The following is a 228,140-nucleotide window of genomic DNA, read 5'->3' as shown; positions in this document are numbered from 1 at the left end:
CGTGATCTCGTACGACCGGCTCATCCTGGGCACGCCCTACGTCGACTACTACGCGTCCTTCGACAACGAGAAGGTCGGCCGCCTCCAAGGGCAGTACATCCTCGACCAGTTGAAGCTCAAGAAGCCCGACAAGGGCGCGAGTGAGCACTACAGCATCGAGCTGTTCGCCGGCTCGCCGAACGACAACAACACAAAGTACTTCTGGAGCGGGGCCATGAAGGTCCTCAAGCCCTACTTCGACTCCGGACAGCTCGTCGTGCGCAGCAAGCAGACGAAGATGAACCAGGCGACCACGCAGGACTGGAACGGCGGCATCGCACAGAAGCGCATGGACGACCTCATCAGCAAGAGCTACGGCGACGAGAAGGTCGACGCGGTCCTCTCGCCGTATGACGGGATGTCGATCGGCATCATCTCCGCGCTCAAGAGCGCCGGTTACCGCGGCAAGGACCTGCCGGTCGTCACCGGGCAGGACGCCGAGCTGGCCTCGGTGAAGTCCATCATCCGGGGCGAGCAGACCCAGACGGTGTTCAAGGACACCCGCAAGCTCGCCAAGCAGGCCGTCCAGATGGGCGACGCGGTGCTGACCGGCAAGAAGCCGCAGGTCAACAACACCACCGACTACGACAACGGCAAGCGGATCGTCCCGGCCTACCTCCTCGACCCGGTCTCCGTCGACAAGTCCAACACCGGACTCCTCGTCGACGAGGGCTACTTCACCGCAGGACAGCTCAAGTGACGGCCCGCGACGCCACGTCGGAGCGTCCCGTACTGGAGATGCGCGGCATCACCAAGACCTTCCCCGGGGTCACCGCCCTCTCCGAGGTGACCCTGACCGTGCGGGCCGGCGAGATCCACGCCATCTGCGGGGAGAACGGCGCGGGCAAGTCGACGCTGATGAAGGTCCTCAGCGGGGTGCACCCGCACGGCAGTTACGAGGGCGAGATCCGCTTCGAGGGCGAGCCGGTGGCCTTCAAGGACATCAACGCCAGCGAGCGGCACGGCATCGTGATCATCCATCAGGAGCTGGCGCTCATCCCCTTCCTCTCGATCGCGGAGAACATCTTCCTCGGCAACGAGCAGGGCCGGCGCGGCCTCATCGACTGGCCCACCACCCTCAGCGGCGCTGCCAAGCTGCTCAAGCGCGTCGGGCTGCGCGAGAACCCGCAGACCCCCGTCGCCGACATCGGCGTCGGCAAGCAGCAGCTCGTCGAGATCGCCAAGGCGCTGTCGAAGGAAGTGCGGCTGCTCATCCTCGACGAGCCGACCGCGGCCCTCAACGACGAGGACAGCGCCACCCTCCTGGCCCTGATCCGCGAGCTGCGCGACCAGGGCATCGCCTGCATCATCATCTCCCACAAGCTCAACGAGATCCGGGAGATCGCCGACGCGGTGACGATCCTGCGCGACGGCCGGACCATCGAGACGCTGACCGTACGGGCGCGCCCCGAAGACGCGGCGGAGCTGTCGGAGGACCGCATCATCCGCGGCATGGTCGGCCGCGACCTGGACCACCGCTTCCCCGACCGCACGGAGTACGAGGGAGAGGACGCCGGGGAGATCGCGCTGACCGTACGGGACTGGAGCGTGCGGCACCCGGTCGACCGGACCCGCAAGGTCGTCGACGGCGCGTCGCTGACCGTACGGCGCGGCGAGATCGTCGGCATCGCGGGCCTGATGGGCGCGGGCCGCACCGAACTCGCGATGTCCGTCTTCGGCCGCTCGTACGGGATCCACGAGGGCGGGACGGTGGCGGTCGGCGGCCGTGAGGTGAACACCGCGACCGTGCCCGCCGCCATCGCCGCCGGGATCGCGTATGTCACCGAGGACCGCAAGCAGTACGGCCTGAACCTCATCGACACCATCCACCGGAACATCTCACTGGCCTCGCTGCGCGGCATGACGCGCCGGGGCGCCGTGGACGAACACCACGAGCGGTCCGTCGCCGAGCGCTACCGCACTTCGATGAACATCAAGGCGCCCACGGTCTTCGAGCAGGTGGGGCGGCTCTCCGGCGGCAACCAGCAGAAGGTCGTGCTCAGCAAGTGGATCCACGCCGACCCCGAAGTGCTGATCCTCGACGAGCCGACCCGCGGCATCGACGTCGGCGCCAAGTACGAGATCTACACCGTCATCGACCGGCTCGCGGCACAGGGCAAGGCGGTGCTCTTCATCTCCTCCGAACTGCCGGAGCTGCTCGGCATGTGCGACCGGATCTACACCATGGCCGAGGGCCGGCTGACCGGCGAGGTCGCCCGCGCTGACGCCACGCAGGAAGTCCTGATGCGCCAGATGACCATGAACAGAAGCTGAGGCCCGCGATGACGACCACGACCACCCCACCCAAGGACTCCGACACCGCGGTCCCGTCCGCCGTCCGCTCGGCCGGCGCGCTGCTGGTGCAGAGCGTGCGGAACAACATGCGCCAGTACGGCATGCTCACCGCGCTGGCCTTCATCGTCGTGCTGTTCCAGATATGGACCGACGGCACGCTGCTGCTGCCGAACAACGTCTCCAACCTGATCCAGCAGAACAGCTACATCCTGATCCTGGCCATGGGCATGATGATCATCATCATCGCGGGCCACATCGACTTGTCCGTCGGCTCACTGGTCGCCTTCGTCGGCGCCATGTCGGCGGTGATGATGGTGAAACAGGACGTGCCCTGGGTCCTGGCACTGGTGCTGTCGCTGCTGATCGGCGCGGTCGCGGGCGCCTGGCAGGGCTTCTTCATCGCCTACGTCGGCATCCCGTCCTTCATCGTCACCCTGGCCGGCATGCTGCTCTTCCGCGGCCTGACGCAGATCGTGCTCGAGGGCCAGTCCCTCGCCCCGTTCCCCGAGGGCTTCCAGAACCTCGCCAAGGGCTTCATCCCGGAGATGGGCCCGTACACCCAGTACCACAACCCCACCCTGCTCCTCGGGCTCGCCGCCGTTGTCTTCCTGCTGCTGCGCGAGTGGCGCGACCGGCGCCGCCAGCTCGCCCTGGACCTCGACGTGCTGCCCACCGGACTGTGGGCCACCAAGTGCGTCGCGCTCACCGCGGCCGTCGTCGCCTTCACACTGACCCTGGCGAGCTTCCACGGCGTGCCGGTCGTGATGCTGGTGATGTGCGCGCTGCTGCTCGCCCTCGGGTACGTCATGCGCAACGCCGTGATCGGCCGCCATGTGTACGCGCTGGGCGGCAACAAGGCGGCGGCGAAGCTGTCGGGTGTGAAGGACAAGCGCGTCACCTTCCTGGTGTTCGTGAACATGGGCGTCCTGGCGGCGCTCGCGGGCTGTGTGTACGCGGCGCGGCTGAACGCGGGCACCACGCAGGCCGGCCTGAACTTCGAACTGGAGGCGATCGCCGCCTCGTTCATCGGCGGCGCCTCGATGAGCGGTGGCGTCGGCACGGTGATGGGCGCCGTGATCGGCGGCCTCGTCCTCGGCGTCCTCAACAACGGCATGTCGCTCGTCGGCATCGGCACGGACTACCAGCAGGTCATCAAGGGGCTGGTGCTGCTCGCGGCGGTCGGCTTCGACATCTACAACAAGCGCAAGGCCGGTTCCTGACCCGTACGCTTCCGGACTTCCCGAGGAGACAGCGATGACGACCAGCAGACGTACCGTGATGGCCGCGGCGGCCGCCGGGCTCGCGGCGACCGCCGTCGGCGCCGGACCGGCCTTCGCCGCGGCGCCCGCCGCGCGAGGCGGCCGCCCGCACAAGGAACACTTCGGCACCCTCCCCGACGGCACCCGCGTCGACCGCTGGACGGTGGAGAGCGGCGGCACCCGGCTCGGCGTGCTGTCCTACGGCGGCATCGTCCAGACCCTGGAGATCCCCGACCGCCACGGCCGCGTGGCCAACGTGTCGCTCGGCTTCGGCGAACTCGCCCCCTATCTCACCGCGGGCACGTACTTCGGCGCCCTGATCGGCCGCTACGGCAACCGCATCGCGCGCGGCACCTTCACCCTCGACGGCCGGACCTACCACCTGCCCGTCAACGACGGGCCGAACAGCCTGCACGGCGGCGACCGGGGCTTCGACAAGCGGGTGTGGGACGTCGAGCCGTACGCCGGCGGGGACGGCAGCGGTCTCACTCTGCGGCGCGTCAGTCCGGACGGTGAGATGGGCTATCCCGGCACCCTGGCCGTCCGCGTCGACTACGTCCTCGACCGCCGCGGCGACCTCCGCATCTCGTACGAGGCGACGACGGACAAGGCCACGGTCGTCAACCTCACCAACCACACCTACTTCAACCTGGCGGGCGAGGGCAGCGGTGACGTCCTCGGCCACACCCTGCGGATCGCGGCTTCCCGCTACACCCCCGTCGACGACACCCTCATCCCCACCGGCGAGCTGCCGAAGGCGGCAGGCACCCCCTTCGACTTCCGGCGCGCCAAGCCGATCGGCCGGGACATCCGCCAGGGCCATCAGCAGCTCGTCTTCGGCGGCGGCTACGACCACAACTTCGTACTGGACAAGGGCGTCACGGCCACCCCCGAGTACGCCGTGACGCTCGCCGACCCGGCGTCGGGCCGCGTCATGGGCATCGCCACCACCGAGCCCGGCGTGCAGTTCTACAGCGGCAACGGGCTGGACGGCACGCTGCGCGGCACCTCCGGCGCGCTCTACCGCCAGGCCGACGGCCTCTGCCTGGAGACGCAGCACTTCCCCGACTCGCCCAACCGGCCGTCCTTCCCCGCCACGGTGCTGCGTCCGGGCCAGACCTACCGGACGACGACCGTGCATTCCTTCGGGGTGCGCTGAGCGTGCACTGAGACGGAGGCCGTGGGGGAGAATGGGAGTTCGACCCGGGCGCGGCAGCGAGTCGCGCCCGCCCGGTGGCAGGAGAACGAACAGGAATGCCCCCAGCCGACCTCCAGGCGGACTGCGCACAGTGCTTCGGGCTGTGCTGCGTCGCGCTGCCCTTCGCCGCGTCGAACGACTTCGCGGCGGACAAGGACGCCGGTACGCCCTGCGCCAACCTGCGGGCCGACTTCCGCTGCGGCATCCACGCACAGCTCCGGGACAAGGGCTTCCGCGGCTGCACGGTCTTCGACTGCTTCGGCGCGGGGCAGAAGGTCTCGCAGGTGACGTTCGGGGGACGGGACTGGCGGCAGAACCCGGACAGCGCCCGGCAGATGTTCGCCGTCTTCCCCGTGATGCGGCAGCTCCACGAGCTGCTCGCCTACGTGACCGAGGTGCTGGACCGGCCCGAGTGCCGGCCGGTGCACGCCGGGCTCCGCCGCGCGTCCCAGGACCTGGAACGGCTCACGCTCGGCCCCGCCGACGTGCTGGCGGAGCTGGACACCGAGGCGGTCCGCCAGGAGGTCAACGCGCTGCTCGTGCGCGCCGGGGAGCTGATACGTGACGCCGTCCCCGGCAAGAAGAAGAACCACCGCGGCGCCGACCTCTTCGGCGCCCGGCTGCGGGGCACGAACCTGAAGGGCGCCAGTCTGCGCGGCGCGTGCCTGATCGCGGCTGACCTGTCGGGCGCCGACCTCCGCTCCGCCGACCTGATCGGCGCGGACCTCCGGGACGCGGACCTGAGGGGCGCCGACCTGACCGGCGCCGTCTTCCTCACCCAGGCCCAGCTCAACGCGGCCAGGGGCGACGCGCAAACCGGGCTGCCCGAGTCCCTGGTCCGCCCCGCCCACTGGCAGGGCTAGTCACCGGATCTCAGGCCGTCAGCGCCGGCGCCGGCCGTCGCAGTGTCTCCGCGTACCGCAGCGCCAGCAGGTGCGCCAGCTCCGGGGCCGGGCCCAGCACGTCGGCGAGCAGGTCGGCGCCCGCCTCCCGGGCCCCGGCCACGATGCGGTCCGGCAGCCGGCCCGGCGCGATGACGTACGGCGCGACGGCGATCCGCGCCACGCCTTCCGCCCGCAGTTCCCGCACGGCGTCCTCCGTACGGGGAAGGGATGCGGAGGCGAACGCAGGCCGCACGGCACACCAACCAGTGGTACGCCGCCACTCCCGCGCGATTTCAGCGATCACTGCGATCGCCTCCGGGTCTGAAGAGCCCGCCGAGGCCAGTACGACCCCGGTCGAGGCACGGTCGGCGGGGGAGAGCCCCGCCTCACTGAGCCGCCGCTCCAGCGCGCCCACCAGCAGCGGCGCCGGACCGAGGACAGCCGCCTGCTGGACGCTCAGGCGGGGCAGCCGCGCGCAGGTCTCGCGCAGCACCGAGGGGATGTCGGTCTTGGCGTGGAAGGCGCGGTTGAGCAGCAGCGGCTGCGCGACCACCTCCCGTACGCCGTCCGCGTGCAGCCGCTCCAGCACCTGCGGCACGCTCGGCGCGTTGAAGTCCAGGTAACCGACCTCGACGCGCAGTTCCGGGTGGAGCGCCCGGACCCGCTCGCACAGCGCGCCGACGGTCGCCGCGTGCCGCGGGTCCCGGCTGCCGTGCGCGACGACCAGCAGCGCCGGCCGTTCGCGCAGCCCGCACCGGCCGGCGGCCGAGGCGGTGCCGGAGGTGGGGGCGAGCAGATGGGGTCGCATGGCGGTGGTTTCCTTCGACGGGGTCGACGGGGTGTCAGCGGGCGTTGGGAAGCAGTCCGCGGCTGCGCAGCACGCGGCGCTCGATCGGTGCGAAGATCAGCAGCTCGATGCCGATGCCGACGACCAGGATGAGCAGGATCGCGGCGAGTACGAGGGACATGTCCGAGCCCACCCGGCCCTGGTCCAGCAGTTGGCCGAGGCCCGCGCCGAGGTCCGGCGAGGTGGCGATCAGCTCGGCGGCCATCAGCGAGCGCCAGGAGAACGCCCAGCCCTGCTTCAGGCCCGAGATGTAGCCGGGCAGCGCGGCGGGCAGCAGCACGTGCCGTACGCCCTTCATGCCGGTCGCGCCGATCGTGCGGCCCGCGCGCAGGAAGAGCGGCGGGATCTGGTCCACACCGGAGACCAGGCCGTTGGCGATGGACGGCACCGCGCCCAGCAGCACGACCGCGTAGATCGTGGCGTCGGTGATGCCGAACCAGATGATCGCGGCGGGCACCCAGGCCACCGACGGCAGCGACTGCAGGCCGGAGAGGATCGGGCCGATCGCCGCGCGCACCGGGCGGACCCGGGCCACCAGCAGGCCCAGCGGCGTGCCGATGACCAGCGAGGCGGCGAAGCCGAGCGCGCCGCGCGAGACCGACTCCCACACGTAGCTGAGGAGCGTGCCCTCCAGCCACTTCTCCCGCAGCGAGCCCCACACGTCCAGCGGGCTGGGGAGCTGGTAGTGCGCCTTGAGCTCGAAGTGGTAGGCGAGCTGCCACAGGGCCAGCACGATCACGACGGCGACGACGGGCGGCACGACCTTGGAGAGCAGCGTGCGCAGCACGGGCGGGCGGCTGACGGCCCGCGTCTCCAGCGCGTCGAGCCCGGCCTCCAGCCCCGCGGTCTCGCTCCCGCGTGCGTCGGCAGCCTTGGCGTCGGCCGCGTTGCGGGTTTCGGTGGTGGTCTCAGTGCTGGCCATGGCGGCGGATCTCCCCACGGAGCTGTTCGGTGATCTCTACGGAGAGCTCGGCGACGGCGGCGTCCTCGATGCGGCGCGGCTGCGGAATGTCGACCTCCCACTGCCGGGCGATCCGCCCGGGCCGGGAGGACAGCAGGATGACGCGCTCGGCCAGCCGGACCGCCTCGCGGACGTTGTGCGTGACGAAGAGGACGGAGAGCTTCGTCTCTTCCCAGATGCGGGTCAGCTCGTCGTGCAGCACGTCACGGGTGATGGCGTCCAGCGCGGCGAACGGCTCGTCCATCAGCAGCAGTCCGCTGTCCTGGGCGAGCGCGCGGGCCATCGCGACCCGCTGCCGCATACCGCCGGACAGCTCGTGCACCCGCTTGCCGTATGCGCCCTTCAGCCGTACCAGCTCCAGCAGCCGCTCGGCCTCGTCGCGGCGGTCGGCGCGCGGCGTGCCGCGCAGCTTCAGGGCCAGCTCGATGTTCTTGCCGGCGGTGAGCCAGGGGAAGAGCGCGTGCTCCTGGAACATCAGGGCCGGGCGGCTGCCGGGCACGTCGATGCTCCCGGCGGTCGGCCTGTCGAGCCCCGCGACGAGGTTGAGCAGCGTGGACTTGCCGCAGCCCGACGCGCCCAGGAGGCAGACGAACTCGCCCGGCGCGACATCGACCGTGATGTCGTCCAGTACGTGCTGCTGCGCGCCGGGGCGGCCGAAGGACTTCGAGACGTGGTCGATACGCGCCGCGTAGCCCGCCGTCTCCTGCGTGCCGGCCGTGGCGGCCTGCTGGGTGAGAGTAGGGGTCGTCATCGGTGTCACCTCCTGGGAACCGTACGGATCGATCGGTTACTGCGCGCCGAGTCCGGCGGCGCCGACCGGGGGCCTGCCCTCGGCCTTGAGGACCTTGTTGAGCAGCCGGAGGTCGTAGATGCCGTGCAGGTCGGGCTTCTTGAGCAGCCCGGACGTGACCGCGTGCCGCGCCTCGTCCTTGAGGGTGGCGGCCAGCGGGTCGTCGGTGACCTCGACGTTCCGGAAGGCGGAGTTGAGCACCTTGTCGGACAGCGGGGTGCCGGACACCTTGGGGTCGGCGAGCGAGGCGTTGACCGCCTGGGCGGCCTCGCCCGGGTGGCCCTTGATCCAGTCGTTGGTCTGAACCGAGCCGCGCAGCACCGCCTCGACGGCCTTGGGGTGTTCCTTGAGGAACTGCTGGCGGACGACGATGTTCGTGATGACGAACTTGCCGTCCTTCCAGAGCTGCTTCTCGTCCAGCAGCGTGCGGCCGCCCTCGGCGACCAGCTTGGACGCGGTCGGCTCGGGCACCCACGCGCCGTCCACGCCGCCCTGCCGGAAGGTGTTCGGGATCTCCTTGTTGTCCTGCCGGAGGACCCCGACCTCGCCCTTACCGGTGTCCGGGTCGACCTGGTAACCCTTCTCGTGCAGGTAGTTCAGGAGCGCGACGTCCTGGGTGTTGCCGAGCTGCGGGGTGGCGATCCGCTTGCCCTTCAGGTCCTTCTCGGACTTGATCTTCTTCGGGTTCACCACGAGCGAGACGCCACCGGACGCCGAGCCGCCGATGATCTTCAGGTTCTTGCCGTGCGACTGCACGTACCCGTTGATCGCCGGGGACGGCCCGATCCAGCCGATGTCGATCGTCCCCGCGTTCAGCGCCTCGATCTCCGAGGGGCCGGCGTTGAAGATGTACGGCTTGACCTGCGTGCCGCCCAGCTCCTTCTGAATGAAGCCCTTCTGCCGGTCCACCATCGGCGTCGCGTGTGTGACGTTGCCGAAGTACCCGACCTTCACCGCGTCCAGACCGTCGGTCTTCGGGCCCTTGGCGGCGACCTTGTTCCCGGTCGTCGGCGCCTTGGAGCCGTAACCGCAGGCCCCCAGCGCCCCGATCAGCAGCGGGACGGCGGCGGCCGCCGCCAGCAGGCGGCGGGCGGTGGAGCGGGGGCGAGCGGCAGGCAGCACGGGAGGGGTTCCTCTCGGTGGGCCGGGCGGTACGCGCCCCTTGGCTAGGGCGCGCCCGGCAGGTCAGGTGGTCTTCGGAAGGGTCCTGCGGGCAGGGCGGAGCGGAGCGGCGTCAGCGCACACATCGGCCGACTCCGCCCTGCCCGCTGCCGAGGGCGCCGCTGCCGATCCGGCCGCCCTCCTTCGCGAACGTCGAGAACGCCTCGCCCGCCATGACTAGAAGTCCCAGCCCTCGTCGTCGGCCGCCTGCTGGGCGCGGGCCGCCTCGGCGTCCTCGGCGAACGCGGTACCGGCCATGCCGGCGGTCAGCGTCGTACCGTCGGACGGGTCGATGAGCAGGAACGAGCCGGTGCGCCGGGAGTCCGCGTAGGCGTCCACCGGCAGCGGCTCGGCGGTACGGACCCTGATCCGGCCGATGTCGTTGGCGACCAGCTCGCCCGGCGCCGGGTGCTGGGACAGGTCGTCCAGCGTGAGCCGGGAGCGGATCTCCTTGACGATTGCCTTGACCGTGCGGGTGGTGTGCTTGAGCAGCACCCGCTGGCCCTCGACGAGCGGCCGGTCCGCGACGTGGCAGATGGTCGCCTCGATGTCCTGGCTCACGGCTGGCGCGGCGTCGGCCGGGGCGATCAGGTCACCGCGGGAGATGTCCAGGTCATCGGTGAGCCGGATGGTCACCGACTGCGGCGCCCAGGCCACGTCCACCGACTCGCCCAGTGCGTCGATGCCCTCGATGGTGGAGGTGGCGCCCGAGGGCAGCACCTTCACGCGCTCGCCGACGCGCAGCACGCCGGAGGCGATCTGGCCCGCGTAACCGCGATAGTCGGGGTGCTCGGCGGTCTGCGGCCGGATGACCACCTGGACCGGGAAGCGGGCCACATCGGCGCTGGGGTCGTGGGTGACCGGCACCGTCTCCAGGTGCTCCAGCACCGTCGGGCCGCCGTACCAGTCCATGTTCGCCGACGGGGTCACCACGTTGTCCCCGGCCAGCGCCGAGATCGGGATCGTGGTGATCTCCGGGACGCCCAGCGAGGCGGCGTAGGTGGTGAACTCCTCGGCGATGGCCGCGAAGACCGACTCCTGGTAGTCCACCAGGTCCATCTTGTTCACCGCGAGGACCACGTGCGGGACGCGCAGCAGCGCGGCGACCGCCGCGTGCCGGCGGGTCTGCTCGACGACACCGTTGCGGGCGTCGACCAGCACCACGGCCAGCTCGGCGGTGGAGGCGCCGGTGACCATGTTGCGGGTGTACTGCACATGGCCCGGGGTGTCGGCGAGGATGAACCGCCGCCGGGGCGTGGCGAAGTAGCGGTAGGCGACATCGATGGTGATGCCCTGCTCGCGCTCGGCGCGCAGCCCGTCGGTCAGCAGCGCCAGGTCCGGCGCCTCCTGACCGCGGTTGCGGGAGGCGTGCTCCACGGCCTCCAGCTGGTCCGCAAGGACCGACTTGGAGTCGTGCAGCAGCCGCCCGACCAGGGTGGACTTGCCGTCGTCGACGGAGCCCGCGGTGGCGAACCGCAGCAGCGAGGTCGCGCCGGCGTCGATGACGCCGTCAGTAACAGTGCTCATGGTTAGAAGTACCCCTCGCGCTTACGGTCCTCCATGGCGGCCTCGGACATCTTGTCGTCGGCCCGCGTGGCGCCCCGCTCGGTGAGCCGGGAGGCGGCGATCTCCGCGATCACGGCGTCGTTGTCGGCCGCATCGGAGTCCACCGCGCCGGTGCAGGACATGTCGCCGACCGTGCGGTAGCGCACCAGCCGCTTCTCGACCCGCTCGCCCTCCTTCGGGCCGCCCCACTCGCCCGGCGCCAGCCACATGCCGTTGCGGGCGAAGACCTCGCGCTCGTGCGCGTAGTAGATCGCGGGCAGCTCGATCTTCTCGCGGCCGATGTACTGCCACACGTCCAGCTCGGTCCAGTTGGAGAGCGGGAAGACCCGGACGTGCTCACCGGGGGAGTGCCGGCCGTTGTAGAGCTGCCACAGCTCCGGGCGCTGCCGGCGCGGGTCCCAGCCGCCGAACTCGGTGCGCAGCGAGAAGACGCGCTCCTTGGCGCGGGCCTTCTCCTCGTCCCGGCGGCCACCGCCGAAGACCGCGTCGTAGCGGCCCTTGTCGATGGCGTCCAGCAGCGGAACGGTCTGCAGCGGGTTCCGCGTACCGTCGGGGCGCTCGCGCAGCTCACCTCGGTCGATGACGCGGGCGCGAACGCCTTCAGCGCCAGGTGCAGCATGACGATGGAGTCCTTGCCGCCGGAGAAGAGGATCACCGGCCGCTCGAACTCGCCCGCCACCTCACGGAAGATGTGCACCGCCTCCGACTCCAGCGCGTCCAGGTGGGACAGCGCGTACGGAGAGTCGTCGCCCTCCGGGGTCGGGCCGGTACCGGTGATGGCCGTTGCCGTCGTCATGCCAGTCCCCTTTCGGTGAGCAGCGCGTGCAGCGCCGCCGCGGACTCCTGCACGGTCTGGGTGTGCGACTCGATCCGCAGATCGGGCGACTCGGGGGCCTCGTACGGGTCGTCGACGCCGGTCAGCCCGGAGATCTCGCCCGCCGCCTGCTTGGCGTACAGGCCCTTCACATCGCGCTCGGAGCACACCTCGACGGGCGTCGCGACGTGCACCTCCAGGTACGCGGTGCCCTCGGTCTGGTGGCGCTTGCGCACCGCCTCCCGGCTGTCCGCGTACGGTGCGATCACCGGCACCAGCGCCTTGACGCCGTTGCTGGCCAGCAGCTCGGCGACGAAGCCGATGCGCTGGACGTTGGTGTGCCGGTCCTCCCGGCTGAAGCCGAGGCCCGCGGAGAGGAACTCCCGGATCTCGTCGCCGTCGAGCACCTCGACGCGGTGGCCCTCGCCGCGCAGCTTGCCGGCCAGTTCGTGCGCGATGGTCGTCTTGCCCGCGCTCGGCAGACCGGTCAGCCAGATCGTGGCGCCCGTCATGGATATCTCCTGAGTGTCCGTCATCGTGCGTGCCGCGCTATCCGTGCAGTCCGCACTCGGTCTTGTTGCTGCCGGCCCAGCGGCCGGCCCTGACGTCCTCGCCCTCCAGCACGCGCCGCGTGCAGGGGGCGCAGCCGACCGAGGCGTAGCCGTCCTGGAGCAGCGGGTTGGTGAGCACGCCGTGCTCGGTGACGTAGGCGTCCACGTCGGCCTGCGTCCACTTCGCGATCGGCGAGACCTTCACCTTCTGGCGCTTGGCGTCCCAGCCGACGACCGGGGTGTTCGCCCGGGTGGGCGACTCGTCCCGGCGCAGGCCCGTCGCCCACGCGTCGTACGCCGTCAGGCCCTCTTCGAGCGGCTTGACCTTGCGCAGCGCGCAGCACAGGTCCGGGTTGCGGTCGTGCAGCTTCGGCCCGTGCTCGGCGTCCTGCTCGGCCACCGTCTGACGCGGCTTCAGGGTGATGACGTTGACGTCCATCACCTCCGCGACCGCGTCCCGGGTACCGAGGGTCTCCGGGAAGTGGTAGCCGGTGTCCAGGAACACCACGTCCACGCCGGGGAAGGCCCGCGAGGCCAGGTGCGCGACGACCGCGTCCTCCATCGAGGAGGTGACGCAGAAGCGCGGACCGAAGGTCTCGGCGGCCCACTTGAGGATCTCCAGCGCCGAGGCGTCCTCCAGGTCGCGGCCCGCCTGCTCGGCGAGCGCCTGAAGGTCTTCGGCGCGTGCGGTCTGCTGGGCGTCGGTTGCGGTGGTCACTGTGTACCTCCGTCGGTGGCGGGGGAGTTGGCGGTCCCCGGGCTCAGCAGCCCCAGGAACTTCAGCCGGAAGGCCCGGCTGCAGGACCGGCATTCCCAGGCCCCGTGGCCTTCCTCCGAAGGCCGCAGGTCCTCGTCCCCGCAGTAAGGGCAGAAGAACGGAGCGGCGCGCTCACTCACTTGAGAGCACCCTCTTCGGCACGGGCCGCCCACTGGGCGAACCGCTCGCCGTCGGTGCGCTCCGCCTCGAAGTTGCGCAGCACCCGCTCGACGTAGTCGGGGAGTTCATCGGCGGTGACCTTCAGGCCGCGGACCTTGCGGCCGAAGCCGGCCTCCAGGGCCAGCGCGCCGCCCAGGTGCACCTGGTAGCCCTCGACCTGGTTGCCGTTGTCGTCCAGGACGAGCTGGCCCTTGAGACCGATGTCCGCGGTCTGGATACGGGCGCAGGCGTTCGGGCAGCCGTTGAGGTTGATGGTGACCGGCTCCTGGAAGTCCGGCATCCGGCGCTCCAGCTCGTCGATGAGGGACGCGCCGCGGCCCTTGGTCTCGACGATGGCCAGCTTGCAGAACTCGATGCCGGTGCAGGCCATCGTGCCGCGCCGGAACGGCGACGCCTTGACCTGGAAGTCCAGCGCCTCCAGCCCGGCGACCAGCGAGTCGACCTGGTCCTCGGTCACGTCGAGGATGATCATCTTCTGCTCGACGGTGGTGTTGAGGCGGTCCGAGCCGTGCTCGGCGGCCAGCTCGGCGAGCTTGGTGAGCGTCTTGCCGTCGACGCGGCCGACGCGCGGCGCGAAGCCCACGTAGAAGCGGCCGTCCTGCTGCTTGTGGACGCCGATGTGGTCGCGCCACTTCGAGGTGGGCGCCTCGGGCGCGGGGCCGTCGACCAGCTTCCGCTTCAGGTACTCGTCCTCCAGCACCTGCCGGAACTTCTCCACGCCCCAGTCGGCGACCAGGAACTTCAGCCGGGCGCGGTTGCGCAGCCGGCGGTAGCCGTAGTCACGGAAGATGCCGACGACACCGGCCCAGACGTCCGCGACCTCGTCCAGCGGCACCCAGGTGCCCAGGCGCTGGGCGAGCTTGGGGTTGGTGGACAGGCCGCCGCCGACCCAGAGGTCGAAGCCGGGGCCGTGCTCGGGGTGGTTCACGCCCACGAAGGCCACGTCGTTGATCTCGTGGACCACATCCTGGACAGGGGATCCCGAGACCGCGGTCTTGAACTTGCGCGGCAGGTTGGAGAACTCCTTGCTGCCGATGTAGCGCTCGTGGATCTCGTTCACGGCCGGGGTGCCGTCGATGATCTCGTCGGCGGCGATGCCGGCTACCGGGGAGCCGATGATCACACGTGGGCAGTCGCCGCATGCCTCGGTCGTGGACAGCCCGACGCTCTCGAGCTTCTCCCAAATGGCGGGGACGTCCTCGATGCGGATCCAGTGGAGCTGGATGTTCTGCCGGTCGGTGATGTCCGCGGTGCCGCGGGCGTACTGCTCGGAGACCTCGCCGATGGCGCGGAGCTGCGCGACGGTCAGCCGGCCGCCGTCCACGCGCACGCGCAGCATGAAGTACTTGTCGTCCAGCTCCTCCGGCTCCAGGACCGCGGTCTTGCCGCCGTCGATGCCGGGCTTGCGCTGGGTGTAGAGGCCCCACCAGCGCATCCGTCCGCGCAGGTCATTGGGGTCGATCGAGTCGAAGCCGCGCTTGGAGTAGATCGTCTCAATGCGTGTCCGCACATTGAGACCGTCGTCGTCCTTCTTGAACTGCTCATTGCCGTTGAGCGGAGTGAAGTGACCAACGGCCCACTGCCCCTCGCCGCGGTGGCGTCCGGCCTTGCGGCGGGTCGTGGCGGGGCGTTCCGGAGTGGCGGCCATGGTGATACGTCCTTCTCGGCGGCTGCAGGGGATGCGGTTTCAGGCAAGGTGCACCCACTGTGACCTGCGAAGACGTGCCGGATCGCGACGCGTGGAAGCGCGCCTTGGCATGACTTGCCGGATCAGGGGTGGTCGCACGTCCGCGACGATGGGGACGGCGGGAAAGTCGGTGGAGCTGGGTGCTGTCAGGGGTTACCGGTCAGAGTCGCCGACCCCTGTGGGTACAGCGTCAGCGCGCCTGACAGATGGCGCTGGACACGCGCGCAAGGTCGACGTGGCGCCGACTCACCAAGGCAATTCCAGCTCGAGACATGACGGAAGCGTGTCACGACGGTCTTGGACCAGTCCACCGTCGTCCAAAATGCGGACGAGTATGTCTTGAAAAGTGAGACATTGTGGCGCCGGTCACGTTCCGCTTGAGGTGACCGGCGCCCGGGGCGTGGCTCAGGCGCCAGGCCAGGGGCCCGGCGCCGCCATCTCGGGTTCCTCCGTCACGGTCGTGTCGTACACCCGGAACCCGCGGCGCTGGTAGTTGGCCATCGCATACTCGCCGTCCTTGCTGCAGGTGTGCACCCACACCCGCTTCGTCGGCTCGCACTCCGGCCGGCGATCGGCCAGGTCCCAGGCGCGCGCGATGCCGTACGAGAGCAGATGGCCGCCGATCCGCCGGCCGCGGAACGCCGGGATCAGGCCGAAGTAGACGATCTCCACCGACGCGTCCGGCCGGGCCTGCAGCTCGATGAACCCGGCCGGCGTCCCCCGCTCGTACGCCACCCATGTCTCCGTACCGGGCTGCTTCAGGTGCGTCTCCCACTCCGCGTACGTCCACGCCAGCCGGTCCGTCCAGGTCACGTCCCCGCCCACCGCCGTGTACAGGAACCGGCTGAACTCGGGCAGCGGCGTCCCGGACAGCACGATCCGGACCTCCTGCTCGGCGGGCGGCTCGACGGCGGGCACGAGGTCCGCCGGGGCGGTCTGCTCCAGGTACCAGGTGGTGACAGTCTCGGTCATGGCCGTCACCCAATCATGCGGTGCGACGGCCCGGGCCTCCGGTACCGGCCCACGCGGCCCGGCCCTCAGCGGCAGCCCGCTCGCGCCGCGACCACCGAAGGCGCCGTGGAGTGGGGGAGGAGATCCGGCGCGCGCGGCGGGCGGCGCAGATCGACGTCGACCTCGTCGGCGAAGCGGTACGGGCGGTGCGAGAGGACGCAGCCGAGGGTGCGGCGCAGCCGGGAGAGCTCCGCGCGGACCGTCGCCGTGCGGCGGGCGTCGCCGAACAGGTCGAGGGCCAGCTCCGCCGACGTGCGGCCCTCGGGGTGGACGGCCAGGGTGAAGAGCAGCTCGGCGTGGCGCGGGCTCAGCTCGTGCGTCCAGCTTCCGGCCGGGCCGCCGACCGTCACCGTCCAGCCGGCCCGGCCGCTGAGGTCCAGCACCACCCGGCTCGGCGCGGGCCCCGGCGGCCCGTCCTCCCCGATCCGCACCAGCCAGCCGCCCGGCAGCGGCTCCAGCGCGCAGGCGCCGTACCGCGGCAGCCACAGCGGGCCGGCCTGCGGCGACCGGGGCAGCGCGATCCGCGTGGGCGGCGCCGTGCCGGTGGCCGCGGCCGTCCAGCCGTCCCGGTCCACGGCCAGCGCCCGCCCGCCCAGCCGGGCGAGCAGCGGCGCGGCGCTCGCCCGCAGCCGGTCCAGCGCGGCCAGGTGCCGGGTGCGCTCCTCGCACTCGGCGAGCCGGGCGACCGCGGAGACCAGCGAGAGCGTCGTGGGATGGAAGGAGTGCGCCGGGCCGCTGAGGTCCACCACACCCAGCAGCCGCCCGTCGCGCGGGTCGTGCAGCGGCGCCCCGGCACAGGTCCACTGGTGGTGGGTGCGGACGTAGTGCTCGGCGGAGTGCACCAGGACCGGGGCGCGGGTGACCAGCGCGGTACCGATGCCGTTCGTGCCGACCACGTCCTCGGTCCAGTCGGCGCCCGGCTCGAAGCCGTGCCGGTCGGCCATCCGGCGCACCGGGGCCGCGCCCTCCCGCCACAGCACCCGGCCCTCGGGGTCGGTCACCACCAGGATCTGCTGCGCGGCGTCCGCGGCCGGGAGGAGGTGGGAGTGCAGTACGGGCAGCAGCCGCAGCAGCTGCGAGCGGGCCCGGCGCTCCTCCAGCTCGGTCAGGGACAGCGGCCGCGCGCGGCGGTCCCGGTCCGGGTCGAGGCCGCTGCCGATCACCCGCCGCCAGGATTCCCCGATCACGCTGCGGGGGCCGTCGGGCGGTTCGTCCCCCGCGAGGGTGGCCTCCCGTACGGAAGCCAGCCGGCGGGCCGCTTCCCGGGGGTCCAGCGCCGCTGCCAGGACGGGGGTCCGGGTCCTGTCGTGGTGCCGTGTGCTCAACATCGCTCCGCTTGTGCTGTTTTGGGGTATCGCCGCGGCCCATCGTGCCGGGGCCGGGGCCCGGCGGAGGCGGAATCGGCAGATCCGTTGCAACGTCGTGCAACGGTTGCCGCGCCGGGTGCGAGCGGAAAGGCTGGGCGCGAGCCGTTTCCGTACGCCGGGGACCGGGCCTCCGTACCGGGTCCGCCCTCGCCAGGGCCGGCCACTCCCGCCGGAAGCGGTGCCGAGTCGGCGCGGCACCGCTTCCGCGCGGCGGCGGCGTCCGGTCCGGCACCCTGCGCGGCGTCACGTCATGGGCCGTCGCCGCCCTGCCGGATACGGTGGCGAGGTGCAGCCAGCGAACGAACCAGCCGAGCGCCCCACGGGCCGTCTGCACAGGGCTCGCGTCCTGTACCGCCATGTACCGAAACGCCGCCTCGGGTGGCTGCTGCTCAAGGACACCGTGCACTCCTGCGTGGAGTACCGCGTCACCGGCCTCGCCGCCGAGGCCGCCTTCTTCTGCCTGCTCTCGCTGCCCCCGCTGTTCCTCGGCCTCATCGGGCTGCTGGGCTATCTGCAGCCGTGGGTCGGCCACGACACCATCGACACGATCCGGGCGAACATCCTCACCGCGTCCGCGGCCGTGCTGTCCGACAAGGGCGTCGACGAGATCGCCCGGCCGCTGCTGGACGACATCTTCCGCGGCGGTCGCCCCGACGTCATCTCGATCGGCTTCGCCATCGCCCTGTGGTCGGGCTCGCGTGCGCTGAACGTCTTCGTCGACACCATCACGATCATGTACGGCCTGGAGGGCAGGCGCGGCATCGTCGCCACCCGCCTGCTGGCGTTCTTCCTCTACCTCGTCGCGCTCGTGCTCGGCGCGGTCGCGCTGCCCCTGATGGTCGCGGGCCCGGACACCGTCGTCCATCTGCTGCCGTCCAGCGAGGACGTCATCCGGGCGCTGTACTGGCCGGTCGTCCTGCTGGTCTCGGTCGCCTTCCTGACCACGCTGTACCACGTGTCCGTACCGGTCCGCTCCCCCTGGCAGGAGGACATCCCCGGCGCGGTGGTCGCGCTCGCGATGTGGCTGCTGGGCAGCCTGCTGCTGCGTGTCTACCTCGCCGCGACGGTCGAGGGCCCGACGATCTACGGCTCGCTCGCCGCGCCCGTCGCGGTCCTGCTGTGGATCGGCGTCTCGGCCTTCGCGGTACTGGTCGGCGCGGCGGTCAACGCGGCGCTGGACCGGGTCTGGCCCTCGCTGGAGACCGCGGCGGGCCGCGCGGAGCGCGAGGAGCGCCGCCGCGCCGAGGCCGAACCGCTGCGCCACGCGCGGGAGGAGGCCGAGCGGGAGAACGAACTCGACGACGGGGACGGGGAAGAGAGCGCAGGCGGGGGCGGGCCGGGGCCGGAGAAGGAGAAGTGACGGCGCCCCGTCTCCGGGACGGATCACCGCGCTCGCCTCACCGCCGCTCGCCGAACACCCGCCGGTACGCGCCGGGCGTGGTCCCCAGCGCCGCGCGGAAACGGCGCCGCAGATTGACCGCCGAGGAGAGCCCGACCCGCGCGGCCACCGCCTCCACCGCGAGGTCGGTCTCCTCCAGCAGCACCCGCGCCGCGTCGATGCGCCGGGCCAGCAGCCACTGTCCGGGACTGACGCCGAGCTGCTCGGCGAACCGGCGGGCGAGCGTCCGCTCCGACAGCCCGGCCCGCTCGGCCAGCCGGGCCACGCTCAGCTCGCCGTCCAGCCGGCTCAGCGCCCACTCCAGTACCGGCGCGAGCGACGCGTCCGCGCGGGCCGGGGCCGCGGGCTCCGCCGCGTACTGCAGCTGACTGCCCTCCCGGTGCGGCGGCAGCACCATGCCGCGGGCGATCGCGGCGGCGTACGCGGCGCCGCGGTCCCGCCGGACGAGGTGCAGGCACAGATCGATGCCGGCGCCGCTGCCCGCGCTGGTCGCCACGTCCCCGTGGTCCACGTACAGCACGTCCGCCTCGACCCGCACGGCGGGGAACTCGGCGGCCAGCCGCGCGGTGCGCCGCCAGTGCGTGGTCGCGCTGCGGCCGTCCAGCAGCCCGGCCTGGGCCAGCGCGAACGCGCCGCTGCAGATGCGGGCGCCGTGCCTGCGTGCGTCCGGTATGGCGGCCTGCGGCGACTCGCCGTAGGAGTGCGGCTCCGTCGCCGGGTGCGGCCACATCGTGGCTGCTCGCGCAGTTCCCCGCGCCCCTTCAGGGGCGCGGGGAACTGCGCGAGCAACCCGCGGGACGGGGCGGTCGGCCGACGGCCGGATCACCCACGGCGGGAAGTCCGTCGTGCTGACCCCGGCACAGGCGAGGTCGGCAGCAGCACAGGACCCGCCGGGAGCGGGGCGGCATCAGATGCAGAGCGACCGAGCTGAAGACCGTGCTGCACGTCGACGACGCGGAGACGCAGGAGGTCGGCCCCGGCATCGTGCGGCGCCGGCTGCAGCGGACCGAGTACGCCCGGGGCTGGCTGATCGAGTTCGCTCCGGGGGCGGAGTGGCCGGTGGTGGACCACCATCCCGCCGAGGAGCGGTACTTCGTCCTCGACGGGGAGGTCATCGAGGGCGACGAGCGGCACGGGCCCGGCACGTACGTGGTGTTCGCGCCGGGCAGCAGCCACCGGCCGCGGACGGAGACGGGGGCGCGAATCCTCGGAATCACCGTCCGGGGCCGGTGACCCGGCGGCGCCGGCGGCCCGGAGCCGTCGGCGCCGCACCGGCATCCGTCAGATCAGGTCCATCGCCGCCACCTCGTCCGGGCGGCCGTAGCTGACCGGGCCCTGGAAGCGGTGCCGGGCGGTGGCGAACCACCACACCGTGGCGATGACCAGCACCACCGCGAGCGCGATCGGCGCGTAGTTGAACGAGCCGGGCGTGATGGGGGACGCCTGCGGCAGCATGAACAGCACGTTGCTCAGCACGATCCAGACCACCGCGACCGCCGCGACGGGCCTGCCCCAGCGGCCCAGGTTCCACGGCCCCGGCTCGAAGGTGTCCAGCCGCAGCCGCAGGAAGATCGGTACGCCGTACGCGAGGAACAGCCCGACGACGTTGACGCTGACGATGGCGGTGAAGGCGGTGTGCGACCACCAGCCGGGGATCACCAGCACCAGCGAGCAGGCGGCGGCGAGCCAGACCGCCTTGACGGGTGTACGGGTGCGCGCGGAGACCGAGTGCCACCAGCGCGAGCCGGGCATCGCGCCGTCCCGCGAAAAGGCAAAGATCTGGCGGGTGTTGCTGGTCATATTGGCCAGTCCGCAGAAGAGCATCGCGCCGATGACGATCAGCAGCAGGAACTTGGCGGTGCCGGTACCGAGCGCGTCGATGAGAATCTGTACGGGCGGTGCGTCAGCGCTCGCTTCCGCTGAGTAATCACGTATCGCGTAGACCAGGGCGAGCATCAGGACCAGGCCGGCCACGGCGGAGTACCCGATCGCCCGCATGATTCCCTTCGGGGCGTTGACGGTCGCGCCCACGGTTTCTTCCGACATATGGAAGCTGCCGTCGAATCCGGTGAACGTCCAGCTCGTGACGAGCAGGCCCAGCAGCGCGCCGTAAAGTCCGTTGGTGAAGCCGGTGTTGTTGGCGAAATGCGTCACGAACGAGGCCGACCGGTGGTGTTCGGGCAGCACGGTCAGCGCCACGACGATGACCACCATCCCGACCAGCAGCCACCACACCGAGATCCGGTTCAAGATGGCGACCAGGTGCACGGTGTAGGTGTTGGCCAGCGCCTGGACCAGCAGGATCGCCGCCGTGATGAGGACCGTGCGCTGCTCGGAGACCTGGTAGGACGGCCACTGCATCGCGAGGAACGCCTGGATGAAGGTGGCCGCCGCATAGCCGGTGGCGGCCGTACCGCCGACCTGCCCCACGAAATTCAGCCAGCCCGTGTACCAGGACCAGGCCCCTTTGTGCCGCTTGGCGAGCTTGCCCGCGGAGAAATACAGCGCGCCGCTGGTGGGATAGGCGGAGGTGATTTCCGCCATCGAGGCGCCGATGAAGAGCACCAGAATAGAGACGGCAATCCAGCCGAACACCAGGACGCGCGGACCGCCGGCATTCATGCCGAAGCCGAAGGACGAAAAAATCCCGGATATGATGTTGATGATCGTGAAGGAGATCGCGAAATTGTCGAATGCGCGGAATCTCCGGGTGAGTTTCCGGGGATATCCCATGGCGTGCAGGGTCGCGTCATCGTCCAGCGTGGGGGGCTGCTCCTCCCGCCGGCGGGCGCGCACCCGGGCGAGAAATGCGGAATCGGACACGGACGAACCTTTCCGGTGACGGTCAGTGAGGTGTCGGTGTGATGTGGGGGGAACGACACTCATCCCGAGTCGGGACAGTGCTCATCCCGGGTCCGGACAGTGCTCATCCCGAGTCGGGAGCGTGCGGGACGGGGAGCCCGCACCGGCGCCTGGCCCTGCTGAGCTGCTCGGCCGGGTCGCCGAACGCGCTCCAGGGCATCCGTGAGGCGTACGGGCCCATGGCCGTGAAGACCGCCCGCGCCTCGAACTCGTGGCGTGCCATGCACAGCGCGTGCGCCAGATACGCCAGGTCCAGCACGGGCGTGAAGCGGTAGCCGGCCACCTCCGGCAGCCAGTGCTGGTAGATCCGCAGCGCGACCTGCCGCCACTGCGGCTGCTCCCACGTGCGGTCGGCGAGCGGCGCGCCCGGGTCGTACTCCTCGACCGCGGCCACCAGCGGCAGCAGCCGCAGCGCCGAGGCGGCCGGGGCGCGCTGCGCGAGGAAGGCGGCGACGTCCCAGGCGGCGCCCGCCGACCCGCCGTGCCGCGCGAAGAAGCACGCCAGGAAACGGTGGTGGGCCTCGCGGTGCCATGGATCCAGCCGCAGGATGTGCGAGAAGAGCGACCAGGGGCCGGGCGGCGCGGTGATCAGGCCCTCCGGCGCCGGGTCGAGGTGGCGCTGGAAGCGGGCCAGCGAGAGCCTGGCGGCCCATGGCGTCGGGTCCATCGGCGCGAGCTCCGCGGCGCGGTCGCAGGCGGCCAGCGCGATCCGGCTCAGCGTGGTGGCGTGCCGGTCGTGCGCGTCGGCGGCGCGGGAGGCGCGCAGCGCCGCGACCCGCGCCCACAGCAGCGCCGCCTCGGTCCCCGGCTCCTCGGCGAGCCAGCGCTCGGTCAGATCCGAATCGGCCGCCTCGGAGGCCAGTACCAGAGAACGGTGCGCCCGTACGCCGAAATCGTCGCGGCTCTCCTTCAGGATCTCCCGGGCGCTGAAGTAGCGCCCCGCCCGCACATCCACACAGGCGCTCGCCAGCCGCCGGTCATCGGCCGCCGGATGCCATACGTACTGCCCTTCGAACAGGCCAGCGGCCATGCTGCGTGCCGTTCCTTCCCCCGTAATCGGCGATGCGCATTCGGCCGGAAATCCTCCAGGTCTCCGGCTGACGCCACACCTTACTCAGGTGCCACACGGACCGAAAGCAGGCACTCGAGCAACTAATTTTCGGCGGCTGGTTATCGGCGGCTGTCGACAGATTCTCAGCAGGGCGGTACGGAAAATCGTTGGCGACGCCGTGCACGGCCGCTCTAGGCTCTGCACGTACGAGATCGCCGACGAGCGATCCGGCGACGACCGACGAACGAGGAGGTGTGGACCGATGGCTGTCACTGCGCTGGGCGCTGCCCGCATCCGGAAGATCATCCACCCCACCTCCGTGGTTCCCGGCTGACCTCAACTCCTCTTCGGCGCGCCCGAGTTGCGCGCCCGCCGCCGGGACCACCCGCTTCGAAGGGTCATCCCGTTGTCCGACCTCACGTCCGACATCACCGCTGCGCACCCCCTCGCCCCCTACGGCTGGGACGCGGACCACGCGCAGGAGTTCACCCCGTACGCCGAGCAGGGTCTGCTGCCCGGCCGCCTGGTCCGCGTCGACCGCGGCCGGGTGGACGCCGTCGTGCCCGGCGACGACGGCGTCCGTACCGTGCTCGCGAGCACCGCGCTCGTGGCCACGAGCGACCCGCTCAAGGTGCCGTGCACCGGCGACTGGGCCGCGATCGATCCCGGCAGCGGGCCGGACGCCGTCGTCCGCGCGCTGCTCCCGCGGCGCACCGCCCTGGTGCGGTCCGCCTCCTCCAAGCGCTCCGAGGGCCAGATCCTGGCCGCCAACATCGACCACGCGGTCGTCGCCGTCTCCCTCGCCGAGCCGCTCGACCTCGGACGCGTCGAACGCTTCGTGTCCCTGGCATGGGAGAGCAGCGCCACCCCCGTCGTGGCGCTGACCAAGGCGGACCTGGTGCCGGACGCGGCGGGCCTCGCCCACCTCGTCGCCGACACCGAGACCGTCGCGCCCGGCGTACCGGTACTGGCGGTGAGCGCGGCGACCGGCGCAGGGCTGGACGTCCTCGCGGCGGTACTGGCCGGCGGCACGTCCGTGCTGCTCGGCCGGTCCGGCGCGGGCAAGTCCACCCTCGCCAACGCGGTGCTCGGCGCCGAGATCCAGGACGTGCACGCCGTACGCGACCGGGACGGCAAGGGGCGGCACACCACGACCACCCGCGACCTGCTGGTGCTGCCCGGCGGCGGGGTGCTGATCGATACCCCGGGGCTGCGCGGCGTCGGCATGTGGGACGCCGAGGAGGGCCTCGCCCGCACCTTCACCGATGTCGAGGAGCTGGCTGCGCGGTGCCGGTTCCACGACTGCGCGCACACCGCCGAGCCGGGGTGCGCGGTGCTGGCGGCCGTGGAGGCGGGCGACCTGCCGCAGCGCCGCCTGGACAGCTACCGCAAGCTGCTGCGCGAGAACCAGCGCATCGTCGCCAAGACCGACGTCCGGCTCCGCGCCGAGCTGCGCCGGGACTGGAAACAGAAGCAGGCGCTCGGGCGGCACATGGGGGAGCGGAAGCGGGGGCCGCGAGGCTAGCCGGCCGGTCCGGGCCGCCCGCCCCGCGACGGCGGGCGGCCCGGAGGCGCGTACCCGCGCACGGGCCGCCCCGAGCGCCATGTCCGATTTCCGCCGGAAGCGGCTGCCGCGATCCCGCACACTGGACGGTGTGAAGGACGAAAGCAGCAGGTACGAGGCGGTGGCGAGCCGGGACGCGCGCTTCGACGGAGAATTCTTCTTCGCCGTGGTGACGACCGGCATCTACTGCCGCCCGAGCTGTCCCGCTGTCACCCCGAAGCGGGCCAACGTGCGGTTCTTCCCGTCCGCTGCCGCCGCCCAGGGCGCCGGCTTCCGGGCCTGCCGCCGCTGCCGCCCGGACGCCGTCCCCGGCTCGGCCGACTGGAACGTCCGGGCCGACCTGGTGGGCCGCGCGATGCGCTTCATCGGCGACGGCGTCGTCGACCGCGAGGGCGTCGCGGGCCTTGCCGCGCGGCTCGGCTACAGCGCCCGCCAGGTGCAGCGCCAGCTCACCGCCGAGCTGGGCGCAGGCCCGGTCGCGCTGGCCCGCGCCCGCCGCGCGCACACCGCGCGCATCCTGCTCCAGACCACCGGCCTGCCGGTCACGGAGCTGGCGTTCGCCGCCGGCTTCGCCAGCGTCCGGCAGTTCAACGCGACCATGCGGGAGATCTACGGCAGCACCCCCAGCGAGCTGCGCGCCGCGGCACGCGGCCGCACCGCGCGCGGGGAACACGGCACCCCCGGCGGCATCCCGCTGCGGCTCGCCTTCCGGGGCCCGTACGCCGCCCGGGAGATCTTCGACGACCTCCAGGTCGCGGCCGTACCGGGCGTCGAGGAGGTCATCGGCGTCCCCGGGGCCCGTACGTACCGCCGCACCCTGCGCCTCACCTACGGCACCGCCGTCGCCGAGGTCGGCGAGCGGCCCGGAGGGTCCGCAGGGCCGGTCCGCTCCGGCTGGCTCGACTGCCGGCTGCACCTCACCGACCTGCGCGACCTGCCCACCGCCGGCCAGCGGCTGCGCCTCCTGTTCGACCTGGACGCCGATCCGTACGCGGTCGCCGCCCGGCTGTCGGCCGACCCGCTGCTCCGGCCGCTGGTCGCGGCCCGCCCCGGGCTGCGCTCGCCGGGCGCGGCCGATCCGGCGGAGCAGGCGGTACGGACCGTGCTCGGCGGGCCACCGGAGCGCGCCGCCGCCCTCGTACGGGCGCACGGCAAGCCGCTGGACACCCCCGACGGCACGCTCACCCACCTCTTCCCGACGCCGGAGGAGCTGGCCGGGGCGGATGCCGGGGAGGGCGTACGGGCGCTGTGCGCGGCGCTCGCCGACGGCACGGTGGACCTCGCGGCGGGCGCGGACCGGGACGCCGCCGAGCGCGCCCTCGCCGCGCTCCCGGGCGTCGGCCCCGCCGCGGCGGCGGTCATCAGAAGGCGCGCCCTGGGCGACCCGGACGTGGGCCCGCCGGACGCCGCCCCGGAGGCGGAGCGCTGGCAGCCATGGCGCTCGTACGCCTTCCAGTACCTCCGGCACGCGGGCCTTCTGGCCGGTGCCGCGCACGAAACCGAAGACCACGACACGGCTCACTCCGAAGACCGCAACACGGCTCACGCCGAAGACCACGACTCGAAGGACAGCATCAACCATGCCGCTCTACACGCTGCTTGACAGTCCGCTCGGCCGGCTGACCCTCGTGGGCGAGCCGTCGGCCGACGCCCCCGGCGGCACGGTACTGATCGCGCTCTCCCTGCCCGGCCAGAAGGGCGGCGTCGTGCCCTCGGGGGACTGGATCCGTGAACCGGCCGCCTTCGCCGAGGCGGAACGGCAGCTGAAGGAGTACTTCGCGGGCGAGCGCCGGGACTTCGCGCTGACCCTGGCCACCCGCGGCACCGCCTTCCGCGAGCGCGTCTGGACGGCGCTGGACGCCATCCCGTACGGCGAGACCGCCAGTTACGGGGAGATCGCCCGCCGCATCGGGGCCACGCGCCCCGCCGTTCGGGCCGTCGGCACCGCGATCGGCGCGAATCCGCTGCTGATCCTGCGCCCCTGCCACCGCGTCATCGGAGCCGACGGCTCGCTCACCGGATACGCCGGTGGCCTGGACCGCAAGCGCACCCTGCTGTCCCTGGAGGGCGTCGACGCGGCCCGGTGACGCGTCGCGGAGCACTCTTTTGTGCACTGTTTCGCTGCCACTCGGCCATGGACAATACGGTCCATGAGCCAGCAGGGGGACACACGCGGACATGAGGACGACTGGTGGCGCGAGCTGTACGAAGCGGGCGACGGCAAGCCGGGTGACGCGGGGCCCTCGACCGCGCCGGACACGCTGGACGACCGCGTCGACTCGGCCCTGCGCACGCTGGACGCGGCCGTCGCGCCCGAAGCGGCCGATGCGTTCGAAGCAGCCGATGAGGCCGACGCGCCCGAGCCGCCCGTCCCCGTAGTGGAGTTCATCGGGGACCGCCCGCCCACGTACGCGGCCGAGCCGGTCGCGCTGCCCGCGGCCGACCCGGCCGACCTCGCCGGGCTCGTCCCGGACACCGAGCTGGACGGCGCGCAGTACGGCACGCTCACGCTGCGCGCCGCGTCCGTGCGCGGCGACTCCGCCCGGTACCGCGGCGACCCGCGCCGCGACGCACTGCTCACCGCCCGCTTCGGTGCCGGGCGGCAGACCCTGATCCTGATCGCCGTCGCCTCCGGTGCGCACGCCTCGCCCGAGGGGCACCGCGCGGCGCGGGACGCCTGCCAGTGGATCGGTGCCGCCGTCGGCCGCTCCGGCTCGCGGCTGGCCGACGACATCCGTACCGGCCGCCGCGAAGCTCTCAGGTCCGGGCTGCAGCGGCTCACCGACCGGAGCTACGGCCGGCTGCGGGCCCGCGCCGCCGAGCTGGGCCTGGACCCCCGCGAGTACACCGCTTCGCTGCGCTGCCTGCTGCTGCCCGCCGACCCGGCGTGCCGCACCCGCGTCTTCTTCGGCCTCGGCGGCGGCGGGCTCTTCCGGCTCCGGGACGGCGTCTGGCAGGACCTGGAGCCACCGCTGCCGCCGGACGAGGCGGTCGGCGGGCCGGTCGTCGGGTACGGCACGCAGTCGCCCGGCATCCCGGCGCAGCGCGGGCCGGCCGGCCCGGAGCCGACCGCGCAGGACCCGGAGCCGACGATGAACCTCGGCGTGACCGGGGCGCCGGGAGCCACTCCCGAAGCCGCTCCCGAACCCGTCGGCGAACCGTTCCTCTTCCGCGCCTCCGTGGCCCGCTCCGGCGACACCCTGCTGCTGTGCAGCGCCGGTCTGGCCGAGCCGCTGCGCGAGACGCCCGACTTCGCCGCGCGGCTGGCCGGGCGGTGGGCCGAGACCGAGCCGCCGGGGCTGGCCGCCTTCCTGGCCGACGCCCAGCTCCGCGTGAAGGGCCACGCGAAGGACCGCACGGCCGCGGCGGTGTGGGAGAGCTGAGTACCGCGGTGCGGTACAGCCGAGAGCTGCGCCGCAGCGCGCCGTACGCCTTCCGGGGCCGCCCCGGGAATGAGTGGTAGAACCGAACCGATGCCGCAAAGGCGGGCAAATCACCTCCCCGCGGGCGGCGCGAGCCACTGATCCCCACCCGAAGGGCGTGCGCGCGATGGCGAAGCAGACCGTGGCCGAGCAGTTCGTCGACATCCTGGCGCGCGCCGGGGTCAAGCGGCTGTACGGAGTCGTCGGCGACAGCCTGAACCCCGTCGTCGACGCCATCCGCCGCACCTCGGCCGTCGACTGGGTCCAGGTCCGGCACGAGGAGGTCGCGGCCTTCGCGGCCGGCGCCGAGGCCCAGATCACCGGCCGGCTCGCCGCCTGCGCCGGCTCCTGCGGCCCGGGCAACCTCCACCTCATCAACGGCCTGTTCGACGCCCACCGTTCGATGGCCCCCGTACTGGCGCTGGCCTCGCACATCCCGTCCAGCGAGATCGGCACCAGCTTCTTCCAGGAGACCCACCCCGACCAGCTCTTCCAGGAGTGCAGCCACTACTGCGAGCTGATCTCCAACACCCGGCAGATGCCGCGCGTCCTGCAGACCGCGATCCAGCACGCGGTGGGCCGCAGCGGCGTCTCCGTGGTCGCGCTGCCCGGCGACATCGCGGGCGAGCCGGCCCCCGAGCGCGCCGAGGAGCACGCGCTGGTCACCGCGCGGCCCTCCGTGCGCCCGGGCGACGCCGAGATCGCACAGCTCGCCCGCATGATCGACCAGGCCGGCAAGGTCACGCTCTTCTGCGGCAGCGGTACGGCGGGCGCGCACGCCGAAGTCATGGCACTGGCCGAGAAGATCAAGTCGCCCGTCGGCCACGCGCTGCGCGGCAAGGAGTGGATCCAGTACGACAATCCGTACGACGTCGGCATGAGCGGTCTGCTCGGGTACGGCGCCGCCTACGAGGCCACGCACGAGTGCGATCTGCTGATCCTGCTCGGCACGGACTTCCCGTACAACGCGTTCCTCCCGAAGGACGTGCCGATCGTGCAGGTCGACGTGCGAGCCGAGCACCTCGGCCGCCGTTCCACGCTGGACCTGGCCGTCTGGGGCGACGTACGGGAGACGCTGCGCTGCCTGACCCCGCTGGTCCAGGAGAAGAAGAACCGCCGCTTCCTGGACCGGATGCTGAAGAAGCACGCCGACGCGCTGGAGGGCGTGGTCAAGGCGTACACCCGCAAGGTGGACCGGCACGTGCCGGTCCACCCCGAGTACGTGGCCTCGGTGCTGGACGAGGAAGCCTCGGACGACGCGGTCTTCACCGTGGACACCGGCATGTGCAACGTCTGGGCGGCGCGTTACCTCACGCCCAACGGGCGCCGCCGCGTCATCGGTTCGTTCACGCACGGCTCGATGGCCAACGCGCTGCCGCAGGCCATCGGCGCGCAGCTCACCGACCGCAGGCGGCAGGTCGTCTCGATGTCGGGGGACGGCGGATTCTCCATGCTCATGGGTGACTTCCTCACCCTGGTCCAGCACAATCTGCCGGTGAAGGTCGTCCTGTTCAACAATTCCTCACTCGGGATGGTCGAGCTGGAGATGCTGGTGGCGGGCCTCCCCTCGTACGGCACCGGCAATCAGAACCCCGACTTCGCGGCCATCGCACGGGCGGCGGGTGCGTACGGCGTCCGCGTGGAGAAGCCGAAGCACCTGCGGGGCGCGCTGCGGGACGCCTTCAAGCACAACGGGCCCGCGCTCGTCGACGTCGTCACCGACCCGAACGCGCTGTCCATCCCGCCGAAGATCAGCGCCGACATGGTGACCGGGTTCGCGCTCTCCGCGGGCAAGATCGTGCTGGACGGCGGCGTGGGCCGGATGGTCCAGATGGCCCGGTCCAACCTCCGCAACATCCCCCGCTTCTGAGCCATTACCGTCCAGCGGGGCACATGCCCCGCACCTGTGCCCTTTGCGCAGGAGGAGTCAGGAGCTTCTGGGCTGCGCCGCAGTGCCGCGGGGGTCCGGACGCGGGCGTAGCCGTACCGGGCCACTCGGCGGACCCCGCGCCTCGACAGCTCCTCCGGGAGGAGCTGTACCGGCTGCGGCAGTGGGCCGGTCGACAGCGAGGGCGAATTCGTCCTACGGACGGCCGTGTCGCCCCGACGTTTCCGCCCTTGTCATGACAGCCGGGCCGGACGTTGGTCGGGACCAACCGGGCATCCCGTGGCATATGCGGAAGCAGGGGGCGAAGCTTGGGTCGTACCCCGACGGGCATGCATCGATCTGAGGTTGTTCGAAAGATCGGGGATGAAGATCGGGGACACCGGAGCGCTCGGGGCGGGGAGGATGAAGCGTCAGCCTGTACGGGGCGAGCAACTGCACGGACGGACCGACGGGCCGGTCACCGGCCCCTTCGACGGCCGTGGCGGCACATGGATCGAAGGGCAGCGGCCGAGGGCCATCCGGCACCGGCTGCGCCGCGCCGACCTGACGGCGGTGGCGATGGTCCGCAGGGACCTGCGCCAACTGCTCGTCCACTGGGGGGATTCCGGCAGGTCGGACATCGCGGAGCTGCTCATCAGCGAGCTGGTCACCAACGCCCTGGTGCACACCGACCGGGGCGCCGTGGTGACCGTGACGGTCACCGACCGCCTGCGGGTGGAAGTACGGGACTTCGTGTCCCGGCGGCCGCAGCCCCGCAGACCGACCACCGAAGGCACTTCGGGGAGAGGACTGATGCTGGTGCGCTCGCTCGCGGACTCCTGGGGCATACGGATGCACGGGGTCGGCAAGTGCGTGTGGTTCGAACTGGGCGGCACGGCGGCGTGAGTGCCGGTGCCCGGATCGGGTGAACGTGCGGCGGGCCGCCCCTTCAGGGGGCGGCCCGCCGCTCTGCTGTCACGGTCCCTTCGGCTCGCTCAGCCGAACTGCCGCTCGATCTCGGCGAGTTTCTCCTCCAGGGAGTCCAGTCGCGGGATCGTCTGTGTGTCGTCCTCGGCGGTGAGGTCCACGGTCCGCCGGCCCGACCGCTCGGCGCCGCCATCGGCGCGGCCGGTCACGGCCTTCAGCGTGGGGCGGGTCCGCAGCCGGCCGCCCTCCGTTTCCATGCCCGGGCTCCCGGCAGGAGGCGGCGCCTCCACCGCCTGCCCGTCGGCCCCCTGCCCCCCGGCCGTATGGTCTCCGGCCGTACGGCCCTCGCCCGCAGGGGCCTCGATCGCCGGCGCTCCGGCCTGCTGCGCCACCGGCCGTCCGGTCACCGCGGCCGGCACCTGACGGGGGCCGCGCCCCCACCGGTGCTGCCGGTTCAGCGCCTTCACCCGGGCCCGGTCCAGCTTGTCCTGCTCGCGCCGGCGCCGCCGGGTCTGCTCCTTCTCGCGGCGGTCCTCGCGTACCTCATCGACCGCCTCGTCCAGGCTCCGCACGCCCTCCAGCAGCATCAGCGACCAGGCGGCGAACGTCTCGCGCGGGGCACGCAGCCAGCGCACCATCCGGATCTGCGGCAGCGGCCGCGGCACCAGACCCTGTTCGCGCAGTGCCGCCCTGCGGGTCTGCTTGAGCGCCCGGTCGAAGAGGACGGCGGCCGACAGCGACATGCCCGCGAAGAACTGCGGCGCGCCCGCGTGGTCCAAACCGCGCGGCGCGTGCACCCAGTTGAACCACGCGGCCGCGCCCGCGAACGTCCACACCAGCATCCGGGAGCCGAGCGCCGCGTCACCGTGGCTGGCCTCGCGCACGGCCAGTACGGAACAGAACATCGCGGCGCCGTCCAGGCCGAACGGCACCAGGTACTCCCAGCCCCCGGAGAGGTTGAGGTTCTGCCGGCCGAAGCCGACCAGGCCGTGGAAGGAGAGCGCGGCCGCCACCGCGGCGCAGCAGAAGAGCAGCAGGTAGGACGCCGAGCCGTAGACCGCCTCCTTGCGGCGCCGGCGTTCCTCGCTGCGCTCCCAGGAGTCGTCGGCCGCCTTGTCCGCACTCTGCTTGCCGCGCAGGACCACCGCCACGGCTGCCGTGACACCGACGAGCAGCAGGGCTCCCGGGACGAGCCAGTCCAGCGATATGTCCGTCATTCTCATCTGGGACCCCTTGCATCGCGGTACGCGTTTCGCGCGACATCCTGGCGGAGTCGGCCGGTACGGCAGGGGTTTTCGGGGCAAGAGGACGCCAAGGAGGCGCCCCGGCCCGCCGAGAGGGGCAAACTGTTCGCACAGCCTTGAGGGCGGCGGCAGTTGAGTTCGATTTCCGCCACTCGATCGGGTGGCGGGGGAGTAGAGCGTTGTGGCGGGGGAGCGGAGCGCTCGGGTCAGGCGCTCGCGGTGAGCCGCGCGACCCGGTCCGCGTCACACGTACGCGGACAGGTGACGCAGGTGTCCTCCGGGCGCACGGTGTAGAACATGCAGCAGCTCGCGCGGTCCCGCGTCGGGAGCGCCTCGCCGGCCGGGCCGGTCAGCTCGCGGAAGCCCGCGCCGCCGACGTACGGCGCCGTCGAGCCCGGCAGCAGCCGCGCCACCTCGGCCACGGCGCGCGGCTCCTCGCCGAGGAGGTGGCCGAGGTACCACAGTCCCTCGACGATCTCGTCCGTCGCCATGCCCCACAGGGCGCGCGGGCCGCGCCGCACGCGGGGCCGGAAGCCGTCGAGAACCGGCCCCAGGTGCTCGGCGACCGCGGCCCGCACCTCGGCGCGCAGCGCCTCTTCGTCGGCCACGACCACGGCACCCGGCAGCCCGGCCGCCGGGTCGTCGGGCAGGCACGCGAAGGACGTGATGCGTACGGCCGCGTGGCCCAGCTCCCGCGGGAAGAAGACGGCGCCGGCGGGCAGCCGGGGCACCCGGCGGTGCAGGAACCACGGCATGGTGATCAGCAGACAGGCCGGCCAGGCATACCGGTGCAGACCGAAGCTGGCCACGACGTCCGGGCGGGCGCGCTTCCCGTAGTTCTTGATCACCTGCGCGTCGTCCCAGGCCAGGAAGGCGTCCAGGGCCGCGCCGCCGGCCGCCAGCTCCGCCGCGCTCGTCCAGTCCTCGCCCGTCGGCGCCGCGTCCTGCGGCCCGAGCTCGGTCACCCGCAGCCCCGGGAAGACCTCGGTGAGCCGGGCATAGGCGCCGGTCACGGGGGAAGGGGACGGCCGGGCGGCGAGGACGGAAGCAGGCATGCGGAGGACCACCGAATCGCGTCGTTGGCAGGTAAGGCTTACCTTAGCGGAACTCTCCGAGGTTTGAACTGCGACGGGGGCCGCCTATGGTGCTCAAGGACATCAGGAGGTACCCCATGGAGCAGCGCGGAGCGGAACAGCCGCCGCGAATACGCGCGCGCGTGCCCGCGCAGGGGCGCCCCGAGGCGGTACGCGGCCGGCACCCGGCCGACGCCGACGGCGCCGTCACCCACGCCGTAGCGGCCCCGCCCGCAGCACCCTCCGCCGCGCCGCGCGTCGCCGCCCCGGCCGCGCCGTCCGCCGCCCCGGCCGAGTCCTCCGCCGCGCCGTCCGTACGCAAGCCGCAGCGGCACTCCGTACGCGCGCAGGTCCTGTCAGCCCTTCGCGACGCGCTGCTCTCCGGCGAGCTGGCCCCCGGCGCCGTCTACTCGGCGCCCGCGCTCGCCGAGAGCTTCGGCGTGTCGCCGACCCCGGTCCGCGAGGCGATGCAGCAGCTCGCCGTCGAGGGCGCGGTCGAGGTGGTCCCCAACCGCGGCTTCCGGGTCGCCGAGCGCACCCCCCGCGACCTCGCCGAGCTGGGGGAAGTACGGGCCATGCTGGAGGTACCGGCCGTACTGCGGCTGGCCCGCACGCTGCCCCCCGAGCGCTGGGAGGAGCTGCGCCCCCTGGCCGCCGCGACCGTCACGGCCGCCGGCCACGGCGACTGCGTGGCCTACGCGGAGGCGGACCGCGCCTTCCACCGCGCGCTCCTCGCCCTGACCGGCAACCGCCAGCTCACTCTCGTCGCCGACGACGTACAGCGCCGCACGACCTGGCCGTGCGCCGCCACGAGGGTCGGCGTCGCCGACCTCCTGGCCGACGCCTCGGACCACATGGCCCTCCTCGACGCCCTCCAGGCCCAGGACCTCCCCCTCACCGAACGCATAGCCCGAGACCACCTCACGGGGAACCGCTTCCTCCACTGAGGCTCGCGTTTCTTCCGTTGAGGCTCCGGTCGTTACGCCGGTGAGGCGCCGACCGTTACGCCGCCGTCGTCAGATGATCCGCCAGCCACGTGGGCACGCCGTCCATGAGGCGGAAGAGGCGGGCGGCTTCGGCTCGGAGGCGGGCTGCGTCCTCTTCCGGTGCGGCGTCGGCCAGGGCGGCGAGGGCGGGGGCCGTGCCGATGAGGTAGCCCAGTTCCTCGCGGATGCGGAGGGATTCGGTGAAGCCGTGCCTCGCCTCCGCCAACTCGCCGTCGCGCAGGGCGAGTCCGGCCAGATGGCGCCAGGTGAAGGAGAGCAGGAGCGGGTCGTCGTGCGCGGTGGCCGCGGCGTGTGCGCGGCGGTAGGCGGCCCGCGCGGACTGCGGGCTGTCGGCGATGTGCTCGGCCATCAGGCCGCGCCGGAAGTCGAGCAGCGCGCGCCCCTCGGCGGCCGGTGGCAGCAGCGCCGCGGCGCGGCCGAGCGCCGCCCTGGCCTCGTCGGCGCGGTCGCGTACGCCCAGGACCGTGGCGGCGTAGGCGAGATGGCCGCGCTCGCAGGCCGCGTCGCCGCGCTCGTCGTCGGTGCCCGCGCGGGCCTCGGCGTACCGCAGCGCGTCCTCGGCCTCGGCCCAGCCGGTGCCGGTGAACATGCAACGCTCCACGAGGAGCGCCGCGCGGCGGAGAGCGGCGGTCGGGTGGGCCGCCACGTGTGGTGCGAGCAGTGCGGCCGCGTCCTCCCAGCAGCCGCGGGACCGGAGCCGCCAGACCGCCCGGTCCAGTGGGTCGTCCCCGGTCCCGTCCGCGGCCGGGCCGGCGGTCCTGGCCGCCGGCAGTCCCGTCACCGGTGCTCCCGGCACCGGCAGTCGTTCGACAGATCCTTCGGACCCGTTGGTTTCGGCAGATTCCGGCATGGCGGTGTCCGCCACATTGCCCTCCCCGAGCGCACCTTTGAGCTGGACTGGAAGCAGTGGGCGAATCTCAGCACGAATGTCGGCGTGGGGCCAAGGGGCTGGGTGAATGATTTCACAATCTCCGGCGGGCCGTGTACGGCGCGGAGTTGAGGCGCTAGAGAAGCCGATCATGGCTGCCCGGCAGGGGGGTGCGCAGGCGGTGATCGGTCGTCGGCCGCCCTGACCTGGCGCTTCGGTCGCCGTCGCGACAGCGCGCGAAAGCCGCTCGAACGAGTGATCCGGAATCGCGCGGTCGGCCCCGCGCCGTGCGCCCTTTGCCGCCCGCCCCTTGATCCCGGCGCCCGGTCCCGGTGACGGAGGCGGCGGTGGACGCGTGGCGGAGTGCGGACCACCGGATCGCGGGGGTGCGGAGTGCCCGTCGGCGGGGCGGAGATCATCCCCGGCGCCGACCGCTCCGCCCTACTCCCAGGGGATGTTCAACCACGGGCTGGCCGGGTCGGTGGTGAGGATGTGGTGCGCGGTGGCCATGTCTTCGTACCAGTGGCCGAACTCCTCCTCGTCGAACTGCAGGCAGCGGCCGAGGATGAAGCCGGCGGAGAAGTCCTCCCAGGAGCGGTACGCGCTCCGGCTGGCCGCGCCCGCGCGCAGCACGGCCTGCTCCGCCTCCGGCAGGGTGCAGTAGCGCGCGCCGAGCCCCCAGCGGGCCATGCCCGAGGCGCGTCCGTAGTCCCATGCCTCGACGGACCGGACGAACTTGCCCTCGGGCAGTACGCCGTCCGCGCGGAACCGTGCCTCGTACCGTGCGATCCGGCCGATGAGCCGCTGCACCCCGGCGACCTGCGAGGCGACCTCCGCCTCGCCGGGCGGCTCGGTCTTCGTCACGCCCTCCGGGGTGAGCTTGACCTCGGCGCCCTTCTCGGCGTTGTGCCGCAGCACCCGCTCGGCCACCCCGCGCCAGTGGTCCACGCTCACGGCGCCCGCGAAGTCCAGCGCGAGCGAGCGCCGCACGGCGAGCGCGAACTCCCATACCTCGCTGACCATGTCGGCGGCGGTCAGCCGCTCCTGGGCCTGCTGCCACGTCGCGCGGTCGGTGACGTTCCAGAACTCGGCGAGCTGCTTCTTCTCGGGGTAGTAGCCCCGGCCGTGGTGGGCCATGGCGTTCCACGGCCGGCCGTTGCTGACGAACAGCAGAGCCCCGCAGGCGAGTCCGTGCGCCACCGGACCGTGCAGCGGCCCGCCCACGTGCAGGGCCCGCAGTCTGATCCCCTCCTCGTCGGAGGAGGCAGCGGCCGCGGCGTGCCGCTGCCACACGGCCCGGTGCTCGGGGGAGGTCGGGAAGTACGCCTCGCACGGGCTGCCGGGGTTGACGGCCAGCCACGGCGGGTCGTGCGCTTCCCAGTTGCGCGCGTACCAGTCCAGCGAGCCGGACCAGAAGACCGGGTCCTCGACGGGCGCGGGCAGCATGCCGATGGTGAAGGCGGCCAGGCAGGGCGTCCCGGTGCGCTGGTCCCAGTACGGCTGGAAGCGCACCGTGCCCGGATGGGCGTCGGCCGCGGCCCGGGAGTCGGCGATGAACAGCTCGTTGCGGGCCAGTACGTCGAAGTACGCGGGCCAGTCGCCGCGCGTCTTCGCGTCGTGGAGCTGCTGCTCGACCTCGCTCGGCGGCTGCCAGACCGGGGCCGCCGGAGTCGCCGGTTCCGCGGGGTCCGGCTCGGCGGCCGCCTCCGGCCCGTTCGTCATCGCCATGGGAAAACCTTATCGAGCCGTGATCACCGGGCGCGCGGGGGCTGGCCAGCGGTGATCACAGGATGCGCACGGCCGGCCGAGCGGCGCTCACGTCATCCGCAGGGCCAGGAAGAAGTCCAGCTTGTCCTCCAGGCGGGACAGGTCGCGGCCGGTGAGCTGCTCGATGCGGCCGACGCGGTACCGGAGGGTGTTGACGTGCAGGTGCAGCCGGCCGGCGCAGCGGGTCCAGGAACCGTCGCTGTCGAGGAACGCCTCCAGTGTGGGGATCAGCTCGGCGCGGTGCCGGCGGTCGTAGTCCCGGAGCGGGTCCAGCAGCCGGGCCGTGAAGGCGCGGCGCACGTCGTCGGGCACGAAGGGCAGCAGCAGGACGTGGGAGGCCAGCTCCTCGTGGCCGGCGGCGCACACCGGGCCGGGCCGGGCGGCAGCGACCCGGCGGGCGTGCCGGGCCTCCTCCAGCGCGCCGCGCAGTCCCTCAGCCGAATGGACGGCGGCGCTGACGCCGATGGTGAGCCGGCCGTCGTCGGCGAGCCCGCGGGCCAGCGGCTCCTGGACCGCCCGGAGCAGCGACTCCGCGTGCAGGCCCTCGGCCTTGGTGTCCGAGTCGTCCTCGTGCAGCGCGGGCAGCGGTACGAGCGCGACCGCCTCGTCCCCCGTGTGCGCCACGGCGATGCGGTCCGCCGGGTCGGGGCCCGCGCTGCCGGGGTCGACCAGGATCTCTTCGAGGAGGGTCTGCGCGACCGGGCCGCCGGGCAGCTCCCCGCCGTCCCATTCGACGCGCGCGACCACGACCTGCCAGTGCGGCGCCGTGCCCAGGCCCGGCAGCAGCACGGGCGCGGCGACCCGCAGGCGGGCGGCGATCTCGGCGGGCGGGGCGCCGGTCTGGACGAGCTCCAGCACCTCCTGCGCGAGCCGGCGGCGCACCGTACGGGCCGCGTCGCGCCGGTCCCGCTCCACGGCGATCAGTTGCGTGACGCCCTGCAGCAGGTCCAGCCGCTCCGCCGGCCAGTCGCCGGCGTCCGCCTCGACGGCCAGCAGCCAGTCCGAGAGCACGGTCTCGCGCAGGTCGCGGCCGCCGCTGCGGATGGGGAAGAGGGAGTACGTGCTGTTGCCGAGCAGGACGCGGTGCGGGCTGCGCCGCCCGCTGCGCGCCGCCGCCAGGTGCTCGCCCGCCAGCCGGGCGCCGACCGCCGCGTCCCCGGCCGGCGTGGCGTCGCCGCCGGGTGCCGCGCCCGCGATCCGCCGTCCGGTGGGGGAGAGGACCCAGGCGCGCAGGTCGAGGTCGGAGCCGAGCAGGTCCAGGACGACCTCGGGGCCCCCGCCCGCCGGGCCCGACGTCATCAGGCGGCGGTGCCGGTCGACGACGGCGGCCAGGTCGCCGGCCCGCTCGCCGGAGACCTGCCGTACGACGTACTCGGTGATCGAGGCGAAGGAGACCGCCTCGGTGACGGAGAAGAGCGGCAGGCGGTGGTGCGCGCAGGCCGCGATCAGGTCGTCCGGGACCGGCCCCAGCTCCGCCGTGCCGGCCGCCAGACCCGCCACCCCCGCTTGGGCCAGGATGCGTACGAAGGGCTCGGAGTCCGCCGGCTCGCGCCGCCAGGCGAGCCCGGAGAGCACCAGCTCGCCCCCCGAGAGATAGCGGCTGGGGTCGCGCAGGTCGGTGGTCATCACGCCGCGGACCGTTCGGTCCAGCTCGTCCTCGCCCCCGAGCAGCCGCAGGCCCAGGGAGTCGGTGTCCAGGAGTGCGCGGAGCCGCATGACGTTGCCCGCCGATCTTTCTGTCTGGTGTTGCCGGTGGAATACCGCGAGGTTGCCGTGCCCCGCTTTTCGTTCGAATCTACAAGACGGCTGGCCTGGCCAGCCAACCGCTTCATGGTTTCGGTGACTGCACCGGGCGCGTGCCTGGCACGTGTACTGGGTCACATCGCGTAACTGAAACATGAACGACCGATGAACGACTTCGGAGAAGAGAGCCACGCATGGACTTCCTTCGCCCCGCCAGTTGGGAGGAGGCGCTCGCCGCGAAGGCCGAGCACCCCACCGCTGTGCCGATTGCGGGCGGCACGGACGTGATGGTCGAGATCAACTTCGACCACCGCCGCCCCGAGTACCTGATGGATCTGAACCGCATCGGTGATCTGCGGGAGTGGGAGACCGGAGCGGACACGGTACGGCTCGGCGCCTCCGTCCCGTACACCCAGATCATGGAGAACCTCCGCGCCGAGCTGCCCGGCCTGGCCCTCGCCTCGCACACCGTCGCTTCCCCGCAGATCCGCAACCGCGGCGGCGTCGGCGGCAACCTCGGCACGGCGTCCCCCGCGGGCGACGCGCACCCCGCGCTGCTGGCGTCCGGCGGCGAGATCGAGGTCGAGTCGGTACGCGGCCGCCGCATGATCCCCATCGACGAGTTCTACCTCGGCGTGAAGCGCAACGCCATGGAGCAGGACGAGCTGATCCGCGCCGTCCACCTGCCGAAGGCCACCGGGCCGCAGCAGTTCTCCAAGGTCGGCACGCGCAACGCCATGGTGATCGCGGTGTGCGCGTTCGGTATCGCGCTGCACCCGGAGACGAAGACGGTCCGCACCGGCATCGGCTCGGCCGCGCCCACCCCCGTACGCGCCAAGGAGGCGGAGACCTTCCTCGCCGCGGCGCTGGAGGAGGGCGGCCACTGGGAGTCCGGCGCGCCGATTCCGGTGTCCGTGGCGAAGCAGTTCGCCCAGCTCGCGAGCGGCGCCTGCAACCCGATCGACGATGTGCGCGGCAGCGCGAAGTACCGCCGGCACGCGGTCGGCATCATGGCCCGCCGCACGCTCGGCTGGGTCTGGGAGTCCTACCGCGGCGACGGCCGCACAGCACAAGGAGGCGCACAGTGCGCGTGAAGTTCACCGTCAACGGCCGCGAGCAGACGGCCGACGACGTCTGGGAAGGCGAGAGCCTGCTGTACGTGCTGCGCGAGCGGATGGGCCTGCCGGGTTCCAAGAACGCCTGCGAGCAGGGCGAGTGCGGCTCCTGCACGGTCCGTCTGGACGGGGTGCCGGTGTGCTCCTGCCTGGTCGCGGCCGGGCAGGTCGAGGGCCGCGAGGTCGTCACCGTCGAAGGGCTGGCCGACTTCGCCCAGCAGCGTGCGGAGCACGGCGGCTGCGGTGCGGGGGTCTGCGGCGGCAAGGGCACCACGCTGGACGAGGCGAAGGGCTGGGCCGCCAAGCCCGCCGGTACGGGCGACAGCCAGACGGGTGAGCAGGTGAAGCTCTCGCCCATCCAGCAGGCGTTCATCGACGCGGGCGCCGTCCAGTGCGGCTTCTGCACGCCCGGCCTGCTGGTCGCCGCCGACGAGCTGCTGGAGCGCAACACCCAGCCCTCCGACGCCGACATCCGCGAGGCGCTGTCGGGCAACCTGTGCCGCTGCACGGGCTACGAGAAGATCCTCGACGCGGTCCGCCTCGCGGCCGCCCGCGGCGAGTCCGAAACCGCAGGAACGGGGGCCTGACCATGGCCGGAGTCACCCGGACACCCACCAACCTCACCCAGGGCAGCACGACCCCGGCCGGCATCGGCGCCTCCACGCTGCGGCCCGACGGCACGCTCAAGGTGACCGGCGAGTTCGCGTACTCGTCCGACATGTGGCACGAGGACATGCTGTGGGGCTTCACGCTGCGCAGCACCGTCGCGCACGCCGAGATCCGCTCCATCGACACCTCCGAGGCGCTCGCCCAGGCCGGTGTCTACGCGGTCCTCACCTACGACGACCTGCCCACCGCGGTGAAGAACTACGGCCTGGAGATCCAGGACACCCCGGTACTGGCCAACGGCCGGGTGCGGCACCACGGGGAGCCGGTGGCGCTGGTCGCCGCCGACCACCCGGAGACCGCCCGCCGGGCCGCCGCCAAGATCAAGATCGTCTACGCGGAGCTGCCGGTCGTCACCGACGAGGCCAGCGCCACCGCCGAGGACGCGCCGCTGCTCCACCCGGGCCGCAAGGACCACCACGCGGGCCACGTACCGCACCCGAACATCGTCCACCGCCAGCCGATCGTCCGCGGCAACGCCGACGAGGCCGCCAAGCGCGCGGACGTGATCGTCACCGGCGAGTACGACTTCGGCATGCAGGACCAGGCGTTCCTCGGCCCGGAGTCCGGCCTCGCGGTGCCGGCCGAGGACGGCGGCGTCGACCTGTACGTCGCGACCCAGTGGCTGCACTCGGACCTGCGGCAGATCGCGCCGGTCCTCGGCCTGCCGCCGGAGAAGGTGCGTATGACGCTCTCCGGCGTCGGCGGTGCCTTCGGCGGCCGCGAGGACCTGTCGATGCAGATCCACGGCTGTCTGCTGGCGCTCCGTACCGGCAAGCCCGTCAAGATCGTCTACAACCGGTTCGAGTCCTTCTTCGGCCACGTCCACCGGCACCCGGCCAAGCTCTGGTACGAGCACGGCGCCACCAAGGACGGCAAGCTCACCCACCTGAAGTGCCGCATCGTGCTGGACGGCGGCGCCTACGCCTCCGCCTCCCCGGCCGTGGTCGGCAACGCCTCCTCGCTCGCCGTCGGCCCGTACGTCGTCGACGACGTGGACATCGAGGCCATCGCGCTCTACACGAACAACCCGCCCTGCGGCGCCATGCGCGGCTTCGGCGCGGTCCAGGCGTGCTTCGCGTACGAGGCGCAGATGGACAAGCTGGCCAAGGCGCTCGGCATGGACCCCGTCGAGCTGCGCCAGCGCAACGCCATGGAGCAGGGCACCCTGCTGCCGACCGGGCAGGTCGTCGACTCGCCCGCGCCGGTCGCCGAGCTGCTGCGCCGCGTGAAGGCCATGCCGCTGCCGCCGGAGAACCAGTGGGAGACCACCGAGGGCGCCGACGTCCGCGCGCTGCCCGGCGGCCTGTCCAACACCACCCACGGTGAGGGCGTCGTCCGCGGCATTGGCTACGCCGTCGGCATCAAGAACGTCGGCTTCTCCGAGGGCTTCGACGACTACTCCACCGCGCGCGTCCGCATGGAGGTCATCAACGGCGAGCCGGTCGCGACCGTGCACACCGCGATGGCCGAGGTCGGCCAGGGCGGCGTGACCGTCCACGCGCAGATCGCCCGTACCGAGCTGGGCGTCCAGCAGGTCACCATCCACCCGGCGGACACCCAGGTCGGCTCGGCCGGCTCCACCTCGGCGTCCCGGCAGACCTATGTCACCGGCGGCGCGGTGAAGAACAGCTGCGAGGCGGTGCGCGAGCAGGTCCTGCAGAAGGGCCGGCTCAAGTTCGGTACGTACCACCCGGCGTGGGCCACGGCCGAGCTGCTCCTGGAGGGCGGCAAGGTCGTCACCGACGGCGGCGAGGTGCTCGCCGACATCGTGGACGTGCTCGGCGAGGAGTCGGTCGAGGTCGAGCTGGAGTGGCGGCACCGCCCCACCGAGGCGTTCGACCTGGAGACCGGCCAGGGCAACGGCCACGTGCAGTACTCCTTCGCGGCGCACCGCGCGGTCGTCGAGGTCGACACCGAGCTCGGCCTGGTCAAGGTCATCGAGCTGGCCTGCGCGCAGGACGTCGGCAAGGCGCTCAACCCGCTGTCCGTCGTCGGCCAGATCCAGGGTGGCACCACCCAGGGCCTGGGCGTGGCGGTCATGGAGGAGATCATCGTCGACCCCAAGACCGCGAAGGTACGCAACCCCTCCTTCACCGACTATCTGATCCCCACGATTTTGGACACCCCCACCATTCCGGTGGATGTCCTCGAACTTGCCGATGAGCACGCGCCTTACGGGCTGCGTGGCATCGGTGAGGCGCCGACTCTGTCGTCGACCCCGGCTGTCCTCTCCGCAATCCGGGCGGCAACAGGTCTGGCACTCACGAAGACGCCGGTGCGTCCGGAACACCTCACCGGCACGTGAGCCTCCGGGCGGTGCGGACATTTGGGGTGTCCTGTCCGTCCTCCTGCGGTTCGTACCGCCCGGAGTTTCCCCCACGTCAGCCCGGGCTCCTAGGATCCGTCCTCGGCGCCGCACCTGGCTGAAAAACGTTCGTCTCGGGCCGTCCCCCGGGTCGTGCGGCCCGTTCCATCCCAAATCTCACATTCCCCCCTCTTGTGAGTGCCCCTATGAACCTTGGGAGATAGGCACCATGACCCAGCCCACCATTGAGCCGACGACCACGGCGGAGGACGCCGGCGCGGGTACGCGCCAGCCCGCCGGCCGGTCGTGGCTCGACCGGTACTTCCACATATCCGAACGCGGCTCGACCCTCGGCCGGGAGCTGCGCGGCGGCATCACCACCTTCATGGCGATGGCGTACATCCTTCTGCTCAACCCCGTCCTGCTCAGCGGCAAGGACGCGGTCGGCGGCACCCTCTCGCCCAGCGCGGTGATCACGGCGACGGCCTTCGCGGCGGCGCTGGCCACGCTGCTGATGGGTCTCGTCGGCAAGGTGCCGCTGGCGCTCGCCGCCGGCCTGAGCGTCTCCGGCGTGCTCGGCACCCAGGTGATCAGCGACATGACCTGGCCGCAGGCCATGGGCATGTGTGTGATCTACGGTGTCGTGATCATGCTGCTGGTGATCAGCGGCCTCCGCGAGAAGATCATGAACGCGATCCCCCTCGCGCTCAAGCACGCGATCACCATCGGCATCGGCCTCTTCGTCACCATGATCGGCCTGGTCAAGGCCGGTTTCGTCGGCATCGGCAACGCCTCGGCGCCGGTCACCCTCGGCGTCGGCGGCCACCTCTCCGGCTGGCCGGTCCTCGCCTTCTGCATCACCCTGCTCGTCATCTTCATGCTGCTGGCGCGCAACGTGCCCGGCGCGATCCTCATCGGCATCGCCGTCGGCACCGTCTTCTCGCTGATCGTCACCGCGGTCAACGGGCTCGGCGACAAGCAGTGGGGCCTGGCGACCCCCAAGCTCCCCGACACCCTGGTCTCCACCCCGGACTTCGGACTGCTCGGCAAGGTCGAGTTCGGCGGCTTCGCCGAACTGGGCGCCGCCACCGTCGGCATGGTCGTCTTCACCCTGGTCCTGGCGGGCTTCTTCGACGCCATGGCCACGATCATCGCCGTCGGCCAGGAGGCCAAGCTCGCCGACCACCTCGGCCGGATGCCGGGCCTGAACAAGGCCCTGCTCATCGACGGCGCGGGCGGCGCGATCGGCGGCGTCTCCGGCGCCTCCGGCCAGACCGTCTTCATCGAGTCCGCCAGCGGCGTCGGCGAGGGCGCCCGTACGGGCCTGTCGGCCACCGTCACCGGCCTGCTCTTCGGCCTGGCGCTGCTCTTCACTCCGCTGGCCGAGATCGTCCCCGCCCAGGTCGCGTCCGCCGCGCTGGTCGTCATCGGTTCGATGATGATGCAGAACGCACGGCACGTGGACTGGAAGGACCGTTCCGTCGCGATCCCGGTCTTCCTGACCGTGGTCCTCATGCCGTTCACGTACTCGATCGTCAACGGCGTCGCCGCCGGCGTCATCTCGTACTGCGCGATCAAGCTCGCGCAGGGCAAGTGGCGCGAGCCGGGTCCGCTCATGTGGATCCTCTCGGTGGTCTTCATCTTCAACTTCGCATTCGTCAATGTGGGGCATTAGGGACCGGTCCCGCTGCCCCGCCCGGAGGCCCTGACCGGCCCTCCGCGCAATCGCAGACAAGGAGCTGGACATGCTGGACATCGCCGATGAGCTGAACCGGTGGGTCGAGCAGGGACGCGACTTCGCCGTGGCCACCGTGGTGGGCGTCGGCGGCAGCGCGCCCCGGCAACCGGGCGCCGCCCTCGCCGTCGACCGCGACGGCACGGCGATCGGGTCCGTCTCCGGCGGTTGCGTGGAGGGCGCGGTCTACGAGCTGTGCCAACAGGCCCTGGAGACCGGCGAGCCGGTCCTGGAGCAGTTCGGATACAGCGACGAGGACGCCTTCGCCGTCGGCCTGACCTGCGGCGGCATCATCGACATCCTCGTCACCCCGGTACGCACGAGCGCCCCGGAGCCATCGCAGGGGCCGGACGACCCCCCGGCCCCGGTGGACAGCACCTCCGGGACGCTCGTCGCGGCGGTGGCCGCCGCCGTCACCGCTGAGGCGGCGGCCCTCGCGCGCATCGTCTCCGGCCCGGCCGAACTCCTCGGCCGCGCCCTCCTCGTACGCGCCGACGGCAGCCACACCGGCAGTCTCGGCGGCCACCCGGCACTCGACCGCACCGCGGTCGAGGAGGCCCGCGCGCTGCTGGACGCGGGCCGCACCACCACCGTCGAGATCGGCGCGGACGGCAGCCAGTGCGGCGTCCCGCTGACCCTGCTCGTCGAATCCTCCGTACCGCCCCCGCGGATGCTCGTCTTCGGCGCCATCGACTTCGCCGCCGCCCTGGTCAGGGCCGGCAAGTTCCTCGGCTACCACGTCACCGTCTGCGACGCCCGGCCCGTCTTCGCGACCAGGGCCCGCTTCCCCGACGCCGACGAGATCGTCATCGACTGGCCCCACCGCTACCTGGACTCCCAGGAGCTGGACTCCCGCGCGGTGCTCTGCGTCCTCACCCACGACGCCAAGTTCGATGTCCCGCTGCTGGAGCGGGCCCTGCGGCTGCCCGTCGCCTATGTGGGCGCCATGGGCTCCCGCCGTACCCACCTGGACCGGCTGCGCCGGCTGCGCGAGGCCGGCCTGACCGACCTCGAACTCAACCGCCTCCGCTCCCCGATCGGCCTCGATCTCGGTGCCCGCACCCCCGAGGAGACGGCGCTGTCCATCGCCGCGGAAATCGTCGCCACCCGCCGCGGCGGCACCGGCGTGCCGCTCACCGGCGCCCATACCCCGATCCATCACGACACGTCGGTCACGACACGCCGTATCGGATCGGTTGCCTGAGGGCAGCAATACCGCTCCCCGTAGGCGGAAGCTAAGATCGGCGGCCGACCGTCCGCGCCATTCGTGGGCGGCTGTCGCCATGTCCGAGAACGAAGGAACACTGCACGATGAACTCGCCGGACAGACCACTCACCCCGATCTACGACCAGCTCATCAACGAGCAGGGTGACGTCGCCACGGCTGCGCGCGAGCACGCCGAGAAGACCGAGCGGGAAGCCAACGAGGTCCTGGACTTCCGCATGCCGGCCCCGCCGGCCCAGCCGTCTTCGGCGCAGTAGTTCCCGAGGCGTCACTTCCCGGGGCGTCGGTTCTACGGCGCCCCCGGCACCCTCAGCGCCAGTAGCGCCACGTCGTCCTCGTTGGCCGCGTACAGGGCCCTGCTGAGGAGCTGGTCGCAGAATTCGTCCAGGGAACGGTCGGCGAGGGCGGCGGCGAAGCTGGCGAGTTGGTCCAGGCCCTCGCTCAGCGGCAGGTCGCGGGCCTCGATCAGGCCGTCGGTGTAGAGCACGACCGTGCTGCGCGGCGGGAGGGCCTGCCGGAAGTCGGTGCGTGCGGGCGACAGCTCGGTACCGAGTACCAGGTCGGCGGCGCCGTGCTCCAGGAAGCACACCCGGCCGTCGTCGTGCACCAGCAGCGGCGGCGGGTGCCCGGCGTTGGTCCAGCGGAGCTGCCAGTCGCCGTCCCGCTCGACCTGGGCCAGGATCATGGTGGCGAGCTGCACGTCGCTGATGTGCACGAGGGCCCGGTCCAGCCGGTCGACGGTGACGGACGGGGCCTCGGTGTGCTCCCACGCGAAAGCCCGCAGCATGTTGCGTACCTGCGCCATACAGGCCGCCGCCTGCAGGTCGTGGCCGACCACGTCCCCGATGACCAGCGCCGTCGCCCCGTCCGGCAGCCGGAAGGCGTCGTACCAGTCGCCGCCGACCCGGGAGGCGTGCGGCGCCGGGTGGTAGCGCACCGTCATTTCCAGGCCCTCGATCCGGGGGAGTGGCGGCAGCAGATGGCGCTGCATGGTCTCGGCGACCCGCCGCTGCCGCTCGTAGAGCTGCGCGTTGTCCACGGCGAGCCCGGCCCGGCGGGCGATGTCGTCGACCAGCGCCAGCTCCGCCGCGTCGAAGGGCTTCTCCTGCTCCGTACGGACCAGGGTCAGCGCGCCCAGCACCTTGCCCGGGCCGCGCAGCGGCGCGATCACCGCGGACCGCATGCCGATCGCCTGGAACATCTGGCGCTGCAGGACGGCGATGCCGGAATCCGGCGGCCCCGCGTAGTCCTCGGGCGTCACGATCCGCGGCGCGGCCCCGCGCAGCACCCGGGACAGCGGCATCCGTGACCCCTCCAGCAGCGGCGGCATCGGCCCGGCCAGCTCCTCGACCCGCACGTGCCGGCCGCCGACGTGGTGCACGACGGCCACCCGCCGCAGCTTGCCCTGCTCCTCCAGGAGATCGACCACGGCCCAGTCCGCCAACCGGGGGACCACCAGCCGTACGAGCCGCTTCAGCGACTCGTCCAGGTCGAGCGTGGAGGTGAGCACGGCGGTGGTCTCGGCGACGATCGTCAGCCGGTCGGCGAGGTCGGTCAGCGCCTCGAGGTTCTCCGGCGGCGCCGGCGTCTGCGCCTCGCCCGGCGGCCGCTCGAAGAAGACCACCACCGCGCCGTCCGGCGCGCCGTCCACCTCGTACGGCACGGACACTCCGCCCACACAGATCAGCTCGCCGTCCCCGCGCGCGAACCACTGGCAGCCGTCCAGGGACCGCGCCTGACCGGACAGGAACGCCTGGAGGAGTACGCAGTTCGGCCGCGGCAGCCGCGACCCGTCGGGATTGCGGTGCAGCAGCTCGTGCGGGTCGCCGCCGAGCAGCTCGCCGGCCGGGCGGCCCAGCAGCTCCTCGGCCTTGCCGTTGACGTGCGAGATCCGCCCGTAGCCGTCCTGGATGTAGACCCCGGCCGCCAGCCCGGCCGGCAGTACCGGCTCCGGCTCGCTCCCGGTCGCGGGATCCGCCACGCCCGGCCCTCCTCACTCACGCCACCTGCACGGATGCCCTCCTCCAGCGTCTCGCAGGATCGCCGGCGCGGCCCGCCGGGAAGCAGTGGCGCGAGAAGGCGCGGCTACGGCAGCAGGCCCGCCCGGCGCGCCGCGACCACGGCCTGCAGCCGGGTGCGGACGCCCAGCTTGCGCATGGCGGAGCGCAGATAGCCCTTGACCGTCTCCGGGCGCAGCCCCAGCCGCTCGGCGACCGCGACGTTCGTCGCGCCGGAGGCCACGCAGGAGAGCACGTCCACCTCGCGCGGCGAGAGCGCGACCGCCCGCGCCTCGCGGTGCCCGCCCGAGGCCGCCGCGAGCCGCCCGCAGGCCGCCAGCATCTCCTGCCGCAGCAGCGGGTCGCCGACCCGCTGCGCCAGGGTGCGCAGCGCGCTGTGCGCCTCCCTGACCTCCTCCCACATCACCGGATCGGCGGCGGTCGGCTGCCGGGCCACCGACAGCAGCCGCTCCGCCTCGTCCTGCACCACCAGCGCCTGCTCCAGCTCCCTGGCCGCCTCCAGCGCGGCGGACAGTGGCCGGTCGCCGAGCTGCAGCGGCTGCCGCAGCGCCCCGTACAGCACGCCGCGCACCCGCCGCCGCACCACGACCGGTACCGCCAGTACGGACTTCAGTCCTTCGGCGCCGACCGCCCCGTCGTACTCGTGGCTGATCACCGCGGAGGAGTGGTAATCGGTCACCGCGAAGGGCCGGGATCGGGCCGCCGTCTTGCCGCCGAGGCCGTTGCCCGAGTGGATGGACAGCCCGCGCAGCGCGGTGGTGGCAGCGCCGGTCAGCTCGGTGATGCGGAACCGGCCCGTACCGGTCACCAGCCCGCCGAACGCCACGGGCAGCCCGCTCGCCCTGCGCAGCCGCAGCAGCGCCGCCCTGACGTCCGCCGACCCGCTCTGCTCTGGCTCGTTCGGCACGCGCTAACCTCCGCTTCCCCCCATTCGGGGGTGGTGAGACCTGCGTCACTGATTACACGATGGCCGGAAGCCGCGGGGCAATGAGGAGGACACATGCCGGACGCGCACGGGACCTGAGGACGAGACGGCCTGCTTGCGACGGGATTGACCGACGGCGAGCCGGTCGAGGATACGGAAGCGGCACTTGACCGGACCGCCCACCCGAGCTGCCCCGGTTGCCCAGCCGAATGTTGCGAACACAGGAGAGAGTGCAATGCGGACACCGATGACCGTCGCGGACTTCCTCGACCGGGCAGAGCTGGGCTTTTCCGGCAGCCCCGGTGTGATCGACGAGCCGAACCAGCCCGCCTCGCCGGTGCCCGGGTCCACCTACGGCCGACTCGCGGAGCGCGTACGGGCCTGGCAGGCGGGCTTCGACGCACTGGGCGTCGGCGAGGGCGAGCGAGTGGCCGTGGCCAGCCACAACTCCGCCCGCCTCCTGGAACTCCTCTTCGCCGTCCCGATGAGCGGCCGCATCTGCGTGCCGATCAACTTCCGCCTCAAGCCCGAAGAGGTGGAGTACTTGGTGCAGCAGAGCGGTGCCTCGGTGCTCCTCCTCGACCCGGAACTGGAAGAGACCCTCTCCGGCATCAAGGCCCGCCACCGCTTCATCCTCGGCGACCAGACCGAGAACGAGCTGATGCGCTTCGGCGTCGAGCCCCGCCCGTGGTCGAACCCGGACGAGGACGCCACCGCCACGATCAACTACACCTCCGGCACCACCGCCCGCCCCAAGGGCGTCCAGCTCACCCACCGCAACATCTGGGTCAACGGCCTGACCTTCGGCCTCCACACCCGCGCCTGGGAACGCGATGTCTACATGCACACGCTCCCGATGTTCCACTGCAACGGCTGGGGCATGCCGTACGTCATGGCCGGCCTGGGCGTCAAGCAGGTGGTGCTCCGCAAGGTGGACGGCACCGAAATCCTCCGCCGCGTCGACGAACACGGCGTCACCCTCATGTGCGGCGCCCCTGCCGTCTGGAACGCGGTACTCGACGCGGCAGCCACCTGGGAGGGCGAGATCCCCGGCCGCGACCGCGTCCGCGTCGTCTGCGCCGGCGCCCCGCCCCCGAGCAGGACCATCCAGCGGATGAACGACGAACTGGGCTGGGAGTTCACCCAGATCTACGGCCTGACGGAGACCTCGCCCCTCCTGACCTTCAACCGCCTCCAGCCCGGCGACGCCGGCCTCCCCGCCGAGGAGCGCGCCCGCAAGCTCTCCCGCGCCGGCATCCCCGCCCTCGGCGTCAAACTGCGGATCTCCGGCTCCGGCGAGGTCCTGGCCCGCTCCAACACCGTCCTGGACGGCTACTGGGAAAAGCCCGAGGAGACCGAAGCGGCCCTGGGCGACGGCTGGTTCCACACCGGCGACGGCGGCACCATCGACGAGACCGACGGCCACCTCACGATCTCCGACCGCAAGAAGGACGTCATCATCACCGGCGGCGAGAACGTCTCCTCGATCGAGGTCGAGGACACCATCTTCAGCCACCCGGCCGTCGCCGAGGTCGCCGTCATCGGCGTCCCCCACGAGAAGTGGGGCGAGACCATCAAGGCCCTGGTCGTCCTCGCCGAGGGCACGACGGCCACGGAAGCCGACATCATCGCCCACTGCAAGCAGCACATGGCCGGCTACAAGGCCCCCACCACCGTCGAATTCCGCGACGTCATCCCCCGCACGGCCACCGGCAAGATCCAGAAGTTCAAGCTCAGGGAGCCGTACTGGTCCGGCCAGGACCGGCAGGTCAACTGACCCGCGGCCGCCGCGGCGTCAGTCGTGGGGAAGGAGGGTTCCGAGAGGGCCGAGGTCGAGGTTGAGGTCTTCGGGCCGGATCCCGTGCTGCTCACAGAGCTCGGTCATGCGCTGGTCGAGCATCATGAGGGTGGTGCCGATCTCTTCGACCTGTGCGTCGTGCAGGTCGCCCTGCTCGATGCGGCGGATCGCCTGACGTTCCATGAGCTGCCGCAGCAGCTCCACCACCGTCAGGACGAGGGTGGCCAGGTCCTTCCCCAACCGGTCGCGGTCCACGTCGAGTCGTGTGCTGGTCACAGGGGCCCTCCGTCCGGCCACGGCGCCGGTACGCGTTCGCTGACCGACGAAAGGAGCGCGTGCAGCGAGACCCGTACCAGCGGAACGTCCGCGATGGCGATGACCAGGTCACCGCTCACCACCACACCGGTGGCCAGGACGCGGTCCAGCAGGTCGACGAGCGGAACGCCGATCGGTCCGGACAGGGGTCCGGGGGTGTCCCAGGGCACCGGTTCTCCCGTCATCGTTCACACCTCGCTGATGAACGAATAGGGGACCCACGGGCCGGAGAGCTCGATGCGCGCTTCGGTCCGGCCGCGCAACGCCCGGGTCAGCTCGGCGAACTCCTGCGCGCGCTGTTCGGCCACGAGGTAGGTGGCGTTGAGCACCTGGCTGCCTTGCGCGTCCGACGGCCGCCGGCCGTGGGTCCGCAGCCTGCGCGCGGCGGTGGCGAGTTTCCCCAGCTCGGCATCGACCTCCTCCGCGATCCGCAGACTCTGCTCAAGGCACTGCTCGCGCCGCTGCTGGAGGCCGCGCTTGCGCTCCAGGTAGGCGAGGCCGGCGCCCGGGGCCGGCCGCCCGCGGTCCGCGGACGGAACGGGCCGGTCCGCACCGGCGGGCGGCGGGGCCGGGGAGCTGTAGACCTTTACGCCCCACTCGGCATGGTGCGCGATGCGCCTGAGTACGGCGTGAAAGCGGTCCGCCTCGCTCTCCAGCGCCTGCCGGGCTCTTGTGTCGCTGAGGTACAGGGTGGCCAGGGGCAGGGGGATGACGGGGCCGTACGCCGCGGACGCGGACACGACCTCGTTGTGGGCACGGGCGCACCGTTCGAGGTCATGCGGGTCCGAGAGGCGCTGCTGCCACGCCTCGTCGGTGAAGTCGTGCGCGGGGACGCTCTGGACGACACCGACCAGTGAACCGAGCGGCAGGGTGCGCACGGGCTCCCCGGCGCTCATACCGCCCAGATCCGCGACGACGGCCGGGTCCAGGGTGCGGGTGACGGCGAAGACATAGGTGGCTCCGGCCGCCGGGCCGGAGGCGCGTTGCGTCATGTGCGTGGTGTCTCCTTGCTCTGTTCCGTCCCTTCCTCCAGAGACGCCAGCCGGTCGCGCAGCTCGCGGTTCTCGTCCTGGAGAGCGCTGCGGGCTGCCCGGGAGCTGAGCGCGGGGTCGGTCTCCCACCAGTCGATACCGGCCTTCTTCGCGGTGTCGACCGAGGCGACGAACAGCCGCAGCCGGATGGTCAGGAGCTCGATGTCGAGAAGATCGATCTTGATGTCGCCGGCGATGACGATCCCCTTGTCGAGCACACGCTCCAGGATGTCGGCGAGGTTGGCGTTCGGCGGCCCCGGGACAGGGGCGGAGCCGGTACGGAAATCGACGTTACTCACCCGCGCACCTCACCCCTTCTTCTCGTCGGCCGCTCGTCCCACTCCTCCTCATCGCCTTCCTCGTCGCCCTCTTCCTCGTCCTCTTCCTCGTCCTCGTACTCGTCCTCGGCGTCCTCGTCGTCGCTCTCCCGGCCTTCGTCTTCGTCCTCCGCCTCCTCGTAGTCGTCGTCGCCCTCCTTGTCCTGCGACTCGGCTTCTTCCTCCTCCACCGCTTCTTCGTGCGACACGACGACTTCCCCGTCGCGGATCTCGCCGCGCCAGGCTTCGGGCTCTTCGTCGGTGAGGGTGACGTACCGCTGGAAGTGCTTGAAGTCCAGCCGCACGCGACGGCCCTGCGCCCGCCAGAGATTGCCCGTCTTCTCGAAGAAACCGGCCGGGTAGTACTCGAGGACCAGGACGATGCGTGTCAGCGTCGGCCCCAGCTCGTGGAAGCTCACCGCCCCGCGTGTGGTGCCCTTGGCCCCTTCGGACGTCCAGACGATGCGGTCATCGGGGATCTGCTCCAGCACGGTGGCCTTGAAGCTGCGGGCGGACGGCCCGACTTTGACCTTCCAGTCGCTGGCTGCCTCATCGCTCTTCGAGACGTTCTGGACACCCTTGGTGAAACTGCTGAACTTGTCGTACTGCGTCCAGTGGTCATAAGCGGTACGCAACGGCACGCCCACATCGAGGACTTCGATGATGTTCATGAACTTGCCGCCGCTGGAGCCGCCTTTCCCCTTGCCGCCCCCGAACGTCTCCTTGGCCTTGTCGACGATGCTGTCCTTGACGCCCTTGGCTTTCTCCGAAGCGATCGCCTTCAGCGGGGATTCGCCCTTGACCAGGCGGGACCCGATGGCGGGCAGTGTGCCGCCGTTCTCGGCCGCGTCGGACAGCTGCTCCGTGAGGCCGGTGAGCTTTTCGCCCGCCTTGTCGGCGAGTTGGCCCGCCTGGGCGCTGAGGTACTTCGTCAGCTCCTCACGCAGTCGGCTGAATCCCGATTCCTCGGGCACTTCCTCTTCCGTTCTGCCCATGCCGCGTCACCTCCGCCGACCTGCGCGACTGGCCGTCTTCTTGGCAGCGCGTTTCGAGGACGTCTCCTGCTTTCCCGGTGCTTTCTTCGCCGCGGACTTGCGCGCCCCGGCCGTCTTCTTGGCCGGTGCCTTTTTCGCGGGGGCCTTCTTCGCCGCCTTCTTCGCCGGCGGCCTGTCCTTCCCGCCGGCCTTCGCAGCACGCTCCTGCGGCGCCTCGTCCTCGTCCTCCTCCTCTTCCGCCTCGTCGGCCGCACCCAGTTGTGCCGTCCGCTCGCTGAGGGCGTCGGCCAGTGACGACATGCTTCGGTTCGCGGCGGCTGTGACTGCCTTACGTCCGGCGTCGAGCACCTCGCCCCGCAACTGCTCCTGGAGTTCGGCCACTTGCGGGATCTCTCCGAGCCTGCGCATTCCCTCGGCGGCGAGCTCACGTGGCTGGAGGCCGAACCGCCTCCCCGCCAGGTATGTCGCAGCGGTGAGAGCCAGTCGGCCTTTCTTCGTCCGGCCCAGTACGTAGCCGCCGATCACCGCGGCCGCCAGTGTCACCTTGGTCTGTTGGTCCATGAGGAGTCGCATTCGCGTTGTTCAACGAGTGGGTGGGGAGGGGGCGGACGCGTACAACCGGTCGAGCAGCATTTCCTCCTGCCGCTCGAACTCGTCGAGGCCGATGTGTCCGTCCTCGAGCTCCTGATTGAGCGCGCCGAGCTGGGCGCGGAGTACGGCCGGGTCGTGAATCTCGTTCTCGGCGGCGTCCCGGAGCTTGTCCGCCACCCAGACCACTCCGCGGACCGGAGCCAGCGGCAGCGTGAGCAGACCGGTGATCAAACCCATGTCACATCACCGCGGTCGGCGCGGGGGCCTGGTCGGCGACGAAGCTGTAGCACGGCAGTGGACCCGCCACCCGGAGTTCCGCGCGTTCCTGGTGCGTGAGGGCGAGCTGCCGGGCTGTCGCGGTGAAACGTTCGGCGTCATCCCGGTCGACGAGGAAGGACGCATTGACGGCGCACCCCTGGACGTCCGGCCCCGCGACCACCGCGTGTGCCAGAGCGGTGAGCTCACGTACCACGCGCGTGCCGGCTTCGGCCGCGCGGCGGGCGAGAGCGGCGGCCACGGCCTCACCGAGCCGCAGGTCGGCCGCGTACCCGGGACGGTGGCGTGCGTCGTCCCGCAGCTTCCGGATCTCCGGGTCCTCGCGGACCAGGGCAGCCAGCGCGTTCTGCGCCGCCACGGCCTTGACGTTGAACTCGACCCTGCCGGTGAGCTGCTCGAGCGTCGCGAGGTGCCTCGTCCGGGCCTCGGCGAGCTGCCCGCGCAGTGTCTGCTCATCCGGGGCGACGACGCCGAAGCGCATGGGAAGTACCGGCCCGTCCTCGGACAGTGCGAGCAGGAGTTCCTGGTGCGCGAGCAGGTCGCGGCGCCGGGCGCGCAGCTGGGGAGGGGCATCGCTGACAACCGCGGCGATGGCGCCCTCGCGCAGGATCCGCGGTACGGCCGGGGGACCGCCCACCGCCGGCGTGTTCGCCGGCAGCGGCTGCCCCGACCGGATCACGGCATAGACATACAGACCGTGGTCCGCCACAGCTCACGCCTCCGCTCGTCGACGCTTGGTGCCCGAGGTGCGGGCCGGGGCACGCCGTCGGGGCTTCTCCTGCTCCTCGGTCTCCTCTTCGGTGTCCTCGTCGTCACCGCCGCCGACCGCCTTGCGCACCGTGTCGCCCACGCTCTCGGCGGCTCTTTTCACCTTGCGTTTGCCGACGGACTTGGCCACGCCGCCGCCGAGCAGCTCGGGAATGGTGGTACTGCCCGAATCGCGCTCCAGGTCCAGGCGGTTGCACGCCTCGGCGAACCGCAGGTAGGTGTCGACACTGGCCACGACTATGCGCGCGTCGATCTTCAGGATCTCGATACCGACCAGGGAGACCCGGACGAAGACGTCGATCACCATGCCCCGGTCGAGGATGAGCTCCAGTACGTCGTACAGCGTGCCGGCGCGGGGTCGGCACATGACATCGTCGGAGTAGGTCGTCGTTGTCATGGTCATGGCTACGCCCTCTCGGCTGGTCGGACCCCACGGATCACTCGTCCGCGGAACCCCTTCGGTAACGGCGGACCCTTCGGTACTCCAGCAGCTCACCGTCGCGGTCGAGCTGCACTTCGTAGGACGCCAGGAGACTGGTCGTGTCCGGGATCCGCGCGACCTCGAGGGCGTCCACGACGACGCACCAGCCCTCCTCGGTACGCCGGACAGCGGACGCCCCCTCCGGGGCATGGCCGATCAGCGCCTCCAACCGCGTGCACGCGAACTCGGCGGCCTTCTCGGGCCCCCGCACCGCTGAGGTGCGCCGAGTGGGTGTTCCGGAGGAAGTCCCGTTCCGAGCGCGACGTTGTTCTGCCATGGCACCGAGTCTTGCTACTGCCGCCTGGGACGCATCCCGGGCGCGTCCATTCGGCACCCACCCCGCCCTCGGCGACGCGGGGACCACGGCCGGCCGAGTCCGCCGTACCGGGCACGGGCCGGCGTGGCCGGTCCGTCCGAGTTCCCCAGCACGCCGGCGATAGCGTGGTCGAGACCCGAGTGATGAGGAGGGCGCGTGCGATTCGCGCTGGACGCACTGTTCGCCGACGTGCCCGCGGAGCAGGTCGAGGAAGCTCGTGACTTCTACAGGTCGAGGGCGGCAGGCCGTGGCCCCGGCACACTGGAGGAGCTCAAGGAGGTACGAGCGAGGAGGTCCGCTCCTCGTGCCGCCGATCCGCCTGCCATCGAAGAGACGATCGAAGCCACGGGAGCGCGCGTCCCTGTCCGGATCCTCACGCCTGTCGACGGTCCGCCGCGGGGCGTCTACCTGGACATCCACGGCGGCGGGTTCTACATGGACTCCGCGGCGCGAGGGGACCGACGCAACCGCGAGCTCGCGGACGCCCTGCACCTTGCCGTTGTCAGCGTCGACTACCGGCTGGCGCCTGAGCACCCCTGGCCGGCGGCCCCCGACGACTGCGAAGCGGCGGCGCTCTGGCTCGTCGAAGAAGCCGAGGCCCGCTTCGGAACGTCCCGACTGGCGATCGGCGGGAGCTCCGCGGGAGCCACCCTCGCCCTGGCGACCCTGCTCCGGCTGAGAGACAGAGGTGCCGTTGGCCGATTCACCGGCGCCGCACTCCAATTCGGTACCTACGACCTGAGCGCACGAACCCCGGCCGGTCGCCGCATCGCGGACGAGTACTTCCTCCAGGCTTATGCCGGCCATGTGGAAGACCGCGCCGTTCCCGACATCTCTCCCCTCTACGGCGACCTTCACGGGCTTCCCCCGACGCTGCTGATCGTCGGAAGCGAAGACGTGTTGCTGGAGGACAACCTGGCCCTGGCAGGCCGGTTGTCGGCGGCCGGCAATGACGTCGAGCTCCGCGTCTACCCCGAGTCACCCCACGGCTTCACGGGCCACCCCACGGCAATGGCCAGGACGGCGCTCAGCGGCGCCGACTCCTGGCTGCGTGAGCGCATTGCGTGACCGAATCGCGCGATCGTAGGGACCTGCGATCGGCGCCCTGACCCACCCTTGATCGTTGCAGTCGACCGGATCCGGCGCCGTAGCACACTTTCTCTCTGGCCGCACTCGGCGTGGCCGAGGGCGGCAGACTGTGTGCCCAGCCCTGCGCGGGCGAGGTGCAGAGGGGAGAAGGACGATCGTGGCCGTGGGCGAGCGGGAGATGGGCAATCTGCCGGCAGGGAAGACGAGGATGGTCGGCCGTCGTGCGGAGCTGGCGGAGCTCGGGCGGCTGTTCGCGGGGGCGGCGCGGCTGGTGACGCTCACGGGGGTCGGCGGGGTGGGCAAGACCCGGCTCGCGCTGGAGGCCGCGGCCGGGCTGCAGTCCCGGTTCCGGGACGGGGTGTGGCTGGTGGAGCTGTCGCCGCTGCGCCAAAGCGGGCTGCTGCCGCACATCATCGCCGAGGCGCTGCCGCTGGCCGACCAGACCGCCCGCCCGATGATCGATGTACTGGCCGACTATCTGGCGGACCGGGAACTGCTGCTGGTGCTGGACACCTGCGAGCATCTGACCGACGCCTGCGCGCTGACCGTCCAGGTGCTGGCGCGGGCCGCGCCGGGCCTGCGGATCCTGGCCACCAGCCGCCGCACCCTGAACGTCCCCGGCGAGGAGGTGCTCACGGTCGAGCCGCTGCCGATCCCGGAGACCGACGATCCCGCGGGATCGCAGGCGGATGCGGTGGTGCTGCTGGCCGAGCGCGCCGCCCAGAGCGCCCCCGGCGTCGCGGTCACCGAGGCCGGCCGGGCAGAGCTGGTCCGCCTGAGCCGGCGGCTCGACGGCCTGCCGCTGGCCATCGAGCTGGCCGCGGCGCGCCTGGGCGAGCTGTCCGTAGGGGAGTTGACGGTGCGGCTGGACGACCGGTTCGCGGTCCTGGGGGAGACCGACGAGCTGGTGGAAGGAGCCGGTCCTGCCTGGCATCAGGCCCTGCGGACCGCGATCGGCTGGAGCCATCAGCTGTGCAGCCCGGCCGAACGACTGCTGTGGGCACGTCTTTCGGTGTTCGCCGGGACCTTCGACGCCGAGGCCGCCCGGCAGGTGTGCGCCGACGCGCATCTGGCCACCGAGCGCATCACCGGCCTGCTGGCGGCGCTGGTCGACACGTCGATCCTGATCTGGCAGCCGACCGGTGGCGGGGAGCGGTACCGGATGCTGGACACCTTGCGTGAGTACGGTGCCGGCTGGCTGCGCCGCCTGGGCGAGGAGGGCGAGTTCCGCCGCCGTCACCGGGACCACTACCGTTCGCTGGCCCACCGGGCGGATGCCGCCTGGATGGGCCCTGAGCAGGTCGCCTGGTACGACCGGACGACCGCCGACCACGCCAACTTCCGCGCCGCCCTGGACTTCTGCCTGGGCGAGGGAGAGGACGGACACGCCGCGCTGGAGCTGGTCGGGGCGCTGTGGTTCTTCTGGCTCGCCTGCGGCTTCTTGCGGGAAGGCCGCCACTACCTCGACCGAGCCCTGCAGCGGTGCCCGGCATCGGGCCCGGTGCGCAGCAAAGGGGTGTGGACCGGCGGCGTGATCGCCATGGGGCAGGGCGACTCCGACACCCTCGCGCGGATGGTACAGAAGTTCCGGGCCGACGCCGAGGCGGCAGCCGACCCGGCCTCGCTGATCGCCGCCGCCCACCTCGAAGGCACGCACCTGCTGATGTGTGGGAAACCCGCGCAGGCCGCCACGGTCATCAATGCGGTGCCGTACACCCAGGAGCACGGCGGTGCGTACACCGGGGCGCGCTTCCTGGCATGGATGGTACGCACGTACGTCCACACCAGCCTGGGGGAGTTCACGGAGGCCGCCGCGGCAGCCGCCGCTCTGCGCGCGGAGTGCGTCACACGCGGCGAGCGGTGGATCCGGGCCTACGCCGACTACGTACAGGGGCAGACGGCGTTCGGCCTGGGCCGACTGGACGAGGCCGTCACGCACACCCGAACCGCCCTGAAGGGTAAGGCTGTGCTCCACGACAGCATCGGCATGGCCATGGCCCTCGACCTGCTCGCCTCGGTGGCCGCCGCCATCGGACAAGGCGAGCGGGCGGCCCGCCTCCTGGGCATCGGCCAGCGGATCTGGGACACCACCGGCCGGTCGCAGGTCGGCCTTCCCGACCTCCTCGCCGCCCGCGAAGCCTGCGAACGCCAGGCCCGCAAGACCGCCGGGGACTCCGGGTACGAGGCGGCATTCCGCAGGGGCCTGGAGGACAGCACCGACGACGGCCTCGCCTACGCCCTGCACCAGACCTGATCGCGCAGTTGAACGTCCGTCCGGGGCAGGCGGGGCCCATCCTTCCGGTGGCGGTGCCCCTCATCAGGCCGGACGAGGCATGGACCGTGGCCCGGCCGATCTTTCTCGCGCGCCGGGGTAGGCGGGCCATGGAGCCCCGGGGCATGCTTGGCGCCATGTTGCCGCAGGCAGGTACGGGGTGACCGAGGCGCCGAGTACCGCGAGGAGGACCACCGATGAGCGCAAGCGATAACGCCACCGAGAAGGCCACCGGAAACGCCACCGCACCCGACGGCCGTCCGCTGTCCTACGAGAGCGGTGCGCGCGACCGCCCGCTGCTGGACCGCACCATCGGCGCCGATCTGGAGCTGGCCATCGAGCGGTTCGGTGACCGCGAGGCGATGGTGGACGTGGCCGGCGGGCGGCGGTGGACGTACGAGCAGTTCGGGCGGGCCGTCGACGAGGTCGCGCGCGGGCTGCTCGCCAAGGGCGTCGCGAAGGGCGACCGGGTGGGCATCTGGGCGCCCAACTGCCCCGAGTGGACGCTGGTCCAGTACGCCACGGCCCGCATCGGCGCCGTCATGGTCAACATCAACCCGGCCTACCGGGTGCATGAGCTGGCGTACGTGCTGAACCAGTCGGGCGTGGACGTGCTGGTCTCCGCTGTCACGCACAAGAGCAGTGACTACCGGCGGATGGTGGAGGAGGTGCGCGCGGACGTCGAACGGCTCCGGGAGGTCGTGTACATCGCGGATCCGAGCTGGGAGGAGCTGCTGGCGGCCGGTACCGCGGTCCCGGCGGCCCGGGTCGCGGAGGTCGCCGCGACGCTCACCCCGGACGACCCGATCAACATCCAGTACACCTCGGGCACGACCGGCTTCCCCAAGGGCGCCACCCTCTCGCATCGCAACATCCTCAACAACGGCTACTGGGTGGGCGAGACGGTCGGCTACACCGAGCGGGACCGGGTCTGTCTGCCGGTGCCCTTCTACCACTGTTTCGGCATGGTCATGGGGAACCTCGCGATCACCTCGCACGGCGCCTGTGCGGTGATTCCCGCGCCCGCCTTCGACCCGGCCGCCACGCTGCGTGCCGTGCAGCAGGAGCGCTGTACGTCCCTGTACGGGGTGCCGACGATGTTCATCGCCGAGCTGAACCTCCCCGACTTCGCCTCGTACGACCTCTCCTCGCTGCGTACCGGGATCATGGCGGGCTCGCCCTGCCCGGTGGAGGTCATGAAGCGGGTGGTCGCCGAGATGCACATGGCCGAGGTCTCCATCTGCTACGGCATGACCGAGACCTCGCCGGTCTCCACCCAGACCCGCCGCGACGACGACCTGGAGCACCGTACGGAGACGGTCGGCCGGGTGCTGCCGCACGTCGAGGTGAAGGTCGTCGACCCGGCGACCGGCGACACCGTGCCGCGCGGCGAGCCCGGCGAGCTGTGCACCCGTGCGTACAGCGTGATGCTCGGCTACTGGGAGGAGCCGGAGCGCACGGCGGAGGTCATCGACCCCGAGGGCTGGATGCACACCGGGGACCTGGCGGTCATGAACGACGACGGCTATCTGCGGATCGTCGGCCGGATCAAGGACATGATCATCAGGGGCGGTGAGAACGTCTATCCGCGAGAGATCGAGGAGTTCCTGTACGGGCACCCGAAGATCGCGGATGTGCAGGTGGTCGGCGTGCCGGACGAGAAGTACGGCGAGGAGATCGCGGCCTGCGTCATCCTCAGGGACCCGGCCGACACGCTCACCCAGGAGGAGCTGGCCGACTACTGCCGCGACCGGCTCGCGCACTACAAGATCCCGCGCCACCTCGACATCCTGGAGTCCTTCCCGATGACGGTCAGCGGCAAGGTCCGCAAGATCGAACTTCGCGACCGGCTGGCGCGGGAGGTGTCCGGCGGTTCAGCCGGCCAGGCGTAGAAACGTCCACGGGTCGTGGGCGTTGAGCACCGTGATTTCCTCTTCGCGCGCGGCCTCGGCCAGCCGCCGCTGGTTGGCGATCCGCAGCTCGGCGTCCACCTGGGCGTCGAGCTGGATGAAGTCCAGCAGCGGGTGGGAGGACGGGTCCTCCGGGGCGATCTCCCGGTGGTAGAAGTAGGCGTCCCCCGCGTGCAGCAGCCACCGGTCCCCGTCCCGTACGGCGATCCCGGCGTGCCCCGCGCTGTGCCCGCCCAGCGGCACGAGCAGGAAGTCCCCGCCCAGTCCCGCCAGTTCGCGCACCCCCGCGAAGCCCGCCCAGGTGTCGCCGCCGTCCCCCTCGTACGTCTCCCAGCGCGGGCCGTGCGCCCAGTGGGCGGGGCGGTAGCGGCGGCTGGGGGCTTCCGCCGCGGCGGCCGTCAGCTCCTCGGCCCGCACATGGACCCGCGCGGCGGGGAAGTCGGGCAGCCCGCCGGTGTGGTCCACGTCCAGGTGAGTGACGGCGATGTGCCGGACGTCCTCGGCCCGGAACCCGAGCCGTTCGACCTGCCGTACGGCCGGTTCGGCGGGGTCGAGGGCGGGCGACGCCAGTTCCCGCCACGCCGGGTCCAGGGTCTCCTGCGGGCGCCGCACGTCCTCCGTACCCAGCCCGCTCTCGACCAGCACCAGCCCGTCCGTGTCCGTTTCGACGAGCAGGCAGTGGCAGACGACGGGCAGCGGCCGGGGCCCGTCGTAGGTCGCCTCGACGGTCGTCATCGAGCCGCAGTTGAGGTGATGGACCTTCATGCCGCCCCTCCGGTGGTGACCGTCGCCAGCCGTGCTTCGATGTGGGCGCCGACCTGGCCGGCGATGGTGTGCAGGACGCCGACGTCCCGGCGTACCTGGGCGAGCAGCAGAGCTCCCTGTACGGAGGAGAGCGCGAGGTCGGCCAGTTCGGCGGCCGTGTCCTCGGGCGCTCCCCAGCTCTTGAGCTGTTCGCGCAGCCCCGCCAGCCAGCCCTCGTACGTCGCCGCGCAGGCGTCCTGGATCGGTCCCGCCTCGCCCGCCTGCTCCAGCGCGACGGTGGCGACCGGGCAGCCGTCCCGGTAGCCGGAGGCCGCCAGCCCGTCGGCCAGCACGTCGCCGAGCGCGGTCACCGCGGCGCGCGGCCCGTCCGCGGCGGCCACCGCCGCAGCCATCCGCTCACCCAGGTCGCGCCCGGCCAGTGCCGTCGCCTCGGCCGCCAACTGCTCCTTGCCGCCCGGGAAATGGAAGTACAGCGATCCCTTGGGCGCGCCACTGGCCGAAAGGATCTGGTTGAGTCCGGTGGCCCCGTACCCCTGTCGCCGGAACAGCTCGGCGGCGGTACGCAGGATCCGTACGCGCGTCTCTTGTCCCCCTGAACGTGTCATGGCGAGGACTCTAGACCGACTGGTCTACATAATTCAACGGGCTGCAGGGTCCACGATCCTCAAGGTCGGTCGAGGCGGAGGCGCTGCGCGCGCGGCAGGCCGGCGACGACAAGGTCGTAGGAGTCCTCGATCAGGGCGCGGACCAGGTCGTCGGGGAGGGCGCCGGTCAGGGTGACCGTGTTCCAGTGGCGCTTGTTGAGGTGGTAGCCGGGGACGATCTCGGGGTGGGCGGCGCGCAGCCGCACCGCCTCCTCGGGGTCGCACTTCAGGCTGACGGTGAGCGGGTCGGCGGCGTCCAGCGAGGAGAGCGCGAAGATCTTTCCGCCCACCTTGTAGACCGCCACGTCGGGGTTGCCGGGGAAGGGGAATTCCTCGGCCGAGCCGTTGAATTCCAGACAGAAAGCGCGCAGGGCGTGGTGATCGAACATGTGGTCATTATGTGGTGCCGAGCTCTTGACCTGACTTCTCGTCATATGGCTGATTGATAGATCTCTTGACGAGGTGATGGAGGAAAGCTCTGTGCTCACGCTCGAAGGCAAGACCGCGATCATCACGGGTGCGGCCCGCGGCCAGGGAGAGGCCGAGGCCCGGCTCTTCGCCCGGCTCGGCGGGCGGGTGGTCCTGGCCGACGTGCTGGACGAGCCCGGGAAGCGGGTCGCCGACGAGATCGGCGAGGCGGCGCGCTATGTCCACCTCGATGTCACGGACGAGGAGGGGTGGCAGGCGGTCGTGGACACGGCGGTCTCGGCCTTCGGTGGCGTGGACGTACTGATCAACAATGCGGGCGTGTTCCGCTCGATGCCGCTGGCCGATGAGTCGGTGGAGAACTTCGAGCGGACGCTGCGGATCAACCTCGTCGGTCCGTTTCTGGGGATCAAGGCGGTGCGGGAGGCGATGGTCGCGGCCGGCGGCGGCTCCATCGTCAATATCTCCTCCGTCGGCGGGCTCACCGGCATCCCCCGTACGGGCGGCTACGGCGCCTCCAAGTGGGGGCTGCGCGGCCTGACGAAGATCGCCGCACTGGAGCTGGGCCAGTACGGCATCCGGGTCAACTCCGTGCACCCGGGCGTCATCGACACCCCGATGGTCGCCGAGGTCGCGGCCATGCCGGAGTCCGGCGCGCACCCGGGCGTCGCGCTGGGCCGCGTCGGCCTGCCGAACGATGTGGCGGGCCTGGTGGCCTTCCTCGCCTCGGACGCCTCCGCCTACCTGACCGGGGCCGAGATCGCGGTGGACGGCGGCTCGTCGGCGGGTCCCATGCCGCCGGCCGCCGCGCAGGGCGAGGCTGCCGCGCAGGGCGAGGCTGCCGCTGTGGGATAAGTCTCGCCCGCCGTTCCGTCAGGGGCGAAGGGGGCGCGGCGTGACAGAACGGGCGCACGGTGCCAGCCGGTTGATGGCTGGTTCCGTGCGCCCTTCTTGCCGTTGCGGCACTCCGTAGACTGTTCGGGGAGATGAACGGTACGACGATTGTGCCGTTCGGTTGACGGAACAGGCGCGGGGTCGTGCCGCGGCGGAAGGGCGGGAAGGGTGAGCGCTCCCGAGGGCTCGATCCGGGACATGCTGGCGGCGAACCTGAAGCGCGCCAGGGCGCGGCGGGGGCTCTCGCTCTCCGAGCTGTCCCGGCGCTCCAGGATCGGCAAGGCGACGCTGTCGCAGTTGGAGTCCGGCACCGGAAACCCCACCATCGAGACGGTGTTCAGCCTCTCGCGCGCGCTGGAGATGCCGATCTCCGGACTGCTGGACACCCGCCCGGCCGACGGCCCGACCGTGGTGCGCGCGGCGGACGTCGAGGTGCTCAGCGGTGACGCGGTGGACCTGCGGCCGCTGCGCCGCTTCGAGCTGGGTGAGGGCGGCTTCGAGGTGTACGACCAGCAGGTACGCGAGGGCGCGCGGCAGAACTCGCTGGGCCACGTCGGCACCGAGCACACGATCGTGCAGGCCGGGCGGCTGGCCGTGGAGGTGGACGGCGAGCGCATCGAGCTGGGTCCCGGCGACTACGTCGGCTTCGACGCCTCGCGGCCGCACGCCTATACGGCGCTGGGCGGCCCGGTCCGCTCGGTGCTGCTGCTCCACTACCGGGCGGGCGTGCGGCCGGCGGACGGCGAGGCGCACCCGGTGCTGGGTCCGCACGCCTGAGTGTCGCCGCACACCTGCCTGACTATGCGTCAGGTCAAATCCGTGTTGCCCCCATTGACCTCACGACGGCCCCCTCCTAGCCTCGCATCGTTCGGTAAAGCGAACGAAGGGGCGGCCAATGCGGTCGATGAACGGAACGCGGGTCGTGGTGCTCGGCGCCGGGATCGTCGGCGCGGCCTGCGCACGCGAACTGGCCCTGGCCGGCGGCTTCCAGGTGACCGTCCTGGACCGGGGCGGCGCCGCCGAGGCGACCACCGCACACGGCGAGGGCAACGTCCTCGTCTCCGACAAGGGCCCGGGGCCCGAGCTGCGGCTGGCCCAGTTGTCGCGCCGCCTCTGGCCCGAGGCGCTGGCCGCGATCGCCGACGGGCCGGCCGGCAGCGCCAACGGGCCGTCCGGCAGCGCCGACGCCGTACGCGCCGTCGAATGGGACCCCAAGGGCGGCATCGTCGTCGCCACCACCGAAGCGGGCGCGGACGGGCTCCACCGTTTCGCCGCCGACCAGCGTGCGGCGGGCGTCCGGGCCGAGGTCCTGGACGCCGACGCGCTCGCCGCCGCCGAGCCGCACGTCACCCGCGACCACACCGCCGCCCTGCACTACCCCGAGGACGCCCAGGTGCAGCCCGCCGCCGCGGCCGCGGCACTGCTCGGCGACGCCCTCGCGCACGGCGCCACGCTGCGCACCGGCTGCGAGGTCCTCGGCGCCCGCACGAGGGGCGGCCGCCTCACCGCCGTCCGTACCGCCGAAGGCGACCTGGCCGCCGACCTCTTCGTCAACGCGGCGGGCCCCTGGTCCGGGCGGCTCGCCGCCCGCCTCGGCGCCCCCGTCGACGTCCGCCCCCGCCGCGGCGACATCCTCGTCACCGCGCCCCTGCCGCCCACCGTCTTCCACAAGGTCTACGACGCCGACTACGTGGGCGCCGTCGGCAGCAGCGCCGAGGACCTGCAGACCTCGGCCGTCGTCGAGGCCACCCGCGGCGGCACCGTCCTGCTCGGCTCCTCCCGCCGCCGCACCGGCTTCGACGACCGGCTGCGCCCCGAGGTGCTCGCCGCGATCGCGGCGAAGGCGCTCCGGCTCTTCCCCGGCCTCGCGGGCGTCCCCGTGATGCGCGCGTACGGCGGCTTCCGCCCGTACGTGCCCGACCACCTCCCGGTCATCGGCGCCGACCCGCGGCTGCCCGGGCTGTGGCACGCGAGCGGCCACGAGGGCGCCGGCATCGGCCTCTCACTCGGCACCGCCCGCCTGCTGCGCGACCTGGTGCGCGGCACCGAACCGGAGATCGACCCCGCCCCGTTCCGGGTGGACCGCCCCGCCGTACTGGGCGCACTGGCCCCGAGTGAGGAGAGCGCATGAGCCCCCGACTGATCCGTGCCGCGGCCGACGCCACCGGGCGGCGGCCCGGCCGGCCGCTCCGTATCACCGTGGACGGCGAGCCGGTCACCGGCATCGCGGGCCAGAGCATCGCGGGAGTACTGCTCGCGGCCGGCCGCACGTCCTGGCGCACGGCACGCTCGGGCGCCCCGCGCGGGGTGTTCTGCGGCATCGGCGTGTGCTTCGACTGCGTACTGACCGTCAACGGCGCGCCGGACGTACGGGCCTGCCGGCGCCGGGCGGCGGACGGGGATGTGGTGACGACCCAGAGTCGGGTGGAGGTAGCGGACGGGGATGTGGCGGCGAGCCAGAGTCGGGCGGAGGTAGCGGACGGGGACGTGGTGACGACCCAGAGTCGGGCGGACGGATCGACCGACGGCGCTGCGGGGGAGGGCGCATGACGGTGCGTCAGGTCGTCGTGATCGGCGCCGGTCCCGCAGGGCTCGCCGCTGCCGCCTCCGCGCTGGCCGCCGGGGCCGCGGTCACCCTCCTCGACGCGGCCGAGCGGCCCGGAGGTCAGTACCACCGCATGCTGCCCGAGGAGTACGGTGCCGCCCGGCCCGGCCGGCTGCACCACGGCTGGGCCGCGTTCGAGCGCCTGCGCCGCCGCGTCCTCGGCCATCCGCGCTGTACCTGGTTGGCGGAGACCGCGGTCTGGGCGCTGGAGCGGCCGGAACCCGGGCACCCCGGGCTGCCCCTCGTCCACACCCTGACCGGCCCCGCCGACGGCACGGACCGGCCGCGCCGCACCCTCGCCCCCGACGCGCTGGTCCTCGCCCCCGGCGCCCACGACCGAGTACTCCCGTTCCCCGGCTGGGAGCTGCCCGGGGTGTACGCGGCCGGTGCCGCGCAGGCGCTCGCCAAGGGGGAGCGGCTGGTCATCGGCGACGACGTGCTGCTCGCGGGCAGCGGACCGTTCCTGCTCCCCGTCGCCGCCGCGCTGCTGGAGGCGGGCGCCGGGGTACGGGCGGTCCTGGAGGCGAACCCGCCCCGGACCGTCGCCCGCGGCTGGGCGCGCCGCCCCTGGGAACTGGCCGAGCAGCCCGGCAAAGCCGCCGAACTCGCCGAGTACACCGCTTTGTTGGCCCACCGCCGGGTCCCGTATCGCATGGGCAGGACCGTCATCGAGGCGCGCGGGGACGGCCGCGTGGAAGAGGCGGTCACCGCGCGGCTGCGGCCCGACTGGTCGGTGATACCGGGAAGCGAGGTGACCGTCGCCGTGGACGCGCTCTGCGTCAGCCACGGCTTCAGCCCGCAACTCGAGCTGCCGCTGGCCGCGGGCTGCGCGCTGCTGCGGTCCCCGGCCGGTGAGTTCGTGGCCGTCGACGGTGACCAGCTCACCAGTTGCCCGGGCGTGTACGCGGCCGGGGAGATCACCGGCATCGCGGGCGCGCCGGCCGCCCGTACCGAGGGCGCGCTCGCGGGCTGGCTCGCGGGCGGCGGCGACCCCGCGACGCCCGCGCTGCGCCGGGTCCGCCGCAACCGCGACCGGGGCCGCGCCTTCGCCGCCCGGCTGGCCGCCGCCCATCCCGTCGGGTCGGCCTGGCCCGGCTGGCTGCGCCCGGAGACCGTGATCTGCCGCTGCGAGGAGACCGATTACGGGACGCTCTGCCGGGCCGCCACCGAGGAGGCCGGCGCCGCGCCGCGCGTCGCCAAGCTCGCCACCCGCGCGGGCCTCGGCCCCTGCCAGGCCCGGATCTGCGGACCCACCGTCGCCGAGCTCACGGCCCGGCTGAGCGGGAACAGCCCCGGGTGCCCGGCGGACGGCCTGCCCGTCGCAGCCCCGCACCGCCGCCCCATCGCCCAGCCCATCCGTCTGGGTGAGCTGGCCAGTAGCCCCGCCCCCTCGGAACCCGACACGAAGGAGAGCACCGCGTGAACAGCACCGCCTCCCACCGCCCCGCCGGCCTCGGCGGCGTGGTCGTCGCCACCGCGCTCCCGTACCGCGAGGACGCCGCCGCCCCCGCGGGCCTCGCTCCCGACCTGGACCGTTACGCCGAGCACTGCCGCTGGCTGGTGGCCAACGGCTGCGACGGCGTCGGCCCGAACGGCTCGCTGGGGGAGTACTCCTCCCTGACCGACGAGGAGCGCCGCGCGGTCGCCCGTACCGCGATCGAAGCGGTCGGCGGTGACGGCACCGTGATCGTCGGTGTGCACGGCGTCGGCAGCCACCAGGCCCGGCACTGGGCCGAGGTGGCCGCCGAGGACGGCGCCGACGGCGTGCTCTGTCTGCCGCCGACCATGTACCGCGCCAACCCCGGCGAGGTGCTCGCCCACTTCGAGGCGGTGGCCGGCGTCGGCCTGCCCGTCATGGTCTACAACAACCCCATCGACACCAAGGTCGACCTCACCCCGCAACTCCTCGGCGAGATCGCGGGGATCGACAACGTCGTGGCGGTCAAGGAGTTCTCCGGCGATGTGCGGCGCGTGCTGGAGATCAAGGAACAGGCGCCGGGGATCGACATCATCAGCGGCGCGGACGACGTGGTCCTGGAGAGCCTGCTGATGGGCGCGGTCGGCTGGTTCGCGGGCTTCCCGAACGTCTTCCCCGCCGAGTCCGCGAAGCTGTACGCGCTGGCCAGGGCCGGTCGGCTGGAGGAGGCACGCGCGCTGTACGAGCCGCTGGTCGCCGCCTTCCGCTGGGACTCCCGCACCGAATTCGTGCAGGCCATCAAGGCGGGCATGGAGCAGGTCGGCCGGTACGGCGGTCCCTGCCGCCCGCCGCGCGGCCCGCTCGTCCCCGAGCACCGCGAGCAGGTCAGGGCCGACATGGCCCGCGCCATCACCGCGCTCGAGAAGCTGGCGGCCGCCTGATGAGGTCGACTCGCACCCTCAGCGCCGTCGACTCGCACACCGAGGGGATGCCCACCCGCGTGGTGACCGGCGGGGTGGGCCCGATACCGGGCGCCACCATGGCCGACCGCCGCCGGTACGCCGTCGAACACCTCGACGGGCTCCGCCGGTTCCTCGTCGACGAGCCGCGCGGCCACCCCGCCATGAGCGGCGCCCTGCTGCAGCCGCCCACCCGTCCCGACGCCGACTGGGGCGTCCTGTACATCGAGGTCAGCGGCTTCCTGCCGATGTGCGGGCACGGCACGATCGGCGTCGCCACCGTCCTGGTCGAGACCGGCATGGTCCCGGTCACCGAGCCGGAGACGGTTGTCCGGCTGGACACCCCGGCCGGGCTGGTCGAGGCGCGGGTGACCGTGCGGGACGGTGTGGCGGAGCGAGTCACCCTGCGCAATGTCGATGCGTTCGCGCTCGAACAGGACGCCAAGGTGGACGTCCCCGGGCTGGGCGAGGCCCGCTACGACATGGCGTACGGCGGCAACTTCTACGCGATCGTGGAACTGGAGCGGCTGGGGCTGCCGTTCGACCGGGCCCGCAAGGACGAGATCCTGGCGGCGGGCCTTTCGATCATGAAGGCCGTCAACGAGCAGAACCGCCCGGAGCACCCCACCGACCCGCTCATCTCCGGCTGCAAGCACGTCCAGTTCCTCGCGCCGGGGTCGGACGCCCGGCACTCGCGCAACGCCATGGCCATCCACCCCGGCTGGTTCGACCGCTCGCCGTGCGGCACGGGTACCTCGGCCCGGATGGCCCAGCTCCACGCACGCGGCGAACTCCCGCTGGACACCGAGTTCGTGAACGAGTCGTTCATCGGCACCCGGTTCACCGGGCGGCTCGTCGGCACCACCGAGGTCGGCGGACTCCCCGCCGTCGTACCGGAGTTCTCCGGCCGCGCCTGGATCACCGCCATCGCCAACTACCTGCTGGATCCCCGCGATCCCTTCCCCGAAGGCTTCGTCCTGTGAGCGTCGCGAGAGAGATCTTCCGCCGCAAGCCCGTGGACTCCTCCGAGGAGGAGTCCGCCGGCGGACTGCGCCGCACGATGGGCCTGTGGCAGCTGGTCGCGCTGAGCCTGGGCGGCCTGGTGGGCGCGGGCGTCTTCTCGCTGGCCGGGGTCGTCGCGCACGAGGACGCCGGACCCGGCGTGATGCTCTCCTTCCTGATCGCGATCATCGCCAGCAGCGCGGCGGCGCTCTGCTACGCCGAGTTCGCGGGCACGATCCCGAAGGCGGGCTCCGCGTACACCTACTCCTACGCGGCGCTCGGCGAGGTCGTCGGCTGGGCCATCGGCTGGGACCTGCTGCTGGAGTACACCGCGATCGTCGCCGTGGTGGCCATCGCCGTCTCCGGATACTTCTCGTACGTGCTGCACGGCATCGGCCTCGACCTGCCGGCCTGGATGCTCGGCGCGCCCGGCACCGGCGCCGGGCACCGCGTGGACCTGCTCGCCGCGCTCCTGTGCCTCCTCCTCGCCTTCGTGCTCTCGCGCGGGACGAAGGAGTCGGCGCGCTTCGAGACGATCCTGGTCGTGGTCAAGCTGGGCATCGTGGCGCTGGTGGTGATCGCCGGGGCCTTCCACATCTCGGCGGGGAACTACAGTCCCTTCCTGCCGTACGGCCTCGGTGGCGCGTTCACCGGCGCCGCGACCACGTTCTTCGCGGTCTACGGGTACGACGCGATGAGCGCGGCCGCTGAGGAGAGCGCCGAGGCGAAGAAGGTGCTGCCGAAAGCCATCGTGATCTCCCTCGGCATCGCGGCCGTGATCTATCTGCTGGTGTGTGTCGTGCTGCTGGGCATGCAGGACTACCGCCGCATCGACGTGCACAGCCCGTTCTCCAGCGCGCTGGCCTCCGTCGGTCTCGGCGGGCTGGGCATGGTCGTCGCCGTCGGCGCGATCATCGGCATCACCACCTCGGCCTTCGCCAACATGCTGGCGGTGTCCCGGGTCTGGTACTCGATGAGCCGGGACGGGCTGCTGCCGCGCTACTTCGCCCGCAACCACCCGAAGCGGCAGGTGCCGACCCGGGTGATCTGGCCCGTCGGCATCGGGTCCGCGCTGATCGCCGGGTTCCTGCCGATCCGGGAGGCCGCCGATCTCACCAACATCGGCATCCTGATGGCGTTCATCGTCGTCGCGGTGGCCGTGGTCGTCATGCGCCGCACCCGGCCCGACCTGCCGCGTGCCTTCCGTACGCCGCTGGTCCCGCTGGTACCGGCCATCGGCGTCGCCTTCTCCGTCTGGCTGATCAGCAATCTGGACCCGGTGACCTGGGTGCGGTTCGCCGGGTGGATGGTGCTCGGGCTGATCGTGTACGCGGTGTTCGGCTACCGGAACTCGCAGGAGAACCCGGCCCGTGCCGACCTGAGTCAGGAACGGGAACGGGTCACGGACCCTTCCTGATCAGCTCGTCCGCCGGGTCGTTCACCGGCTGCGGGGTGCCCGTGAGGTCCATGACGAAGAGCGGGACGTGCAGCGCGTCGGCGCGGGCCCGGGCGTCGCGCGCGTAACCGGCCAGGGAGAAGAACACCGCGAGCGCGGAGTCGTTGAGGCCGTTCAGCCAGACCGTCTCGATCTCCCGCAGCCGGGTCGGTCGGGTGGTCGGGTCGACCTGGGCGACCAGTCCGCGGCCCCGCACGTCCACCCCCGACGAGCTGCGCTCGGGGGCCCGTACGACCTCGGTGAAGCCCAGCCACTTCAGGTACTGGACGGCGGCGGTGACGCAGTCCCGCGCGGTGCGGATCGTCACCGGGCGGAAGGCGGGGCGCAGCGTGGCCGGGGGCGCGGGGGAGCGGTGCACCGCGCGGCCGAGCGGGGTGGTCTCCGGGGCCGGCGGTCCCGGGGCCGGTATCACCGGGACTCGGACGACCGTGCCGCAGGCGCACGCCGACTCGGGCGCCGGCCACTCGTCCAGCCGCCCGCAGGACTCGCAGCGCACCTCGACCCAGGAGCTCTGCCAGGTGCGGTGCTCGATCTCGACGGGCACCCCGCCGCGCAGCACGGGCATCGTCAGCGGCGCCCCGCACGCGCACGGGAAGGTGGGCGGGGTGAAGGCGTTCTCGCGGCGGCACGTGGGGCAGCGCACCGGCACGCTGTCGGCCATGTTCGGCTCCTGGCGGGTCGTTCGGCTCATCGCCGTCCATGGTCTCCCGGAATGCGCCGTTCATGGGGCGAATCGCGAGGAGAGACGCGCACAGGGCCCGGCACGTCCGTGACCGTACGGACGTGCCGGGCCCTGCGGGTGGTTCCCGCCCGGTGGCACGGGTTACAGGCGCGACAGGACACGCGCCACCGGACGGAGTCTGGAGTGAGGGATGGGGTGAGGGATGGGGTGAGGGATGGGGTGGAGAAGGTGTGCTCCGCGGTGCGGGGGAGAGGAACGCGCCCTTCCCTATGAGACGCGCCCGTACCACCGCACTGGTTTCTCCCGCCGCGCCGCGGAGCCCACCGTCGGCCGGCGGCCGAAGCCGCCGGCCGGTCCGTACCGCCCGGCCACCCCTCAACGGGCCGGACGGTACGGACGCGCAAGGGTGCTGACCTCCCGTCAGTCCTCACGCAGCCTTTCGAGGACCGGAGCTCAGTCCTCGCGCAGCTCGCGGACCTTGGCCTCGACGCGCTTGCCGTAGTCCGGGTCCGCCGCGTGGAAGTGCGCGAGGTTCTTCTCGATGACGTCGTCGCGGGAGACCTGCGAGAGGCCGCCGGCGATGTTCGCCACCAGGCGCTTCTTCTCCTCCTCCGACATCAGCCGGTAGAGCTCGCCGGCCTGGAAGAAGTCGTCGTCCTTCGTGTGCTGCGGGGCCTCGTGGGTGCCGGTGTGGCCGGTGAGGGCGAACGGGGCGGACAGCGCCTCGTTCGTCTGCACCGGGCCGTCGTAGCTGTTCGGCTCGTAGTTCTTCGCCTGCCGGCCCTGGGAGTTGGAGGCCATCAGACCGTCCCGGCCGTAGTTGTTCGCCACGGTCGCCTTGGGGGCGTTGACCGGGAGCTGGGTGTGGTTGACGCCCAGGCGGTAGCGCTGCGCGTCGGCGTAGGCGAAGAGCCGGCCCTGCAGCATCTTGTCGGGGGACGGGCCGATGCCGGGCACGAAGTTGTTCGGCGAGAAGGCGGACTGCTCGACCTCGGCGAAGACGTTGTCCGGGTTGCGGTCCAGGACCATCCGGCCGACGCGCTGCAGCGGGTAGTCCTTGTGCGGCCACACCTTGGTCAGGTCGAACGGGTTGAAGCGGTAGTCCGCCGCCTCGGCCGCCGGCATGATCTGCACGTACAGCGTCCAGGACGGGTACACGCCGCGCTCGATGGACTGCAGCAGGTCCGTCTGGTGCGAGTTGGCGTCCTTGCCGGCCAGCTCGGCGCCCTGGTCGGCGTCCAGGCAGCGGATGCCCTGGTTGGTCTTGAAGTGGTACTTGACGAAGAACTGCTCGCCCTCGGCGTTGGTCCACTGGTAGGTGTGCGAACCGTAGCCGTTCATGTGGCGGTACGAGGCCGGGATGCCCCGGTCGCCCATCAGCCAGGTGACCTGGTGGGTGGCCTCGGGGGCGTGCGCCCAGAAGTCCCAGACGTTGTCCGGCTCCTGCTTGCCCGTGAAGGGGTCGCGCTTCTGCGAGTGGATGAAGTCGGGGAACTTGATCGGGTCCTTGATGAAGAACACCGGGGTGTTGTTGCCGACGAGGTCGTAATTGCCCTCTTCGGTGTAGAACTTGACCGCGAAGCCGCGCGGGTCACGCGCCGCGTCCGGGCCGCCGAGGCTGTCGGCGACGGTCGAGAAGCGGATGAAGAGCTCGGTCCGCTTGCCGACGGTGTTCAGGAAGTCGGCGCGGGTGAAGCCGGTGACGTCGTCGGTCACCTCGAAGTAGCCGTACGCGCCGGAACCGCGGGCGTGCACCACACGCTCCGGGATGCGCTCCCGGTTGAAGCGGGCGAGCTTCTCGATCAGGTGCTGGTCCTGCAGGACGATCGGGCCACCGATGCCGGCGGTGGCGGAGTTCTGGTTGTCGGCGACGGGGGCGCCCGACTCCGTGGTGAGTGTGCGCGCCGTCAGCGAGGGCTTCGTCATGGTGACCTTCCGTACGAAGAGCGCGGAAGCCGACTTCCGCATGTTGGAGCGTATGGAGGGCTCCAACCAAACGTCAACAGTTTGTTGAAAACTTGCTGGTGTCCTTCTACCACCGCACGCAGCGGCCGGAAAAGGGTTCCCGGCGGCGGCACCTGGGCGCGACAGGACAGGTGTCGGCGCCGCCGCCGGAAGTCTGTGTGTGCTGTTATGTATCGGGCCTGGCCAGCACGTCCACCAGGACCGGGCGCCGCGTGGAGACGGCCTCCTTGCGGGCCCACTCCAGCGCGGAGCGCAGCCCGTCGCGGGCCGTGACCCGGCACCCCGAGCAGTCGTACGCCTCGGCCAGACGCACGGCGTCCGGACCGCGCTCGTCCCGGCCGAGCAGTAACTGCACGTACGGCACCGAGCACTCCGCTGCGACCGCCAACTCCTCGGCGAGCGGCGGGAGTCCGGGCCCCGTGCCGATGCCGACCAGTACGGCGTCCGGTGCCGCGGCGGCCAGTGCGGCCCGTGCGCCGAGCGCCGCGGGGACCGCCCAGCCGGATGGCCCGCCGCGGCCGCCGAGCAGCAGCCGCCGTGGCCTGCCGACCGGGAGCAGGGCGCCGCCCCACTCTCCGTACACCTCCTCCGTGAGGACGAAGCAGGCGTCCGTACCGAAGGCCGCGTCGAGCTCCGCGTGGACCCGGCGGACCGGGACCGGGGCGCCGCCCGGGCCGGGCGCAGGGACCGCGGCCCCGGTGGGCCCGGTCCAGGTTCGAGGCCGCGCCGTGCTCTCCCGGGCGGCGTCGTGCAGCGCCTCCAGGAAGAGCCGCGCATCCGCGACGATCCCCAGGCCGGCCGTGCCGTACCCGCCGATCGCCGACGGCTCGGCGTCCACCTGGATCACCGTGGGCACCCCCGCGAGGAGGCCGGCGGCCCGCCCGGTGCCGAGCGCGAGCACGCAGTCCGCCGCACCGAGGGCCTGCTGCCCCGGAGAGCACCCGACGGTACCGGCGTACAGCTCGTCGCCGTCCCCCGCGCAGCCGCGGCCGCCCGGGGTGTCGGCGAACGGCACCCGCAGCCGGCCGGCCAGCGCGCGCAGCGCGGCACCGGCGTCCGCCGCGGTCACCCCGCCGCCCGCCAGCAGCAGCGGTCGGCGCGCGGCCAGCAGCAGCTCCAGCGCGGTCGCGACCTGCGGCGGATGCGGTGCGCCGCTCCGTACGGGCAGTGACGCGTCGACCGCCGGATCGTATGCGATCTCCGTCCCGGCGTCGGCGGGCAGTTCCACCAGCACCGGCCCCGGCCGGCCCTCGCGGGCCGTACGGAACGCCTCGCGCAGCGCCCACGGCAGGCGGGCGGCCGAGGCGGCCGGTAAGACCTGCTTGGCCACCGCCCGTACCGGCTCCGCGGGTCCCGCGGTGAGGCAGATCAGGGGCACGCCGTCGGTGCGTGCGGCGTGCAGTCCGGGGACCAGCCCCGGCCCCGACGCCGCGCCCGCGACGACCACCCCGGTGCGCCCGCTCGCGCGGGCCCAGCCGTCGGCCATGTGGGCTGCGGACTGTGCGTGGCGTGCGGTGCGGAGAGCGGTGCCGGCGGCCGCGAGCGCCGCGTACAGCGGGCCGCCGGGCGTGTCCGGGCAGCCGAAGGCGGCGTCGCCGCTCTCATCCCGGACGATCCGGGCGGCCGCCGCTGCGGCGGTCATCCTCGGCATCGGTCGCTCCCCCCGGCCCGTCCGTCGTGCCGGGCGCGCCGCGTCCGGGGTTGTCGGCGATCTGCACGTGCCCGGTCTTGTCCGCATAGGCGTCGATGACCTCGTTGAGGTCCTCGCCGTTCATGGCCAGGTGGTACAGGTCCATCAGGAACTTGGCGTTGCCGAGCCCGGTGGCCGCGTTGACCTTGTCGACGATCTCGATGGCCTTGGGCGCGGAGACGATCGGGCAGAGCGGCGACTCGGGCTTGTTCAGCGCCTCGATCAGCAGCGTCGCGCCGATGGAGTCGGCGGCCCGGGCGGCGTAGGTGAGGTTGGCGAGGGCCACCTCGTCCTGGAGGACCGGGTCGACGCCCTCGATGCGGTTGCCGTAGAGGGCGTTCAGCGCCGTGCAGCCCATCGTGCGGGCGAACTCCACCGCGACCGGTACGTTGGCGCGGAACTTCTCGGACTCCTCGCCGGGCAGGGAGAGGGCGCCGCGGTCGGGGCCCGGGAGCTGACCGGCGTAGAAGTTCAGGCCGACAAGCCGGGTGCCGGCGTCGTTCAGCGCGTCCCGCAGGGCGTCCAGCTCGGCCTGCTCGGGCACCGGCGCGTCGACCCACGGCCACCACAGCTCGACCGCGGTGAAGCCGGCGGCGGCCGCGGCGGCGGGGCGCTCCAGCAGCGGGAGCTCGGTGAAGAGGATCGACAGGTTGACGTCGAAGCGCGTGTCGGTGAAGCCCATGCGGGGTAAGCGCCTTCCGTATTGCGAAACTTTCTTTCTGCGTATTGGAAGAGTGCCCGCGGGGAAGGAGAGCTGTCAAGGGGGCCCGCACGACCGATTCTGGTGGCCGGCCCGGCGTCGGCAGTAGGTTGACGGGTGTGCGATTGAGAGTGGAGTTCACGACGGAACCGTTCGACCTGGACGAGGCGCCGGACCACGCGGTGGTGGCCCGTGAGGTCGTCACGGGCGCCGAGCTGGACGCGGTCGACGTCGGCCCGTTCGGCAACACCGCCGAGGGGGACGCGGAGCGGGTGCTCACCGCGGTGGACGCGCTGCTGCGGGAGTCCCTGGCGGCCGGCGCCACCCGCGTCTCGCTCCAGGTCAACGTGGTACGCGACGGCCGGGACGGCCAGGACGGCAAGGAGGCCGAGCGGTGACCGAGGCTGCCGACCACCCGTTCGTCCAGGCGGTGAAGCCGCTGGTGGATGCGATGGGCGGGGAGATGGTCGCGCCGGAGCTGGCGCAGGGGGACGACGTCGTGCTGACCTGGGAGGGCGAGGACCGGGTGGCCGTACGGCTGCCGCACCTCTCCGACTCCCTGGATCACCTGCTGACGGACCTGGAGCGCCGGCACGGCCGCCCGCTCGCCGAGCTGGACCGCAAGACCAAACAGTCGGTCGTGCGCATCCTGGAGACCCGCGGCGCCTTCTCCGTACGGCACGGCGTGGAGACCGTCGCGAGCGCGCTCGGCGTCTCGCGCTTTACGGTGTACAACTATCTCAACAGGGAGAACGGGGCGAAGGCCGAGCGCTGACCGGCTCCCGTCACTTACCTCGCGGCAAACCGTCACAAGCCGTCGTTCCGGGTTTCCGGAACGGCGGCTTTCGTGTTGCCGAGTTTTCAACAAAGTGTTGACGTGGTGTTGTCGGGAGACTTAGCTATGCCCAGCCCGTCCAACGCACAGCACGACGCAGCCACGGAGGCTTCCCGTGTCTTCGAGTACGACTCCGGGGCTCACCCGGTTCAATGCCGCCGATGTCAGCGAGGCCCAGGCCGCGCTGCACGAGGTGTGTGCCAGCGAGGCGTGGGGGAGCAAGATCCTCGCGCAGCGCCCGTACGCCGACACCGAGGCCCTCTTCGCCGCCAGTGACGCCGCCATGGCCGAGCTGACGGCGGACGACCTGGCCGAGGCGATGGCGGGGCACCCGCCCATCGGCCGCCCCAAGCCGGGCGACCCCACCTCCTCCCGCGAGCAGCGCGGGATGGCGGGGGCCTCCGACGAGCTCAAGGCCGAGATGCTCGAACTGAACCTGGCCTACCAGGAGCGCTTCGGGCACGTCTTCCTCATCTGCGCCACCGGCCTGACCGCCGAGCAGATGAGGGACGCGGTCCGTAACCGGATCGACAACGCGCCGGAACACGAACGAGAGATCGTGCGTGGGGAGCTCGTCAAGATCAACCGCATCCGCCTGACCCGCCTCGCAGAAGGAGACGCAGCATGAGCAGCGACACGGCTGCCGATCAGACGTCGGTGTCCACGCACATCCTGGACACCAGCGTCGGCCGCCCCGCAGAGGGCGTGGCCCTCACGCTCTCGGTGCGCTCCGGCAGCGACGGTGCATGGACCGCGCACGGCGCGTCCAAGACGGACGCGGACGGGCGCTGCAAGGACCTGCCGGCCCTGCCGGCGGGCACCACGCACGTACGTCTCGACTTCGAGACCGAGGCGTACTTCGTTGCAGGCCAGCACAGCCTTGCAGGCCAGCACAGTTCGATCAAGCAAGCCGAGGAACAGCAGGACGCCCCCGCGCTACGGGACAGCGGAGCCTTCTTCCCGGAGGTGGCAATCACCTTTGCCGTCAAGCCGGGCGAGCACTACCACGTACCGCTGCTGCTCAACCCGTTCGGCTACTCCGTATACCGAGGGAGCTAGCACCGACATGCCCACGATTCTCGGCCAGAACCAGTACGGCAAGGCGGAAAACCGGGTCGTAAAGATCACCCGGGACGGCGACACGCACCACATCAAGGACCTCAACGTCTCCGTCGCCCTCTCCGGCGACCTGGAGGAGGTCCACCTCTCCGGCTCCAACGCCAACTGCCTGCCGACGGACACGACGAAGAACACCTGCTTCGCGTTCGCCAAGGAATACGGCATCGAGTCCGCCGAGCAGTACGGCATCCACCTCGCCCGGCACTTCGTCGACAGCCAGCCGTCCATCCACCGGGCGCGCATCCGCATCGAGGAGTACGCCTGGGAGCGCATCGCCGGCTCCGACGCCAACTCCAAGTTCATCGGCGCCGACGAGGTCAAGCACTCCTTCGTCCGCAAGGGCCAGGAGACCCGCCTCGCGCAGATCACGTACGACGGCGAGAAGTTCGAGATCCTCTCGGGCCTCAAGGACCTGACCGTGATGAACTCCACGAACTCCGAGTTCTGGGGCTACATCAAGGACAAGTACACGACGCTGCAGGAGGACTACGACCGTATCCTCGCCACCTCGCTCTCCACCTGGTGGCGGCACAACTGGACGTCCGACGAACAGCGGATGCCGAGCTGGGAGCGGTCCTACGACCAGGTCAAGAAGCACATCCTCAACGCCTTCGTCGAGACCTACTCCCTCTCGCTCCAGCAGACCCTGTACCAAATGGGTTCGCGGGTCATCAACAACCGCAGTGAGATAGACGAGATCCGCTTCTCGGCGCCGAACAAGCACCACTTCCGCCAGGACCTCTCCCCCTTCGGCCTCGACAACGAGGCCAAGGACGGGGCCGTCTACTACGCGGCGGACCGCCCGTACGGGCTCATCGAAGCCACCATCCTGCGCGACGGTGTCGACGCACGCATCCCGGTGGACATGACCAACCTCTGACGGCTCTCCCACGCCGCGAAGTGCCTCGTTTCCCCCTCCCGTTATCCCGCACGGCGGGAGGGGGCCGCGAATCCTGAGGGGAACGACCCATGGCACAGCAATCGCACGTTGAGCACCACCCCGTAACCGACGTCCACCCGGTGGACGAGAAGCTGGGGCCCAAGCGGCTCGTCCCCGCCGCCCTCCAGCACATCGCCGCCATGTACGCCGGCGTGGTCACCCCTCCGCTCATCATCGGCCAGGCCGCCCACCTGGACTCGGCCGGGCAGACCCGGCTGATCGCCGCGAGCCTCCTCATCGCCGGGCTCGCCACCCTTCTGCAGACCCTGGGGATACGGAAGTTCGCCGGAAACCGGCTGCCGTTCGTGAACGCCGCCTCCTCGGCCGGCATCACGCCCATGCTCGCCATCGCCGAGACCACCGCCAAAGGGCACCAACTGCCCGCGATCTACGGCGCGGTCATGGTCGCCGGCGTCTTCTGCCTCGCCGTCGGCCCCTTCTTCGGCAAGCTGCTGAAATTCTTCCCGCCGCTGGTCACCGGCGTCGTGATCACCCTCATCGGGGTCACGCTGATGCCCGTACCGGTCGGCTGGGCGCAGGGCGGTGACGCCAAGGCGTCCGACTACGGCGACATGAAGTACCTGGCACTGGCCGGCTTCACGCTCGTGGTCATCCTGCTCATCCAGCGGTTCACCCGGGGCTTCATCAAGCAGATCGCGCTCCTCCTCGGCCTGGTCATCGGCACCCTCGCCGCGATCCCCTTCGGCCTGGCGGACTTCTCCTCGATCCGCGAGGCGCCCATCGCCGCGCTGCCCACGCCCTTCGCCTTCGGCCCGCCGGAGTTCCAGCCCGCCGCGATCCTCTCGCTGTGCATCGTCATGCTCGTCCTGATGACCGAGTCCTCGGCGGGCATGCTGGCACTCGGCGAGATCTGCGACCGCGAGTGCACCGGGAAGACCATCACCCGCGGGCTTCGTACGGACGGCATCGCGACGCTCATCGGACCGATCTTCGGCGGCTTTCCGACCAGCGCCTTCGCGCAGAACGTCGGCGTCGTCTCGCTCACGAAGGTACGCAGCCGCTACGTCGTCGCCGTCGCGGGCGGTGCCCTCATCGTGCTCGGCGCCTTCCCCGTGCTCGGCGCGGTCGTCTCGCTGGTCCCGATGCCCGTGCTCGGCGGCGCCGGCATCGTCCTCTTCGGCTCCATCGCCGTCAGCGGCATCCGCACGCTCTCCGAAGCGGGCCTGGACGACAGCTCCAACATCATCCTCGTGGCCGTCTCGCTCGGCGCCGGGATCATCCCGCTCGCCGCGCCGACCTTCTACGCGGACTTCCCGGCCTGGGCACAGACCGTCCTGGGCTCCGGTATCAGCGCCGGAGCGCTCGTCGCGGTCCTGCTCAACCTGTTCTTCCATCATCTCGGCACCCGGAGCACCCCACGGGGAGCAGTACTGTCAGCTGCCTCGCCCGGCTCCGGCACTCAAATCCCGTAGGGCCATGCCGTGCCCAAAACCGCCAGAGAACGAAGGAACCGCCATGGCAGCATCGGCATCCCCTGACAGCGCGGTCGCGCGCGTCATCATCGAGAACTGCGCGATCGCGACCGTCGACGCCGACGACACCGAGTACGCCTCGGGACATGTCGTCGTCGCCGGCAACCGGATCGAGTCGGTGGGCGCGGGACCCGCGCCCGAGGGCCTGGACGGTGTCGTCCGCCGTATCGACGGCACCGGCCACCTGCTCACCCCCGGCCTGGTCAACACGCACCACCACTTCTACCAGTGGATCACCCGCGGCCTCGCGACCGACCACAACCTCTTCAACTGGCTGGTCGCGCTCTACCCCACCTGGGCCCGCATCGACGAGCCGATGGCGGCGGCGGCCGCGCAGGGCTCGCTGGCGATGATGGCCCGCGGCGGCGTCACCACCGCGATGGACCACCACTACGTCTACCCGCGCGGCGCCGGCGACCTCTCGGGCGCCATCATCAAGGCCGCGTCCGACATGGGCGTACGCTTCACGCTCGCCCGCGGCTCGATGGACCGCGGGGAGTCGGACGGCGGGCTGCCGCCGGACTTCGCGGTGGAGTCCCTGGAGGGCGCGCTCGCGGCCACCGAGGAGACCATCGACCGGCACCACGACGCCTCCTTCGACGCGATGACGCAGATCGCCGTCGCCCCCTGCTCGCCGTTCTCGGTCACCACCGACCTCCTCAAGCAGGGCGCCGAGCTGGCCCGCCGCAAGGGAGTACGCCTCCACACCCACGGCAGCGAGACCGTGGAGGAGGAGAAGTTCTGCCACGAGCTGTTCGGCATGGGCCCGACCGACTACTTCGAGTCCACCGGCTGGCTCGGTGAGGACGTGTGGATGGCGCACTGCGTCCACATGAACGACTCGGACATCGCGGCCTTCGCCCGTACCCGTACGGGCGTCGCCCACTGCCCGTCCTCCAACGCGCGCCTCGCGGCGGGCATCGCCCGGGTACCGGACATGCTCGCGGCCGGCGTCCCGGTCGGCCTCGGCGTGGACGGCACCGCCTCGAACGAGTCCGGCGAACTGCACACCGAACTGCGCAACGCGCTCCTCATCAACCGCCTCGGCCCGCACCGCGAGGCCGCCCTGAACGCCCGTCAGGCGCTGCGCCTGGGCACCTACGGCGGCGCGCGGGTGCTCGGCCGGGCCGGCCAGATCGGCTCGGTGGAGGCCGGCAAGCTCGCCGACCTGGTGCTGTGGAAGCTGGACGGCCTCGGCCACTCCACCATCGCCGACCCGGTCACCGCGCTGGTCTTCGGCGCGGCGGCGCCGGTGACCCTCTCGCTGGTCAACGGCGCACCGGTGGTCGAAGACAACCGCCTGGTCACCGTCGACGAGGACGCCATCGCGCGCACCGCGCGCGCCGAGTCGCAGCGGCTCGCCCGCATCGCCGCCGGGGGCTGACCCTCGGCGGTACGCACCATCCGTACGGCACAGCCCGTACGGCACACCTGAAGACTCGGCCGGGGGGGACGGCCCCCGGCTGAGCTTGTGGATCCGAGCGGGGTCCACAAGCGCCGGACCCCGGGGACGCGGGCACGAACCCGTGTCCCCGGGGCCGGTCCCTCACCCGCTCTCCCCGCGTCACCACGCACCACCCCTCCACGCGCGCCATAAGCGCACAGCAGCACCCGCAACCGCACTCGCACCCGCACGGCATCACATGGCAGTCCCTCCGTGACAGGCTCGTGCCACCGGCCCGGTGGCACAGAAATCGAAGGAGGCCCGCAGTGGCCGCAACACCCGGGCAGCAAGTGGAGGGGGACCGGAAGCATCCGGTCGACGAGACCCTTCCGCCTTTCAGAATGTTCACCAGCGGCCTGCAGCACGTGGCCGCCATGTACGCGGGCGTGGTGGCCCCGCCGATGATCGTCGGGCCGGCCTGCGGGCTGAGCGCGACCGAGACGGCGTTCCTGATGGGCGCCAGCCTCTTCACCGCCGGTATCGCCACCCTGCTGCAGACCCTCGGCTTCTGGAAGATCGGCGCCAAGCTGCCGTTCGTCAACGGCGTCTCGTTCGCGGGCGTCACCCCGATGGTCGCCATCGGCAAGGCGCAGAGCCCCGAGAACGCGCTGCCGATCATTTTCGGCGCGGTGATCGTCGCCGGCGTCCTCGGCTTCTTCCTCGCGCCGTACTTCTCCAAGCTGGTCCGCTTCTTCCCGCCGGTCGTCACCGGCACCGTGATCACCCTGATCGGTGTCTCGCTCCTGCCTGTGGCCTTCAACTGGTCGCAGGGCGGCAACGCGGCCGCGCCGGACTACGGGTCGCTGACCAACATCGGTATGGCAGCGCTGACATTCGTCATCGTGCTGGTCCTGCGGCGCACCCTGCGCGGCTTCCTCCAGCAGATATCGATCCTGCTCGGCCTGATCGCCGGCACGCTCATCGCGATACCCGTCGGCATCACCGACTTCAGCGTGATCACCAAGGCCGATGTGGTCGGCTTCCCGACGCCCTTCCACTTCGGCGCCCCGCAGTTCGACATCGCCGCGATCATTTCGATGTGCATCGTGATGCTGGTCTGCATGACCGAGTCGACCGCCGACATGCTGGCGCTCGGCAAGATCGTCGGCCGGCCCGCTGACGAGCGCACCATCGAGGGCGGCCTGCGCGCCGACACCCTCGGCACGGCCGTCAGCCCGCTCTTCAACGGCTTCGCGTGCAGCGCGTTCGCGCAGAACATCGGCCTGGTCGCCATGACCAAGGTACGCAGCCGTTTCGTCGTGGCTGCCGGCGGTCTGATCCTGATCGTCCTGGGCCTCTGTCCGATCGCCGCGTCCGTCATCTCCCTCGTGCCGCTGCCGGTCCTGGGCGGCGCGGGCATCGTGCTCTTCGGCTCGGTCGCCGCCAGCGGCATCCAGACCCTGTCGACCGCGGCCCTGGAGAAGGGCGAGAACGCGCTGATCGTCGCGGCGGCCGTCGGCATCGGCCTGATACCGATCGCGGCGCCCGACTTCTACCACAATTTCCCCAAGGACCTGCTGGTCGTCCTGGACTCCGGCATCTCCACCGGCTGTCTGATCGCCATCGTCCTCAACCTGCTCTTCAACCACCTTCGCGCAGGTTGTGAAGGTGAACAGCAGGGGACAGAGGGGCAACTGGAAGAAGGAATTCCGCCGCAGAGGTCGGCAGAAGGGTCTTCCGCTGCCGGGGTGCACTGACGTAACGTCGTGCCGCCCAGCGCATGACGGAAGTTACTTTCCAGTCTTGAGGCCGGTCCTGCCGTGGCCGCTCCGTACCGTACGGAGCCCAGGGCGGGGCCGGCCGCATCCCGTACGAGACGGAAGAAGCGCCACCCATGAGTTCTGCCCGCGTCCCGTCCGACGCCTCCGCACCACCCGCGGCCGGCCCCGCCGCCGTTCACCCCGTCGACGAGGTGCTGCCCGCGGGCCGCATGCTCGTCGCGAGCCTGCAGCACGTCGCCTCGATGTACGCCGGTGCCGTCTCCGTACCGCTCGTTGTCGCGGTCGCGGCGAAGATGTCCGCCGCCGACACCGCCGTCCTGATGGGCGGCAGCCTCCTGATGGCCGGCATCGCGACGCTCCTGCAGACCCTCGGCATCGGCAACTTCATCGGCTCCCGGCTGCCGTTCGTCAACGGCGTCTCCTTCGCGGGCGTCGGCGTCATGCTGACGATCCTCACCACTCAGGGCGGCGTAAAGGCGGGCATGCCCGTCGTCTTCGGAGCGATCATCGTCTCCAGCCTCTTCGGCTTCCTGGTGAGCTCCTACTTCTCCCGCCTGGTGCGCTTCTTCCCGCCGGTCGTCACCGGCTCGGTCATCCTCCTCATCGGCGTCTCACTGATCCCCGTCGCGTACGACTGGATCGTGGACGGCTCGTCGAGCGGCACCCCGCACCCCGAGAACATCGCCCTGGCCGCCGCCACGATCCTGGTGATGCTGCTCCTGCAGCGCTTCACCCGCGGCTTCCTGAAGCAGATCAGCATGCTCTTCGCGATGGTCTTCGGCACGCTGCTGGCGATCCCGATGGGCCTCGCCGACTTCTCCAAGCTCGACGACGCGGCGCTGGTGGGCATCCCGTCCCCGCTGCACTTCGGCGCCCCGCAGTTCTCCCTCCCCGCGATCATCTCCATGTGCGTCGTGATGCTGGTGATCCTCACCGAGTCCACCGCCGACATGATCGCCCTGGGCAAGATCGTGGACAAGGACGTCGACGAGAAGACCATCGCCCGCGGCCTGCGCGCCGACAGCCTCGGCTCCGCGCTCAGCCCGCTTTTCAACGCCTTCCACGCCAGCGCGTTCGCGCAGAACATCGGCCTGGTCGTGATCTCCAACGTCCGCAGCCGCTTCGTCGTCGCGCTCAGCGGCGGCCTGCTCGTCCTGATCGGCCTCAGCCCGGCCGCGGCCGCCCTGATCTCGGTCGTCCCCATGCCCGTACTGGCCGCCGTCAGCCTCTTCCTCTTCGGCTCCATCGCCGTCAGCGGCATCCAGACCCTGCTCCAGGCCGACCTGCACCGCGGTGACAACGCCCTCATCGTCGTCGTCACCCTCGGCGCCGGCCTCGCCCCGGCTCTCTCGGACGGCTTCTACGACGCCTTCCCCTCCTGGGCGCAGATCGTCCTCGGCTCCGGCATCTCCACCGGCTGCCTCCTGGCCGTCACCCTGAACCTGGTCTTCAACCACCTCGGCAAGCGGGCCCGCACGACGGCGGAGGAGCCGGCGGCGGTGCACTGACCGGCGCGTCGGCCGGTACCCGGTCACCGGCGGGCAGGGGCGCGTGGGGTGCCCCGCCCGCCGGCCTACGGCGTGCCGGACCGGCCGGCGCCGCAGCGGTCAGCCGATGTGGTACGGATCCCCGTACACCTTCCAGTCCAGCGGCGGATCCAGGTTCATATTCCCCTTGTTGAGGAAGACGCGCTGCGCGGTGTCCACCCGGCTCGTGTCACTGTGCGCCTCCTCCTGCTTCATCGCCCACACCCGGGCGTCCAGGAAGGCACCGAGGTACTTCTTCTCGTCCCCGCCCTGCGCGGGCGTCTTCGCTTTCGCCAGCGCCTTCTTCCGAATGCTGCCGAAGCTGGTCGCGTCGTCCCCGTCGCCATGCATCACGATGGCGTCGTAGTACGCGAACTGCCCGAGCACCCCGACCCCGTCGGCCTTCCCCCGCTTCACCGCCGGGTTGAAGTACACCCGGTCCCGCTCATCGTTCTGCGCCTTCCGGAAGTCCGCATCCTTCGCGGCCTCCTTCCAGGCATCGGTGAAGCCCGGGTCCAGCCCCTCGTGCGAATCGCTCCCATCCACCTCCCGCAACGCGGGCAGGTACTCGGCCAGCCCATTCCCCGGCTTCCGCTGCGTGTAGAGCTCCACCAGCTCCACCATGTCGTGCGTCCCGGAACAGAACCCGATGATCCCGCCGGTGTACCCGCGCCCGTCCCCGATGTCCTCTATGTAGCCGTACTGCGCCTTCCAGTCCAGCGAGGAATTCTCCGCACTGGACACCAGCTGCATGGCGATCTCCTTCTTCGCCGGATCATCGAGCCCGGCCGGCGCGGCATGCGCCGACGAGGGCACGGCGAGCAGTGCGAGACCGAGGACGGCGCCGGCGACGGTCCTGCCGGCCGCCGCGACTTTCGATCGGGTACGCATGGTGGATCTCCTCCTGTCAGGAGTGCTCCGTGGGGGGTCCATGGGGATTCCCCAATCGTTAGGAAGCTTTCCTACCAGAGGCGGGAGTTGCCGTATACCCGTCAGAACGCCGGGAGTTGGCGGTCAGTTCTTCGGACCTGTCTCGGCGGCCGTCATGCGTTTCATAGTTTGCGAAGGGCCATCCCGGAGGCTGGCAAGGAGTGTTCGTGAAGATGCCACGCAAGTCGTCGCTCGACCTCGTCGCTCTCGTCACCGGTCTGATCTTCGGCTTCGGAACCAACCTGGTCACCGCCGACCCTGCCGGTTGGTGGGGTCCGCTGCGGTCGATCGACGAGTACGCGCCGATCTGGTTGTCAACGGGCGTGGCAGGGGTGGTGATCTGGGAACTGGTGCGGCGGAGAGCCGCTCGGCGGCAGACACCATGGACGCGCCCTGACAGCCCCTACCCCGGCCTTCAGGCATTCGGGGAGGACCGGGCGGGTGTCTTCTTCGGGCGCACGGAGGAGATCGCCGAGATCACCGGTCGGCTCGCGGTCGGTGGGCCGGCCTGGCAGCGCTTCGTCACCGTCGTCGGGGCCTCAGGAAGTGGCAAGAGTTCTCTTATCGCAGCCGGAGTCCTCCCTAAACTGCGGCGGCGATGGAAAGTGCTCGGCCCCATACGCCCGGGTGTCGAACCCTTTACTGCCTTGGCTCATGCTCTGCTCGTACGGGAGAGTGAGGAAGCGGACCGGGGAAGCATCCTTCGGTGTGCGGCCGAGTTATATGGCGAAGCAACAGGACTCGCGAGCGACCCGCGACGCGCACCGCGGGTCCTGACAGCTGCCCTGGTGGCTGCGCAGGGCCGTCACTCGCGGATCCTTCTGGTCATCGACCAGTTGGAGGATGTCTTCCGCTCTGTCCCGGCGGAGGAGCGAGATCTCTTCCTCGACCTGCTGGGTGCGGCGCTGCAGGCTCATCCACACCTGTACGTCCTGGCGGCCCTGCCTCCTGACAGCCTGCGGGAAGCAGCGGTGATACGACACCCGAACCTCTTCCGTGTCAAATACCCCTTGGGTGCTCTCCGCCCGCGGCAGGTCAGGGAGGCCATCGCCGGGCCGGCTCGTGCCGCCGGGGTCGACATCGACGGCAGTGTCGTGGAGGCACTGACGGTGGAGGCGACGGCTGGTGACGCGCTTCCCTTGCTGGGTCAGTTGCTCCGGGAGCTGTACGAGCGGGCGGGTGACAGCCACGAGATCGGGCGGCATCTCTACGAGCTGACCGGACCGCTGTCCGAAGCCATCGGCCGTCACGCGGAGCGTGTGTACACGGTCCTGGTCGAAGCATGCTCCCCGGAAATGATCGACTCGGTACTCCTGAAGTTCGTCTCGTGGGACGAACGCGGCTTCATGCGGCGTTCCGTGGCCAGGTATGAACTCGGAGAACAGGCGTACGCGATAGTCATGTCCCTGCGCTCAGCACGGTTGGTCACGGAAGCAGACCAGGCCGGCGAAGCGTTCGATCTGGTCCATGAGGCGATTCTCAGACACTGGCCCAGGCTCCACGAACTGCTGTTGCACCATGAAGGCGCGTTACGCCGGATAACGGAACTCGAACGCCGCGCGCGAGCCTGGGACTCGGGCGGGCGCTCGGCCGACGATCTGCTCCGTGGACGACGACTGGAGGAGGCGGAAGAAACGGTTTCATCGACTGTCGTCAGCCCTGCGCTTCTTCGCCTTCTCGAGGCGTCCCGGGCGCGGGAGACCGAGGGGAACGAGGCCCGCGCGGACAGTGTGGCCGTCTGGGCACAACAGGTGTACTCGCGGGAAGGCAATCGGGAACTCGCGCTGGCTCTTGCTGCTGCCGCGTGCGAGGAGTGGGCACCGACGGCTACGGCAGTTCTGACGCTCTGGGGTATCGCTTGCGAGCCGAGTGCCGAATTCCTTGATCTCGGTCATTCGGGGAAGGTGCTCTCCCTCGGCTGGGACCAGGAGACCGGCTGTCTGAGGAGCATCGGTACGGACGGTGTGATGTGTACGTGGTCGCGGGACGGCGAGTTGGTCGACCACCGATATCTGGGCTCCGGCCTTCCTGAGGCAGCCGGTTTGAGTGGTTCTGGCAAGGCTTACTGGGTAGTCGGCGCCGACGGGACGGTGACAGTGCGCCGAACCGATGATGCGTCGTTCACCGCGACCTCGCGCGAGCACGGGGGCCGGAGAGAGCCGGTGCTTGCCACATCCTTTAGCGGTCGAACCATAGTGGCTCAGTTCGAGTTCTCCGGGATTCACATCGTGGAATGGGCCGAGGGCGAAGACGGCGAGGAGAACAGGCAGTGGTTCGTCGAGGCGCCGCACGCTGAAAAGCTCAGGTGTTCGCCACGGGGCGACATGCTGGCAGCCGATCATTTCGGTGATCTGCAAATGTTCCGAGTCGCGGACGGGCAGATGCTATGGCGAACCGGTACCAGTGACGAAGCGCGTCACGTGCTGCTCGATTGGTCGACCGACGGTGAACGGGTAGCGATCCTGCTGGACGGCGTCCTGAAGGTGCGCGCCGCGGGCGACGGCGCAGTGCTGGACGAGTGGCACATCGGTGACCAGGCAAGTGCCCTCGCCTGGTCACCGGACGGGCGCTTTCTCGCCGTGGGCCCTGGGATGGGGGCGGAAGACCAGTGCCTCACAGTGTGGCGTATCGCCGATCACGAGATCCAGCAAACCATTGAGGTGGAGCGGGGCGTCGAAGAGATCGCCTGGAGTGCTGATTCAGCGACTCTGGCGTGGCGGGTGTGGGCCGGTGGCATGTGGATCTGTGCCGTCGGTTCGCACCACCCCAGACATCTGCTGAGCGGCCCGCTGAGCAGCGCTTCGTGGTCTTCCGAACGAGTCGTGGCGACGTCGCTCGGCAGCGATGCGGTATACGTGGCCCATCCTGACCATGAGATCCGCATCCGAGAGATCACGCGTGCGCAGGACCCACGACCGAGCGAAGTCCGTTGCAGCCCTGACGGTGAACTTGTCGCCATTGGTTTTCGCGCGCGTGTGGAAATCCGCGAGGTGGCTGACGGTCTCTGCCGTACCGTTCTGGAACCGGCCTCCAATGTGCTGTCTCCCGTCAAGTGGGCTCCTGACAGCTCTCTCGTCGCCACCGTCGGCCACGACTTCTGGTTGCACGAGGACGACCAGGTCGAGATATGGGACAGCGTCGTTGGAGTGCGGGTCGCCTCCATGACGGCGGTCGCTCGTATGGGGAATGCTTTGACGTGGAGTCCGGACGGTCTCCGGCTCGCGGGAGCGGCAGCGGATGGCACGGTGTTCATCTGGGATGCCCGCTCGGGCAGGCGTCTCGTGACTGTTTCCAGCACTTCCGGAGGTGTAAGGGATCTCGATTGGTCTCCGGATGGAGGCAAGGTTGCCGTTCTCGGCGAGGATTGCCGAATCCGAGTGCTGAATGCACAAGACGGCGAAGAAGACCTGCAAACGGTCTCCGTCGGTGAGGACGCTCGGGCTGTGGTCTGGTCACCCGATAGTCGGTACTTGGCCACTGGCGGCGGCGGTTGGGCGAGCTTCTGGCTCGCGGCGTCGGGGGCGTGCCACACGGTGAGCCGATTCGGAGGACGCCAGATTCTGGACGCCCAGTGGTCTGCCGACGCGCGCCGATTCATGGTGACGTGCGAAGACCATGTGAGATATGCGTGGGATCTACCACAGCGGACCGATGGCCCAGCTTGCGCATCGCTTCTGGAGCGTGCCGGCATGGACGTTCGCGCGCTGACCGATGAAGAACGTCGGCGTTTCGGACTGTCCGCTCGGCTCTCCACATGAGCGGGCACACCTCCGCCCCGTGACGAACTCCCCGCCCGGGCCTGCTTGGATGGGAAGGTGGAGAGTGACGGGTACCACCGGGAATCAGGGCTGGCGAAAAGCGTCTGGAGCGAATCCGACTTCGAGGACATGGGCTGGCACGACGCCACTGTCCATGGCTTGTACGTGCAGCGGACCGATGGCGTTCTGCCGCGCCTGCTGCTGGACCTCGACTACATCGTGCGCTGGGTCCATCCAATTCCGCCGGCGAAGTACTTTTCCTTCTGGATGTCCCCGGCGACGTTGGTTTTCGATGAATTCTGGGATATTGAAGGCGACTTCGACCACAAAGGGACATATCCGGAGCTGACGATCGACGACGTGCACCGACTGGTGCCGGGCGACGGCAGAGCCGACTTCCCCCAATGGCACATCGAAGGCCATGCGTTCGACCTGAAGTTCCGCGCGGCCGGCTTCCGCCAGTACTTCCGGCAGGCCCCGCGGCTCTCCTCGGTGCAGGTCCTGTCGCCCGCCGAACGTGGCGGGTGCTGCTTCACGGAGGCCGGCTTCAGGTGAGCCGTGCCTGGGATATGGGAATGCCCCGCGCCGGGTGGCACGGGGCATTCCCGAGGGCTCTGGCGCGTGGCGGGCGTCAGTCCAGGAGTTCGTACGCCGGGAGGGTCAGGAAGGCGGCGTAGTCGGTGTCGAGGGAGACCTGGAGGAGGAGGTCGTGGGCCTGCTGCCACTTGCCGGCGGCGAAGGCTTCCTCGCCCACCTCCTTGCGGATGGCGGCCAGTTCCTCGTCGGCGATGCGGCGGACGAGGTCGGCGGTGACCTTCTCGCCCTCGTGGCCCGGCTCCTCGAAGACGACGCCCGCGTCGACCCACTGCCAGATCTGCGAGCGGGAGATCTCGGCGGTGGCCGCGTCCTCCATCAGGCCGAAGATGGCGACGGCGCCGAGGCCGCGCAGCCACGCCTCGATGTAGCGGGTGCCGACCTGGACCGCGTCGACCAGGCCCTGGTAGGTGGGCTTGGCGTCGAGGGAGTCGATGGCGATGAGGTCGGCGGCGGAGACGGAGACGTCTTCGCGGAGGCGCTCCTTCTGGTTGGGCGCCTCGCCGAGGACCGCGTCGAAGGAGGCGCGGGCGATCGGGACCAGGTCGGGGTGGGCGACCCAGGAGCCGTCGAAGCCGTCGCCGGCCTCGCGGTCCTTGTCATTCTTGACCTTGGCGAGCGCCTTCTCGTTGGCCTCGGGGTCCCGGCGGTTCGGGATGAAGGCCGCCATGCCGCCGATGGCGTGCGCGCCGCGCTTGTGGCAGGTGCGCACGAGGAGTTCGGTGTACGCGCGCATGAACGGGGCCGTCATCGTGACCGCGTTGCGGTCCGGGAGGACGAACTTGGCGCCGCCGTCACGGAAGTTCTTCACGATCGAGAAGAGGTAGTCCCAGCGGCCGGCGTTCAGGCCCGAGGCGTGGTCGCGGAGCTCGTAGAGGATCTCCTCCATCTCGTACGCCGCGGTGATCGTCTCGATGAGGACCGTGGCGCGGATGGTGCCCTGGGGCACGCCGACGTAGTCCTGCGCGAAGACGAAGATCTCGTTCCAGAGGCGGGCCTCGAGGTGCGACTCGGTCTTGGGCAGGTAGAAGTACGGGCCCTTGCCGAGGTCGAGCAGGCGCTTCGCGTTGTGGAAGAAGTACAGGCCGAAGTCGACCAGGGCGCCGGGGACGGGCTTGCCGTCGAGCTGGAGGTGACGCTCGTCGAGGTGCCAGCCGCGGGGGCGCATCACGACGGTCGCGAGCTCCTCGGCGGGCTTGAGCGCGTACGACTTGCCGCTGCGCTCGTCGGTGAAGTCGATCCGGCGCTCGTAGGCGTCGATCAGGTTGAGCTGGCCGAGGACGACGTTCTCCCAGGTGGGAGCGGAGGCGTCCTCGAAGTCGGCGAGCCAGACCTTCGCGCCCGAGTTGAGCGCGTTGATGGTCATCTTCCGGTCGGTGGGACCGGTGATCTCCACCCGGCGGTCGTTGAGGGCCGCGGGGGCCTCGGCGACCTTCCAGGAGTCGTCCGCGCGGATGTGCGCGGTCTCGGAGAGGAAGTCCAGGGTGCTGGTGCGGGCGATCTCCGCGCGGCGCTCGTCGCGGCGGGCGAGGAGTTCGTCGCGGCGGGGGGTGAACCGGCGGTGCAGCTCAGCCACAAAGGCCAGGGCGGCCTCGGTGAGGACCTCGCCCTGACGCTCCAGGGGCTCGGCTTCGACGATGGCCAGCGGGGACGGCGCTGGTGCGGACATGGGCTGTCACTCCATTCAGCAGCGGTGCCTTGACGGCCGCCGGGGCGCCCTGGCGGCACTGGGTGCCGAGGGCTCCGAGATACGGTCGCGGGCGCCGTCTGGGGTTCAGGGCGCTTCTGACCAGTGGAGAGTAGTTTCCTTATGGCGGAAGTTCAATGGTTTGTTGACGTCGAGATTCTTTTGATCGACAGATGAGGTGATCGAATGGCGCTGAGTGCCATCGTGGTCACGCTCCATTACCGTCCGGCCCCCCGTCCAGGGCTGCCGAGTCGGGGCAGGTCGGCCGGGGTGTCGATGTCGTACGGCTCGGCCACGTCCGCGCACTCGACGAGCGTGAGCGCGTCGGCGTGCGCCGCGAGATAGTCCCGCGCGCCCCGGTCGCCCGACGCGCCCGCCGCGACCGCGGCCCAGCGTTCCGCGCCGAACAGGACCGGGTGCCCGCGCCGCCCCTCGTACACCGCCGCCGCCAGGTCCGCGCCCGCCTCGTACGCGGCCACCAGCCGGGCCACCGCAGCGGACCCGATGCCCGGCTGGTCGACGAGGGAGACCAGGACCGCGCCCGCGCCCGTACCGGCCAGCGAGGCGAGGCCCACTCGGAGGGAGCTGCCCATGCCCTGCGCCCAGTCCGGGTTCTCGGTGACCGCGTACGCGGAGAGCTCGGCCCGCGCGCGTACCGTGTCCGCCGCCGCACCCAGCACGATGTGCACCGGGCCGCAGCCGCCCTCCCGCAGCACCCGCGCGGCGTTCTCGACCAGTGGCCGGCCGCGGAAGTCCAGCAGCGCCTTGGGGCGCCCGCCCAGCCGCCGCCCGCCGCCTGCCGCGAGCAACAGGCCGGCGACGGGGGGCCGCCCGGCTCCCGCGGGCGGGGCGGGCGGGGAAGTGGTGGGGTGCGCGTCGGCGCCGGAGGTCGTCATGGGACGTGCTTACCGCATCGCGGCGCGTCGCAGCACGCCGCGCCGTGCCCGCCCGCGGTACGCCCGGCGCACCACGGGCGCGTACTGGAAGTCAAGCGCCGCCCGGCGCGACGGCGATTCTGCGTCAGATTTGCCGCCGGACCTCCGCCGAACCGCGCCGGTCACGGTCGCGACATCCCCGGCCGCGGGGTCGCCGGGCCCCGGCGGCGCGCCGGACGGGCCGGTGGGGCGTCATGTGGCGGCGGGGGAGAGGTCCAACTGAATTTCGCTCTCCGTATGGCGCGAATAGCGCACCGTGGCGTTAACTGATCCGCGGCTTCCCGATGGAGCGGGGCCGGGTGAGGGGGCGATGAGGTGCGGTGCGAACCAACGGCCGTGGAGGGTGCCGTCGTTGTGGAGCAATGGCAGAGGCAGCGTGCGAGGCAGGAGACCGGGGTCGAGGACGACCCGCGGGTCGAAGCGCTGCGCGTGGCCGTCGCCAGACTCCGCCGCGAACTGGCCGGGTACCCGGCGGAGCTGCCCGACCGGGGCGTCGCCGAGGAGGAACTGGCCGCGCTGGACGCCATGGTGAGCAGCGGCACGCCGGAAGTGCCGCGGCTGCGCCGCGCCCTGCTGCTGATCGCGGGAGCGGTGGGCTCGGTCAGCGCGCTGTCGCCGACGCTCACCGAGGTGCGCAAGGTCATCGACCTCTTCGGTGACATGCCGCGCGGCTGATCCCACAAGGGCTCCACAGGGGGCCCACAGGGACGAAAGAGCCCGGGAGACGTACGAGGCGGGGCGCGGGGCAACAAGCCCCGCGCCCCGCCTCGTATCTCTGCGACGCCCCGTGCTCCGCTACGCGGCCACTGGCTCCGCTACGCCGGGTTCTGGTTCGCCAGCGCCACCGACAGCTCGCGGGCGACCTCCTGGAGGACCGGCACGATCTTGTCCGTGGCGGCCTCGGTGACCCGGCCGGTCGGGCCGGAGATCGAGATGGCCGCGGCGGTCGGCGAGTCCGGGACCGGCACGGCGATGCAGCGCACGCCGATCTCCTGCTCGTTGTCGTCCACCGCGAAGCCCTGCCCGGCGACCTCTTCGAGGGCGGCCAGGAAGGCATCCGGCTCGGTGATCGTCTTCTCGGTCGCGGCCGGCATGCCCGTACGGCCGAGCAGCGCGCGGACCTCCTCCGGCGCGTGGCCCGCCAGCAGCGCCTTGCCCACGCCCGTGGTGTGCGGCAGCACCCGCCGGCCGACCTCGGTGAACATGCGCACCGCGTGCCGGGACGGCACCTGCGCCACGTACACGATCTCGTCGCCGTCCAGCAGCGCCATGTTCGCCGTCTCGCCGGTCTCCTCGACCAGCCGGGCGAGGTAGGGGCGGGCCCAGGTGCCGAGCAGCCGCGAGGCGCTCTCGCCGAGGCGGATCAGGCGGGGGCCGAGCGCGTACCGGCGGTTGGGCTGCTGGCGTACGTAACCGCAGGCCACCAGCGTGCGCATCAGGCGGTGGATGGTCGGCAGCGGCAGCCCGCTGCTGGCCGACAGCTCGCTGAGACCCACTTCGCCGCCGGCATCTGCCATCCGTTCCAGCAGGTCGAAGGCGCGCTCGAGAGACTGGACGCCGCCGCTCGCGGCTGCGGGCTTGGCTGCGTCGGAAGTGCTGGCGCTGGACGACGGCACGTCGCATTCCTTTCGGATCAGTTGGTGTCGGGCCCGGCGCGTGCAGAGGGAGAATTCCGCGTCCGACCGGAGCAGCCTACCGGTCCGATCCTGTCGACACACTGTCTATCGCACAGTCGTTCCCGCCGGTCAGCCCCCGTTTGGCGGCTGACCCGGGATGCGACCTGGGTTACTCGTCAGGATCCCTTGACGGTCCTAGTGGGTGAAGCTACGTTCTGCAACTCGAAAGCTACTTCCCATTCTGTGGAATCCTCCAATTCACCGAAGCGCCGGACCGCCTCCGCGGAGCCCCCGCTGCCGGGTCCGTCCATCCCCGGGCCGTCCCGTCGCGCTTCCCGGCTGGAGCCTCCGGCTTCCTGGAGTGTCATGCGCATTCTCGTCATGAACCCGAACACCACGGCCTCCATGACCGCGTCGATCCGCGCCACCGCCACCGCCGTGGCGGCCCCCGGCACCGAAATTCTCGCCACCGAACCGCTCTGGGGCCCGGAGTCGATCGAGGGCCACTTCGAGGGGTACCTCAGCGCCGCGGCCGTACTGGACCGTCTCACCACCCTGGACGCCCCCTTCGACGCCCTGGTCATGGCCGGGTTCGGCGAGCCCGGGCGGGAGGGCGCGCAGGAGCTGCTGGACGTGCCCGTCCTGGACATCACCGAGAGCGCCGCCCAGATGGCGATGATGCTCGGCCACTCCTACGGCGTCGTCACCACCCTCGACCGCGCCGTGCCGCAGATCAGCGACCGGCTGCTGACCGCGGGCCTGCTGCAGCGCTGCGCCGGCATCCGCGGTACCGGCCTCGGCGTGCTGGAGCTGGAGGAGGACGCGCGGCGGACCGAGCGGATCATCGTCGAGACTGCTCGCGAACTCGTACGTGCGGGTGCCGAGGTGATCTGTCTGGGCTGCGGCGGGATGGCCGGGCTGCAGGAGAAGGTCGCGGCCGAGCTGGGCGTGCCGGTCGTGGACGGCGTCGCGGCGGCCGTGAAGTTCGCCGAGGCCGTGGTCGGCCTGGGGCTCACCACGAGCACCGTACGCAGCTTCGCCGCACCGCGCCCGAAGCGGATCGGCGGCTGGCCGATCAGCGGGCAGGCGTCGCAGCAGGCGTCGGAGCTGTCCGTTTCGGCCGTTCCGTCCGCGCGTAACGCAGATTTTTCTCCGGAGACATCAGGCATCTGACGTCTGGACCGTATTTCTAGCTCTAGACATCAGGCATCTGACATCTGCACTCTGTAGATTCCCACTCCCCGGGAGGCTCACGTGGCACCACCCTCGCAGCCGGACCCCCGCCTCTTCAATGAGGACCTGGCGCCGGCCCCGGAGCGCAAATGGGGCACGTACAGCGTCTTCGCGCTGTGGATGTCCGACACCCACGCGATCAGCAATTACGCCTTCGCCGCCAGCCTCTTCGTCCTCGGGCTGCCGGCCTGGGAGGTCTTCCTCGCGCTGCTGGTCGGCATCACGATCGTGTACTGGCTGATGAACCGCATGGGCCACGCGGGCCACCGCACCGGCGTCCCGTACCCCGTGCTGGCGCGCGCGAGCTGGGGTGTGTACGGCGCGAACATCCCCGCGCTGCTGCGCGCCGTGATGGCGGTCGCCTGGTACGGCATCCAGACCTGGCTCGCCTCGACGGCGGTGGTGCTGCTCGCGATCCAGATCGCGCCCGGCCTCGACGCGTACCACCACAACTCCTTCCTCGGCCTGTCCACCCTGGGCTGGATCTCCTTCATGGTCATGTGGGGGCTGCAGGCCGTCCTGCTGACCCGCGGCATGGAGTTCATCCGCAAGGTCCAGGACTTCGCGACCGGTCCGGTCGTCTGGCTCGTGGTCCTGGCGCTCGCCGTCTACCTGGTCGTCAAGGCGGGCGGCGACATCTCGCTCACCCACAGCCTCACCGGGCTCAGCGGTACGGCGCAGGTGCGCGAAAGCCTGATCGCGGTGAGCCTGACGGTCGCCACCTTCCTCACCCTCGTCCTCAACTACGCCGACTTCGCGCGCTTCACCCCCGACCACCGCTCCTACCGGCGCGGCAACCTCATCGGCCTCCCGGTGAACTTCACCGCCTTCGCGGTGGTCGCCGTCCTCGTCACGGCCGGCACGATCTCGGTGTTCGGCGAGGCGATCTATGACCCGGTGAAGGTGATCCAGAAGATCGACAACCCGGTCGTCACGGTGGTCGGCGCGCTCTCCTTCATCGTCGCCACCATCGGCATCAACGTGGTCGCCAACTTCGTCTCGCCCGCGTACGACTTCGCCAACCTCGCCCCGAAGTACCTGAACTTCAAGCGCGGCGGCATGATCACGGCGGTTCTCGCGATCGTCGTCATGCCCTGGAAGCTGTACTCCTCGGCGCTGGTGATCCAGTACTTCCTCGGCGCCCTCGGCGCGTTCCTCGGGCCGCTGGTGGCGATCCTGCTGGTGGACTACTACCTCATCCGGCGCGGCCGGATCGACGTGGACGCGCTGTTCGCGGCCGACGCGGCGGGTGCGTACCACTACCGCAGGGGCTACAACCCCAAGGCGGTCCTCGCCTTCGTGCCGTCCGCGGTGGTCGCCGCGGTGCTCGCGCTGGTGCCCGCCTTCGACGCCGTCGCGCCCTTCTCCTGGGTCTTCGGCATGGGCGTGGCCGGCGGGCTGTACTACGCGCTGTCCCGGCGCGGGCGCGTGACCGGCGAGATCCCGGACGGGATCATCCCGTCGCAGGTCAGGGCGGTGCCGGCGGCCCCGCAGCAGGCGGCGGACCCGGTACGGGTGACGGCCGCCGACGCCTCCTGAAGGGTCTTGACGGGCCGCCGCCCGAAGTGAAGACTCTTCAACAGAAAGTTGAATTTCGCAGTGCGGAAACCCGCACTTGCACCGAGCAACAAGAAAGGGGACCGGGTGTCCGACGCACTGCTGGTGCTCCGCTCCACGCGGGTCATCACTCCGGAGGGGACGCGCGCGGCGTCCGTCACGGTCAGGGACGGCAGGATCGCCGAGGTGCTGCCGCACGACGCGGAGCCCCCCGCCGGGGCGCGGGTCGAGGACTTCGGCGACGACGTCCTCCTCCCCGGACTCGTCGACACCCACGTCCACGTCAACGACCCGGGCCGGACGGAGTGGGAGGGCTTCTGGACCGCCACCCGCGCGGCCGCGGCCGGCGGCATCACGACGCTCGTGGACATGCCGCTCAACAGCCTCCCGCCGACCACGACGGCCGAGAACCTCGACACCAAGCGCGAGGTCGCCCGCTCCAAGGCGCACATCGACGTCGGCTTCTGGGGCGGTGCCATCCCCGGCAACGTCAAGGACCTGCGGCCGCTGCACGACGCCGGCGTCTTCGGCTTCAAGTGCTTCCTCTCGCCCTCCGGCGTGGACGAGTTCCCGCAGCTCGACCAGGAGCAACTGGCCGCGGCACTGGGCGAGATCGCCGGCTTCGACGGCCTGCTCATCGTGCACGCCGAGGACCCGGACCACCTGGAGAGCGCGCCGCCGGTCAGCGGCCCCAAGTACGCCGACTTCCTGGCCTCCCGCCCCCGGGCCTCCGAGAACGACGCGATCGCCGGCCTCATCGCCCTCGCCAAGCGGCTCGACGCCCGCGTCCACGTCCTCCACCTCTCCTCCTCCGACGCGCTGCCGCTGATCGCGGCGGCCAAGGCGGAGGGCGTCAAGCTCACGGTCGAGACCTGCCCGCACTTCCTCACCCTCACCGCCGAGGAAATCCCGGACGGTGCGACGGAGTTCAAGTGCTGCCCGCCGATCCGCGAGTCCGCCAACCAGGACGCGCTGTGGCAGGGCCTGGCCGACGGCACGATCGACTGCATCGTCTCCGACCACTCGCCCTCCACCACCGACCTGAAGACCCCGGACTTCGGCAACGCCTGGGGCGGCATCTCCTCCCTCCAGCTCGGCCTGCCCGCGATCTGGACGGCGGCCCGCGGCCGCGGCCACTCCCTGGAGGACGTCGTCCGCTGGATGGCGGCGGCCCCCGCCGCCCTGGTCGGCCTCGACCGCAAGGGCGCCATCGCCCCCGGCCGCGACGCCGACTTCGCCGTCCTCGACCCGGACGCCACCTTCACGGTCGACCCGGCAGCCCTCCAGCACCGCAACAAGATCACCGCCTACGCGGGCAAGACCCTCCACGGCGTGGTCCGCTCCACCTGGCTCCGCGGCCAGAAGATCAACGACGCCGGCGACCTGACCGCCCCGACGGGCGAACTGCTCGTACGCGACTGACACAGAGGGGCGCGGCGAGGCCAGTGGCCCTGCCGCGCCCCGACGGCCTGCCGCCGCTACGGCCGGTGTGGTGAGGTCAGCGTCGTCCAGAACATCAGCTCGTACGCCTGGAGGTGGCGGCCGTAGCGGTGGGCCAGGGGGAGGTCCAGGGCGGTGGAGTCCAGGCCGTGCTGGAGGGCGGTCAGGGTGCGGGCCGTCAGCTCCTGGTCCGGGGTGGCGAAGAAGTCGAAGAAGGCGCATGCCTCGTCGGTGAAGCCGTAGCGGTGCCGCATGGCCTGACCGACGGCGCGGCAGTAGTCGCCCCAGGCGGCGAAGTTGGCGGCGAGGGCCAGTACGGCATCGGCCGGCTCGGCGCCGAGGGCGAGCCAGGCCGCGTACGCCGGGTACGCCTGGCAGCCCGGCCGCGGTTCGTGCGCCGCGACCTCCTTCTCCGTCAGGCCGCAGGCGGTGGCGAGGGTGCGGACGTGCTCCAGCGCGGTCCCCTCCCCGTCGGCGAGGTAGGTGAAGAACGCCGCGAGCGGCGGTTCGGCGGCGGCCCGCCCGGCGAGGTGGCGGAAGCTGCGCCGGTCCGAGGCGATGATGTGGTGCTGCTCCAGGGCGAGCGCGGCGAATACCTCGCGCGGCGCCTCACCTGCGGCGATGGCCGGTACGAGGGGATTGGCGCCGGGCGCTGGGGCCAACTCCCGTACGGCGGAGTCGAGGACATCGGTCGCGGAACGGGCCATGGGCGGCCTCCTCGGCGGGCAACGGCGGGGCGGTGCCCCGCGTGGTCCTCTCCAGTGTGGCGACAGAGCGGCCGCTCGGGGCCTTAATCATTGCGTTACGTATCCGTAGGTGTGGTGTCACAGTGACGGGTGAGGCTAGTGAAGCCGACGCCCGTCCCCCACATGGCGGACGCCGGTGACCACATATTCCGGTCCTCCCCCACAATCCGATCAGGATGGGACCACACAGATGCGCATTCCGCTGGAACCCCCTTCCCGCGCCGGTGCCTGCTGCGCCGGCCCGCGTGCGTCCCGCCGAAGAACCGGCCGCTCCGGCTGACAGCTCACCCCTGCACGGGCACGGGTCCGCCCACACCGCGGCCCGGCCCGGTTCTTCGCGCGCCCTCACGCAAGGAAGGAAACCCCACGGTGCTGATATCGCACCCAGAGAATCAAGCTCAACTACCTCCCAACTCCAGCTCTACGTACGAGAGTTCACCTCCGCTCAAAGAAGGCGCCGGACGGGTCCTGGCCGTTGGTATGCCGGGGCCACGGCTCGACCGGCTCACGCACACCCTGCGCGCCACCGGTCATGACGTACGGCAGGTGACGCCCGGGCTGGTGAGCACGCAGGTCCGGCAGGCCACGCCGGACGCCGTGGTCGCCCTGAACGACGGCCGGGGCGGGCGGGAGGTGATCCGCGAGGTCCGGGCAGCGCCCGCCGGACGGGCGCTGCCGCTTGTCATGGTCACCTCCGGTCCCGGCTCCGCCGAGGTCGCCGACCTGCTGCGGCACGGCGCCGACGACTGCGTCCCCGACGCCTCCGACCCGGTCGAACTCGCCGCCCGTATCGAAGCGAAGCTGCACCGCGTCCCCGTACCGGTCGAGCAGCTGCTGCTGGATCCGCGTACCGGGCTCTACTCCCACCGGCACTTCCTCGACGAGCTGGAGCGGGAGTTCCAGCGCCCGGGAACGGGGCGCCGCGCCGGCCCCTCGGGTGTCATGGCCATGGTCGCCGTAGCCGAAATGGGGGCGCTGGAACACCGGTTGGGCCCGCGCGTCCGGCGCGAGGTCGCCGAGCGGCTGGCCGGCGTCGCCGAACGGCTCGGCAGCACCTGCGACCGCTTCGGCTGGGACGACGCCGGACACCTGCTGATGCTGCTGCCCGGCGTCGACGAGGAGACCGCCCGGCGCGGCCTGGAGAAGTTCGCGCACGCCGTCGCCTCCACCCGCTTCGTCGTCGCCGACGAGAACGTCCGGCTCACCCCGGCCACCGGCCTCGTCCCGCTCGCCGACTGCACCGGGCCGGCGCAGGCCGTCGAGAAGGCGCTCGCCGCGGTCGCCCAGTCCACCAGCCACCGCGACCTGCGCCCGGTGGCGTACGCGCCCTGGATGCGTGCCTCGCACCGCCGCCGCAACCCCTTCGGCGCGGCCCTCCGCGCCCGCCTGACGGCCCTGTCCTCACTGGTCGTGCTGCCCCTCGGGGTGGGCCTGCCCTTCGTGGTCTACCAGCAGGCGTACGGCTGGGACTGGGACGTGGGCTCGGTGATGTACTGGGTCGTCGTGGCCGGACTGCTCATCTCGGCCGCGCTGATCGTCATCGAGTGCCTGTTCTCGCTGGACGCACCGCGCCGCCCGGAGCGGCCCGCGCAGCCGTACCCGCCCGCCAGCGCGATCATCGCCGCGTACCTCCCGAACGAGGCGGCGACCATCGTCGACACCGTCGAGTCCTTCCTCCGCCTGGACTACCCGAACGACTTCGAGGTCGTGCTCGCCTACAACACCCCGCACCCGCTGCCCATCGAGGACACACTCCGCGAGATGGCGGCGCGCGATCCGCGGCTGGTCCTGATGCCGGTCGCGGGCAGTACCTCCAAGGCGCAGAACGTCAACGCGGCGGTGACCCGGGTGCGCGGCGAGATCGTCGGGATCTTCGACGCGGACCACCACCCGGCCCCGGGTGCCTTCCAGCACGCCTGGCACTGGCTCTCGCACGGCTACGACGTCGTCCAGGGCCACTGCGTGGTGCGGAACGGCGACAGTTCGTGGGTCGCGAAGCTGGTGGCCGTGGAGTTCGAGGCGATCTACGCGGTCAGTCATCCGGGTCGCACCCGGCTGTACGGCTTCGGCGTCTTCGGCGGCTCCAACGGCTTCTGGCGCACGGACCTGCTCGCCCGCACCCGTATGCACGGCTCGATGCTCACCGAGGACATCGACTCCACGATGCGCGCGCTCGGAGAGGGCGCGCGCTTCACCGTCGACCGCACCCTCATCTCCCGCGAGCTCTCGCCGACCATGCTCAAGCCGCTGTGGAACCAGCGCTCGCGATGGGCCCAGGGCTGGCTCCAGGTCTCCCTCAAACACCTGTGGCGCAGCCTGCGTTCGCCGCAGTTCACACCCCGTCAGAAGGCCGGCCTGCTCGTCCTGCTGGGCTGGCGCGAGGTGCAGCCCTGGCTGACGCTCCAGATGTGGCCCATCCTGATGTACTCGGTGTGGAAGGCCGGCGGCCCGGACAAGCTGGACTGGACCGTGCCGGTCTGCCTGCTGGCGATGGTCTTCACGCTCTCGGCGGGCATCGTGCAGGCGGCCTTCGCCTGGCGGCTCGCCGTGCCCGAACTGCGCCGCCGCCGCGGCTGGTTCTGGAGCTACGCCCTCCTGTCGACGTTCTTCTACACGCACTTCAAGAACATGCTCGCGCGGCAGGCGTGCATGAAGGAGGCGCTGGGGGACCGGCGATGGCGGGTCACCCCGCGCGCCGCGGCCCCGGCAGCGGCGGCGGGGGAGCGGCCGTGACGGCGACGACCCTGCCCGGCGCGCGCAGCGAGGAGTCGGTGGCCGTCCGCAGCAAGGCCGAGGAGATCCAGGGCTTCCGCGGCATCGCCGCGCTGAGCACGGTGATCTTCCACGTCTGGCAGCAGTACCACGTGTACGACGCGGCCGGCTCGCACCCGCCCGTGGACAGCCCCTACCTCGCCGCGCTGCTCTCCCTCGAAGTCATCGACTTCTTCTTCGTGGTCTCCGCCTATCTGCTCACACTCTCGTACGCGCGCGCCGCCATCGACGGCGGCTCGACCCGCCCGGGGCGGCTGTTCCTCTTCCGGCGGGCGGTGCGCATCGTGCCGCTGTACTTCATCGCGGTACTGGTCGTCTGGTCGAGCCGCAACCCGGAACTGGGCGGCAATTGGCGCGACTTGGTGGAGCACCTCACCTTCACCCACGTCTTCGACCAGCAGCAGATCTTCTACACCCTCGGGCCTGCCTGGTCGCTGTCGCTGGAAGTGGTGTTCTACCTCGCGCTCGTCGCGCTGGGGCCGCTGGCCGTGCGCGCCTGCCGCCCGCTGCGCCGCCGCGGCGCGCGCGTCGCGGTGTGCGCCGGGGGCTGTCTGCTGCTGTTCGCGCTGCCCGTCGTGTGGGTCGCCGTCGCCCGTTACGGGTACGGCGTGCCGCACACCGACTGGACGGTGTACTTCGGCCCGCAGGCCCGCTTCAGCGGCTTCGCGGCAGGCATGGGCCTGGCCGTGCTCGTGGTCGCCCTCCGCGACCGGGGGCGGCTGCCGGGCGGGGCCGCGGCCGCGCTCTCGGCGGTGGCCGCAGGGGCGGTGTACTGGCTGTCCTGGGACTCGCGGCCGGAGAACCTCAGTTTCACCTTCTACCACCCGCTCGCCGCGCTGGCGTGGGCGGCGCTGATGCTCGGCGTCGTGCACGCCAGCGGCCGGGTCCGCTGGCACCGCCTGCTGCGGGCCCGCTGGCTCACCTACCTCGGCCTGGTCAGCTACAGCCTCTTCATCTGGCACGAGCCGGTCATGCTGCAGCTCTACCACTGGGGGCTGCTGCCGGGCCGCCCGGACGGCTTCTGGTGGGCGGTGGCGGTCGTCCTGCTGGTGGCGGTGCCGGTCGCGGTGGCCAGTTACTGGGTCATCGAGTACCCGTCGAGCCTGCTGTACCGGCTCAGGGACGGGCGCGGCCGGCGGCGCGACTTCTATGCGGGGGTGGTGACCCGGTAGGTGCGGCGCGGCTCCTCGCGAGGAGGGGCCGCCCGCCGCACGGCGGCCTCAGGAGGCGGACTTCAGCATGACCACGATGAAGCTGAGGAACGCCAGGAGGACGTGCGAGCCGACCACATAGAGGGCGACCCGTACGGACAGTCCGAGCGGAGCCCGGTCCTCGACATCGTTCTTACGGGCTCCGCCGGACGCCGGCGGGGACGCGGGCTGCTCGGACACGGTGCTGGTCCTTTCCACGACGGGCGGCTTCACAGGCCGCGGCGGTTGCCGCCCAGGCACAGTTCGGTGGCACCGCTCTGCATGAGGGTGTGGACGAAGAGGATCTCGGTGCCGCTGCCGGCGGCGTCGGCGATCCGGTGCGGAGTCAGCGAGTCAAAGTGCGCGGCGTCGCCCGGATCGAGGAGCTGCACCGTCTCGCCGAGCGTGAGCCGCAGCCGACCCTTGAGCACGTACAGCCACTCCTCGCCGGGGTGCACCCGCACCAGACCGGCCTGGCCGTCGTGCGGCGGGACGAACACCCGCAGCGCCTGCATGGCCCGTCCGGGGCCGCCCATCGGCCAGTACGTCCAGCCGCCGGCCTCCGAGGGCTCGGCGTCGCTGCCGCGGAACACCGGCTGGAGCTCCGGCGCGGTCTCGCCGAGCAGGTCGGATACCGTAGTGGCGTACGTCCGCGCCAGGGAGAGCAGCATCGGCAGCGAGGGCTGGCGGCGCCCGGTCTCCAGGCGCGAGAGGTGCGCGGGCGACAGACCGACCCGCCGGGCCGCGGTCTCCAGCGTGAGCCCCGCGCGACGCCGCAGGTCACGCAGGCGGGGCGCGACGACGGGCAGCTCTTCGGGCGCGGCGTCGGCCCCGTTGTCCAGGGGTTCGGTCATGTCTCAGGTATAGCCAGCCTCGGCCCCGTGGGCAAAAGTTTTGCCTCTGAGGCAAAAGGCGTCGCCAACTTCCCGCGCCCCTTCCGTGCTTGTGAACTCCCGGGAAATTTCCCGCACTTGGATTGACAGGTCCATGTCTACGCGCGTCATGCTGTACGGCATGAGAATCCCCCCACGGATCACCCGGATCGGCGCCCTCGGCGCCCTCGCCTCGGCCCTGTTCCTCGCGGGCCCCACCGCCGTCGCCGGCACGCCCGCGGCCGCCCCCGCAGCGGTGGCGTACGCGGCTCCAGCGCACGTGGCGCCCGTACACGCCGCCGCCGTCGGCGACATCTGCTACTCGAAGCTGCCCGGCGAGGCCCACGAGACCCTGGACCTCATAGAAAAGGGCGGCCCCTACCCCTATCCGCAGGACGGCGGCGTCTTCTCCAACCGCGAAGGTGTCCTGCCGCAGCAGTCCAGCGGGTACTACCACGAGTACACCGTCGAGACCCCCGGCTCCCCGGACCGCGGTGCCCGCCGCATCGTCACCGGCGAGCAGACCGACGAGGACTACTACACCTCCGACCACTACGCGTCCTTCGACCTGGTGGACCGCGGCTGCTGAGCAGCTCGCGACCAGTGCGGCGGCCGGGGCGGTGCCCCGGCCGCCGCCGCGTTTCCCCGGCGTGCCGGGCCCCGCGGGCGCCGCCCGGCAGCCAAGTCGCACCCCCCGCTGAGGGATTGTCAGCGGTTGCCGGTAGCGTTTCGGTGGAAACAGCGACCGGGCGGGCATCGGCGGCAAAGCGGCCTCAAGGCGGCGACCTGCGGCGGAGCCCGACCACCGGCGCATCGGAACAGTTCCCGGGGGGCACGGCGGCGGCGCCGTGTGCGGGAGTGACCATGAAAGGGCGGCGAGCTGTCGTGTACCGCTGGGAGATCACCCGGGCCGCACTGGCTCAGCGCGTTTTCGCCATCGTCCGCAGTGAGACGTACGACGAGGCCAGCGCCACGGCCGACACGCTGCTGTCGGCCGGCATCACCAGCCTGGAGATCTCGCTGACCACCCCCTTCGCGCTGGAGGCGGTCACCACGCTCACCCGCGAGCTGGGCGACGACGCGATCATAGGCGCGGGCACGGTCCTGGACGCGGCCTCCGCACGGATGGCCGTGGACGCGGGCGCCCGCTTCCTGGTCTCCCCCCATCTCGACGCCGAGGTGATCGCCACGGGCCATCGGTACGGCCTCCCGGTCTTCGCCGGCGTCGCCACGCCCACCGAAATGGTGCGCGCGCTGGAGCTGGGCGCCGACGCGCTGAAGCTCTTCCCGGCCTCCGGATACGGCCCCGGCTGGCTCAAGGACGTCCGTGCGGCGCTGCCGCAGGCGCCGCTGCTGCCGACGGGCGGCGTGACCATCGAAAGCGCCCCGGAGTGGATCGCGGCCGGCGCGGTCGCGGTCGGCATGGGCTCCGCGCTCTCCGCCGGCGACCGCGACACGGTCACCAAGCGCGCCGCGGCCCTCCTCCCGCTCCTCGCCGCTGCCGCCCCGCCGGCCAAGTCCCCGGGGCTCGGCGCCCTGGACCTGTACGACGCCTGAGCGGCACGCACCGACTACCGCTCCCGGGCTTCTGCCCGCCCGCCTCAGATCCCCCCGCGCAGCATCCGCGACAGCCCCAGGGCCGCCGTGCGGACGGCCGGGGCGAGCTGGGCCGGGCGGAAGCGGGCGCGGGGGACCGCGACGGAGATCGCGGCCACGGCATCGCCGCCCGCGAAGACCGGCGCCGCGATGCAGCTCACCCCGGGCACCGCCTCCTGCTCCTCGTAGGCCAGCCCGGACACCTGCGTCTTCTCCAGCGCCATCCGCAGCCGGGCCGGATCCGTGAGGGAGTGCGCGGTCAGGCTCGGCAGCGGCCGCGCCAGTACCTCCTCGGTCAGCTCCGTGCCGCAGAACGCCAGCAGCGCCTTGCCCACGCCGGTACAGCTCAGCGGCAGGCTGTGCCCGATGTGCGAGGGCAGCTGGAGCGCGTCATGGCCGTGGATGCGCTCCAGGTAGACCACCTCCAGCCCCTCGCGCACGCCGAGATGCACGGTCTCGCGAGTGGCCTCGAAGAGGTCCTGGAGGAACGGCAGCGCCGCCTCGCGCAGATCCCGCCGCCGCGGCACCAGTGAGCCCAGCTCGAAGAGCCGCCCGCCGAGCCGGTAGCGGGCGCCGTCCGTGCGCTCCAGCCAGCCCAGCCGTACGAGGTCCGCCGCGAGCCGGTGGACGGTCGGCTTGGGCAGACCCGTGCGCTGCGCCAGTTCCGCCAGCCGGTACGGGCCGCCGGTCGGGCGGAAGGACTCCACGATCAGGGCGGCCTTGTCGAGCATGCTCGACCCGGCTTCGTTGGCTGCGTCGTTCCGTGTCACGGAACAAACATTGTCCCGTCCACGGCCCCACGTCTATACCGGAGCCCACGCCTTCCCTTCGGAAGATCGCCCGGCCGCCCAGCCGCCGCTCACACGCCGCCTCTTCACGCCGATCAGGAGACGCTCCATGCCGACCCCACCCGAGTCCGTCCGCGCGGACGGCGCGCCGCCCGCCGTCGTCAAGGCCGCCGACATCCTGGCGGAGGCCGCCCGTACCGGCGTGCCCTGCGCCCCCGTACGCGGCCTGCTGCCCGAAGGCGACCTGGAGACCGCGTACGCGGTCCAGCGGCTCACCATCGAGCGCGAAATCGCCGCCGGCGGCCGGATCGTCGGCCGCAAGACCGGCCTCACCTCGCCCGCGGTCCAGGCCCAGCTCGGCGTGGACCGCCCGGACTTCGGCGCCCTGCTCGCCGGCATGGCGGTGCCCGAGGGCGAGCCGGTGGCGGCCGGACGGCTGCTGCAGCCCAAGGTGGAGGCGGAGGTCGCGCTCGTCCTGGGGGCCGGCCTGCCGCACCGCGACTGCACCGTCGCGGACGTGCTGCGCGCGACGGACTTCGCGCTGGCCGCGCTGGAGATCGTCGACAGCCGGGTGGCCGGCTGGGACATCTCGATCGTCGACACCGTCGCCGACAACGCCTCTTCGGGGCTCTTTGTGCTCGGCAGCGCCCCCGTCCCGGTGACGAAGCTGGACCTGCGCGCCGTACGGATGACCATGACCCGCAACGGCGCGCAGGTCTCCACGGGCACCGGCGCCGACTGCCTGGGCAGCCCGCTCAACGCCGCCGCCTGGCTGGCCTCCGCGCTCGCCGCGACGGGCGACCCGCTGCGGGCCGGCGACGTCGTACTGACCGGCGCGCTCGGCCCGATGGCGGCCGCGGCACCGGGCGACGTGTTCGAGGCGCACATCTCGGGGCTGGGCTCGGTGACGACCCGGTTCGCGGCGGAGACGGAAGGAGAGCAGCGATGAGCGAGCACGCCCCCGACGCGCGCACCAAGGTCGCGATCATCGGCTCCGGCAACATCGGCACCGACCTGATGATCAAGGTGCTGCGGCTCTCCGAGAGCCTCGAAATCGTCGCGCTGGCCGGCATCGACCCCGACTCCGACGGCCTCGCCCGGGCCCGCCGGCTGAAGATCGCCACCACCCACGAAGGCGTCGAAGGGCTGGTGAAGCTCCCCGAGTTCGAGGACGTACGGATCGTCTTCGACGCCACCTCCGCCGGGGCGCACCGCCACCACGACGAGGTACTGCGCGCCCTCGGCCGTACGGTCATCGACCTGACCCCGGCGGCGCTCGGCCCGTACGTCGTGCCGCCGGTCAACCTCGATGCCCATCTGGACGCGCCCAACGTCAACATGGTCACCTGCGGCGGCCAGGCCACCATCCCGGTCGTCGCCGCGGTCTCGGCCGTCACGCCCGTCCACTACGGCGAGATCGTCGCCTCGATCTCCTCGCGCTCGGCGGGGCCCGGCACCCGCGCGAACATCGACGAGTTCACCGAGACCACCGCCGCCGCGATCGAGCGGGTCGGCGGCGCGGCGCGCGGCAAGGCGGTGATCATCCTCAACCCCGCCGAACCGCCACTGATCATGCGGGACACCGTGCACTGCCTGGTGTCGGACGGCGACCGCGAGGCCCTCGCCGCGGCCGTCGCGGAGATGGCCGCGCGGGTCCAGGCGTATGTCCCCGGCTACCGGCTCAAGCAGGAAGTGCAGTTCGAGAAGGTCGTCGCGGGCGACCCGCTGCACGCGCTGCTGCCCGCGGCGGCCGCGTCCGGCGACGCCCTGAAGGTCTCCGTCTTCCTCGAAGTGGAGGGCGCGGCGCACTACCTCCCGGCCTACGCCGGGAACCTCGACATCATGACCTCGGCCGCGCTGCGCACCGCGGAGCGCATCGCCGCACACCGCACCAGCGAGGTGGCAGCACGATGACCAGGCACCAAGCCGGCGCACCGGCCCTGTACGTCCAGGACGTCACCCTCCGGGACGGCATGCACGCCATCCGGCACCGCTACACCGTCGACCAGGCCCGCGCCATCGCCGCCGCCCTGGACGCGGCCGGCGTCGGCGCCATCGAAATCGCCCACGGCGACGGCCTGTCGGGCTCCAGCATCACCTACGGCGTCGGCGCGCACACCGACTGGGAGTGGATCGAGGCCGTCACCGACGCCGCGAAGACCGCCGTACCGACCACCCTCCTGCTCCCCGGCATCGGCACCGTCCGGGACCTCAAGCAGGCGCACGCGCTCGGCATCCGCTCCGTCCGCATCGCGACCCACTGCACCGAGGCCGATGTATCGGCCCAGCACATCGCGGTCGCCCGCGAACTCGGCATGGACGTGGCCGGGTTCCTGATGATGTCCCACATGGCGGAGCCCGCCGAACTGGCCCGCCAGGCCAAGCTGATGGAGTCCTACGGCGCGCAGTGCGTGTACGTCACCGACTCCGGCGGCCGGCTGACCATGGACGGCGTACGCGACCGCTTCCGCGCCTACCGCGACGTCCTCGACCCGGACACCGGGCTCGGCATCCACGCCCATCACAACCTCGCGCTCGGCGTCGCCAACACCGTCGTCGCCGTGGAGCACGGCGCCACCCGCGTCGACGCCTCGCTGGCCGGCCAGGGCGCGGGCGCCGGCAACTGCCCGCTGGAGGCGTTCGTGGCCGTCGCCGACCTGATGGGCTGGGAGCACGGCTGCGACCTGTTCCCGCTGATGGACGCGGCCGACGACCTCGTACGCCCGCTCCAGGACCGCGAGGTGCGGGTGGACCGGGAGACCCTGAGCCTGGGGTACGCGGGGGTCTACTCCAGCTTCCTGCGGCACGCCGAGGCGGCCGCCGACCGGTACGGCCTGGACACCCGCACCATCCTCGTCGAGGTGGGCCGCCGGGGCCTGGTCGGCGGCCAGGAGGACATGATCACGGACGTCGCCCTGGACATGGTGGCGGCGCGGGGCTGAGGCTGAGACAACATCCAAACGGCCGGCGCCCGTCCCGGCGTGTCCTGCCGGAACGGGCGCTGTCTGCGGCCAGAGCTGTCAGCGCAGGCGACCGAGGTGAATGACGCTGATGCGGACCTGCCGATCGATGACCTCGTACATCAGGCGGTAGCGACCGATATGGATGCGCAACACGTCGGCGCCGCCGGACGCGCCCTCGGGTCTCGGATCGTCGGCGAGACGGTCGACGGCGCTGAACACCTGCCGCACGCCGGTCGGATCATCCTTGGCGAACCGCTCTGCCTGGGCGAGGGCCTCGGGCTCCCAGATGATCTCGTAGCTCACGCCTCATCCCCGCCGAACACCCGGCGGTACGCCTCGGCCTGCGAGACGCCGGCGCTTTCGCCCTGTGCCTGGCGCGCACGGTAGGCGGACAGGGCCCGCATCTCCTCCAGCTCCAGGGCATCGGCGGGGCTGACCAGTATGGCGATGGTTTGCCCGTGGTCGGTGATGGCGACCGGTTCGCGGGTGGCGCTGACCTCGCGCGCGATGGCGCCCAGCCGGGCGCGGGCCTCCACGATCGAGTAAGTGCTCTCCGTCATGCTCACTACCTTACAGAAGTGTACACATCCTGCCAGGCGATCCGGCCTTTCGACGGCAGCAGCTTCTGACGCCACGGAGAGGGCCGCGGCCACCAGGCACCGGCCCTCCGCCGGGTGGGGGAGAGCTGGAGCGTGGGCCGCCCCTGCGACTCGGCGAGCGCCCGGCCCGCGTACCCGCCGATGTCGTACAGGTACAGGTCGGCCGGGTCGTCGTCGTACAGCGCGTGCAGCTGCGGCAGCATCCGGACGGCGTCGTCGAGGAAGACGGTCATCCCCTCGACCGGGTCCTCGGGCCAGGTGCCGCCGGTCACCGGGGGAAGGGTGGAGCGGTACGGGCGCAGCTCGGCGCCGGTCGAGGTGACCAGGTCGGCCAGGAACGGGTCGTTGGCGTACGTGACGCGGTGGCCGCGGGCCACCAGCTCCCGGATGATCTCGATACCGGGGAGGGTGTGGCTGATGACGGGATTGCCGATCATCGCGATGTGGGCAGTACGGGAAGCCATGGAGGATCACTCGATTCAGATCTGCGGTGGGCAGGACACATCGGCCCGGCACCTGGCGCCTGGTGCTGCGGCGCGGGCGGGCGAACGGGCAGTGCGGCGGGCGGAGTCGCCGCCGGGGCCGTGTCAGCCGTAGATCTGGTGGTGATGCATGGCCCCAACGTAACCTCGTGTGCCTGAGGCGACCAATCATTTTTCGAGGCCCAGCGGCCAGGGGGAGCGCACATGACGGACATCGTCGAACTCACCGCGTTAGGACCGGACTTCACCAGCGACCCGTATCCGTACTACGCCGCGCTGCGGGTGCGAGGCCCGGTGCACCGGGTGCGGCTGCCCGACGGCCGCGAAGTCTGGCTGGTCGTCGGATACGACGAGGCCCGGGCCGCGCTCGCCGACCCCCGGCTGAAGAAGGACTGGTCGGCGCACCCCGAGTGGCAGCCGGAAGGGGACAGCGGCCAGCTCCTCAGCAACATGCTGCAGAGCGACCCGCCGCGCCACACCCGGCTGCGGAAGCTGGTCGCCAGGGCCTTCACCGGCGGCGCGGTCGAGGCGCTCCGCCCGACCGTGCAGCGCATCACCGACGGCCTGATCGACGACATGCTCGCGAAGTCCCCGGACGGCCGTGCCGACCTGGTCGACGCGCTCGCCTACCCGTTGCCCATGACGGTGATCTGCGAGCTGCTGGGCGTGCCGGACCTGGACCGGGAGCGGTTCCGGCGCTGGTCGGACGCGTTCGTCACCACCGACGGGCCGGGCGGCAAGGACGGCACGGAGGCCGAGCTCGCGCGCTACATGAAGCAGCTCATCGAGGACAAGCGGCACACGCCGGGCCCCGACCTCTTCAGCGCGCTCATCCGCACCACCGACGAGGACGGCGACCGGCTCTCCGGCGACGAACTGGTCGGCATGGCCTTCCTCCTGCTCGTCGCCGGCCACGAAACCACAGTCGGACTGATCGCCAACGGCACCCTCGCCCTGCTGCGCCACCCGGACCAGCTCGCCGCGCTGCGTGCCGACTTCGGGCTGCTGGACAACGCCGTCGAGGAGATGCTGCGGTACGACGGGCCGGTGGAGACCAGCACCTGGCGCTTCACCGGGGAGCCGGTGGAGATCGGCGGCACGGTGCTGCCGGCCGGTGACATCGTCGTCGTGGCGCTGGCGTCGGCCGCCCGGGAGCCCGGCCGGTTCGATGCGCCCGACCGCTTCGACATCACCCGCGAGACCCGCGGCCACCTGGCCTTCGGGCACGGCATCCACTACTGCCTGGGCGCCCCGCTGGCCCGCATGGAGGGGCGGATCGCCGTCCGCACGCTCCTGGAGCGCTGCCCGGACCTCGCCCTGGACGCCGACCCCGCCACGCTGCAGTGGCGCTCCGGCCTCCTCATGCGCGGCCCGGTCCGCCTGCCGGTACGGGTGCGCTGACGACGGTACGGATGCGCTGAATGGCGCTGCGGGCTTAAGCTCTTGATCTTGCCGAGCCCTTGTCGGCCCATGCCGGCCCAGGAGCTTGCCCGCAGCCCCCGCCGCGTCAGGAGTCGCCATGAAGCGTGCCGTCACGCTGTCCGCCCTCGCCTGCCTTCTCGCCGCCACCGCCGCAGCGCCCACCGCGTTCGCCGGGGACGGCAAGCCGGAGGCGTCCGCCACGCCGGACGCGTCCGGCACACCCTCCGCGCCGGCCGCCAAGGGCGCCAAGACCGCCAAGGCAGCCAAGAAGAAGGTCGTCCACAAGCTCGCGCCCAGCCTCCTGGACACCGTGCCGCGCCGCGGCACCCTGCGGGTGTGCACCACCGGCGACTACCGCCCCTTCACCTCCTGGGACCGGAAGACCGAGACGTACAGCGGCGTGGACATCGACATGGCGCGGGACCTGGCGAAGAGCCTGGACGCCAAGGCCGTCTTCGTCCCCACCACCTGGGCGAGCCTCGTCGCCGACCTCGACGGCGGGCGCTGCGACATAGCCGTCGGCGGCGTCTCCATCACGCTGCCGCGCGCCCGCAAGCTCGCCTTCAGCGAGCCGACCCGTACGGACGGCAAGACGCCGATCGTGCGCTGCGAGGACAAGGACAAGTACCGCACGCTGGAGGACATCGACAAGCCGGAGACGCACGTCGTCGTCAACCCGGGCGGTACGAACGAGGAGTTCGCGCGCTCGCACCTGAAGCAGGCGAAGATCACGGTGCACAACGACAACAACACGATCTTCGACGAGATCGTCGCGGGCCGGGCCGACGTGATGATGACGGACGCCAGCGAGACGCTCTACCAGGCCAAGCTCCACCCCGAGCTGTGCTCCGTGCACCCGGACGAGCCCTTCACCTTCGCCGAGAAGGCATACGCGCTGCCGCGCAAGGACTTCCAGTTCAAGGGGTACGTCGACCAGTTCGTGCACTTGGCGAAGCACGATGGCACGTATGAGAAGTACGAGGACGAGTGGATGAAGTGACGCGCGGCGCGGGCCCGGCGCGGCGTCAGTCGTCCGTGCCGTACAGCGCCGCGCGCGACGTGCCCCAGTCGCCGGGGTAGTGGCGGTCGAGGGCGGTGAGTGCCTCGCTCAGGGCCGGGACGAGGATGCCGTACGGGTCGGTCAGCGGGTCGAAGTAGGGGCGGCCCGGCTGGGCGTCGGCGCGGACCCGGCCGCTCGCACTGCGGGCCGGCTCCGGGCCGAGCCAGGCGGCGGCCAGCGCCCGCGCCATCGCCGCCGGCGGGCCGTCCTGCGCGAGCGGCCGGACGAGGCGGTGGTAGCGGCGGACCGGTGAGTCGTCGGAGAAGAGGACGTAGTCGCGCACCGGCGCGCGCCGGACCAGGTCGAATGCCTCGCTCCGGGCCGCCCGGTCCGTCGTCCGCTCGAACAAGCGGCTGAGGTACTCCGCGGCCACCGGCAGGTCGCCGAGCGCCAGCGCGTGGTGCGCGGCGACCGCCCCCTGGCCGTGGTCGCGCGCCCGCAGCCGCAGCGCGTCGTGGGCGTGCCGCCAGGTGAACGCGCCGGTCTCCGGCCGCCCGGCCAGTTCGCGCAGCAGCAGGTGGCGCAGCAGCGGGTGCAACTGGTCGGTCTGGCCGTCCTGCACGGGCGGGGTGAGCAGGCCGTGCGTACGGAAGTGGGCCAGGGCGCCCTGCGCGCGCTCGTCCGCGTCGCCCCACAGCCCCCAGGCCGTGAACGCGTGATCCAGGTCGACCGCCGCCGCGGCCCGCGGCAGCAGCTCCCGTACCTCCTCGGGCACGTCCCGCAGCAGGGTGTGCAGCAGGTCGCCCGCGAAGTCCCAGCCCGTGCCCTCGGGCAGCGGTCCGGCCGGCGTGAGCAGCCGGCGCAGCCGGTACGCCCAGTCGGTGTCCGCGGGGAAGCGGGGTAACGCGTCCAGGAGTGCCGCGACCGCGCCGGGGTGGCCGCGCGTCACATCGTGCACGAGGCGGCCGAGCCAGGCAGCCGGGCGCGCGACCGGCGGCCGGGGCAGGCCGCGGGTGCCGCCGAGTGTCTCCGCCGCCAGCTCGGTGACCTCGGCCAGGGACAGCCCGCCGAGCTGGGCGACGACCAGGTCGTCCGCCGTCCGGTTCTCCTGACGGTGCGTCAGGCGCCAGTGGGTGAGCTGGAAGCGCAGGTCGGGCCCGGCAAGTTGCTCGGGGTCGACCTGCCGGGGCACGGTCCCGGCGGTGGCCACGGCCAGCAGCGGGTCCCAGGCCGGGGTGACGCCGCTGTCCAGCGCCCGGGCATGGGCCAGCCCCTGCAGGAACTCCTCACCCACCGCGCAGTCGGCGTTGTCCAGCAGGAGGAGGCAGTTCGTGGAGCGCCGGTGTGGTGTGCCGCTGCCGTAGGCCGTCCGCAGGTCCGAGAGCAGCGCCCGCAGCAGTACTTCGTCCATGATCCCGGCCTCGTCCGGGCGGCCCGCGAGCTGCCGCCGCAGATACCGCAGCAGGTCACGGGCGCTGCCGCTACTGCGCCGTGCGATGCCTGCCAGCGCCCGCTCCAGGTGCCGCAGCCGCAGCCGCGGTTCACCGGCCAGCCGCAGCACGGCGCCGACGCCGGGCGGCGGCGGTGCGTCCCCGAGCGCTTCCAGACTGCTCTGCAGGCCGGCCCGGACGGTACTGGGGACGTCGCCGAGCGGGAACCGGCCCAGCACACCGCGCGCCGACTCGGCCAGCTCTCTTATGGCACGCGGCGCGGGCGCGAGGGCGAACGCGGTGAGCAGCCCGGCGAAGGCCGGGAAGGTGAGCGCGGAGTGCCGGGCGGCGTCCCGGTGGAACTGCCGGGCCGCCTCCAGTGCCACCTCGGTGATCGAGGAGTAGGCGCTGTCCAGGTCCAGCCAGGCCAGCGGCGCGTCCAGCTCCTGGGCGCGCGCCGACAACTGCCGCAGCAGCGTGGTCTTGCCGCCGCCCGGCGGCCCGAGGAAGAGGTAGGCGGGCAGCTCGCTGTGGGCGTACGGGTCGCGGTGCAGCGCGTCCAGCACCGCCGCCTTCAGCAGCTTCTCGCCGCGCGCCCCGTTCGGGGCGGCGGCAGCGGGCCAGGGCGCGGGGGAGCCGCCGTCGAGGACGCGCGGGCCGGGGAGGACACCGGGCACCGGCGCCCGGCCGGCCGCCGTCGTCCTGGGCGCCGCGATCCGTGCGGCCACCGGCAGCTCGGCGGTCGCCGTCCGGCGCGGCCCCGCCGCCTCCGCGCGCCCGATCCCCAGCCGTACCAGCAGCGCGTCGTTCACCCAGGCGAACGCCCTGGCGTGGTCCGGCAGCCGGTCCGGGCCCGCCGGGTGGGAGATCCAGGCGGGGAAGTCCGGGGAGCGGCCGACCAGTTCGTCCATCCGGCGGCCCACCGTCAGCCCGGTCTCCAGCAGTTCGGCGGTGGGGACGGTGTCGAACAGTATGGCCTTCGTCGCCGCGGGAAAGTCGAACTGCCGCAGCCGCTCGGGCACGTCGTGCGCGGCCGGGGGCGGCACGGCGCGCAGCAGTCCGCCGGAGAACACCTCGGCGAGATGCGCGGTCTCGGCGGGCCAGGACACCGACTCCTGCACCAGCCGCATGGCCGGTACGGACACCGGCGCGAGCGCCGCGAGATGGGCGGCGAGGCGGTACGCCTCGGGCGAGACGGTGTCGCGAAACCGCAGCACGGCGGCGGTCGCCGCGTCGGTGCCGGGCGGCGGCGGGGGCGTCGCGGCGAGGTCCTCGCCGAGGTCGCCGGCGGCCGCGGGCGCGGTGCGCAGCAGGGGGAGTACGGCCGTGCCGCCGGGCGAGGCGACCAGCCGAGCCCACTCCGCGACGGAGGCCGGGCGGGGCGCCAGGACGGGGACCGGCACGCCGCGGAAGGACGCCAGCTCGGGCGGCAGGCCCGAGGCGGTGACCTGCCAGGTCGCGTTCGCCGATGCCCGGCCGCGGGTGGTCACCTCCCAGCGGTCGGCCCGTACGCCCGAGCCCTTCCAGAGCTGCGGCGGCAGCACCTGCAGCACCGCGGTCGGGCCGCAGCGGCCCCACCCTGCGAGCACCTCCGCCATGCGGCCGCCGCGCCAGGCCGACCCGATGCCGTCGGTGACGACCAGCACCATCGTGGCGCCGGAGGGGTCCGCGAGGACCGCCGGGTCGCCGTTGGCCGGGCCGTCGCCAAAAGGGCTGCTGCGCAGGGCGGGCCGCCCGCCGCCGCGGGTGTGCAGCCCGTACACCCGGACGTCGCGGAAGGCGCCGAGCCGTTCCAGTACGCCGCGCAGCTCGCCGCAGAGCCGCTGCCACAGCAGCATCGACGTGCCGTCGTCGATGACCAGCGCCAGGTCCAGCCAGCGTTCGCGGGCCGGCAGGATCGCCACGTCCGGGAGCCCGGTCTCGGCCATCGCGTCGACCGTCGCGGCCTCGTCGACCTCGGTACGGACCGGGCTCGGGCGCTGCTGCTGGAGCGGGCGCAGCGCGCGGGAGAGGGCGAGCGCGTCGGTGACGGCCTTGCCCTCGGGGGCGCGTACGGACACGGCCGGGCGGCCGCCGTCCCGCTCGGGGGAGGTGGTGCGGAGCGAGCCGCCGTGCAGACCGTGCCCGGCGTCCGGGCGCCGGGGCGCGCGGGCGGGCGCCTGGGGCCGGGCCTCGCGGCCGGGGGAACGGGAGGGCAGCACCGGCTCCCCGTCCGGCGCCTCCAGCTCCGAGGAGTCGTCCGGCTCCGGCGGCGCCGTCCCGTTCCCCGGCTCCGGATCCGGCTCGGCGGCCTCCTCCTCCGGCACGGGCAGCCGGGTGGCCAGCCAGAGCGCGTCCAGCAGCTCCTGCGGCGACAGCTCCACTCCGCTGTCGCCCAGGATGCGGCGGGCCCGCTCCGGCATCGTGGTTACACCGTCCCGCCGAGCCGGTGCAGCACGGCCTTGCGTACCGCCTCGGCGTCGATGTCCACGCCGCCCGCGCGCAGGAAGACGGCGTTCAGGAGCTGGTCGGTGGCCAGTTCGCCGAGCGCGCGGCGGTTCAGGAACGCGGTGAGCAGGTCGTCGACCTCGGGCAGGATGTCCGGGCCGAGGTGGGCCGCGATGATCTCGCGCAGCCGGGTCTCGTCCGGGTCGGGCAGGTCGAGGCGGACGCAGCGGCGCAGGAAGGCGGGCGGGAAGTCCCGCTCGCCGTTGCTGGTGATCACCACGACCGGGAACTCCCGGCAGCGGACCCGGCCGCGGTGCACCGGCTCGGTCGCGCCCGGATCGGCGGTGAGCACGTCCACGTCGGCCTGGTCCTCGGGCAGCCGGGCCAGCTCCGGGATCTCGAACTCACCGCTCTCGAAGACCGCGAGCAGGTCGTTGGGCAGGTCCACATCGCCCTTGTCCAGCTCGTCGACGAGCAGCACGCGCGGCCGGTCGCGGGGCGCGAGGGCGGTGCCGAGCGGGCCGAGCCGGACGAACGTGCCGATGTGCGGCTCCGGTTCGTCCCGGTCGCGGCGGAGCGACGCCTCGCGCAGCCGGCCCACCGCGTCGTAGCGGTACAGCGCGTCCTGCAGCGTGGCGCGGCTGTTGACCGGCCAGTGCAGCACCCGGCCCAGCGACAGCTCGTGCGCGATGGCCTGCGCGAGCGAGGACTTGCCCGTACCGGGATGGCCGGTGACCAGCAGCGGGCGGCGCAGGTGCAGCGCGGCGCTCACCACGTCGGCCTGCTCCGGGCCGATCAGGTACGGGCCGCCGCCCGGCCCGGCGGCCGAGGTCTCCGTGCGCGCGCGGCCGAACCGGCGCCAGGGCGGCGCCTCGGGCATCGCGGGCCGGCGGGCGAGGCCGTCGCCGCGGAAGAGCCGCCAGCCGTCCGCGGCGCCGGTGCCGCGGACGTCGGCGGGCCGGGCGGGACCGGGGACGGCGGCGTCCGGGGCCTTGCGGGGGTCGGCGGGTGCGTTCTCGGTGCTCATGGCTCCCTGGACTTCCTACAGTTCCGCTCGCTCGGAAGGGTCGGTCAGATGCGCGGTCAGCGGCAGCGGACGGCTCGGATCGTCCCACACCAGGACCGGGCGGGCACGGTGCTCGTCGGGGGAGCGGCGGGCTTTTGCCCGGTACTCCCGTACGGCGTCGGGCAGTTGGTGCACCCGCGAGGGCGGGTCGAGCGCGAAGAGCCGGCCGCCGTCCGCCGCGTGCTCCCCGCGGTCCCACAGCAGTACCGGTACCCCGCAGGCCAGGCACCACGTCGCGGTCCTGGCGCGGGTGCCGTGCGGGGTGCCGACCACCACGACGGACGCGTCCAGGTCCTCGTCGAGCAGCCCGGCCACCCGCCCCGGGTCGTCGTGCGACGCGTCCAGCCGCACCGCGCCCTTCTTGCCCAGCGCCCGCCACCGGCGCCGCCACACGCCGTCGCTGTCGGCCAGCCGCCGGATGCTGGGGCAGCGCAGCACCATCGGATAGCGGGTGCCGACGACCTTGGGCGGCAGCGGCCCCTCGCCCGCGGCGTCCAGGGAGTCCAGGTCGATCTCCAGATCGCCGTGTTCCACGATCAGTTCGACGGCCGGCCACGCCTGTCCGACCGAGGCGCCGGCCAGCCGGTCCAGGTGCTTGTGCAGGACCTTGACGATCTCGGCCGGGGTCAGCGGGTCGGCGCCCGCACCGGCGGCGGGCTGCAGCCGGCCGTCGCCCACGTCCGTCCAGAACCCCACGTCGTACCGGCGGGTGCGGCCGTGGCCCGTGCCGCCGGTCAGCTCCACGACCAGCCGCGGCGGTGCGCTCACCGCGGACTGCGCCCACTGGTCGGCGTCGGCGCGCCGGTCGGCGAGGGTGGCCGCGTCGATGCCGAGGTGGCCCGCCATCCGCTCGTTCCACAGCCGCAGTTCGGTGCGCTGGGCGAGCGGGCTGCCGAGCGCCGCGACGAACTCCACCGCGCGGAGCAGCGCGGGCACGCCCGGCGTTCCGGCCGGCACCTGCCGCCCGTCGCCCGCGCGGCTCTCCAGCGCGCTCACCCAGTGCCGCGCGTACGCGGCGAAGACCTTCGGGTCACTGAGCCCCGTACCGTCCACGACCTTGTCCGGCAGCGGATATGGGAACGCGCTGCGGGTGGCCTCGGGGACCCGCCGCCGGACGTCGTCGGGGAGGGTGCAGAGCAACTGCAGCAGCGCCTGTTCCTCCCACGGGGACATCCAGCGGTCGGTCAGGCGCGGGGTGAGCCGGGCCAGGTCGCGCAGCTCGCGGGCGTGCACCGGGTCGTACGGCGCGAGCACCTCGGCGAGCGCGGGCACCGCCCGGTCGACGGTCAGCAGGACCTCCGTCCACTCCTCCAGCGTGGGCAGCGAGCCGTCCTCGGGATGCGGCAGCCGGCACCGCTCGGCGAAGCGCGCCGCGTGCTTGCGCACATGCGCCTCGTCGGGCAGCGCGCGGTCCAGCAGCACGCGCAGGTCCTCGCGGAGCCGGTCGGGGGTGCGCTGCTGCGGCACCGGATCCGCGCAGTCCGCGAGCAGGGCGCGGGCGCCCGCGGCGATCAGCTCCTCCTTGATGACCTGCCAGGAGAACGACCAGCTCAGCCGGGTGGTCATGGCGGGATCGTAGGGGCCGGGCCCGTGCGTGACCATGGCGGCGACCAGCCCGACCGCGCGGTGATCGCCCACCGACCAGACGGGACCGCCGCTGTAACCGCCGCGGATGGCCGCGCCGGTGGGCCGCCCGTGCACATAGCCGATGCCGCCCTCGCAGGAGACGATCCGGCCGTACGCGGTGTGTTCGGGGTCGCCGGTGCCGTAGCGGGCGCGGACGCTCTGCGCGCCGGTCATCGCGGTCCAGCGGGGCGGGGTGACGCCGGGCGGCGGATCGCCGGTCAGCTCCAGCACGGCGAGGTCGCCGCGCCAGCGCCGGGCGTCGGGCGGCACGGGGGAGTGCCGCTCGGGGAACTGCTCGTCCCGCGGCGGTATCCAGTGCGTGAGCCGGGCGGTGCCGCGGGCGCCGTGCGTGGCGCCGGGGAAGCCCACCGTCAGCTCCACCGCGCCGGGGTGGGAGTGCTCCAGCCGGTCCCGGCCGGCCGCGAGGTTGACGACATGGGCGCAGGTGAGGACGTGCCGCGGGGTGAGGCAGACGCCGGCGCCGACCATGCGGACGCCGCCGCTGGGCGCCGGCGCGGCGGGACTCGGATCGTACGTACCGAGCGCGCCGCTGCCGAGCGCGCTGCCGCCGAGCGGGGTGGCGGCGAACGGAGGCCGCGCGGGCGGCTGTCCGCCGTCCGCCGGGGCGAAGTCCGTGCCGTACACCGTGACCAGCCCGGCCCGCTCGTCCGGCGTCGCGTCCTCCCCGGCGCCCTCGGCGCCGGCGCCGAACCACCGCACTCAGCCCTCCTGGGATGCGGTGTCCGGGAGCTGCCAGCTCGCGGTGATCTTCATGGCGGTCTGGGCGCTGCCCCCGGCGATGCCGAGCTTGAGGTCCTGCCCGATCTGCACGCCGAACTCCACGGACAGCTCCCGCGGAGGGTTCTCCGTGCGCGCGACGGAGTCGTGCACTTCCTGGAGCAGCGGCCCGAGCGGGCTGAGCACCGCCCGCAGCCCGTCCCCGGCGAGCGCGGCCAGCCGCTCGCGGCCCCGGCCCACCGGCTCGACGGTGCCGGCCCCGTCGGGCAGATCAGGACGTGCGGCGGGCACGGCGGGCTCGGGCGTGCCTACGGGGGCGAGGGTGAGGCGGACCAACGTGCGGTCGGACAGATGCAGTTCGGCGTACTCCGGCATTCGTCCATTGTGCCGCCTGCGCCCCCTGTGGCCACCCGTTTCTCCCGATCGGGACGCGCCGAAGCGCTGTCTGTGGTGTGCGGCGGCCCAGGGTGCGGTGATGTCGCTGGACGGCCAGGTCGCGAAGTGGCGCCAGTACATAATGTCCGGACAATGTGACCTCTGGACTTCCCGTCATGGGCAGGGGCGGATACGCTCGGCCGCGTGGGGAAACACGAAGCAGACACCGAGGGCGCCGAGGGCCCTGTCCAGTTCAGCGTCGACCGGAGCAGCCCGGTCCCGCTGTACTTCCAGCTGTCCCAGCAGCTCGAGGCCGCGATCGAGACCGGCAAGCTGGCCCCGGGCAGCCTGCTCGGCAACGAGATCGAGCTCGCGGGCCGGCTGGGCCTGTCCCGGCCGACGGTCCGGCAGGCCATCCAGTCGCTGGTGGACAAGGGGCTGCTCGTCCGCCGCCGCGGCATCGGCACCCAGGTCGTGCACAGCCAGGTCAAGCGCCCGCTGGAGCTGAGCAGCCTCTACGATGACCTGGAGGCGGCCGGCCAGAAGCCCGCCACGAAGGTACTGCTCAACACCACCACCGAGGCCACCGCCGAGGTCGCCGCGGCGCTCGGCGTCGCCGAGGGCGCGGAGGTCGCGCTCGTCGAGCGGCTCCGGCTCACCCACGGCGAGCCCATGGCGCACCTGCGCAACCACCTCCCCCTCGGGCTGATCGAGCTGGAGACCGCACAGCTCGAGAGCACCGGCCTGTACCGCCTGATGCGCAACGCCGGGATCACCCTGCACAGCGCCCGGCAGGCGGTCGGCGCCCGGGTCGCCGACGCGGCGGAGGCCGAGCGGCTGGCCGAGGAGGAGGGCGCCCCGCTGCTCACGATGCAGCGCACGACCTTCGACGACACCGGCCGCCCCGTCGAATTCGGCTCGCACGTCTACCGCGCCTCGCGGTACGCCTTCGAGTTCCAGCTCCTCGTGCGTCCGTAAGAATGTTCTGACAAAGCATTGACGCCGTTCGCTGAACGCCGCTACAAACGCCTCCAGTCGCACTCGCGCGGCAAGGGAGGCGGTTCACGATGCGTACCGTACGAAGCGTCCGCGCGGTCGCGGCAGCCCTCGCGGCGCTCGCCCTCGCCGCCGGCTGCAGCGGCTCCGGCGGCAAGAAGTCCGAGGACGCCGCGTCCGGTGCCTCCGGGAAGGCCGCGAACACGCCCCGCATGACCATCGGCATGGTCAGCCACTCCGGCGAGGGCGACACCTTCTGGGACATCGTCCAGACCGGCGCCGAGCAGGCGGCCGAGAAGGACAATGTGAAATTTCTCTACGCCAATGACAAGGAAGGGTCACGCCAGGCCGAGCTGGTCCGCAGCATGACCGACCAGAAGGTCGACGGGCTCATCGTGACGCTCGCCAAGCCGCAGGCCCTGAAGTCGGCGGTCCGGGCCGCCGTGAAGGCCGGTATCCCGGTGATCACCATCAACTCCGGCGGCGAGTACTCCCGGCAGTACGGCGCCCTCACCCATATCGGCCAGGACGAGTCCGTCGCGGGCGAGGCGGTCGGCGCGGAGCTGGACAAGCGCGGCCGCGAGAAGGCCCTGTGCGTCATCCACGAGCAGGGCAACGTCTCCCTGGAGGACCGCTGCGCCGGTGTGCAGAAAGCTTTCGACGGTACGGTCGAGAACCTCAACGTCGACGGGACGAACGCGCCGTCCTCGCAGTCCTCCATCGAGGCGAAGCTCCAGTCGGACAAGGACATCGACGCGATCGTCACGCTCGGCGCACCCATCGCGGCGATCTCGGCCAAGGCCCGGGAGCAGGCGGGCAGCGCGGCGCAGCTCGCGACGTTCGACCTGAACGCCGCCGTGGTGAAGAGCCTGAAGGCGAAGGACATCACCTTCGCCGTCGACCAGCAGCCCTACCTCCAGGGGTACGAAGCGGTCGATCTGCTCTGGCTGAACCGGACCAATGCGAACGTACTGGGCGGCGGCCGCCCGGTGCTCACCGGCCCGGCCATCGTCACCGGCAAGGACGTGCCGGCGCTGGAGAAGTACACCGCTCGCGGGACCCGCTGACCCCGGGACCAGCACGCATAACGGATACTTGGCGGTTGGGTCCGATCCGTCGGGCCCGCGGAACGACTACGGACAGTGAGATCCACAGGGATCCAGCGATCCAACGAGAAGGGCACGACCTCGTGGCAAGGGTTCGGACAGGGGCACGCGCGCTGGGCGCCGTGCTGGCAGGGGTGCTCGGCCTGGCCCTGGCGGGCTGCAGCGCCACCGGCGGCAAGCGGGCCGAAGAGGCGCGCGAGGCGCAGGTGGCCGGCGGCCGGGCGGCCGTGAACACCCCGAAGTGGACCTTCGCCATGGTCAGCCACTCGGGCGACGGCGACACCTTCTGGGACATCGTGCAGAACGGCGCCAAGCAGGCCGCCGCCAAGGACAACATCAAGTTCGTCTACGGGCACGACAAGGAAGGCAGCCGCCAGGCGCAGCTCGTCCAGTCCTACATCGACCAGAAGGTCGACGGGCTGATCGTCACGCTCGCCAAGCCGGACGCCATGAAGGGCGCACTGGCCAAGGCCGAGAAGGCCGGCATCCCGGTGATCACCGTGAACTCCGGCTCCGAGGTCTCCGAGAAGTACGGCGCGCTCACCCACGTCGGCCAGGACGAGTCGATCGCCGGCGAGGCGGTCGGCGAGGAGCTGAACAAGCGCCACAGGAAGAAGGCCCTGTGCGTCCTGCACGAGCAGGGCAACGTCGGCCACGAGCAGCGCTGCGACGGCGCGCAGAAGACCTTCGAGGGCACGATGAAGAAGCTGTACGTCGAGGGCACGAACATGCCCGACGTGCAGTCCTCCATCGAGTCCCAGCTCCAGGCCGACCCGGAGATCGACTCTGTCGTCACGCTGGGCGCGCCGTTCGCCGCCACCGCCGTGAAGGCCAAGGACCAGGCGAACAGCAAGGCCGAGATCGACACCTTCGACCTGAACGCGCAGGTCGCCGACGGGCTGCAGGACGGCTCGCTCGGCTTCGCCGTCGACCAGCAGCCCTACCTCCAGGGCTACCAGGCGGTGGACCTGCTCTGGCTGTACAAGTACAACTCCGACGTCCTCGGCGGTGGCCGTCCGGTGCTCACCGGGCCCCAGGTGGTCACCAAGAAGGACGCCGGCGCGCTGGCCGAATACACGAAGCGGGGGACCCGATGAGCACCGCCGCACCACCCGCGGAACCGCAACCGACCGAGCCGACCGAGGGCCCGGACGAGCGCCTCGTGCACCGCTCGCTCGCCCGCCGCCTGATGGGCCGCCCCGAACTGGGCGCGGTGGTCGGCGCGATCGCCGTCTTCCTGTTCTTCTCGTTCGCGGCCGACACCTTCCTGCAGGCGGACAGCCTCTCGACGGTGCTGTACGCGTCCTCGACGATCGGCATCATGGCCGTACCGGTCGCGCTGCTGATGATCGGCGGCGAGTTCGACCTGTCGGCCGGCGTCATGGTCGTCAGCTCGGCGCTGATCTCCTCGATGTTCAGCTACCAGATGACGGCGAACACCTGGGTGGGCGTCGGGGTGTCCCTGCTGGTCACCCTCGCCATCGGGGTCTTCAACGGCTTCCTGCTGACGCGGACGAAGCTGCCCAGCTTCATCATCACGCTCGGCACGTTCTTCATGCTGACCGGCCTGAACCTCGGCTTCACCAAGCTGATCAGCGGCACGGTCTCCACGAAGTCCATCGCCGACATGGAGGGCTTCGAGTCGGCCCGGGTGCTCTTCGCCTCCCACCTCACGATCGGCGGCGTGGACATCCAGGTCACGATCCTGTGGTGGATCGCGCTGATCGCGCTCGCCACCTGGATCCTGCTGCGCACCCGCGTCGGCAACTGGATCTTCGCGGTCGGCGGCAACGCGGACGCGGCCCGCGCGGTCGGCGTCCCGGTCACCAAGACCAAGATCGGCCTGTACATGGGCGTCGCCTTCGCCGCCTGGATCTCCGGCCAGCACCTGCTGTTCTCCTACGACGCGATCCAGTCCGGCGACGGCGTCGGCAACGAGTTCCTCTACATCATCGCGGCGGCCGTCGGCGGCTGCCTGATGACCGGCGGCTACGGCTCGGCGATCGGCGCCGCGGTCGGCGCCTTCATCTTCGGCATGACCAGCAAGGGCATCGTGTACGCCCAGTGGAACCCGGACTGGTACAAGTTCTTCCTCGGCGCGATGCTGCTGCTCGCCACGCTGCTGAACGCCTGGGTACGCAAGCGCGCGGAGGCGAGCAAATGAGTACCGCGACCGAATCCGATCCCCGTACCGAAGCCGGCACGCCGCTCGTCGAGCTGAGCGACGTCAGCAAGTACTACGGCAACGTCAAGGCCCTCGAAGGGGTCTCGCTGGAGGTGCACGCGGGGGAGATCTCCTGCGTGCTCGGCGACAACGGCGCCGGCAAGTCCACCCTCATCAAGATCATCGCGGGGCTGCACCAGCACGACGCCGGCTCCTTCACGATCGAGGGCGAGGAGGCCCGGCTCTCCTCTCCGCGCGAGGCGCTGGACCGCGGCATCGCGACCGTCTACCAGGACCTCGCCGTCGTCCCCCTGATGCCGGTCTGGCGGAACTTCTTCCTCGGCTCCGAGCCGACGAAGGGGTTCGGCCCCTTCAAGCACCTCGACGCCCGCGCGATGCGCGAGACCACCCGCTCCGAGCTGCTGCGGATGGGCATCGACCTGCGCGACGTCGACCAGCCGATCGGCACCCTCTCCGGCGGCGAGCGGCAGTGCGTGGCCATCGCCCGCGCCGTCTACTTCGGCGCGAAGGTCCTCGTCCTGGACGAGCCGACCGCCGCGCTCGGCGTCAAGCAGTCCGGCGTGGTCCTCAAGTACGTCGCCGCCGCCCGGGACGCGGGCCTCGGCGTCGTCCTGATCACCCACAACCCGCACCACGCCTACCTCGTCGGCGACCGCTTCGTCCTCCTCAAGCGCGGCACGATGGCCGGCAGCCACCTCAAGTCGGAGATCGCCCTGGAGGAGCTGACCCGCCAGATGGCCGGCGGCAGCGAACTGGAGCAGCTCAGCCACGAGCTGGAGCGCGCGCAGGGCCCGGAGCACCTCGGCGGCCACCCCATGCACTGACGCCGGGCGTACGGGTGCCGGTGGCCGGGTACGGGTGCGGCGCGCGGGACGGCTTCCGCGGAGGCGCCGGTCCCCGGCGGTAGCTTCGCCGGTACGGGTGTCAGGTGACCCCGCGGCGCGCCCGCGCCGAGTACGGCACAGGCACAGCGCCGAGTACGCCACACGCACAGGAGGCTCGACATGACCAGCGCCCCGAGCGGCGGGACCACCATGCGCGCGATCACTCAGGACACCCTCGGCGGCCCGGACGTCCTGCGGATGTCCGAGGTGGCGCGGCCGCAGCCGCTGCCGACCGAGGTGCTGGTGCGGGTGCACGCGGCGGGTGTGAACCCGATCGACTGGAAGACCCGGCAGAGCGGCGGCCTCGGCGTCGTCGGCGATCCGCCGTTCACCGTCGGCTGGGACGTCTCCGGCGTGGTCGAGGAGGTCGGCTTCGGCGTGCACACCCTCGCCGTCGGCGACGAGGTGTACGGGATGCCGTGGTTCCCGCGCGAGGCCGGCGCGTACGCCGAGTACGTCACGGCCCCCTCCCGGCAGTTCGCCCGCAAGCCCGCCCTGCTCAACCACGAGCACGCCGCCGCCGTGCCGCTGGCCGCGCTCACCGCCTGGCAGACGCTGGTCGACGCGGCCCAGGTGACCGCCGGGCAGCGGGTGCTGATCCACGCGGCGGCCGGCGGCGTCGGCCACTTCGCCGTGCAGCTCGCCAAGCACCTCGGCGCCCACGTCATCGGCACCGCCAGCGCCGCCAAGCACGACTGGCTCCGCCGCCTGGGCGCCGACGAGCTGGTCGACTACACCGCCGTACGCTTCGAGGACGAGATCCGGGACGTGGACGTCGTCATCGACCTGGTCGGCGACGAGAAGGACGACACCAGCACCCGTTCGCTGGGCACGCTCCGCTCCGGCGGCCTGCTGATCGCCGTGCCCTCCGGCGTCGCCCCCGAGCTGGCGGACACCGCCCGCCAGCTCGGGTTGCAGGCGTGCGGCTTCCTCGTGGAGCCGGACGGCACGGCCCTCACGAAGATCGCCGAGCTGATCGACAAGGGCGTGGTCAAGGTCGAGGTGGAGGACGTCCTTCCGCTGGAACACGCCGCCGAGGCCCACCGCCGCGGCGAACAGGCCCGCACCAGCGGCAAGCTCGTCCTGAAGGTACGGGACTGACGCTCACTCCCGGGCCCCGGTGGGAAGGGACAGCACCGACCCCGCGTGCAGCGTGATCCGTGCCGGTACGAGGGCGGCGGCGTCGGCCGGCGGCTCCCCGGTGCCGGGGTTGCGGGCGTAGCGGGGGTGCGCGCCGCCGCTGAGCTGGAGGCGGATGCGGTGGCCGGCGGCGAAGCGGTACGCGGTGGAGCTCATCGGTACGGTGATCTCCGAGGGGCCCGGCCCGGCGGCCGGCAGCCGGAGCAGCCCGTCGCAGACATTGGTGGAACGGTTCTCTGCGTCCACGTCGCACAGCCGGGCGAAGACGTCCGCGTAGCCGGTATCCGTGGAGATCCGCAGCCGCGCGGCGACCGGGCCGAGCACGTCGACGGGCTCGGTCAGCGGCGGGCCGGTGAAGGTCAGGACGTCCTCCCGCGCCTCCAGGGCACCGTTGTCGCGGGGGCCGGCTCCGGGGGAGAGCAGCGGGCCGCCCACGGAAGGGGTGGGATCGGCCGGGTCGTAGCGGACGGACGCCAGCGGCGCGGAGTCCGCCGGGGGCTGCCGGGTGAGGGCCCCGTGCGCGGCGGGGAACCAGGCGGTCGTGGCGGGGGCCAGCGGCCAGTCGTCGAGGTCCTGCCAGGCGCCTTCGCCGCCGACATGCACGCGTACGGGGGTGGGGCGCAGGCCGGCGGGGTCGCCGCACAGGTGCGCGCGCAGCCAGCCGAGGTTCTCGGCGAAGACCTCGGGCCAGCCCTGCTGCATCGCGGAGGTGTGCGTCCAGGGGCCGACGAGCAAGGTGGTCGCGCAGCCCGCCCGGCGCAGCCGGTGGTACTGCGCGAAGGTCTGGTCGGCCAGCGCGTCGTGCCACCCGGCGATCAGCGCGGTGGGCACGCCCGGCTGTTCAGCGGCCGCCGCCACGGAGGTGCCGTGCCAGTGCGGGTCGTCGGCGTCCGGGTGCGTCATCGCGCCGTCCAGCCAGGGCACGTCCCCGAGCGCCGGTACGTACGCCTTGCGCAGCGGCAGCGCGGTGGTGATCTCGCGCAGCCGGCGCTTCAGGCGCAGCATCGCGCGGACGAGGGGCACGGTCCCCTGGTGCTGGTACGTCATGCCCGCGCCGACGGCGAGGGCGTTCTCCAGGTGGAAGGCGCCGCCCGCGTGGAAGAAGGCGTGCGGGTCGTGCAGCCCGGCCTGTATCACCATCGCCTTGAGCTCCGGTGGCGGATCGAGCGCGAGCGCCCACTGCACGTACCCCAGGTAGCTGGGGCCGACCGTGCCGAGCGTCCCGGTGAACCAGGGCTGCTGCCGAAGCCAGGCCACCGTGGCCCGGCCGTCGGCGGCTTCCTGGCGCCACGGGTCGAACCGGCCGCCCGAGCCGCCCGTACCGCGGCAGCTCTGCAGGACCACGTGGAAGCCCTGTTCGGCGAAGAGCATGCCGTACAGGGGTGACCAGGGCAGGCCCCGTCCGTAGGGCGAGCGCACGAGGAGGGTGGGGAAGTCGCCCGCCGCGCGGGGGAAGTAGTGGTCCGTCAGCAAGGGGCTGCCGTCCGCCGCCGGCACCGCGAGCCCCGGTTCCCAGCCGGCTTCGTACCGCTTGGCCGGGAGGCCGCGCCAGGTCGCCCGCAGCATCCGGGAGGACAGCGGCGGCTTCCCCGAAGGCGCGGTCCAGCCGGATCCGGCCATGGTGTCGTGCGTCTGCGGTGTCATCCGCTCTCCCCCTCGTTCCCCTGCATTATTTCCGTACACTGTACGAGAATGGTCCGAGGGAAGGAAAGGTGAGGAACGTGGTCCATCGTGAGGGAGCCGGCGCCGCGGGCGTCGACCCCCAGCAGCTCTGGCTGGGCGCCGCCCGGACCGGCCGAGGCCGCAAGCCCGCTTTCAGCCGGGAGGCGATCACCGCGGCGGCCGTCGCCCTCGCGGATGCCGAGGGGCTGGACGCGGTCACCATGCGGCGCGTCGCCGCCGAGGTCGGCGCCGGCGTGATGTCGCTCTACAGCTATGCGCCCGACAAGGAGACGCTGCTGGAGCTGATGGTCGACCACGTCAGCGGCGAACTCCCGACGGACGGGCCCCTCACCGGCGACTGGCGCGCCGACCTGAAGGCCATCGGCCACCTCCAGCGCGCCCTGATGCTCCGTCACCCCTGGCTGCCCACCGCGCTGACCGCCCGCCGCACGCTCGGCCCGCACGCGCTGGCCTTCCTGGAACGCGCCCTCGCGGCCCTGCGGCCCACCCGGCTGGACGGCGCCGCGAAGCTGGAGGTCTTCAGCCAGCTCACCGGCTTCGTCGCCGGGCACGTCGGGTACGAGATCGCGCAGTCAGCGGCCGCGGAAGCACCCGGCCGGGCCGCGGCCGAGGCCCGCTACCTCGCCGCCGTCGCCGCCGACGGCCACCATCCGGAGCTCGCCGCGGCCCTCGCCGCGCCCGGCCGCCCCCTCACCCCCGAAGCCACCTTCACCCGGTTCCTCGACCGGCTGATCGACGGCCTCGACACCGGCTGACCGCGCCCGCCTCCGAGGTACGCGCGATGCCGCCGTCGAGGTACGCGCCTCAGCCGGAGCCGCGGCGGTTCGCGACCGCCAGCCGGGTGTCCTCGTCGACCAGGTCCGAGTTGATGGCCTGGGCGGCCTGCACTCCGGCCGCCGCGGCGCCGATGACCTGGTCGGAGAGGGAGGTGATGTTTCCGGCCACCCATACTCCCGGCACGTCCGTGGCGCCGGATCCGGCCGCCGGTACGGAGCTGCCCACCGCCTCCCCGGCCGACCGCTCCACCTCGGCGGACAGCCCGAGGGACGCGCAGAGCCCGGCGCGCGCGGTGAACCGCGGCTCCACGACCAGGGCCTGACAGGGCACCCGCCGGCCGTCCGCCAGCCGCACGCCGGCCAGCGCGCCGTCCGCCACCTCCAGACCCGCCACCCGCCCCGGCACGATGGCAATGCCGCGGGCGGCCAGCCGTTCGTGCTCCTCGGAGCCGGGCTCCGGCGAGGCGTGCAGCAGCAGGGTCACGTCCGTGCTCCACTGCCGCCACATCAGGGCCTGCCGGCAGGCGAGCGGCCCCGTGGCCAGCACCGCGATCGCCCGGTCACGGGCCTCCCAGCCATGGCAGTACGGGCAGTGCAGCACGTCCCGCCCCCACCGCTCCGCCATCCCCGGCACCTCGGGCAGCTCGTCGACCAGGCCGGTCGTCACCAGCAGCCGGCGGCCCGCGACCGGCGGGCCCGCTGCCAGGAGGACGCGGAAGCCGCTGCCCTCCTGCGGCTCGGCCGCCACCGCCTCGTCCGATACGAACTCGCCGCCGTATCCGGCCACCTCGGCCCGGCCGGCCGCGAGCAGTTCCCCGGGCGGCATGCCGTCGCGGGTCAGGAAGTTGTGGGTGCGGTCCGCCATGACGTTGCGCGGCCGGCCGTCGTCGATGACCAGCACCGAACGGCGCGCCCGTACCAGGGCCAGCGCCCCGCTCAGCCCGGCGGCACCACCGCCGACGACCACGACGTCGTACCGCCGTTCCTCCTGTGCGTGCGCCACCATGGTCCGACTCTCCTCCCGAGCCGCCTCGCGTACCGGACGGCCGGTAAATCGGGTGCTCCGGCCGGGTGACCGTTGCTACCTTCCGCGCCATGTCTTCCCCTCAGAGAACACCCGGCGGGTCCGTCACCGCAGCAGATGTCGAGGAAGCCGTGCGGCTGGCGGTCACCGTCCTGCGCGGCGCGGAAGGGGCGGACTGGAGCGTGCGGGCCGGCTCCCTGGAGTGGGACTGCTGGGAGACCGCCGAGCACCTCGCCGACGACCTCTTCTCCTACGCCGCCCAGCTCGGCCCGGCCCGTCCGCCGGCGGACGGGCACATACCGTTCGCGTGGACACGGCAGCGGCCGGACGGCCCGGCGAATGTCGTCTTCGCCGACCGTGAGGCGGGCCCCGCTGGACTGCTGCAGGTACTGGAGGCGTGCGGCGGGCTGCTGGCGGCCGTCGTCCGCACGACGCCGCCGGACAGGCGCGCGTTCCACGTCTTCGGTGTGTCCGACGCCGCGGGCTTCGCGGCCATGGGCGTCGTCGAGACCCTGGTGCACGTGCACGACATCGCGGAGGGCCTCGGTCTGTCCTTCACGCCGCCCGCCGGACTGTGCGACCGGACGCTGGCCCGGCTCTTCCCCGACGCCCCGGCCGCGCCCGACCGCTGGTCCGTACTCCTGTGGTGCACGGGCCGCACGGCACTCCCCGGCCACCCGCGTCGCACGTCCTGGCGCTGGGACGGCACGCTCCGGGAGCCCGCCGGGCTCTGACCGGCTGTCAACAGAGGGGTGCCGGCCCCCCGAAGGAGGCCGGCACCGGTGTGGACCCTGACGTTACTTGTTGGCGCACTGCCCGTGTGCGGGGTTCAGCAGCCCGATCACGTCGACGGTGAGACCGCAGGCGTTCACCGGCACGTGGAGCGGTACCTGGATGGTGTTGCCGGACACCACGCCCGGCGAGTGGCTGCTGCTGCCCTGGGCGCCCGAGTCGGCAACGGCGGCGCCGGCGCTGCCGACAAGAGCGGCGGTGGCCAGAATGGCCGCGGCTGCGGCGGTACGGATGCGCATAGCGTTCTCCTCACAGAGGGCGGAACATCAACGGTTCCCATCACAACCCAGAGCGCTCCGCGGGGCCCGTCGGGTTCGGCCGTCAGGGGCATACGGTCCGGAAAAACGCTTGTGACCAGGGGCTTCTGAGCCGGCCGGTGCGCCCGGTCTCGTCAACGCTGCCCGAGCGCGGCGGAAAAGGTTCCCGAGTTCGCCGTACTTTGAGAAAGGCCACAGGTCAGAGGGTTGCGGTGCGCCGCGGGGCGGCTTTGATGCACAATCGCACGGCGGGTGGGCTGTGCCCGCCCCGACGCAAGCCGAGGCCATGGCCTCCCAAGACCGCACAGGGACGAGACGAGCCGAGCATGAGTACGTACCGGGACAGGGTGCACCGTGGATCGGCGCGGGCCACCGTGTTGCGCACGGTCGGCACCCGCGAGCGGCGCTCGCACCTCAGCGCGCCCCGCGTGCCCACCGTCGGCATCGACATCGGCGGCACGAAGGTCATGGCGGGCGTCGTGGACGCCGACGGGACCATCCTGGAGAAGGTCCGCACCGAGACGCCGGACAAGTCCAAGAGCCCCAAGGTCGTCGAGGACACCATCACCGAGCTGGTGCTGGACCTCTCCGACCGGCACGACGTGCACGCCGTCGGCATCGGCGCGGCCGGCTGGGTCGACGCCGACCGCAGCCGCGTCCTCTTCGCCCCCCATCTGAACTGGCGGAACGAGCCGCTGCGCGACCGCCTCGCGGGCCGCCTCGCGGTCCCCGTGATGGTCGACAACGACGCCAACACGGCCGCCTGGGCCGAGTGGCGCTTCGGCGCCGGGCGCAACGAGGACCACCTCGTGATGATCACGCTCGGTACGGGGATCGGCGGCGCGATCCTGGAGGACGGCCAGGTCAAGCGCGGCAAGTACGGCGTGGCCGGTGAGTTCGGCCACATGCAGGTCGTGCCCGGCGGGCACCGCTGCCCGTGCGGCAACCGCGGCTGCTGGGAGCAGTACAGCTCCGGCAACGCGCTGGTGCGCGAGGCGCGGGAGCTGGCGGCCGCCGACTCCCCGGTCGCGTACAACATCATCGAGCGGGTCAGCGGCATCATCCCGGACATCACCGGGCCCCTGATCACCGAGCTGGCCCGCGAGGGCGACGCGATGTGCGTCGAGCTCTTCGCGGAGATCGGCCAGTGGCTGGGCGTGGGCATCGCCAACCTCGCCGCGGCCCTGGACCCCTCGTGCTTCGTCATCGGCGGTGGCGTCAGCGCCGCCGACGATCTGCTCATCGGCCCGGCCCGGGACGCCTTCCGGCGCACCCTCACCGGGCGCGGCTACCGCCCCGAGGCCCGTATCGCGCGCGCCCAGCTCGGTCCCGAGGCCGGCATGGTCGGCGCCGCCGACCTCGCCCGGCTGGTGGCCCGCCGTTTCCGCCGCGCCAACCGCCGCCGCGTCGAGCGCTACGAGCGCTATGAGCGGACCGGCCGCCGATGACCGACCTGGAACAGGCACCTGTGACCGACCACCCCGAGCGCCACGACCGCTCCGAGCGTCTTGAGCGGGACGCGTACGACGACGTTCCCGCGGCGGGCGACGGCGCGGCGCACGCGCCCCCGTCCCCGCCGAGCCGACGGCGCCGCTGGCTCACCGCCGTCGTCGTCTTCCTGCTGATCGCCATCCCGGCCGGCTACCTCGCGCTCTCCGCCGCGCAGAGCCGCGACAGCGGCCAGGAGAAGGAGGAGCGGGCCAAGATGGCGGGGCTCACCTGGCAGTGGCCCTCCAAGGTGCAGCGGCGGATCTACGACGTGCCGATCCCGGCGTACTCGTATCCGGTCGCCTACTTCGAGACCAACTCCTTCAGGACCAGCTCGCTGTACGTGACGTTCCGCACGTCCCAGGACGGCCTGGACACGTTCCTGGCGCACTACGGGCACACCCGCGAGGACCTGCGCGAGGACGTCGCCACGATCTCGCCGAAGCAGGCGGCGCGGGTCAAGTGGGACTTCACCGTCGGGGACGGCTACGCGGGCCTGGTCAACAAGGACAAGGCGCCGCGGCCCTCGCAGCGGATCACGGTCGACTTCGCCGAGGACGGCCACCCCGTGGTGTACATCGTCTCCACGACGCGGTTCTGACACGGCTCCGGCGCGGTCCTGACGCAGTTCTGACGCGGTGCGCGGCCCGTAGCCGGTCCGTTCCTGGCACGGACGACCGGGTTCCGGTGGCGAAACTCTGATGAAGAATGCCGTCCCGATCACATGCGGGCGATCCCGGCCAGCCGGTTATGAGCCGATTCCACCGTCATGACCAACTCTTTCCGGCCTGAGCGGCGTCCGATTGCTGACCCGGGTGTCAGGAGTGGGCGGTTTGATTGGGTAGCGTGGCCGGGTGAGCGAGAAGACCCTGCAGCACCGGATCGACGGCCCCGACGACGCGCCCGTACTTGTCCTCGGCGCCTCGCTGGGCACCACCTGGCACATGTGGGACCGGCAGATACCCGAACTGACCCGTCAGTGGCGCGTCGTCCGCTTCGACCTCCCGGGCCACGGCGGATCCCCCGCTTACCCCGCCGCCTCGGTCGCCGAGCTCGCCGAGCGGGTGATCGCCACCCTCGACGGCCTCGGCATCGACCGCTTCGGCTACGCCGGCTGCGCCATGGGCGCCGCCATCGGAGCCCAGCTCGCGCTCGCCCACCCCCAGCGCCTCACCTCGCTCGCGCTGGTCTCGGCCTCACCCCGGTTCGGTACCGCCGACGCCTGGCGGCAGCGCGGCGTGGTCATCCGTACGAACGGCCTCGACCCGATCGCCCGCACCGCGCCTGAGCGGTGGTTCACGCCCGGCTTCGCCGCCGCCCAGCCCGCCATCGTCGAGTGGGCCGTGCAGATGGTGCGCACCACCGACCCCGGCTGCTACATCGCCGCCTGCGAGGCGCTGGCCGCCTTCGACATCCGCAACGAGCTCGGCAGGATCTCCGCGCCCACCCTCGTGGTCGTCGGCTCCGAGGACCTGATCACCCCGACCGCCGACGCGCGCACCCTGGTCGCCGGCATACAGGACGCGGGTCTCGCCCTGGTGCCCGGCACCTCGCACCTCGCCCCGGTCGAGCAGCCGGCCGCCGTCACCGAGCTGCTCATCCGGCACTTCTCCACCGCCTGGCAGGACAAGCCGGCGGGGCAGGCCGCGCTCGGCGCCACCCCGCCCAAGCCCGTCCTCACCCCGAAGCCGGCGCAGCAGGCGCAGCCCCAGCCGCCGGTCGTCGCCATCGAGCCGGCCGCCGAGCAGCCGGAGATGGTCGGCACCGACTCCTACGAGGCGGGCATGAAGGTCCGCCGCGAGGTGCTGGGCGACGCGCACGTGGACCGCGCCGCGGCCGCCGCCGACGAGTTCACCGGCGACTTCCAGGACTTCCTGACCCGCAACGTCTGGGGCGAGGTGTGGACCCGCTCGGGCCTGGACCGCCGCACCCGCAGCGTCATCACGCTCACCGCGCTGATCACCAGCGGCCACCTCGACGACCTGGCCGTCCACGTCCGCGCCGCGCTCCGCAACGGCCTCACCCCCGCGGAGATCAAGGAAACGCTGATCCACACCGCGGTCTACGGCGGCGTCCCGGCCGCCGGCGCGGCCTTCACCATCGCCCAGCGCGTCATCCGCGAGGAGACCACGCCGGAGGACTGAACTGCCTGGCGGACAAGGTGATGTAAGGCTTGTCCTGGGCACGCCGACGATCAGGTGAATGGGCGCGCACGCACCGCGCCGCACGATGTACTCCTGGCTTTGGCACAGCGTCATCCTGTGGAGAGAGCCATGTATATCCGTAGCACCATGACCGCCTGCAGTCTCGCCGCCGCGGCGATCGCCGGCGGAGCCGGCAGCGCCGTCGCGATCGGCGACGACGGCCCGACGAGCCTCAGCGGCAACGGCGCGGCGTCCGCGTTCGGCAACTCGACGACCCACGGCAATCTGAGCGCAGAGTTCGGGGCGGTCCAGGGCACGCTGAACGAGCTGTGTCTCGGCGTGCCGGCGAAGGCCAATGTCGGTTCGCTGGTGGGCATCCTGGTGCCGATCACGGTGCAGGACGTCAACGTCCTCGCCTCCCCGCAGAACCAGCAGTGCGCCCGCAACACCACCCAGTCCTCCGGCACCGATCAGTAGCTCCGGTCGAGCAGGGGGATCGCCCCGCGCGGCAGGATGGGCTCATGGAACTCGAACTCACCAAGAAGACGCACTCCTGCGTCCGGCTGGCCAAGGACGGGCGGACGCTGGTCATCGATCCCGGTGGCTTCAGCGAGCAGGACGCGGCCGTGGGTGCGGACGCGATCCTGATCACCCACGAGCACCCCGACCACTTCGCCGAGGACCGGCTGCGGGCGGCCATGGAGGCCAACCCGGCCGCCGAGATCTGGACGCTCGCCTCGGTCGCCGAGCAGATCTCGGCGGCGTTCCCGGGCCGGGTGCACACCGTCGGCGAGGGCGACGCCTTCACGGCGGCCGGCTTCGAGGTGGAGGTGCACGGGCAGCTCCACGCGGTGATCCACCCCGACATCCCGCGGATCACCAACGTCGGTTACTTCGTCGACGGCTCGGTCTTCCACCCCGGCGACGCGCTGACCGTCCCCGGCCGCCCGGTCGACACCCTCCTGCTGCCCGTGCACGCCCCCTGGAACAAGGTGGCGGAGGTCATCGACTACGTACGCGAGGTCAAGCCGCGGCACGCCATCGACATCCACGACAGCCTCCTCCAGGAGCACGCCCGGCCGATCTACGACCGCATGATCGGCCAGCTCGGCGGCACCGATCACGGCCGCCTCGCGCCTGGTCAGGCGGCCGCGCTCGGCTGAGGAGGGCGACTGTCACAGGCGGGCGGTAGGTTGGCACTCATGCGCATCGCGACCTGGAACGTCAATTCGATCACCGCCCGCCTGCCCCGGCTGCTGGCCTGGCTGGAGACCACCGGCACGGACGTGCTGTGCATCCAGGAGGCCAAGTGCTCCAAGGAGCAGTTCCCCTTCGACGAGCTGCGCGAGCTCGGTTACGAGGCCGCGGTGAATGCCACGGGCCGGTGGAACGGCGTGGCCGTGCTGTCCAAGGTGGGCCTGGCGGACGTGGTCGAGGGCCTGCCCGGCGACCCGACGTACGACGGCGTGGCCGAGCCGCGCGCCGTCTCGGCGACCTGCGGCCCGGTCCGCGTCTGGTCGGTCTACGTCCCGAACGGCCGCGAGGTCGAGCACCCGCACTACGCCTACAAGCTCCAGTGGTTCGAGGCGCTGAAGGCCGCGGTCGCGGGCGACGCGGCGGGCGACCGCCCGTTCGCAGTCCTCGGTGACTACAACGTCGCGCCGACGGACGACGACGTCTACGACACCGCCGCCTTCGAGGGCGCCACGCATGTCACCCCGGCCGAGCGGGCCGCCCTCGCGGACCTGCGCGGCGCGGGCCTGACGGACGTCGTGCCGCGCCCCCTGAAGTACGACCACCCCTTCACGTACTGGGACTACCGCCAGCTCTGCTTCCCGAAGAACCGCGGGATGCGCATCGACCTGGTCTACGGCAACGAGCCGTTCGCCAAGGCGGTCTCCGACGCCTACGTCGACCGCGAGCAGCGCAAGGGCAAGGGCGCCTCGGACCACGCGCCGGTGGTCGTCGACCTGGACGTGTGACGCGCCGCGCCGGCCGGGGCACGCAGCCCCGGCCGGTCCCGCGCCTCACGGCACGAGCTTGCGCAGCTCCACCGACTCCGCGAGCGCCTTCAGCCCCTCGTCGCCGGGGTGCAGATGGTCGCCGCTGTCGTACGCCGGCAGCATCCGCTGCGGCCGCTCCGGGTCGCGGATCACCGCGTCGAAGTCCAGTACGGCATCCACAGCGCCGCCGCTGTCCCGGATGAAGGCGTTGACGGCCTGCCGCCGCTGGTCGACCTCCGGGTAGCAGTCGGGGTAGCCCTCGCAGGGTGCGACCGTCGCGGCCACCACCCGCAGGCCCCGCTCGTGCGCCCGCCGCGCGATGGCCCGCAGCCCGGTGATCACCTCGGCCGCCGAGGTGCCGGAGCGCACGTCGTTGATGCCCTCGAAGACCACGACCGTACGGGCCGACGTCTGCGCCAGCACGTCCCGTTCCAGCCGGTGCTGGGCGCTGACCCCGCCGGTGTCGGTGCTGATCCCGTCGCCCTTGTAGCGGTCGGTGACGATGCGGTTCGCCGAGATCCCGTGGTTGATCACGCCGTACCTGGGCAGTGCGGTCTGGTTCTGGAAGCGCCGCGCCAGGGTGTCCGGCCAGCGCCGGTTGGCGCCCTCCGTCGACTTCACCCCGTCGGTGATCGAGTCGCCCAGCGCCACGATCGAGCCCGGACCGCCGGTGACATCGACGCCCGAGAGGAACGGCCAGGTCGTGAGAGTGCCGGTGTAGGCGGCGCCGCCCGCGTCGCCCGTCCGGTCACCGCTGCCGGGCGCGCTCACGTACGACCGCTGTATGGCCTCCTTGTGCACGGGTGCCGCGCCCACCGGGCCCGCGAGGTGAAAGCTCACCAGCAGATTGGTATCGGCGGGTACGGCGAAGTCCACCGGGTCGCTGAACGCCTGCGCGCCGGCGGGGATACGGGTGCCGCGCTGCCCGCCGAAGGTGAGCGGCACGGGCTTGCGCGCCGCCTGCGCGCCGCTGCCCTGGACGGCCACGCTCGCCGCGCCGATGTCCACGGGCGTGGCCGCGAAGGTGTTCTCCAGCCGGACCCGGGCCTGCTTACCGCCCGCCCCGGCGTGCACCACCAGCCGCAGCGTCTGGTCCCGCCACGGCCCGACCTTGGTGTACCCGGCGCTGCTGGCCGCCCAGCTCCCGGTCCAGCCGGGCGTGGCCCGGCGCAGCGCCGCGGCGAAGACATGCAGGTCGCGGTCGGGGCCCGGGTCCTTGGGGAGGGTGACCGAGCGGACCTGGCGGCCGGGGCGCACCGGCACCGTCACCGCGTACAGGCGTACCGTTTCCGCACGCTGTCCGGCCGCAGAGTTCAGATGCGGCAGGGCCACCGCCTTGGTGCTGAGGGGGCCGGTCCGCCAGTCCGGCGCGGTCAGCTCGTACGTGCTGCGCGAGCCGTCCTGGTACTCGACCGTGCCGGTGCCGGTGGCGTCCCCGCCGGTCCCGGCGACCAGGAAGGACAGCGCGGTGCCGGCGCCGCTCAGCCGGACGGCCTGGCCGTTCGCCCGTACGTTGTCGGGCGTGCCGGGCGCGGTGCGCGGCCAGGTCAGCCGGGTCGCGTCCAGGGCCAGCGTCCGGCCGGGCGTCCAGCCGGCCGCGGCGAGGTCCTGCGCCGACAGGGAGCTGCCGGCGCCGTCGAAGTCCGCGGCGCCGGATCTGGCGTCGTCGCTCACGGCCTTGTTGTCGAAGAGTCTCGCCAACGGCTGCGGATCTGCCGCGCGTTGCTGGTCGGCGGTGGCCGGGACGGCGGTCCCCGCGACCGTGAGGGCGAGAGCGAGCGGAACGGTTGTGCCCCATTGTCGTACGCGCATCAGACGGCTCCTTCGGTGGCGGGTGCGCCACGGGGTGAGCATGATCCGGTCCATCAGACACAAGCGCCATGAACGTAAGGAGACGGCAGGGGGGCGTCAAGGGAGCCGTGGCGACCGGATGACTCGGGGCGCCGCGCGCCTGTGGCCGCCGCCCGGGCGGGAGTGGGACGCTGCACCCCATGAACATGTCTTTCCTGGACAAGTGGCGCAAGCATCCGCAAGCGGGCCGTTCCGCCGCGGCGCCGGCACCGGGGGACGAGGACGCGGAGGGTATCGCCGATCTGCTGTCGGAGTGCGAGCTGCTGCGCGGTCAGGCCGCGGGAGCGGGGGTGGAACTGGACGATTCGGTGGGCTCGTTGGAGGAGCTGGACCAGCTCCTGCCCGCCTGGCGGTCGGACCCGGAGATCGGGCCGTGGCTGGGCAACGACGTGGGCCTCTACCTCGGTACGGTCCTGGTGCGCACGGTCCCCGGGGCCCGCTGGAAGATCTGGCCCGGCGGTGAGCCGGTCGTCCGGCTGGCTTCGGGCCGCGAGATCGATGTGGTGACGGCCGGTCACGAGTGGGTGGACAGCGGGGCGCCCGAGCTCTCCCAGCTCTACGCCGAGGTCGCGGAGAGCTGAGCGCCTGCGCCGCATCCCCGGCCGGGCGCCTGCCTCACACGAACCCTCACACGAACGCGATGTCGTAAGCGAGCTGCCAGCGGTCGGCCCGTACGACGATGTCCGAGGTCTCCACCGCCCGTCCGTCCGCGTCGAAGTGCGTGCGCTCCACGACCGTGACGCAGCTCCCCGGCGGGCAGCCCAGCGCTTCCGCCTCGGCGCTGGCGGCGGGCCGGGAGCCCACCCGCTCCTCGGCACGCACCACGCGGACCCCGATCGCCGCCATCCGTCCGCGCACGCCGCGGCGCGCGTAGGGCCCGTGCTCCGGGAAGATCACGTCCGTGCCCTCCGTGATCGCCAGCGGTTCCCAGCTCGTCGCGAGCTGCACGGGCCGGCGGTCGGCGAGGTACTCGTACTGCGTGCAGACCACGCTGTCGCCGGGCGCGATGTGCAGCCGCCGGGCCACCGGCTCCGTCGCCGCCTCGGTCGTGGACGTCGCCTCCCACGTCAACGGCGTGCCCTCCGGGCAATTCACATGGGTGATACTCGCGGCGAAGGGCGAGTCGACGGCACCCGTGGAGCGCAGCAGTATGCCCAGCGGCGCCCGGTCCGCGACGAACACCCCGCGCCCGAACTGCCCTTCCGCATACCCCGCCGCCTTCAGCATGCGCACGGCGCGGTCCACGGTCTGGTCGCTGGCTTCGTACGCCCGCTTCAGCTCGGCGCGGGAGGGGATGCGCGCGCCGACGGCGAGGACGCCCTCGTCGATCTGCCGCCGCAGGTCGTCGGCGATGCGCTGGAAAACAGGCCGGTGCTCCACCATGCGCACAGACTCACACATTCCCCTAGGGGGCCGTAGCGGTGTCATCCGGCAACGTCATGATGTGTGTACGGCGTCGGTGACGGTGTCGTATATGAGTGCGCGGACCGAATGCGTGACCTTTTCGCGGAGATGTCGTTGATCGGATGATGGCATCACGGGCGGGGAGGGGCGTCGATGAGCCGGAGGGTGCCGCTGGGTGAGGGCGAGACAGCCCGTACCGCGTGCGCACGCGGCGTGCTGCGAACCGGGGTGGATGAGAAGACCAGTGCGCTCCTGCCTGCCGCCGCGCTCGTTGAGCGGGTGGGCTGGTGCGCTGATCTGGTGTCCGGGATGGTCAGCGCGTTGCTCGCCGAGCATTGGAACGGCCCCGATGTGGACGTGCTCGCCTCCGGCGAGGATGCGGGCTGCAGGAAGCTGCCGTCGAACGCCTGGATGGCGCTGCGGCGTCTCGGTTGGACTGTCGCACCGTCCGAGGGCATCCGGGCCAATGACCGGATTGTGCGTATGGCTCAGGAGCAGGCCGGGCGTGCTCTGCGGTCGGCGAAGTGGCGTGCTGATCTGACTGCCGGAGTGCTCGCGGCGTGGCCCGCTGACCCGGCCAGGCGCGCCCCGGACGAATGGGACGCGGTGCGTGAGGCCGTGCCGGGCGGGCAGCATCTGCCGGGCAGTGCGATCAAGTCCCGCACTCGACAGATCGCCGTCTTCGCCGGGAAGTACGGGCGGCTGCCGGTCGATGTGTTCGAGCTGGAGGCCGCGCCCCGAACTGCCCGGATGCTGCTGCTGTCGGCGTGCGACGGGCAGCAGGCCACCGTTGAACGGCACGAGAGCGACCCGGGCCGGGCGCTGCTGCGGGTGCAGCTCCCCACCCGCCCCGACCCGCGCTCCTACCGGGACTGGACGTGGGTCGCCTGCCCGATCATGCTGCCGCCCACCATCCCGCCCAGCGCGGTGCTGCACCTTCCCACCCTGCGCATCCACCAAGGGCGCGTGCGGGCCGACCTCGCCTTTGCCCACCCCGTTCCCCGGACCCGGCGTACCGGACACACGGTCGCGCTCGGCGTGGACTGGGGTCTCACTACACTGTTGTCCGCCGGGGCCGCCCGGCTGCACGACGACGGGCGTATCACCGGCCTCGGGGCCGGGGGCATGTTCCGCGCCGCTGGTGTCCTGGCGAAACAGCACCGTCTGCGCCGCCTGTCCGAGCACCTGCACGCAAAGGCAAACCACTACCAGCGACTCACCGGCGGCATCGCCGAACATCCCTTGTCGGCCAAGCGCCAGCTTCTCACCGACGAGATCCGACGCGTCGGCGACCGCCGGTCGAACCTCAACGACGCCCTCGCCGGGGCCGCCGCCCGCTGGACCGTCGATCAGGCCATTGCCGTCGGCGCGACGGTGATCTATGCAGAGGACCTCCGCTCGATGGAGGCCAGGGGCATGGGCCGCACGATGAACACTCGACTCTCCCAGACGGTGCGCGGGCAGATCGTGGACCGGATGCGGCACCTGGCCGCCGAGGCCGGGATCGCCGTCGTGACGGTCCCGGCCCGGAACACCTCCCAGCACTGCCCGCAGTGCCTCGTACCGCTACGGCACCGCAAGGCCCCGGACCGGCCCACCACACCCGGTTGGAAGTGGGCCGTCTGCGGCTCCTGCGGCTGGCAGGGCGACCGCGACCAGGGAGCATGGATGCGCGTCGCCGCACGCGGCCTCACCCACCAAGCGAAGACCGTGACCGAACGCGCCGGCGGTGGCATGGTCATCCGCGCGGTGGTGGACACACTCGAAGCCAAAGCCGTGGTCATCCCGAACACCGCGAAGACCAGCCGGGCCCGGTCCAAGACCGGACCCACCCGGCGGCAGACAGAACGCCCCGCGCCCAGGCGACGCAGGGCACCCTCCCCCACCGGTCCTTCGGGTCTGGCGGGCAAGCGTCCGGAGGGACACGCTCACACGGGCCGGACCCGGCTGCCTCGCGCAGCCGACCGGCACCAGGACGTGACGACGATCAGCAAGCACACCACCGACCGGCCTCACAGGCCCCGCGGGGCAGTACTGGGCGCGGGATTCCACCTGCACGCTCACGCTACCCGGCCTCGGTGGGAAGACCCCGAGCCGGACACACTCCGTCTTGCATGGGGTCGCTCAGCTGATCAGAGACGTTAGGTACGCAGGCGTCTCATGTGTACCTAGGGGGTGCGGTGCCTCACCCCGCGTGTCCCCGAGCGCCGAACCAGGGGCATTTGGGGTAGTTTGCGAACTCTCCGCTGTACGGACGTGCCGGACGAGAGTGAGCAGGGCTGCATATGGCCGGTGACGCGCTGATCGAGATGCGCCGGGTCAACAAGTACTACGGGAAGCTCCACGTCCTCCAGGACATCGACCTCACCGTCGGCCGCGGCGAGGTGGTCGTCGTCATCGGCCCCTCCGGTTCCGGCAAGTCGACCCTCTGCCGAACGATCAACCGCCTCGAACCGATCCACTCCGGCACCATCACGCTGGACGGCCACCCGCTCCCCGAGGAGGGCCGCGAGCTGGCCCGGCTGCGCGCCGACGTCGGCATGGTCTTCCAGTCCTTCAACCTCTTCGCGCACAAGACCGTGCTGGCCAACATCACGCTCGCGCCGCTGAAGGTCCGCAGGAGCGGCAAGGAGGCGGCCGAACGGCGGGCCCGCGAACTCCTGGACCGGGTCGGCCTCGCCTCACAGGCCGACAAGTACCCCGCCCAGCTCTCCGGCGGACAGCAGCAGCGCGTGGCCATCGCCCGCGCGCTGGCCATGGAACCCAAGGCGCTCCTCTTCGACGAGCCCACCTCGGCGCTCGACCCGGAGATGATCAACGAGGTGCTGGAGGTCATGCGGCAGCTCGCCCAGGAGGGCATGACGATGGTCGTGGTCACCCACGAGATGGGCTTCGCCCGGTCCGCCGCCAACCGCGTGGTCTTCATGGCGGACGGGGCGATCGTGGAGGACCGCACCCCCGAGGAGTTCTTCACCCACCCGGAGAGCGACCGCGCCAAGGACTTCCTCTCCAAGATCCTCAAGCACTGAGCGGGGGAGTGCGCAGTGAAGAAGACACCACGGGTCGCCACGGCCCTCCTCCTCGCCGTCCTGGCCGTCCTCGCCGCCGCCTGCGGCAAGCCCGGCAGCCCGCCCGCCAAGGGCCCGCGCGGCGACGAGCTCCCCAAGTACCAGGTGCAGACCCGCTTCCAGCTCACCGACTCGCCCACCTGGCAGCAGGCGAAGCGCCGCGGCCACCTGGTCGTCGGCGTCAAGGAGGACCAGCCGTACCTGGGCGAACGGGACCCGTCCTCCGGCGCGTACCGCGGCTTCGACATCGAGATCGCCAAGATGCTCTCCGCCGCGCTCGGTTTCGACCCCAAGTCCCTCACCTACAAGACGATCGCCTCGGCCAACCGCGAGACCGCCGTGCAGAACGGCCAGATCGACTACTACGTCGGCACCTACACCATCAACGACCTGCGCAAGAAGCAGGTCGGCTTCGCGGGCCCGTACTACATGGCGGGCCAGAGCCTGCTGGTGCGCAAGGACGAGCAGGACATCAAGGGCCCCAAGGACCTGGCGGGCAAGCGGGTCTGCTCCGCCGCGGGCTCCACCCCGTATCAGCGCATCAAGGCCGACTACCCCAAGGCCGTCCTCGTCGCGTACGACACCTACTCCGTCTGCGTCGACAACCTGCTCACCTTTCAGGTCGACGCGGTCACCACCGACGACGCCATTCTGCTCGGCTACGCCGCCAAGGCGCCCGACGAGCTGAAGCTGGTCGGCAAGCCCTTCTCCGAGGAGCCGTACGGCGTCGGCCTGCCTCTCAAGGACCCCGCGCTGCGCTTCGCGCTGGACGACGCGCTCGAAGTCGCCGAGAAGAACGGCAACTGGAAGAAGGCGTACGACGCCACCCTCGGGCTGTCCGGAGTGCCCGCGCCGAAGCCGCCCAGGATCGACCGCTACAGGTGAGCTGAGGGAGCCCCCGACACCCATGGACGTACTGACCCACAACTGGTCCCTCTACGGCAAGGGCCTGCTCGGCACCGTCGAGCTCACCGTCTTCGCCTCGCTGCTCGCCCTCGTACTCGGCGTGATCATGGCGGGCTTCCGGGTCGCGCCGGTCGGCTCGCTGCGCACCTTCGGCACGGTATGGGTGACGGTGCTCCGCAACACCCCGCTCACCCTGCTGTTCTTCGCGGTCCTGCTCGGCCTGCCGCGGTTCGGCCTGGTGCTGCCCTTCGACGTCTTCGCGATCCTGGCGCTCGGCTGCTACACCTCGGCGTTCATCTGCGAGGCGGTGCGCTCGGGCATCAACACCGTCCCGGTGGGCCAGGGCGAGGCGGCCCGGAGCCTGGGCATGACCTTCGCGCAGACGCTGGGCACGGTGGTGCTGCCGCAGGCGTTCCGTACGGTCATCCCGCCCGTCGGCTCCACGCTGATCGCGCTGGCCAAGAACTCCGCGATCGCCGGCTCCTTCAGCGTCGTCGAGCTGCTCGGCACGTACAAGACGCTCAATGAGCTGGGCTACAGCATCATCTGGTCCTTCCTCTGGATCGCCGTCGGCTATCTGATCGTGACCCTGACCATCAGCGCGCTGTTCAACGTGCTGGAGAAGCGCTGGGGAGTCGCCCGATGACCGGCACCGCCCTCTACGACGTCCCCGGACCGAGAACCCGCGGCCGGCACCGCCTCTACGGTGTGGTGGCGACGCTCGTCATCCTCGCCGTCCTCGCCTGGGCGGTCTATCTCCTGATCGACACCGGCCAGTTCAGCGGCCGGAAGTGGACGCCCTTCGAGTACCAGGGCATCCAGGAGCTGCTGCTGCGGGGCCTGGGCAACACGCTCAAGGCGTTCGCGATCGCGGCGGTGCTCTCCCTGGCGCTGGGCGCGGTGCTGGCCGCCGGGCGGCTCTCCTGGCACCGGCCGGTCCGCTGGCTGTGCACCCTCCTGGTGGAGTTCTTCCGCGCCATGCCCGTACTGGTGATGATCTTCTTCATCTATGTGGCGCTGCGGGCCGAGCCGCTGACCGCGCTGGTCGTCGGCCTGACGCTCTACAACGGCTCGGTGCTCGCCGAGGTCTTCCGCACCGGCGTGCACGCCGTCGAGCGCGGCCAGCACGAGGCGGCGTACGCGCTGGGCATGCGCAAGACGCAGGTCATGACGCACGTCCTGGTTCCGCAGGCGGTCCGCGCGATGCTGCCCACGATCATCAGCCAGCTCGTCGTCGCGCTGAAGGACACCTCGCTCGGCTTCCTCATCACCTACGAGGAGTTCCTGCACGCGGGCCGGCTGATCGCCTCCAACCTCGACTACGACCTGCCGTTCATCCCCGTCGTCCTGGTCATCTCGCCGATCTACATCGGGATGTGCATGCTGCTGTCCTGGTTCGCCCACTGGATCGGCCGGCGGCAGCGGCGCAACCCGAAGGTCGAGGGGGAGGTGGGCGCCGCCGAGCCGGGCACACTGCTGCCGGGCACGCCCCCGCTGTGACGTGCCCGGCCATCCGCGGTGCTGACGTTGCGTCAGTCCCGTACCGGTACCGACACCCACGACGGGTCGCCGGCCGGCGAGGAGAAGGTGAGCTTCGCGCCGTCCGGGTTGTGCTCGATGTAGAGCGGGTCGACGGAGTCCACGACCACCGCGAGCCGGTGCCCGGCCGGCACGTCGTACGCCGTGGAGAACAGGTCCAGGTCCACGCCGAACGGCGTGCCCGGCTGCTTGCCGTGGAAGGTGAACGGCGCGTGCGTGACCAGCTTCCCGGTGCCGAGCGGGCCGACGTCGTAGAGGTAGGCGACCGCGGTGCCGCTCTCGGCGGTGCTGCTGACCGTGGTGTGCAGCTTCGCCGTGCCGCGCACCCGCTGCTGGGTCTCGTACGGGGCGGACTGCCAGACCGCGGCGGCCGAGCGGGGCAGCAGCGGTACCGACGCCATCGGCGGGACCTTGAAGAACTGGTCCAGCATGCTCGAGAGGAAGATCGTGCCGCCGTTCGCGCCGGAGTCGCGGTTCGTGGCGATGCCGTGCGTGCCGTTCAACGGGATGCGCCGCTCGTCGGAGGGCACGTCCTTCCAGCTCGCGTACCCCTCGTACGCGCCGGTGGAGCGGGACTTGAGCTGGACCGGGGACTCGCGGTCGACGCCGTTGTCGGCGCCCTTGAGGTAGTGGTCGAACCAGCGCTTGGTGTCGGTCCAGGTGTCGTTGGGCAGCCCGAGCAGGCCCGTGGCCTCGGCGGTGGCGTGGTCGCCGGGCCGGAACTCCAGCCGCTTGGGCCCCTTGAGCTTCTCGAAGAAGTCGGCGTACTGGTTCGGCGGGAAGATCGAGTCGCCCCAGGCGTTGCCCATCATGATGGCCGCGCCATTGGCGTTGATCCTGTCGAGGTAGGTGGCGGGGGAGCGCTTCTTCCCCCACGCGATCATCTCGTCCTCCTTGTCGAGGTTCGAGCCGAGGAAGTCCTTCATGATCGTCCGGAGTTCGGCGCTGGGCCGCCCGGTGAGTTCGCCCGCGCCCGCCAGCAGCCCGGCGGCCTGCGCGTGCTGCGTGCGGCCGCTGTAGATGGAGTCGATCAGATCGGCCCACCCGCTGAGCGCCGCGACCGCCTTGATGCGCGGGTCGAAGGCGGACGCCAGCAGGCTGATCCCGGCGCCGTAACTCACTCCGCCCATCCCGACCTTGGCCGGGTCGGCGGGGGTGTTGGCCAGCGCCCAGTCGACGACCTTGCGGGCGTCGGCGACGTCCTGCGGGCCCGCCGTCTCGATGTTCCCACCGGACTGCCAGAAGCCGCGCGAGTTGTACCCGACGACGATGTACCCGGAGTCCGCCAGCTTCTTGGCCTGCGCGACGTATTCGATCTGCGGCATGCCCCAGCTCGTCGGCAGCACGATTACCGGGTACTTCTTGCTGCCGTCGGCGTCGCCGGGGGTAAAGACATTCGCCTTGAGCGTGATGCCGCCGTCTCCCTCGATGTCCACGAACTTCACGGACGCGGGGGCGGTGGCGGCGGCCGGGGCCGCCTGGGCAGCGGGGGCCGTGGCCGTGAGGGTGGTGGCGAGGACGGCCGCGGAGACGGTACCGATCGCGGCGCGCAGCGTCGTACGGGAGGGCGTCATCTACTGCTCCAGGTCGCGGTGTGGGGGAAGAGGCGAAGAGAGGGGGAGTGACCGGTGGCACCGGTACCGAAGTGACTGGAGAGTAAGGCGAGCGAGTTACCGAAGGTAACCCGTCGGTAGGTTACGCAAGGGTAAAGATCTCGTGGCGGCGGCCCTTCGGCGCCCTGTCGCCCCTGAAGAGCCGCAGGTAGGCTCCGGCTTCTGGCGCGAACTCGATGGAGGGAAGGCACAGATGACGCATGTCCGACGCCTGTCGGTGCTGGCCGTGACGGCCGTGCTGGCCGGCTCGCTGGCCTCCGTACCGGCCAGCGCCCGGCCCGCGGCGGCACCCGCGGCCTCCGCGACCGAGGCCCCGCCCAAGTCCCCGGTCGCCGTGGGCTCCGGCGGCGCGGTCTCCAGCGTCGACCCCGACGCCTCGGCGGCCGGCATCGAGGTGCTGAAGAAGGGCGGCAACGCCGTGGACGCCGCGGTCGCCACCGCGGCGGCGCTGGGCGTCACCGAGCCGTACTCCGCCGGCGTCGGAGGCGGCGGCTACTTCGTCTACTACAACGCCAAGAAGCGCTCCGTGCAGACGATCGACGGCCGCGAGACCGCGCCGCTGACCGCGGACAAGGACCTCTTCCTGGAGAACGGCAAGCCGATCCCCTTCAGCGAGGCCGTCACCAGCGGCCTGGGTGTCGGCACCCCCGGCACGCCCGCCACCTGGGACACCGCGCTGGACAAGTGGGGCAGCCGCTCGCTCGGCCAGGTCCTCGCGCCCGCCACCCGCATCGCCCGCGACGGCTTCACCGTCGACGAGACCTTCCGCAAGCAGACCGCCGACAACGCCGACCGGTTCCGCGACTTCCCCGCCAGCGCGAAGCTCTTCCTGCCCGGCGGGCAGCCCCCGGCCGTCGGCTCCACGCTGAAGAACCCCGATCTCGCCCGCACCTACGGCGAGTTGGCGGCCAAGGGCGTGGACGCGCTGTACCGCGGACGGCTGGGCGAGGACATCGTCCGCACCGTCGAGCAGCCGCCCGTACGGGAGGGCTCCACCCGCAAGGTGCGGCCCGGCGACCTCACCGCGGCCGACCTCGACGCGTACGGGACCAAAGTCCAGGCGCCGACGAAGACGAAGTACCGCGGCCTGGACGTCTATGGCATGGCGCCGTCCTCCTCCGGCGGCACGAGCGTCGCCGAAGCGCTCAACATCCTGGAGAACTACGACGTATCCAAGCTGAGCGAGAAGCAGTACCTGCACCGCTACATCGAGGCGAGCCGCATCGCGTTCGCCGACCGCGGCCGCTGGGTCGGTGACCCGGCAGCGCAGAAGGTGCCCACCAAGGAACTGACCTCGCAGCGATTCGCGGACTCGCGGGCCTGCCTGATCAAGGACGACGCGGTACTCAAGAGCCCGGTCGCGCCCGGCGATCCGCGCCACCCGAAGCCGTGCGCGGACGGTGACAAGGCCGCGCCCACGACGTACGAGGGTGAGAACACCACCCACCTCACCGCCGCCGACAAGTGGGGCAATGTCGTCGCCTACACCCTCACCATCGAGCAGACCGGTGGCAGCGGCATCACCGTGCCCGGCCGCGGCTTCCTCCTCAACAACGAACTGACCGACTTCTCCTTCGCCCCGGCGGCCCCCGGCGTCCCCGACCCGAACCTCCCGGGCCCCGCCAAGCGCCCCCGCTCCTCCATGTCGCCGACCGTCGTCCTCGACCACGGCAAGCCCGTGCTGGCCGTCAGCTCGCCCGGCGGAGCCACCATCATCACGACAGTTCTGCAGACGCTTCTCGGCCACCTCGACCGCGGCCTGCCGCTCGTCGACGCCATCGCCGCGCCGCGCGCCAGCCAGCGCAACGCCGCGCAGACCGAGCTGGAGCCGGGGCTGTACGACAGCAAGCTGCGCGCGGAACTGGAGGCGCTCGGCCACTCGTTCAAGGAAAACCCCGAGATCGGCGCGGCCACCGGCGTCCAGCGGCTGTCCGACGGGCGCTGGCTCGCGGCCGCCGAGAAGGTCCGCCGCGGCGGCGGCTCGGCCATGGTCGTCCGGCCCGAAGGCCACACGAACAACCGCTGACCGTATACGGAACAACTGTCTCCGGCGTCCCACAGGGAGCCGGAGACGGTTGATGCCGACTCCCACGCATGGTTACGCTGCGCTTCTCCGTCGGAACGGAACGTCAGTGCGAGAGGCGGCGTGAGGCAGTGGGGGACAGGTTCGAGGGACTGGCCGAACAGGCCAGAGCGTTGCGCGACGGCGACACCACATCGGCCGAACTGGTCGGGCGGTCGCTGGAGCGCATCGAGGCGACCAGGGGCACCGTCAACGCGTTCCGGCTGGTGCGTACAGAGGCGGCGCTCGCCGAGGCCGAGGCCGCCGACCGCAGGCTCGCGGCGGGGGAGCGGCTGCCGCTGCTCGGCGTGCCGGTCGCGGTCAAGGACGACACCGACGTGGCGGGTGAGCCCACCGCGTTCGGCTGCGCGGGCACGTTCCCGCCCAAGCCCGAGGACTCCGAAGTGGTACGGCGGCTGCGCGCGGCCGGTGCGATCGTCGTCGGCAAGACCAACGCCTGCGAGCTGGGCCAGTGGCCCTTCACCGAGGGCCCGGCCTTCGGTGACACCCGCAACCCGTGGAGCCCGGCGCACACCCCGGGCGGCTCCTCCGGCGGCTCGGCCGCCGCGGTCGCCGCCGGACTGGTGCCGGCCGCGCTGGGCACGGACGGCGCGGGCTCGGTCCGTATCCCCGCGGCCTGGACCCATCTGGTGGGCATCAAGCCGCAGCGCGGCCGGATCTCCACCTGGCCGGAACCGGAGGCGTTCCAGGGCATCACCGGCATAGGGCCGCTGGCGCGCACGGTCGAGGACGCGGCGCTGCTCCTGGAGGTCTCCAGCGGCAGTCACCGGCACGACCTGCACCGCCCGGCGCCGGTCGCGGTCCGCGACGCGGTCGGCCGGGACCCGGGACGGCTGCGCATCGCGCTGTCCTGGAAGGCCGCCTGGACCGGTACGCCGCGCCCGCTCCACCCCGAAGTGCGCGCCGCCGTCACGGACATCGCCCGCACTCTCGCCCGCCTCGGCCACGTCGTCGAGGAGGCCGAGCCGGACTACGGGCTGATCGGCCTGTCCTTCGTGCCGCGCGCGACCACGGGCGTACGGGAGTGGACCGAACGGGTGCCGGACCGCACCCTGCTGGACCGCAGGACCCGGGAGGCCGCGCGGCTGGGCCGGCTGCTGGGCGGGCGCGCGCTGAAGCTCGCGCGGGCCGTCGAGGCGCGGCAGCAGAAGCGGGTGGGCGCGGTGTTCGGCCGGTACGACGTCGTGCTGACCCCGACGACGGCCACGCCGCCGCCGCGGATCGGCACGCTCGCCGCGATGAACGGCTGGCGCACCGACCGGGCGATGATCGCGGCCTGCCCGTACGCCTGGCCGTGGAACGTGCTCGGCTGGCCGGGCGTCAGCGTGCCCGCGGGCTTCAGCTCGGGCGGACTGCCGCTCGGCGCCCAGTTGTTGGGTCCCGAGGGCGGCGAACCACGGCTGGTCTCGCTCGCCTCCCAGTTGGAGGACGACCTGCGGTGGTACGAGAAGTGGCCGCGGCTGCGGGCCGGGGCGTGAGCTCTCCGGGGGCCGGCCCGGGAGGCCGGGGGTCAGCCCCGTAGTGGCTCAGCCCAGCAGCTTGACGAGCGCGTCGGTGGTGTCGGTCTCGCCCAGCCGCGGGAAGATCTTCTCCACGCTGTTGCGGTGCGCGTCGGCGTCCATGTCCGTCACGGCGTCCGTCGCGACCGTCACGTGGTAGCCGTGCTCGTACGCGCTGCGCGCCGTGGACTCCACGCCGATGCTGGTCGCGATGCCGGCGAGCACGATCTGCGTGACGCCGAGGCGGCGCAGCTCCATGTCCAGCGGCGTGCCGTGGAAGGCACCCCAGGTCTTCTTGGTGACCAGGAGGTCGGACGGCTGCTGGTCCAGCTCGGGGACCAGCTCGGCCCAGTCGGCGGGCGGGTTGCCGCCGCGGGCCGGGCCCTCCGTGCGGCCGGGCGCGCCCCCGGTGACGTTCACCAGCACGACCGGCAGGCCGCGCTCGCGGAACGCGGCGGCCAGCCGCGCGCTCCGCTCGACGACCTCGGCGGCGGGGTGGGCGGTGGGCAGCGCGACGATGCCCTTCTGCAGGTCGATCAGGACCAGCGCGGTCTTCGGGTCGAGCGTGGTGGCGGTCATCGTTCAGTTCTCCGTCAGTCGTTTCAGCAGCGCGGCGGCCTCGGCCAGTACGCGCCGTTCCTCGGGGGTGGTGTGCTCGGCGATGGCCGCGGTGAGCCAGTTCTGCTTGGCCCGCCGGACATCTGCCAGTACCCGCCGGCCCTCCTCGGTGAGCGCGAGGACGGCCTGCCGGCCGTCGGTGGGGTGCGGGCTCCGCGCGATGACGCCCCGCTCCTCCAGGGCGGCCAGCGTCACCCGCATCGACTGCGGGCGCACCAGCTCGGCCCGGGCCAGCGCCGCGGTCGTGGCCGGCCCGTCGCTGTCCAGCCGGGCACAGACCGCGCGCTGCGTGGGCGTGAGCTGCCCGCTCGGCGACTCGGCGCGCAGCCGGCGCATCAGCAGTCCGACGGCCGCGCTGAGGTCCGTGACGAGCTGCTCGTGCGCTGTCCCCTTGGTCGGCATGGCGGCAGCGTAGAAAAACGACAGCCAAACTTGCAAGTTTGCCTGTCGACCCATGAGTCGGCGGGGTGGCGTGGTGCGCAGGAGGAAAACTCCTCGTAGCCGCGCCGTAACAGCGGCCGAAACACGACTGGTGTGCAATCGGGAGCGGAAAGGGGCGGCATGACGGAGACACGGCTGCGCGATGCGGTGGGCGAGTTCGCGTACTTCCTGGACGGCCTGACCGGGGCGCTCGACGAGACCGAGGGCTGGTACGGCGTCTTCGTGCGGCGCGATCCGGACGGGCTGCGGGCCTGTCTGGAGGGGCGCGAGGTGCCGCCGTGGGACGTGGTCGCCTCGCTGCTCCAGGATCTGGCCGGGCGGCGCGGCGCGCGGGCGGCGGCGGAGGCCGAGCCGCGCGCCCGGCAGCTCCACGGTGCGGCGGCCGCCGCGTACGACGCGCTGACCGGCGGCCCGGAGGTGCTCCGCGACCGGCTCGGCGCGATGCTCGGCGAGCTCCGCCACACCGCCCGCCGCGAACGCGACCTGCACGCGGCACTCCAGCATGCGGACCCCGCCACCAATGTGGCCGGACTGGCCGGTGAGCTCGCCTGGGTACGCGACGACGCGGCGCGCGCACGGGCCCGCGTGGCCGAACTGGAGCGGCGGATCGAGGCGGCGGGGGAGACGGCCGAGCTCCCGACGGCCCCGGCCGAGCTCCCGACGGCTTCCGGGCCGACCGAGCCGGCGGCCGCCCCCGAGCCGGCCGAGCCCCCGGCCGCCGAGGCGCCCGCCGTCCCCAAGCGTCCGCGCGGCGCCCGTTTCGCGGGCCTGGAGGTCTCCGGCGACGGCGCGGAGGCCGCCCCTCCGGCCGTGGCCACCCCGCCGACCGAGGCCGCCCCGTCGCCCGCGGCCCCCCGAGGCGCCCGATTCGCCGGTGTCTACGAGGAAGACCGCGCACCGAAGCACGCCAAGGAGCGCGACAGCGGAACGGGCGCCCCCGGAGCCGAACCGCAGCCGCTCACCCCCGAGACCCGGCAGGCCGTCACCGCCGCCGCGGCCCGCCTCGCGGAGCTGCGGGCGGCAGGGAGCGGCGGCGAGGCGCACGCCCTCCTGTGCACGGCCGCCGACCGCCCCGCCGCCGAACTTCCGTATACAGCCGAGCAGTTGGAGCGGTACGGACTCGCCGCCGACGTGCCCACCCTCCTGTGGGAGGTGGCCTGCCTGCCGTCGGACCGCCTCGCCGCGGCGGCGGAGGCACTGGCCGCCGCGGGCCGTGACCAGGACTGCGCGAGCCTGCTGCGCCAGGGCGTGGCCCGCCCGGTCGCCGAGGTGGCGAGCGCCGCGCTGGCGCTGCGGGACGCGGGCCGTACGGGTGAGGCGCGGGAGCTGCTGGCCGCGCTGGTCCGCGTGCGCACCGCGCAGGAGGCGGCGGGCCTCGCGCGGGCCACGGACGCGCCCGAGGTTCTGCTGCCGCTGCTGCTGGAGGCGGCGGCAGGAGTGGCGCCGCACTGCCACCGCGACCTCGTCCACGCGCTGCGGACGGCCGGCGTCCCCGACCGCCTCACCGGCGCCGGCTGACCCGTCCGCACCACCCCTCACAGCGGCTCGTACAGCAGTTCCCGCAGGGTGCGGAATCGGCCGCGCGGCGCGGCAGAGATGGTCTTGCCAGGGTGCACATCGCGGCCTACGGTCACCTCCACACGCGTAGAGCACACATGGACCGGTGTCTGACGCCCTGGCAAAGGAGCAGCTCATGGCCGATGTTGTACGTGCCGCACTGGTGCAGGCGACCTGGACCGGTGATACCGAGTCGATGATCGCCAAGCATGAGGAGCACGCCCGCGCGGCGGCCGCCCAGGGCGCGAAGGTGATCGGCTTCCAGGAAGTCTTCAACGCCCCGTACTTCTGCCAGGTCCAGGAGCCGGAGCACTACCGCTGGGCCGAGCCGGTGCCCGACGGCCCGACCGTCCGCCGGATGCAGGACCTGGCCCGCGAGACCGGCATGGTCATCGTCGTCCCGGTCTTCGAGGTCGAGCAGTCCGGTTTCTACTACAACACCGCGGCCGTCATCGACGCCGACGGCACGGTCCTCGGCACGTACCGCAAGCACCACATCCCGCAGGTCAAGGGCTTCTGGGAGAAGTACTACTTCAAACCGGGCAACAAGGGCTGGCCGGTGTTCGACACCGCGGTCGGCAAGGTCGGCGTCTACATCTGCTACGACCGGCACTTCCCCGAGGGCTGGCGGCAGCTCGGCCTGAACGGCGCCCAGCTCGTCTTCAACCCCTCGGCCACCTCCCGCGGCCTCTCCGCCCACCTCTGGCAACTGGAGCAGCCCGCGGCGGCCGTCGCCAATGAGTACTTCGTCGCGGCGATCAACCGCGTCGGCGTCGAGGAGTACGGCGACAACGACTTCTACGGCACCAGCTACTTCGTCGACCCGCGCGGCCAGTTCGTCGGCGACGTGGCCAGCGACAGCAAGGAGGAACTGGTCGTCCGTGACCTGGACTTCGCGCTGATCGACGAGGTCCGGCAGCAGTGGGCGTTCTACCGGGACCGCCGTCCCGACGCGTACGAGGGGCTGGTGCAGCCGTGACCCACTACGCCGACGACGCCGCCCATCTGCACGCCCGGCACCGCTCCGTCCTCCCCGAGTGGCTGACCCTGCTCTACGACCGTCCCATCGAGCTGACGCACGGCGAGGGCCGGCACGTCTGGGACTCCGAGGGCAACCGCTACCTCGACTTCTTCGGCGGCATCCTCACCACGATGACCGCGCACGCGCTGCCCGAGGTCACCAAGGCCGTCGCCGAGCAGGCCGGCCGCATCATCCACACCTCGACCCTCTACCTCTCCCGCCCGATGGTGGACCTGGCGGAGCGGATCGCGGCGCTCTCCGGCATCCCCGACGCGCGGGTCTTCTTCACCACCTCCGGTACGGAGGCCAACGACGCGGCCCTGCTGCTGGCGACCACGTACCGCCGCTCCAACCAGATCCTGGCGATGCGCAACAGCTACCACGGCCGGTCCTTCTCGGCCGTCGGCATCACCGGTAACCAGAGCTGGTCGCCGACCAGCCTCTCGCCGCTGCAGACGCTGTGGGTGCACGGCGGGGTGCGCAGCCGCGGCCCGTACGCGCACCTCACGGACGCCCAGTACATCGAGGCGTGCGTCGCGGACCTGAAGGACATGCTCCAGCAGACGGCGGGCGGCGTCGCCGCGCTGATCGCCGAGCCGATCCAGGGCGTCGGCGGCTTCACGGCACCGCCCGACGGCCTGTACGCGGCGTTCCGCGAGGTACTGGCCGAGCGCGGCATCCTCTGGATCAGCGACGAGGTGCAGACCGGCTGGGGCCGTACGGGTGAGCACTTCTGGGGCTGGCAGGCGCACGGCGCGAGCGGCCCGCCCGACGTGCTGACCTTCGCCAAGGGCATCGGCAACGGCATGTCCATCGGAGGCGTGGTCGCCCGCGCCGAGGTGATGAACTGCCTCTCCGCCAACTCCATCTCCACCTTCGGCGGCAGCCCGGTCACGATGGCGGCGGGCCTGGCCAACCTCACCTACCTCCTCGAACACGACCTCCAGGGCAACGCCCGGCGCGTCGGCGGCCTGCTCATCGAGCGGCTGCGCGCGGTGGCCGCGGGGCTGGACATCGTGCGCGAGGTCCGCGGGCGCGGCCTGATGATCGGCATCGAGCTGGTCGAGCCGGGCACGGACGAGCCGTCGCCGCGGGCGGCCGCTGCCGTCACCGAGGCCGCGCGGGAACGCGGCCTGCTCATCGGCAAGGGCGGCCTGAACGGCGCGGCCCTGCGCATCGCGCCCCCGCTCTCGCTGACCGTCGCGGAGGCGGAGGAGGGCGCGAGTCTGCTCGACGAGGCGCTCCAGGAGGCACAGAAGCAGCTCGGCGGCCCGGCCGGCGGCTGACTCGGCGCGCGGGCCCGCCCAACCTGCGCGGGCCCGCGCGAGCGCTGATCATCGGAGCATGGCACCGCCCGCACCCCGGCCCGCAGACCCGCCCGACCTGTCCGCCCTGCGGCCCATGCTCGCCACGCCGGGTCCGCTGCCCGCAGACGGCGCCGATCCGGCCTGGGCGTACGAGGTGAAGTGGGACGGGGTGCGCTGCCTCGCGCACGTGCCGGGGGACGGGTCCGTGCGGCTCGTCACCCGCGCGGGCAACGACGCCACCCGGACCTACCCCGAGCTGGTGGCCCTCGGCGACGCGCTGCGCGGCCGGTCCGCCGTCCTGGACGGCGAGGTCGTGGTGCTCGACGCGGACGGCCGGCCCGACTTCGGGCGGCTCCAGCGCCGGATGAACGTCGCGGACGCGCGCCGCACCGCCCGGCTGCTCACCGACCACCCCGTCCACCTCGTCCTCTTCGACGTGCTGTACCTGGACGGGCGGCCGCTGCTGGACGCCCCGTACGAGGAGCGCAGGGAGGCGCTGGCGGGCCTGGAGCTCGCGGCGCCGGAATGGTCGGCTCCCGGACACGTCGTGGGGAAGGGCGCCGAGGTGTGGGAGACGACGCTGCGCAACGGCCTGGAAGGCGTGCTCGCCAAGCGGCTCGGCTCCGTCTACACCCCGGGCGTGCGGTCCGCCGACTGGCGCAAGACCAAGCACGTGCGCACCCTCGACATCGTCATCGGCGGCTGGTGGGAGGGGCGCGGCGGGATCGCCGGGCTGCCCGGGTCGGTGCTCGCGGGGATCGAGGAGGCGGGCGGCGTGCTGCGGTACGCCGGCTCGGTCGGCTCCGGCCTCTCGGAACGCGAACGGCAGGAGCTGGCGCGGTACTTCGAGATCCTCGCGCGCGACACCTCACCGTTCGCCGGGCCGGTCGAGGTGCCGGGCGCCCGCTGGGTGGAGCCGCGGCTGGTGGCCGAGGTCGGCTACTCCGGCTGGACGGCGGCGGGCCGGCTGCGCCACCCGACCTGGCACCGGCTGCGGCCCGATCTCACGCGGCTGGACTGAGGGACGGCAGGCGCTTCACTGCCACCGGTCGAACGCGTGGAGGACGGTCATGATCCCGTCTTCCCAGGTCGGGAAGTGCCCCCGGATCTGGGAGAGCGACACCGCAGGCTGACGGCGTTGGCCGTCCATCGCGTACACGACGTGGTGGGCGCCGCCCGTCGTGGACACCTGTCCCACCCTGGTGAAGCCGCAGTCGTTCGGGTTCGGGTCCGTGCAGACGAAGATGAAGTAGTCCGGCATGCCGGGTTCCGAGGCGAGCGGGACGAGGAAGAGGCCTCTCCGTTCCACCTCGCGTCGCACGTGGCGATCGATCCTGGACACGTCCGCTGTCGTCATGGCAAGCCCCCGTGCTCACTCGGGCCACCGCACCGGCGGCCTGTCACAGTCTGCGCGGCAGGCGCGGCGGACACAAGAAGGAGTTGCCAAGTCATGGACAGGAAAAGGGAGTTGGCGGACTAACGCTTCGCGCGCGGCAGCCGCTTCGCCCGGTTGAGGTTGATCAGCGGGCCGAGCAGATCGCCGTACCGCTCGCGGCGCTCCGCGATGTCGCCGATGAGGAAGTGCAGGTCGGCGGGGTCCGCGCAGCCGTCGATCTCGTCCCAGGTCACCGGCGTGGAGACGGTCGGCTCGGCGCGTGCGCGCACGGTGTACGGCGTGGCCGTGGTCTTCGCCGCGCTGTTCTGGCTGAAGTCGATGAAGACCTTGCCGGGCCGCAGCGCCTTGGTCATCCGGTGCACCACCTGCTCGTGCAGCTCGTGCTCCGCCTCCACCGCGATGCCCTTGGCGTACGCGGTGACCTCGTCCGACGGGGTGGGCTCGATCGGCACGAGCAGATGCAGGCCCTTGGAACCGGAGGTCTTCGCGTACACGTGGAGGCCGTCCGCCGACAGTCGCTCGCGCAGCCACCCGGCGACCGCGCAGCAGTCGACGATGGTGGCCGGTGCGCCGGGGTCCAGGTCCAGCACCAGCCGGTCGGCCACGCCCGGCTCGTCCTTGCGCCACTGCGGGGTGTGCAGCTCGACGACGAGGTTGGCCGCCCACATCAGGGACGCGGTGTCCTGCAGCACCACCTGGCGGCCGGTCTTGCCGCTCCGGCGGGTCAGATCGACGGTCTTCACCCAGGCGGGCGTACCGGGCGGCACGTTCTTGGTGAAGAACGTCTCGCCGTCCGGCCCGTCCGGATACCGCAGGAAGGAGACCGGGCGGTCGTAGAGGTGGGCGAGCATCGCGCCCGCGGTCTGCGCGTAGTAGTGCAGCACCTCGCCCTTCGTGGTCCCGGTGGCCGGGTAGAGCACCTTGTCCAGGCGGGTGACCGTCAGCCGGCGTCCCTCGATCTCGGTGATCGGCATACCCTGAGAGTCGCACGAATCGTGACGTAACGGGCGAACACTGAGGGACGCACGTATGAGATCCATCTGGAACGGGTCGATCTCCTTCGGCCTGGTCAGCATCCCGGTGAAGATGTACAGCGCGACGGACAGCGCCTCGGCGGTCTCCTTCGTCCAGATCCACGAGAAGGACGGCGGCCGCATCCGCTACCGCAAGGTGTGCGAGCTGGACGGCCAGGAGGTGTCCCAGGACGAGATCGGCAAGGGGTACCAGGCCGCCTCCGACATGATCGTCCCGCTCACCGATGCCGACCTGGCCTCGCTGCCGCTGCCCACCGCCAAGACGCTGACCATCCTCGCGTTCGTCGACGCCTCCGACATCGACCCGCTGCAGATGGACAAGGCGTACTACCTCGGCGCGAACGGCCCGTCCGCCGCCAAGCCGTACGTCCTGCTGCGGGACGCGCTGGTGCACCACCAGAAGGTGGCCATCGGCAAGGTCGCGCTGCGCAACCGGGAGACGCTGGCCATGCTGCGGGTGCACGACGACGCGATCGTGATGCACGCGCTGCTGTGGCCGGACCAGATCCGCTCCCCGGCCGGCCTCGCGCCCAAGGAGAACGTCCAGATCCGGGACAACGAACTCACCCTCGCCGAGACCCTGATGGACTCGCTCGGCGAGCTGGACCAGGGCGAGCTGCACGACGACTACCGGGACGCGGTCGAGGAGCTGGTCACCGCGAAGCTGGAGGGCGGCGAGCCGGCCGTGCCCTCGGAGGGCCCGCGGCGCGGCGGCAAGGTCATCGACCTGATGGCGGCCCTGGAGGACAGCGTGCGGGCCGCGCAGGAGGGGCGCGGCGGGGACGATGAGGAGAGCGGTACTTCGGCGTCCGTCACGCGGCTGCGGGGGAAGTCCTCGGCGAAGGCGACGGGGGCGGCGGGGAAGAAAGGGACGGGGGCGGCGGGATCGGCCGGGTCCACCGGATCCGCGGGGAAGAAGGCCGCGGCTGAGAAGACCGCTCCCGCGAAGAAGAGCACCGCCAAGAAGGCTGCTCCCGCTGAGAAGGGCGCCGCCAAGAAAACCGCTTCTGCTGAGAAGGGCGCCGCGAAGAAGACCGCGACGGCGAAGAAGACCCCGGCGAAGAAGACCGCGTCACGCCGGAAGGCGGGCTGAGCGCCGACTGAGCGGCGGCTCGGGACGGTACGGGTGAACGCCGAGCTGGTGGGGCGGGGTCCGGGCCCCGGTGGTGCGCCGTGCGGCGCGTCGGCCGATGCGTTGCCCGCGGCCCTTCACGTGCCCGCGAGGACCGCCCGTACGGTCTTGCCGCCGCCGCGGTCCGCGGTGATGTCGAACTGCCGGGACAGCAGTCCCACGATGGCCATGCCCCGGCCGCCGACCGCCTCGTCGGAGAGCGGCTGGACGGTGGGGGTGCGCGGGCTGTCGTCGTGCACCTCGATGGTGACGCCGCTGGCCGCGGCGCTGAGGCGGAGCCGGCAGCGGCTGTTGCCGTGCCGCACCGCGTTCGTGACCAGCTCGGACACGATGAGTACCGCTTCGTCCACCCGGCCGGACACTCCGTCGGGCATCTCCGGATGGCCGAGGAAGCCGCTGGTCAACCTCCTGGCCCAGCGGGCCGACGCGACCTCGCGTGGCAGCGCGTATTCGACGCGCGCGGCGCGGTTCCTGTTCGCGTGCATTGGGTCTCACTCCCTCCCTTGACGGTGGCGGAGGGCGTACGGTCAGCGCGTCGACCCCTCCGCCGTGGCCGGTGCGATCCACACGGCCTGCCGACGGGAGCGGTCATTCCCGCTCGCCCACGCCCCAACCATCGAGTACCCGTTTGCCGACCCGCTGTGACGGAGTGAACACCCGCACCTCAGGGGGCGACCGGCGCTCACGGGCGTACGGGCTCCCGGAGCGGGCACCCGGAGGGCCACCGGCGCACGCCCCACGGGGAAGGATCAAGCCGATCATGGCGGCCCCGGGGCGCCGCACGTCGGCCTCGTACGGCCCGGCACGGCCCGTTGCCCGGCCCCCGGTGCCACCTCCCGGGCCCCGGCTCGTCGCCACTGCGAACGATGGTTTACTATTCAAAGGAAGTGAGGGACGGCGACGCACCGCCGCTGACCTCGCGCTCCGGCGCCCCCGCGGTAACCGCGGCCGCGCCCCACACACCAGCCCCGGCCGGCTTCCCCCGTCTGGCCGGGGCTTCCCCTTTTTTCCGGATGCGGTGCGCCGAACGGCCTACGCGGCGTCCCCCCCAACGCCCTGCGCACGTGGCGGGTGCCGACCTACGCTGCCGGTATGAGTGCACACTTTGACGTCGTCGTCCTCGGCGCGGGCCCCGGTGGCTACGTCGCCGCGATCCGCGCGGCCCAGCTCGGCCGCAGCGTGGCGATCATCGAGGAGAAGTACTGGGGCGGGGTCTGCCTGAACGTGGGCTGCATCCCCTCCAAGGCCCTGCTGCGCAACGCCGAGCTGGCCCATCTGTTCACGCAGGAGGCCAAGACCTTCGGTATCCAGGCGAGCGGCGAGGTCACGTTCGACTACGGCGCCGCCTTCACCCGCAGCCGCAAGGTCGCGGACGGGCGCGTCAAGGGCGTGCACTACCTCATGAAGAAGAACAAGATCACGCAGTACGAGGGCCGCGGCACCTTCGCCGACCCGCACACCCTCCAGGTCGCGCTCTCCGACGGCGGCTCGGAGACCGTCACGTTCGACCACTGCATCATCGCCGCGGGCGCCACCACCAAGCTGCTGCCGGGCACCTCCCTGAGCGAGCGGGTGGTGACGTACGAGGAGCAGATCCTCAGCGACGAGCTGCCCCGCAGCATCATCATCGCGGGCGCCGGCGCGATCGGCGTGGAGTTCGCGTACGTCCTGCGCAATTACGGCGTGGACGTCACGATCGTGGAGTTCCTGGACCGACTGGTGCCGCTGGAGGACGCCGAGGTCTCCGCCGAGCTGGCCAAGCGGTACAAGCGCCTGGGCATCAACCTGCTCACCTCCACCCGCGTCGAAGCCATCGACGACGACGGCAGCGGCAGCGTGAAGGTGCACGTCAGCACGGGCGGGCAGCGGCAGACGCTGGAGGCGGACAAGGTCCTGCAGGCGATCGGCTTCCAGCCGCGCGTGGAGGGCTACGGCCTGGAGAACACCGGCGTACGGCTCACCGAGCGCGGCGCCATCGACGTCGACGGCCGCTGCCGTACGAGCGTCCCGCACCTCTTCGCGATCGGTGACGTCACCGCGAAGCTGATGCTCGCGCACGCCGCCGAGTCCATGGGCATCGTCGCCGCGGAGGCGATCGCGGACGCGGAGACCATGGAGCTGGAGTACGTCATGATCCCGCGCGCGACGTACTGCCAGCCGCAGATCGCCAGCTTCGGGTGGACCGAGGAGCAGGCCCGCGAGCAGGGCTTCGACGTCCAGGTCGCGAAGTTCCCGTTCACCGCGAACGGCAAGGCGCACGGCCTCGGCGACAGCGTCGGCTTCGTGAAGATCCTCAGCGACGGCCGGTACGGCGAACTGCTCGGCGCTCACCTCATCGGACCCGAAGTCACCGAACTGCTGCCGGAGTTGACGCTGGCTCAGCAGTGGGACCTGACGGTCCACGAAGTGGCCCGCAACGTCCACGCACACCCGACCCTCGGCGAGGCGGTGAAGGAGGCCGTGCACGGGCTCGCGGGACACATGATCAACATGTGAGGAGTCGGGTCATACCCCCTGGTCGCGGCACTCCGTGCCCCGTCGTGGCCGTGCCGAAAACGAGCGGCGGCGCGACGGGGTCCGGCGACACTGAAGCATGTCCAGTGTGTCCCGGGGCAGCCGCCCGCACCGGCTGCCCGACCATCCGCTCCGCGTCCGCCTCGGCCCGCTCGCGAGTACGCTGCGGGACGTGTTCGGCTGCCTCGGGGTGATCGTGGCCGCGGTGCTTGTCTCGCTGCTGTGTGTCCTGCTCTCCCAGACGTTCCCGCAACTGGCGGAGATCTCCCCCTGAGGGGCGTCAGGCCCGGCCCCCGGGTCACACGTGGCGCTCTACACCCGTAGATCTCCACACTTCTGACACCCCTTCACACCACAAGGGTCACACCGTGGTGATGCCGGAGTGGCAGCATGCCTGCGGTCGACAGACCGTCGGCCGGCCTCGGCCCGCGCTCCCCCACGTATCCGCGCGGGCCGGCCCACGCGCATGGGGGAGAGGACACCACTCGTGGACATATCCCGTACCACCACTCGGCGCAGAATCGTCACGGCACTCACCGGGACCGCCCTGCTCGCCCTGGCCGTCCAGGTACCGGCCACCGCGGCCCCCGAGCCCGCCCCTTCGCACCGCACCACCGCCACCGCGTACGACACCACCGCGTACGACGACACGTACTACAAGGACGCGCTCGGCAAGACCGGACCCGAGCTCAAGTCCGCGCTGCACACGATCATCAGCTCCGGCGTCAGCAAGCTCAGCTACGACCAGGTCTGGGACGCGCTGAAGGTCACCGACCAGGACCCGAAGAACTCCTCGAACGTCATCCTGCTCTACACCGGCCGCTCGCAGAGCAAGGACGACAACGGCGGCGACCCCGACCAGTGGAACCGCGAGCACGTCTGGGCCAAGTCGCACGGCGACTTCGGGACTTCGACAGGGCCCGGCACCGACGTCCACCACCTCCGCCCGACCGATGTCTCGGTCAACAGCACCCGCGGCAACAAGGACTTCGACAACGGCGGCAGCGAGGTCGGCGAGGCGCCCGGCAACTACACCGACGGTGACTCCTTCGAGCCCCGTGACGCGGTCAAGGGCGATGTGGCCCGCATGATCCTCTACATGGCCGTGCGCTACGACGGGGACGACGGCTTCGCCGACCTGGAGCCCAACGACAAGGTCGACAACGGCTCGGCGCCCGCCATCGGCCGGCTCAGCGTCCTGAAGACCTGGAGCGAGCAGGACCCGCCGGACGACTTCGAGAAGAACCGCAACCAGGTCATCTTCGACAAGTACCAGCACAACCGGAACCCGTTCATCGACCACCCGGAGTGGGTCGGCGCGATCTGGTGACCGGCCGCACGGTCAGAGCCTGACACAGGCTCTCAGGGATGGTGGCCGCCGGCCGCGGCCACCATCCGGCCGCCCAGCTTCCGCAGGTACACGATCAGCTCGGGCGGCTCGTGCACCTCGAACTCCACGTTGAGCAGCGCCAGTCGGAGCGCGAGCCAGTCCAGCGCGTCGCCGCCGGTCAGCAGGCGGCAGCGGTCGGCGGACAGCGGCTCCAGCACCCCGCTGCCCGGGGGCACGTGCCGCGCGGCGTCCTCGGCCGAGGTGTGCAGGACGACCACCGCGCGGTGCCGGGCGCGGTGGCCGGTGACCGACTCGGCGACGTAGGCGGCCGCGTCGTCGGCGGGCAGCGCGCGCTCGGCGGACCGCGCCCCGGTGGCCAGCGGCTCGCGCACCCGGTCGGCGCGGAACGTCCGCCAGTCCGCGCGGTCCAGGTCGTACGCGACCAGGTACCAGCGGCGGTCGGCGCTCACCAGGCGGTACGGCTCGGTGTGCCGCCGCCCGGGGGCGCCGTCGCGCCCCGCGTACCTGAAGCGCAGCCGCTCCCGGCGGCGGCACGCGGCGGCCAGTACGCCCAGTACGGCGGGGTCCGTGGTGGGCGCGGTGCCGCCGGCGGTGAGCAGCCCGTACAGCGGGTCGGTGGCCTCCTGGAGGGCGGCGACGCGGCGGCGCAGCCGGTCGGGGAGTACCTGCTCCAGCTTGGCCAGGGCGCGGACCGAGGTCTCCGCCACGCCGGTCACCGCGCCGCCCGCCGCCGCGTGCAGCCCGATGGCGATGGCCACCGCCTCGTCGTCCTCCAGGAGCAGCGGCGGCATGGCCGTACCGGCGGCGAGCCGGTAGCCCCCGACGGCGCCGATCGTGGCGTCGACCGGGTAGCCCAGGTCGCGCAGCCGTCCGACGTCCCGGCGGACGGTCCGCTCGGAGACGCCGAGCCGGCCGGCCAGTTCGGGTCCGGTGTGCTCGCGCCCGGTCTGCAGCAGCGAGAGCAGTGTCAGCAGCCGGGCCGGGGTGTCACTCATGCGCACTCACGCCCTCCAGGGTGGCAGCGAAGCAGGACATGAACTGTCCTGCTTCTTTCCTACCGTGCGGGGTATGGCGACAGACAGCATCCGCATCACCGGGGCCCGTGAGCACAACCTGAAGGACGTGACGCTGGAGATCCCGCGCGGCCGGCTCACCGTCTTCACCGGGGTCTCCGGCTCCGGCAAGTCCTCGCTGGTCTTCGGCACGATCGCCGTGGAGTCGCAGCGGCAGCTCGGCGAGACGTTCGACTGGTACGTGCGCAATCGCCTGCCGAAACACGAGCGCCCGAAGGCGGACACCATCGAGCGGCTCTCCCCGGCGATCGTGGTGGACCAGCGGCCGGTCGGCGGCAACGCCCGCTCCACGGTCGGCACGATGACCGACATCCACCCGATGCTGCGGGTGCTGTACTCGCGCTGCGGCACGCCGAGCGCGGGGGAGGCATCCGCGTACTCGTTCAACGATCCGGCGGGGATGTGCCCGGAGTGCGACGGGCTCGGCAAGGTGGTGCGTCTCGACCTCGAACGGGCCCTGGATTGCGCGAAGTCGTTGAACGAGGGGGCGATCCGGCTCCCGATGGTCGGCGTGGGCAGCGCCTGGTGGCAGATGTTCGCCGAGACGGGGCTGTTCGACCCGGACAAGCCGCTGGCCCAGTACACCGAGGCGGAGCGCAAGCTGCTGCTGTACGACGACACGGGGCGCAAGGTGCGGCGGGCCCGCGCCCGTAACGACAACTCCTACGAGGGGCTGGTGGTCGGGTTCCACCGGCAGTACGTCAACCGCGATGTCTCGGGGCTGAGCGAGCGGCTGCGGGACGCCGTGCGCCGCTTCGTGCGCGAGGACGTGTGCCCCGAGTGCGGTGGCGCGCGGCTGGCCGCGGCCGCCCGCAAGACCCAGGTGGCGGGGCTGACCCTCGCGGAGATGACGGCCCTGGAGGCGGACGAGCTGATCACCGTGCTGCAGGGGATCGACGACCCGGTGGGCGGGCCGGTCGCCGCGCGCGCCGTGGCCTCCCTGGAGCGCGTCGTCGGCATCGGCCTCGGCTACCTGAGCCTGGACCGGGAGACCGCCACCCTCTCGGGCGGCGAGGGCCAGCGCCTGAAGACCGTGCGCCACCTCGGGTCCAGCCTGACCGGTATGACGTACATCTTCGACGAGCCGAGCATCGGGCTGCACCCGAGGGACGTCGCGCGGCTCAACGCCCTCCTGCTGCGGCTGCGGGACCACGGCAACACCGTCCTGGTGGTCGAGCACGATCCGGACGTCATCGCCGTCGCCGACCACGTCGTCGACATGGGCCCCGGAGCGGGCACGCACGGCGGCCGGGTGGTGTACGAGGGCACGGTCGAGGGGCTCGGGGAGGCGGACACCCCGACCGGCCGCGCGCTGCGCCGCACGGCCGGCTTCAAGGCCGCGGCCCGCGCGCCCGCAGGGCTGCTGCCTCTGGAGGGCGTGACGCTGCACAACCTGAAGAACGTCTCGGTCTCCGTGCCTACGGGGGTGCTGACGGCCGTCACGGGGGTGGCGGGCTCGGGCAAGAGCACGCTGGCCACCGAGGCTTTCCCGGCCCGGTACCCGGAGGCGGTCGTGGTGGGCCAGGGCGCCATCGGGGCATCGTCGCGCTCCACCCCGGCGACCTACCTGGGCCTCATGGACCCGCTGCGCAGGCTGTTCGCCCGTACGCACGGCGTCCCGCCCGGCCTGTTCAGCTTCAACTCAGCGGGTGCGTGCGGGAATTGCGGCGGCCGCGGCGAGATCCGTACCGACCTGGCGTTCATGGACCCGGTCACCCGGACCTGTGAGGCGTGCCGCGGGCGGCGCTTCCACGAGGACGTACTGGCGATGACCGTGCGGGGCAGGTCGGTCGCCGACATGCTGGACCTGACGGCCGAGGAGGCCCGGGACTTCCTGGCCGGGGAGCCGGCGATGCGTGCCCCGCTGGCCGCCATGAACGACGTGGGCCTCGGGTACCTGCCGCTCGGCCGGTCGGTGTCCTCGCTCTCGGGCGGCGAGCGGCAGCGCCTCAAGCTCGCCACGCACCTGGACGGCACCGGCGGCGTGTACGTCCTGGACGAGCCGACGACCGGGCTGCACATGGCCGATGTGGACGGGCTGCTGGCGCTGCTGGACCGGCTGGTCGACGCCGGGAACACCGTGCTGGTCATCGAGCACAACATGGATGTCGTCCGGCACGCGGACCGGGTGATCGACCTCGGCCCGGAGGGCGGCAGGCGCGGCGGCGAGGTCCTGTTCAGCGGCGTGCCGCGGGGCCTCCTGGACCGTCCGGACTCGCCCACGGGGCAGCATCTGCGGCGCAGGTGATCGCGAAGCGGTGATCGCCGTACGGATAACGGGCGGTCAAATTCTCGTTGCTTATCTGTCGGAAACGGTCAGGAAGTGGCACGCTCTCACCGGCCCAACTGCCGCTTCACAACAGGAGGGTCTGGTTCCGCGTGTACTCGCGCGGACCGTGCTCCGCCTCGCACCATCCGCACCACTCCGTACGACTCGTATGAGCGGGCGGCCGCTACCCATGGCCGCCCACCCCCCTCGACGGGCCGCCACCCCGCGGCCCCGTACCAAGGAGACCGAGTGAGAGGCTCTGCCCACAGACGTAAGTCCGCCCTCCGTGCCGCTGCCCTGGTCGCTTCGGCGGCCACGGTCGTGCTCGGCGTTCAGAGCGCCCCGGCCGGCGCTCAGAGCGGCTCCCAGGCCGGTGCCGTCGCCCTGTCGCCGGGGCAGCGCGCCGCCGCCGTGCAGGATGCCCAGTCCGGCGCCGCCGCCACCGCCCGCGCCATCGGCCTCGGCGGCAAGGAGAAGCTGGTCGCCCGGGACGTCATCAAGGACGCCGACGGCACGGTGCACACCCGTTACGAGCGGACCTACGACGGCCTGCCGGTCCTCGGCGGCGACCTCGTCGTGCACGCGAAGAAGAACGGCGACCGCAAGGTCACCAAGGCAGTGTCGGCACGAATAGCCGTGCCGACCACCACGGCCGAACTGCCCGCGGCGAGCGCCGAGAAGAGCGCGCTGAAGACCTCGGCGGCCGAGAAGAACACGAAGACCGACGCGCCGCAGGCCCCGCGCAAGGTGATCTGGGCGGCCACCGGCAAGCCCGTTCTTGCCTACGAGACCGTCGTCAAGGGCGTCCAGAAGGACGGCACCCCCAGCGAACTGCACGTCGTCACCGACGCGGCCACCGGCAAGCAGCTCTTCGCCGATGAGCGCATCGAGACCGGCACCGGCACCGGTGACTACAACGGCACGGTCACCCTCGGCACCACGTCCACCGGCTCCGGCTACGACCTGAAGGACGGCGGCCGCGGCGGCCACCGCACCTACGACCTGAACCAGGGCACCTCCGGCACCGGCACCCTCTTCCACGACGCCGACGACGTCTGGGGCGGCGGCCGCCAGTCCGCCGGCGTCGACGCCCACTACGGCGCCGCCACCACCTGGGACTTCTACAAGAACGTGCTGGGCCGCTCCGGGATCAAGAACGACGGCGTCGCCTCGTACTCGCGCGTCCACTACGGCAACGCGTACGTCAACGCCTTCTGGTCCGACAGCTGCTTCTGCATGACCTACGGGGACGGCGCGGGCAACGCCAACCCGCTGACGTCGCTGGACGTGGCGGCACACGAAATGAGCCACGGCGTCACCTCCAACACCGCGGGGCTGCGCTACAGCGGCGAGTCCGGCGGCCTCAACGAGGCCACCTCCGACATCTTCGGCACCTCGGTCGAGTGGTACGCCAACAACGCCAACGACTCCGGTGACTACCTCATCGGCGAGAAGATCGACATCAACGGTGACGGCTCCCCGCTGCGCTACATGGACAAGCCCAGCAAGGACGGCGCCTCGCGCGACTACTGGTCCAAGGACCTGGGCCGGATCGACGTCCACTACTCCTCGGGCCCGGCCAACCACTGGTACTACCTGCTCTCCGAGGGCAGCGGCGCCAAGACCATCAACGGCGTGAGCTACAACAGCCCGACCTACGACGGCAAGGCGGTCAGCGGGATCGGCCGCGCCAAGGTCGAGAAGATCTGGTACCGGGCGCTCACCACGTACATGACGTCCACGACCAACTACGCGGCCGCCCGCACCGCCACGCTCTCGGCGGCGAGCGACCTCTACGGCGCCTCCAGCGCCGAGTACCAGGCCGTGAACGCCGCCTGGGTCGCGATCAACGTGCGCTGAACCGGAACCCGGCACGGCTGCTTTTCGATCACTCGTCCGAGTGACTCCTCCGGTATCCCGCTTTTCGGTCCGCCGGCTGGGTAGTTCCCGGACGCACGCCGGGGGGCGCGGGCATCCGCAAGGGTGCCCGCCTTGCCCGCCCCCCCGGCACCGTCGAGAAAGGCCGGGGACCGTGACACAGCCCTTCCAACTGCCGGATTTCTACACGCCGTATCCGGCGCGCCTGAACCCACACGTCGAGGCGGCCCGCACGCACAGCAGACAGTGGGCGCGCGAGATGAACATGCTCGAGGGGTCCGGCATCTGGGAGCAGCGGGACCTCGACGCCCACGATTACGCACTGCTCTGCGCCTACACCCACCCCGACTGCTCCGCCGAGGACCTCGCCCTGGTCACCGACTGGTACGTCTGGGTCTTCTTCTTCGACGACCACTTCCTGGAGATCTTCAAGCGCTCCGGCGACCGCGAGGGCGGCAAGGCGTACCTCGACCGGCTGCCCGCCTTCATGCCGATGGACCTCGCGGAGGGGATGCCCGAGCCGACCAACCAGGTCGAGGCCGGCCTCGCCGACCTGTGGACCCGCACGGTCCCCGCGATGTCCCGGGGGTGGCGCGAGCGCTTCTCGGAGAGCACGGTCAACCTGCTCAACGAATCCCTCTGGGAGCTGTCGAACATCAACGCCCACCGGGTGGCGAATCCGGTGGAGTACATCGAGATGCGCCGCAAGGTCGGCGGCGCGCCCTGGTCGGCCGGGCTGATCGAGTACGCGGCCAAGGCCGAGGTCCCCGACCGGGTCGCGGCCTCCCGTCCGCTGCGGGTGCTGCGCGACGCCTTCTCCGACGCCGTGCACCTGCGCAACGACATCTTCTCCTACCAGCGCGAGGTCGAGGACGAGGGCGAGCTGAGCAACGGCATCCTCGTCCTGGAGCGGTTCCTGGACTGCTCGACCCAGGAGGCCGCCGAGGCGGTCAACGACCTGCTGACCTCACGCCTCCAGCAGTTCGAGCACACCACGCTCACCGAACTGCAGCCGCTCTTCGCCGAGTACGCGCTCGCGCCGGACGAGCAGGCCAGGGTCCTCGCGTACGTCAAGGGCCTGCAGGACTGGCAGTCCGGCGGCCAGGAATGGCACATGGTCTCCAGCCGCTACATGAACGGCGCGGGGGAGGGCACGGCCCCCGGGGCCCCGCGGCGCTTCTTCTCGCTGCCGCTGGGCGCCCTGGGCCTGGCCGCGCTGGACGTCACGCCGACGGCGCCGACCACGGCGCGCGCCGAGGCAGCGCGCGCCCGTACCTTCACGCACGTACCGTTCCAGAAGGTCGGCCCCTCCCGGCTGCCGGACTTCAAGCAGCCACTGCCCGGCAGCCTCTGCCCGCACCTGGACACGTCCCGGAAGAACCTCGTCGAGTGGGCCCACCGGATGGGCATCCTGGAGGAGCAGCCCGGCATCCCCGGCTCGCAGGTGTGGACCGAGGAGAAGCTCCTCGACTACGACCTGCCGCTGTGCTCGGCGGGTCTGGACCCCGACGCCACTCTGGAGGAGCTCGACCTCAGCTCCGCGTGGCTCGCCTGGGGGACGTACGGCGACGACTACTACCCCGTGGTGTTCGGGCGCCGCGGCGACCTGGCCGGGGCCAAGGCGATGGACGAGCGGCTGGCGGCCTGCATGCCGCTGGACTGCTCCCCGCCCCCGCCGGCCACCCACGCGCTGGAGCGCGGCCTCGCCGACCTGTGGCAGCGCACGGCGGGCCCGATGAGCGCGGAGAACCGCCGCCGCTTTCACGACGCGGTGCGCGTGATGACCAGGAGCTGGCTCTGGGAGCTGGACAACATGGTGCAGAACCGCATCCCCGACCCGGTCGACTACATCGAGATGCGGCGGCACACCTTCGGCTCCGACATGACGATGAGCCTCTCCCGGATCAGCCACGGCAATACCGTGCCCGACGAGATCTACGAGAGCGGGCCGTGGCGGGCCCTGGAGAACGCCGTCATCGACTACGCCTGCCTGCTCAACGACGTCTTCTCGTACCAGAAGGAGATCGAGTACGAGGGCGAGGTGCACAACGCGATCCTCGTCGTGCAGAACTTCTTCGACGTCGACTACCCGACCGGGCTGCGCATCGTCGACGACCTCATGAACAGCAGACTGGACCAGTTCGAGCACATCGTGGCGCACGAACTCCCGGTCCTTTACGACGACTTCGGCCTGGACGCCGAGGCGAGGAAGGGCCTGGGGACCTACATCGCCGAGCTGGGCGACTGGATGTCCGGCATCCTCAAGTGGCACTACGACTGCCGGCGCTACAAGGAGTCCGACCTCGTCCGGCACCACTCGCCGGAGCAGCCCGGCGGCCCCGACGCGGCCGGCGGGTGGCGCCCGCCGGTCCCCACCGGCCTCGGCACCTCCGCCTTCCGGGTCCCGCGGCCCGAGCCCGTCGGCTGACGCGCGGACGGCCCCTCGGCTGACGCGCGCGGACGGCCCGCCGGTGCCGCACCGGCGGGCCGTCGTGGCTCTCAGGGCAGGATCTTCTCCACTGCCGCCTGCCCCTCGGCGGCCAGTTTGCGGCGTGCCCATTCCAGATTCTTGGGCGTCAGGTCACGCCCGGTGGCCATCACCAGGTCCTCGGGGGTGGCGTCGGCCGACGGACCGCTGTGCAGGCTGCGGTCCGGAGTGGTGAGATCCTCGGGCTCGGGCCGCGATTGCTTGTCCATGCCGCCTCCTCGCGCCTCATGTGTTCCTCCATCTTTGCCGCAGATCGGCCGGTGTGCACTCCGAGCCGGACCGGCGACCGCCGCGGTGACCGTCCGTAGGTATCGATCGCCGACCGTCACGGATTCCCGGCGGCCCGGAGAGCGGCCCCCGACTGGCGTAACCCGCTCGTTCCGGTGGGTTAACGACCGCGGTATTGCCCGGTCGGGTGTCATGCTTCTACCGTCTGTGGATCCGGCCGGGCTCTACGGGTGTAGACCGGCCGCGACGCGGTGTCAGGGACGGCAGGGGTGGGTCGGTGCCCGGGTGACGATGCGCGTGGGCTGCTTCTGCCGCTCCGGTCAGTGCCGGAGTGCCGGCGGTGGAAGGGGACAGGACTGTGAGTCGTACGGTCATCCGTGGCGGGCCGGTCATCACCGCCGCCGACGAGACCCATGCCGATGTCCTGGTCGAGGGCGGCCGGGTGGTCGCACTGGCCGCACACGGCTCGGAATACGCGCTCGGCTGGCCGGAATCGGCCGACCGCTTCATCGACACCGGCAAGCACGTCATCCCGGGCGGCGTCGACTTCGGCGGGACCGCCTCCTCCGACACCTTCGCGACCGGCACCGACGCGCAGTGCGCCGTCGACTACGCGTTCCACATGATCCTCTCCGACGTGAACTGACGGGTGAGCCACCGCACCCGCCGCATCCGGCGTCATGATGCCCGATCGCTGCAACTGAGGCGCACACTCCACCCACCGACCACCCCCCCATCGATCCCATCGATCACTAATCGACGACCGGGCCGGGACCGCAGACGGACGGATGCCTGGCACTGGAGGTGCGAAGCATGACCCGCACGCTGATCACTGGTGGCCTCGTCATCACGGCCGCCGATGAGGTCCACGCCGACGTACTCATCGAGCATGGCCGCATCGCGGCCCTCGCGGCCCCGGGCACCCACGAGTGGACCGCGGACCGCGTCATCGACGCCGCCCAGAAGTACGTGATCCCTGGGGGCGTCGATGCCCACACCCACATGGAGATGCCCTTCGGCGGCACGTACGCCTCGGACACCTTCGAAACGGGCACGCGTGCGGCGGCCTGGGGCGGCACCACGACGATCATCGATTTCGCGATCCAGAACAGGGGACACTCGCTGCGCGAGGGCCTGGACACCTGGCACGCCAAAGCAGACGGCAAGTGTGCGATCGACTACGCCTTCCACATGATCCTCTCCGACGTGAACGAGCACGTGCTGAAGGAGATGGATCTTCTCGTGGGGGAGGGAGTGAGCTCGTTCAAGCTGTTTACCGCGTACCCCGGGGTCTTCTTCAGCGACGACGGTCAGATCCTCCGCGCGATGCAGAAGGCCGCCACCAACGGTGGGCTGATCATGACCCACGCGGAGAACGGGCTCGCCATCGACGTCCTGGTCGAGCAGGCACTGGCTCGCGGGGAGACCGACCCCCGCTATCACGGCGAGGTACGCAAGGCCCTGCTGGAGGCGGAGGCGACCCACCGGGTGATCAAGCTGGCGCAGGTGGCCGGGGCACCCGTGTACGTCGTCCACGTATCAGCCCAGGAAGCGGTGGCGGAACTGACCCGCGCCCGCGACGCCGACCTCCCGGTCTTCGGCGAGACCTGTCCCCAGTACCTCTTCCTCTCCACGGACAACCTCGCCGAGCCGGACTTCGAGGGCGCGAAGTACGTGTGCTCGACGCCACTGCGCCCCAGGGAGCACCAGGCCGCCCTCTGGCGTGGCCTGCGCACGAACGACCTCCAGGTGGTCTCCACCGACCACTGCCCGTTCTGCTTCGTGGGCCAGAAGGAGTTGGGCCGCGGCGACTTCTCCAAGATCCCCAACGGCATGCCGGGCGTGGAGAACCGCATGGACCTCCTCCACCAGGCGGTCGTCGACGGCCACCTCACCCGCCGCCGCTGGATCGAGATCGCCTGTGCCACGCCGGCCCGCATGTTCGGCCTGTACGGCAGGAAGGGCACCATCGCCCCGGGCGCGGACGCCGATGTGGTGATCTACGACCCGCACGCCGAGCAGGTCCTGTCGGCAGCCACGCATCACATGAACGTGGACTACTCGGCGTACGAGGGCAAGCGCGTCACGGGTCGGGTGGAGACGGTCCTGTCCCGCGGGGAATTCGTCATCGAACAGCGGGAGTTCACGGGGCACGCGGGCCATGGCGCCTATACGCCGCGCTCCACCTGCCAGTACCTCGGCTGAGAAACCCGGAGGCCCGTGCCCTGCACTTCGGGGAAGTCGCTTGGCCCGCGCGTCCCCACGCCCCTGCAACGAATGTGGTGGCGTGGGGAGATGGTCCACGTCAGTGGGGCGTCTTGCATCAATACCCCACGAATCTTGCCCATCACTACCGAACTGGACCTAACCCTGCTCGCGGGTGAGGGGAAGCGGGCATGCTGCTGGCCCTGGAGGCGATCTGGCGGCAGGCCTCGCGCCCGCGGGGATGGTCCCGTCTTCCGCAGCTCGGGCGGGGTGTGGCCCTCTGCTCATCGCACCCGCGGGGATGTACCCGTCTTGATGGGCCCGCATCGACGCGGGCGGCCGTAGACGGATGGCCGCCTCCCCCCTGCGCCCGCAAGGCTCCGGGAGATGGAACCTCTGGATGGTGCGATGTGCGATCGCTCAGGTTGCTGCTGTCCGCTGGGCGCGGGCCGTGCTGCTGAGGAGCGGGCGTACGGCCAGGCAGACCTCGACCAGCCGCTCCACCTGCGCGTCGGTGAGACCGGCATGCAGCGATACCCGCATCGTCGCTCGTCGCCGTGAGGTGGCCGGCGGGCCGAACGGTGACGGGAACACCCCGCGGGACATCATCGCGTCGCGCAGTTTGATGGCCTGCAGCTCCGTCCCGGCCTCCAGCGGGAGGATCGGTGTCTGCGAGCCGTGCAGATCGATCCCGCCGGCCGTCAGCTCCCGCCGCACCCACTCGGTGACATGGTGCAGCCGCTCGCGCCGCCACCCGTCCTCCCGAACGGCGTGCAGCGCGGCCTGCAGGCCGGCCAGATCGTGTGGCAGCAGGGTGGAGCTGAATACCGCTGGATACGACTCGTGCTTGAAGTAGTCGACGAAGTCGGGGTCGCAGCAGGTGATCAGTCCGGCCCGGCCGGCGAACGCCTTCGACAGGCTGACGGTGCGGAAGTGCACCGAGTCCTGCAGGCCGAGCGCCGCGACGATGCCCTCGCCCCGCTCCCCGTGCACCCCCAGTGAGTGCGACTCGTCGACGACCAGCACGCAGCGGTTCTCCGCGGCGACGGCGGCGATCTCCGCCAGCGGGGCGAGGCTGCCGTCCGAGGAGTACACCCCGTCGACGGCGATGATGCCGGGACCGTGGTCGGCGATGCGCCGGCGCAGATGGTCGAGGTCGTTGTGGCGGAACAGCCGGGTCTTGGCCCGGGCTGCGTGGGCTCCCTCCCACAGGGACATGTGCGCGATGACATCGATGTAGATGGGCGTCGACGGGTCGGCGATGGCCTGCAGCAGGCCGGTGTTGGCGGCCCATCCGGACTGGCAGAGGATGCCGGCCGGGGCACCCATGTGCGCGGCCAGCTCCTGCTCCAAGGACAGCTGCGGATGGTCGCCGAAGAGGAGGATGCCGGACATCAGGGTGCTGGTGCCCGCGGCGTTGAGCCGTTCGGTCATGGCCTCGATGATGCGGCGGTCGCGAGCCAGGTGCAGGTAGTCGTTGTTGTCGACGATCACGGCGTCCGGTCCGGGGGGACGCCCCCAGAAGAGGTGGTCTCCGCCCCAGTCCTTGGGGACGCGGATGCGGGCGAAACGGTCTACTCGGTAGCGCGACTGGGGTGGAATGGGGATGACCATGCCCAGGGTGTGCCCATCCCGGAGTCAGGCACTCCGGACAGGGAGCAGGCCGCCCCGATGGGGTGTACACGGGTATACCGCGCGCCCTGCAAACCACCCGCGCGGGGCGCGTTCGGACGCCGGCGCACGGGCATGCCTCCCCCGGCCGGGCGGGAATCCGACCCGTCCCGATTCTGAGGAGGGCGCATGACGGCAGCAACCACGGAGACCACCGACATCCTCGACCGCAAGCTGGAACGAGCCTTCGAGCTGATGGATTCGGACGCCAACGGCGAGCTGGTCGAGGGCGATCTGCTGGTCCTCGCCGACCGGCTGGCGGCGGCCTTCGAGAGGGGAGACGACCCCGCCCGCAAGGAACGGCTGCGCAACGCATTGCACCGGATCTGGCAGGACCATCTCGCCGGCATGGACGACGACGGTAACGGCTATGTGGACGTGGCCGAGTTCACCCGCGGCTTCCGGGCGGCCGCGAGGGACAACCGGGGAAAGTTCCTTGCCGATCTGAGCGAGGTCGTCGCCGCCTGGATGGACCTCGTCGATGTCAACGGCAACGGACGAATCGACGTTGACGAGTATCGGCTCATGTACGAGTCGGCCTTCGGAATTACGCCCGAGGACCTGGAGTACGGCTTCCGGCAGCTGGACCACGACGACAGCGGAGAGCTCGACGAGCAGGAGCTGCGGCAGGCCACCGAGGAGTACTACACGAGCAGCAACCCCGACGCACCCGGAAACTGGCTTTTCGGGCCCCTCTGAGCCCCTGCTCAGTGCTCAGAGGGCCTGCCCAGAGCGTCCCGAACGACACTTCCCTCGACCTCAAGACCGCCATCCGCGCCTCATTGACGGAGACAACACCGCTGGTAAGCCCGTCACCTGCGAAGTCCGTCGGCCGGATACTCGACAAGGTCAAACGGTAATTGACGTCAAGCACGCGACATTAGTTGTGCTTCATCAGCTTTACTGGCCGCCGACGGTGGGCGGTGTGTCGCGGTCGCTCACGGCGAACTCCACGGCGACCGAGCGTGGCCACTGCGCGCCCTGGCGGTGCAGTACCTCGTAGCGCTGGTCGCCGAGCGCCTGCCGGGCGGTGGCGTCGAACCGGGCGTGCAGGGCCCCCAGCTTCGGGTTACCGACGAACGGCGCCGCGCCCGCCAGCGCCAACACCGCGCTCGCCGCGCCGAACAGACAGGCCGCGCGGGCATACCGGCCTTCCTGCGCGGCGACCCAGGCCAGCAGGCTGAGGGAGGACGCTACGCCGAGCAGGTCGTCGCGCGCGAACTGCAGCTCAAGCGCGCGGCGCCCGCCCTGGCCGGCGGCGGTGGTATCCCCGGAGAGCACCTGGGCGATGCCGCTGGAGATGAGGATGAACGCCGTGAAGTAGCTCTCCTCATTGCCCTCGCCGAGCAGGTCTCGCGCTTTGGCGAAGGCGGCGAGCGCGGCGTCGAGGTCGCCGGCGATGGTGTGGGCGACGCAGCTGCGGATCGCGGCCAGGCACATGCCGGAGGTGTCGCCGACGTCGCGGAAGATCTCGGTGGCCCGGCGCAGCAGGTCCAGGCCCGCGTCGGGCTCACCGGCGTAGGCCAGCGCCATCCCGCGGCTCATGGCGGCATATCCGGCCAGTCGGAGGTCGCCGAGCCGGTCGGCGACCTCCTGCGCCTCGTCCGCGCATTGCTGCGCCGCCGCGTGCTCGCCCCGGTACGTCGCATAGGTGCAGCTCCATACCAGGGTGGTGAACCGGTCGGCGGACGGCTCGGGCGCGCGATCGAGCGCCAGGTCCATCCAGTGGCCGGCCTCGCGGGGCTGCCCGGCACAGGTCCAGTACGGCCACATCACCGCCGTCAGTGCCACAGCGCCGACACCGCCGCCCTCGTCGAGGGCGTAACCGAGCGCGGCGCGCAGGTTTTCCCGCTCGGGGACCAGTGCCCAGTACAGCGGCACCTGCTCGGAGGTGAGGAAGCGGTCGGCGAAGTGGCGCAGCAGCGAGGTGTAGTGGGCGACGTGGCGGCGGCGGCAGGCGTCGCGCTCACCGGCGGCCTGCAGCCAGAAGGCGCCATATTCGCGGATGGTGTCGAGCATCCGGTAGCGGTCACCGCCCCCGGTGGGCACCCAGGACAGGATCGAGGCATCGGCAAGCGCGCTCAGCAGGGCCGGGATCTTCTCACCGGGGAGCCGGTCATCGGCGCACACCCGACGCACCGCCTCGGCGTCGAAATCGCCGGCGAACACCGAGACCCGCGCCCACAGCAGCCGCTCTTGCGGCGTGCACAGTTCGTTGCTCCAGCCGATCGCGGTACGCAGCGCCTGATGCCACGGAGGATCGGCGTCCGGCACCGCCTCGCGGTCGTTGCCCAGCACGCTGAACCGGTCGTCCAGCCGCTCCGCCAGTTCGCTGATGCTCAGCTCATGCAGCCGGGCCGCAGCCAGCTCGATGGCCAGCGGCAGCCCCTCCAAGCGGCGGCACAACCGCACGAGATCCGGCCGATTGGCGTCGGTAACCGTAAAGCCCGGTACGGCCTGGGTGGCCCGCTCGGCCAGCAGCGCCACCGCATCCTCCGCGCCCGTGGCCAGGTCGCCCTCCTCGGGCACGGGCAGCGGGTCGAGCACCACCACCTCCTCGTCGGCCAGATTCAGCGGGCGCCGACTCGTGGCCAGGATCCGCAGGCCCGGTGCGGCCCGCAGCAGCACATCCGCCGTCAGGGCGCAGGCCTCGGCGAGGTGCTCGCAGGTGTCCAGCACCAGCAGCGTCTCCCGCTCGGCCAGGTACTCGGCCACTACGTCGATCACCGACCGGGTCGTCTGGTCGGCCAGCGGCAGCGCCTCGGCGATGACAAGCGCGACCAGCTCACCGTCCCTCAGCGGCGACAGCTCAACGAACCACGCCCCGTCCCGGAACTGCGCCTGCACGGCCTCCGCGGCCGCCAGCGCGAGACGGGTCTTCCCCACGCCGCCGACCCCGGTCACCGTCACCAGCCGAGACCGCCCGCACAGCCGCGCCACCTGCGCCAGCTCCGCCTGTCGCCCGACCAGACGGCTCGTCTCCTGCGGCAGGTTCCCCACCCGCCGCTCCTCCGCCAGCCCATCCGCCACCCGGACGCTCCCCGATCCCGAACCCTGCCATGTTCGTCTGCTGGGCCCGTTGGTAGCAGAACGCCGAGCCCCTCCACAGGACTTCGGGCACCTTGGCCACGGCCTCCCGCTCACCGTGAAAGAGTGCGGCGCGGGCCTGGCCCGCAAGAGCCAGGGAGAGCCTCCTTGGCCTCGGGAGTGTGCGGTGCCTGCGGACCGGGCCACCTGCCCTGGCCCGGCCACCAGCCTCCGCCGTCCCGGGTCCTCGGTGCCCTGAGCACCACGACCGATGTGCGGCGAGGCGGGGCTGGACGGACTTGCATCGCCCGTCCAGGACCAGGCCCCCGCAGATACCACTCGCCCCAGCGACGCAGTTCCCGCCACGCCAGGCGAACACACGATCCACGAACTCCGCCAGATCCTCGCGGAGCCGTCAGCCCGCCGCGGGACCGACCAATCCCGTGGTCTGCCGGTTCACCTGGAGGGGGCCCTCACTGTGTTCCGGTCTGGAACTCATAGGCGATCGCATCGATCACCTCACGATGGTCTTGCCAGCGGCCACCATGCTTCCAGCGTCCGGTCCGGGAGTAACCGCCGGGGTGTAGACGATGTCCACTTGGACCTGGCCGCCGATCATCGGGTTCATTCCTGCGATGGAGACGGGAGTGCCGTCCGGGGTCTCCCAGAGCGTGTAGCGCTTGTCGGCGAAGCGCGTGTCGGCCCAGGAGTCGGCGTCCATGGAGACCACCTCCCCGACGGCCTTGGCGAACTCGCCGCACCAGTACATCGTTTGCTCAAGGTCCTGCTCGCCCAGCACGCGGCCCCGGCCCGCCGGCATCGGCTCCGGTGGGGTGAGTGTGTCGAGGCGGTAGAGACGGAGCCGCGTGTCGCGGAGCTTCGGCGTCGCGCCGGTGTGCCGCTGCCATGCCTCGGCGAAAGCGGTGGCTGTGCTGTGGTCCGCGCTGATGGAGGGAAGGGAGTGCCCGAGGGCGGCCAGGTGAGCGGCGAGGGAGTCGGCCTGCTCGGGCGTGAGCGGGGAGAGGCCCAGAGCACGGGGCGGGAGGCGGTAGAAGGTGGCACAGGCCTCGCCCGCTCGCTCCAGCAGCCCGAAGACGGGGACTTCGGTACCGAACGACTCCGCTCCACGCGTTCGCACTCTCTCGGCCCACGTCAGCTGCATGACGTGCAAGCCTGGCCGTGAGCGCAGGAAGTCTCCGGCCCGGACGAGAAAGTCGTCGACGTCTTCGGTGAGGTACCAGGCATCCGGGCGCATGCTGCATGCTCCCTCATGCTATGGAAGTGCTCAACGGGTCCCGCCAGGGCGAAGAAGCAGCCGGTGGTGATGCCCGCGGCCAACTGAAGCGGGCAATGAGGCGCGCAGTCGCCCCCGGTGCGGAGGCCGAGGGGAAAGTGCCGACCCCGAACGAAGAGAACGCAGAGGGCGATCCCGCAGGGCAGCTCTGCCACGCAGGCGGTGCTACGTCGCGGCCGGCGGTCATCACTGCGACGTGGAGACCGCGAACCTTCAGCGTCACGGAAAGGATGCGCTTGGCTTCGGTTTTCTTTGAGGTCAAGGGATGCTGGAATTCAGTGGTGAATGCGGAAAGCGAAAGTGAGAAATGAGGCGCTCTGGTAGAGCATCGAATACTGTTTCTCGGTATGAACTGCCCCGGCTGTGATCGGCAGTCGGGGCGCACCGATGTCGGCCGGACCATGAAGGACATCCACCGTTGGGTCTATGACACCACGGACCGCGGTGTACGCGTGGCCACCGCCGACTGCCGCATCGACAGCGACGACGAGATGTTCGGAATCCAGCTCAGCCTCCTCGCCTACATGGTCGAGCTGGAACACGCCATGATCCTTGACCGCATCGTGGGCGGCAGGGAGAAGAAGCTGGAAGCCGGTGGGTGGTCGGGAGGAGTGCCCCCGTTCTGGCTCGAACCTTCCGGCAAAGGAGTGAATCAACTTCCCGCAAGCTCGAGCGGCTCGCCGCGGAGAGGCTCGGTGACGTCCCTCAAAGGGAAAGAGCAGCAACTCCTGAAGATGCGCGACGAAGCGATGGAGCGGCTGCGGGAAACCGAGCTGCAAGAGGACCGGGCCAAGGAGATCCTGGAGCTCGCCCTGCGCGCCGGTCCGCAGCTGGGCGACCGGGATGCCCCTTCGAAGCATGGTTCAGGGACAGCGAGCGCCTGGTTCCTCCGCCTCTCAGTGATGCGCAGTGGGAACGTGTCGAGTCCCTCTTGCCAACCTCCAGGAAGAAGTCCAGGATTGTTCCTCCTCGGGTCGCTTTCGAGGCGTCACTCCACAAGGTTCGGCATGGACTGAGATGGAAAGATCTACCCGGACACATCACTCAAGGACAGCGCCCACAGGCCATCTACCAGCGGGCTCTGCGCTATTTCCACGCCGGGGCGTGGGGAGAGGCTGTATGCGCTCTTGGCTGCGCCGCGGGCACACCGGTACCGCCGCTCTACGGACTGCCCGATCTTCATATCACCGGTTCCTTCGATTCGACTATCTCCACGCCGCCGCAGAGCCGCGTCTGCAGCCCGCCGGAACCCGCTGTTGCCGGAGAGGTCGAAAGCGGCCCCCACGGGGTACGGGACCACGCGACAGAAGTAGGCGCCCACGCACATTTTTCAAATTGTTCACGGCCTACCCGGGGGTGTTCTACAGCGACGACGGGCAGATTCTGCGCGCCATCGCCTGCGCCGCGCCGGCCCGGATGTTCGGGCTGTATCCGAAGAAGGGCACGATCACGCCCGGCGCCGACGCCGACATGGTCATCTATGACCCGCACGCCGAGCAGCTCATGTCGGCCGAAACCCACCATATGAACGTGGACTACTCCGCGTACGAGGGGCGGCGGGTGACCGGTCAGGTGGAGACTGTCCTCTCCCGCGGTGAAATGGTCATCGAGCGATGGGAGTTCACCGGCCGGGCGGGCCACGGACAGTACGCGCCGCGGGCCACCTCCCAGTACCTCTCCTGACCCGCCAGGGCCCGGGCGCGGAGACCCTCACCCGGGACGCCAGTCGTCATCACCGGCTCTATACAAGGGAGTGGAAGCGATGGACTTCGGAGTCGTCCTGCAGACCGACCCGCCCGGCTCGGCCGTGGTCGGGCTCATGCGCCGCGCCGAACGGCAGGGCTTCCGCTACGGCTGGACCTTCGACTCCGCCGTGCTCTGGCAGGAGCCCTTCGTCATCCACGGCCGCATCCTCGAACACACCGAGCGGCTGATCGTCGGCCCCATGGTCACCAACCCCGGCACCCGCACCTGGGAGGTCACCGCCTCCACCTTCGCCACCCTGAACGAGATGTACGGCAACCGCACGGTCTGCGGCATCGGCCGTGGCGACTCGGCGATGCGGGTCGCAGGGCGCCGCCCGAACACCCTCGCCCGCCTCGGCCAGGCCATCCCCGTCATCCGCGACCTCGCCGAGGGCCGCGAGGCCATCGTGGACGGCAAGCCGCTGCGGCTGCCGTGGGTCCGCGACGGAAAGCTGCCCGTCTGGATGGCCGCGTACGGCCCCAAGGCGCTGGCCATGGCCGGCCGGCTCGCCGACGGCTTCATCCTCCAGCTCGCCGACCCCTTCCTGACCGAGTGGATGGTCAGGGCGGTACGGAACGCGGCCACCGAGGCCGGGCGCGACCCGGACGCGCTGACCATCTGCGTGGCGGCGCCCGCGTACATCGGCGACGACCTCGCCCGCGCCCGCGAACAGTGCCGTTGGTTCGGCGGCATGGTCGGCAACCACGTCGCGGACCTGGTGAGCCGGTACGGCGAGCACTCCGGCATGGTCCCCGAGGAGCTGACCGCGTACATCAAGACCCGCGAGGGCTACAACTACGCGCACCACGGCCGCGCCGACAACCCCGACACCGCCTTCGTCCCCGACGAGATCGTCGACCGCTTCTGCCTCCTCGGCACGCCCGAGGCGCACCTCAAAAAGCTCCGCGCCCTGCGCGCCCTGGGCGTCGACCAGTTCGCCCTGTACGCGATGCACGACGCGAAGGAAACGACGATCGACGCGTACGGCGAGCAGATCATCCCGACGCTGGCGGGGGAGTGAACACGCCCACGGTGCCGGCGGACAACCGGGGAGACGGGCGGCCGGACCCGGGCGGCCGCATCGAGCTCCCACCGGACGCGATACCGGCCGACGGCCGCTTCGCCAACGCCGACCTGCGTCCCGTGCCCGCCGCCGAACGCCACTGGACCACCTACAACTTCGCCGCGCTCTGGGTCGGGATGGCCCACAACATCCCTTCCTGGACGCTGGCCTCCGGCCTGGTAGCGCTGGGGATGGACTGGAGACAGGCCGTCCTCACCATCGCCCTCGCCAATGTCATCGTGCTGCTGCCGATGCTGCTCACCGGGCATGCCGGACCCAAGTACGGCATCCCCTTCCCGGTCCTCGCCCGCGCGTCCTTCGGACTGCGCGGAGCGAACCTCCCGGCGCTGGTGCGGGCCGCCGTCGCCTGCTGCTGGTTCGGCATCCAGACCTGGATCGGCGGCCAGGGCATCTACATCCTGCTCGGCAAGATCTTCGGCGGCGGCTGGGCGAAGGCGGAAACCGTCGCCGGGTACCCCTGGACTCTCTGGCTCTGCTTCGCCGCCTTCTGGGCGCTCGAACTGGCCATCATCGCGCGCGGCATGGAGACCCTGCGCCGCTTCGAGAACTGGGCGGCGCCCTTCGTCCTGATCGGCGCCGTGGCCCTGCTCGCGTGGATCGCGGCGAAGGCGGGCGGCCTCGGCCCCCTCCTGGACCAGCCGGGCACCCTGGGCTGGGGCACGGACTTCTGGCGGGTCTTCTTCCCGTCCCTCATGGGAATGATCGGCTTCTGGGCGACGCTGTCCCTGAACATCCCCGACTTCACGCGCTTCGGCGCAGGGCAGCGCGCACAGGTCTGGGGCCAGACGCTCGGACTGCCCACCACCATGACGGCCTTCGCGCTGCTCTCCGTCCTGGTGACCTCCGGCTCCCAGGCGGTGTACGGCGTGCCGATCTGGGACCCGGTGGCCCTCGCGGGCAAGGCCGACAACGTCTTCGGCCTGCTCTTCGCGCTGGTCACGGTCCTCATCGCGACGATCAGCGTCAACATCGCGGCCAACGTGGTCTCCCCGGCCTACGACCTGGCCAACCTCGCCCCGCGCTTCCTCACCTTCCGCAGCGGCGCGCTGATCACCGGCGTGATCGGCGTCCTGGTCCTGCCGTGGAAGCTCACCGCCACGCCCGAGCTGTACATCTTCACCTGGCTCGGGGTGGTCGGCGGCCTCCTCGGCACCGTCGCCGGCATCCTCATCGCGGATTACTGGATCATCCGCCGCACCGTCCTCGACCTCGCCGACCTCTACCGCCCGGGCGGCCGCTACTGGTACACGGCCGGCTGGAACTGGCGGGCCGTCCTCGCCTTCGCCGTGGGCGGCCTCCTCGCGGTCGGCGGCTCCTACTCGGCCCCGGGGAAGGGCCCGTTCCCCGCCGACGGCCTGCTCCCCTTCCTCCGCCCCCTCGCGGACTACGGCTGGGCAGTGGGCCTCGGCGCGTCACTCGTGCTGTACACGGTGCTGATGCTCCACCGCCGCGGAGACCCCTCGGACACGCACTAGGAACTAGGGCGCACTGCTGGGAATCACGCAGTTCTTCGGCTGTTCATGCCCGGTGGGCCAGCCCAGGCCGACGAACTTGAGCTGACCCAGGCCCTGTTGGCCCGGGTCCAGCTCGACCACCGCGGCCGGCTTGTCGTACGCGTTGCCCCCGCTGGTCAGACAGATCAGGCCGCTCGTGCCCCGCACCCGGTGCCGGGACTGGAGCAGCGACCACTGCCTGCCGACGTCCTCGCGGCTGGGGACCGCCTCGGCGCCGCCCTTCTGTGCCTGGTGCAGCGCCTTGCCGATGGTGATGAGGCCGTCGTACACCAGCATCGTCCGGGAGTCCTGCAGATCCGGGTCGGAGCCGAGCCGTACGCCCTCGCCGCGCGCGCTCTCGATCTGCTTCTTCAGGGTGTCCAGGGCCGCCAGGGGCTCGGTGAGGTACTGGGGGAGCTCCGCCTCGGTGGGCTTGCGCTTGTGCTCCGCTTCCCACTTCCGGTTCCATTCGGCCAGCTCGGTACGCCAGGCGTCCGGATGCGCGGGCGCCGCGTACTGCACCGTGACCTTCGGCCTGCCGTCGGTGCCGCGGAGCTGTGCCCAGTTCTGCTCCGTCATGGCCTGCCGCAGCGAGGCGGCGTCGGAGCCGCTGACGATGGTGTAGTGCCGGTTCTTGCAGTCCACCTGGGCGAGCTTGAGCGCGAAGATCCGCAGGTGCAGCGTGCGGCCCGCGAAGTACACGGTGTCGGCGCCGGAATCGCAGATGTTGTTGGCCGTCTGCGCGAACTGGTTGCCGGTCGAGCCCGCCTCGTCGATGGCCGGGGACTCGAAGGGCATCGCGGCGGGACCGGCCGGGCCCTTCTCCTTGATGCCACTGAACGCCTTTGCCAGCGATTCGCTGTAGCCGTCCTGACGCTGGTCGTAGACCAGTACCGTCCTGCGGTTCTCCCGGCCCCGTTCGCCGTTGAAGTTGGCCAGCGCCTGGGCCGCGTCGTGGTTGGTGGGGATGATCCGGGCGAGGCCCGGGAACCGCAGCTTCGCCGTGCCGTCCGTCCGGTCCTCGTTCGCTATCCGGTCCCCGCTGATCCGCGAGGCGAGCACCGGGACCTTGTGCGCCGTCAGCCGTTTGACGGCCTTTTCGGTGTCACCGAGGCTGAGGTTGAAGCCCGTGACGGCGCGCAGCCGGTCCGTGGGCGAGTCGGCCATCCGCAGCAGGGTGTCCACTACCTTCCCCTGCTGCTTGTAGTCCCGCCCGGGGTTGGCCAGTACCAGCCGGATCTTCGGCGGCTCGCCCTCGCCCTCGTTGGCCTGCCGCTGGCCCAGGTACGCGCCCTGGAGGTCGCTGCGCATCTGGCGGCGCAGCGCCGCCCGGTCCGACTGGAGCGGCAGCATCACCGCCACCGTGACGTGCGGCTGGCCGTCGATCTTCTTGTTCTGGGCCGCGATGGCCCGGGACACGTCGCGGATCTCCGGCGTGCCGAAGTCGTAGCCCTCGCCATTGACGCCGATGCACTCGTCGCCGACCCGCTCGATTCCTTCGGTACAGGTGTCCAGCTTGTGGGTGATGAGCACCGCGAGCCACACGCACCCGGCCAGCGCGCCTACGCCCAGCAGCGCGTAGAGGATCTTCTTCCAGATGGGCATCCCCGTTATCTCCTTCGCCCGAGCTGCTCTGTGCAGGTGCAGCGCAGCAGCGGTTGCTCGTTCGCCGCCAGGCCGCTCCAGTGGGTCGCCGTCCTGCTGAGCTGTCCCGCGCCGTCGAACTCCATGATCGAGAGGAGTCCCAGCAGCTTGGCCAGCGTGCGGGCCGTCTCCTTTCCGGTCGGCCTGGTCCGCTCCTCGCACAGCCACACCGCGTGCAGCAGCTGGTCGACGGTGCGGCGCAGCGCCGGTCCGTCCGCCGTCACCAGGCCCTGGGCGCGCTCCCGCCGGGCGTCCGCACCGCCCGGATACGGCGCCTGGGCGATCTCCAGCAGCTCCGCGCACCACTCCTCGGGGCGCCCGGGCAGCGTGGCGGCCAGATGGCGGGCCACGTCGTCCGCACCGCCGGAGACGAGATGGTGGTTCATGCGGTGCGCCGTGACCGAGCGGAACGCGCCGCCGCGTGTCTCCTCGCCCGTCGCCGCGCGCAGCGCGTAGTGGTCCCGCAGCAGATGATGATCGGCGTACCAGGCGGCGGCGCCGGGGCGCAGCCCGTACAACCGGTGCACCAGCATCTGGCGCAGCCCGAAGTCCCCGATGAAATGCCGCTCGCAGCTCGGCCACCCGGTGTCGGTGAGCAACTGCGAGACATGATGCACCGTCAGGTGGTGAACCCGGCCGGCCTGATGGTGTCGCAGCAGGACGTCCGCACACTCTTCATCGTGTGCCACCGACAGATGCGTGAGCAGATCCAGCCACTGGTCGCGGTGTTCGCTCGGCAGCCCCACCGGGAGCTGGTCCAGGACCAGCTCCTGGAGCAGTACTTCCGTCACCGGCCGCTCGGTGGTGCCGTCGCCGGGGAGCAGCAGCGGGGCGGCCAGCAGGTCCCGGTCGTTGGCGTCCTCGGGCATCCGGAAGGCCGCGGCCGCGGCGGCGAGCCGGATCACCGTGTGCGGCCGCCCGCCGCTCAGCCGCGCCACGGCGGCGTCGATGCGGCGGCGGTTCGCGCCGCCCTCCGGCTCCGCGTGCTTCTGCCGGCGCTCGGTCTCCCGGCGGAGCTGGTCCCCGGTGAGGAACGGCATCCGCAGCAGCAGTACTCCGTCGGCCAGCGGCGCCCGGTCCGGCCCCGCGTCCGTGCGCCGGGACCACGCGGGCGGGCCGCCGTTGGCGGGCCGGAACTCCGCCGGCGGCACCACCTCCTCCGGCGGCAGGCCGCCGTGCAGGAAGGCGCCGCCGTCCGCCCGGAGCGCCGTGCCCACGATCACCACGCGGTCGCGCTGCCCGGCCCGGCGGTCGGCGAGCACGGCGCGCAGCAGCCGCTCTCCCAGGGGCGACACCGCGTGATCCAGCAGCAGCCCCGGGCGGCCGACCCTGCTCAGCCGGCCGACCATCGAGGCGTATGCCGCCTCCAGGTCCTCGCGGAGCGCCCGGAAGAGGAACCCTTCGGCCAGCTCCCGTGCCTCGCCGCCGGCCTGGAAGTCGGCGGCGAGATTGCTCAGCCCGTGCTTGGGCTGGCCGGCGGCGCCGGGATACGCGCCGTAGATCCGCTCCAGTTCCACCTTTCCCCGGGGCGCCAGGCGCTCGAAGAGGGCGTCCAGCAGCGCGTTGCTCACCGCCGCCGAGTACGGGTCGAGCTCTTGCCCGGACAGGGTCGTCAGCAGGTTCCGGACGCTGCCGCGGAGCACACCCCGCCAGAAGTCGCCTGCCCCCAGGCCGCGGAGGCGCCCCCTCTGGGGCAGCTCCTCGTACCGTTCGACCTCCGTCGCGACCGCCTCCGGGGTGCCCTCGGCGGCGCCGGTCGCGATCACCGCGAGGCCCGTGAAGAGCCGGGGGAACGCGAAGGAACCGCCCGTCCCCTGCCAGGTGCACAGCCGCCGGGCGACCTCGGCCAGGGCCTCGGTCGCATCCGAGCGGGCGCCCGGCTCCGGCTCCGCCCGGTCCGCGTACACCGGCGAGCCGGTGTCCAGATAGATCACCGGCACCTTGGTGGCGAACCGATCCCGCACCGCGCGCAGCAGCCGCCCCTTGCCCATGCCGGGGCCGCCGGTGAGCAGTACGACCGGAAGGTCGGGGCCGTACAACTGCTCCCGCCCGCTGCCCGACGGCGATCGCCCGAACAGGCGCGCGAAGAAGCCCTCCTCGCTGAGCAGCTTCTCGAACCCCAGATCATCACGCACGGACTCCTCCCCCTGGAGTGCTCTCCCGCCCGGGAACGGGAAACCGGCGCGCCGTGGCCGGTGTGTCGGGGAGAGGCTAATGGAACGCGTGGAACGTGAACCCATTCTTCGGGGTAATGAGGTCTGTGCGGAAGGGAACGGAGTGGGTGGGTTTACCGCGGAGTTGAGCGGGCGAAGTGCTCCTGCGAGGGCCGGTTACGGCACCCGGGACGTCCACTCCGGGTCGCTGAACTTGGTGGTCGCCAGGTCGCGGGCGCGGGCGAACTCCTCGTCCGTGACCGTGCCGTCCGTGCCGCCGTAGCGGGCGCGGAAGGAGGCGATCATGCGGGTGATGACCTCGGAGCGGGGGAGGCCGGTCTGGCGGCGGAGCGGGTCGACCCGCTTCTTGGCGCTGGTGGTGCCCTTGTCGGAGAGCTTCTCCTTGCCGATGCGGAGCACCTCGACCATCTTGTCCGCGTCGATGTCGTAGGACATCGTCACGTGGTGCAGGACGGCTCCGGAGCCCGCCACGATGCGCTTCTGGGCCGCGCCGGCGATCTTGCCGGCGTCCGTCGCGATGTCGTTGAGCGGCTTGTACCAGGCGTTGATGCCCATGTCGCCGAGCGCCCCGAGCACCCAGTCGTCGAGGTAGGCGTAGCTCTCGGCGAAGGTGAGGCCGTGGACCAGGGACTCGGGGACGCAGAGGGAGTACGTGATGGTGTTGCCGGGCTCGACGTACATCGCACCGCCGCCGCTGATCCGGCGGACGACCGTGATGCCGTGCTTCTCGGCGCCCGCCGGATCCACCTCGTTGCGCAGCGACTGGAAGCTGCCGATGATCACGGCGGGGCGGTCCCACTCCCAGACGCGGAGCGTCGGCGGGCGCCGGCCCTCGGCGACCTCGGTGGTCAGTACCTCGTCCAGCGCCATGTGCAGCGCGGGCGCCTGCGGCGGCTCGTGGATGATCTGCCAGTCGTAGTCGGTCCAGTCGGTGGCCTGGGCGACGGCCCGGCGGACCGCGACGCCGACCGACTCCGCGGTGAAGCCGATCATGGCGACACCCTCGGGGAGGGCGGCCTCGATGCGGTCGGCCAGGCCCCGGGTGCCGGTGTCGGCGGGCGCGCCTTCCAGGGCCGCGTTGATGTCCAGGAGCGCGTCGTCCGGCTCCAGGAAGAAGTCCCCGGCGACGCGCACGTGGCGCAGTACGCCGTCCGCGACCTCCAGATCGACGACGACCAGCTTGCCGCCGGGCACCTTGTACTCACCGTGATGCCTGCTCTGCACGGCGCTCACCCTCCACGTCTCCGCGGCCGTCCGGACCGGCCGGCCGCCCGGTCAACCGTATCGCCGAGGCCGTCATTCCCCACCAAAGGGGTCAAGCACGTCGGTCACGGGTGCAAACCGGCCAGCAGCCGGGGCAGCGCCTCGCCGATCGGGTCGCGGACGATCTCGTCGGCGAGCGCGTCGTACGGGGTCGGCTCGGCGTTGACGATGATCAGGCGGGCGCCGTGTTCGGCGGCCAGGCCCGCGAGCGAGGCGGCGGGCTGGACCGAGAGGCTGGTGCCGACCGCGACGAACACGTCGCAGTTCTTCGCCACTGTGATCGCCGCGCCCAGTACCTCCGGGTCCAGGCTCTCGCCGAACATCACGGTCGCGGACTTCATGATCCCGCCGCAGTCGAGGCACGCGGGGTCCGGGTCGCCCGCGGTCACCCGGGCCAGCGCGTCGGCCATCGGCGTCCGGGCGCGGCATTCTGTACACACCGCGGTACGGGCGTTGCCGTGCAGCTCCAGGACCTTGCGGCCGGGCATCCCGGCGAGCTGGTGCAGCCCGTCGACGTTCTGGGTGATCACGCGGACGGGGACTCCGGAGCGCTCCAGGGCGGTGACGGCCTCGTGCGCGGCGTTCGGCCGCGCGCGGAGCGCCGGGCCGTCCCGCCGCATCAGCCAGGACCGGCGCCGGATCTCGGGATCGTTCATGTAGTACGCGTACGTGACGAGCTTCTCGGCATCCGGGTCGCGGCGCCACACCCCGTTCGGCCCGCGGTAGTCGGGGATGCCGGAGTCGGTGGAGATCCCGGCACCGCTGAGGATCGCGACCAGGGGGCGCCGGGCGCCGTCATCGGAGCCGCCGCCCGGTCCGTCGAGGGGGTCGTGGGTGGGGTCGTCCGTGCTGCTCATGTCGTCAGCGTACGCAGCGTGGAGCGGGCGGTGGCGGGGGACTTGGCCGGTTTGTCGGGCGCGGTTATTTAGATGTAACCAGAAACTTCCTCAAGATCCGGGACGGCCTCTTGCCGGTCGTCTGTATGCGAAATACGGTCTGCTGCATTCGTTCCTGGTGATCGTTCGCGATGCGTTCTCGTTCTTGATGATCGTTCGGGAGGTAGGGTCACGTGCGCCGAACAGCGGCTGTTCCCTTGGCGGTTGGGCTGGTGATCGGCGCCGCGGGGTGCGGGTCGCTCACCTCCGCCGCCACCGAGGTGGGCGGGCTCCGGATGACCGACCCGCGCCCCGTGCGGGACGGCGGCACGCTCACCGTCGCCCTCAAGTCCGACCCCGACAAGCTCGATCCGACCCTCGCGCAGACCCTCGTCGGCCGCACCGTCTTCGCCGGCATGTGCGAGAAGCTGTACGACACCGACCACGCGGGCAAGGTCGTGCCGCAGTTGGCGGCGGCCCTGCCGAAGACCTCCGACGGCGGCCGGACCGTGACCGTCCCGGTCCGCCACGGCGTGACGTTCAGCGACGGCACCCGCCTCGACGCGGCCGCCGTCGCCCGCTCCCTGGAACGTCACCGCACCCTCCCCGGCTCCGCCCGCGCCACCGAACTCGGCCCGCTCGTCAAGGCCGAGGCCGCCGGCCCGTACACCGTCCGCATTCGCCTCAAGGGGCCGTACGTCCCGCTCACCGGCGTGCTCGCCGACCGCGCGGGCATGGTCATGTCCCCGCGGGCGCTCGCGAAGTACGGCAAGAACTTCACCAACCACCCTTCCTGCGTCGGCCCGTTCAAGTACGTCGAGCGCGTCGCGGGTGACCGGATCGTGCTGGCGAAGGACCCCCGGTACTACGACGCGGACAAGGTCCACCTGGACCGCGTCGTCTACAAGACCATCACCGACGGCAGCGTCCGGCTCGCGAACCTGCGCTCCGGTGACGTGCAGGTCGGCGACCAGATGGGTCCCGTGGAGGTGCAGAGCTCGCTCACCGAGCCGCAGCTCCAGCTCTTCAACTCGCCCTCGCTCGGCTACCAGGGCCTCGGCTTCAACATCGGCAATGTGCACGGGACGGGGGAGAAGCCCGGGAAGCTGCGCACGGTGCTCGCCCGTGAGCCGCGCGTCCGCGAAGCCTTCGCGCTCGCCCTGGACCGCAAGCTGATCAACAAGGTCGTCTTCCAGGGCATGTACGAGCCGGCCTGCGGCCCCGTCTCGCCGGAGTCGGCCCTCGCACCGGGGGCCGACGGCTGCCCGGAGCGCGATCTGCCGCGCGCGAAGAAGCTGCTCAAAGAGGCGGGCGTCAAGCTCCCGGTGCTGATCGAGCTGAAGGTCTCCACCTCGCCCGAGGACAGCCGCCTGGGCCAGGTGATCCAGGCGATGGCGCGCGAGGCGGGCTTCGACGTAAGGCTGCGGCCCATGGAGTACGCGACGCTCCTGGAGGAGACCGACGCAGGGCAGTTCGACGCGTACGTCAGCGGCTGGTCCGGGCGGCTCGACCCGGACGGCAACATCGCCTCCTTCGTCGGCACGGCCGGCGCCATGAACACCTACGGCATCTCGGACCCGGCGATCGACCGGCTGATCGCCGAGGGCCGCACCACCGCCGACCGAGCAGGCCGCGCCCGCGTATACACACAACTCGCCGACCGTATAGGCGACCAGTACGCGCTGATCTACCTCTACCGGCAGAAGAACTACGTCGTGGCACGGAAGGACGTGGCGGGCGTGCGGGTCTACGGCGACGGCCTGGTGCGCGTCAAGGATGCGGGGTACGCCCGATGAACTGCTTCATGAACGCGGGGTGCGCCCGATGAGCAGATATCTCCTCACCCGGCTCCGGCAATCGGTCATCACGCTCTTCCTCGTCAGCGTCGTCGTCTTCGCCGGCATCCGCGCCCTGCCCGGCGACCCGGCCCTCGCGCTGGCCGGCGAGGAGCGCAGCCCCGAGGCGCTGGCCGCGATCCGCGAGGCGTACGGGCTGAACGACAACATCGTGGTCCAGTACGGACGGTTCGTCGGCCACGCCCTCACCGGCGACCTCGGCACCTCGGCCCGCACCGGTCTGCCCGTCCTGGACTCGATCCTCAACGCCCTTCCCGTCACGCTCGAACTGGCCGCGCTCTCCCTCCTCCTGGCCGTCGTCCTCGGCATCGGGACGGGCGTCCTGGCGGCCGTGCGACGCGGCAGGGCGACCGAGTGGCTCGCCAACGCCGTCGCCCTGCTGGGGCTGTCCGTCCCCACCTTCTGGCTCGGCATCGTCCTCGTCCTCGCCTTCGCGATCGCCGTACCGGTCTTCGCGGCGTCCGGTTACGTGCCCTTCGGCACGGATCCGGTCGACAATCTGCGGCGCATGGTGCTGCCGGCCGTCGTCCTCGGCTCCGGGCTCGCGGCCGTCGTGATGCGGCAGACCCGCGGCGCGATGCTCGACAGCCTCTCCGCCGACTACGTCCGCACCGCCCGTGCCAAGGGCCTCTCGCGGCGCCAGGTCATCGGCGGGCACGCGCTGCGCAACAGCCTGGTGACCGTGGTGACCGTCCTCGGCCTCCAGCTCGGCCACCTCATCTCCGGCGCCGTCGTCACCGAGCAGATCTTCGTCCTGCCCGGCTTCGGCAAGCTCACCATCGACGCGGTCTTCACCCGCGACTACACGATGCTCCAGGGCGTGGTGCTGTGCACCTCCGCCGCCTACATCCTCGTCAACCTCGCGGTCGATGTGCTCTATTCGGTCATCGACCCGCGCATCCGGCTCGGAGGCGCCCGATGACCGCCACTCCGGACAGCCCGGCCACCCCAGCCGCTGCTGACGCCCCGGTTGCGCCCGCCGTGCCGCCCGCCGGCGCGCCGCGCCCCGGCACCCTGCGCACCCGGCTGCGCGCCCTGCGCAGGAACCGGCTCGCCCTCACCGGCACCGTGATCGCCGCCGTCTTCGTACTGGCGGCACTCTGCGCCCCGCTGCTCGCCCCGTACGACCCGGCAGGGCCGGACTTCGACGCCGCGCTGGCGCCGCCCTCCTGGGCGCACTGGCTCGGCACCGACGACCTCGGCCGCGACCAGCTCTCCCGGGTGATCTACGGCGCCCGCGCGTCCATGCAGGTGGGCCTGCTCGCCGTGGTACTGGCCTTCCTCATCGGTGTACCGCTGGGCCTGGCCGCCGGGTACTACGGCAAGTACGCCGACTCCGCGGTCTCCCGGCTCACCGACACCCTCCTCGCCTTCCCGTTCCTCGTCCTCGCCGTGGGACTGGCCGCCGTCCTCGGCCCGTCGCTGCTCAACGCCACGCTCGCCATCGGGATTTCGCAGGTGCCGGCCGTCATCCGCATCACACGTGCCGAGACGCTGCGCCTCAAGCACCTGGACTACGTGGGCGCCGCGATCGTCAACGGCGGCGGCGACGGCACCGTCCTCGCGCGGCACATCCTCCCGAACGCCACCTCGGCGCTGATCGTCCAGGCCACCGTCGGCATCCCCGCCGCGATCATCGGCGAGGCGCTGCTCAGCTTCCTCGGCCTCGGCGTCCAGCCCCCGGCCCCCTCGCTCGGCGTGATGCTCGCCGGCGCCCAGCCCTTCCTCGGCCCCGCGCCCTGGATGGCGGTCTTCCCCGGCCTCGCCATCGTCGCCGCGACGCTGGCCTTCAACCTGCTCGGCGACGGACTGCGCGACGTCCTCGACCCCCGCGGAGGCACCCGATGAAGCCCTCGACGAGTCGCCAGGCTCTGGGCGCACCCGTACTGAGCGTCCGCGACCTGTCCGTCTCCTTCCGCTCCGACACCCGCACCGTGCATGCCGTCGACTCCCTCTCGTACGACGTGGCGCCCGGGGAAGTCCTCGCCATCGTCGGCGAGTCCGGCTGCGGCAAGTCCGTCACCTCCATGGCCGTCATGGGCCTGCTGCCGTCCACCGCGACCGTCACAGGGTCCGTCCGGCTCGGCGACCGGGAGCTGGCCGGCGCTGCCGAGAAGGAGCTGGCGAAGGTCCGCGGCAAGGACCTCGCGATGATCTTCCAGGAGCCGATGACCTCGCTGAACCCGGTCCTCACCGTCGGCCGCCAGATCGGCGAGGTACTCCGCCGCCACCAGGGCCTGAGTCGCGCGGAGGCGAAGGAGAGGTCCGTCGAACTGCTCGGCCTGGTCGGCATCCCCGCCCCGGAGCGCCGCGTGGCGGAGTACCCCCACCAGCTCAGCGGCGGTATGCGGCAGCGCGTCATGATCGCCATCGCGGTGGCCTGCGACCCGGCCGTCCTCATCGCCGACGAACCGACCACCGCGCTGGACGTCACCGTCCAGGCCGGCATCCTCGAAGTCCTCCAGTCGCTGCGCGAACGCCTCGGCACCGCGATCGTCCTCATCACCCACGACCTGGGCGTGGTCGCCGACGCGGCGGACCGGGTGCTGGTGATGTACGCGGGCCGGGCCATCGAACAGGCCCCGGTCGACGAGCTGTTCGCCGCGCCCCGGCACCCGTACACACGCGGCCTGCTGGGCGCCGTGCTGCGGCCGGGCCAGGAAGGCAAGCGCCGGCTGCCGGAGATCCCCGGACTGGTACCGAGCCTGACCGCCCAGCCGGACGCCTGCACCTTCGCCGACCGCTGCGCGCACGCGGATGAACGCTGCGGGACGGCGCGACCGCCGCTGACACCCGACTCGGGCCACCGGGTGGCGTGCTGGCACCCCGTCGCAGTGACGCATGAGGAGGCCGCCCGATGAGCGCCGTACACAACATCCCGGCCCCGCGCGCCTCCGCAACGGACGACGCCCCCGTACTTGAAGTACGCGATCTGGAACGGCACTTCACCACCTCCGGCGGCACCGTGCGCGCCGTGGACGGCGTCAGCCTCACCATCGGGCGCGGCGAAGTGCTCGGCCTGGTGGGGGAGTCGGGCAGTGGCAAGTCCACGGTCGGCCGCTGCGTGGTCCGCCTGGACGAGCCGACCGGCGGCCGCATCGCCCTGAAGGGCACCGACATCACCCACCTCTCGCGCCGCGCCCTGCGCCCGCTCCGCACCGACATGCACCTGGTCTTCCAGGACCCGTCCTCCTCGCTCGACCCGCGCATGACGATCGGGCAGATCGTCGCCGAGCCGCTGCGGCTGCACCGCCTGGTACCGAGGTCCGGCCTCCGGGGCCGCGCCGAGGAGCTGCTCGGCCAGGTCGGGCTGCGCCCGGAACACGCCGACCGGCACCCGCACGAGCTCTCCGGCGGCCAGCGCCAGCGCATCTCCCTCGCCCGCGCGCTCTCCGTAGCCCCGGACCTCCTGATCGCCGACGAGCCGACCTCGGCCCTGGACGTCTCCGTCCAGGCATCCGTCCTCAACCTCCTCGCCGACCTGCAGCGGGACCGCGGCTTCGGCTGCCTGTTCATCACCCACGACCTGGCGGCCGTGGAGTTCCTGGCGGACCGGATCGCCGTGATGTACCTGGGCCGGATCGTCGAGGAGGCCCCGACGGCACAGCTCTTCGCCGACCCCCTCCACCCGTACACACAGGCCCTCCTCTCCGCGGCCCCCGTACCGGACCCCACCCTCCAGCGCACCCGCGAACGCATCGTCCTGACCGGCGACCTCCCGAGCCCCCTGTCCCCACCCCCGGGCTGCCACTTCCACACGCGCTGCCCGGTGGCGATGGACCGCTGCCGCACGGAGGTACCGGAGCTGCGGGAGCTGAGGGAGCCGCCCGCCATGTCCCGCAGAGTGGCGTGCCACCTGGCCAACACAAGCCCGTCCGGCGATTGAGGACGAGCCCGCAGGGCGATCCCGGCGCGCCACAACGCACCCGCACCAAGTCACCGACAGGAGCCAGTTTGTTCACCACCCGCCCCACCCTCAATGGCACGTTCGGAATGGCCTCGTCCACCCACTGGCTGGCGTCCCAGTCCGCCATGGCCGTCCTGGAGGGCGGCGGCAACGCCTACGACGCCGCGGTCACCGCCGGCTTCGTACTGCACGTCGTCGAGCCGCACCTGAACGGCCCGGCCGGCGAGGTCCCGATCATCCTCGCCCCGGCCGGCGGCCCCGTACAGGTGCTGTGCGGCCAGGGCCCCGCCCCGGCCGGCGCGACCGTCGCGCACTACACCTCGCTCGGCCTCGACCTCGTCCCCGGCACGGGCCCGCTCGCCGCCGCCGTACCGGGCGCGTTCGACGCCTGGATGGTGCTGCTCCGCGACCACGGTACGAAGTCGCTCGCCGAGGTCCTCTCGTACGCCATCGGGTATGCACGCAATGGCCACCCGGCCGTCGAACGCGTCGGCGAGACCGTGGAGACCGTCCGCGAGCTCTTCGAGAACGAGTGGACGACCTCGGCCGAGCTGTACCTCCCCGGCGGCCGTTCCGTGGCTCCCGGCGGACTCCTGCGGAACGAGCCGCTCGCCGACACCTGGGAGCGGCTGGTCCGCGAGGCCGAGGCGGCGGGCCCCGGCCGCGAGGCACAGATCGACGCGGCCCGCCGCATCTGGCGCGAGGGCTTCATCGGCGAGGCGATGGCCGCCTTCGCCGCGCGCCCCGCCATGGACACCTCCGGTGAGCGGCACGCCGGCACGCTCACGGGCGACGACCTCGCCGCCTTCCGGGCCACGTACGAGGAGCCGGTCACGTACGACTGGAACGGCTGGACCGTCGCCAAGGCGGGCGCCTGGTCACAGGGCCCGGCCCTCCTCCAGCAGCTCGCGCTGCTCCCCAAGGAACTGCCCGCCTACGGGAGCGCCGAGTACGTCCACACCCTCATCGAGGGCACCAAGCTCGCGATGGCCGACCGCGAGGCGTGGTACGGCGACGCGGAGGGCGCGGGCGCGGCCGACGTACCACTGGGGACGCTGCTCTCGGCCGAGTACAACGCCGGGCGCAGGGCGCTGATCGGCGGCACCGCCTCGTACGAGCTGCGCCCCGGCCGCCCCGAGGGCCGCGCCCCGCGCCTCAGTAAGCACGCCGCCGCCGTGGCCGCCGGAGAGCCGGGCTTCGACGCGCTGGGCGTCTCCGGCGCCGGCGAACCGACCGTCGCGACCGGCACCGGGGGCGCGGGCAAGGCCGCCGTCGCCCCCGAAGTGGACCGCAACGGCGCCACCCGTGGCGACACCTGCCACATCGACATCGTCGACCGCTGGGGCAACATGGTCTCGGCCACGCCCTCCGGGGGCTGGCTCCAGTCCAACCCGGTGATCCCGGGCCTCGGCTTCCCGCTCGGTACGCGGCTGCAGATGGCCTGGCTGGAGGAGGGGCTGCCCAATTCCCTCACCCCGGGCCGCCGCCCGCGCACGACCCTCACCCCGTCCCTGGCGCTGCGCGACGGGGTGCCGGTGATGGCCTTCGGCACGCCGGGCGGTGACCAGCAGGACCAGTGGCAGTTGCACTTCTTCCTGGCCGTGGCGGTGCGCGAGCCCGTACGCGGCGGCCTCGACCTCCAGGGCGCGATCGACGCGCCGAACTGGCACACCGACTCCTTCCCCGGCTCCTTCTTCCCGCGCGCCATGCGCCCGGGGAGCGTGACGGTGGAGTCCCGTATCGGCGAGGAGGTCGTCGCGGGGCTGCGGGAGCGCGGTCACGACGTGACCGTCGGTGACCCCTGGTCCGAGGGCCGTCTGTGCGCGGTCGCCCGCGACCCGGAGACCGGCGTACTGTCCGCCGCCGCGAACCCGCGGGGAATGCAGGGATACGCGGTGGGCCGCTGACTCCCCGATACCGACCGGACACCACAGGTCACCACTGTCCGCGTGCACCTGGGGTTCATCTGGACGCCAGGTGCCGTGTCAGTGGTCCGTGCTTCCATGGAGACATGATCGAAGCAATTCCTGCGATTCCTGCAAACAACGACGACAGGACGGACAGGGCGGACATGACGGGCTCGGCCGTGACGGCGGAGGCCGTGCTCGCGGCCGTCGACCTGGACGCCGTCGAGAAGGCCGTCCGCGAGGCCGCGGCGGCCGAGATCCTGCCGCGCTTCCGGCAGCTCGCCGCCCACGAGGTGGTGGAGAAGAACGGCCCGCACGACCTGGTCACCATCGCCGACCAGCGCGCCGAGGAGCACCTCACGACCGCCCTCACCGCCCTGCTGCCCGGCTCGGCCGTGGTGGGGGAGGAAGCGGTGCACGCCGACCCTGCGGTGCTGGGCGCGCTGCGCGGCGACGCGCCCGTGTGGATCGTGGACCCGGTCGACGGCACGCGGCAGTTCGTGCACGGCGACCCCGGTTTCGCGACCCTGGTCGCGCTCGCCCACCGCGGCGAGCTGCTGGCCTCCTGGACGTACGCGCCGGCGCTGGAGGAGATGGCCGTCGCGGTGCGCGGCGGCGGCGCCCGGCTGAACGGCCGCCGGCTCCGCGCCGGCGCGCCGCACGAGGGCAAGATCCTCGAAGTGGCCATGTCGCACCACGACTTCACCACCGTCGCCGAGAAGCGCGCGCTGTCGGGCCTGGTCTGCGAGGGCGTCGCGCCCCGCCCCTGCGGCTCGGCGGGCCTGGAGTACCTGGCCGTCGCCCGCGGCACTCTGGAGGCCACGGCGTTCACGTGGGAGAACGCCTGGGACCACGCGGCGGGCCTGCTGCTCGTCCAGGAGGCGGGCGGCGCGAGCATGACCCTCTCCGGCGCGCCGTTCCGGATATCCGGGGGCAACACCCTGCCGTTCACCGCGGCGCGGGACGAGGCGACCGCCCGGCGTATCCTCGACCTGCTGGCCGGTGACACAGGCTCAATGGCAGGTGACACGGGCTCGGCCGCCGACTGATCCTCGACGCGGAGGATCGACACGAGGGGAGTGGCGCAGGTGCCGACGATGCTCGATGCCGTGGTGATCGGAGCCGGACCGAACGGCCTGACGGCGGCGGTCGAACTGGCCCGCCGGGGCATGTCCGTCGAGGTCTTCGAAGCCCGCGACACGATCGGCGGCGGCGCGCGTACGGAGGAGCTGACGCTCCCCGGCTTCCGGCACGACCCCTGCTCGGCCGTGCACCCCACCGGGATCGGCTCGCCCGCCTTCCGTGACCTCCCCCTGGAGCGGTACGGCCTGGAGTGGCTGCACCCCGAACTCCCCATGGCGCACCCCTTTCCGGACGGCAGCGCCGCCGTGCTCTCCCGCTCCGTGGGCGAGACCGCGCGTTCCTTCGGCGTCCGCGACGCCGGACCGTACCGCCGCCTGGTCGACCCCTTCCGCGGCAAGTGGGACACGCTCGCGCGCGACATGATGCGCGGCGTCTTCGAGGGCTTCCCGCGCGACCCGGTGACGCTCGCCCGCTTCGGCCTGGCCGGCATCCCGCCCGTGGCCGTGCTGAACCGCCGCTTCCACGACGAGAAGGCGCGCGCCGTCTTCGCCGGCTGCGCGGCGCACGTCATCCACCCGCTCACCGGCATCGCCACCGGCGCCATCGCCCTGACCTTCATGCTGGCGGCGCACGCGTACGGCTGGCCCATCGCCCGCGGCGGCTCGCAGGCCATCCCGGACGCGCTCGCCGGGTACCTCCGTGACCAGGGCGGCGTGATCCACACGGACTACGAAGTCAAGCGCCTGGACGACCTGCCGCCCGCCCGCGCGTACATCTTCGACACCTCGCCGACGGCGCTGGCCCGCATCGCGGGGCTCGGCAACGCCTTCGCCTCGTACCGCTACGGCCCCTCCGCCTTCAAGATCGACTACGCGCTGTCCGGGCCCGCCCCGTGGACCTCCGAGGAGGCCCGCCGCGCCGGTACGGTCCATGTCGGCCCCACCGAGGGCGACATCGGCCGCGCGCTGCGCGACGCCCATGAGGGCCGTGCCCCCGAGCGCCCGTTCCTCATCACCTCCCAGCCCAGCCTGATCGACCCCACCCGCGCCCCCGAGGGCAAGCACACCTTCTGGGTATACGGCCACGTCCCCAACGGCTGGACGGGCGACCTCACCGACGCCATCGAGCGCCAGTTGGAGCGCTTCGCCCCCGGCTTCCGCGACCTCGTACTGGCCCGCGCGACAGCGGGCCCGCCCGAACTGGCCGCGCGCAACGCCAACTACGTCGGCGGCGACATCGGCGTCGGTTCCTTCTCCGGCCTGCAGACCCTGCTCCGTCCCAAGCCCCGCCGCAATCCGTACACCACCTCCCACCCCGCCGTCTTCCTCTGCTCCTCGGCAACCCCGCCGGGCGGCGGCGTCCACGGCATGTGCGGCCACAACGCGGCCAGGGCCGCCTGGCGCCGCATCAGGGAGACCCGCGGCTGAGCGCCTGCGTACCGGGGTCCGCCCCACAGCCTGCGGCGGGCGCGGCGGCTGCGCGATGATGCCCGTATGAGTACGGGCAAGGACAGGCACGACGAGGGCGCGCGGCTGACGCTCGTCCTCGGGGACATCACCGAGCAGGACGTGGACGCCGTCGTGAACGCCGCCAACTCCTCGCTGCTGGGCGGCGGGGGTGTGGACGGGGCGATCCACCGGCGGGGCGGGCCGCGCATCCTGGAGGAGTGCCGGGCGCTGCGCGCGTCCCGGTACGGCCGCGGGCTGCCCACCGGCCAGGCGGTGGCGACCACGGCGGGCGACCTGCCGGCCCGCTGGGTCGTGCACACGGTGGGACCGGTGTACTCACGGGAGGAGGACCGGTCCGCGTTGCTCGCCTCCTGTTATCGGGAGTCGATGGGCGTGGCGGTGGGTCTGGGGGCCCGTACGGTCGCCTTCCCGGCGATCTCGACGGGCGTGTACGGGTGGCCGCTGGACGACGGCGCGCGGATCGCCGTGCGGACGGTGCGCGAGGCGCTCGCCCGCGGCACCGGCCCGCTGGACGAGGTCCGCTTCGTCGTCTTCGACGACCGGGGCCGGGAAGCCTTCGCGGCGGCGCTGGAGGAATAGACCGGGCGCGGGAGGGGGCCCGGAGGCCCCTGGACCGCCACGTCCATGTCGGATTCTCGCCAGCCACCGGGCGCCGCCTGCGAAATCCTTGAGGCATGCACACCGACACCGAGCGGTGCGTACGCGCCGTGCAGTCCAAGGACGCCCGTTTCGACGGGTGGTTCTTCACCGCCGTCACCACGACGAAGATCTACTGCCGGCCGAGCTGCCCGGTGGTCCCTCCCAAGCCGGCCAATATGCGCTTCTACCCGAGCGCCGCCGCCGCGCAGCAGGCCGGTTTCCGGGCCTGCAAGCGGTGCCGGCCCGATGCCAGTCCCGGCTCCCCGCAGTGGAACGAGCGGGCCGACGCGGTCGCGCGGGCCATGCGGCTGATCGGCGACGGGGTGGTGGACCGGGACGGGGTACCGGGGCTGGCCGCGCGCCTCGGGTACAGCCCGCGGCAGGTGGAACGCCAGCTACTGGCCGAGCTGGGCGCCGGGCCGCTCGCCCTCGCCCGGGCCCAGCGCGCCCAGACCGCGCGGCTGCTCATCGAGACCAGCGCGCTGCCGATGGCGGAGATCGCGTTCGCCGCCGGGTTCGCCTCCATCCGTACCTTCAACGACACGGTGCGGGAGGTCTTCGCGCTGTCGCCGAGCGAGCTGCGGCAGCGCGCCCGACCGGCAGCGCGGCCCGACGAGGGCGACACCGGCGGCACGGGCGGCAGCGGCGGCGGTACCGGCGACGCGCCCCCGCTCACCACCCTCGCCCTCCGCCTCCCCTTCCGTAAGCCGCTGTGCCCCGACAACCTCTTCGGGCACCTCGCCGCCACCGCCGTCCCCGGCGTGGAGGAGTGGCGGGACGGCGCGTACCGCCGCACCCTGACCCTCCCGTACGGACACGGCATCGTGGCGCTCACCCCGCGCCCCGAACACATCGACTGCCGGCTCTCCCTGACCGACCTGCGCGACCTGGCCGGGGCCATCGCCCGCTGCCGCCGGATGCTCGACCTGGACGCCGACCCCGAGGCGGTGGACGCGCTGCTGGCGGATGATCCGGTACTGGCGCCGCTGATCACCAAGGCGCCGGGGCGGCGGGTGCCGCGCACCGTGGACGCGGACGAGTTCGCCGTACGGGCGGTGATCGGGCAGCAGGTGTCGACGGCGGCGGCGCGTACGCACGCGGGGCGGCTGGCCGCCGCGTACGGGGAGCGGATCGAGGACCCCGAGGGCGGCCTCACCCACCTCTTCCCGAGCGCGGCCGCGCTGGCGGAGCTGGACCCGGAGACCCTCGCGATGCCACGCACCCGGCGCGCCACGCTCACCGGCCTGGTCGCCGCGCTGGCCGACGGGGACCTGCAGCTCGGGCCCGGCAGCGACCGCGAGGAGGCCCGCGCCCGCCTCGCCGCGCTGCCCGGCTTCGGGCCCTGGACGGTCGAGTGCATCGCGATGCGGGCGCTCGGCGACCCCGACGCGTTCACCGCCACCGACCTCGGCGTGCGCCGCGCGGCGCAGGGCCTGGGGCTGCCCGGCACGCCGGCCGCGCTGCTCGGCCGGGCCGCCGCCTGGCGCCCCTGGCGCGCGTACGCGGTCCAGTACCTCTGGGCCACCGACGACCACCCGATCAACCACCTACCCACCGACTGAGAACCACCGATCGAGAGCCACTGACCGAGAACCACCGACTGAGAACCACCGACTGAGAACCACCGACTGAGAACCACTGACAACTGGGGGATCACTCATGTCTGTTCGTACGTTCACCGTCATGACCGAGACGCCGGTCGGGCCGCTCACCCTGGTAGCCCGGGACGGCGCGCTCACCGGCCTGTACATGACCGACCAGCGGCACCGGCCGCCGCAGGAGACCTTCGGCCACCCGGAGGAGCCGGCGGCCGAGCCCTTCGCCACCGCGATCCGGCAGCTCCGGGCGTACTTCGCCGGCGAGCTGACCGCCTTCGACCTGCCGCTCCGCCTCGACGGGACGCCGTTCCAGCGGCGCGTGTGGGCGGCGCTGTGCGAGATCCCGTACGGCGGGACGCTCTCGTACGGGGAGCTGGCCGGCCGGCTCGGCAAGCCGTCGGCCGCCCGCGCGGTGGGGCTGGCCAACGGCAAGAACCCGATCGGGATCATCGTGCCCTGCCACCGCGTCGTCGGCGCGGGCGGCGGCCTGACCGGCTACGGCGGCGGCCTGGACCGCAAGCGCCGCCTGCTCGACTTCGAGCGGCAGGTGACGGCGACCGCGTGAGGGGCCGCGGGTCAGGCCGGGCGTCGGGGCGGTACGCCGTCCTCCAGCTCGGCCGGCCCGCGGCCGTCCGCCAGCGCGTCCAGCGCGGCGCCCAGCCGCAGCCCGAACGGCCCGTCCACATAAGCGCCCAGCTCCGCCGGGTCCACCAGGCGCCAGGAGAGCAGCTCCTCCTCCTGGAGACGGATCGCGGCGAGCTGCGGCTCGTCCAGTACGCCGCCGTCGAAGAGGTACGACACCAGCGGCGGCCGCTCCCGGCCGCGCACCCAGTCCACGGCCAGCAGCCGGCCCGGCTCGATGTCCAGGCCGATCTCCTCGGCGGTCTCCCTGCGGGCCGCCTGCCGCGGCGACTCGCCCTGGTCGGACTCCACGGTCCCGCCGGGCAGGATCCAGGTGTCCTTGTAGTTGGGCTCGACGAGCAGGACGCGCCCGGCGGCGTCGCGGAAGATGGTGCCGGCGCCCGCGAGCACCCGGGGCAGGCTTGCGATGTAAGCGGCGTAATCCAAGGTCACGCCCGCGAGCCTAACCTCATCCGCCGCGTGCGGCACGGGCGTTCAGGCGTCAGGGCCGTCCGGGCTGTCACGGCCGCCGGCCGCCAGCCGGTACGTCCGCTCGGCCAGTTCGCTGATCCGTATGCCGTCGAAGCCGAAGACGGCGGTACGCAGACGGTCGTGCAGCGGCTCCGTCCACTGGGACGGGATCGCCGCCGCACCGCACAGCACGCCCGCCACCGAGCCGGCCGTCGCGCCGTTGGAGTCGGTGTCCAGGCCGCCGCGTACGGTCAGCGCGATCGTGGAGGTGAAGTCGCCCTCGCCGTAGAGCAGTCCGGCGGTCAGGACGGCGGCGTTCGGGACCACGTGGATCCAGTGCAGATGGCCGACCTCGCGCTCCATCTCGGCGAGCGTGTCCGCCCAGGCGAGGCCCGATTCGTACAGCGCCGTGGTGTGCCGGACGGTACGCGCGAGCCTGCTGCCCGCGGGGATACGGGCCAGCGCCGCCTCCACGGCTTCGCGCGGCCCGCTCGCCTCGAAGGCCGCCGCGATCAGCGCGGCCGCCCACATCGCGCCGTACACGCCGTTGCCGGTGTGCGAGAGGACCGCGTCCCGGCGGGCCAGCGCGGCCGCCCGGCGGGACCGGCCGGGGGAGACCCAGCCGTACACATCCGCCCTGATCAGCGCGCCGATCCACTCCTGGTACGGGTTGTCGGTGGTGGCGGCGAGCGGAGGCTTGATGCCGGTGGCGAGGTTGCGGTACGCGGCCCGCTCGGCGGTGAAGGTCTGCAGGTACGGCAGCCGGCGCAGCCAGAGCGTGCCGAGCTGTTCGGTGGTGAAGTCGGTGCCGTGGGTCTCCAGCAGGTCCAGTACCAGCACGGAGTAGTCGATGTCGTCGTCGCGGCAGCTTCCGTCGACCCGGCCGCGTACGCAGCTCCGCCACTCGGGGCGAAGCTGTGCGGCGTCCTCGGCGGACGGGGGCGGGGGGAGGTAGTCGGTGAGCGGCAGCGCGTCGGCCCGGCGCAGGTAGTGGTCGATGCGGTCGCGGGTCCACAGGTCGCCGTGCTCGATGGGCTTGCCCAGCATGTTCCCGGCGATCCGGCCGAGCCAGCCGCCGTGGATCCGGTCGGCGAGGCCGGGTGGCCGGGCGGCGTCGGTGGGCGCACTGCTCTGCGACGGCGTCATGCGTACAGGTGTACCGAAGTCCGCGGGGGTGTGCGCGGGTCCGAACGCGCCGAACCGGGACGCGGCGTGCGGAGGCGGGGTACCGTACGACCGTAGTGAGTGGAAAAATAAATCCGCTTCGTGGAAATCGTGATCGGCGTCTCTGTTCTCCCTGCCCGCCGCCGGATAGGGTCACAGCGGCGCGACGGCAGTGCGACGGCAAGGGGAGTCAGGGTGGCGGACGTGGACGCAGCAACGACAGAGGCACCGGCAGCACACGTGCTGATCGCCGCGGACAAGTTCAAGGGCTCGCTGACGGCCGTCCAGGTCGCCGAGCACGTCACGGTCGGTCTGCGGCGCGCCGTACCGGACCTCTCCGTGGCGGCCGTCCCGGTCGCGGACGGCGGGGACGGCACGGTCGCGGCGGCGCTGGCCGCCGGTTTCACCCGGCACGAGGCGCGGGTCACCGGGCCTCTCGGGGAGCCCGTCACGGCCACGTTCGCGCTGAGCGCCGACGGTACGGCCGTGGTGGAGATGGCCGAGGCGTCGGGCCTCCAGCACCTGCCGGACGGCGTCTTCGCGCCGCTGACGGCCACCACGTACGGCACCGGCGAACTGCTGCTGGCCGCGCTGGACGCGGGCGCCCGCTCCATCGTCTTCGGCGTCGGCGGCAGCGCCACGAACGACGGCGGCGCGGGGATGCTCGCCGCCCTTGGGGCGCGCTTCCTGGACCGCGGGGGTGAGCCGGTCGCGCCCGGCGGCGGGCCGCTTGCCGGCCTCGCGACCGCCGACCTGAGCGGGCTCGACCCGCGCCTGGCCGCCACGGAGATCGTGCTGGCCAGCGACGTCGACAACCCGCTCACCGGCCCGAAGGGCGCGCCCGCGGTCTACGGCCCGCAGAAGGGCGCGAGCGAGGCGGACGTCGCCACGCTGGACGCGGCGCTGGCGCACTACGCGAAGGTGCTGGAGGCGGCGGTCGGGCCGAAGGCCGCCGAGCACGCGGTGGCGCCCGGGGCGGGCGCGGCGGGCGGCATCGGGTACGGGGCGCTGGTCGGACTGGGGGCGACGTTCCGGCCCGGCATCGACGTCATGCTCGACGTGCTCGGCTTCGGCCCTGCGCTGGAGCGGGCCACGTTCGTGATCACCGGAGAGGGGTCGCTGGACGAGCAGACGCTGCACGGCAAGGCCCCTGCGGGCGTGGCCGCGGCGGCCCGTGCCCGCGGCCTGACCGTCGTAGCGGTCTGCGGCCGCCTCCTCCTCCCGCCGTCGGCGCTCCTCCAGGCCGGGATCGAGCGGGCCTACCCCCTGACGGCCCTGGAGCCGGACCCGGCCCGCTGCATGGCCCTTGCGGGCCCGCTCCTGGAACAGGCGGCGGAGTCCCTCGCGCGGGATTTTTTGGCGTAGCCGTCGGGCCGGGGATCGGGCGCGCCTCCGCGGTGGCGCGCGCGGTAAGCAGGCCCCGGACCCACCCCTTCCCGAAACCGGGGCTGCGCCCCTGGACCCCGATCGCCCTCCGGGCTCGTCCTCAATCGCCGGACGGGCTTGAAGAACAAGCCCCTCCGGCGATTGAGGAGCGGGGTCCGGGGCAGCGCCCCGTGCGCTCCGGCCCGCAGCCGCCCACAACGGCCGGAGGCCCGGTACGCACCCCCTGAGGGGCTCGTACCGGGCCTCCGTACGTCGGCCACCCACCGCCGGAACTACGGCAGCTGCGCTGCCCTGGCCTCGCGCCGATTGTCCCGGAACGTATTCACCCGCCGAGCCGTGGCGAAGAGCGGAATCATCGCGCCCGTCACGACCTGCAGCGCGCAGCCCGTCTGCAGCAGAAGCTGGCCGGCCGGCGCGTCCAGCGCCCACGCTGCGAGCATCGCCATGCTCGCCACGATCCAGGAGAGCATCGCGACCGCGAGGCGCCCCCGCGGCTTCGGGTACTCCACCCGGCTCACCATCAGCCACGCGACGCCGATGATCGCCAGCAGCGTCGGCAGGAACGGCAGCTCCAGCAGCACGATCGCCACGACGGTCAGCGCCCCGAAGGGGCTCGGCATGCCCTGGAACATCCCGTTCGGCACCGTCACGCAGGAGAAGCGGGCCAGGCGGAGGATCACCGCCAGCAGCACCACCACCGCCGCGACCACCGAGACCCGCTGGTTCGCGTCCTGGGCGACCATGCCCCAGGTCACCACGAAGTACGCGGGTGCCAGGCCGAAGCTGATCAGGTCGGAGAGGTTGTCGAGCTCGGCCCCCATCGCCGAGGCCCGCAGCTTGCGCGCGACCAGGCCGTCGAACAGGTCGAAGACCGAGGCGAGCAGCATCAGGATCACGGCCATCGCGGCGCTGTGGCGCGCCATGCCGCCGTCCTCGGTGCCCGTGAGGTGCGGGATCAGGACGCCGGTGGTCGTGAAGTAGACGGCCATGAAGCCGCAGATCGCGTTGCCGAGGGTGAGCGTGTCCGCTATCGACAGCCGCGTCGACAGCGGCATGTCGTCGTCCTCCTCCTCGGCCGCCCAGCCCGCCTGGGTATCGGGATCAATCACGGTCAAGACGAGTCACCCCCGCTGTGGTGGCCTGGCCGACCTCGACGGCGGCCTCGACGCCCTCGGGCAGGTACACGTCGACGCGCGAGCCGAAGCGGATCAGACCGATACGCTCGCCCTGCTCGACCTTGGTGCCCTCCGGGACGTACGGGACGATGCGGCGGGCCACCGCACCGGCGATCTGCACCATCTCGACGTCACCGATCTCGGTGTCGAAGTGCCAGACGACCCGCTCGTTATTCTCGCTCTCCTTGTTGAACGCCGGAACGAAGCCGCCGGGAATGTGCTCGACGGACGTGACCGTGCCGGCCAGCGGCGCGCGGTTCACGTGGACGTTCAGCGGGCTCATGAAGATCGCGACGCGGGTGCGCCCGTCCTTCCACGGCATGATGCTCTGCACCACGCCGTCGGCCGGGGAAATGACGCGGCCCTGAGCGATGTCGCGCTCGGGGTCGCGGAAGAACCACAGCATGCCCGCCGCCAGAGCGGTGGCGGGCACGGCGACGGCGGCCCAGCGTCCCGAGCGCCGGGAGCGGGCCAGGCTGACCGCTGCCGTTGCGACGGTCGGCAGGAGCCACGGCGACGCTCCACGCGCGAGGCGGACGCGACCGCGGTGTGCAGAGGATTGGCTGTGGGGCATGGATGACCTTCGTAGCGGAGGATGCCGCGTAGGGATGGGGGACGGCGGCTTTCCGGGGATGCTATCGGTTGCGAGCGGCAACTGGCCAAGAGCCAACGCCAATCCGTGGTCGAAGTCCGGTAACGGGGTGTGATCTTCTTCTCGAAGAAAACACCCCGAAACGGACATTCACCCCTGGATGCGGTACTCCTCCAGTAGCCGGCGCCCGATGATCATTTTCTGGATCTCAGCGGTACCTTCACCGATGAGCAACATGGGCGCCTCGCGGTACAGGCGTTCGATTTCATATTCCTTGGAGAAGCCGTAACCGCCGTGGATGCGGAAGGCGTCCTCCACGACCTCCTTGCAGTACTCGGAGGCGAGGTACTTCGCCATGCCCGCCTCCAGGTCGTTGCGCTGACCGGAGTCCTTCTTGCGGGCGGCGTTGACCATCATTGCATGGGCCGCCTCGACCTTTGTCGCCATTTCGGCCAATTTGAACTGGATGGCCTGATGCTTTGCGATCGGTTTGCCGAACGTATGCCGTTGCTGGGCATAGTCCACACCCAGCTCGAACGCACGCTGCGCGACGCCGCAGCCACGCGCCGCGACGTTCACCCGGCCGACCTCGACGCCGTCCATCATGTGATAGAAACCACGTCCGGTCTCGCCGCCGAGCACGCGGTTCGCCGGGATCCGGAGGTCCTGCATGATGAGCTCGGTCGTGTCGACGCCCTTGTAGCCCATCTTCTCGATCTTGCCTGGGATGGTGAGCCCGGGACGGACCTCGCCGAAGCCGGCCTCCTTCTCCACGAGGAAGGTCGTCATCGACTTGTGCGGGGCCGTGCCCTCGGGGTGGCCCTCGTCCGTCTTGACGAGGACCGCGACCAGCGTCGACGAACCGCCGTTCGTCAGCCACATCTTCTGGCCGTTGAGGACGTACTCGTCGCCGTCCTTCACACCCTTGGACGAAATCGCCGACACGTCCGAGCCGAGCGCCGGCTCCGACATCGAGAAGGCGCCGCGGATTTCACCGGCCGCCATCCTCGGCAGGAAGTAGTCCTTCTGCTCCTGCGTGCCGTGCTGCTTGAGCATGTACGCCACGATGAAGTGGGTGTTGATGATGCCGGACACCGACATCCAGCCGCGGGCGATCTCCTCGACCGTCAGGGCGTAGGTGAGCAGCGACTCGCCGAGGCCGCCGTACTCCTCCGGGATCATCAGCCCGAAGACGCCCAGTTCCTTGAGTCCCTCGACGATCTGCGCCGGGTACTCGTCCTTGTGCTCCAGCTCGGTGGCGACCGGAAGGATCTCCTTGTCCACGAAATCGCGGACCGTGGAGAGGATTTCCCGCTGGATGTCCGTCAGACCCTCGGTCTGTGCCAGGCGCGCCATGGCTACTTCTCCTTCGCCGCAGGGGTCCGGAGCTCCGGGCGGCCGGGCTGCTCGCCGCCGCGCTCCTTGATGTACGTGGCCGTCGGCACCATCACCTTGCGCCGGAAGACGCAGACGAGCGTGCCGTCCTGCTTGTAGCCCTTGGTCTCGACGTACACGATGCCGCGGTCGTTCTTCGACTTCGACGGCGTCTTGTCCAGCACGGTCGTCTCGCCGTAGATCGTGTCGCCGTGGAAGGTCGGCGCCACGTGCCTGAGCGACTCGATTTCGAGATTCGCGATCGCCTTGCCGGAGACGTCCGGGACGGACATGCCCAGCAGCAGCGAGTAGATGTAGTTCCCGACCACCACGTTCTTGCCGAAGTCCGTCGTCTTCTCGGCGTAGTTCGTGTCCATGTGGAGCGGGTGGTGGTTCATGGTGAGCAGACAGAAGAGGTGGTCGTCGTACTCGGTGACCGTCTTGCCGGGCCAGTGCTTGTACACGTCGCCGACGGTGAACTCTTCGTAGGTGCGGCCGAACTGCATCGCGCTTACGCCTCCGGGGCCTCGAACTTGGACGTACGGGTCATGCCGGCGGCCCGGCCCTTGCCGGCGATGACCAGCGCCATCTTCCGGCTGGCCTCGTCGATCATCTCGTCGCCGAGCATCGCGGAGCCCTTCTTGCCGCCCTCCTCGGAGGTGCACCAGTCGTACGCATCGAGGATCAGCTCGGCGTGGTCGTAGTCCTCCTGCGAGGGCGAGAAGACCTCGTTGGCGGCCTCGACCTGGCCGGGGTGCAGCACCCACTTGCCGTCGAAGCCCAGCGCCGCGGCGCGCCCCGCGACCTCGCGGAAGCCGTCCACGTTCTTGATCTGCAGGTAGGGACCGTCGATCGCCTGGAGGTCGTTGGCGCGGGCGGCCATCAGGATCTTCATCAGGATGTAGTGGTAGGCGTCGGCGCCGTAGCCGGGCGGCTGCTCGCCGACGACCAGGGACTTCATGTTGATGGAGGCCATGAAGTCGGCCGGGCCGAAGATGATCGTCTCGGTGCGCTGCGACGCCTGCGCGATCTCGTTGACGTTGTTGAGGCCCTGCGCGTTCTCGATCTGCGCCTCGATGCCGATCTTGCCGACCTCGAAGCCCATCGTCTTCTCGATCTGGGTCAGGAGCAGGTCCAGCGCGACGACCTGCTGGGCGTCCTGCACCTTGGGCAGCATGATGCAGTCCAGGTTCGGGCCCGCGCCCTCGACGACCGTGATGACGTCCCGGTACGTCCAGTGGGTGGTCCAGTCGTTGACCCGCACCACGCGCGTCTTGCCGGTCCAGTCGCCCTCGTTGAGCGCCTTCACGATGTTGTGCCGCGCGTCCGGCTTGGCGAGCGGCGCGCAGGCGTCCTCCAGGTCCAGGAAGACCTGGTCGGCGGCGAGGCCCTGGGCCTTCTCCAGGAAGCGGGGGTTGGAGCCCGGGACCGCGAGGCAGGAGCGGCGGGGGCGGAGCCGGTTGACCGGGGTGGCGGGGCTGGTCATGCGGGGACCTCCAGGGGATCGAGCTTGTTCGCGGTACGGATCTCGTCGACGATACGGCCGATGATCTCCGTGATACCGAAGTCCTTCGGGGTGAAGACGGCGGCGACACCGGCCTCGCGCAGCGCTGCCGCGTCCGCCGAGGGGATGATGCCGCCGACGATGACGGGGATGTCGTCCACGCCGGTGCGGCGCAGCCGGGCCAGGACGTCCGGTACGAGCTCGGCGTGCGAGCCGGAGAGGATGGACAGGCCGACGCAGTGCACGTCCTCGGCGACGGCCGCCGAGACGATCTGCTCGGGGGTCAGCCGGATGCCCTGGTAGACCACTTCGAAGCCCGCGTCACGGGCCCGTACGGCGATCTGCTCGGCCCCGTTGCTGTGCCCGTCCAGGCCCGGCTTGCCCACCAGGAGGCGCAGCTTGCCGCTGCCGAGCTCCTCGGCCGTACGGGCGACCTTCTCGCGGACGGCGGCGAGCGGGGTGCCGGCCTCGGCGGCGACGGCCAGCGGGGCGCTGGAGACGCCCGTAGGGGCCCGGAACTCGCCGAAGACGTCCCGGAGGGCCCAGGCCCACTCCCCGGTCGTCACACCGGCCCTGGCGCACTCCAGGGTGGCCGCGAAGAGGTTGGTGTCTCCGGCGGCCGCCTTCTTCAGCGCGGAGAGGGCCTCCTGCGCCCGGTGCTCGTCCCGGGAGTCCCGCCACTCGTGCAGCGCCTGCACGACCCGCGCCTCGTTCTCCGGGTCGACCGTCATGATCGCGGTGTCCAGGTCGGCGGTGAGCGGGTTGGGCTCGGTGGACTCGTAGCAGTTGACGCCGACGATCTTCTCCTCGCCGGCCTCGATGCGGCCGCGCCGCTCCGCGTGCGAGGCGACGAGCTGCGACTTCAGGTAGCCGGACTCGACGGCGGCCATCGCGCCGCCCATCTCCTGGATTCGGTCGATCTCGGCCAGGCACTCCTCGACCAGCGCGTCCACCTTGGTCTCGATGACGTGCGAGCCGGCGAAGATGTCCTCGTACTCCAGCAGGTCCGACTCGTGCGCGAGGACCTGCTGGATACGGAGCGACCACTGCTGGTCCCAGGGGCGGGGCAGGCCCAGCGCCTCGTTCCAGGCCGGGAGCTGCACGGCACGTGCCCGCGCGTCCTTGGAGAGCGTGACGGCCAGCATTTCGAGGACGATGCGCTGGACGTTGTTCTCCGGCTGCGCCTCGGTCAGGCCCAGGGAGTTGACCTGGACGCCGTACCGGAAGCGGCGCTGCTTGGGGTTCTCGATGCCGTACCGCTCGCGGGTGATCTTGTCCCAGATGCGGCCGAAGGCGCGCATCTTGCACATCTCCTCGACGAAGCGGACGCCCGCGTTCACGAAGAAGGAGATCCGCGCGACGACGTCGCCGAACTTCTCCGGCGGCACCTGCCCGGAGTCCCGTACGGCGTCCAGCACCGCGACGGCGGTGGACATCGCGTACGCGATCTCCTGCACCGGCGTGGCCCCGGCCTCCTGCAGGTGGTAGCTGCAGATGTTGATCGGGTTCCACTTGGGGATGTGCGCGACCGTGTACGTGATCATGTCGGTGGTCAGCCGCAGCGAAGGCCCGGGCGGGAACACATGCGTGCCCCGCGACAGGTACTCCTTCACGATGTCGTTCTGCGTGGTCCCGGACAGCTTGGAGATGTCCGCGCCCTGCTCCTCGGCGACCACCTCGTACAGCGCCAGCAGCCACATGGCGGTGGCGTTGATGGTCATCGAGGTGTTCATCTGCTCCAGGGGGATGTCCTGGAACAGCCGGCGCATGTCGCCGAGGTGGGAGACCGGGACCCCGACCCGCCCGACCTCGCCGCGGGCGAGGACGTGGTCGGGGTCGTAACCGGTCTGCGTCGGGAGGTCGAACGCGACCGACAGGCCGGTCTGGCCCTTGGCGAGGTTACGCCGGTACAGCTCGTTGGACGCCTCGGCGGTGGAGTGTCCCGCGTATGTCCGCATCAGCCACGGACGATCCTTCTGACGCTCAGTCATGTAAACGGTCTCCCGTACCTCTTCGTCGGCTCAGACGTTCCGGAAGCGGTTGATCGCGTCGATGTGCTTGGCGCGCTTCTCGTGGTCGCGGACGCCCATGCCCTCCTCGGGGGCCAGCGCGAGGACGCCGACCTTGCCCTGGTGGAGGTTGCGGTGCACGTCGTACGCGGCCTGGCCGGTCTCCTCCAGGGAGTACGTCTTGGACAGCGTCGGGTGGATCTTGCCCTTGGCGATCAGGCGGTTGGCTTCCCACGCCTCGCGGTAGTTGGCGAAGTGCGAGCCGATGATGCGCTTCAGCGACATCCACAGGTAGCGGTTGTCGTACTGGTGCATGTAGCCGGAGGTCGAGGCGCAGGTGGTGATGGTGCCGCCCTTGCGGGTGACGTACACGGAGGCGCCGAAGGTCTCGCGGCCGGGGTGCTCGAAGACGATGTCGATGTCCTCGCCGCCGGTCAGCTCGCGGATGCGCTTGCCGAAGCGCTTCCACTCGCGCGGGTCCTGGTTCTCCTCGTCCTTCCAGAACTTGTAGCCCTCGGCCTTGCGGTCGATGATCGCCTCGGCGCCCATCTTCCGGCAGATCTCTGCCTTGTCCTCGCTGGAGACGACGCAGATCGGGTTGGCGCCGCCGGCCAGCGCGAACTGGGTGGCGTACGAGCCCAGGCCGCCGGACGCGCCCCAGATCAGGACGTTGTCGCCCTGCTTCATGCCGGCGCCGTTGCGGGAGACGAGCTGGCGGTACGCGGTGGAGTTCACCAGGCCCGGGGCCGCCGCCTCCTCCCAGGTCAGGTGGTCCGGCTTCGGCATGAGCTGGTTGGACTTCACGAGCGCGATCTCGGCGAGGCCGCCGAAGTTGGTCTCGAAGCCCCAGATGCGCTGCTCGGGGTCGAGCATCGTGTCGTTGTGGCCGTCGGAGGACTCCAGCTCGACGGAGAGGCAGTGCGCGACGACCTCGTCGCCGGGGTGCCAGGAGTTCACGCCGGGGCCGGTACGGAGCACGACGCCGGCCAGGTCGGAGCCGATGACGTGGTACGGCAGGTCGTGGCGCTTGCTGAGCGGCGACATCTTGCCGTACCGCTCCAGGAAGGAGAAGGTCGACACCGGCTCGAAGATCGAGGTCCAGACGGAGTTGTAGTTGACCGAGGACGCCATGACGGCGACCAGGGCCTCGCCCGGGCCCAGCTCCGGCACGGGCACCTCTTCGAGGTGCAGCGACTTGCGCGGGTCCTTGTCCCGGCTGGGGAGGCCGGCGAACATCTCGGCCTCGTCCTTGTGCACGGTGACCGCGCGGTACGACTCGGGGACGGCCAGGTTCGCGAAGTCTTCGCGGTTGCTGTCGGGCGCGGTGATCGCGTCAAGAATGTGGTTCACGGTATGCCTCCGGCGAAGCACGCTGAGGGAACGGCTTTGAGGGAACGTCGGGGGTGGTGCGAAGGCGGTGCCGTCGGTTCGGCTGTGTGGTGCTCGGCAGGCGCGGGTGTGCGCGGGAGGTTGCCTGTGACGCAGGCATCCGGGCGCGCGGACCAGTGGTTCGCGGGGACAACCGGTACGCCGAAGATCGGGTGCACCGGCCGCCCGGACACCCTCAACGTATGACACCGCGTGCCAGCCGACAAGGCACTCGGTGCCAACAATTTCTCTCAGATGTCATCCGTGTGGCACGCATGAGCAACAAAAACCACCGCAAAAGCGGACTATCCGCCACCGCTGGGTGTGCTGCGTGATGTTTGTTACTCGTGGGTCGCACAGCAAAGCGCCGCCACGTCCAGGACGTGACGGCGCTCTTCGCGGCTCGTGATCAGTTGTTGTGCTCGCGCAGCGCCTTCTGGATCGTGCGCATGACCTCGCTGAGCGGGGCGTCCGTACGGGCCACCGTCACCAGTACCTCGCCCTCCCGGGCCGCCGTCGCGGCGGGGGGCGGTCCCGCGGGCGTACGCCCCGCCCCGATGCCCGTGCCGAACGTCTCGCGGACGATCGCGAAGGCGTGGTCGAGCTGCGTCTCCACGTCCCCCTGCGCGCCCGCCCGCAGCCAGCGCCGCAGCACGTGGTTGTGCGCGGTGACCACCGCGGACGCGGCGACCTCCGCGAGCAGCGGATCGTCGTTGCCCTCGCGGTGCGCGCCCTCGTCGAAGTGCCCCAGCAGATAGCGCGTGAAGAGCCGTTCGTACCGGGCCACCGAGGCGATCTCCGCCTCGCGCAGCGTGGGTACTTCGCGGGTCAGGCGGTAGCGGGCCACGGCCACGGCCGGCGAGGCCGCGTACATCCGCATGACCTCTTTGATGCCGCGGCACACCGTGTCCAGCGGGTTCTCGTGCGCGGGCGCCGCGTCCAGCACGGCCTCGGCGCGTACGAGGGTGTCGTCGTGGTCGGGGAAGATCGCCTCTTCCTTGGAGCGGAAGTGGCGGAAGAACGTGCGCCGGGCGACGCCGGCCGCCGCGGCGATCTCGTCGACGGTCGTCGCTTCGTAGCCCTTGGTCGCGAACAGCTCCATCGCCGCCGCCGCCAATTCGCGGCGCATCTTGAGCCGCTGGGCGGCTGCGCGGCGCGAGCCGGGCGTCGTGGTGTCGGGACCGTCTGAAGGCTGCGTACGAGCGGGCTGGGACATGTGGGGACGGTACTTCATAATCCCTCGGCCTGCGCCATTCGCCCGGGGGACGGGCTCCCGGGAGGCCGCGGGAGGGCCGCCTCCCGGCTCGAGCAGCCCGCCCCAGCCACGCCCGGCGTCAGCGCTTGACGTACTCACGGAAGCCGCGGCCGGTCTTGCGGCCGAGGCACCCCGCGGCGACGAGGTGCTCCAGCAGCGAAGCCGGGGCCAGGCCCGGGTCGCGGAACTCCGCGTGCAGCACCTTCTCGATGGCCAGCGAGACGTCCAGGCCCACCACGTCGAGCAGTTCGAACGGTCCCATCGGGTAGCCGCCGCCCAGCTTCATCGCGGCGTCGATGTCGTCCGGGGAGGCGTAGTGCTCCTGGACCATCTTGATCGCGTTGTTGAGGTACGGGAACAGCAGCGCGTTCACGATGAAGCCCGCCCGGTCACCGCAGTCCACCGGGTGCTTGCGGACCTTGGCGCAGACCTCCCGCACCGTCGCGTGGACGTCGTCGGCCGTCAGGACCGTCCGCACGACCTCCACCAGCTTCATGGCCGGCGCCGGGTTGAAGAAGTGCATCCCGATGACGTCCTGCGGGCGCGAGGTGGCCCGCGCACAGGCCACGACCGGCAGCGAGGAGGTCGTGGTGGCCAGCACCGCGCCCGGCTTGCAGACCTTGTCCAGCGTCCCGAAGAGCTGCTGCTTGATCTCCAGGTCCTCGGCGACCGCCTCGACGGCCAGATCCACCTCGGCGAAGGCTTCGAGCGAGTCCGCCGGGGTGATCGCGGCGAGCGCCGCGTCCCTCGCCTCCTCGGTCATCCGGCCCTTGGTCACGGACCGGCCCAGCGACTTCTCGATCCGGGCCTTGGCCTTGTCGGCCTTCTCCTGGCTGCGCGCGGCGAGCACGACCTCGTAACCGGCCTTCGCGAAGACCTCCGCGATGCCGCTCGCCATCGTGCCGGAACCGGCCACGCCGACGCTGCGGACCGTACGGGCCCCGGACTGCTCCCCGGCCGCGGCCGGGGTGTCCGCGTTCGCCACGACGGTCGCGGAGCCCGGCGCCTCGTACGTGTAGAAGCCGCGGCCCGCCTTGCGGCCCGTCAGCCCCGCCTCGGCGAGCTGGCCGAGGATGGGCGCCGGCGCGTGCAGCCGGTCGTGCGAGGCCGCGTACATCGCCTCCAGGACGGTACGGGCGGTGTCGATGCCGATGAGGTCCAGCAGCGCGAGCGGACCCATGGGCAGCCCGCAGCCCAGGCGCATGGCCGCGTCGATGTCCTCACGCGTCGCGTACTTGGACTCGAACATCGCGGCGGCCTGGTTCAGGTACCCGAAGAGCAGGCCGTCGGCGACGAAGCCGGGGCGGTCGCCCACCGCGATCGGGTCCTTGCCCAGCTCGCGGGCGAGCTCCGTGACGGCGGCCACGGCCGTGGGCGCCGTCAGCACGGAGGAGGCCACCTCGACCAGCTTCATGGCCGGCGCCGGGTTGAAGAAGTGCAGGCCGAGCACGCGCTCGGGGCGCTGCGAGTCGGCGGCCAGCCGGGTCACCGAGAGGGAGTTGGTGCCGGTGGCCAGCACGGTGTCCGGGCGGACGATGCCGTCCAGGGAGGTGATGATCTGCCGCTTGAGCTCGTAGTCCTCCGGCACCACCTCGATCACCAGATCCGCCTCGGCGGCGGCCTGCAGATCGGAGAAGGTGCGGAAGCGGGCCAGCACATCGGCCCGCTCGCGCTCGGTGATCCGCTCGCGGCGCACGGCGCGGGCGGTGGACGCCTCCAGGGCGGTGACCGAGCGGCGGACCGCGGCGTCGTCGATGTCGATGCCGATGACCTCGCGGCCGGCGCGGGCGAGCACCTCGGCGATGCCGGTACCCATCGTGCCGAGGCCGACGACGGCGACGGTGGCGATTCCGGATGCGGCGGTGGCGGGGGACAGGGGCGAATCAGGGGTGGACGAGAGGCCCATCGCGAGACTCCTGAGGGTGTTCCCCTGCGGGCAGGGGAGAAGTGACGACTGAGGGTGAGCGCACACGCGGCCGCCGCGATCGATGCGGTCGACGCCATCGGGGGATGCGGTCGAGGGGCGTGTACGGAAGGAGCTGCGCGGCGGACCCTGTCCCGGGGCCACTGCCGGTCACTCCGCTGATGTCGTGCTGTGCGGTGCCGAACCGACTTCACTCATGGCGGCTGCGTCACCAGGCCGCCGGAGCAGGGGTGCTGCTCGTGCCAGCAGATTAACTCGCGGGTAATGGCAAGCGCCAGGGGGGAAAGGGGGAATTAATCTGTGGCGCGGGCCACGTCGAGGCAGTGGGGGAGGAGCATCGCAAATGGAAGACCAATTCCACGAGTTGACCGACCGGGTACGGGGCGAGCTGCGGTCACCGGCCGATCTCGTCACCTACGAACGCCTGCTGGGCCTCGCCCGCAAGAACACCCCGGCGGGCAGAGAAGAGCTGGCCAGAATGCTCACGGCGGTCGAGCGCCCGCTCTGGACGCGCGAGATCGCGGCCTTCTCCCTCGGCTGCGCCGGCGACCGCCGCGCCTTCGAGACGCTCGTCCTCCTTCTGAACTACCGCGACCCGGTCCGCTGCGCCACCGCCGCGCACGCGCTGGCCCGCCTCGGCGACCCGCGCACGGCCCGCGCCGCCGCGGCCCTCGCCACCAACCCGCTCCGCACGGCCTACGCGCTCCACCCCGTGCGCCTCCTCGCCGACCTCCGCGCCCCCGAGTCCGTCCCCGCCCTGATCTCCACCCTCGAACGCCTCCTCACCCCCCACACTCCCTACTGGCGCGTCGCCCTCGCCTGCGTGGAGGGCCTCGGCGCCCTCGGCGACCGCCGCGCCGTCCCCGCCCTCACCGCGGCCCTCGACCACCCCCGCCTGGCAGCCGCCGCGGCAGCCTCCCTGGCCCGCCTGGACCCCGGGACCGGCTGAGCACGGCACTGCAGGGAGGCACTACAGCGCGGCGCTACAGGAGGGTGAGCTGGGTGGGTACCTCGGTGGCGACCGGGGTGCGCTGGGGCGGGACGCGGCGGTGCGTGGTGGCGTGGGTGGGGCCGATGCCGTACTCGGTGGCCAGGTCGTGGACCTGGCGGGTGATGCGGCGCTGGTACCACTTGGGGGCGTAGGCGCCGTCCGCGTACAGGCGCTCGTACCGCGGCACCAGGTGCGGGTGGTGCTCCGCCAGCCAGGCCATGAACCACTCGCGGGCGCCCGGGCGGAGGTGCAGCACCAGCGGCGTCACGGAGGACGCGCCGGCCGCCGCGGTGGCCCTTACGGTGGCGCGCAGTTGGTCGGGGTGGTCGCCCAGGAAGGGGATGACCGGGGCCATCAGAACGCCGCAGCCGATGCCGTGCTCGGTGAGGGTGCGGACGGTTTCCAGGCGGCGCTCCGGGGACGGCGTGCCGGGCTCGACGGTGCGCCACAGCTCGCGGTCCAGGAAGCCGACGGACATGGAGATGCCGACATCGGTGACCTCGGCGGCCGCGCGCAGCAGGTCCAGGTCGCGGAGGATCAGCGTGCCCTTGGTGAGGATGGAGAAGGGGTTCGCGTGGTCCCGGAGGGTCTCGATGATGCCGGGCATCAGCCGGTACCGGCCCTCCGCCCGCTGGTAGCAGTCGACGTTCGTGCCCATGGCGATGTGGTCGCCGCGCCAGCGTCTGCCGGACAGCTCGCGTCTCAGCAGGTCGGGCGCGTTGACCTTCACCACGATCTGGCTGTCGAAGCCGAGGCCGGTGTCCAGGTCGAGATAGCTGTGGGTGCGCCTCGCGAAGCAGTACACGCAGGCGTGAGTGCAGCCCCGGTACGGATTCACCGTCCATTCGAACGGCATACGTGAGGCGCCCGGGACCCGGTTCACGATCGAACGGGCCCGTACCTCGTGGAAGGTCACCCCGCGGAATTCAGGCGTGTCGATGGTCCGGCTGACCACGTCCGTACCGAAGAGCGCGGCCGTGCGCGCCGGGCCCGACGGGTCCGCCGTGTGCTCGCTCAGATTGTTCCAGCGCATCGCGCCTCCTCCTGGGTGGTGCCGGCCCCCGCTCGAGATAATAGAACAGGTGTTCCCTTCGGTGCTGTCAACCCGGATTTGGGCGCGCCGCGCCGGAGTGGTTGGCTTGCTGCGCACAGCGCACGACCAGCGAGCGAGCACCGGAGGGCAGCACACATGGGCCAGGTCGAAGCCACCACGCAGCGGGAGATCGCGGCGAAGCCGGAGGACGTCTTCGACGCCCTCGCGGACTACTCGGGTACGCGCCCGAAGCTGCTGCCCGAGCACTTCAGCGAGTACGAGGTCCGTGAGGGCGGCGACGGCAAGGGCACCCTGGTGCACTGGAAGCTCCAGGCGACCAGCAAGCGCGTCCGCGACTGCCTGCTGGACGTCGACGAGCCGGCCGAGGGGCAGCTCGTCGAGAAGGACCGCAACTCCTCGATGGTGACCACCTGGACCGTCACCCCGGCGGGCGAGAACCGCGCCCGGGTCACCGTCACCACCACCTGGCAGGGCGCGGGCGGCGTCGGCGGCTTCTTCGAGCGGACCTTCGCGCCCAAGGGCCTCGGCCGGATCTACGACGCGATCCTCACCAACCTCGCGGCGCACGCGGAGAAGTAAGACCCCGGAGGACTCGGGGGCTCACCGGATCGGGTGGTTTCCCGTCGTGCCCGCATGACGCGGGCCGCCCGTGGTCCGGAGGTTAAAGCCCTGATGAGGGCCCGATGGGGCGCTCCCGTGCGGCTGTTGACGGGCTGTCCCGTCCCGAACGCGCCGTTTCGTCACGCTTGATCGCAGTTGTCGCCCGATGCGAGAACAGGGCGCGGCACAGGTGTGACGAGGGGAGCAGCACGTGGGCGGGACCATCCTGGCGGAACCCGACGAGAGGTCGGGAGCGCCGGCGACCGGAGCGGTGACGGCCGTACTGGACACCGGTGGCCCACCCGGCCCCGGCCCCGCCCCGGAGCGGCCAGGACCCCGCCGCTTCCGCCCCGTACTGCTCCTCGGCCTGCTGCCCGCGCTGCTGCTCGCGGCGCTCGGCCAGACGATCGTCGCCACCCCGCTCCCGGAGATCGCCGCCGAACTGCGCGCGCCGGACCGGATGTCCTGGGCGGTGACGTCGTACCTCCTCGCCGCCGCCCTCGGCCTGCCGCTCCTCGGCAGGCTGGGCGACCACCTGGGCCGCAAGCCGGCCCTCCTCCTCGCGCTCCTGGTCTTCGTGGCCGGGGCGGCCTCGGCCGGTCAGGCGCACATGATGGGTGAACTGACCGCCTTCCGCGCCGTCCAGGGCTTCGGCGCCGGCGGGGTCATGGCCGGCGTACAGGCCGCCCTCGCGGCGCTCGTACCGCCGCGTGCGCGCGGCCGCGCCCTCGGCCTGGCCGCCGCCGTCTTCGGGCTCGCCGCCGTCGCGGGCCCGGTGCTCGGCGGCCTCCTCGCCGAACACGCCTCCTGGCGCTGGTGCTTCACGCTCAATGTCCCCGTGGGGCTGGCCGTCTTCCTGGTCCTGGCCGTGGCGCTGCGGCTGCCCCGGACGGCCCGCCGCCCGCGGCCGGACGTCCTCGGCGTCCTGCTGCTCGCCGTCCTCGCCACCTGCCTTGCCCTGCTGGCCAGTTGGGCCGGTACGGAGTACGCCTGGGACTCGCGCGTCGTTCTCGGCCTCGGCTGCGGCGCGCTCGGCAGCGCCCTGCTCTTCGTGGCCGTCGAACACTTCGCCGCCGAACCGATCCTGCCGCCCGGCCTCCTCCGCGACCCGGCCTTCCACGTCACCGGCCCGGTCGGCGCCGTCCTCGGTATCGCGCTCCACGGGGCCGCGGGCCACCTCCCGGCCTTCTCGAACACGGCCTTCCCGCACGCGCCCGGTGGCGCCTCGGCCACCGCGGCCGGGCTGCTCATGCTGCCCCTGACGGGCGGCGCCGTGCTCGCCGCCGCCGTCGCGGCCCGCCTCATCGGCCGTACCGGACGCCACCGGATCTTCGCCGTACTGGGCTGCGCGCTGGCCGCCGAGGGCATGTGGCTCCTGGCCCACCTGCGCGCCGACACCGGCCGCGCCACATACGGCCTCTGGACGGGCATCCTCGGCCTCGGAGTCGGCTTCGTCCTGCCGGTCCTCGTACACGCCGTACGGCGCGCCGCACGGCGTACCGGCCGCGCCACCGCCCCCGGCGCGTACGTCCGGCAGCTCGGCGGCAGCGCCGGCGTGGCCGTCCTCGCCGCCCTCCTGGCCGAGCGGGCGGCCCGCCACCTCACCGTGCCCGTCCCGCTGCACGACGGCCCCGTCGCCGCATACGTACAGGCCGTCCCCGGCACCTTCCGCTACCTCGTGCCCGTACTCCTCCTCGGGCTCCTGCTCGCCTTCTTCCTCAAGGAGAACCCCCTGGTGACCCACGCTCCCCACTCCCCGCACGGCCCGCACAGCGCACTCGGCGAGGGGAGCGCGGAGGCCGTCGCGACCGTCCCCGCCGCCCGCGCCGCGCCCGCCGCCGCGCCGTACGCCCCGGCCGGCGTCCCGGTCTGCGGCACCGTGCAGCACCACGACGGGTCCGTCGTCCCGCGCGCCGCGCTCACCCTCATCGACGTCTCCGGCCGGCAGATCGGGCGCGGCGCGACCGGCGAGGACGGGCGGTACGCGCTGAGCACCCCGGGCAGCGGCGCCTACGTACTGATCGCCTCGGCCGGCGGCCACCAGCCGCAGGCCGTCAGCGTCACGGTCGGGGACCGGCCGGTCGACCTGGACGTGGTGCTGGGCGGCGCGGGCCGGCTCGCGGGCACGGTCACCACGGCCGACGGCACGCCCGTACGCGACGCCATGGTGACGCTCACGGACGTGCGCGGCGAGGTCGTGGCGACGACCCGCAGCGGGCGCGAGGGCGGGTATGTGATCGGCGAGCTGGTGGCGGGGGAGTACACGCTCGCCTCCAGCGCCCCCGCCTTCCGGCCCGCCGCGCTCCCGGTGACCGTCCAGGCGTCCCGCGAGACCCGGCAGGACGTCGAGCTGGCGGGCGGCGCCGTGCTGCGCGGTACCGTACGGGCCGGTGGCGGGCGCCCCGTGGAGGACGCCCGGGTCACGCTCCTGGACGCGGGCGGCAACGTGGTGGACACCGCGACTACGGGGCCCGACGGCCTGTTCCGCTTCGTGGACATGGCCGCCGGCGAGTACACCGTCGTCGCCTCGGGCTATCCGCCGGTCGCCACGGTCCTCCAGGTCGCGGGCGGCGGCCGCACGGAGCGCGATCTCCAACTGGGTCACGAGGACTGACCCTTGGGCTCCCCAGGGCGCGGCCGGGTGCGCTCGCGGGCGCGCGTGCTCCCCGGGTGCACGCGCATCCGCTGCGCGCACGAGGCGGAAATATGCACCCTCCTGCGTCCACGGCCACCGCGCGGCGCTCCTTTCCGCTACGGTCCCGTGCCCATGGACGACCGTCGTCCATGGGGTCATAGGGAGGGGTGCGGAGTGCTGAGCCAGCACGTTCGTCCGGGAGTAATGCGAGGCAGCACGGCCTGCGCCCCGGGTGCCGCACTTCGCGGAATGCGCCCCGCCAGGAAGCGTGTGGCCGTACCGTGGTAGCGGGACGCAGATCATGCGTACGCGTACGAAGGAGCAACCGCCCATGGAGCGTGGCCCGTCGCACGGCGACGACATGGTGAGCGCGGCACCAGGGGTGCCCGCGCCGCGGGACCCTGAGCCCGGCCGGATCCCCCTGGCCGTCGTCGTGGTCGACGCCCATGGTCTGGTGTCCCACTGGAGCCGGGGCGCACGCCGGCTCTTCGGGCCCTCGCGCGAGGAGGCGGTGGGCGCGCCCGCCGTGGACCTGATGCCCGTCTCGGGCGCGCTCGGCTCCGACGAGTGGCACAGCACCAACGGCGTCGTCGGCGCCGAGGACCCGCACGGCCCCGACCTGGAGTCCGCGCTCGGCGGCGAGACGTCGTTCCCCCGGGCCGGACGGGCCCGTACGACGGACCCGGAGCGCGGCCGCGTCGACATACTGTGGTGGGCGTATCCCCTGGTCGGACCGGGTGACGAGCGGCTGCTGGTGCTGGCGGCCGACGCCGGGCAACTGCACGGCGAGAGCGGGAGCGAGGGCGAGCGGGACCGTGAGCGATTCGCGCCAGGTTTCGCGCTGCACACGGACTTCCCCGGCGCCCACGACCTGGCCCGGCGGCTGCCCGAGATCCTGCCGAGCATGAGCCCGCAGGAGAGCGCCCGTATCGTCTCCCAGGTCCTCGAACTGGGCTATCCCGTCCTGGAGATCAGCCAGCAGGAGCGCTTCCCGGTCACGCCGGACTGGGGCGTGCCGCGCCGCGTCGAGCGGCGGGCGCGGCTGCTGCGCACCGCCTCCGAGGCCGCCGACCCGCAGACCGCGGCGGCGGCCGCCGCCGAGCTGGAGTCGGACCTCGAATACGCCGCGGTCCGCGAGCGCCTGGAGTTCCTGAACGAGGTCAGCGGCCGCATCGGCTCCTCGCTCGACCTGGCCCGCACGATCCAGGAGGTCAGCGAGGCGGTCGTGCCGCGCTTCACCGATGTCGCGGGCACGTATCTGCGCGAGCAGGTCATCGCCGGTGAGGGCTTCCCCGACGGCCCGCCGGACACCACGACGATGTGGCACCGCGTCGCGCTGGAGCACAACGACGAGCCGGGCCGCTGGGACGACGTAGTGCCGGTCGGCGAGTCCATGCCGTTCCCCGCCCACACGCCGTTCTTCCAGTGCATGACCACGGGCGAGCCGGTGCTCATCCCGCGCATCAGCGAGGAGATGGGCCTGCGCATCGCCTCGCAGTTCGAGAAGCGGGACATCAGCCCGCTGATCAGCCTCCGCTCCATGCTGGTCGTCCCCCTGAAGGCGCGGAACGTCGTACTGGGCTTCATGATCCTGCTGCGCCACCCGGAGCGTACGGAATTCAACGACATGGACCGGGTCACGGGCGCCGAACTGGCCGCCCGCGCGGGCCTCGTGCTCGACAACGCCCGCATGTACACGTACCAGGAGAACGTCGCGGAGACGCTGCAGGACAGCATGCTCCCGCACATCGAGCCCCGGATGGCGGGCTGCGACACGGCCACCCGCTATCTGCCCGGCACCCGCCTCGGCCGGGTCGGCGGCGACTGGTTCGACACGATCAAGCTGCCCGGTTCCCGTACGGCGCTGGTGGTCGGCGACGTCATGGGCCACGGCCTGAACTCCGCGGCGATGATGGGCCAGTTGCGGACGGCCGTGCAGACGATGGCCGCCATCGACATGCAGCCCGAGCAACTGCTGCGCAGCCTGGACGACCTCGCCCAGCGCCTCGGCGACAACTACCTCGCGACGTGTCTGTACGTCATCTACGACCCGATCGAGTCCCGGCTGACCCTTGCGAACGCCGGACACATCCCGCCGGTGATCGTGCGCGCCGCCGACGGCCGCAGCGAGCTGCTCGACCTGCCGACGGGCGCGCCGATCGGCGTCGGCGGCGTGCCGTTCGACGCGGTGACCGTGCCCGTCGCACCCGGTGACCGGCTGGTGCTGTGCACGGACGGGTTGGTCGAGGTGCGCGGCGAGGACATCGGCGTCGGGCTCGCGGCGCTCGCGGAGTCCGCGGCGCACCCGGCCGCGTCCATGGACGAAGCCTGCGACACGATCATCCGCTCGCTCGCCGCCACCTTGAACAAGGGACGCGGCGGCCGCAAGGACGACGTCGCGCTGCTGATGGCGCGGCTGAACGGCATCGAGCGCGAGGACGTGGCGGAGTGGCGGCTGCCCATCGAGGCCCGCGAGGTCTCCCGGGCCCGGCTGCTGGTGCGCGCCCAACTCTCCCGGTGGGGACTGGAGTCGGCGGCGGACACGGCGGAGCTGCTCGTCAGCGAGATCGTCACCAATGCCGTACGGCATGCGCACACCCAGCACGTCGTGCTGCGCCTGGTGCGTACGGACGCGCTGCTGTGCGAGGTGTCGGACGACGACCACAGCCTGCCGCAGTTGCTGAGCGTCGGTGACGAGGACGAATACGGGCGCGGGCTGCGGGTGGTGAGCCGGCTGGCGCGCGAATGGGGTACGAGCCGGACGTCGACGGGCAAGACGGTGTGGTTCGAGCAGTCGCTGCCGCGGACGCGGCGCGGATCCCGTTAGCGCGTGCGGCGCGGATCACGTTCGAACATAAGGGGAGAGAGCGGCTATCGCTCCTGAAAGAACGGTTACCACTCTTGCGTCTGGCCGAGCCTCGGCAGTAGCAATTGGCCATGAGCGCAACGAGCGACAATACGACGGCGTGGGAAGGCTTCTGGCGCGATGCGCCGGTGGGCGAGGGCGAGGTCTTCTGGGATGCCGCACCGTCACTGGCGGTGGCCCGCCATCTCCCGCTCTTCGCCGAGTACTTCGACCCTGCCCTGCCGGTGATCGACCTCGGCTGCGGCAATGGCACTCAGACACGCTTTCTGGCTGAACACTTCCCCCGCGCGATCGGTATTGACGTATCGGCGTCTGCGATTGACCGGGCTCGTCGTGAGGACCCGGCCGGGGTGGCCGAATTCCACCAGGTGGACGCGGCGGACGCCGACCGGATACAGGCGCTCCACGACGACGTGGGTGATGCCAATGTCTACGTGCGCGGCGTACTGCACCAATGCGCTCCCGAGGACCGGCCGCGCATCATCGAGAACATCGCCCGCCTCCTCGGCAAGCGCGGCCGGCTCTTCCTCGTGGAGCTGGCCGAGGACGCCAAGGACGTCCTGATGTCCCTGGCGCAGCGCCCCGAGGGCCCGCCGGCCAAGGTGCGCGCGATCTTCTCCCACGGCATCGCGCCCGCCGAGATGGCCGACGGCGTCATTCCGGACCTGCTGGCCGGCTATGGCCTGGAGACGACCGGCTCCGGCCGCCTCCCGCTGATCACCACCGAGACCCGCGCCGACGGCACCCCGGTCGAGATCCCCACCAACTGGCTGGTGGCGAGACCGCGGGCGGCGTGAGGCGGGCGGGACACGGGGGCTGTGCCCCACGCACGGCACACACTATTTTTGAGCACAGCTTCTTGCGGTCGGGCACAGCTTCTTACGACGGGCCGGTGTTGCTGGCCGGTGGTCCTCCTGGAGACGACGAGGTTCGGGACGCCCATGTCATCAGTGCGAAGTGACCTCCGGCAGCGCAGAGCCGCGCTGGAGAGCGAATGGTCCCGCTGGGTTCCGGAGCTGCGCGCGGCCCGGCGGGCGATGGACGGGAAGGCGCCGCTGCGCCCCGAGGTGACCGACTCCTGGGTCCGCTCGCTGCACACCGTGGACCCCGGCGTCGGCAGCGCCCCGGTGACCGACGGCGGCGAGGTACGCCCCCGGTGGGCCGACTCGCCGCTGCGCCGCCCGGTCAGCGATCTCGCGGACGAGCTGAACAGCATCGCCGACGACGCCGGCTTCGTCGCCGGCGTGACCGACGAGTCCGGCACCCTCCTGTGGACCTGCGGCGGCCGCGTCATGCGACGCCGCGCCGAGCAGGTCAACTTCGCGCCCGGCGGCCGCTGGGACGAGTCCGCCATGGGCACCAACGCCCTCTCCCTCGCGCTGCGCACCGGCCGCCCCAGCGCGATCTTCTCCGCCGAACACCTGGTCGCCGCACTGCATGGCTGGGCCTGTTACTGCGCCCCGATCCACGCCCCCGACGGGCGGATCCTGGGCGTGCTGGACCTCTCCACCACCTGGGACCGCTCGCACCCGCTGGCCATGTCCACCGTGCGCAGCCTGGTCTCCACGATCGAGACCCGGCTGAGGGCCGACCTCGGCGCCGGTCTCCGCTCCGGCCTCGGCGCCCGGCAGCGCGGCGGGACGACGGCCGGCCGCGGTGCGGAAGCCAGTAGCGGTACGGGAGCGGCCGGCGTGGCCGGCGTGCGGCTGACGTGCCTCGGCGCCGGGCAGGCCGTGCGCGCCGGCACCCGGCTACGGCTGCGCCCCCGCCAGCTCGAGATCCTCACCCTGCTCGCGCTGGAGCCGGAGGGGTACCCGCCGGAGCGCCTGCGGGACGCGCTGTACGGCGAACGTCCGGTGTCCGCCTCCACCTTCAAGGCGGAGGTCTCCCATCTGCGGCGCGCGCTCGGCGGCGGGGTCGCCACCCGTACGTACGCGCTGACCACCCCGGTCGACTGCGATGCCGCTGAGGTACTGCGGGCGCTGGCGGCGGGCGAAACGGAGGGCGCGCTTACCCGGTACAACGGCCCGCTGCTGCCGCAGTCCGAGGCGCCGGGCGTCCTCGCCTGGCGGGAGCACCTGGAGGTCGCGGTCCGCGAGACCGTCCTGGCCAGCCCCGTACCAGAACACGCCCTCGCCTACGGGGCACGCGCACCGCACGACGCCGAGATCCACCAGCACGCGCTGCGCCTCCTGCCCCCGCACGACCCCCGCCGCGCCCTCGCGGCCGGCCGCCTGAGCACCGCACTCCGCGACTGACGACGACGACCGACAACGACTGACGGCGACGACTGACGACGACGCGAGGTGACGCCAACCTTTCGCCAACCTCATCGCGTGAAGGTGTGCCGCACCCGCACTTCATCCGTACTCCCCGAGGAGCGCCGACAATGGTGTACGCGCAGCCCGGCACAGAAGGCAGCATCGTCAGCTTCAAGCAGCGCTACGACAATTTCATCGGCGGCGACTGGGTCGCGCCGGTGAACGGCCAGTACTTCGACAACCCCTCCCCGGTGGACGGCCGGACGTTCACCCAGGTCGCGCGGTCCACGGCGGCCGATGTCGACCTCGCCCTGGACGCCGCGCACGCGGCGGCCCCGAAGTGGAGCCGCACCTCCACGACGGAGCGCGCCAACATCCTCAACAAGATCGCGGACCGGATCGAGGAGAACCTCGAGAAGCTGGCGGTCGCCGAGACGTGGGAGAACGGCAAGCCGGTCCGCGAGACCCTGGCCGCCGACCTGCCACTGGCCGTGGACCACTTCCGCTACTTCGCGGGTGCCGTGCGCGGCCAGGAAGGGTCCATTTCGGAGATCGACGCGGACACCGTCGCGTACCACTTCCACGAGCCGCTGGGCGTGGTCGGCCAGATCATTCCGTGGAACTTCCCGCTGCTGATGGCGACTTGGAAGCTGGCGCCCGCGCTCGCGGCGGGCAACTGTGTGGTCATCAAGCCCGCCGAGCAGACCCCGGCCAGCCTCCTCGTCCTCATGGACCTGATCGCCGATCTGCTGCCGCCGGGCGTGGTCAAC

The 228,140-nt window shown here is 71.8% G+C and carries 194 protein-coding genes and 9 pseudogenes (1 of these 203 running past the window's edge); 116 read left to right on the top strand and 87 right to left on the bottom strand.

Annotated features, from left to right (window positions below; translation table 11 throughout):
* The 5 genes from chvE to IG84_RS0124245 form a co-directional block, all read left to right on the top strand.
* Nucleotides 1–739, top strand: partial view of a multiple monosaccharide ABC transporter substrate-binding protein gene (chvE, locus tag IG84_RS0124265; RefSeq protein WP_031061115.1) — the 3' portion only. Its footprint begins 365 nt before the window's first position; the window shows 739 of its 1,104 coding nt (coding positions 366–1,104); its start codon lies beyond the left edge, outside the window; the stop codon is at nt 737–739.
* A 38-nt stretch (nt 740–777) separates the two neighbouring features.
* A complete protein-coding gene (gene mmsA, locus IG84_RS0124260; RefSeq protein ID WP_037800822.1) occupies nt 778–2,313 on the top strand; it encodes a multiple monosaccharide ABC transporter ATP-binding protein in 1,536 nt (511 codons plus the stop codon).
* A gap of 8 nt (nt 2,314–2,321) precedes the next feature.
* The gene (gene mmsB, locus IG84_RS0124255) at nt 2,322–3,554 is read left to right on the top strand and encodes a multiple monosaccharide ABC transporter permease (protein ID WP_031061109.1); all 1,233 of its coding nucleotides are present in this window, start codon (nt 2,322–2,324) and stop codon (nt 3,552–3,554) included.
* Between the two features lie 34 nt (nt 3,555–3,588).
* Nucleotides 3,589–4,752 (top strand): aldose epimerase family protein, encoded by a 1,164-nt coding sequence (locus IG84_RS0124250; RefSeq protein WP_031061106.1) that lies wholly within the window; start codon nt 3,589–3,591, stop codon nt 4,750–4,752.
* A gap of 95 nt (nt 4,753–4,847) precedes the next feature.
* Complete coding sequence (locus IG84_RS0124245; RefSeq protein ID WP_031061103.1) at nt 4,848–5,654, top strand: pentapeptide repeat-containing protein; 807 nt, start codon at nt 4,848–4,850, stop codon at nt 5,652–5,654.
* A gap of 10 nt (nt 5,655–5,664) precedes the next feature.
* Here the strand turns inward: IG84_RS0124245 and IG84_RS0124240 are convergent, their stop codons facing one another.
* The 13 genes and pseudogenes from IG84_RS0124240 to IG84_RS0124180 form a co-directional block, all read right to left on the bottom strand.
* Nucleotides 5,665–6,483, bottom strand: coding sequence for a sirohydrochlorin chelatase (locus IG84_RS0124240; RefSeq protein WP_078649294.1), 819 nt, complete (start codon nt 6,481–6,483; stop codon nt 5,665–5,667).
* A 34-nt stretch (nt 6,484–6,517) separates the two neighbouring features.
* On the bottom strand, nt 6,518–7,444 hold the full coding sequence (locus IG84_RS0124235; protein WP_031061094.1) for an ABC transporter permease: 927 nt from the start codon (nt 7,442–7,444) through the stop codon (nt 6,518–6,520).
* Nucleotides 7,431–8,234, bottom strand: a complete 804-nt coding sequence (locus IG84_RS0124230) for an ABC transporter ATP-binding protein (protein WP_031061091.1) — start codon at nt 8,232–8,234, stop codon at nt 7,431–7,433. Before IG84_RS0124230 ends, IG84_RS0124235 begins: the two co-directional genes overlap by 14 nt.
* A 36-nt stretch (nt 8,235–8,270) precedes the next feature.
* Nucleotides 8,271–9,392, bottom strand: coding sequence for an aliphatic sulfonate ABC transporter substrate-binding protein (locus IG84_RS0124225; RefSeq protein ID WP_031061087.1), 1,122 nt, complete (start codon nt 9,390–9,392; stop codon nt 8,271–8,273).
* A 219-nt stretch (nt 9,393–9,611) separates the two neighbouring features.
* Complete coding sequence (locus IG84_RS0124215) at nt 9,612–10,961, bottom strand: sulfate adenylyltransferase subunit 1 (RefSeq protein ID WP_031061084.1); 1,350 nt, start codon at nt 10,959–10,961, stop codon at nt 9,612–9,614.
* 2 nt (nt 10,962–10,963) lie between these two features.
* Nucleotides 10,964–11,796: pseudogene (gene cysD, locus IG84_RS38170) on the bottom strand (sulfate adenylyltransferase subunit CysD).
* The gene (gene cysC / locus IG84_RS0124205) at nt 11,793–12,326 is read right to left on the bottom strand and encodes an adenylyl-sulfate kinase (protein WP_037800793.1); all 534 of its coding nucleotides are present in this window, start codon (nt 12,324–12,326) and stop codon (nt 11,793–11,795) included. Before cysC ends, cysD begins: the two are co-directional and overlap by 4 nt.
* 37 nt (nt 12,327–12,363) lie before the next feature.
* Nucleotides 12,364–13,083 carry a phosphoadenylyl-sulfate reductase gene (locus IG84_RS0124200; protein ID WP_031061079.1) on the bottom strand — a complete coding sequence of 240 codons (720 nt, stop codon included), beginning with the start codon at nt 13,081–13,083 and terminating at the stop codon, nt 12,364–12,366.
* Nucleotides 13,080–13,262, bottom strand: a complete 183-nt coding sequence (locus tag IG84_RS0124195; protein WP_031061077.1) for an eL43 family ribosomal protein — start codon at nt 13,260–13,262, stop codon at nt 13,080–13,082. The genes IG84_RS0124200 and IG84_RS0124195 overlap by 4 nt, the downstream gene beginning before the upstream one ends.
* Nucleotides 13,259–14,950, bottom strand: a complete 1,692-nt coding sequence (locus tag IG84_RS0124190) for a nitrite/sulfite reductase (protein ID WP_031061074.1) — start codon at nt 14,948–14,950, stop codon at nt 13,259–13,261. The genes IG84_RS0124195 and IG84_RS0124190 overlap by 4 nt, the downstream gene beginning before the upstream one ends.
* A gap of 229 nt (nt 14,951–15,179) precedes the next feature.
* On the bottom strand, nt 15,180–15,263 hold the full coding sequence (locus IG84_RS42975; protein ID WP_351598321.1) for a putative leader peptide: 84 nt from the start codon (nt 15,261–15,263) through the stop codon (nt 15,180–15,182).
* 131 nt (nt 15,264–15,394) lie between these two features.
* Entirely contained in the window at nt 15,395–15,961 is a 567-nt protein-coding gene (locus IG84_RS0124185) for a GNAT family N-acetyltransferase (RefSeq protein ID WP_031061072.1), read from the bottom strand.
* 65 nt (nt 15,962–16,026) lie between these two features.
* A complete protein-coding gene (locus IG84_RS0124180) occupies nt 16,027–17,328 on the bottom strand; it encodes a GAF domain-containing protein (protein WP_031061070.1) in 1,302 nt (433 codons plus the stop codon).
* 325 nt (nt 17,329–17,653) lie between these two features.
* Here IG84_RS0124180 and IG84_RS0124175 point away from each other — a divergent pair, with 325 nt between their 5' ends.
* Nucleotides 17,654–18,727 carry a YihY/virulence factor BrkB family protein gene (locus IG84_RS0124175; protein ID WP_031061067.1) on the top strand — a complete coding sequence of 358 codons (1,074 nt, stop codon included), beginning with the start codon at nt 17,654–17,656 and terminating at the stop codon, nt 18,725–18,727.
* A 37-nt stretch (nt 18,728–18,764) separates the two neighbouring features.
* On the opposite strand, the pseudogene IG84_RS0124170 reads toward IG84_RS0124175, so the two are convergent.
* Nucleotides 18,765–19,430 (bottom strand): annotated as a pseudogene (locus IG84_RS0124170) (GlxA family transcriptional regulator); the annotation flags it as partial.
* A 242-nt stretch (nt 19,431–19,672) separates the two neighbouring features.
* On the opposite strand from IG84_RS0124170, the gene IG84_RS0124165 reads away from it, so the two are divergent.
* Entirely contained in the window at nt 19,673–19,999 is a 327-nt protein-coding gene (locus IG84_RS0124165; protein WP_031061058.1) for a cupin domain-containing protein, read from the top strand.
* Between the two features lie 48 nt (nt 20,000–20,047).
* Here the strand turns inward: IG84_RS0124165 and IG84_RS0124160 are convergent, their stop codons facing one another.
* Together IG84_RS0124160 and IG84_RS0124155 are read right to left on the bottom strand one after the other, a co-directional pair.
* On the bottom strand, nt 20,048–21,499 hold the full coding sequence (locus IG84_RS0124160; protein ID WP_031061055.1) for an amino acid permease: 1,452 nt from the start codon (nt 21,497–21,499) through the stop codon (nt 20,048–20,050).
* 193 nt (nt 21,500–21,692) lie between these two features.
* Complete coding sequence (locus tag IG84_RS0124155; RefSeq protein ID WP_031061052.1) at nt 21,693–22,658, bottom strand: hypothetical protein; 966 nt, start codon at nt 22,656–22,658, stop codon at nt 21,693–21,695.
* A gap of 427 nt (nt 22,659–23,085) precedes the next feature.
* Between IG84_RS0124155 and rsgA the strand changes: the two genes are divergently transcribed.
* The 6 genes from rsgA (at nt 23,086) to IG84_RS0124125 (ending at nt 30,438) form a co-directional block, all read left to right on the top strand.
* The gene (gene rsgA, locus IG84_RS0124150) at nt 23,086–24,204 is read left to right on the top strand and encodes a ribosome small subunit-dependent GTPase A (RefSeq protein ID WP_031061049.1); all 1,119 of its coding nucleotides are present in this window, start codon (nt 23,086–23,088) and stop codon (nt 24,202–24,204) included.
* A gap of 130 nt (nt 24,205–24,334) precedes the next feature.
* Nucleotides 24,335–25,846 carry an Ada metal-binding domain-containing protein gene (locus tag IG84_RS0124145; protein WP_078649320.1) on the top strand — a complete coding sequence of 504 codons (1,512 nt, stop codon included), beginning with the start codon at nt 24,335–24,337 and terminating at the stop codon, nt 25,844–25,846.
* Nucleotides 25,824–26,330: a methylated-DNA--[protein]-cysteine S-methyltransferase gene (locus IG84_RS0124140; protein ID WP_031061043.1), complete on the top strand. Its 507-nt coding sequence runs from the start codon at nt 25,824–25,826 to the stop codon at nt 26,328–26,330. Before IG84_RS0124145 ends, IG84_RS0124140 begins: the two co-directional genes overlap by 23 nt.
* Nucleotides 26,331–26,393: 63 nt before the next feature.
* Complete coding sequence (locus IG84_RS0124135) at nt 26,394–27,626, top strand: protein phosphatase 2C domain-containing protein (RefSeq protein ID WP_031061041.1); 1,233 nt, start codon at nt 26,394–26,396, stop codon at nt 27,624–27,626.
* Nucleotides 27,627–27,792: 166 nt separating this feature from the next.
* Nucleotides 27,793–29,535: a pyruvate dehydrogenase gene (locus IG84_RS0124130; RefSeq protein WP_031061039.1), complete on the top strand. Its 1,743-nt coding sequence runs from the start codon at nt 27,793–27,795 to the stop codon at nt 29,533–29,535.
* Between the two features lie 420 nt (nt 29,536–29,955).
* Nucleotides 29,956–30,438, top strand: coding sequence for an ATP-binding protein (locus IG84_RS0124125; protein WP_078649318.1), 483 nt, complete (start codon nt 29,956–29,958; stop codon nt 30,436–30,438).
* 89 nt (nt 30,439–30,527) lie between these two features.
* On the opposite strand, the gene IG84_RS0124120 is transcribed toward IG84_RS0124125, so the two are convergent.
* Both IG84_RS0124120 and IG84_RS0124115 read right to left on the bottom strand, forming a co-directional pair.
* Nucleotides 30,528–31,682 carry a DUF2637 domain-containing protein gene (locus IG84_RS0124120; protein WP_031061035.1) on the bottom strand — a complete coding sequence of 385 codons (1,155 nt, stop codon included), beginning with the start codon at nt 31,680–31,682 and terminating at the stop codon, nt 30,528–30,530.
* 227 nt (nt 31,683–31,909) lie between these two features.
* Nucleotides 31,910–32,758: a (2Fe-2S)-binding protein gene (locus IG84_RS0124115; RefSeq protein ID WP_031061032.1), complete on the bottom strand. Its 849-nt coding sequence runs from the start codon at nt 32,756–32,758 to the stop codon at nt 31,910–31,912.
* Between the two features lie 116 nt (nt 32,759–32,874).
* Here IG84_RS0124115 and IG84_RS38165 point away from each other — a divergent pair, with 116 nt between their 5' ends.
* On the top strand, nt 32,875–33,723 hold the full coding sequence (locus tag IG84_RS38165) for a GntR family transcriptional regulator (RefSeq protein WP_037800792.1): 849 nt from the start codon (nt 32,875–32,877) through the stop codon (nt 33,721–33,723).
* A gap of 55 nt (nt 33,724–33,778) precedes the next feature.
* On the opposite strand, the gene IG84_RS0124105 is transcribed toward IG84_RS38165, so the two are convergent.
* The 3 genes from IG84_RS0124105 to IG84_RS0124095 all read right to left on the bottom strand — a co-directional run bounded on the left by IG84_RS0124105 (nt 33,779) and on the right by IG84_RS0124095 (nt 38,134).
* The gene (locus IG84_RS0124105) at nt 33,779–34,633 is read right to left on the bottom strand and encodes a hypothetical protein (RefSeq protein ID WP_382467526.1); all 855 of its coding nucleotides are present in this window, start codon (nt 34,631–34,633) and stop codon (nt 33,779–33,781) included.
* A 459-nt stretch (nt 34,634–35,092) separates the two neighbouring features.
* The gene (locus tag IG84_RS0124100; protein ID WP_382467525.1) at nt 35,093–36,379 is read right to left on the bottom strand and encodes a DUF1266 domain-containing protein; all 1,287 of its coding nucleotides are present in this window, start codon (nt 36,377–36,379) and stop codon (nt 35,093–35,095) included.
* 87 nt (nt 36,380–36,466) lie between these two features.
* Nucleotides 36,467–38,134: a PucR family transcriptional regulator gene (locus IG84_RS0124095; protein WP_031061019.1), complete on the bottom strand. Its 1,668-nt coding sequence runs from the start codon at nt 38,132–38,134 to the stop codon at nt 36,467–36,469.
* A gap of 221 nt (nt 38,135–38,355) precedes the next feature.
* On the opposite strand from IG84_RS0124095, the gene IG84_RS0124090 reads away from it, so the two are divergent.
* The 6 genes from IG84_RS0124090 to IG84_RS41645 all read left to right on the top strand — a co-directional run bounded on the left by IG84_RS0124090 (nt 38,356) and on the right by IG84_RS41645 (nt 45,467).
* A complete protein-coding gene (locus IG84_RS0124090; RefSeq protein ID WP_031061016.1) occupies nt 38,356–39,255 on the top strand; it encodes an FAD binding domain-containing protein in 900 nt (299 codons plus the stop codon).
* Entirely contained in the window at nt 39,246–39,863 is a 618-nt protein-coding gene (locus IG84_RS0124085) for a (2Fe-2S)-binding protein (RefSeq protein WP_031061013.1), read from the top strand. The genes IG84_RS0124090 and IG84_RS0124085 overlap by 10 nt, the downstream gene beginning before the upstream one ends.
* Nucleotides 39,864–39,865: 2 nt before the next feature.
* On the top strand, nt 39,866–42,250 hold the full coding sequence (locus tag IG84_RS0124080; protein ID WP_031061011.1) for a xanthine dehydrogenase family protein molybdopterin-binding subunit: 2,385 nt from the start codon (nt 39,866–39,868) through the stop codon (nt 42,248–42,250).
* A 229-nt stretch (nt 42,251–42,479) separates the two neighbouring features.
* Nucleotides 42,480–43,925, top strand: a complete 1,446-nt coding sequence (locus tag IG84_RS0124075) for an NCS2 family permease (protein ID WP_031061007.1) — start codon at nt 42,480–42,482, stop codon at nt 43,923–43,925.
* 70 nt (nt 43,926–43,995) lie between these two features.
* Nucleotides 43,996–45,189, top strand: coding sequence for an XdhC family protein (locus IG84_RS0124070; protein ID WP_031061005.1), 1,194 nt, complete (start codon nt 43,996–43,998; stop codon nt 45,187–45,189).
* 107 nt (nt 45,190–45,296) lie between these two features.
* Nucleotides 45,297–45,467, top strand: a complete 171-nt coding sequence (locus tag IG84_RS41645; protein WP_169749897.1) for a hypothetical protein — start codon at nt 45,297–45,299, stop codon at nt 45,465–45,467.
* A gap of 32 nt (nt 45,468–45,499) precedes the next feature.
* On the opposite strand, the gene IG84_RS0124060 is transcribed toward IG84_RS41645, so the two are convergent.
* Together IG84_RS0124060 and IG84_RS0124055 are read right to left on the bottom strand one after the other, a co-directional pair.
* Nucleotides 45,500–47,191: a SpoIIE family protein phosphatase gene (locus IG84_RS0124060; RefSeq protein ID WP_051862314.1), complete on the bottom strand. Its 1,692-nt coding sequence runs from the start codon at nt 47,189–47,191 to the stop codon at nt 45,500–45,502.
* Between the two features lie 104 nt (nt 47,192–47,295).
* A complete protein-coding gene (locus IG84_RS0124055) occupies nt 47,296–48,135 on the bottom strand; it encodes a helix-turn-helix transcriptional regulator (RefSeq protein ID WP_031061001.1) in 840 nt (279 codons plus the stop codon).
* Between the two features lie 253 nt (nt 48,136–48,388).
* Here IG84_RS0124055 and IG84_RS0124050 point away from each other — a divergent pair, with 253 nt between their 5' ends.
* Nucleotides 48,389–49,930 carry an AMP-binding protein gene (locus IG84_RS0124050; protein WP_031060998.1) on the top strand — a complete coding sequence of 514 codons (1,542 nt, stop codon included), beginning with the start codon at nt 48,389–48,391 and terminating at the stop codon, nt 49,928–49,930.
* Between the two features lie 18 nt (nt 49,931–49,948).
* Here the strand turns inward: IG84_RS0124050 and IG84_RS0124045 are convergent, their stop codons facing one another.
* The 10 genes and pseudogenes from IG84_RS0124045 to IG84_RS0124000 form a co-directional block, all read right to left on the bottom strand.
* Nucleotides 49,949–50,227: a gas vesicle protein K gene (locus IG84_RS0124045; protein WP_031060993.1), complete on the bottom strand. Its 279-nt coding sequence runs from the start codon at nt 50,225–50,227 to the stop codon at nt 49,949–49,951.
* A complete protein-coding gene (locus IG84_RS0124040; RefSeq protein WP_031060990.1) occupies nt 50,224–50,451 on the bottom strand; it encodes a gas vesicle protein in 228 nt (75 codons plus the stop codon). Before IG84_RS0124040 ends, IG84_RS0124045 begins: the two co-directional genes overlap by 4 nt.
* Before the next feature lie 3 nt (nt 50,452–50,454).
* A complete protein-coding gene (locus IG84_RS0124035) occupies nt 50,455–51,258 on the bottom strand; it encodes a GvpL/GvpF family gas vesicle protein (protein ID WP_031060987.1) in 804 nt (267 codons plus the stop codon).
* Nucleotides 51,255–51,596, bottom strand: a complete 342-nt coding sequence (locus tag IG84_RS0124030; protein WP_031060986.1) for a gas vesicle protein — start codon at nt 51,594–51,596, stop codon at nt 51,255–51,257. Before IG84_RS0124030 ends, IG84_RS0124035 begins: the two co-directional genes overlap by 4 nt.
* Nucleotides 51,593–52,609, bottom strand: coding sequence for an SRPBCC family protein (locus IG84_RS0124025; protein ID WP_031060985.1), 1,017 nt, complete (start codon nt 52,607–52,609; stop codon nt 51,593–51,595). Before IG84_RS0124025 ends, IG84_RS0124030 begins: the two co-directional genes overlap by 4 nt.
* 24 nt (nt 52,610–52,633) lie before the next feature.
* Nucleotides 52,634–53,170, bottom strand: a pseudogene (locus IG84_RS0124020) (histone protein); the annotation flags it as partial.
* A 21-nt stretch (nt 53,171–53,191) separates the two neighbouring features.
* Nucleotides 53,192–53,437, bottom strand: a complete 246-nt coding sequence (locus tag IG84_RS0124015; protein WP_031060982.1) for a gas vesicle protein GvpG — start codon at nt 53,435–53,437, stop codon at nt 53,192–53,194.
* A 1-nt stretch (nt 53,438) separates the two neighbouring features.
* Complete coding sequence (locus IG84_RS0124010; protein WP_031060980.1) at nt 53,439–54,185, bottom strand: GvpL/GvpF family gas vesicle protein; 747 nt, start codon at nt 54,183–54,185, stop codon at nt 53,439–53,441.
* A gap of 3 nt (nt 54,186–54,188) precedes the next feature.
* Nucleotides 54,189–54,641, bottom strand: a complete 453-nt coding sequence (locus IG84_RS0124005) for a gas vesicle structural protein GvpA (protein WP_031060978.1) — start codon at nt 54,639–54,641, stop codon at nt 54,189–54,191.
* A 40-nt stretch (nt 54,642–54,681) separates the two neighbouring features.
* Nucleotides 54,682–55,002, bottom strand: a complete 321-nt coding sequence (locus IG84_RS0124000) for a gas vesicle protein GvpO (RefSeq protein ID WP_031060976.1) — start codon at nt 55,000–55,002, stop codon at nt 54,682–54,684.
* A 195-nt stretch (nt 55,003–55,197) separates the two neighbouring features.
* Between IG84_RS0124000 and IG84_RS0123995 the strand changes: the two genes are divergently transcribed.
* The 3 genes from IG84_RS0123995 to IG84_RS0123980 all read left to right on the top strand — a co-directional run bounded on the left by IG84_RS0123995 (nt 55,198) and on the right by IG84_RS0123980 (nt 60,294).
* Complete coding sequence (locus tag IG84_RS0123995) at nt 55,198–56,109, top strand: alpha/beta hydrolase (protein WP_031060974.1); 912 nt, start codon at nt 55,198–55,200, stop codon at nt 56,107–56,109.
* 184 nt (nt 56,110–56,293) lie between these two features.
* Nucleotides 56,294–58,384, top strand: a complete 2,091-nt coding sequence (locus tag IG84_RS0123990; protein ID WP_157848936.1) for an ATP-binding protein — start codon at nt 56,294–56,296, stop codon at nt 58,382–58,384.
* A gap of 215 nt (nt 58,385–58,599) precedes the next feature.
* Nucleotides 58,600–60,294, top strand: coding sequence for an AMP-binding protein (locus IG84_RS0123980; protein WP_078649288.1), 1,695 nt, complete (start codon nt 58,600–58,602; stop codon nt 60,292–60,294).
* On the opposite strand, the gene IG84_RS0123975 is transcribed toward IG84_RS0123980, so the two are convergent.
* From IG84_RS0123975 to IG84_RS0123965, 3 genes are read right to left on the bottom strand one after another with little or no spacing between them, the layout of a single operon-like run.
* Complete coding sequence (locus tag IG84_RS0123975) at nt 60,277–61,077, bottom strand: MBL fold metallo-hydrolase (protein WP_031060968.1); 801 nt, start codon at nt 61,075–61,077, stop codon at nt 60,277–60,279. The two genes, IG84_RS0123980 and IG84_RS0123975, sit on opposite strands and share 18 nt — an antisense overlap.
* Nucleotides 61,074–61,682, bottom strand: coding sequence for a TetR/AcrR family transcriptional regulator (locus IG84_RS42665; protein ID WP_037800791.1), 609 nt, complete (start codon nt 61,680–61,682; stop codon nt 61,074–61,076). Before IG84_RS42665 ends, IG84_RS0123975 begins: the two co-directional genes overlap by 4 nt.
* Nucleotides 61,683–61,741: 59 nt before the next feature.
* Nucleotides 61,742–62,110 (bottom strand): MmcQ/YjbR family DNA-binding protein, encoded by a 369-nt coding sequence (locus IG84_RS0123965; RefSeq protein WP_031060965.1) that lies wholly within the window; start codon nt 62,108–62,110, stop codon nt 61,742–61,744.
* A 91-nt stretch (nt 62,111–62,201) separates the two neighbouring features.
* On the opposite strand from IG84_RS0123965, the gene IG84_RS0123960 reads away from it, so the two are divergent.
* From IG84_RS0123960 to IG84_RS0123925, 8 genes are all read left to right on the top strand, one after another.
* Nucleotides 62,202–63,002, top strand: coding sequence for a glucose 1-dehydrogenase (locus IG84_RS0123960; RefSeq protein ID WP_211266510.1), 801 nt, complete (start codon nt 62,202–62,204; stop codon nt 63,000–63,002).
* A gap of 207 nt (nt 63,003–63,209) precedes the next feature.
* Nucleotides 63,210–63,818, top strand: coding sequence for a helix-turn-helix domain-containing protein (locus tag IG84_RS0123955; protein ID WP_031060961.1), 609 nt, complete (start codon nt 63,210–63,212; stop codon nt 63,816–63,818).
* 127 nt (nt 63,819–63,945) lie between these two features.
* Entirely contained in the window at nt 63,946–65,172 is a 1,227-nt protein-coding gene (locus tag IG84_RS0123950) for an NAD(P)/FAD-dependent oxidoreductase (protein ID WP_031060960.1), read from the top strand.
* Nucleotides 65,169–65,591: a 2Fe-2S iron-sulfur cluster-binding protein gene (locus IG84_RS38160; protein WP_078649285.1), complete on the top strand. Its 423-nt coding sequence runs from the start codon at nt 65,169–65,171 to the stop codon at nt 65,589–65,591. Before IG84_RS0123950 ends, IG84_RS38160 begins: the two co-directional genes overlap by 4 nt.
* Nucleotides 65,588–67,069 (top strand): FAD-dependent oxidoreductase, encoded by a 1,482-nt coding sequence (locus tag IG84_RS0123940; protein ID WP_031060955.1) that lies wholly within the window; start codon nt 65,588–65,590, stop codon nt 67,067–67,069. The genes IG84_RS38160 and IG84_RS0123940 overlap by 4 nt, the downstream gene beginning before the upstream one ends.
* Nucleotides 67,066–68,004, top strand: a complete 939-nt coding sequence (locus IG84_RS0123935) for a dihydrodipicolinate synthase family protein (protein ID WP_031060952.1) — start codon at nt 67,066–67,068, stop codon at nt 68,002–68,004. Before IG84_RS0123940 ends, IG84_RS0123935 begins: the two co-directional genes overlap by 4 nt.
* The gene (locus tag IG84_RS0123930; RefSeq protein WP_031060949.1) at nt 68,004–69,005 is read left to right on the top strand and encodes a proline racemase family protein; all 1,002 of its coding nucleotides are present in this window, start codon (nt 68,004–68,006) and stop codon (nt 69,003–69,005) included. Before IG84_RS0123935 ends, IG84_RS0123930 begins: the two co-directional genes overlap by 1 nt.
* Before the next feature lie 77 nt (nt 69,006–69,082).
* Complete coding sequence (locus tag IG84_RS0123925; RefSeq protein ID WP_245659570.1) at nt 69,083–70,441, top strand: amino acid permease; 1,359 nt, start codon at nt 69,083–69,085, stop codon at nt 70,439–70,441.
* Here the strand turns inward: IG84_RS0123925 and IG84_RS0123920 are convergent.
* From IG84_RS0123920 to IG84_RS0123905, 4 genes are all read right to left on the bottom strand, one after another.
* Nucleotides 70,425–71,141 (bottom strand): hypothetical protein, encoded by a 717-nt coding sequence (locus IG84_RS0123920; RefSeq protein ID WP_031060945.1) that lies wholly within the window; start codon nt 71,139–71,141, stop codon nt 70,425–70,427. The genes IG84_RS0123925 and IG84_RS0123920 overlap by 17 nt on opposite strands.
* A gap of 474 nt (nt 71,142–71,615) precedes the next feature.
* A complete protein-coding gene (locus tag IG84_RS0123915; protein ID WP_031060943.1) occupies nt 71,616–73,088 on the bottom strand; it encodes a catalase in 1,473 nt (490 codons plus the stop codon).
* 205 nt (nt 73,089–73,293) lie between these two features.
* On the bottom strand, nt 73,294–74,778 hold the full coding sequence (locus tag IG84_RS41245; RefSeq protein ID WP_169749896.1) for a thiamine pyrophosphate-binding protein: 1,485 nt from the start codon (nt 74,776–74,778) through the stop codon (nt 73,294–73,296).
* Nucleotides 74,729–75,499, bottom strand: a complete 771-nt coding sequence (locus IG84_RS0123905) for a TIM barrel protein (RefSeq protein WP_078649281.1) — start codon at nt 75,497–75,499, stop codon at nt 74,729–74,731. The genes IG84_RS41245 and IG84_RS0123905 overlap by 50 nt, the downstream gene beginning before the upstream one ends.
* 137 nt (nt 75,500–75,636) lie before the next feature.
* On the opposite strand from IG84_RS0123905, the gene IG84_RS0123900 reads away from it, so the two are divergent.
* The 9 genes from IG84_RS0123900 to IG84_RS0123860 all read left to right on the top strand — a co-directional run bounded on the left by IG84_RS0123900 (nt 75,637) and on the right by IG84_RS0123860 (nt 84,577).
* A complete protein-coding gene (locus tag IG84_RS0123900; protein WP_078649279.1) occupies nt 75,637–75,915 on the top strand; it encodes a YkoF family thiamine-binding protein in 279 nt (92 codons plus the stop codon).
* Nucleotides 75,912–76,292: a helix-turn-helix domain-containing protein gene (locus tag IG84_RS0123895; RefSeq protein WP_031060930.1), complete on the top strand. Its 381-nt coding sequence runs from the start codon at nt 75,912–75,914 to the stop codon at nt 76,290–76,292. Before IG84_RS0123900 ends, IG84_RS0123895 begins: the two co-directional genes overlap by 4 nt.
* 175 nt (nt 76,293–76,467) lie before the next feature.
* On the top strand, nt 76,468–76,980 hold the full coding sequence (gene uraD, locus IG84_RS0123890) for a 2-oxo-4-hydroxy-4-carboxy-5-ureidoimidazoline decarboxylase (protein ID WP_030252595.1): 513 nt from the start codon (nt 76,468–76,470) through the stop codon (nt 76,978–76,980).
* Nucleotides 76,977–77,411, top strand: coding sequence for a hydroxyisourate hydrolase (gene uraH / locus IG84_RS0123885; protein WP_031060927.1), 435 nt, complete (start codon nt 76,977–76,979; stop codon nt 77,409–77,411). The genes uraD and uraH overlap by 4 nt, the downstream gene beginning before the upstream one ends.
* 7 nt (nt 77,412–77,418) lie before the next feature.
* The gene (pucL, locus tag IG84_RS0123880) at nt 77,419–78,351 is read left to right on the top strand and encodes a factor-independent urate hydroxylase (RefSeq protein WP_031060924.1); all 933 of its coding nucleotides are present in this window, start codon (nt 77,419–77,421) and stop codon (nt 78,349–78,351) included.
* Nucleotides 78,352–78,440: 89 nt separating this feature from the next.
* Nucleotides 78,441–79,844 (top strand): nucleobase:cation symporter-2 family protein, encoded by a 1,404-nt coding sequence (locus tag IG84_RS0123875; protein WP_051862309.1) that lies wholly within the window; start codon nt 78,441–78,443, stop codon nt 79,842–79,844.
* A gap of 43 nt (nt 79,845–79,887) precedes the next feature.
* The gene (locus tag IG84_RS0123870) at nt 79,888–81,288 is read left to right on the top strand and encodes an 8-oxoguanine deaminase (RefSeq protein ID WP_031060918.1); all 1,401 of its coding nucleotides are present in this window, start codon (nt 79,888–79,890) and stop codon (nt 81,286–81,288) included.
* Nucleotides 81,289–81,614: 326 nt separating this feature from the next.
* Nucleotides 81,615–83,045: a nucleobase:cation symporter-2 family protein gene (locus IG84_RS0123865; RefSeq protein ID WP_031060914.1), complete on the top strand. Its 1,431-nt coding sequence runs from the start codon at nt 81,615–81,617 to the stop codon at nt 83,043–83,045.
* Between the two features lie 137 nt (nt 83,046–83,182).
* Nucleotides 83,183–84,577, top strand: a complete 1,395-nt coding sequence (locus IG84_RS0123860; RefSeq protein ID WP_051862308.1) for a nucleobase:cation symporter-2 family protein — start codon at nt 83,183–83,185, stop codon at nt 84,575–84,577.
* 99 nt (nt 84,578–84,676) lie between these two features.
* Here the strand turns inward: IG84_RS0123860 and IG84_RS0123855 are convergent, their stop codons facing one another.
* Nucleotides 84,677–85,486 (bottom strand): chitosanase, encoded by an 810-nt coding sequence (locus IG84_RS0123855; protein ID WP_051862307.1) that lies wholly within the window; start codon nt 85,484–85,486, stop codon nt 84,677–84,679.
* A 212-nt stretch (nt 85,487–85,698) separates the two neighbouring features.
* Between IG84_RS0123855 and IG84_RS0123850 the strand changes: the two genes are divergently transcribed.
* Both IG84_RS0123850 and IG84_RS0123845 read left to right on the top strand, forming a co-directional pair.
* Nucleotides 85,699–89,283 (top strand): AAA family ATPase, encoded by a 3,585-nt coding sequence (locus IG84_RS0123850; RefSeq protein WP_245659568.1) that lies wholly within the window; start codon nt 85,699–85,701, stop codon nt 89,281–89,283.
* A gap of 57 nt (nt 89,284–89,340) precedes the next feature.
* Nucleotides 89,341–89,838 carry a hypothetical protein gene (locus tag IG84_RS0123845; protein WP_031060899.1) on the top strand — a complete coding sequence of 166 codons (498 nt, stop codon included), beginning with the start codon at nt 89,341–89,343 and terminating at the stop codon, nt 89,836–89,838.
* A 76-nt stretch (nt 89,839–89,914) separates the two neighbouring features.
* Here IG84_RS0123845 and aceB read toward each other — a convergent pair whose 3' ends face one another.
* Nucleotides 89,915–91,546 carry a malate synthase A gene (aceB, locus tag IG84_RS0123840; protein WP_031060896.1) on the bottom strand — a complete coding sequence of 544 codons (1,632 nt, stop codon included), beginning with the start codon at nt 91,544–91,546 and terminating at the stop codon, nt 89,915–89,917.
* 236 nt (nt 91,547–91,782) lie between these two features.
* Nucleotides 91,783–92,460, bottom strand: coding sequence for a nucleotidyltransferase family protein (locus tag IG84_RS0123835; RefSeq protein WP_078649276.1), 678 nt, complete (start codon nt 92,458–92,460; stop codon nt 91,783–91,785).
* Nucleotides 92,461–92,853: 393 nt separating this feature from the next.
* Here IG84_RS0123835 and IG84_RS0123830 point away from each other — a divergent pair, with 393 nt between their 5' ends.
* A complete protein-coding gene (locus IG84_RS0123830; RefSeq protein WP_031060889.1) occupies nt 92,854–93,174 on the top strand; it encodes a DUF5955 family protein in 321 nt (106 codons plus the stop codon).
* Nucleotides 93,175–93,314: 140 nt separating this feature from the next.
* Here IG84_RS0123830 and IG84_RS0123825 read toward each other — a convergent pair whose 3' ends face one another.
* Nucleotides 93,315–94,115 carry an IclR family transcriptional regulator gene (locus IG84_RS0123825; protein ID WP_031060886.1) on the bottom strand — a complete coding sequence of 267 codons (801 nt, stop codon included), beginning with the start codon at nt 94,113–94,115 and terminating at the stop codon, nt 93,315–93,317.
* 366 nt (nt 94,116–94,481) lie between these two features.
* Here IG84_RS0123825 and IG84_RS0123820 point away from each other — a divergent pair, with 366 nt between their 5' ends.
* The 3 genes from IG84_RS0123820 (at nt 94,482) to allB (ending at nt 98,327) form a co-directional block, all read left to right on the top strand.
* Entirely contained in the window at nt 94,482–95,288 is an 807-nt protein-coding gene (locus tag IG84_RS0123820; RefSeq protein ID WP_031060881.1) for an aspartate/glutamate racemase family protein, read from the top strand.
* Nucleotides 95,289–95,369: 81 nt separating this feature from the next.
* Complete coding sequence (locus tag IG84_RS0123815; protein WP_063761841.1) at nt 95,370–96,887, top strand: NCS1 family nucleobase:cation symporter-1; 1,518 nt, start codon at nt 95,370–95,372, stop codon at nt 96,885–96,887.
* A gap of 105 nt (nt 96,888–96,992) precedes the next feature.
* Nucleotides 96,993–98,327, top strand: a complete 1,335-nt coding sequence (allB, locus tag IG84_RS0123810; protein WP_031060875.1) for an allantoinase AllB — start codon at nt 96,993–96,995, stop codon at nt 98,325–98,327.
* A 56-nt stretch (nt 98,328–98,383) separates the two neighbouring features.
* Here the strand turns inward: allB and IG84_RS0123805 are convergent, their stop codons facing one another.
* Nucleotides 98,384–99,052 carry a thiaminase II/PqqC family protein gene (locus IG84_RS0123805; protein WP_031060871.1) on the bottom strand — a complete coding sequence of 223 codons (669 nt, stop codon included), beginning with the start codon at nt 99,050–99,052 and terminating at the stop codon, nt 98,384–98,386.
* A 600-nt stretch (nt 99,053–99,652) separates the two neighbouring features.
* Between IG84_RS0123805 and IG84_RS38155 the strand changes: the two genes are divergently transcribed.
* Nucleotides 99,653–101,824: a glycosyltransferase gene (locus IG84_RS38155; RefSeq protein ID WP_245659551.1), complete on the top strand. Its 2,172-nt coding sequence runs from the start codon at nt 99,653–99,655 to the stop codon at nt 101,822–101,824.
* Nucleotides 101,821–103,035, top strand: coding sequence for an acyltransferase family protein (locus IG84_RS0123795; protein ID WP_245659550.1), 1,215 nt, complete (start codon nt 101,821–101,823; stop codon nt 103,033–103,035). Before IG84_RS38155 ends, IG84_RS0123795 begins: the two co-directional genes overlap by 4 nt.
* Nucleotides 103,036–103,083: 48 nt before the next feature.
* On the opposite strand, the gene IG84_RS41640 is transcribed toward IG84_RS0123795, so the two are convergent.
* Both IG84_RS41640 and IG84_RS0123785 read right to left on the bottom strand, forming a co-directional pair.
* The gene (locus IG84_RS41640; protein ID WP_169749895.1) at nt 103,084–103,254 is read right to left on the bottom strand and encodes a DUF6126 family protein; all 171 of its coding nucleotides are present in this window, start codon (nt 103,252–103,254) and stop codon (nt 103,084–103,086) included.
* A 29-nt stretch (nt 103,255–103,283) separates the two neighbouring features.
* A complete protein-coding gene (locus IG84_RS0123785) occupies nt 103,284–103,907 on the bottom strand; it encodes a helix-turn-helix domain-containing protein (RefSeq protein WP_031060862.1) in 624 nt (207 codons plus the stop codon).
* 160 nt (nt 103,908–104,067) lie between these two features.
* Between IG84_RS0123785 and IG84_RS0123780 the strand changes: the two genes are divergently transcribed.
* Complete coding sequence (locus IG84_RS0123780) at nt 104,068–104,514, top strand: ribonuclease (protein ID WP_031060859.1); 447 nt, start codon at nt 104,068–104,070, stop codon at nt 104,512–104,514.
* 296 nt (nt 104,515–104,810) lie between these two features.
* A complete protein-coding gene (locus IG84_RS0123775; RefSeq protein ID WP_031060856.1) occupies nt 104,811–105,482 on the top strand; it encodes a bifunctional 4-hydroxy-2-oxoglutarate aldolase/2-dehydro-3-deoxy-phosphogluconate aldolase in 672 nt (223 codons plus the stop codon).
* Nucleotides 105,483–105,526: 44 nt separating this feature from the next.
* Here the strand turns inward: IG84_RS0123775 and IG84_RS0123770 are convergent, their stop codons facing one another.
* A complete protein-coding gene (locus tag IG84_RS0123770) occupies nt 105,527–106,252 on the bottom strand; it encodes an IclR family transcriptional regulator (protein WP_031060853.1) in 726 nt (241 codons plus the stop codon).
* Nucleotides 106,253–106,418: 166 nt separating this feature from the next.
* On the opposite strand from IG84_RS0123770, the gene IG84_RS0123765 reads away from it, so the two are divergent.
* From IG84_RS0123765 to dmpG, 3 genes are read left to right on the top strand one after another with little or no spacing between them, the layout of a single operon-like run.
* The gene (locus IG84_RS0123765; protein WP_031060852.1) at nt 106,419–107,258 is read left to right on the top strand and encodes a 2-keto-4-pentenoate hydratase; all 840 of its coding nucleotides are present in this window, start codon (nt 106,419–106,421) and stop codon (nt 107,256–107,258) included.
* A complete protein-coding gene (locus tag IG84_RS0123760) occupies nt 107,255–108,223 on the top strand; it encodes an acetaldehyde dehydrogenase (acetylating) (protein WP_031060849.1) in 969 nt (322 codons plus the stop codon). Before IG84_RS0123765 ends, IG84_RS0123760 begins: the two co-directional genes overlap by 4 nt.
* On the top strand, nt 108,220–109,251 hold the full coding sequence (dmpG, locus tag IG84_RS0123755) for a 4-hydroxy-2-oxovalerate aldolase (RefSeq protein ID WP_031060846.1): 1,032 nt from the start codon (nt 108,220–108,222) through the stop codon (nt 109,249–109,251). The genes IG84_RS0123760 and dmpG overlap by 4 nt, the downstream gene beginning before the upstream one ends.
* A gap of 78 nt (nt 109,252–109,329) precedes the next feature.
* Here the strand turns inward: dmpG and IG84_RS0123750 are convergent, their stop codons facing one another.
* From IG84_RS0123750 to IG84_RS0123740, 3 genes and pseudogenes are all read right to left on the bottom strand, one after another.
* Nucleotides 109,330–109,575, bottom strand: a complete 246-nt coding sequence (locus IG84_RS0123750) for a type II toxin-antitoxin system RelE family toxin (RefSeq protein ID WP_031060843.1) — start codon at nt 109,573–109,575, stop codon at nt 109,330–109,332.
* Nucleotides 109,572–109,832: a type II toxin-antitoxin system Phd/YefM family antitoxin gene (locus IG84_RS0123745; protein WP_031060839.1), complete on the bottom strand. Its 261-nt coding sequence runs from the start codon at nt 109,830–109,832 to the stop codon at nt 109,572–109,574. The genes IG84_RS0123750 and IG84_RS0123745 overlap by 4 nt, the downstream gene beginning before the upstream one ends.
* A gap of 113 nt (nt 109,833–109,945) precedes the next feature.
* Nucleotides 109,946–110,335: pseudogene (locus IG84_RS0123740) on the bottom strand (glycosyl transferase); the annotation flags it as partial.
* A gap of 222 nt (nt 110,336–110,557) precedes the next feature.
* Between IG84_RS0123740 and IG84_RS0123735 the strand changes: the two are divergent.
* Nucleotides 110,558–111,754 carry a cytochrome P450 family protein gene (locus IG84_RS0123735; protein WP_031060833.1) on the top strand — a complete coding sequence of 399 codons (1,197 nt, stop codon included), beginning with the start codon at nt 110,558–110,560 and terminating at the stop codon, nt 111,752–111,754.
* Nucleotides 111,755–111,872: 118 nt separating this feature from the next.
* Nucleotides 111,873–112,775 carry a transporter substrate-binding domain-containing protein gene (locus tag IG84_RS0123730; protein WP_031060830.1) on the top strand — a complete coding sequence of 301 codons (903 nt, stop codon included), beginning with the start codon at nt 111,873–111,875 and terminating at the stop codon, nt 112,773–112,775.
* Nucleotides 112,776–112,800: 25 nt separating this feature from the next.
* Here the strand turns inward: IG84_RS0123730 and IG84_RS39010 are convergent, their stop codons facing one another.
* The 4 genes from IG84_RS39010 to IG84_RS0123710 form a co-directional block, all read right to left on the bottom strand.
* Nucleotides 112,801–116,607 carry an SAV_2336 N-terminal domain-related protein gene (locus IG84_RS39010; RefSeq protein WP_051862305.1) on the bottom strand — a complete coding sequence of 1,269 codons (3,807 nt, stop codon included), beginning with the start codon at nt 116,605–116,607 and terminating at the stop codon, nt 112,801–112,803.
* A gap of 5 nt (nt 116,608–116,612) precedes the next feature.
* On the bottom strand, nt 116,613–117,512 hold the full coding sequence (locus IG84_RS0123720) for an AAA family ATPase (RefSeq protein WP_051862334.1): 900 nt from the start codon (nt 117,510–117,512) through the stop codon (nt 116,613–116,615).
* A gap of 162 nt (nt 117,513–117,674) precedes the next feature.
* Entirely contained in the window at nt 117,675–120,044 is a 2,370-nt protein-coding gene (locus IG84_RS42660; RefSeq protein WP_031060821.1) for a VMAP-C domain-containing protein, read from the bottom strand.
* A complete protein-coding gene (locus IG84_RS0123710) occupies nt 120,045–120,437 on the bottom strand; it encodes a CU044_2847 family protein (protein WP_031060819.1) in 393 nt (130 codons plus the stop codon).
* 204 nt (nt 120,438–120,641) lie between these two features.
* Between IG84_RS0123710 and IG84_RS0123705 the strand changes: the two genes are divergently transcribed.
* From IG84_RS0123705 to IG84_RS0123680, 6 genes are all read left to right on the top strand, one after another.
* Nucleotides 120,642–121,415, top strand: coding sequence for a GntR family transcriptional regulator (locus IG84_RS0123705; RefSeq protein WP_031060818.1), 774 nt, complete (start codon nt 120,642–120,644; stop codon nt 121,413–121,415).
* 89 nt (nt 121,416–121,504) lie between these two features.
* On the top strand, nt 121,505–122,500 hold the full coding sequence (locus IG84_RS0123700; RefSeq protein ID WP_031060816.1) for a sugar ABC transporter substrate-binding protein: 996 nt from the start codon (nt 121,505–121,507) through the stop codon (nt 122,498–122,500).
* A 122-nt stretch (nt 122,501–122,622) separates the two neighbouring features.
* Nucleotides 122,623–123,636: a sugar ABC transporter substrate-binding protein gene (locus IG84_RS0123695; protein ID WP_031060813.1), complete on the top strand. Its 1,014-nt coding sequence runs from the start codon at nt 122,623–122,625 to the stop codon at nt 123,634–123,636.
* Nucleotides 123,633–124,703, top strand: coding sequence for an ABC transporter permease (locus IG84_RS0123690; RefSeq protein WP_031060811.1), 1,071 nt, complete (start codon nt 123,633–123,635; stop codon nt 124,701–124,703). The genes IG84_RS0123695 and IG84_RS0123690 overlap by 4 nt, the downstream gene beginning before the upstream one ends.
* Nucleotides 124,700–125,548 (top strand): ATP-binding cassette domain-containing protein, encoded by an 849-nt coding sequence (locus tag IG84_RS0123685; protein ID WP_031060808.1) that lies wholly within the window; start codon nt 124,700–124,702, stop codon nt 125,546–125,548. The genes IG84_RS0123690 and IG84_RS0123685 overlap by 4 nt, the downstream gene beginning before the upstream one ends.
* A gap of 180 nt (nt 125,549–125,728) precedes the next feature.
* Nucleotides 125,729–126,709, top strand: a complete 981-nt coding sequence (locus IG84_RS0123680; protein ID WP_031060805.1) for an NADP-dependent oxidoreductase — start codon at nt 125,729–125,731, stop codon at nt 126,707–126,709.
* Between the two features lie 3 nt (nt 126,710–126,712).
* Here IG84_RS0123680 and IG84_RS0123675 read toward each other — a convergent pair whose 3' ends face one another.
* Entirely contained in the window at nt 126,713–128,392 is a 1,680-nt protein-coding gene (locus tag IG84_RS0123675; protein WP_031060802.1) for a CocE/NonD family hydrolase, read from the bottom strand.
* A 77-nt stretch (nt 128,393–128,469) separates the two neighbouring features.
* Between IG84_RS0123675 and IG84_RS0123670 the strand changes: the two genes are divergently transcribed.
* Nucleotides 128,470–129,186 carry a TetR/AcrR family transcriptional regulator gene (locus IG84_RS0123670; RefSeq protein WP_031060799.1) on the top strand — a complete coding sequence of 239 codons (717 nt, stop codon included), beginning with the start codon at nt 128,470–128,472 and terminating at the stop codon, nt 129,184–129,186.
* 49 nt (nt 129,187–129,235) lie between these two features.
* Here IG84_RS0123670 and IG84_RS0123665 read toward each other — a convergent pair whose 3' ends face one another.
* Nucleotides 129,236–130,213: an NAD(P)/FAD-dependent oxidoreductase gene (locus IG84_RS0123665; protein WP_031060796.1), complete on the bottom strand. Its 978-nt coding sequence runs from the start codon at nt 130,211–130,213 to the stop codon at nt 129,236–129,238.
* Nucleotides 130,214–130,302: 89 nt separating this feature from the next.
* Between IG84_RS0123665 and IG84_RS0123660 the strand changes: the two genes are divergently transcribed.
* Nucleotides 130,303–130,965, top strand: a complete 663-nt coding sequence (locus tag IG84_RS0123660) for a hypothetical protein (RefSeq protein ID WP_031060793.1) — start codon at nt 130,303–130,305, stop codon at nt 130,963–130,965.
* Nucleotides 130,966–131,028: 63 nt separating this feature from the next.
* On the opposite strand, the gene IG84_RS0123655 is transcribed toward IG84_RS0123660, so the two are convergent.
* Nucleotides 131,029–131,262 (bottom strand): chaplin, encoded by a 234-nt coding sequence (locus IG84_RS0123655; protein ID WP_051862304.1) that lies wholly within the window; start codon nt 131,260–131,262, stop codon nt 131,029–131,031.
* A 344-nt stretch (nt 131,263–131,606) separates the two neighbouring features.
* On the opposite strand from IG84_RS0123655, the gene IG84_RS0123650 reads away from it, so the two are divergent.
* From IG84_RS0123650 to IG84_RS0123625, 6 genes are all read left to right on the top strand, one after another.
* A complete protein-coding gene (locus tag IG84_RS0123650; protein WP_031060788.1) occupies nt 131,607–132,728 on the top strand; it encodes an ROK family glucokinase in 1,122 nt (373 codons plus the stop codon).
* A complete protein-coding gene (locus IG84_RS0123645) occupies nt 132,725–133,369 on the top strand; it encodes a hypothetical protein (protein ID WP_245659549.1) in 645 nt (214 codons plus the stop codon). Before IG84_RS0123650 ends, IG84_RS0123645 begins: the two co-directional genes overlap by 4 nt.
* 253 nt (nt 133,370–133,622) lie before the next feature.
* Nucleotides 133,623–134,912 carry a bifunctional 3-oxoadipate enol-lactonase/4-carboxymuconolactone decarboxylase PcaDC gene (gene pcaDC, locus IG84_RS0123640; protein WP_031060782.1) on the top strand — a complete coding sequence of 430 codons (1,290 nt, stop codon included), beginning with the start codon at nt 133,623–133,625 and terminating at the stop codon, nt 134,910–134,912.
* A gap of 147 nt (nt 134,913–135,059) precedes the next feature.
* Nucleotides 135,060–135,389, top strand: a complete 330-nt coding sequence (locus tag IG84_RS0123635) for a rodlin (RefSeq protein WP_051862303.1) — start codon at nt 135,060–135,062, stop codon at nt 135,387–135,389.
* A gap of 44 nt (nt 135,390–135,433) precedes the next feature.
* The gene (locus IG84_RS0123630; protein WP_031060776.1) at nt 135,434–136,075 is read left to right on the top strand and encodes an MBL fold metallo-hydrolase; all 642 of its coding nucleotides are present in this window, start codon (nt 135,434–135,436) and stop codon (nt 136,073–136,075) included.
* A 39-nt stretch (nt 136,076–136,114) separates the two neighbouring features.
* The gene (locus IG84_RS0123625) at nt 136,115–136,894 is read left to right on the top strand and encodes an exodeoxyribonuclease III (protein WP_031060775.1); all 780 of its coding nucleotides are present in this window, start codon (nt 136,115–136,117) and stop codon (nt 136,892–136,894) included.
* Between the two features lie 45 nt (nt 136,895–136,939).
* Here IG84_RS0123625 and IG84_RS0123620 read toward each other — a convergent pair whose 3' ends face one another.
* Complete coding sequence (locus tag IG84_RS0123620; RefSeq protein WP_031060774.1) at nt 136,940–138,727, bottom strand: SGNH/GDSL hydrolase family protein; 1,788 nt, start codon at nt 138,725–138,727, stop codon at nt 136,940–136,942.
* Between the two features lie 179 nt (nt 138,728–138,906).
* On the opposite strand from IG84_RS0123620, the gene IG84_RS0123615 reads away from it, so the two are divergent.
* Complete coding sequence (locus IG84_RS0123615; protein ID WP_031060773.1) at nt 138,907–139,347, top strand: DUF6278 family protein; 441 nt, start codon at nt 138,907–138,909, stop codon at nt 139,345–139,347.
* 46 nt (nt 139,348–139,393) lie between these two features.
* Here the strand turns inward: IG84_RS0123615 and IG84_RS0123610 are convergent, their stop codons facing one another.
* Nucleotides 139,394–140,149 carry a GntR family transcriptional regulator gene (locus tag IG84_RS0123610; RefSeq protein ID WP_031060771.1) on the bottom strand — a complete coding sequence of 252 codons (756 nt, stop codon included), beginning with the start codon at nt 140,147–140,149 and terminating at the stop codon, nt 139,394–139,396.
* Nucleotides 140,150–140,323: 174 nt separating this feature from the next.
* Here IG84_RS0123610 and IG84_RS0123605 point away from each other — a divergent pair, with 174 nt between their 5' ends.
* The 5 genes from IG84_RS0123605 to IG84_RS0123585 all read left to right on the top strand — a co-directional run bounded on the left by IG84_RS0123605 (nt 140,324) and on the right by IG84_RS0123585 (nt 145,644).
* A complete protein-coding gene (locus IG84_RS0123605) occupies nt 140,324–142,315 on the top strand; it encodes a zinc ribbon domain-containing protein (protein ID WP_031060769.1) in 1,992 nt (663 codons plus the stop codon).
* Between the two features lie 140 nt (nt 142,316–142,455).
* Complete coding sequence (locus tag IG84_RS0123600; protein WP_031060767.1) at nt 142,456–143,199, top strand: amino acid ABC transporter ATP-binding protein; 744 nt, start codon at nt 142,456–142,458, stop codon at nt 143,197–143,199.
* Nucleotides 143,200–143,214: 15 nt separating this feature from the next.
* On the top strand, nt 143,215–144,123 hold the full coding sequence (locus tag IG84_RS0123595) for a glutamate ABC transporter substrate-binding protein (protein ID WP_031060765.1): 909 nt from the start codon (nt 143,215–143,217) through the stop codon (nt 144,121–144,123).
* Nucleotides 144,124–144,145: 22 nt separating this feature from the next.
* Nucleotides 144,146–144,790, top strand: a complete 645-nt coding sequence (locus tag IG84_RS0123590; protein WP_031060763.1) for an amino acid ABC transporter permease — start codon at nt 144,146–144,148, stop codon at nt 144,788–144,790.
* Nucleotides 144,787–145,644, top strand: a complete 858-nt coding sequence (locus tag IG84_RS0123585) for an amino acid ABC transporter permease (protein WP_031060761.1) — start codon at nt 144,787–144,789, stop codon at nt 145,642–145,644. Before IG84_RS0123590 ends, IG84_RS0123585 begins: the two co-directional genes overlap by 4 nt.
* Before the next feature lie 32 nt (nt 145,645–145,676).
* Here the strand turns inward: IG84_RS0123585 and IG84_RS0123580 are convergent, their stop codons facing one another.
* Entirely contained in the window at nt 145,677–147,257 is a 1,581-nt protein-coding gene (locus tag IG84_RS0123580) for an alpha/beta fold hydrolase (RefSeq protein WP_031060759.1), read from the bottom strand.
* Nucleotides 147,258–147,489: 232 nt separating this feature from the next.
* Between IG84_RS0123580 and ggt the strand changes: the two genes are divergently transcribed.
* A complete protein-coding gene (ggt, locus tag IG84_RS0123575) occupies nt 147,490–149,322 on the top strand; it encodes a gamma-glutamyltransferase (protein WP_031060755.1) in 1,833 nt (610 codons plus the stop codon).
* Nucleotides 149,323–149,390: 68 nt separating this feature from the next.
* Entirely contained in the window at nt 149,391–150,857 is a 1,467-nt protein-coding gene (locus IG84_RS0123570) for an amidase (protein WP_078649267.1), read from the top strand.
* Nucleotides 150,858–150,905: 48 nt separating this feature from the next.
* Here IG84_RS0123570 and IG84_RS0123565 read toward each other — a convergent pair whose 3' ends face one another.
* Complete coding sequence (locus IG84_RS0123565) at nt 150,906–151,457, bottom strand: isochorismatase family protein (protein ID WP_031060750.1); 552 nt, start codon at nt 151,455–151,457, stop codon at nt 150,906–150,908.
* A 3-nt stretch (nt 151,458–151,460) separates the two neighbouring features.
* Nucleotides 151,461–151,898 (bottom strand): MarR family winged helix-turn-helix transcriptional regulator, encoded by a 438-nt coding sequence (locus IG84_RS0123560; protein ID WP_031060748.1) that lies wholly within the window; start codon nt 151,896–151,898, stop codon nt 151,461–151,463.
* Nucleotides 151,899–152,057: 159 nt separating this feature from the next.
* Between IG84_RS0123560 and IG84_RS0123555 the strand changes: the two genes are divergently transcribed.
* The 4 genes from IG84_RS0123555 to ligD (IG84_RS0123535) all read left to right on the top strand — a co-directional run bounded on the left by IG84_RS0123555 (nt 152,058) and on the right by ligD (IG84_RS0123535) (nt 156,843).
* The gene (locus IG84_RS0123555; RefSeq protein ID WP_031060745.1) at nt 152,058–153,455 is read left to right on the top strand and encodes a hypothetical protein; all 1,398 of its coding nucleotides are present in this window, start codon (nt 152,058–152,060) and stop codon (nt 153,453–153,455) included.
* Nucleotides 153,456–153,630: 175 nt separating this feature from the next.
* Complete coding sequence (locus IG84_RS0123545) at nt 153,631–154,473, top strand: nitrilase-related carbon-nitrogen hydrolase (protein WP_031060742.1); 843 nt, start codon at nt 153,631–153,633, stop codon at nt 154,471–154,473.
* Nucleotides 154,470–155,801, top strand: coding sequence for an aspartate aminotransferase family protein (locus tag IG84_RS0123540; protein ID WP_031060739.1), 1,332 nt, complete (start codon nt 154,470–154,472; stop codon nt 155,799–155,801). The genes IG84_RS0123545 and IG84_RS0123540 overlap by 4 nt, the downstream gene beginning before the upstream one ends.
* 58 nt (nt 155,802–155,859) lie before the next feature.
* Entirely contained in the window at nt 155,860–156,843 is a 984-nt protein-coding gene (gene ligD / locus IG84_RS0123535; RefSeq protein ID WP_031060736.1) for a non-homologous end-joining DNA ligase, read from the top strand.
* A gap of 15 nt (nt 156,844–156,858) precedes the next feature.
* Here the strand turns inward: ligD (IG84_RS0123535) and IG84_RS0123530 are convergent, their stop codons facing one another.
* Nucleotides 156,859–157,143 carry a hypothetical protein gene (locus IG84_RS0123530; RefSeq protein WP_157848934.1) on the bottom strand — a complete coding sequence of 95 codons (285 nt, stop codon included), beginning with the start codon at nt 157,141–157,143 and terminating at the stop codon, nt 156,859–156,861.
* 155 nt (nt 157,144–157,298) lie between these two features.
* Nucleotides 157,299–158,192 (bottom strand): non-homologous end-joining DNA ligase, encoded by an 894-nt coding sequence (gene ligD / locus IG84_RS0123525; RefSeq protein WP_031060730.1) that lies wholly within the window; start codon nt 158,190–158,192, stop codon nt 157,299–157,301.
* 55 nt (nt 158,193–158,247) lie between these two features.
* On the opposite strand from ligD (IG84_RS0123525), the gene ku reads away from it, so the two are divergent.
* Entirely contained in the window at nt 158,248–159,345 is a 1,098-nt protein-coding gene (ku, locus tag IG84_RS0123520) for a non-homologous end joining protein Ku (RefSeq protein WP_031060728.1), read from the top strand.
* Nucleotides 159,346–159,461: 116 nt separating this feature from the next.
* Here the strand turns inward: ku and IG84_RS0123515 are convergent, their stop codons facing one another.
* On the bottom strand, nt 159,462–159,869 hold the full coding sequence (locus tag IG84_RS0123515) for an ATP-binding protein (protein ID WP_031060725.1): 408 nt from the start codon (nt 159,867–159,869) through the stop codon (nt 159,462–159,464).
* Nucleotides 159,870–160,476: 607 nt separating this feature from the next.
* Between IG84_RS0123515 and lpdA the strand changes: the two genes are divergently transcribed.
* From lpdA to IG84_RS0123500, 3 genes are all read left to right on the top strand, one after another.
* Nucleotides 160,477–161,880 (top strand): dihydrolipoyl dehydrogenase, encoded by a 1,404-nt coding sequence (lpdA, locus tag IG84_RS0123510; protein WP_031060723.1) that lies wholly within the window; start codon nt 160,477–160,479, stop codon nt 161,878–161,880.
* Between the two features lie 97 nt (nt 161,881–161,977).
* The gene (locus tag IG84_RS0123505; RefSeq protein WP_031060721.1) at nt 161,978–162,172 is read left to right on the top strand and encodes a hypothetical protein; all 195 of its coding nucleotides are present in this window, start codon (nt 161,978–161,980) and stop codon (nt 162,170–162,172) included.
* A 192-nt stretch (nt 162,173–162,364) separates the two neighbouring features.
* Nucleotides 162,365–163,228 carry an endonuclease I family protein gene (locus IG84_RS0123500; RefSeq protein WP_078649265.1) on the top strand — a complete coding sequence of 288 codons (864 nt, stop codon included), beginning with the start codon at nt 162,365–162,367 and terminating at the stop codon, nt 163,226–163,228.
* A gap of 32 nt (nt 163,229–163,260) precedes the next feature.
* Here the strand turns inward: IG84_RS0123500 and IG84_RS0123495 are convergent, their stop codons facing one another.
* On the bottom strand, nt 163,261–164,244 hold the full coding sequence (locus tag IG84_RS0123495) for a helix-turn-helix transcriptional regulator (RefSeq protein WP_031060714.1): 984 nt from the start codon (nt 164,242–164,244) through the stop codon (nt 163,261–163,263).
* 73 nt (nt 164,245–164,317) lie between these two features.
* Between IG84_RS0123495 and IG84_RS0123490 the strand changes: the two genes are divergently transcribed.
* The 3 genes from IG84_RS0123490 (at nt 164,318) to IG84_RS0123480 (ending at nt 170,897) form a co-directional block, all read left to right on the top strand.
* On the top strand, nt 164,318–166,570 hold the full coding sequence (locus IG84_RS0123490) for an excinuclease ABC subunit UvrA (protein ID WP_031060703.1): 2,253 nt from the start codon (nt 164,318–164,320) through the stop codon (nt 166,568–166,570).
* 270 nt (nt 166,571–166,840) lie between these two features.
* On the top strand, nt 166,841–168,451 hold the full coding sequence (locus IG84_RS0123485) for a M4 family metallopeptidase (protein WP_031060698.1): 1,611 nt from the start codon (nt 166,841–166,843) through the stop codon (nt 168,449–168,451).
* A gap of 172 nt (nt 168,452–168,623) precedes the next feature.
* Nucleotides 168,624–170,897 carry a terpene synthase family protein gene (locus IG84_RS0123480; protein ID WP_031060696.1) on the top strand — a complete coding sequence of 758 codons (2,274 nt, stop codon included), beginning with the start codon at nt 168,624–168,626 and terminating at the stop codon, nt 170,895–170,897.
* 71 nt (nt 170,898–170,968) lie between these two features.
* On the opposite strand, the gene IG84_RS0123475 is transcribed toward IG84_RS0123480, so the two are convergent.
* The gene (locus IG84_RS0123475; protein ID WP_030252762.1) at nt 170,969–171,166 is read right to left on the bottom strand and encodes a hypothetical protein; all 198 of its coding nucleotides are present in this window, start codon (nt 171,164–171,166) and stop codon (nt 170,969–170,971) included.
* A gap of 377 nt (nt 171,167–171,543) precedes the next feature.
* Between IG84_RS0123475 and IG84_RS0123470 the strand changes: the two are divergent.
* Nucleotides 171,544–171,828 (top strand): annotated as a pseudogene (locus tag IG84_RS0123470) (dihydropyrimidinase); the annotation flags it as partial.
* 170 nt (nt 171,829–171,998) lie between these two features.
* The gene (hydA, locus tag IG84_RS0123465) at nt 171,999–173,390 is read left to right on the top strand and encodes a dihydropyrimidinase (RefSeq protein WP_031060690.1); all 1,392 of its coding nucleotides are present in this window, start codon (nt 171,999–172,001) and stop codon (nt 173,388–173,390) included.
* A gap of 420 nt (nt 173,391–173,810) precedes the next feature.
* Here the strand turns inward: hydA and cqsA are convergent, their stop codons facing one another.
* Complete coding sequence (cqsA, locus tag IG84_RS0123460) at nt 173,811–175,004, bottom strand: alpha-hydroxyketone-type quorum-sensing autoinducer synthase (protein ID WP_078649262.1); 1,194 nt, start codon at nt 175,002–175,004, stop codon at nt 173,811–173,813.
* Between the two features lie 186 nt (nt 175,005–175,190).
* Between cqsA and IG84_RS0123455 the strand changes: the two genes are divergently transcribed.
* Entirely contained in the window at nt 175,191–175,760 is a 570-nt protein-coding gene (locus tag IG84_RS0123455; protein ID WP_031060684.1) for an EF-hand domain-containing protein, read from the top strand.
* A 201-nt stretch (nt 175,761–175,961) separates the two neighbouring features.
* On the opposite strand, the gene IG84_RS0123450 is transcribed toward IG84_RS0123455, so the two are convergent.
* Both IG84_RS0123450 and IG84_RS0123445 read right to left on the bottom strand, forming a co-directional pair.
* Nucleotides 175,962–178,091 (bottom strand): ATP-binding protein, encoded by a 2,130-nt coding sequence (locus IG84_RS0123450; RefSeq protein WP_157848933.1) that lies wholly within the window; start codon nt 178,089–178,091, stop codon nt 175,962–175,964.
* 532 nt (nt 178,092–178,623) lie between these two features.
* Nucleotides 178,624–179,343 (bottom strand): annotated as a pseudogene (locus IG84_RS0123445) (GNAT family N-acetyltransferase); the annotation flags it as partial.
* Between the two features lie 386 nt (nt 179,344–179,729).
* Between IG84_RS0123445 and IG84_RS42970 the strand changes: the two are divergent.
* From IG84_RS42970 to IG84_RS0123425, 5 genes and pseudogenes are all read left to right on the top strand, one after another.
* Nucleotides 179,730–179,972: pseudogene (locus tag IG84_RS42970) on the top strand (recombinase family protein); the annotation flags it as partial.
* 8 nt (nt 179,973–179,980) lie between these two features.
* Nucleotides 179,981–180,436 (top strand): annotated as a pseudogene (locus IG84_RS42965) (transposase); the annotation flags it as partial.
* 335 nt (nt 180,437–180,771) lie between these two features.
* Nucleotides 180,772–181,065, top strand: a pseudogene (locus IG84_RS0123435) (amidohydrolase family protein); the annotation flags it as partial.
* A 79-nt stretch (nt 181,066–181,144) separates the two neighbouring features.
* Complete coding sequence (locus IG84_RS0123430; RefSeq protein WP_031060670.1) at nt 181,145–182,149, top strand: TIGR03842 family LLM class F420-dependent oxidoreductase; 1,005 nt, start codon at nt 181,145–181,147, stop codon at nt 182,147–182,149.
* Nucleotides 182,146–183,687: an NCS1 family nucleobase:cation symporter-1 gene (locus IG84_RS0123425; protein WP_051862300.1), complete on the top strand. Its 1,542-nt coding sequence runs from the start codon at nt 182,146–182,148 to the stop codon at nt 183,685–183,687. The genes IG84_RS0123430 and IG84_RS0123425 overlap by 4 nt, the downstream gene beginning before the upstream one ends.
* Nucleotides 183,688–183,690: 3 nt before the next feature.
* Here the strand turns inward: IG84_RS0123425 and IG84_RS0123420 are convergent, their stop codons facing one another.
* From IG84_RS0123420 to IG84_RS0123405, 4 genes are all read right to left on the bottom strand, one after another.
* A complete protein-coding gene (locus IG84_RS0123420; RefSeq protein ID WP_037800788.1) occupies nt 183,691–185,310 on the bottom strand; it encodes an ABC transporter substrate-binding protein in 1,620 nt (539 codons plus the stop codon).
* A gap of 5 nt (nt 185,311–185,315) precedes the next feature.
* Nucleotides 185,316–187,484, bottom strand: a complete 2,169-nt coding sequence (locus tag IG84_RS0123415; RefSeq protein WP_031060662.1) for a hypothetical protein — start codon at nt 187,482–187,484, stop codon at nt 185,316–185,318.
* Between the two features lie 195 nt (nt 187,485–187,679).
* Nucleotides 187,680–188,747 (bottom strand): lipoate-protein ligase LplAB, encoded by a 1,068-nt coding sequence (gene lplAB, locus IG84_RS0123410; RefSeq protein ID WP_031060660.1) that lies wholly within the window; start codon nt 188,745–188,747, stop codon nt 187,680–187,682.
* A 104-nt stretch (nt 188,748–188,851) separates the two neighbouring features.
* Complete coding sequence (locus IG84_RS0123405) at nt 188,852–189,643, bottom strand: SIR2 family NAD-dependent protein deacylase (RefSeq protein WP_031060658.1); 792 nt, start codon at nt 189,641–189,643, stop codon at nt 188,852–188,854.
* A 236-nt stretch (nt 189,644–189,879) separates the two neighbouring features.
* Here IG84_RS0123405 and IG84_RS0123400 point away from each other — a divergent pair, with 236 nt between their 5' ends.
* The 11 genes from IG84_RS0123400 (at nt 189,880) to IG84_RS0123350 (ending at nt 202,685) form a co-directional block, all read left to right on the top strand.
* Complete coding sequence (locus tag IG84_RS0123400; protein ID WP_031060656.1) at nt 189,880–191,457, top strand: ABC transporter substrate-binding protein; 1,578 nt, start codon at nt 189,880–189,882, stop codon at nt 191,455–191,457.
* A 28-nt stretch (nt 191,458–191,485) separates the two neighbouring features.
* Nucleotides 191,486–192,439 carry an ABC transporter permease gene (locus IG84_RS0123395; RefSeq protein ID WP_031060654.1) on the top strand — a complete coding sequence of 318 codons (954 nt, stop codon included), beginning with the start codon at nt 191,486–191,488 and terminating at the stop codon, nt 192,437–192,439.
* Complete coding sequence (locus IG84_RS0123390) at nt 192,436–193,365, top strand: ABC transporter permease (RefSeq protein ID WP_031060651.1); 930 nt, start codon at nt 192,436–192,438, stop codon at nt 193,363–193,365. The genes IG84_RS0123395 and IG84_RS0123390 overlap by 4 nt, the downstream gene beginning before the upstream one ends.
* On the top strand, nt 193,362–194,378 hold the full coding sequence (locus IG84_RS0123385) for an ABC transporter ATP-binding protein (protein WP_031060648.1): 1,017 nt from the start codon (nt 193,362–193,364) through the stop codon (nt 194,376–194,378). The genes IG84_RS0123390 and IG84_RS0123385 overlap by 4 nt, the downstream gene beginning before the upstream one ends.
* Nucleotides 194,375–195,403, top strand: a complete 1,029-nt coding sequence (locus IG84_RS0123380) for an ABC transporter ATP-binding protein (protein ID WP_037800787.1) — start codon at nt 194,375–194,377, stop codon at nt 195,401–195,403. Before IG84_RS0123385 ends, IG84_RS0123380 begins: the two co-directional genes overlap by 4 nt.
* A 68-nt stretch (nt 195,404–195,471) precedes the next feature.
* Entirely contained in the window at nt 195,472–197,331 is a 1,860-nt protein-coding gene (locus IG84_RS0123375) for a gamma-glutamyltransferase family protein (RefSeq protein WP_031060640.1), read from the top strand.
* Between the two features lie 164 nt (nt 197,332–197,495).
* On the top strand, nt 197,496–198,380 hold the full coding sequence (locus IG84_RS0123370) for an inositol monophosphatase family protein (RefSeq protein ID WP_051862299.1): 885 nt from the start codon (nt 197,496–197,498) through the stop codon (nt 198,378–198,380).
* A gap of 48 nt (nt 198,381–198,428) precedes the next feature.
* On the top strand, nt 198,429–199,841 hold the full coding sequence (locus tag IG84_RS0123365) for a phytoene desaturase family protein (protein WP_031060634.1): 1,413 nt from the start codon (nt 198,429–198,431) through the stop codon (nt 199,839–199,841).
* Between the two features lie 66 nt (nt 199,842–199,907).
* On the top strand, nt 199,908–200,462 hold the full coding sequence (locus IG84_RS0123360; RefSeq protein WP_037800786.1) for an O-acetyl-ADP-ribose deacetylase: 555 nt from the start codon (nt 199,908–199,910) through the stop codon (nt 200,460–200,462).
* 95 nt (nt 200,463–200,557) lie between these two features.
* Nucleotides 200,558–202,084, top strand: coding sequence for a DNA-3-methyladenine glycosylase 2 (locus IG84_RS0123355; protein WP_031060626.1), 1,527 nt, complete (start codon nt 200,558–200,560; stop codon nt 202,082–202,084).
* Nucleotides 202,085–202,205: 121 nt separating this feature from the next.
* Nucleotides 202,206–202,685 carry a methylated-DNA--[protein]-cysteine S-methyltransferase gene (locus IG84_RS0123350; protein ID WP_382467523.1) on the top strand — a complete coding sequence of 160 codons (480 nt, stop codon included), beginning with the start codon at nt 202,206–202,208 and terminating at the stop codon, nt 202,683–202,685.
* Nucleotides 202,686–202,696: 11 nt separating this feature from the next.
* On the opposite strand, the gene IG84_RS0123345 is transcribed toward IG84_RS0123350, so the two are convergent.
* Nucleotides 202,697–203,194 (bottom strand): NUDIX domain-containing protein, encoded by a 498-nt coding sequence (locus IG84_RS0123345; RefSeq protein ID WP_031060619.1) that lies wholly within the window; start codon nt 203,192–203,194, stop codon nt 202,697–202,699.
* Between the two features lie 42 nt (nt 203,195–203,236).
* Nucleotides 203,237–204,358, bottom strand: a complete 1,122-nt coding sequence (locus tag IG84_RS0123340) for an ADP-ribosylglycohydrolase family protein (protein WP_051862298.1) — start codon at nt 204,356–204,358, stop codon at nt 203,237–203,239.
* A gap of 258 nt (nt 204,359–204,616) precedes the next feature.
* Here IG84_RS0123340 and IG84_RS0123335 point away from each other — a divergent pair, with 258 nt between their 5' ends.
* Complete coding sequence (locus tag IG84_RS0123335) at nt 204,617–205,741, top strand: glycerate kinase (RefSeq protein WP_031060611.1); 1,125 nt, start codon at nt 204,617–204,619, stop codon at nt 205,739–205,741.
* 293 nt (nt 205,742–206,034) lie between these two features.
* On the opposite strand, the gene pssA is transcribed toward IG84_RS0123335, so the two are convergent.
* The 9 genes from pssA to IG84_RS0123290 form a co-directional block, all read right to left on the bottom strand.
* On the bottom strand, nt 206,035–206,877 hold the full coding sequence (gene pssA, locus IG84_RS0123330; protein ID WP_030252842.1) for a CDP-diacylglycerol--serine O-phosphatidyltransferase: 843 nt from the start codon (nt 206,875–206,877) through the stop codon (nt 206,035–206,037).
* Complete coding sequence (locus tag IG84_RS0123325; RefSeq protein WP_031060608.1) at nt 206,864–207,511, bottom strand: phosphatidylserine decarboxylase; 648 nt, start codon at nt 207,509–207,511, stop codon at nt 206,864–206,866. The genes pssA and IG84_RS0123325 overlap by 14 nt, the downstream gene beginning before the upstream one ends.
* A 168-nt stretch (nt 207,512–207,679) precedes the next feature.
* Complete coding sequence (locus tag IG84_RS0123320) at nt 207,680–208,885, bottom strand: acyl-CoA dehydrogenase family protein (protein WP_031060605.1); 1,206 nt, start codon at nt 208,883–208,885, stop codon at nt 207,680–207,682.
* Between the two features lie 2 nt (nt 208,886–208,887).
* Nucleotides 208,888–209,409 (bottom strand): MaoC family dehydratase, encoded by a 522-nt coding sequence (locus IG84_RS0123315; RefSeq protein ID WP_031060575.1) that lies wholly within the window; start codon nt 209,407–209,409, stop codon nt 208,888–208,890.
* 5 nt (nt 209,410–209,414) lie between these two features.
* Complete coding sequence (locus IG84_RS0123310; protein WP_031060573.1) at nt 209,415–210,389, bottom strand: HpcH/HpaI aldolase/citrate lyase family protein; 975 nt, start codon at nt 210,387–210,389, stop codon at nt 209,415–209,417.
* Nucleotides 210,386–212,398, bottom strand: coding sequence for a protein meaA (locus tag IG84_RS0123305; RefSeq protein ID WP_031060570.1), 2,013 nt, complete (start codon nt 212,396–212,398; stop codon nt 210,386–210,388). Before IG84_RS0123305 ends, IG84_RS0123310 begins: the two co-directional genes overlap by 4 nt.
* Before the next feature lie 30 nt (nt 212,399–212,428).
* A complete protein-coding gene (gene ccrA / locus IG84_RS0123300; RefSeq protein WP_031060567.1) occupies nt 212,429–213,766 on the bottom strand; it encodes a crotonyl-CoA carboxylase/reductase in 1,338 nt (445 codons plus the stop codon).
* Between the two features lie 427 nt (nt 213,767–214,193).
* A complete protein-coding gene (locus tag IG84_RS0123295; protein ID WP_030252857.1) occupies nt 214,194–215,000 on the bottom strand; it encodes a TetR family transcriptional regulator in 807 nt (268 codons plus the stop codon).
* Nucleotides 215,001–215,118: 118 nt separating this feature from the next.
* On the bottom strand, nt 215,119–216,945 hold the full coding sequence (locus IG84_RS0123290; RefSeq protein ID WP_078649260.1) for a 3-hydroxyacyl-CoA dehydrogenase family protein: 1,827 nt from the start codon (nt 216,943–216,945) through the stop codon (nt 215,119–215,121).
* 361 nt (nt 216,946–217,306) lie between these two features.
* Here IG84_RS0123290 and IG84_RS0123285 point away from each other — a divergent pair, with 361 nt between their 5' ends.
* Complete coding sequence (locus IG84_RS0123285; protein WP_031060559.1) at nt 217,307–217,912, top strand: HEAT repeat domain-containing protein; 606 nt, start codon at nt 217,307–217,309, stop codon at nt 217,910–217,912.
* A 34-nt stretch (nt 217,913–217,946) separates the two neighbouring features.
* Here IG84_RS0123285 and IG84_RS0123280 read toward each other — a convergent pair whose 3' ends face one another.
* Nucleotides 217,947–218,987 (bottom strand): Rv2578c family radical SAM protein, encoded by a 1,041-nt coding sequence (locus IG84_RS0123280; RefSeq protein WP_031060555.1) that lies wholly within the window; start codon nt 218,985–218,987, stop codon nt 217,947–217,949.
* Nucleotides 218,988–219,143: 156 nt separating this feature from the next.
* Between IG84_RS0123280 and IG84_RS0123275 the strand changes: the two genes are divergently transcribed.
* The 6 genes from IG84_RS0123275 to IG84_RS0123250 form a co-directional block, all read left to right on the top strand.
* Nucleotides 219,144–219,587 carry an SRPBCC family protein gene (locus tag IG84_RS0123275; RefSeq protein WP_031060552.1) on the top strand — a complete coding sequence of 148 codons (444 nt, stop codon included), beginning with the start codon at nt 219,144–219,146 and terminating at the stop codon, nt 219,585–219,587.
* Nucleotides 219,588–219,819: 232 nt separating this feature from the next.
* Nucleotides 219,820–222,222 carry an MFS transporter gene (locus tag IG84_RS0123270; protein WP_031060549.1) on the top strand — a complete coding sequence of 801 codons (2,403 nt, stop codon included), beginning with the start codon at nt 219,820–219,822 and terminating at the stop codon, nt 222,220–222,222.
* A 352-nt stretch (nt 222,223–222,574) separates the two neighbouring features.
* Nucleotides 222,575–225,070: an ATP-binding SpoIIE family protein phosphatase gene (locus tag IG84_RS0123265; protein ID WP_031060547.1), complete on the top strand. Its 2,496-nt coding sequence runs from the start codon at nt 222,575–222,577 to the stop codon at nt 225,068–225,070.
* 110 nt (nt 225,071–225,180) lie between these two features.
* Entirely contained in the window at nt 225,181–225,906 is a 726-nt protein-coding gene (locus tag IG84_RS0123260) for a class I SAM-dependent methyltransferase (RefSeq protein ID WP_031060545.1), read from the top strand.
* A 144-nt stretch (nt 225,907–226,050) separates the two neighbouring features.
* A complete protein-coding gene (locus tag IG84_RS0123255) occupies nt 226,051–227,367 on the top strand; it encodes a helix-turn-helix domain-containing protein (RefSeq protein WP_031060542.1) in 1,317 nt (438 codons plus the stop codon).
* 131 nt (nt 227,368–227,498) lie between these two features.
* A partial coding sequence (locus IG84_RS0123250; RefSeq protein WP_031060540.1) for an aldehyde dehydrogenase family protein occupies nt 227,499–228,140 on the top strand: 642 nt, incomplete at its 3' end.

The organism is Streptomyces ochraceiscleroticus, from assembly GCF_000720485.1.
Taxonomy (GTDB): domain Bacteria; phylum Actinomycetota; class Actinomycetes; order Streptomycetales; family Streptomycetaceae; genus Streptomyces; species Streptomyces ochraceiscleroticus.
The sequence above is the reverse complement of the archived record's forward strand: the minus strand, read 5'-3'. Positions and strand labels throughout refer to the sequence as shown.

Excerpts from the sequence above, each read along its gene's own strand:
- mmsA (WP_037800822.1), top strand. The coding sequence starts at position 778 with ATGCGCGGCATCACCAAGACCTTCCCCGGGGTCACCGCCCTCTCCGAG.
- mmsB (WP_031061109.1), top strand. The coding sequence starts at position 2,322 with ATGACGACCACGACCACCCCACCCAAGGACTCCGACACCGCGGTCCCG.
- IG84_RS0124250 (WP_031061106.1), top strand. The coding sequence starts at position 3,589 with ATGACGACCAGCAGACGTACCGTGATGGCCGCGGCGGCCGCCGGGCTC.
- IG84_RS0124245 (WP_031061103.1), top strand. The coding sequence starts at position 4,848 with ATGCCCCCAGCCGACCTCCAGGCGGACTGCGCACAGTGCTTCGGGCTG.
- IG84_RS0124240 (WP_078649294.1), bottom strand. The coding sequence starts at position 6,483 with ATGCGACCCCATCTGCTCGCCCCCACCTCCGGCACCGCCTCGGCCGCC.
- IG84_RS0124235 (WP_031061094.1), bottom strand. The coding sequence starts at position 7,444 with ATGGCCAGCACTGAGACCACCACCGAAACCCGCAACGCGGCCGACGCC.
- IG84_RS0124230 (WP_031061091.1), bottom strand. The coding sequence starts at position 8,234 with ATGACGACCCCTACTCTCACCCAGCAGGCCGCCACGGCCGGCACGCAG.
- IG84_RS0124215 (WP_031061084.1), bottom strand. The coding sequence starts at position 10,961 with ATGAGCACTGTTACTGACGGCGTCATCGACGCCGGCGCGACCTCGCTG.
- cysC (WP_037800793.1), bottom strand. The coding sequence starts at position 12,326 with ATGACGGGCGCCACGATCTGGCTGACCGGTCTGCCGAGCGCGGGCAAG.
- IG84_RS0124190 (WP_031061074.1), bottom strand. The coding sequence starts at position 14,950 with ATGGCCGCCACTCCGGAACGCCCCGCCACGACCCGCCGCAAGGCCGGA.
- IG84_RS42975 (WP_351598321.1), bottom strand. The coding sequence starts at position 15,263 with ATGTCTCGAGCTGGAATTGCCTTGGTGAGTCGGCGCCACGTCGACCTT.
- IG84_RS0124185 (WP_031061072.1), bottom strand. The coding sequence starts at position 15,961 with ATGACCGAGACTGTCACCACCTGGTACCTGGAGCAGACCGCCCCGGCG.
- IG84_RS0124180 (WP_031061070.1), bottom strand. The coding sequence starts at position 17,328 with ATGTTGAGCACACGGCACCACGACAGGACCCGGACCCCCGTCCTGGCA.
- IG84_RS0124160 (WP_031061055.1), bottom strand. The coding sequence starts at position 21,499 with ATGGGATATCCCCGGAAACTCACCCGGAGATTCCGCGCATTCGACAAT.
- IG84_RS0124155 (WP_031061052.1), bottom strand. The coding sequence starts at position 22,658 with ATGGCCGCTGGCCTGTTCGAAGGGCAGTACGTATGGCATCCGGCGGCC.
- IG84_RS0124140 (WP_031061043.1), top strand. The coding sequence starts at position 25,824 with ATGCCGCTCTACACGCTGCTTGACAGTCCGCTCGGCCGGCTGACCCTC.
- IG84_RS0124135 (WP_031061041.1), top strand. The coding sequence starts at position 26,394 with ATGAGCCAGCAGGGGGACACACGCGGACATGAGGACGACTGGTGGCGC.
- IG84_RS0124130 (WP_031061039.1), top strand. The coding sequence starts at position 27,793 with ATGGCGAAGCAGACCGTGGCCGAGCAGTTCGTCGACATCCTGGCGCGC.
- IG84_RS0124125 (WP_078649318.1), top strand. The coding sequence starts at position 29,956 with ATGAAGCGTCAGCCTGTACGGGGCGAGCAACTGCACGGACGGACCGAC.
- IG84_RS0124120 (WP_031061035.1), bottom strand. The coding sequence starts at position 31,682 with ATGAGAATGACGGACATATCGCTGGACTGGCTCGTCCCGGGAGCCCTG.
- IG84_RS0124115 (WP_031061032.1), bottom strand. The coding sequence starts at position 32,758 with ATGCCTGCTTCCGTCCTCGCCGCCCGGCCGTCCCCTTCCCCCGTGACC.
- IG84_RS38165 (WP_037800792.1), top strand. The coding sequence starts at position 32,875 with ATGGAGCAGCGCGGAGCGGAACAGCCGCCGCGAATACGCGCGCGCGTG.
- IG84_RS0124105 (WP_382467526.1), bottom strand. The coding sequence starts at position 34,633 with ATGCCGGAATCTGCCGAAACCAACGGGTCCGAAGGATCTGTCGAACGA.
- IG84_RS0124100 (WP_382467525.1), bottom strand. The coding sequence starts at position 36,379 with ATGGCGATGACGAACGGGCCGGAGGCGGCCGCCGAGCCGGACCCCGCG.
- IG84_RS0124095 (WP_031061019.1), bottom strand. The coding sequence starts at position 38,134 with ATGCGGCTCCGCGCACTCCTGGACACCGACTCCCTGGGCCTGCGGCTG.
- IG84_RS0124090 (WP_031061016.1), top strand. The coding sequence starts at position 38,356 with ATGGACTTCCTTCGCCCCGCCAGTTGGGAGGAGGCGCTCGCCGCGAAG.
- IG84_RS0124080 (WP_031061011.1), top strand. The coding sequence starts at position 39,866 with ATGGCCGGAGTCACCCGGACACCCACCAACCTCACCCAGGGCAGCACG.
- IG84_RS0124075 (WP_031061007.1), top strand. The coding sequence starts at position 42,480 with ATGACCCAGCCCACCATTGAGCCGACGACCACGGCGGAGGACGCCGGC.
- IG84_RS0124070 (WP_031061005.1), top strand. The coding sequence starts at position 43,996 with ATGCTGGACATCGCCGATGAGCTGAACCGGTGGGTCGAGCAGGGACGC.
- IG84_RS41645 (WP_169749897.1), top strand. The coding sequence starts at position 45,297 with ATGAACTCGCCGGACAGACCACTCACCCCGATCTACGACCAGCTCATC.
- IG84_RS0124050 (WP_031060998.1), top strand. The coding sequence starts at position 48,389 with ATGCGGACACCGATGACCGTCGCGGACTTCCTCGACCGGGCAGAGCTG.
- IG84_RS0124040 (WP_031060990.1), bottom strand. The coding sequence starts at position 50,451 with ATGACGGGAGAACCGGTGCCCTGGGACACCCCCGGACCCCTGTCCGGA.
- IG84_RS0124035 (WP_031060987.1), bottom strand. The coding sequence starts at position 51,258 with ATGACGCAACGCGCCTCCGGCCCGGCGGCCGGAGCCACCTATGTCTTC.
- IG84_RS0124025 (WP_031060985.1), bottom strand. The coding sequence starts at position 52,609 with ATGGGCAGAACGGAAGAGGAAGTGCCCGAGGAATCGGGATTCAGCCGA.
- IG84_RS0124015 (WP_031060982.1), bottom strand. The coding sequence starts at position 53,437 with ATGGGTTTGATCACCGGTCTGCTCACGCTGCCGCTGGCTCCGGTCCGC.
- IG84_RS0124005 (WP_031060978.1), bottom strand. The coding sequence starts at position 54,641 with ATGACAACGACGACCTACTCCGACGATGTCATGTGCCGACCCCGCGCC.
- IG84_RS0124000 (WP_031060976.1), bottom strand. The coding sequence starts at position 55,002 with ATGGCAGAACAACGTCGCGCTCGGAACGGGACTTCCTCCGGAACACCC.
- IG84_RS0123980 (WP_078649288.1), top strand. The coding sequence starts at position 58,600 with ATGAGCGCAAGCGATAACGCCACCGAGAAGGCCACCGGAAACGCCACC.
- IG84_RS0123975 (WP_031060968.1), bottom strand. The coding sequence starts at position 61,077 with ATGAAGGTCCATCACCTCAACTGCGGCTCGATGACGACCGTCGAGGCG.
- IG84_RS42665 (WP_037800791.1), bottom strand. The coding sequence starts at position 61,682 with ATGACACGTTCAGGGGGACAAGAGACGCGCGTACGGATCCTGCGTACC.
- IG84_RS0123965 (WP_031060965.1), bottom strand. The coding sequence starts at position 62,110 with ATGTTCGATCACCACGCCCTGCGCGCTTTCTGTCTGGAATTCAACGGC.
- IG84_RS0123950 (WP_031060960.1), top strand. The coding sequence starts at position 63,946 with ATGAACGGAACGCGGGTCGTGGTGCTCGGCGCCGGGATCGTCGGCGCG.
- IG84_RS38160 (WP_078649285.1), top strand. The coding sequence starts at position 65,169 with ATGAGCCCCCGACTGATCCGTGCCGCGGCCGACGCCACCGGGCGGCGG.
- IG84_RS0123940 (WP_031060955.1), top strand. The coding sequence starts at position 65,588 with ATGACGGTGCGTCAGGTCGTCGTGATCGGCGCCGGTCCCGCAGGGCTC.
- IG84_RS0123930 (WP_031060949.1), top strand. The coding sequence starts at position 68,004 with ATGAGGTCGACTCGCACCCTCAGCGCCGTCGACTCGCACACCGAGGGG.
- IG84_RS0123925 (WP_245659570.1), top strand. The coding sequence starts at position 69,083 with ATGGGCCTGTGGCAGCTGGTCGCGCTGAGCCTGGGCGGCCTGGTGGGC.
- IG84_RS0123920 (WP_031060945.1), bottom strand. The coding sequence starts at position 71,141 with ATGGCCGACAGCGTGCCGGTGCGCTGCCCCACGTGCCGCCGCGAGAAC.
- IG84_RS0123915 (WP_031060943.1), bottom strand. The coding sequence starts at position 73,088 with ATGACGAAGCCCTCGCTGACGGCGCGCACACTCACCACGGAGTCGGGC.
- IG84_RS41245 (WP_169749896.1), bottom strand. The coding sequence starts at position 74,778 with ATGCCGAGGATGACCGCCGCAGCGGCGGCCGCCCGGATCGTCCGGGAT.
- IG84_RS0123905 (WP_078649281.1), bottom strand. The coding sequence starts at position 75,499 with ATGGGCTTCACCGACACGCGCTTCGACGTCAACCTGTCGATCCTCTTC.
- uraH (WP_031060927.1), top strand. The coding sequence starts at position 76,977 with ATGAGCAGCGACACGGCTGCCGATCAGACGTCGGTGTCCACGCACATC.
- pucL (WP_031060924.1), top strand. The coding sequence starts at position 77,419 with ATGCCCACGATTCTCGGCCAGAACCAGTACGGCAAGGCGGAAAACCGG.
- IG84_RS0123875 (WP_051862309.1), top strand. The coding sequence starts at position 78,441 with ATGGCACAGCAATCGCACGTTGAGCACCACCCCGTAACCGACGTCCAC.
- IG84_RS0123870 (WP_031060918.1), top strand. The coding sequence starts at position 79,888 with ATGGCAGCATCGGCATCCCCTGACAGCGCGGTCGCGCGCGTCATCATC.
- IG84_RS0123860 (WP_051862308.1), top strand. The coding sequence starts at position 83,183 with ATGAGTTCTGCCCGCGTCCCGTCCGACGCCTCCGCACCACCCGCGGCC.
- IG84_RS0123855 (WP_051862307.1), bottom strand. The coding sequence starts at position 85,486 with ATGCGTACCCGATCGAAAGTCGCGGCGGCCGGCAGGACCGTCGCCGGC.
- IG84_RS0123850 (WP_245659568.1), top strand. The coding sequence starts at position 85,699 with ATGCCACGCAAGTCGTCGCTCGACCTCGTCGCTCTCGTCACCGGTCTG.
- aceB (WP_031060896.1), bottom strand. The coding sequence starts at position 91,546 with ATGTCCGCACCAGCGCCGTCCCCGCTGGCCATCGTCGAAGCCGAGCCC.
- IG84_RS0123835 (WP_078649276.1), bottom strand. The coding sequence starts at position 92,460 with ATGACGACCTCCGGCGCCGACGCGCACCCCACCACTTCCCCGCCCGCC.
- IG84_RS0123820 (WP_031060881.1), top strand. The coding sequence starts at position 94,482 with ATGCGCATTCTCGTCATGAACCCGAACACCACGGCCTCCATGACCGCG.
- IG84_RS0123805 (WP_031060871.1), bottom strand. The coding sequence starts at position 99,052 with ATGGCCCGTTCCGCGACCGATGTCCTCGACTCCGCCGTACGGGAGTTG.
- IG84_RS0123785 (WP_031060862.1), bottom strand. The coding sequence starts at position 103,907 with ATGACCGAACCCCTGGACAACGGGGCCGACGCCGCGCCCGAAGAGCTG.
- IG84_RS0123780 (WP_031060859.1), top strand. The coding sequence starts at position 104,068 with ATGAGAATCCCCCCACGGATCACCCGGATCGGCGCCCTCGGCGCCCTC.
- IG84_RS0123770 (WP_031060853.1), bottom strand. The coding sequence starts at position 106,252 with ATGCTCGACAAGGCCGCCCTGATCGTGGAGTCCTTCCGCCCGACCGGC.
- IG84_RS0123765 (WP_031060852.1), top strand. The coding sequence starts at position 106,419 with ATGCCGACCCCACCCGAGTCCGTCCGCGCGGACGGCGCGCCGCCCGCC.
- IG84_RS0123760 (WP_031060849.1), top strand. The coding sequence starts at position 107,255 with ATGAGCGAGCACGCCCCCGACGCGCGCACCAAGGTCGCGATCATCGGC.
- dmpG (WP_031060846.1), top strand. The coding sequence starts at position 108,220 with ATGACCAGGCACCAAGCCGGCGCACCGGCCCTGTACGTCCAGGACGTC.
- IG84_RS0123745 (WP_031060839.1), bottom strand. The coding sequence starts at position 109,832 with ATGACGGAGAGCACTTACTCGATCGTGGAGGCCCGCGCCCGGCTGGGC.
- IG84_RS0123735 (WP_031060833.1), top strand. The coding sequence starts at position 110,558 with ATGACGGACATCGTCGAACTCACCGCGTTAGGACCGGACTTCACCAGC.
- IG84_RS0123730 (WP_031060830.1), top strand. The coding sequence starts at position 111,873 with ATGAAGCGTGCCGTCACGCTGTCCGCCCTCGCCTGCCTTCTCGCCGCC.
- IG84_RS39010 (WP_051862305.1), bottom strand. The coding sequence starts at position 116,607 with ATGCCGGAGCGGGCCCGCCGCATCCTGGGCGACAGCGGAGTGGAGCTG.
- IG84_RS0123720 (WP_051862334.1), bottom strand. The coding sequence starts at position 117,512 with ATGCCCGAGGCGCCGCCCTGGCGCCGGTTCGGCCGCGCGCGCACGGAG.
- IG84_RS0123710 (WP_031060819.1), bottom strand. The coding sequence starts at position 120,437 with ATGCCGGAGTACGCCGAACTGCATCTGTCCGACCGCACGTTGGTCCGC.
- IG84_RS0123700 (WP_031060816.1), top strand. The coding sequence starts at position 121,505 with ATGCGTACCGTACGAAGCGTCCGCGCGGTCGCGGCAGCCCTCGCGGCG.
- IG84_RS0123690 (WP_031060811.1), top strand. The coding sequence starts at position 123,633 with ATGAGCACCGCCGCACCACCCGCGGAACCGCAACCGACCGAGCCGACC.
- IG84_RS0123685 (WP_031060808.1), top strand. The coding sequence starts at position 124,700 with ATGAGTACCGCGACCGAATCCGATCCCCGTACCGAAGCCGGCACGCCG.
- IG84_RS0123680 (WP_031060805.1), top strand. The coding sequence starts at position 125,729 with ATGACCAGCGCCCCGAGCGGCGGGACCACCATGCGCGCGATCACTCAG.
- IG84_RS0123675 (WP_031060802.1), bottom strand. The coding sequence starts at position 128,392 with ATGACACCGCAGACGCACGACACCATGGCCGGATCCGGCTGGACCGCG.
- IG84_RS0123665 (WP_031060796.1), bottom strand. The coding sequence starts at position 130,213 with ATGGTGGCGCACGCACAGGAGGAACGGCGGTACGACGTCGTGGTCGTC.
- IG84_RS0123660 (WP_031060793.1), top strand. The coding sequence starts at position 130,303 with ATGTCTTCCCCTCAGAGAACACCCGGCGGGTCCGTCACCGCAGCAGAT.
- IG84_RS0123655 (WP_051862304.1), bottom strand. The coding sequence starts at position 131,262 with ATGCGCATCCGTACCGCCGCAGCCGCGGCCATTCTGGCCACCGCCGCT.
- IG84_RS0123650 (WP_031060788.1), top strand. The coding sequence starts at position 131,607 with ATGAGTACGTACCGGGACAGGGTGCACCGTGGATCGGCGCGGGCCACC.
- IG84_RS0123645 (WP_245659549.1), top strand. The coding sequence starts at position 132,725 with ATGACCGACCTGGAACAGGCACCTGTGACCGACCACCCCGAGCGCCAC.
- IG84_RS0123635 (WP_051862303.1), top strand. The coding sequence starts at position 135,060 with ATGACCGCCTGCAGTCTCGCCGCCGCGGCGATCGCCGGCGGAGCCGGC.
- IG84_RS0123630 (WP_031060776.1), top strand. The coding sequence starts at position 135,434 with ATGGAACTCGAACTCACCAAGAAGACGCACTCCTGCGTCCGGCTGGCC.
- IG84_RS0123625 (WP_031060775.1), top strand. The coding sequence starts at position 136,115 with ATGCGCATCGCGACCTGGAACGTCAATTCGATCACCGCCCGCCTGCCC.
- IG84_RS0123620 (WP_031060774.1), bottom strand. The coding sequence starts at position 138,727 with ATGCGCGTACGACAATGGGGCACAACCGTTCCGCTCGCTCTCGCCCTC.
- IG84_RS0123615 (WP_031060773.1), top strand. The coding sequence starts at position 138,907 with ATGAACATGTCTTTCCTGGACAAGTGGCGCAAGCATCCGCAAGCGGGC.
- IG84_RS0123610 (WP_031060771.1), bottom strand. The coding sequence starts at position 140,149 with ATGGTGGAGCACCGGCCTGTTTTCCAGCGCATCGCCGACGACCTGCGG.
- IG84_RS0123605 (WP_031060769.1), top strand. The coding sequence starts at position 140,324 with ATGAGCCGGAGGGTGCCGCTGGGTGAGGGCGAGACAGCCCGTACCGCG.
- IG84_RS0123600 (WP_031060767.1), top strand. The coding sequence starts at position 142,456 with ATGGCCGGTGACGCGCTGATCGAGATGCGCCGGGTCAACAAGTACTAC.
- IG84_RS0123590 (WP_031060763.1), top strand. The coding sequence starts at position 144,146 with ATGGACGTACTGACCCACAACTGGTCCCTCTACGGCAAGGGCCTGCTC.
- IG84_RS0123585 (WP_031060761.1), top strand. The coding sequence starts at position 144,787 with ATGACCGGCACCGCCCTCTACGACGTCCCCGGACCGAGAACCCGCGGC.
- IG84_RS0123580 (WP_031060759.1), bottom strand. The coding sequence starts at position 147,257 with ATGACGCCCTCCCGTACGACGCTGCGCGCCGCGATCGGTACCGTCTCC.
- ggt (WP_031060755.1), top strand. The coding sequence starts at position 147,490 with ATGACGCATGTCCGACGCCTGTCGGTGCTGGCCGTGACGGCCGTGCTG.
- IG84_RS0123570 (WP_078649267.1), top strand. The coding sequence starts at position 149,391 with ATGGTTACGCTGCGCTTCTCCGTCGGAACGGAACGTCAGTGCGAGAGG.
- IG84_RS0123565 (WP_031060750.1), bottom strand. The coding sequence starts at position 151,457 with ATGACCGCCACCACGCTCGACCCGAAGACCGCGCTGGTCCTGATCGAC.
- IG84_RS0123560 (WP_031060748.1), bottom strand. The coding sequence starts at position 151,898 with ATGCCGACCAAGGGGACAGCGCACGAGCAGCTCGTCACGGACCTCAGC.
- IG84_RS0123555 (WP_031060745.1), top strand. The coding sequence starts at position 152,058 with ATGACGGAGACACGGCTGCGCGATGCGGTGGGCGAGTTCGCGTACTTC.
- IG84_RS0123545 (WP_031060742.1), top strand. The coding sequence starts at position 153,631 with ATGGCCGATGTTGTACGTGCCGCACTGGTGCAGGCGACCTGGACCGGT.
- ligD (WP_031060736.1), top strand. The coding sequence starts at position 155,860 with ATGGCACCGCCCGCACCCCGGCCCGCAGACCCGCCCGACCTGTCCGCC.
- ligD (WP_031060730.1), bottom strand. The coding sequence starts at position 158,192 with ATGCCGATCACCGAGATCGAGGGACGCCGGCTGACGGTCACCCGCCTG.
- ku (WP_031060728.1), top strand. The coding sequence starts at position 158,248 with ATGAGATCCATCTGGAACGGGTCGATCTCCTTCGGCCTGGTCAGCATC.
- IG84_RS0123515 (WP_031060725.1), bottom strand. The coding sequence starts at position 159,869 with ATGCACGCGAACAGGAACCGCGCCGCGCGCGTCGAATACGCGCTGCCA.
- lpdA (WP_031060723.1), top strand. The coding sequence starts at position 160,477 with ATGAGTGCACACTTTGACGTCGTCGTCCTCGGCGCGGGCCCCGGTGGC.
- IG84_RS0123505 (WP_031060721.1), top strand. The coding sequence starts at position 161,978 with ATGTCCAGTGTGTCCCGGGGCAGCCGCCCGCACCGGCTGCCCGACCAT.
- IG84_RS0123500 (WP_078649265.1), top strand. The coding sequence starts at position 162,365 with ATGGGGGAGAGGACACCACTCGTGGACATATCCCGTACCACCACTCGG.
- IG84_RS0123495 (WP_031060714.1), bottom strand. The coding sequence starts at position 164,244 with ATGAGTGACACCCCGGCCCGGCTGCTGACACTGCTCTCGCTGCTGCAG.
- IG84_RS0123490 (WP_031060703.1), top strand. The coding sequence starts at position 164,318 with ATGGCGACAGACAGCATCCGCATCACCGGGGCCCGTGAGCACAACCTG.
- IG84_RS0123475 (WP_030252762.1), bottom strand. The coding sequence starts at position 171,166 with ATGGACAAGCAATCGCGGCCCGAGCCCGAGGATCTCACCACTCCGGAC.
- hydA (WP_031060690.1), top strand. The coding sequence starts at position 171,999 with ATGACCCGCACGCTGATCACTGGTGGCCTCGTCATCACGGCCGCCGAT.
- cqsA (WP_078649262.1), bottom strand. The coding sequence starts at position 175,004 with ATGGTCATCCCCATTCCACCCCAGTCGCGCTACCGAGTAGACCGTTTC.
- IG84_RS0123455 (WP_031060684.1), top strand. The coding sequence starts at position 175,191 with ATGACGGCAGCAACCACGGAGACCACCGACATCCTCGACCGCAAGCTG.
- IG84_RS0123430 (WP_031060670.1), top strand. The coding sequence starts at position 181,145 with ATGGACTTCGGAGTCGTCCTGCAGACCGACCCGCCCGGCTCGGCCGTG.
- IG84_RS0123420 (WP_037800788.1), bottom strand. The coding sequence starts at position 185,310 with ATGCCCATCTGGAAGAAGATCCTCTACGCGCTGCTGGGCGTAGGCGCG.
- IG84_RS0123405 (WP_031060658.1), bottom strand. The coding sequence starts at position 189,643 with ATGAGCAGCACGGACGACCCCACCCACGACCCCCTCGACGGACCGGGC.
- IG84_RS0123395 (WP_031060654.1), top strand. The coding sequence starts at position 191,486 with ATGAGCAGATATCTCCTCACCCGGCTCCGGCAATCGGTCATCACGCTC.
- IG84_RS0123390 (WP_031060651.1), top strand. The coding sequence starts at position 192,436 with ATGACCGCCACTCCGGACAGCCCGGCCACCCCAGCCGCTGCTGACGCC.
- IG84_RS0123385 (WP_031060648.1), top strand. The coding sequence starts at position 193,362 with ATGAAGCCCTCGACGAGTCGCCAGGCTCTGGGCGCACCCGTACTGAGC.
- IG84_RS0123380 (WP_037800787.1), top strand. The coding sequence starts at position 194,375 with ATGAGCGCCGTACACAACATCCCGGCCCCGCGCGCCTCCGCAACGGAC.
- IG84_RS0123370 (WP_051862299.1), top strand. The coding sequence starts at position 197,496 with ATGACGGGCTCGGCCGTGACGGCGGAGGCCGTGCTCGCGGCCGTCGAC.
- IG84_RS0123365 (WP_031060634.1), top strand. The coding sequence starts at position 198,429 with ATGCTCGATGCCGTGGTGATCGGAGCCGGACCGAACGGCCTGACGGCG.
- IG84_RS0123360 (WP_037800786.1), top strand. The coding sequence starts at position 199,908 with ATGAGTACGGGCAAGGACAGGCACGACGAGGGCGCGCGGCTGACGCTC.
- IG84_RS0123355 (WP_031060626.1), top strand. The coding sequence starts at position 200,558 with ATGCACACCGACACCGAGCGGTGCGTACGCGCCGTGCAGTCCAAGGAC.
- IG84_RS0123350 (WP_382467523.1), top strand. The coding sequence starts at position 202,206 with ATGACCGAGACGCCGGTCGGGCCGCTCACCCTGGTAGCCCGGGACGGC.
- IG84_RS0123340 (WP_051862298.1), bottom strand. The coding sequence starts at position 204,358 with ATGACGCCGTCGCAGAGCAGTGCGCCCACCGACGCCGCCCGGCCACCC.
- IG84_RS0123325 (WP_031060608.1), bottom strand. The coding sequence starts at position 207,511 with ATGCCCCACAGCCAATCCTCTGCACACCGCGGTCGCGTCCGCCTCGCG.
- IG84_RS0123320 (WP_031060605.1), bottom strand. The coding sequence starts at position 208,885 with ATGGCGCGCCTGGCACAGACCGAGGGTCTGACGGACATCCAGCGGGAA.
- IG84_RS0123315 (WP_031060575.1), bottom strand. The coding sequence starts at position 209,409 with ATGCAGTTCGGCCGCACCTACGAAGAGTTCACCGTCGGCGACGTGTAC.
- IG84_RS0123310 (WP_031060573.1), bottom strand. The coding sequence starts at position 210,389 with ATGACCAGCCCCGCCACCCCGGTCAACCGGCTCCGCCCCCGCCGCTCC.
- IG84_RS0123305 (WP_031060570.1), bottom strand. The coding sequence starts at position 212,398 with ATGACTGAGCGTCAGAAGGATCGTCCGTGGCTGATGCGGACATACGCG.
- IG84_RS0123295 (WP_030252857.1), bottom strand. The coding sequence starts at position 215,000 with ATGTCCCAGCCCGCTCGTACGCAGCCTTCAGACGGTCCCGACACCACG.
- IG84_RS0123290 (WP_078649260.1), bottom strand. The coding sequence starts at position 216,945 with ATGGGCCTCTCGTCCACCCCTGATTCGCCCCTGTCCCCCGCCACCGCC.
- IG84_RS0123285 (WP_031060559.1), top strand. The coding sequence starts at position 217,307 with ATGGAAGACCAATTCCACGAGTTGACCGACCGGGTACGGGGCGAGCTG.
- IG84_RS0123280 (WP_031060555.1), bottom strand. The coding sequence starts at position 218,987 with ATGCGCTGGAACAATCTGAGCGAGCACACGGCGGACCCGTCGGGCCCG.
- IG84_RS0123275 (WP_031060552.1), top strand. The coding sequence starts at position 219,144 with ATGGGCCAGGTCGAAGCCACCACGCAGCGGGAGATCGCGGCGAAGCCG.
- IG84_RS0123265 (WP_031060547.1), top strand. The coding sequence starts at position 222,575 with ATGGAGCGTGGCCCGTCGCACGGCGACGACATGGTGAGCGCGGCACCA.
- IG84_RS0123260 (WP_031060545.1), top strand. The coding sequence starts at position 225,181 with ATGAGCGCAACGAGCGACAATACGACGGCGTGGGAAGGCTTCTGGCGC.
- IG84_RS0123255 (WP_031060542.1), top strand. The coding sequence starts at position 226,051 with ATGTCATCAGTGCGAAGTGACCTCCGGCAGCGCAGAGCCGCGCTGGAG.